The 222,752-nt window shown below is 72.4% G+C and carries 224 protein-coding genes, 2 tRNA genes and 2 riboswitches (1 of these 228 running past the window's edge); of the genes, 131 read left to right on the forward strand and 95 right to left on the reverse strand.

Translation table 11 applies throughout. The features are described 5' to 3' along the window. Positions 1-82 precede the first annotated feature (82 nt). Positions 83-154 (reverse strand) — tRNA-Arg (locus FXF65_RS04155). A gap of 99 nt (positions 155-253) precedes the next feature. Here FXF65_RS04155 and FXF65_RS04160 point away from each other — a divergent pair. The 13 genes from FXF65_RS04160 (at position 254) to FXF65_RS04220 (ending at position 14,499) form a co-directional block, all read left to right on the forward strand. Continuing rightward, entirely contained in the window at positions 254-637 is a 384-nt protein-coding gene (locus tag FXF65_RS04160) for a response regulator transcription factor (protein WP_246198347.1), read from the forward strand. 36 nt (positions 638-673) lie between these two features. Next, the gene (locus FXF65_RS04165; protein WP_187412085.1) at positions 674-1,339 is read left to right on the forward strand and encodes a DALR anticodon-binding domain-containing protein; all 666 of its coding nucleotides are present in this window, start codon (positions 674-676) and stop codon (positions 1,337-1,339) included. Beyond that, a complete protein-coding gene (gene lysA, locus FXF65_RS04170) occupies positions 1,336-2,751 on the forward strand; it encodes a diaminopimelate decarboxylase (RefSeq protein WP_148348375.1) in 1,416 nt (471 codons plus the stop codon). The genes FXF65_RS04165 and lysA overlap by 4 nt, the downstream gene beginning before the upstream one ends. Beyond that, on the forward strand, positions 2,748-4,052 hold the full coding sequence (locus FXF65_RS04175; RefSeq protein ID WP_148348376.1) for a homoserine dehydrogenase: 1,305 nt from the start codon (positions 2,748-2,750) through the stop codon (positions 4,050-4,052). Before lysA ends, FXF65_RS04175 begins: the two co-directional genes overlap by 4 nt. Positions 4,053-4,107: 55 nt before the next feature. After that, positions 4,108-5,175 (forward strand): threonine synthase, encoded by a 1,068-nt coding sequence (gene thrC, locus FXF65_RS04180; RefSeq protein WP_148348377.1) that lies wholly within the window; start codon positions 4,108-4,110, stop codon positions 5,173-5,175. 1 nt (position 5,176) lies between these two features. Next, a complete protein-coding gene (gene thrB / locus FXF65_RS04185; RefSeq protein ID WP_148348378.1) occupies positions 5,177-6,136 on the forward strand; it encodes a homoserine kinase in 960 nt (319 codons plus the stop codon). 454 nt (positions 6,137-6,590) lie between these two features. Continuing rightward, positions 6,591-8,669: a transcription termination factor Rho gene (gene rho / locus FXF65_RS04190; RefSeq protein ID WP_148348379.1), complete on the forward strand. Its 2,079-nt coding sequence runs from the start codon at positions 6,591-6,593 to the stop codon at positions 8,667-8,669. A 204-nt stretch (positions 8,670-8,873) separates the two neighbouring features. After that, positions 8,874-10,262, forward strand: coding sequence for a sensor histidine kinase (locus tag FXF65_RS04195; RefSeq protein ID WP_246198348.1), 1,389 nt, complete (start codon positions 8,874-8,876; stop codon positions 10,260-10,262). A 151-nt stretch (positions 10,263-10,413) separates the two neighbouring features. Then, the gene (locus FXF65_RS04200) at positions 10,414-11,067 is read left to right on the forward strand and encodes a response regulator transcription factor (protein ID WP_148348380.1); all 654 of its coding nucleotides are present in this window, start codon (positions 10,414-10,416) and stop codon (positions 11,065-11,067) included. Positions 11,068-11,264: 197 nt separating this feature from the next. Then, positions 11,265-11,483: a 50S ribosomal protein L31 gene (gene rpmE / locus FXF65_RS04205; protein WP_067905514.1), complete on the forward strand. Its 219-nt coding sequence runs from the start codon at positions 11,265-11,267 to the stop codon at positions 11,481-11,483. A 117-nt stretch (positions 11,484-11,600) separates the two neighbouring features. Then, entirely contained in the window at positions 11,601-12,665 is a 1,065-nt protein-coding gene (gene prfA, locus FXF65_RS04210) for a peptide chain release factor 1 (RefSeq protein WP_148348381.1), read from the forward strand. Positions 12,666-12,717: 52 nt separating this feature from the next. Then, entirely contained in the window at positions 12,718-13,578 is an 861-nt protein-coding gene (gene prmC / locus FXF65_RS04215) for a peptide chain release factor N(5)-glutamine methyltransferase (RefSeq protein WP_148348382.1), read from the forward strand. Positions 13,579-13,683: 105 nt separating this feature from the next. Then, complete coding sequence (locus tag FXF65_RS04220) at positions 13,684-14,499, forward strand: L-threonylcarbamoyladenylate synthase (protein WP_148348383.1); 816 nt, start codon at positions 13,684-13,686, stop codon at positions 14,497-14,499. A gap of 52 nt (positions 14,500-14,551) precedes the next feature. On the opposite strand, the gene FXF65_RS04225 is transcribed toward FXF65_RS04220, so the two are convergent. The 4 genes from FXF65_RS04225 to FXF65_RS04240 form a co-directional block, all read right to left on the reverse strand. Further along, entirely contained in the window at positions 14,552-14,809 is a 258-nt protein-coding gene (locus tag FXF65_RS04225; protein ID WP_148348384.1) for a hypothetical protein, read from the reverse strand. Positions 14,810-14,915: 106 nt separating this feature from the next. Then, positions 14,916-15,596 (reverse strand): response regulator, encoded by a 681-nt coding sequence (locus FXF65_RS04230; protein ID WP_148348385.1) that lies wholly within the window; start codon positions 15,594-15,596, stop codon positions 14,916-14,918. A gap of 30 nt (positions 15,597-15,626) precedes the next feature. Then, entirely contained in the window at positions 15,627-17,606 is a 1,980-nt protein-coding gene (locus FXF65_RS04235; RefSeq protein ID WP_148348386.1) for a sensor histidine kinase, read from the reverse strand. A gap of 381 nt (positions 17,607-17,987) precedes the next feature. Continuing rightward, positions 17,988-18,413 carry a hypothetical protein gene (locus FXF65_RS04240; protein ID WP_148348387.1) on the reverse strand — a complete coding sequence of 142 codons (426 nt, stop codon included), beginning with the start codon at positions 18,411-18,413 and terminating at the stop codon, positions 17,988-17,990. A 245-nt stretch (positions 18,414-18,658) separates the two neighbouring features. Between FXF65_RS04240 and FXF65_RS04245 the strand changes: the two genes are divergently transcribed. The 14 genes from FXF65_RS04245 (at position 18,659) to FXF65_RS04310 (ending at position 31,323) form a co-directional block, all read left to right on the forward strand. Beyond that, positions 18,659-19,630 carry a DUF2207 domain-containing protein gene (locus FXF65_RS04245; protein ID WP_148348388.1) on the forward strand — a complete coding sequence of 324 codons (972 nt, stop codon included), beginning with the start codon at positions 18,659-18,661 and terminating at the stop codon, positions 19,628-19,630. Between the two features lie 179 nt (positions 19,631-19,809). Next, entirely contained in the window at positions 19,810-20,958 is a 1,149-nt protein-coding gene (locus tag FXF65_RS04250) for a glycosyltransferase family 4 protein (RefSeq protein ID WP_148348389.1), read from the forward strand. 295 nt (positions 20,959-21,253) lie between these two features. Beyond that, positions 21,254-21,754 carry a Cg1360 family ATP-synthase-associated protein gene (locus tag FXF65_RS04255; RefSeq protein WP_148348390.1) on the forward strand — a complete coding sequence of 167 codons (501 nt, stop codon included), beginning with the start codon at positions 21,254-21,256 and terminating at the stop codon, positions 21,752-21,754. An 87-nt stretch (positions 21,755-21,841) separates the two neighbouring features. Further along, positions 21,842-22,066: a hypothetical protein gene (locus FXF65_RS04260; RefSeq protein ID WP_148348391.1), complete on the forward strand. Its 225-nt coding sequence runs from the start codon at positions 21,842-21,844 to the stop codon at positions 22,064-22,066. A gap of 61 nt (positions 22,067-22,127) precedes the next feature. Next, on the forward strand, positions 22,128-22,922 hold the full coding sequence (gene atpB, locus FXF65_RS04265) for a F0F1 ATP synthase subunit A (protein WP_148348392.1): 795 nt from the start codon (positions 22,128-22,130) through the stop codon (positions 22,920-22,922). 102 nt (positions 22,923-23,024) lie between these two features. Then, positions 23,025-23,264, forward strand: coding sequence for an ATP synthase F0 subunit C (atpE, locus tag FXF65_RS04270; RefSeq protein ID WP_148348393.1), 240 nt, complete (start codon positions 23,025-23,027; stop codon positions 23,262-23,264). Between the two features lie 31 nt (positions 23,265-23,295). Next, positions 23,296-23,853: a F0F1 ATP synthase subunit B gene (locus FXF65_RS04275; protein ID WP_187412086.1), complete on the forward strand. Its 558-nt coding sequence runs from the start codon at positions 23,296-23,298 to the stop codon at positions 23,851-23,853. Next, positions 23,850-24,671 (forward strand): F0F1 ATP synthase subunit delta, encoded by an 822-nt coding sequence (locus FXF65_RS04280; protein WP_148348394.1) that lies wholly within the window; start codon positions 23,850-23,852, stop codon positions 24,669-24,671. Before FXF65_RS04275 ends, FXF65_RS04280 begins: the two co-directional genes overlap by 4 nt. Positions 24,672-24,709: 38 nt before the next feature. After that, positions 24,710-26,344, forward strand: coding sequence for a F0F1 ATP synthase subunit alpha (gene atpA, locus FXF65_RS04285; RefSeq protein WP_148348395.1), 1,635 nt, complete (start codon positions 24,710-24,712; stop codon positions 26,342-26,344). Positions 26,345-26,349: 5 nt separating this feature from the next. After that, positions 26,350-27,243 (forward strand): F0F1 ATP synthase subunit gamma, encoded by an 894-nt coding sequence (locus tag FXF65_RS04290; RefSeq protein ID WP_148348396.1) that lies wholly within the window; start codon positions 26,350-26,352, stop codon positions 27,241-27,243. Positions 27,244-27,245: 2 nt separating this feature from the next. Continuing rightward, a complete protein-coding gene (atpD, locus tag FXF65_RS04295; RefSeq protein ID WP_148348397.1) occupies positions 27,246-28,676 on the forward strand; it encodes a F0F1 ATP synthase subunit beta in 1,431 nt (476 codons plus the stop codon). 69 nt (positions 28,677-28,745) lie between these two features. Continuing rightward, positions 28,746-29,132 carry a F0F1 ATP synthase subunit epsilon gene (locus FXF65_RS04300; protein WP_148348398.1) on the forward strand — a complete coding sequence of 129 codons (387 nt, stop codon included), beginning with the start codon at positions 28,746-28,748 and terminating at the stop codon, positions 29,130-29,132. 48 nt (positions 29,133-29,180) lie between these two features. Continuing rightward, a complete protein-coding gene (locus FXF65_RS04305) occupies positions 29,181-29,645 on the forward strand; it encodes a DUF2550 domain-containing protein (RefSeq protein WP_148348399.1) in 465 nt (154 codons plus the stop codon). A 151-nt stretch (positions 29,646-29,796) separates the two neighbouring features. Beyond that, complete coding sequence (locus FXF65_RS04310; protein ID WP_148348400.1) at positions 29,797-31,323, forward strand: M20/M25/M40 family metallo-hydrolase; 1,527 nt, start codon at positions 29,797-29,799, stop codon at positions 31,321-31,323. Here FXF65_RS04310 and FXF65_RS04315 read toward each other — a convergent pair. Together FXF65_RS04315 and FXF65_RS04320 are read right to left on the reverse strand one after the other, a co-directional pair. Then, entirely contained in the window at positions 31,320-32,255 is a 936-nt protein-coding gene (locus FXF65_RS04315; RefSeq protein ID WP_148348401.1) for a DUF4097 family beta strand repeat-containing protein, read from the reverse strand. The two genes, FXF65_RS04310 and FXF65_RS04315, sit on opposite strands and share 4 nt — an antisense overlap. A 146-nt stretch (positions 32,256-32,401) precedes the next feature. Beyond that, entirely contained in the window at positions 32,402-33,028 is a 627-nt protein-coding gene (locus FXF65_RS04320) for a cob(I)yrinic acid a,c-diamide adenosyltransferase (protein ID WP_148348402.1), read from the reverse strand. A 70-nt stretch (positions 33,029-33,098) separates the two neighbouring features. Here FXF65_RS04320 and FXF65_RS04325 point away from each other — a divergent pair, with 70 nt between their 5' ends. Then, positions 33,099-34,694: a GMC family oxidoreductase gene (locus FXF65_RS04325; RefSeq protein WP_148348403.1), complete on the forward strand. Its 1,596-nt coding sequence runs from the start codon at positions 33,099-33,101 to the stop codon at positions 34,692-34,694. A gap of 62 nt (positions 34,695-34,756) precedes the next feature. On the opposite strand, the gene FXF65_RS43485 is transcribed toward FXF65_RS04325, so the two are convergent. The 7 genes from FXF65_RS43485 to nucS form a co-directional block, all read right to left on the reverse strand. Then, positions 34,757-34,909: a hypothetical protein gene (locus FXF65_RS43485; protein ID WP_187412158.1), complete on the reverse strand. Its 153-nt coding sequence runs from the start codon at positions 34,907-34,909 to the stop codon at positions 34,757-34,759. 140 nt (positions 34,910-35,049) lie between these two features. Then, positions 35,050-35,535, reverse strand: coding sequence for a GNAT family N-acetyltransferase (locus FXF65_RS04330; protein WP_148348404.1), 486 nt, complete (start codon positions 35,533-35,535; stop codon positions 35,050-35,052). A gap of 40 nt (positions 35,536-35,575) precedes the next feature. Continuing rightward, positions 35,576-37,075 (reverse strand): aldehyde dehydrogenase family protein, encoded by a 1,500-nt coding sequence (locus FXF65_RS04335; RefSeq protein ID WP_148348405.1) that lies wholly within the window; start codon positions 37,073-37,075, stop codon positions 35,576-35,578. A gap of 69 nt (positions 37,076-37,144) precedes the next feature. Then, positions 37,145-37,954, reverse strand: coding sequence for a site-2 protease family protein (locus tag FXF65_RS04340; RefSeq protein ID WP_148348406.1), 810 nt, complete (start codon positions 37,952-37,954; stop codon positions 37,145-37,147). A gap of 90 nt (positions 37,955-38,044) precedes the next feature. Beyond that, positions 38,045-38,629: a TetR/AcrR family transcriptional regulator gene (locus FXF65_RS04345; protein WP_148348407.1), complete on the reverse strand. Its 585-nt coding sequence runs from the start codon at positions 38,627-38,629 to the stop codon at positions 38,045-38,047. A 49-nt stretch (positions 38,630-38,678) separates the two neighbouring features. Further along, the gene (locus FXF65_RS04350; RefSeq protein WP_246198349.1) at positions 38,679-39,086 is read right to left on the reverse strand and encodes a DUF3224 domain-containing protein; all 408 of its coding nucleotides are present in this window, start codon (positions 39,084-39,086) and stop codon (positions 38,679-38,681) included. A 50-nt stretch (positions 39,087-39,136) separates the two neighbouring features. After that, the gene (nucS, locus tag FXF65_RS04355; protein WP_148348409.1) at positions 39,137-39,817 is read right to left on the reverse strand and encodes an endonuclease NucS; all 681 of its coding nucleotides are present in this window, start codon (positions 39,815-39,817) and stop codon (positions 39,137-39,139) included. A gap of 166 nt (positions 39,818-39,983) precedes the next feature. Between nucS and FXF65_RS43490 the strand changes: the two genes are divergently transcribed. Continuing rightward, positions 39,984-40,157, forward strand: coding sequence for a hypothetical protein (locus FXF65_RS43490; protein ID WP_187412088.1), 174 nt, complete (start codon positions 39,984-39,986; stop codon positions 40,155-40,157). Between the two features lie 168 nt (positions 40,158-40,325). Beyond that, positions 40,326-40,712 (forward strand): SCO5389 family protein, encoded by a 387-nt coding sequence (locus FXF65_RS04360; protein ID WP_148348410.1) that lies wholly within the window; start codon positions 40,326-40,328, stop codon positions 40,710-40,712. Between the two features lie 48 nt (positions 40,713-40,760). On the opposite strand, the gene FXF65_RS04365 is transcribed toward FXF65_RS04360, so the two are convergent. Beyond that, positions 40,761-41,747 (reverse strand): LLM class flavin-dependent oxidoreductase, encoded by a 987-nt coding sequence (locus FXF65_RS04365; RefSeq protein WP_148348411.1) that lies wholly within the window; start codon positions 41,745-41,747, stop codon positions 40,761-40,763. A 56-nt stretch (positions 41,748-41,803) separates the two neighbouring features. Here FXF65_RS04365 and FXF65_RS04370 point away from each other — a divergent pair, with 56 nt between their 5' ends. The 4 genes from FXF65_RS04370 (at position 41,804) to FXF65_RS04385 (ending at position 45,304) form a co-directional block, all read left to right on the forward strand. Further along, positions 41,804-43,375 (forward strand): 3-hydroxyacyl-CoA dehydrogenase family protein, encoded by a 1,572-nt coding sequence (locus FXF65_RS04370; RefSeq protein ID WP_148348412.1) that lies wholly within the window; start codon positions 41,804-41,806, stop codon positions 43,373-43,375. 13 nt (positions 43,376-43,388) lie between these two features. Beyond that, positions 43,389-43,703: an ATP/GTP-binding protein gene (locus FXF65_RS04375; RefSeq protein WP_148348413.1), complete on the forward strand. Its 315-nt coding sequence runs from the start codon at positions 43,389-43,391 to the stop codon at positions 43,701-43,703. Positions 43,704-43,725: 22 nt separating this feature from the next. Further along, positions 43,726-44,448 (forward strand): alpha/beta hydrolase, encoded by a 723-nt coding sequence (locus FXF65_RS04380; RefSeq protein ID WP_148348414.1) that lies wholly within the window; start codon positions 43,726-43,728, stop codon positions 44,446-44,448. 64 nt (positions 44,449-44,512) lie between these two features. Further along, positions 44,513-45,304: an alpha/beta fold hydrolase gene (locus tag FXF65_RS04385; protein WP_148348415.1), complete on the forward strand. Its 792-nt coding sequence runs from the start codon at positions 44,513-44,515 to the stop codon at positions 45,302-45,304. A gap of 10 nt (positions 45,305-45,314) precedes the next feature. Here the strand turns inward: FXF65_RS04385 and FXF65_RS04390 are convergent, their stop codons facing one another. The 3 genes from FXF65_RS04390 to mce all read right to left on the reverse strand — a co-directional run bounded on the left by FXF65_RS04390 (position 45,315) and on the right by mce (position 48,986). Continuing rightward, positions 45,315-46,721 carry an AI-2E family transporter gene (locus tag FXF65_RS04390; protein WP_246198350.1) on the reverse strand — a complete coding sequence of 469 codons (1,407 nt, stop codon included), beginning with the start codon at positions 46,719-46,721 and terminating at the stop codon, positions 45,315-45,317. A 162-nt stretch (positions 46,722-46,883) separates the two neighbouring features. Continuing rightward, positions 46,884-48,200 (reverse strand): DivIVA domain-containing protein, encoded by a 1,317-nt coding sequence (locus FXF65_RS04395; protein ID WP_148348416.1) that lies wholly within the window; start codon positions 48,198-48,200, stop codon positions 46,884-46,886. A gap of 351 nt (positions 48,201-48,551) precedes the next feature. Then, a complete protein-coding gene (gene mce, locus FXF65_RS04400) occupies positions 48,552-48,986 on the reverse strand; it encodes a methylmalonyl-CoA epimerase (RefSeq protein ID WP_067903105.1) in 435 nt (144 codons plus the stop codon). A gap of 105 nt (positions 48,987-49,091) precedes the next feature. Between mce and FXF65_RS04405 the strand changes: the two genes are divergently transcribed. Further along, complete coding sequence (locus tag FXF65_RS04405) at positions 49,092-50,285, forward strand: acetyl-CoA C-acetyltransferase (protein WP_148348417.1); 1,194 nt, start codon at positions 49,092-49,094, stop codon at positions 50,283-50,285. Positions 50,286-50,304: 19 nt separating this feature from the next. On the opposite strand, the gene FXF65_RS04410 is transcribed toward FXF65_RS04405, so the two are convergent. Genes FXF65_RS04410 through FXF65_RS04420 form a run of 3 tightly spaced genes read right to left on the reverse strand, consistent with a single transcriptional unit; the run spans position 50,305 to position 53,244 of the window. Beyond that, a complete protein-coding gene (locus tag FXF65_RS04410; RefSeq protein WP_148348418.1) occupies positions 50,305-51,048 on the reverse strand; it encodes a DUF4230 domain-containing protein in 744 nt (247 codons plus the stop codon). Positions 51,049-51,077: 29 nt separating this feature from the next. Then, the gene (locus FXF65_RS04415; protein ID WP_187412089.1) at positions 51,078-52,394 is read right to left on the reverse strand and encodes a hypothetical protein; all 1,317 of its coding nucleotides are present in this window, start codon (positions 52,392-52,394) and stop codon (positions 51,078-51,080) included. Further along, positions 52,387-53,244, reverse strand: coding sequence for an ATP-binding cassette domain-containing protein (locus FXF65_RS04420; RefSeq protein ID WP_246198351.1), 858 nt, complete (start codon positions 53,242-53,244; stop codon positions 52,387-52,389). Before FXF65_RS04420 ends, FXF65_RS04415 begins: the two co-directional genes overlap by 8 nt. Positions 53,245-53,757: 513 nt before the next feature. Between FXF65_RS04420 and FXF65_RS04425 the strand changes: the two genes are divergently transcribed. Together FXF65_RS04425 and FXF65_RS04430 are read left to right on the forward strand one after the other, a co-directional pair. Continuing rightward, positions 53,758-54,723 (forward strand): tetratricopeptide repeat protein, encoded by a 966-nt coding sequence (locus FXF65_RS04425; RefSeq protein WP_187412090.1) that lies wholly within the window; start codon positions 53,758-53,760, stop codon positions 54,721-54,723. 155 nt (positions 54,724-54,878) lie between these two features. Continuing rightward, positions 54,879-56,282, forward strand: coding sequence for an NAD-dependent malic enzyme (locus FXF65_RS04430; protein ID WP_148348420.1), 1,404 nt, complete (start codon positions 54,879-54,881; stop codon positions 56,280-56,282). 57 nt (positions 56,283-56,339) lie between these two features. Here the strand turns inward: FXF65_RS04430 and FXF65_RS04435 are convergent, their stop codons facing one another. After that, entirely contained in the window at positions 56,340-56,960 is a 621-nt protein-coding gene (locus FXF65_RS04435; protein ID WP_148348421.1) for a hypothetical protein, read from the reverse strand. Positions 56,961-57,123: 163 nt separating this feature from the next. Here FXF65_RS04435 and FXF65_RS04440 point away from each other — a divergent pair, with 163 nt between their 5' ends. From FXF65_RS04440 to FXF65_RS04455, 4 genes are all read left to right on the forward strand, one after another. Beyond that, positions 57,124-57,699 carry a YqgE/AlgH family protein gene (locus FXF65_RS04440; protein ID WP_148348422.1) on the forward strand — a complete coding sequence of 192 codons (576 nt, stop codon included), beginning with the start codon at positions 57,124-57,126 and terminating at the stop codon, positions 57,697-57,699. A 10-nt stretch (positions 57,700-57,709) separates the two neighbouring features. Further along, positions 57,710-57,970, forward strand: coding sequence for a DUF3039 domain-containing protein (locus tag FXF65_RS04445; protein ID WP_187412091.1), 261 nt, complete (start codon positions 57,710-57,712; stop codon positions 57,968-57,970). Positions 57,971-58,135: 165 nt separating this feature from the next. Next, positions 58,136-59,119, forward strand: a complete 984-nt coding sequence (locus FXF65_RS04450; protein ID WP_148348424.1) for a zinc metalloprotease — start codon at positions 58,136-58,138, stop codon at positions 59,117-59,119. A gap of 36 nt (positions 59,120-59,155) precedes the next feature. Then, positions 59,156-60,910, forward strand: coding sequence for a DEAD/DEAH box helicase (locus FXF65_RS04455; RefSeq protein WP_148348875.1), 1,755 nt, complete (start codon positions 59,156-59,158; stop codon positions 60,908-60,910). Between the two features lie 4 nt (positions 60,911-60,914). Here the strand turns inward: FXF65_RS04455 and FXF65_RS44375 are convergent, their stop codons facing one another. Together FXF65_RS44375 and FXF65_RS04465 are read right to left on the reverse strand one after the other, a co-directional pair. Continuing rightward, positions 60,915-61,313 (reverse strand): hypothetical protein, encoded by a 399-nt coding sequence (locus tag FXF65_RS44375; protein ID WP_222868372.1) that lies wholly within the window; start codon positions 61,311-61,313, stop codon positions 60,915-60,917. 122 nt (positions 61,314-61,435) lie between these two features. Then, positions 61,436-61,921 carry a hypothetical protein gene (locus FXF65_RS04465; RefSeq protein ID WP_148348425.1) on the reverse strand — a complete coding sequence of 162 codons (486 nt, stop codon included), beginning with the start codon at positions 61,919-61,921 and terminating at the stop codon, positions 61,436-61,438. A gap of 17 nt (positions 61,922-61,938) precedes the next feature. On the opposite strand from FXF65_RS04465, the gene FXF65_RS04470 reads away from it, so the two are divergent. Beyond that, a complete protein-coding gene (locus FXF65_RS04470) occupies positions 61,939-62,751 on the forward strand; it encodes a helix-turn-helix domain-containing protein (protein ID WP_148348426.1) in 813 nt (270 codons plus the stop codon). Then, entirely contained in the window at positions 62,748-62,939 is a 192-nt protein-coding gene (locus tag FXF65_RS04475) for a DUF397 domain-containing protein (RefSeq protein WP_148348427.1), read from the forward strand. Before FXF65_RS04470 ends, FXF65_RS04475 begins: the two co-directional genes overlap by 4 nt. Positions 62,940-63,032: 93 nt before the next feature. Here FXF65_RS04475 and FXF65_RS04480 read toward each other — a convergent pair whose 3' ends face one another. From FXF65_RS04480 to FXF65_RS04495, 4 genes are all read right to left on the reverse strand, one after another. Continuing rightward, entirely contained in the window at positions 63,033-63,449 is a 417-nt protein-coding gene (locus FXF65_RS04480) for a Uma2 family endonuclease (protein ID WP_222868373.1), read from the reverse strand. Positions 63,450-63,551: 102 nt separating this feature from the next. Then, a complete protein-coding gene (locus tag FXF65_RS04485) occupies positions 63,552-64,055 on the reverse strand; it encodes a gluconokinase (protein WP_246198352.1) in 504 nt (167 codons plus the stop codon). A gap of 30 nt (positions 64,056-64,085) precedes the next feature. Beyond that, the gene (locus FXF65_RS04490) at positions 64,086-64,667 is read right to left on the reverse strand and encodes an isochorismatase family protein (protein ID WP_148348429.1); all 582 of its coding nucleotides are present in this window, start codon (positions 64,665-64,667) and stop codon (positions 64,086-64,088) included. Positions 64,668-64,789: 122 nt separating this feature from the next. Next, complete coding sequence (locus FXF65_RS04495) at positions 64,790-66,142, reverse strand: nicotinate phosphoribosyltransferase (RefSeq protein WP_148348430.1); 1,353 nt, start codon at positions 66,140-66,142, stop codon at positions 64,790-64,792. Positions 66,143-66,281: 139 nt separating this feature from the next. Between FXF65_RS04495 and clpS the strand changes: the two genes are divergently transcribed. The 10 genes from clpS (at position 66,282) to rdgB (ending at position 72,393) form a co-directional block, all read left to right on the forward strand. Beyond that, positions 66,282-66,578 carry an ATP-dependent Clp protease adapter ClpS gene (clpS, locus tag FXF65_RS04500; RefSeq protein WP_067903243.1) on the forward strand — a complete coding sequence of 99 codons (297 nt, stop codon included), beginning with the start codon at positions 66,282-66,284 and terminating at the stop codon, positions 66,576-66,578. Between the two features lie 2 nt (positions 66,579-66,580). After that, entirely contained in the window at positions 66,581-67,105 is a 525-nt protein-coding gene (locus FXF65_RS04505) for a DUF2017 domain-containing protein (RefSeq protein ID WP_148348431.1), read from the forward strand. Between the two features lie 70 nt (positions 67,106-67,175). Beyond that, on the forward strand, positions 67,176-67,604 hold the full coding sequence (locus FXF65_RS04510; RefSeq protein WP_148348432.1) for a M67 family metallopeptidase: 429 nt from the start codon (positions 67,176-67,178) through the stop codon (positions 67,602-67,604). Between the two features lie 43 nt (positions 67,605-67,647). Beyond that, on the forward strand, positions 67,648-67,770 hold the full coding sequence (locus FXF65_RS45775) for a hypothetical protein (RefSeq protein WP_281288872.1): 123 nt from the start codon (positions 67,648-67,650) through the stop codon (positions 67,768-67,770). 163 nt (positions 67,771-67,933) lie between these two features. Continuing rightward, a complete protein-coding gene (locus tag FXF65_RS04515; protein WP_067903054.1) occupies positions 67,934-68,206 on the forward strand; it encodes a MoaD/ThiS family protein in 273 nt (90 codons plus the stop codon). Positions 68,207-68,226: 20 nt separating this feature from the next. After that, positions 68,227-69,174 carry a PLP-dependent cysteine synthase family protein gene (locus FXF65_RS04520; protein ID WP_148348433.1) on the forward strand — a complete coding sequence of 316 codons (948 nt, stop codon included), beginning with the start codon at positions 68,227-68,229 and terminating at the stop codon, positions 69,172-69,174. A gap of 77 nt (positions 69,175-69,251) precedes the next feature. Then, positions 69,252-70,040, forward strand: a complete 789-nt coding sequence (locus FXF65_RS04525; protein WP_148348434.1) for a thioesterase family protein — start codon at positions 69,252-69,254, stop codon at positions 70,038-70,040. Positions 70,041-70,301: 261 nt separating this feature from the next. After that, the gene (locus FXF65_RS04530; protein WP_187412093.1) at positions 70,302-71,051 is read left to right on the forward strand and encodes an MBL fold metallo-hydrolase; all 750 of its coding nucleotides are present in this window, start codon (positions 70,302-70,304) and stop codon (positions 71,049-71,051) included. A 20-nt stretch (positions 71,052-71,071) separates the two neighbouring features. Beyond that, the gene (gene rph, locus FXF65_RS04535) at positions 71,072-71,791 is read left to right on the forward strand and encodes a ribonuclease PH (protein ID WP_148348436.1); all 720 of its coding nucleotides are present in this window, start codon (positions 71,072-71,074) and stop codon (positions 71,789-71,791) included. Then, entirely contained in the window at positions 71,788-72,393 is a 606-nt protein-coding gene (gene rdgB / locus FXF65_RS04540) for an RdgB/HAM1 family non-canonical purine NTP pyrophosphatase (protein ID WP_148348437.1), read from the forward strand. The genes rph and rdgB overlap by 4 nt, the downstream gene beginning before the upstream one ends. Positions 72,394-72,406: 13 nt before the next feature. Here rdgB and FXF65_RS04545 read toward each other — a convergent pair whose 3' ends face one another. From FXF65_RS04545 to FXF65_RS04555, 3 genes are all read right to left on the reverse strand, one after another. After that, positions 72,407-73,330 carry a sensor histidine kinase gene (locus tag FXF65_RS04545; protein ID WP_148348438.1) on the reverse strand — a complete coding sequence of 308 codons (924 nt, stop codon included), beginning with the start codon at positions 73,328-73,330 and terminating at the stop codon, positions 72,407-72,409. 74 nt (positions 73,331-73,404) lie between these two features. Beyond that, positions 73,405-74,337 (reverse strand): MEDS domain-containing protein, encoded by a 933-nt coding sequence (locus tag FXF65_RS04550; protein WP_148348439.1) that lies wholly within the window; start codon positions 74,335-74,337, stop codon positions 73,405-73,407. 100 nt (positions 74,338-74,437) lie between these two features. Continuing rightward, the gene (locus FXF65_RS04555) at positions 74,438-75,433 is read right to left on the reverse strand and encodes a sensor histidine kinase (protein ID WP_148348440.1); all 996 of its coding nucleotides are present in this window, start codon (positions 75,431-75,433) and stop codon (positions 74,438-74,440) included. A 246-nt stretch (positions 75,434-75,679) separates the two neighbouring features. Here FXF65_RS04555 and FXF65_RS04560 point away from each other — a divergent pair. Then, positions 75,680-75,764 (forward strand) — tRNA-Leu (locus FXF65_RS04560). A gap of 110 nt (positions 75,765-75,874) precedes the next feature. On the opposite strand, the gene bcp is transcribed toward FXF65_RS04560, so the two are convergent. Beyond that, a complete protein-coding gene (bcp, locus tag FXF65_RS04565; RefSeq protein ID WP_148348441.1) occupies positions 75,875-76,342 on the reverse strand; it encodes a thioredoxin-dependent thiol peroxidase in 468 nt (155 codons plus the stop codon). A gap of 155 nt (positions 76,343-76,497) precedes the next feature. Here bcp and FXF65_RS04570 point away from each other — a divergent pair, with 155 nt between their 5' ends. Continuing rightward, the gene (locus FXF65_RS04570; protein WP_148348442.1) at positions 76,498-76,824 is read left to right on the forward strand and encodes a DUF3618 domain-containing protein; all 327 of its coding nucleotides are present in this window, start codon (positions 76,498-76,500) and stop codon (positions 76,822-76,824) included. Here the strand turns inward: FXF65_RS04570 and FXF65_RS04575 are convergent. From FXF65_RS04575 to FXF65_RS04590, 4 genes are all read right to left on the reverse strand, one after another. After that, positions 76,775-77,110 (reverse strand): zf-HC2 domain-containing protein, encoded by a 336-nt coding sequence (locus FXF65_RS04575; RefSeq protein ID WP_148348443.1) that lies wholly within the window; start codon positions 77,108-77,110, stop codon positions 76,775-76,777. The two genes, FXF65_RS04570 and FXF65_RS04575, sit on opposite strands and share 50 nt — an antisense overlap. 36 nt (positions 77,111-77,146) lie before the next feature. Next, a complete protein-coding gene (locus FXF65_RS04580) occupies positions 77,147-77,821 on the reverse strand; it encodes an SIMPL domain-containing protein (RefSeq protein WP_148348444.1) in 675 nt (224 codons plus the stop codon). Between the two features lie 79 nt (positions 77,822-77,900). Continuing rightward, complete coding sequence (locus FXF65_RS04585) at positions 77,901-79,085, reverse strand: amino acid deaminase/aldolase (RefSeq protein ID WP_148348877.1); 1,185 nt, start codon at positions 79,083-79,085, stop codon at positions 77,901-77,903. A 63-nt stretch (positions 79,086-79,148) separates the two neighbouring features. Continuing rightward, positions 79,149-80,066 carry a CE1 family esterase gene (locus FXF65_RS04590; RefSeq protein WP_148348445.1) on the reverse strand — a complete coding sequence of 306 codons (918 nt, stop codon included), beginning with the start codon at positions 80,064-80,066 and terminating at the stop codon, positions 79,149-79,151. A gap of 130 nt (positions 80,067-80,196) precedes the next feature. Between FXF65_RS04590 and purU the strand changes: the two genes are divergently transcribed. The 7 genes from purU to FXF65_RS04625 all read left to right on the forward strand — a co-directional run bounded on the left by purU (position 80,197) and on the right by FXF65_RS04625 (position 87,033). Further along, positions 80,197-81,045 carry a formyltetrahydrofolate deformylase gene (gene purU / locus FXF65_RS04595; RefSeq protein WP_246198353.1) on the forward strand — a complete coding sequence of 283 codons (849 nt, stop codon included), beginning with the start codon at positions 80,197-80,199 and terminating at the stop codon, positions 81,043-81,045. A 117-nt stretch (positions 81,046-81,162) separates the two neighbouring features. After that, positions 81,163-81,813, forward strand: a complete 651-nt coding sequence (locus tag FXF65_RS04600; protein WP_148348447.1) for a DUF6286 domain-containing protein — start codon at positions 81,163-81,165, stop codon at positions 81,811-81,813. A 1-nt stretch (position 81,814) separates the two neighbouring features. Further along, positions 81,815-82,381, forward strand: coding sequence for a hypothetical protein (locus FXF65_RS04605; RefSeq protein ID WP_148348448.1), 567 nt, complete (start codon positions 81,815-81,817; stop codon positions 82,379-82,381). A gap of 307 nt (positions 82,382-82,688) precedes the next feature. Beyond that, positions 82,689-84,311 (forward strand): sensor histidine kinase, encoded by a 1,623-nt coding sequence (locus FXF65_RS04610; protein WP_246198354.1) that lies wholly within the window; start codon positions 82,689-82,691, stop codon positions 84,309-84,311. Further along, on the forward strand, positions 84,308-84,979 hold the full coding sequence (locus FXF65_RS04615) for a response regulator (protein ID WP_148348450.1): 672 nt from the start codon (positions 84,308-84,310) through the stop codon (positions 84,977-84,979). The genes FXF65_RS04610 and FXF65_RS04615 overlap by 4 nt, the downstream gene beginning before the upstream one ends. Positions 84,980-85,027: 48 nt before the next feature. Then, positions 85,028-85,237, forward strand: coding sequence for a hypothetical protein (locus FXF65_RS04620; RefSeq protein ID WP_148348451.1), 210 nt, complete (start codon positions 85,028-85,030; stop codon positions 85,235-85,237). 311 nt (positions 85,238-85,548) lie between these two features. Next, positions 85,549-87,033: a serine/threonine-protein kinase gene (locus tag FXF65_RS04625; protein WP_148348452.1), complete on the forward strand. Its 1,485-nt coding sequence runs from the start codon at positions 85,549-85,551 to the stop codon at positions 87,031-87,033. Between the two features lie 19 nt (positions 87,034-87,052). Here FXF65_RS04625 and FXF65_RS04630 read toward each other — a convergent pair whose 3' ends face one another. The 4 genes from FXF65_RS04630 to gcvT form a co-directional block, all read right to left on the reverse strand. Continuing rightward, positions 87,053-88,426 (reverse strand): L-serine ammonia-lyase, encoded by a 1,374-nt coding sequence (locus FXF65_RS04630; protein ID WP_148348453.1) that lies wholly within the window; start codon positions 88,424-88,426, stop codon positions 87,053-87,055. 58 nt (positions 88,427-88,484) lie between these two features. Continuing rightward, on the reverse strand, positions 88,485-89,741 hold the full coding sequence (gene glyA, locus FXF65_RS04635; RefSeq protein WP_281288874.1) for a serine hydroxymethyltransferase: 1,257 nt from the start codon (positions 89,739-89,741) through the stop codon (positions 88,485-88,487). 2 nt (positions 89,742-89,743) lie between these two features. Next, positions 89,744-90,148, reverse strand: a complete 405-nt coding sequence (gcvH, locus tag FXF65_RS04640) for a glycine cleavage system protein GcvH (RefSeq protein WP_148348454.1) — start codon at positions 90,146-90,148, stop codon at positions 89,744-89,746. Between the two features lie 74 nt (positions 90,149-90,222). After that, positions 90,223-91,341, reverse strand: coding sequence for a glycine cleavage system aminomethyltransferase GcvT (gene gcvT, locus FXF65_RS04645; RefSeq protein ID WP_148348455.1), 1,119 nt, complete (start codon positions 91,339-91,341; stop codon positions 90,223-90,225). Between the two features lie 67 nt (positions 91,342-91,408). After that, positions 91,409-91,507, reverse strand: a riboswitch (glycine riboswitch). Between the two features lies 1 nt (position 91,508). Continuing rightward, a riboswitch (glycine riboswitch) is annotated at positions 91,509-91,604 on the reverse strand. 164 nt (positions 91,605-91,768) lie between these two features. Between gcvT and FXF65_RS04650 the strand changes: the two genes are divergently transcribed. Continuing rightward, positions 91,769-93,070, forward strand: a complete 1,302-nt coding sequence (locus FXF65_RS04650) for a M50 family metallopeptidase (RefSeq protein WP_148348456.1) — start codon at positions 91,769-91,771, stop codon at positions 93,068-93,070. Between the two features lie 3 nt (positions 93,071-93,073). Here FXF65_RS04650 and cds1 read toward each other — a convergent pair whose 3' ends face one another. Next, complete coding sequence (cds1, locus tag FXF65_RS04655; protein WP_148348457.1) at positions 93,074-94,171, reverse strand: L-cysteine desulfhydrase Cds1; 1,098 nt, start codon at positions 94,169-94,171, stop codon at positions 93,074-93,076. 80 nt (positions 94,172-94,251) lie between these two features. Here cds1 and FXF65_RS45060 point away from each other — a divergent pair, with 80 nt between their 5' ends. Further along, positions 94,252-95,457, forward strand: coding sequence for a hypothetical protein (locus tag FXF65_RS45060; RefSeq protein ID WP_246198355.1), 1,206 nt, complete (start codon positions 94,252-94,254; stop codon positions 95,455-95,457). On the opposite strand, the gene FXF65_RS04665 is transcribed toward FXF65_RS45060, so the two are convergent. Continuing rightward, positions 95,447-97,000 (reverse strand): ATP-dependent DNA ligase, encoded by a 1,554-nt coding sequence (locus FXF65_RS04665; RefSeq protein ID WP_148348458.1) that lies wholly within the window; start codon positions 96,998-97,000, stop codon positions 95,447-95,449. The genes FXF65_RS45060 and FXF65_RS04665 overlap by 11 nt on opposite strands. Positions 97,001-97,122: 122 nt before the next feature. Here FXF65_RS04665 and FXF65_RS04670 point away from each other — a divergent pair, with 122 nt between their 5' ends. Continuing rightward, positions 97,123-97,902, forward strand: a complete 780-nt coding sequence (locus tag FXF65_RS04670) for a hypothetical protein (protein WP_148348459.1) — start codon at positions 97,123-97,125, stop codon at positions 97,900-97,902. A gap of 333 nt (positions 97,903-98,235) precedes the next feature. On the opposite strand, the gene FXF65_RS04675 is transcribed toward FXF65_RS04670, so the two are convergent. Together FXF65_RS04675 and FXF65_RS04680 are read right to left on the reverse strand one after the other, a co-directional pair. Beyond that, positions 98,236-99,096: an SDR family NAD(P)-dependent oxidoreductase gene (locus FXF65_RS04675; protein ID WP_148348460.1), complete on the reverse strand. Its 861-nt coding sequence runs from the start codon at positions 99,094-99,096 to the stop codon at positions 98,236-98,238. A 46-nt stretch (positions 99,097-99,142) separates the two neighbouring features. Then, positions 99,143-99,778 (reverse strand): TetR/AcrR family transcriptional regulator, encoded by a 636-nt coding sequence (locus tag FXF65_RS04680; protein ID WP_246198356.1) that lies wholly within the window; start codon positions 99,776-99,778, stop codon positions 99,143-99,145. 84 nt (positions 99,779-99,862) lie between these two features. Here FXF65_RS04680 and FXF65_RS04685 point away from each other — a divergent pair, with 84 nt between their 5' ends. After that, entirely contained in the window at positions 99,863-101,326 is a 1,464-nt protein-coding gene (locus FXF65_RS04685) for a flavin-containing monooxygenase (RefSeq protein ID WP_148348461.1), read from the forward strand. Between the two features lie 17 nt (positions 101,327-101,343). On the opposite strand, the gene FXF65_RS04690 is transcribed toward FXF65_RS04685, so the two are convergent. Both FXF65_RS04690 and FXF65_RS04695 read right to left on the reverse strand, forming a co-directional pair. Next, positions 101,344-101,991, reverse strand: coding sequence for a TetR/AcrR family transcriptional regulator (locus FXF65_RS04690; RefSeq protein WP_148348462.1), 648 nt, complete (start codon positions 101,989-101,991; stop codon positions 101,344-101,346). A gap of 81 nt (positions 101,992-102,072) precedes the next feature. Further along, positions 102,073-102,915 (reverse strand): NAD-dependent epimerase/dehydratase family protein, encoded by an 843-nt coding sequence (locus FXF65_RS04695; protein WP_187412094.1) that lies wholly within the window; start codon positions 102,913-102,915, stop codon positions 102,073-102,075. Between the two features lie 303 nt (positions 102,916-103,218). On the opposite strand from FXF65_RS04695, the gene FXF65_RS43495 reads away from it, so the two are divergent. Then, the gene (locus FXF65_RS43495) at positions 103,219-104,454 is read left to right on the forward strand and encodes a hypothetical protein (protein WP_187412095.1); all 1,236 of its coding nucleotides are present in this window, start codon (positions 103,219-103,221) and stop codon (positions 104,452-104,454) included. 36 nt (positions 104,455-104,490) lie between these two features. On the opposite strand, the gene FXF65_RS04710 is transcribed toward FXF65_RS43495, so the two are convergent. From FXF65_RS04710 to FXF65_RS04720, 3 genes are all read right to left on the reverse strand, one after another. Next, complete coding sequence (locus FXF65_RS04710; protein ID WP_148348465.1) at positions 104,491-105,150, reverse strand: TetR/AcrR family transcriptional regulator; 660 nt, start codon at positions 105,148-105,150, stop codon at positions 104,491-104,493. A gap of 76 nt (positions 105,151-105,226) precedes the next feature. Further along, positions 105,227-106,069 carry an aggregation-promoting factor C-terminal-like domain-containing protein gene (locus FXF65_RS04715; RefSeq protein ID WP_148348466.1) on the reverse strand — a complete coding sequence of 281 codons (843 nt, stop codon included), beginning with the start codon at positions 106,067-106,069 and terminating at the stop codon, positions 105,227-105,229. Positions 106,070-106,221: 152 nt separating this feature from the next. After that, entirely contained in the window at positions 106,222-106,827 is a 606-nt protein-coding gene (locus FXF65_RS04720) for a MarR family winged helix-turn-helix transcriptional regulator (RefSeq protein ID WP_148348467.1), read from the reverse strand. A gap of 354 nt (positions 106,828-107,181) precedes the next feature. Here FXF65_RS04720 and FXF65_RS04725 point away from each other — a divergent pair, with 354 nt between their 5' ends. The 12 genes from FXF65_RS04725 (at position 107,182) to FXF65_RS04780 (ending at position 119,483) form a co-directional block, all read left to right on the forward strand. Then, positions 107,182-107,985: an MlaE family ABC transporter permease gene (locus FXF65_RS04725; protein WP_148348468.1), complete on the forward strand. Its 804-nt coding sequence runs from the start codon at positions 107,182-107,184 to the stop codon at positions 107,983-107,985. Further along, positions 107,985-108,839, forward strand: coding sequence for an ABC transporter permease (locus FXF65_RS04730; RefSeq protein WP_148348469.1), 855 nt, complete (start codon positions 107,985-107,987; stop codon positions 108,837-108,839). Before FXF65_RS04725 ends, FXF65_RS04730 begins: the two co-directional genes overlap by 1 nt. Continuing rightward, the gene (locus tag FXF65_RS04735; protein ID WP_148348470.1) at positions 108,836-109,909 is read left to right on the forward strand and encodes an MCE family protein; all 1,074 of its coding nucleotides are present in this window, start codon (positions 108,836-108,838) and stop codon (positions 109,907-109,909) included. Before FXF65_RS04730 ends, FXF65_RS04735 begins: the two co-directional genes overlap by 4 nt. After that, on the forward strand, positions 109,906-110,985 hold the full coding sequence (locus FXF65_RS04740) for an MCE family protein (RefSeq protein WP_246198357.1): 1,080 nt from the start codon (positions 109,906-109,908) through the stop codon (positions 110,983-110,985). Before FXF65_RS04735 ends, FXF65_RS04740 begins: the two co-directional genes overlap by 4 nt. After that, positions 110,985-112,007, forward strand: coding sequence for an MlaD family protein (locus FXF65_RS04745; protein ID WP_148348471.1), 1,023 nt, complete (start codon positions 110,985-110,987; stop codon positions 112,005-112,007). Before FXF65_RS04740 ends, FXF65_RS04745 begins: the two co-directional genes overlap by 1 nt. After that, positions 112,007-113,026, forward strand: coding sequence for an MCE family protein (locus FXF65_RS04750; protein ID WP_148348472.1), 1,020 nt, complete (start codon positions 112,007-112,009; stop codon positions 113,024-113,026). The genes FXF65_RS04745 and FXF65_RS04750 overlap by 1 nt, the downstream gene beginning before the upstream one ends. After that, complete coding sequence (locus FXF65_RS04755) at positions 113,026-114,105, forward strand: MCE family protein (protein WP_148348473.1); 1,080 nt, start codon at positions 113,026-113,028, stop codon at positions 114,103-114,105. Before FXF65_RS04750 ends, FXF65_RS04755 begins: the two co-directional genes overlap by 1 nt. Next, entirely contained in the window at positions 114,102-115,400 is a 1,299-nt protein-coding gene (locus tag FXF65_RS04760) for an MCE family protein (protein ID WP_148348474.1), read from the forward strand. The genes FXF65_RS04755 and FXF65_RS04760 overlap by 4 nt, the downstream gene beginning before the upstream one ends. 24 nt (positions 115,401-115,424) lie before the next feature. After that, the gene (locus FXF65_RS43500) at positions 115,425-116,429 is read left to right on the forward strand and encodes a hypothetical protein (protein WP_187412096.1); all 1,005 of its coding nucleotides are present in this window, start codon (positions 115,425-115,427) and stop codon (positions 116,427-116,429) included. Positions 116,430-116,522: 93 nt separating this feature from the next. Then, positions 116,523-117,020: a MarR family winged helix-turn-helix transcriptional regulator gene (locus tag FXF65_RS04770; protein WP_148348475.1), complete on the forward strand. Its 498-nt coding sequence runs from the start codon at positions 116,523-116,525 to the stop codon at positions 117,018-117,020. A gap of 106 nt (positions 117,021-117,126) precedes the next feature. Next, positions 117,127-117,921 (forward strand): DUF2470 domain-containing protein, encoded by a 795-nt coding sequence (locus tag FXF65_RS04775; protein ID WP_246198359.1) that lies wholly within the window; start codon positions 117,127-117,129, stop codon positions 117,919-117,921. 380 nt (positions 117,922-118,301) lie between these two features. Then, a complete protein-coding gene (locus FXF65_RS04780) occupies positions 118,302-119,483 on the forward strand; it encodes a trans-sulfuration enzyme family protein (protein WP_148348477.1) in 1,182 nt (393 codons plus the stop codon). Between the two features lie 54 nt (positions 119,484-119,537). Here the strand turns inward: FXF65_RS04780 and FXF65_RS04785 are convergent, their stop codons facing one another. Together FXF65_RS04785 and FXF65_RS04790 are read right to left on the reverse strand one after the other, a co-directional pair. Beyond that, positions 119,538-120,707 carry a DUF5925 domain-containing protein gene (locus tag FXF65_RS04785; RefSeq protein ID WP_148348478.1) on the reverse strand — a complete coding sequence of 390 codons (1,170 nt, stop codon included), beginning with the start codon at positions 120,705-120,707 and terminating at the stop codon, positions 119,538-119,540. Between the two features lie 52 nt (positions 120,708-120,759). After that, on the reverse strand, positions 120,760-121,521 hold the full coding sequence (locus FXF65_RS04790) for a lysophospholipid acyltransferase family protein (protein ID WP_148348479.1): 762 nt from the start codon (positions 121,519-121,521) through the stop codon (positions 120,760-120,762). Positions 121,522-121,663: 142 nt separating this feature from the next. Here FXF65_RS04790 and FXF65_RS04795 point away from each other — a divergent pair, with 142 nt between their 5' ends. Then, positions 121,664-122,527, forward strand: a complete 864-nt coding sequence (locus tag FXF65_RS04795) for a hypothetical protein (RefSeq protein WP_148348480.1) — start codon at positions 121,664-121,666, stop codon at positions 122,525-122,527. Positions 122,528-122,674: 147 nt separating this feature from the next. On the opposite strand, the gene FXF65_RS04800 is transcribed toward FXF65_RS04795, so the two are convergent. Beyond that, positions 122,675-123,352, reverse strand: coding sequence for a uracil-DNA glycosylase (locus FXF65_RS04800; protein ID WP_148348481.1), 678 nt, complete (start codon positions 123,350-123,352; stop codon positions 122,675-122,677). Between the two features lie 271 nt (positions 123,353-123,623). Here FXF65_RS04800 and FXF65_RS04805 point away from each other — a divergent pair, with 271 nt between their 5' ends. Beyond that, positions 123,624-125,129, forward strand: a complete 1,506-nt coding sequence (locus FXF65_RS04805; RefSeq protein WP_148348482.1) for a WS/DGAT/MGAT family O-acyltransferase — start codon at positions 123,624-123,626, stop codon at positions 125,127-125,129. Here FXF65_RS04805 and FXF65_RS04810 read toward each other — a convergent pair. Beyond that, positions 125,116-126,117, reverse strand: a complete 1,002-nt coding sequence (locus tag FXF65_RS04810; protein WP_148348483.1) for a transcriptional regulator — start codon at positions 126,115-126,117, stop codon at positions 125,116-125,118. The genes FXF65_RS04805 and FXF65_RS04810 overlap by 14 nt on opposite strands. A 61-nt stretch (positions 126,118-126,178) precedes the next feature. On the opposite strand from FXF65_RS04810, the gene FXF65_RS04815 reads away from it, so the two are divergent. Further along, positions 126,179-126,751: a helix-turn-helix domain-containing protein gene (locus FXF65_RS04815; RefSeq protein ID WP_148348484.1), complete on the forward strand. Its 573-nt coding sequence runs from the start codon at positions 126,179-126,181 to the stop codon at positions 126,749-126,751. Between the two features lies 1 nt (position 126,752). Here the strand turns inward: FXF65_RS04815 and FXF65_RS04820 are convergent, their stop codons facing one another. The 4 genes from FXF65_RS04820 to FXF65_RS04835 all read right to left on the reverse strand — a co-directional run bounded on the left by FXF65_RS04820 (position 126,753) and on the right by FXF65_RS04835 (position 131,311). Further along, positions 126,753-127,373 (reverse strand): hypothetical protein, encoded by a 621-nt coding sequence (locus FXF65_RS04820; RefSeq protein WP_148348485.1) that lies wholly within the window; start codon positions 127,371-127,373, stop codon positions 126,753-126,755. A 73-nt stretch (positions 127,374-127,446) separates the two neighbouring features. After that, complete coding sequence (locus tag FXF65_RS04825) at positions 127,447-128,712, reverse strand: hypothetical protein (protein WP_148348486.1); 1,266 nt, start codon at positions 128,710-128,712, stop codon at positions 127,447-127,449. A 55-nt stretch (positions 128,713-128,767) separates the two neighbouring features. Beyond that, complete coding sequence (gene ddaH / locus FXF65_RS04830; protein ID WP_148348487.1) at positions 128,768-129,607, reverse strand: dimethylargininase; 840 nt, start codon at positions 129,605-129,607, stop codon at positions 128,768-128,770. A 126-nt stretch (positions 129,608-129,733) separates the two neighbouring features. Further along, a complete protein-coding gene (locus FXF65_RS04835) occupies positions 129,734-131,311 on the reverse strand; it encodes a PucR family transcriptional regulator (protein ID WP_148348488.1) in 1,578 nt (525 codons plus the stop codon). 111 nt (positions 131,312-131,422) lie between these two features. Between FXF65_RS04835 and FXF65_RS04840 the strand changes: the two genes are divergently transcribed. The 3 genes from FXF65_RS04840 to FXF65_RS04850 all read left to right on the forward strand — a co-directional run bounded on the left by FXF65_RS04840 (position 131,423) and on the right by FXF65_RS04850 (position 134,602). Next, positions 131,423-132,676: an NAD(P)/FAD-dependent oxidoreductase gene (locus FXF65_RS04840; protein ID WP_148348489.1), complete on the forward strand. Its 1,254-nt coding sequence runs from the start codon at positions 131,423-131,425 to the stop codon at positions 132,674-132,676. A 174-nt stretch (positions 132,677-132,850) separates the two neighbouring features. Next, positions 132,851-133,933, forward strand: a complete 1,083-nt coding sequence (locus FXF65_RS04845; RefSeq protein WP_148348490.1) for a DUF2637 domain-containing protein — start codon at positions 132,851-132,853, stop codon at positions 133,931-133,933. Positions 133,934-133,990: 57 nt separating this feature from the next. Further along, positions 133,991-134,602 (forward strand): hemerythrin domain-containing protein, encoded by a 612-nt coding sequence (locus tag FXF65_RS04850; RefSeq protein WP_148348491.1) that lies wholly within the window; start codon positions 133,991-133,993, stop codon positions 134,600-134,602. A gap of 46 nt (positions 134,603-134,648) precedes the next feature. Here FXF65_RS04850 and lpdA read toward each other — a convergent pair whose 3' ends face one another. Then, positions 134,649-136,052, reverse strand: a complete 1,404-nt coding sequence (lpdA, locus tag FXF65_RS04855) for a dihydrolipoyl dehydrogenase (protein ID WP_148348492.1) — start codon at positions 136,050-136,052, stop codon at positions 134,649-134,651. A 311-nt stretch (positions 136,053-136,363) separates the two neighbouring features. Between lpdA and FXF65_RS04860 the strand changes: the two genes are divergently transcribed. Together FXF65_RS04860 and FXF65_RS04865 are read left to right on the forward strand one after the other, a co-directional pair. Next, a complete protein-coding gene (locus tag FXF65_RS04860; RefSeq protein ID WP_148348493.1) occupies positions 136,364-137,047 on the forward strand; it encodes a hypothetical protein in 684 nt (227 codons plus the stop codon). Positions 137,048-137,175: 128 nt separating this feature from the next. Beyond that, positions 137,176-138,531 (forward strand): MFS transporter, encoded by a 1,356-nt coding sequence (locus FXF65_RS04865; protein WP_246198360.1) that lies wholly within the window; start codon positions 137,176-137,178, stop codon positions 138,529-138,531. A gap of 47 nt (positions 138,532-138,578) precedes the next feature. Here the strand turns inward: FXF65_RS04865 and FXF65_RS43505 are convergent, their stop codons facing one another. Then, the gene (locus FXF65_RS43505) at positions 138,579-138,716 is read right to left on the reverse strand and encodes a hypothetical protein (protein ID WP_187412097.1); all 138 of its coding nucleotides are present in this window, start codon (positions 138,714-138,716) and stop codon (positions 138,579-138,581) included. A 174-nt stretch (positions 138,717-138,890) separates the two neighbouring features. After that, a complete protein-coding gene (locus tag FXF65_RS04870) occupies positions 138,891-139,196 on the reverse strand; it encodes an ArsR/SmtB family transcription factor (protein WP_148348495.1) in 306 nt (101 codons plus the stop codon). 214 nt (positions 139,197-139,410) lie between these two features. Here FXF65_RS04870 and FXF65_RS04875 point away from each other — a divergent pair, with 214 nt between their 5' ends. The 4 genes from FXF65_RS04875 (at position 139,411) to FXF65_RS04890 (ending at position 143,827) form a co-directional block, all read left to right on the forward strand. Continuing rightward, positions 139,411-140,844: a family 2B encapsulin nanocompartment shell protein gene (locus tag FXF65_RS04875; RefSeq protein ID WP_246198361.1), complete on the forward strand. Its 1,434-nt coding sequence runs from the start codon at positions 139,411-139,413 to the stop codon at positions 140,842-140,844. After that, complete coding sequence (locus FXF65_RS04880) at positions 140,841-142,241, forward strand: family 2B encapsulin nanocompartment shell protein (RefSeq protein ID WP_246198362.1); 1,401 nt, start codon at positions 140,841-140,843, stop codon at positions 142,239-142,241. The genes FXF65_RS04875 and FXF65_RS04880 overlap by 4 nt, the downstream gene beginning before the upstream one ends. Before the next feature lie 54 nt (positions 142,242-142,295). After that, positions 142,296-143,360 (forward strand): family 2 encapsulin nanocompartment cargo protein polyprenyl transferase, encoded by a 1,065-nt coding sequence (locus FXF65_RS04885; RefSeq protein ID WP_148348883.1) that lies wholly within the window; start codon positions 142,296-142,298, stop codon positions 143,358-143,360. Positions 143,361-143,611: 251 nt separating this feature from the next. Further along, the gene (locus FXF65_RS04890) at positions 143,612-143,827 is read left to right on the forward strand and encodes a hypothetical protein (RefSeq protein WP_148348497.1); all 216 of its coding nucleotides are present in this window, start codon (positions 143,612-143,614) and stop codon (positions 143,825-143,827) included. Positions 143,828-143,861: 34 nt separating this feature from the next. Here the strand turns inward: FXF65_RS04890 and FXF65_RS04895 are convergent, their stop codons facing one another. Together FXF65_RS04895 and FXF65_RS04900 are read right to left on the reverse strand one after the other, a co-directional pair. Continuing rightward, the gene (locus FXF65_RS04895) at positions 143,862-144,752 is read right to left on the reverse strand and encodes an LLM class flavin-dependent oxidoreductase (protein ID WP_148348498.1); all 891 of its coding nucleotides are present in this window, start codon (positions 144,750-144,752) and stop codon (positions 143,862-143,864) included. 66 nt (positions 144,753-144,818) lie between these two features. After that, entirely contained in the window at positions 144,819-146,045 is a 1,227-nt protein-coding gene (locus FXF65_RS04900; protein ID WP_148348884.1) for an ABC transporter substrate-binding protein, read from the reverse strand. A gap of 456 nt (positions 146,046-146,501) precedes the next feature. On the opposite strand from FXF65_RS04900, the gene FXF65_RS45780 reads away from it, so the two are divergent. From FXF65_RS45780 to FXF65_RS04925, 5 genes are all read left to right on the forward strand, one after another. Continuing rightward, a complete protein-coding gene (locus FXF65_RS45780; RefSeq protein ID WP_148348499.1) occupies positions 146,502-149,099 on the forward strand; it encodes a sensor histidine kinase in 2,598 nt (865 codons plus the stop codon). A 6-nt stretch (positions 149,100-149,105) separates the two neighbouring features. Next, entirely contained in the window at positions 149,106-149,483 is a 378-nt protein-coding gene (locus FXF65_RS04910; RefSeq protein WP_148348500.1) for a DUF742 domain-containing protein, read from the forward strand. After that, the gene (locus tag FXF65_RS04915; protein ID WP_148348501.1) at positions 149,464-150,093 is read left to right on the forward strand and encodes a GTP-binding protein; all 630 of its coding nucleotides are present in this window, start codon (positions 149,464-149,466) and stop codon (positions 150,091-150,093) included. Before FXF65_RS04910 ends, FXF65_RS04915 begins: the two co-directional genes overlap by 20 nt. 10 nt (positions 150,094-150,103) lie before the next feature. Then, positions 150,104-151,165 carry a galactose-1-phosphate uridylyltransferase gene (gene galT, locus FXF65_RS04920; RefSeq protein ID WP_148348502.1) on the forward strand — a complete coding sequence of 354 codons (1,062 nt, stop codon included), beginning with the start codon at positions 150,104-150,106 and terminating at the stop codon, positions 151,163-151,165. 91 nt (positions 151,166-151,256) lie between these two features. Next, the gene (locus FXF65_RS04925; RefSeq protein ID WP_148348503.1) at positions 151,257-152,168 is read left to right on the forward strand and encodes a WD40 repeat domain-containing protein; all 912 of its coding nucleotides are present in this window, start codon (positions 151,257-151,259) and stop codon (positions 152,166-152,168) included. On the opposite strand, the gene FXF65_RS04930 is transcribed toward FXF65_RS04925, so the two are convergent. Together FXF65_RS04930 and FXF65_RS45785 are read right to left on the reverse strand one after the other, a co-directional pair. Then, positions 152,165-152,917, reverse strand: a complete 753-nt coding sequence (locus FXF65_RS04930) for an aminoglycoside adenylyltransferase family protein (protein ID WP_222868375.1) — start codon at positions 152,915-152,917, stop codon at positions 152,165-152,167. The genes FXF65_RS04925 and FXF65_RS04930 overlap by 4 nt on opposite strands. A gap of 143 nt (positions 152,918-153,060) precedes the next feature. Continuing rightward, complete coding sequence (locus FXF65_RS45785) at positions 153,061-153,183, reverse strand: hypothetical protein (protein WP_255220377.1); 123 nt, start codon at positions 153,181-153,183, stop codon at positions 153,061-153,063. Between the two features lie 182 nt (positions 153,184-153,365). Between FXF65_RS45785 and FXF65_RS04935 the strand changes: the two genes are divergently transcribed. Then, the gene (locus tag FXF65_RS04935; RefSeq protein WP_148348505.1) at positions 153,366-153,941 is read left to right on the forward strand and encodes a riboflavin biosynthesis intermediates N-glycosidase; all 576 of its coding nucleotides are present in this window, start codon (positions 153,366-153,368) and stop codon (positions 153,939-153,941) included. Between the two features lie 155 nt (positions 153,942-154,096). Then, positions 154,097-157,594 (forward strand): WD40 repeat domain-containing protein, encoded by a 3,498-nt coding sequence (locus FXF65_RS04940; protein ID WP_187412098.1) that lies wholly within the window; start codon positions 154,097-154,099, stop codon positions 157,592-157,594. On the opposite strand, the gene FXF65_RS04945 is transcribed toward FXF65_RS04940, so the two are convergent. Then, entirely contained in the window at positions 157,555-159,756 is a 2,202-nt protein-coding gene (locus FXF65_RS04945) for a terpene synthase family protein (protein ID WP_148348507.1), read from the reverse strand. The two genes, FXF65_RS04940 and FXF65_RS04945, sit on opposite strands and share 40 nt — an antisense overlap. A 130-nt stretch (positions 159,757-159,886) precedes the next feature. Here FXF65_RS04945 and FXF65_RS04950 point away from each other — a divergent pair, with 130 nt between their 5' ends. The 5 genes from FXF65_RS04950 to FXF65_RS04970 all read left to right on the forward strand — a co-directional run bounded on the left by FXF65_RS04950 (position 159,887) and on the right by FXF65_RS04970 (position 164,945). After that, entirely contained in the window at positions 159,887-160,285 is a 399-nt protein-coding gene (locus FXF65_RS04950; protein WP_148348508.1) for a phage holin family protein, read from the forward strand. A gap of 33 nt (positions 160,286-160,318) precedes the next feature. Then, positions 160,319-161,194: a Cgl0159 family (beta/alpha)8-fold protein gene (locus FXF65_RS04955; RefSeq protein ID WP_148348509.1), complete on the forward strand. Its 876-nt coding sequence runs from the start codon at positions 160,319-160,321 to the stop codon at positions 161,192-161,194. Positions 161,195-161,225: 31 nt separating this feature from the next. Then, complete coding sequence (locus tag FXF65_RS04960; RefSeq protein WP_187412099.1) at positions 161,226-161,771, forward strand: (2Fe-2S)-binding protein; 546 nt, start codon at positions 161,226-161,228, stop codon at positions 161,769-161,771. Beyond that, a complete protein-coding gene (locus FXF65_RS04965) occupies positions 161,768-162,742 on the forward strand; it encodes an FAD binding domain-containing protein (RefSeq protein ID WP_148348510.1) in 975 nt (324 codons plus the stop codon). The genes FXF65_RS04960 and FXF65_RS04965 overlap by 4 nt, the downstream gene beginning before the upstream one ends. A gap of 145 nt (positions 162,743-162,887) precedes the next feature. After that, positions 162,888-164,945 (forward strand): xanthine dehydrogenase family protein molybdopterin-binding subunit, encoded by a 2,058-nt coding sequence (locus FXF65_RS04970; RefSeq protein ID WP_148348511.1) that lies wholly within the window; start codon positions 162,888-162,890, stop codon positions 164,943-164,945. Positions 164,946-164,962: 17 nt separating this feature from the next. On the opposite strand, the gene FXF65_RS04975 is transcribed toward FXF65_RS04970, so the two are convergent. Beyond that, the gene (locus tag FXF65_RS04975; RefSeq protein WP_148348512.1) at positions 164,963-165,208 is read right to left on the reverse strand and encodes a DUF2630 family protein; all 246 of its coding nucleotides are present in this window, start codon (positions 165,206-165,208) and stop codon (positions 164,963-164,965) included. 121 nt (positions 165,209-165,329) lie between these two features. On the opposite strand from FXF65_RS04975, the gene FXF65_RS04980 reads away from it, so the two are divergent. The 3 genes from FXF65_RS04980 to FXF65_RS04990 all read left to right on the forward strand — a co-directional run bounded on the left by FXF65_RS04980 (position 165,330) and on the right by FXF65_RS04990 (position 167,073). After that, positions 165,330-165,740: an STAS domain-containing protein gene (locus tag FXF65_RS04980; protein WP_187412100.1), complete on the forward strand. Its 411-nt coding sequence runs from the start codon at positions 165,330-165,332 to the stop codon at positions 165,738-165,740. Positions 165,741-165,976: 236 nt separating this feature from the next. Beyond that, positions 165,977-166,771: an acetate uptake transporter family protein gene (locus FXF65_RS04985; protein WP_187412101.1), complete on the forward strand. Its 795-nt coding sequence runs from the start codon at positions 165,977-165,979 to the stop codon at positions 166,769-166,771. A gap of 116 nt (positions 166,772-166,887) precedes the next feature. Then, entirely contained in the window at positions 166,888-167,073 is a 186-nt protein-coding gene (locus tag FXF65_RS04990) for a hypothetical protein (RefSeq protein WP_148348515.1), read from the forward strand. Positions 167,074-167,117: 44 nt separating this feature from the next. Here FXF65_RS04990 and FXF65_RS04995 read toward each other — a convergent pair whose 3' ends face one another. Beyond that, positions 167,118-168,086: an effector-associated domain 2-containing protein gene (locus FXF65_RS04995; protein ID WP_148348516.1), complete on the reverse strand. Its 969-nt coding sequence runs from the start codon at positions 168,084-168,086 to the stop codon at positions 167,118-167,120. A gap of 152 nt (positions 168,087-168,238) precedes the next feature. Between FXF65_RS04995 and fxsA (FXF65_RS05000) the strand changes: the two genes are divergently transcribed. Genes fxsA (FXF65_RS05000) through FXF65_RS05010 form a run of 3 tightly spaced genes read left to right on the forward strand, consistent with a single transcriptional unit; the run spans position 168,239 to position 171,507 of the window. Further along, entirely contained in the window at positions 168,239-168,433 is a 195-nt protein-coding gene (fxsA, locus tag FXF65_RS05000) for an FxSxx-COOH cyclophane-containing RiPP peptide (RefSeq protein WP_187412102.1), read from the forward strand. A 9-nt stretch (positions 168,434-168,442) separates the two neighbouring features. Further along, a complete protein-coding gene (locus FXF65_RS05005; RefSeq protein WP_246198363.1) occupies positions 168,443-169,678 on the forward strand; it encodes an FxsB family cyclophane-forming radical SAM/SPASM peptide maturase in 1,236 nt (411 codons plus the stop codon). Beyond that, entirely contained in the window at positions 169,675-171,507 is a 1,833-nt protein-coding gene (locus FXF65_RS05010) for an HEXXH motif domain-containing protein (protein WP_148348518.1), read from the forward strand. The genes FXF65_RS05005 and FXF65_RS05010 overlap by 4 nt, the downstream gene beginning before the upstream one ends. Here the strand turns inward: FXF65_RS05010 and fxsT (FXF65_RS05015) are convergent. The 5 genes from fxsT (FXF65_RS05015) to fxsA (FXF65_RS05035) all read right to left on the reverse strand — a co-directional run bounded on the left by fxsT (FXF65_RS05015) (position 171,472) and on the right by fxsA (FXF65_RS05035) (position 180,179). Beyond that, positions 171,472-175,620, reverse strand: a complete 4,149-nt coding sequence (gene fxsT, locus FXF65_RS05015; RefSeq protein ID WP_148348519.1) for an FxSxx-COOH system tetratricopeptide repeat protein — start codon at positions 175,618-175,620, stop codon at positions 171,472-171,474. The genes FXF65_RS05010 and fxsT (FXF65_RS05015) overlap by 36 nt on opposite strands. Positions 175,621-175,628: 8 nt before the next feature. Further along, a complete protein-coding gene (locus FXF65_RS05020; RefSeq protein ID WP_246198364.1) occupies positions 175,629-176,639 on the reverse strand; it encodes an AAA family ATPase in 1,011 nt (336 codons plus the stop codon). Between the two features lie 20 nt (positions 176,640-176,659). After that, on the reverse strand, positions 176,660-178,150 hold the full coding sequence (locus tag FXF65_RS05025; protein ID WP_148348520.1) for a VMAP-C domain-containing protein: 1,491 nt from the start codon (positions 178,148-178,150) through the stop codon (positions 176,660-176,662). Between the two features lie 158 nt (positions 178,151-178,308). Then, a complete protein-coding gene (locus tag FXF65_RS05030) occupies positions 178,309-179,613 on the reverse strand; it encodes an MFS transporter (protein WP_148348521.1) in 1,305 nt (434 codons plus the stop codon). Positions 179,614-179,984: 371 nt separating this feature from the next. Then, positions 179,985-180,179 (reverse strand): FxSxx-COOH cyclophane-containing RiPP peptide, encoded by a 195-nt coding sequence (gene fxsA / locus FXF65_RS05035; protein WP_148348522.1) that lies wholly within the window; start codon positions 180,177-180,179, stop codon positions 179,985-179,987. 338 nt (positions 180,180-180,517) lie between these two features. On the opposite strand from fxsA (FXF65_RS05035), the gene fxsT (FXF65_RS05040) reads away from it, so the two are divergent. Beyond that, complete coding sequence (gene fxsT / locus FXF65_RS05040) at positions 180,518-183,019, forward strand: FxSxx-COOH system tetratricopeptide repeat protein (protein ID WP_148348523.1); 2,502 nt, start codon at positions 180,518-180,520, stop codon at positions 183,017-183,019. A 21-nt stretch (positions 183,020-183,040) separates the two neighbouring features. On the opposite strand, the gene FXF65_RS05045 is transcribed toward fxsT (FXF65_RS05040), so the two are convergent. Beyond that, positions 183,041-184,339, reverse strand: a complete 1,299-nt coding sequence (locus FXF65_RS05045) for an HEXXH motif domain-containing protein (protein ID WP_148348524.1) — start codon at positions 184,337-184,339, stop codon at positions 183,041-183,043. Then, positions 184,340-185,578 carry an FxsB family cyclophane-forming radical SAM/SPASM peptide maturase gene (locus FXF65_RS05050; protein ID WP_246198365.1) on the reverse strand — a complete coding sequence of 413 codons (1,239 nt, stop codon included), beginning with the start codon at positions 185,576-185,578 and terminating at the stop codon, positions 184,340-184,342. 126 nt (positions 185,579-185,704) lie between these two features. On the opposite strand from FXF65_RS05050, the gene FXF65_RS05055 reads away from it, so the two are divergent. Further along, positions 185,705-186,502, forward strand: coding sequence for a maleylpyruvate isomerase family mycothiol-dependent enzyme (locus tag FXF65_RS05055; RefSeq protein ID WP_148348526.1), 798 nt, complete (start codon positions 185,705-185,707; stop codon positions 186,500-186,502). On the opposite strand, the gene FXF65_RS05060 is transcribed toward FXF65_RS05055, so the two are convergent. Continuing rightward, on the reverse strand, positions 186,499-187,014 hold the full coding sequence (locus tag FXF65_RS05060) for a nuclear transport factor 2 family protein (RefSeq protein ID WP_148348527.1): 516 nt from the start codon (positions 187,012-187,014) through the stop codon (positions 186,499-186,501). The genes FXF65_RS05055 and FXF65_RS05060 overlap by 4 nt on opposite strands. After that, positions 187,011-187,886, reverse strand: coding sequence for an LLM class F420-dependent oxidoreductase (locus FXF65_RS05065; RefSeq protein WP_148348528.1), 876 nt, complete (start codon positions 187,884-187,886; stop codon positions 187,011-187,013). Before FXF65_RS05065 ends, FXF65_RS05060 begins: the two co-directional genes overlap by 4 nt. Positions 187,887-188,064: 178 nt before the next feature. Between FXF65_RS05065 and FXF65_RS05070 the strand changes: the two genes are divergently transcribed. Then, complete coding sequence (locus FXF65_RS05070; RefSeq protein WP_246198366.1) at positions 188,065-189,000, forward strand: IclR family transcriptional regulator; 936 nt, start codon at positions 188,065-188,067, stop codon at positions 188,998-189,000. Between the two features lie 39 nt (positions 189,001-189,039). Here the strand turns inward: FXF65_RS05070 and FXF65_RS05075 are convergent, their stop codons facing one another. Further along, on the reverse strand, positions 189,040-189,633 hold the full coding sequence (locus FXF65_RS05075) for a flavin reductase family protein (protein WP_148348529.1): 594 nt from the start codon (positions 189,631-189,633) through the stop codon (positions 189,040-189,042). Positions 189,634-189,884: 251 nt separating this feature from the next. Here FXF65_RS05075 and FXF65_RS05080 point away from each other — a divergent pair, with 251 nt between their 5' ends. The 8 genes from FXF65_RS05080 to FXF65_RS05115 all read left to right on the forward strand — a co-directional run bounded on the left by FXF65_RS05080 (position 189,885) and on the right by FXF65_RS05115 (position 198,124). After that, the gene (locus FXF65_RS05080; RefSeq protein WP_148348530.1) at positions 189,885-190,754 is read left to right on the forward strand and encodes an alpha/beta fold hydrolase; all 870 of its coding nucleotides are present in this window, start codon (positions 189,885-189,887) and stop codon (positions 190,752-190,754) included. Beyond that, a complete protein-coding gene (locus tag FXF65_RS05085) occupies positions 190,751-192,412 on the forward strand; it encodes an FAD-binding protein (RefSeq protein ID WP_148348531.1) in 1,662 nt (553 codons plus the stop codon). Before FXF65_RS05080 ends, FXF65_RS05085 begins: the two co-directional genes overlap by 4 nt. Then, on the forward strand, positions 192,409-193,425 hold the full coding sequence (locus tag FXF65_RS05090) for a ferredoxin--NADP reductase (RefSeq protein ID WP_148348532.1): 1,017 nt from the start codon (positions 192,409-192,411) through the stop codon (positions 193,423-193,425). The genes FXF65_RS05085 and FXF65_RS05090 overlap by 4 nt, the downstream gene beginning before the upstream one ends. A 20-nt stretch (positions 193,426-193,445) precedes the next feature. After that, positions 193,446-194,642 (forward strand): acyl-CoA dehydrogenase family protein, encoded by a 1,197-nt coding sequence (locus tag FXF65_RS05095; RefSeq protein ID WP_148348533.1) that lies wholly within the window; start codon positions 193,446-193,448, stop codon positions 194,640-194,642. Positions 194,643-194,667: 25 nt separating this feature from the next. Further along, positions 194,668-195,576: a VOC family protein gene (locus tag FXF65_RS05100; protein ID WP_148348534.1), complete on the forward strand. Its 909-nt coding sequence runs from the start codon at positions 194,668-194,670 to the stop codon at positions 195,574-195,576. After that, positions 195,577-197,055: an FAD-dependent oxidoreductase gene (locus tag FXF65_RS05105; protein ID WP_148348535.1), complete on the forward strand. Its 1,479-nt coding sequence runs from the start codon at positions 195,577-195,579 to the stop codon at positions 197,053-197,055. 63 nt (positions 197,056-197,118) lie between these two features. Next, positions 197,119-197,598 (forward strand): RrF2 family transcriptional regulator, encoded by a 480-nt coding sequence (locus tag FXF65_RS05110; protein WP_342787277.1) that lies wholly within the window; start codon positions 197,119-197,121, stop codon positions 197,596-197,598. A gap of 88 nt (positions 197,599-197,686) precedes the next feature. Further along, on the forward strand, positions 197,687-198,124 hold the full coding sequence (locus FXF65_RS05115) for a carboxymuconolactone decarboxylase family protein (RefSeq protein WP_246198367.1): 438 nt from the start codon (positions 197,687-197,689) through the stop codon (positions 198,122-198,124). A gap of 67 nt (positions 198,125-198,191) precedes the next feature. On the opposite strand, the gene FXF65_RS05120 is transcribed toward FXF65_RS05115, so the two are convergent. The 4 genes from FXF65_RS05120 to FXF65_RS05135 form a co-directional block, all read right to left on the reverse strand. Beyond that, the gene (locus tag FXF65_RS05120; RefSeq protein ID WP_148348538.1) at positions 198,192-199,112 is read right to left on the reverse strand and encodes an NADP-dependent oxidoreductase; all 921 of its coding nucleotides are present in this window, start codon (positions 199,110-199,112) and stop codon (positions 198,192-198,194) included. Between the two features lie 68 nt (positions 199,113-199,180). After that, positions 199,181-199,969 (reverse strand): SDR family NAD(P)-dependent oxidoreductase, encoded by a 789-nt coding sequence (locus FXF65_RS05125; RefSeq protein ID WP_148348539.1) that lies wholly within the window; start codon positions 199,967-199,969, stop codon positions 199,181-199,183. Between the two features lie 4 nt (positions 199,970-199,973). Further along, positions 199,974-200,213 (reverse strand): ferredoxin, encoded by a 240-nt coding sequence (locus FXF65_RS05130; protein WP_148348540.1) that lies wholly within the window; start codon positions 200,211-200,213, stop codon positions 199,974-199,976. Further along, the gene (locus FXF65_RS05135) at positions 200,210-201,367 is read right to left on the reverse strand and encodes a 3-ketosteroid-9-alpha-monooxygenase, oxygenase component (protein ID WP_148348541.1); all 1,158 of its coding nucleotides are present in this window, start codon (positions 201,365-201,367) and stop codon (positions 200,210-200,212) included. The genes FXF65_RS05130 and FXF65_RS05135 overlap by 4 nt, the downstream gene beginning before the upstream one ends. A 157-nt stretch (positions 201,368-201,524) precedes the next feature. Between FXF65_RS05135 and hsaA the strand changes: the two genes are divergently transcribed. Beyond that, the gene (gene hsaA / locus FXF65_RS05140) at positions 201,525-202,691 is read left to right on the forward strand and encodes a 3-hydroxy-9,10-secoandrosta-1,3,5(10)-triene-9,17-dione monooxygenase oxygenase subunit (protein ID WP_148348542.1); all 1,167 of its coding nucleotides are present in this window, start codon (positions 201,525-201,527) and stop codon (positions 202,689-202,691) included. A 54-nt stretch (positions 202,692-202,745) separates the two neighbouring features. On the opposite strand, the gene FXF65_RS05145 is transcribed toward hsaA, so the two are convergent. Then, positions 202,746-203,432 carry a TetR/AcrR family transcriptional regulator gene (locus FXF65_RS05145; protein WP_148348543.1) on the reverse strand — a complete coding sequence of 229 codons (687 nt, stop codon included), beginning with the start codon at positions 203,430-203,432 and terminating at the stop codon, positions 202,746-202,748. Positions 203,433-203,525: 93 nt separating this feature from the next. Here FXF65_RS05145 and FXF65_RS05150 point away from each other — a divergent pair, with 93 nt between their 5' ends. Beyond that, a complete protein-coding gene (locus tag FXF65_RS05150) occupies positions 203,526-204,431 on the forward strand; it encodes an NmrA family NAD(P)-binding protein (RefSeq protein ID WP_148348544.1) in 906 nt (301 codons plus the stop codon). 20 nt (positions 204,432-204,451) lie between these two features. Next, on the forward strand, positions 204,452-204,937 hold the full coding sequence (locus FXF65_RS05155; protein WP_148348545.1) for a DinB family protein: 486 nt from the start codon (positions 204,452-204,454) through the stop codon (positions 204,935-204,937). Positions 204,938-204,953: 16 nt separating this feature from the next. On the opposite strand, the gene FXF65_RS05160 is transcribed toward FXF65_RS05155, so the two are convergent. The 4 genes from FXF65_RS05160 to FXF65_RS05175 are packed head-to-tail and all read right to left on the reverse strand — an operon-like array spanning position 204,954 to position 207,083. Continuing rightward, positions 204,954-205,715: a phosphotransferase family protein gene (locus FXF65_RS05160; RefSeq protein WP_187412103.1), complete on the reverse strand. Its 762-nt coding sequence runs from the start codon at positions 205,713-205,715 to the stop codon at positions 204,954-204,956. Positions 205,716-205,775: 60 nt separating this feature from the next. Continuing rightward, positions 205,776-205,961: a hypothetical protein gene (locus tag FXF65_RS05165; RefSeq protein WP_148348547.1), complete on the reverse strand. Its 186-nt coding sequence runs from the start codon at positions 205,959-205,961 to the stop codon at positions 205,776-205,778. A 52-nt stretch (positions 205,962-206,013) separates the two neighbouring features. After that, a complete protein-coding gene (locus FXF65_RS05170; RefSeq protein ID WP_148348548.1) occupies positions 206,014-206,220 on the reverse strand; it encodes a DUF397 domain-containing protein in 207 nt (68 codons plus the stop codon). Between the two features lie 8 nt (positions 206,221-206,228). Further along, on the reverse strand, positions 206,229-207,083 hold the full coding sequence (locus FXF65_RS05175) for a helix-turn-helix domain-containing protein (RefSeq protein ID WP_148348549.1): 855 nt from the start codon (positions 207,081-207,083) through the stop codon (positions 206,229-206,231). Positions 207,084-207,386: 303 nt separating this feature from the next. Between FXF65_RS05175 and FXF65_RS05180 the strand changes: the two genes are divergently transcribed. Together FXF65_RS05180 and FXF65_RS05185 are read left to right on the forward strand one after the other, a co-directional pair. Further along, on the forward strand, positions 207,387-207,698 hold the full coding sequence (locus tag FXF65_RS05180) for an ATP-binding protein (RefSeq protein WP_187412104.1): 312 nt from the start codon (positions 207,387-207,389) through the stop codon (positions 207,696-207,698). A gap of 82 nt (positions 207,699-207,780) precedes the next feature. Continuing rightward, on the forward strand, positions 207,781-208,176 hold the full coding sequence (locus FXF65_RS05185) for a hypothetical protein (RefSeq protein WP_148348551.1): 396 nt from the start codon (positions 207,781-207,783) through the stop codon (positions 208,174-208,176). Between the two features lie 9 nt (positions 208,177-208,185). On the opposite strand, the gene FXF65_RS05190 is transcribed toward FXF65_RS05185, so the two are convergent. Further along, entirely contained in the window at positions 208,186-209,340 is a 1,155-nt protein-coding gene (locus FXF65_RS05190) for an alpha/beta hydrolase family protein (RefSeq protein ID WP_148348552.1), read from the reverse strand. Between the two features lie 232 nt (positions 209,341-209,572). On the opposite strand from FXF65_RS05190, the gene FXF65_RS05195 reads away from it, so the two are divergent. Beyond that, on the forward strand, positions 209,573-210,205 hold the full coding sequence (locus tag FXF65_RS05195; protein WP_187412105.1) for a TetR/AcrR family transcriptional regulator: 633 nt from the start codon (positions 209,573-209,575) through the stop codon (positions 210,203-210,205). A gap of 122 nt (positions 210,206-210,327) precedes the next feature. On the opposite strand, the gene FXF65_RS05200 is transcribed toward FXF65_RS05195, so the two are convergent. Beyond that, positions 210,328-211,326, reverse strand: a complete 999-nt coding sequence (locus FXF65_RS05200) for a hypothetical protein (RefSeq protein WP_148348554.1) — start codon at positions 211,324-211,326, stop codon at positions 210,328-210,330. A gap of 382 nt (positions 211,327-211,708) precedes the next feature. Here FXF65_RS05200 and FXF65_RS05205 point away from each other — a divergent pair, with 382 nt between their 5' ends. Further along, positions 211,709-212,488, forward strand: coding sequence for an SDR family oxidoreductase (locus tag FXF65_RS05205; RefSeq protein WP_148348555.1), 780 nt, complete (start codon positions 211,709-211,711; stop codon positions 212,486-212,488). On the opposite strand, the gene FXF65_RS05210 is transcribed toward FXF65_RS05205, so the two are convergent. Then, positions 212,485-213,417: a 3-oxoacyl-ACP reductase gene (locus FXF65_RS05210; protein ID WP_246198368.1), complete on the reverse strand. Its 933-nt coding sequence runs from the start codon at positions 213,415-213,417 to the stop codon at positions 212,485-212,487. The two genes, FXF65_RS05205 and FXF65_RS05210, sit on opposite strands and share 4 nt — an antisense overlap. A 270-nt stretch (positions 213,418-213,687) precedes the next feature. Here FXF65_RS05210 and FXF65_RS05215 point away from each other — a divergent pair, with 270 nt between their 5' ends. Continuing rightward, positions 213,688-215,580: an APC family permease gene (locus FXF65_RS05215; RefSeq protein ID WP_222868376.1), complete on the forward strand. Its 1,893-nt coding sequence runs from the start codon at positions 213,688-213,690 to the stop codon at positions 215,578-215,580. A gap of 178 nt (positions 215,581-215,758) precedes the next feature. After that, positions 215,759-216,613: a hypothetical protein gene (locus FXF65_RS05220; RefSeq protein ID WP_222868377.1), complete on the forward strand. Its 855-nt coding sequence runs from the start codon at positions 215,759-215,761 to the stop codon at positions 216,611-216,613. A gap of 64 nt (positions 216,614-216,677) precedes the next feature. On the opposite strand, the gene FXF65_RS05225 is transcribed toward FXF65_RS05220, so the two are convergent. Next, a complete protein-coding gene (locus FXF65_RS05225) occupies positions 216,678-217,547 on the reverse strand; it encodes an AraC family transcriptional regulator (protein ID WP_148348556.1) in 870 nt (289 codons plus the stop codon). An 80-nt stretch (positions 217,548-217,627) separates the two neighbouring features. Between FXF65_RS05225 and FXF65_RS05230 the strand changes: the two genes are divergently transcribed. After that, complete coding sequence (locus FXF65_RS05230) at positions 217,628-218,557, forward strand: alpha/beta fold hydrolase (RefSeq protein ID WP_148348557.1); 930 nt, start codon at positions 217,628-217,630, stop codon at positions 218,555-218,557. A gap of 233 nt (positions 218,558-218,790) precedes the next feature. Here the strand turns inward: FXF65_RS05230 and FXF65_RS05235 are convergent, their stop codons facing one another. From FXF65_RS05235 to FXF65_RS05255, 5 genes are all read right to left on the reverse strand, one after another. Then, complete coding sequence (locus FXF65_RS05235) at positions 218,791-219,417, reverse strand: dihydrofolate reductase family protein (protein WP_148348558.1); 627 nt, start codon at positions 219,415-219,417, stop codon at positions 218,791-218,793. Continuing rightward, positions 219,414-219,887, reverse strand: a complete 474-nt coding sequence (locus tag FXF65_RS05240; protein ID WP_148348559.1) for an SRPBCC domain-containing protein — start codon at positions 219,885-219,887, stop codon at positions 219,414-219,416. The genes FXF65_RS05235 and FXF65_RS05240 overlap by 4 nt, the downstream gene beginning before the upstream one ends. Then, positions 219,884-220,216, reverse strand: coding sequence for an ArsR/SmtB family transcription factor (locus FXF65_RS05245; protein WP_148348560.1), 333 nt, complete (start codon positions 220,214-220,216; stop codon positions 219,884-219,886). Before FXF65_RS05245 ends, FXF65_RS05240 begins: the two co-directional genes overlap by 4 nt. 52 nt (positions 220,217-220,268) lie before the next feature. Further along, positions 220,269-221,021 carry an SCO6745 family protein gene (locus FXF65_RS05250; protein ID WP_148348561.1) on the reverse strand — a complete coding sequence of 251 codons (753 nt, stop codon included), beginning with the start codon at positions 221,019-221,021 and terminating at the stop codon, positions 220,269-220,271. 61 nt (positions 221,022-221,082) lie between these two features. After that, entirely contained in the window at positions 221,083-221,874 is a 792-nt protein-coding gene (locus tag FXF65_RS05255; protein WP_148348562.1) for an SAM-dependent methyltransferase, read from the reverse strand. Positions 221,875-221,979: 105 nt separating this feature from the next. Between FXF65_RS05255 and FXF65_RS05260 the strand changes: the two genes are divergently transcribed. Beyond that, on the forward strand, positions 221,980-222,752 hold the 5' portion of the coding sequence (locus FXF65_RS05260; protein ID WP_148348563.1) for an alpha/beta fold hydrolase. Its footprint extends 64 nt past the window's final position; the window shows 773 of its 837 coding nt (coding positions 1-773); the start codon lies at positions 221,980-221,982; the stop codon falls past the right edge of the window.

Raw genomic sequence — 222,752 nt, forward strand, 5'->3', positions numbered from 1 at the left:
GGCACTTGGCCGCCTACACCGTCTGATGGCTCCCGCATCTCTTCGGGCAGGTCAGCGGGTGTTTCCGCTGGTGATGGTGGTGCGCCCCCTGCAGGATTCGAACCTGCGCGCACGGCTCCGGAGGCCGTTGCTCTATCCCCTGAGCTAAGGGGGCCCTTGCGAGCGCTGTTGAAGGTTACCAGGGTTGGCGGGGTGGCGTGCACGTGGGCGTTCGTCGTGCGTTCCGGGGGCGGATTGGGCTAGCTTCGAGGCCGTGACGGAGCCACTGGGACGTGTTCTGGTCGTCGACGACGACGAGGTGATCCGCCAGCTCATCGCCGTGAACCTGCAGCTCGAGGGGTTCGAGGTGGCGACCGCGGTGGACGGTCAGGACTGCCTGGACAAAGTGGCCGAGGTCGGGCCGGACGTGATCACGCTGGACGTGATGATGCCGCGGCTCGACGGGTGGGTGACGGCGGTGCGGCTCCGGGAGGATCCGGGGACGGCGCACATAAAGGTCGTGATGATCACAGCTCGGGCGCAGGAGCACGATGTGCGCAGGGGGCATGAGATCGGTGTGGACGCCTACGTGACCAAGCCGTTCGATCCGAATCACTTGATCCAGACGGTGCGGAAGCTCGCCGCGGTGTCCGGATAGTGGTCGGATAGTCTCGCCAGGGTGACTCCAGCCGACGTGAGCGATGCCCTGGTGCGCGCGGTGCGGGACGCCGTGGCGCAGGGCGAGATCGACGTCGTCGTGCCTGATGAGGTCCTTGTGTTCAGCCGGGGCCACGGGGTCTTCGAGAGTCCGGTGGCGTTGCGGCTGGGGATCGATCCGCGGGCGGTCGCCGAGCGGGTCGGGGGGACGGTCAGCGGGCCCGGGTTCGTCCGAGTCGTCGTGTCGGCGGGGGACGTGGTGGACGCCATTCTCGGCGATCCGGAGTACGGCGTCGCCAAGGTCCCGGAACAACAATGGGACGAATGGCCGCGGACGTTCGAGAACCCCGGTTTCTCGGTGCGGTACGCCTATGCGCGTGCCTCTTGGGTGGGCCGCTGGGCCGAGGAGCTCCAACTAGACCGGGGCCCCCTGGACGAGGCGCGGCCGGAGGAGCTTGAGCTTGTCGGGGTGCTCGGGGACGTCCCGGGGAGGGCCAGGCAGGCGGAGCGGGAACGGGACGCCCGGCCGCTGATGTTCTGCTTGGAGAGGTTGGCCGGGGCGTACCACGACGTGCACGAACGATGTCCCGCCATAGGGCCCGGAACCGCGCACGCGGGACGGGTCGCGCTGGCGGAGGCCGTCCGGGTCGTCCTCGGCAATGGGCTGAACATGATCGGTGAGACCCCTAGAGAGCGGATATGAGTCGAGTACACCCTGCCGGGCCGCGGCACGCCGACGTCCTGCCTGAGGACCACCCGGCCGGTCCGGCGGACGATCTGAACGCGCTGGACCCGATGATCTGGCCGCGGAACGCCAAGCGGGAGGACGGCGTCCTGACCGTGGGCGGCGTCGACGTCCGGGACCTCGCGAAGAAGTACGGGACGCCCCTGTACATCTACGACGAGGAGGACGTGCGCAGTAGGGCGAGGGAGTACGCGGCTGCGTTCCATGACGGGGACGTCCACTACGCGGGCAAGGCGTTCCTCTGTACTACGGTCGCGCGCTGGCTGGACGAAGAGGGCCTCGGCCTGGACGTGTGCAGCGGCGGTGAGTTGGCCGTCGCGCTGGCGGCGGGCTTTCCTGCCGAGCGCGTGACGCTGCACGGGAGCAACAAGGCGTCCTGGGAGATCGAAGAGGCCCTGGAGGTCGGGGTCGGACGGATCGTGCTCGACTCCTTCGAGGAGATCGCCCGAGTGGGTTATCTCGCCAAGGAGAAGGGCGTCCGCGCCAAGGTGATGGTGCGCGTCACCACCGGGGTGGAGGCGCACACCCATGAGTTCATCGCGACCGCCCACGACGACCAGAAGTTCGGGTTCTCGCGCAGTTCCGGGGCGGCGCTGGAGGCGGTCAGGCGCGTCCTGGAGCTGAAGCAGCTCGAACTGGTGGGGCTGCACAGCCACATCGGGTCGCAGATCTTCGACGTGGACGGGTTCGAGGTCGCCGCGCACCGGCTGGCCGAGCTGCTCGTGGCCATCCGCGACGAGCACGGCGTCGAGCTTCCCGAGCTGGACCTCGGCGGCGGCTACGGCATCGCGTACGTGCCGGGGGAGGAGCCGCACGACCCGAAGTCGATCGCGGACGGCCTCCGCGACATCGTGGCCCGCGAGTGCCGGGCCTACGAGCTCGCGATGCCGCGGCTGACCGTCGAGCCGGGACGGGCGATCATCGGTCCGGGCGGCGTCACGATCTACGAGGTCGGGACGGTGAAGGACGTCGAGGGCCTGCGCACCTACGTCTCGGTCGACGGCGGCATGAGCGACAACCTGCGCACCGCCCTCTACGGCGCCGAGTACACCGGCGCGCTGGCGAGCCGGTCGTCGGACGCATCGCCCATGCTCAGTAGGCTTGTCGGGAAGCACTGCGAAAGCGGCGACATCGTCGTGCGAGACCTGTGGTTCCCCGAAGATCTTGCGGCGGGGGACCTGGTGGCGGTCGCGGCGACCGGTGCGTACTGTCGGTCGATGGCGAGCAACTACAACCATGTCCCGAAGCCCGCCGTGGTGGCGGTGCGGGACGGCGGGTCGCGGGTGATCGTCCGCCGGGAGAGCGCGGCCGACCTGCTGCGCCTCGACGCGGGGGCGGAGCCGAGCCTGGATGCGGAGGTCGAAGCGTGAAACCCGGACTGCGCGTGGCGCTGCTCGGATGCGGCGTGGTCGGCACGGAGGTCGTCCGGCTGCTGAACGAGCAGGCCGCGGACCTCGCCGCGCGCGTCGGGACGCCGCTCGAACTCGCCGGCATCGCCGTGCGGCGGCCGGAGCGGGTCCGCGAGGGCGTCGACCGGTCGCTGCTGACGACGGACGCGCAGGCCCTCGTGACCAGGGACGACGTCGACATCGTCATCGAGGTCATCGGCGGCATCGAACCGGCCAGGACGCTGATGCTGGAGGCGATGAAGTCCGGCAAGTCGGTCATCACCGCGAACAAGGCCCTGCTCGCGGAGGACGGCGCGACGCTTTTCGCCGCCGCCCGCGAGTATGGTGCCGACCTTTATTACGAGGCGTCGGTGGCGGGGGCGATCCCATTGTTGCGCCCGTTGCGCGAGTCCCTGGTGGGCGACCACGTGAACCGGGTGCTCGGCATCGTGAACGGCACCACGAACTACATCCTCGACCAGATGGACACCAACGGCGCCGGTTTCAACGAGGCGCTGGAGGAGGCGCAGGCGCTCGGCTACGCGGAGGCCGATCCGACGGCGGACGTGGAGGGCTTCGACGCTGCCGCAAAGGCGGCGATCCTGGCGCAGCTCGCCTTCCACACTCCGGTCACGGCGGCGAACGTCCACCGGGAGGGCATCACCGAGGTGAGTGCCGCCGATGTGGCCGGCGCCCAGGGAATGGACTGCGTCGTCAAACTCCTCGCCATTTGCGAGCGCGTCCCGTCGAAGGACGGACGCAATGGACGCGGTGTCTCCGTTCGGGTGTATCCGGCGATGATTCCACGGTCGCATCCATTGGCGAGTGTCCGCGAGGCTTACAACGCGGTATTCGTCGAAGCGGAGTCGGCCGGTTCGCTGATGTTCTATGGCGCGGGCGCGGGCGGCGCGCCCACCGCGTCGGCCGTTCTCGGCGACCTCGTCGCGGTGGCGCGGAACGTCGCGGGCGGTACGCCCGGCCCGGTCGAAGTGACGTACGCGAAGCTTCCCGTCCTGCCGATGGGCGAGACGGTCACGCGCTACTACATCCAGCTCGACGTCGCCGACGAGGCCGGTGTCCTCGCCACGGTCGCCGAGGAGTTCGCCAGGCACGACGTGTCGATCCAGGCCGTCCGGCAGGTGGGGATGGGCGAGGAGGCGCAGCTCGTCGTCGTGACGCACCGCGCGCCCGACGCCGCCCTCTCCGCGACGGTCGAGGGGCTCCGCGGGCTGGAGATCGTCCGCGAGGTGGCGAGCGTCATGCGGGTCGAGGGCGATGTATGAGCCGCCGCAGTCGATAGACTTCGGGCAACATCGCAGGTCATACAGGGAGACCGACGTGAACGCGAACGTCCGCGCGTGGCGGGGCCTTATCGAGGAGTACCGCGACCGGCTTCCGGTGACGGGCGCGACGCCCGTCGTCACGCTGCTCGAGGGCGGCACGCCGCTGGTGCCCGCCGGACGGCTGTCCCAGTTGACCGGCTGCGACGTGTTCCTCAAGGTCGAGGGCGCCAACCCGACCGGGTCCTTCAAGGACCGCGGCATGACGATGGCGATCAGCAAGGCGGCCGAGGACGGCGCGAAGGCCGTCATCTGCGCGTCCACCGGCAACACCTCGGCGTCCGCCGCCGCGTACGCGGTGCGGGCCGGGATGACCTGCGCGGTGCTGGTCCCGAACGGCAAGATCGCGATGGGTAAGCTGGCGCAGGCGCTGGTGCACGGCGCGCGGCTGCTCCAGGTGGACGGCAACTTCGACGACTGCCTCGAACTGGCCCGCAAGCTGTCCGTCGACTACCCGGTGGCGCTCGTCAACTCGGTCAACAAGTACCGGCTCCAGGGCCAGAAGACGGCCGCGTTCGAGATCGTGGACGCGCTCGGCGACGCCCCCGACGTCCACTGCCTGCCGGTTGGAAACGCCGGGAACATCTCCGCGTACTGGATGGGCTACAAGGAGTACGCCGCCGACGGGACCTCGACGAAGGCCCCGCGCATGCTGGGTTTCCAGGCGAGCGGCGCGGCGCCGTTCGTGAAGGGCGAGCCCGTCCTGAACCCGCAGACGATCGCGACCGCGATCAGGATCGGCAACCCGGCGTCCTGGGGCCTCGCCATCGCCGCGCGGGACGAGTCCGGCGGCGCGATCGACTCGGTCACCGACCGGCAGATCCTCGCCGCGTACCGGCTGCTCGCGCGGGAGGAGGGCGTGTTCGTCGAGCCCGCGTCCGCGGCGAGCGTCGCGGGCCTGCTGCAGGCCGGCGAGCAGGGCGTCGTCGCGCCCGGCGCGCGGGTCGTCTGCACGGTGACGGGCAACGGCCTCAAGGACCCCGACTGGGCGATCTCCGGCGCGCCCGCCCCGACCGTGATCAAGGTGGACGCGCACTCCGCCGCGTCCGAGCTCGGCCTCACCTGAGGTGGCCGCGACGCGCACCGGCTGGGCGGCCGGGCCGGTGCTGGTCCGGACGCCCGCGACCAGCGCCAACCTCGGCCCCGGCTTCGACTCGCTCGGCCTCGCGCTGGCCCTGCACGACGAGGTCGAGGTCGAGCTGACCGACGACGGCGAGCTGGCCATCGAGGTGGACGGCGAGGGCGCCGAGGTCGCCGGACGGGGCGACCGGCACCTGATCGTCCGGGTGCTGCGCGACACCTTCGACGTGCTGGACGACCTGGCCGGATCCGGTCCGCCCCGGCCGTCCGGGCTGCGCCTGCGGTGCCGGAACCGGATCCCGCACAGCCGCGGCCTCGGGTCGTCGTCCGCCGCGATCGTCGCCGGGATCACCGCGGCCCGCGCGCTGCACCCGGCGGGCGGACGGCTCGACGACGACGCCGCGCTGCGCCTCGCGACCGAGATCGAGGGGCACCCCGACAACGTCGCGCCGTGCCTCGCCGGCGGTCTCACCGTCGCCTGGACGACCCCGGACGGGCCCCGGCTCGTCCGGCTGGAGTCGCAGGTCAAACGGGTCGTGGCATACGTTCCCGAGCACCGGCTGGCGACGGAGCGGGCGCGCGGGCTGCTGCCGGAGACCGTCCCGCACGGCGACGCCGCGGCCAACGCGGGCCGCGCCGCGCTGCTGATCGCGGCGCTCACCGGCGGCCTCGACGCGGGCGTCCTGCTCGACGCGACCGAGGACCGGCTGCACCAGGACTACCGCGCGCCCGCGATGCCGGAGTCCGCCGCGCTCGTCGGGCGGCTCCGCGCGGCGGGCGTACCGGCGGTGATCTCCGGGGCAGGACCTACTGTCCTGGCCTTCACAAGCGCGGGACAACTTGATTCGATGGTCGGCGAAGTGGGTAATGGGTGGCACGAACACCCGTTGGACGTCGCGACCCGCGGCGCTCACGTCATGTCCGGAGAATCGGAGCCGCGACCGTGACGAAGCGTCTCGGGCCGAGGGCCCGGCGTCGCCGTGACCGGTGCGCGTTCCCGGCACGTTCCCGCTAAGTAAAATGCGAAGACATCGACCTCTGGGGAATAGCAGTGCGCCCTGGTGATGTTAGGCTTAATGCCGCACCAGATGCCCCGTTCGGGGCAGCGTGCTCGTCAGCCGCGCGTCGCCTGTTCGGCCCTCCGGCCGTCTCGGTCCCGCGTACTTGGCTTCCCGACACCGTGACATCCCGTTGTCCGGCATCCCAGCGAAACTTCGGACGTGGCGGTACCGGGAACACGCACGAGCGAACCGTCCCGTCCACCATCTGGCTGTGCCCAGAAATCGCAGATCCCGGCCCCACCGTGATCAGCGGAGCCCGTCCCGGCGCCCCCGCCGGGCCGCACTACCGGGTCGGCTGGCCGAACACCGGCCAACGCCCGCTCCCTGGGAAGGACCCTTAGTGAGCGAATCCAGCGAACTCCTTACGGACGCATCGAGCACGGGAGCCGTCGACGCCGTTCCGGCCGCCGACGCCGAGCCCGCCACCCCCCGGCGCCGCCGGTCCGGCACCGGCCTGTCGGCCATGGTGCTGCCCGAGCTCAAGGCGCTCGCGTCCAGCCTCGGCATCACCGGCGTGACCGGGATGCGCAAGAGCCAGCTCATCGCCGCCATCCAGGACAAGCAGGGCGGCCAGGGGCAGGGCTCGGCGGGGGGCGAGCAGGGAGACGCTGCCGCGGTGAAGACCGAGCGCCCCCGGCGCGGCCGCACGGCCGCCGCCAAGCGCGAGGTGTCCGAGGACCAGGCGACCCTCACCGAGGTCGCGCCCACCGCCGTCGAGGCGCCGGCCGCCGCGCAGAACAGCGCGCAGCCCGCGGTGGAGCAGACGAACCAGCCCGAGACCGAGCGGGCCGAGAAGAGCGACCGCGCGGAGCGGGGCGAGCGGCAGGGCGGCGGACGGCAGCGGGGCGACCGCCAGAACCGCGAGCAGAACCGCGACCAGGGCCGCGACCGGGACCAGGGCCGGGAGCAGAACGCCGAGGACGGCGAGTCCCAGGGCGGGCGTGACGGGCGTGAGGGCCGCGACGGCGGCCGCGAGGGGCGCGACGGCGGCGGGCGCCAGCGCCAGCGCGGCGGCCGGGAGCGCGGCGAGGGCCGCGAGCGGGGAGAGCGCGGCGACCGGGGTGAGCGGGGCGACCGCGGTGACCGTGGAGAGCGCGGTGACCGGGGCGAGCGCGGCGACCGGGGCGAGCAGGGCGGCGGACGGCAGCGCGGCCAGAGCCAGGGCGGCGGCGGCCAGCACGACGACGACGACGGCAGCGGCCGGGGCCGGCGCGGGCGCCGGTTCCGCGAGCGCAACCGCGGCCGTGGCCGCGAGCGCTACGAGGAGCCGGTGCTCACCGAGGACGACGTCCTCATCCCCGTCGCGGGCATCCTCGACATCCTCGACAACTACGCGTTCGTCCGGACGACGGGCTACCTGGCGGGCTCCAACGACGTGTACGTGTCGCTGGCCCAGGTCCGCAAGAACGGCCTGCGCAAGGGCGACGTCATCACCGGCGCGGTGCGCCAGCCGCGCGAGGGCGAGCGGCGCGAGAAGTTCAACGCGCTCGTCCGGCTCGACACCGTCAACGGGATGGAGCCCGACCAGGCCAAGGGCCGCGTCGACTTCTCCAAGCTGACCCCGCTGTACCCGCAGGAGCGGCTGCGGCTGGAGACCGACCCCGGCATCCTCACCACGCGGATCATCGACCTCGTGTCGCCGATCGGCAAGGGGCAGCGCGGCCTGATCGTGTCGCCGCCGAAGGCCGGCAAGACGATGGTGCTCCAGGCGATCGCCAACGCGATCACCAAGAACAACCCGGAGTGCCACCTGATGGTCGTCCTCGTGGACGAGCGTCCCGAAGAGGTCACCGACATGCAGCGGACGGTGAAGGGCGAGGTCATCCACTCGACCTTCGACCGTCCCGCCGAGGACCACACCACCGTCGCGGAACTGGCGATCGAACGTGCCAAGCGGCTGGTCGAGCTGGGCCACGACGTCGTCGTGCTGCTCGACTCGATCACCCGGCTCGGCCGCGCCTACAACCTGGCGGCGCCGGCGTCCGGGCGCATCCTGTCCGGCGGCGTCGACTCGACGGCGCTGTACCCGCCGAAGCGGTTCTTCGGCGCGGCGCGCAACATTGAGAACGGCGGGTCGCTGACGATCCTCGCGACCGCGCTGGTGGAGACCGGGTCCCGGATGGACGAGGTCATCTTCGAGGAGTTCAAGGGCACCGGCAACATGGAGCTGAAGCTCAACCGGGGCCTCGCCGACAAGCGGATCTTCCCGGCGGTGGACGTCGACGCGTCCAGCACCCGCAAGGAGGAGATCCTCATGGCGCCGGAGGAGCTGCGCATCGTCTGGCAGCTCCGCCGCGTCCTGCACGCGCTGGACATGCAGCAGGCGCTGGAGCTCCTCATCGAGAAGATGAAGGAGACCAAGTCCAACGCCGAGTTCCTGCTCCAGGTGCAGAAGACGACGGTGTCCGACGATCGCTGAGCGACGCGCGCAGGCGCCCCCGTCCGGACCCGTCCGGGCGGGGGCGTTCCGCGTCTGCGGGACGGTCCGCGCCGCCGCCCGTCCGGGGCATGGTGGGGTTAGCCCCACCCCCGAATGGGCGGCGGACGTCATGGTCGCCCCACGTCCGTCCGGGCACGCTTGGACCGTAGGTTGGAACGGGCATGGAGGGACGACGTGGGCGACGTGAGCAGAGACCCGGGCGGGGCCGCGTCCGGCGGCGCGGCCGCGCGGTGGGCGGCGGCCCGGTGGGCCACCGTGACGCACGCCGGAGGTGACGTGGCCGCGACCGTCGCGGACCTCCCCTGGACGCCGCTCGCCATGGCGCGGTCGTCGCTGACCTGGCGCTCGGCGATCTACCTCGCCGTCAGCCTGGCGTTCGGGCTCGGCTGGTTCATCGCGCTGGCCGTCGGGCTGGCGCTGTCGGTCGCCCTGCTGATCATCTGGGTGGGGCTGCCGATGCTCGCGCTGATGATGATCGCGTGGCGGTTCGGCGCGATGTTGGAGCGGCGGCTCGTCCGGCTGGCGTTCGGCGTCCGGATCGACGACCCGTACCGGCCGCTGCCGCCGGGACGCAACCCGCTGGCGAAGCTGAAGGGCATGGTGGGCGACCCGGCCACCTGGAAGGACCTCGCCTACCTCGCCGTGCTGCTCCCCATCACGCTGGTCGAGTTCGTGGTCTCGGTCGTGGTGTGGGCCGCGACGTTCATGCTGCTGTTCCTGCCGTTGATCGTGGCGGCGGACGGCGGCGCCGAGGTCAGCGTCGGCCCCGTCTCGTACTGGGCGGGCAACCCGCTGGAGGCGCTGCCGGTGTCGCTGATCGGGCTCGTGCTCCTGGTCTTCGCGATGTACACGACGCGGGTCATGGCGGTCACGCACTCGGCGTTCGCGCGGCTCATGCTCGGGCAGAGCCCGTCCCAGCAGGAGAACCTCGAACTGCGCAAGCGCACCGAGCACCTGCGGGCCAGCCGCGCCCGCGGGGTGGACGCGGCCGAGTTCGAGCGCCGCCGCATCGAGCGCGACCTGCACGACGGCGCGCAGCAGCGGCTGCTGGCCGTCGCGATGGACATCGGCCGCGCCCGCGCCAAGCTGGAGGACGACCCCGAGGGCGCCCGCGCGCTGATCGAGCAGGCCCACCTCGGCACCAGGGAGGCGATCACCGAGCTGCGCGACCTGGCCCGCGGGATCTACCCGGCGATCCTCACCGACCGGGGGCTCGACCCGGCGCTGTCCGGCCTCGCGGGCCGCGCGCCCGTCCCCGTGGAGGTGGACGTCGACCTGCCCGAGCGTCCGCCGGCCGCGGTCGAGAGCATCGCCTACTTCATCGTCGCGGAGTCGCTGGCGAACATCGCGAAGTACGCCCGCGCGACCCGGGCGACGGTCCGGGTCGCCCGCGAGGACCGGTGGGTGGTCGTCGAGGTGATCGACAACGGCGTCGGCGGGGCGACCGCGCGGGCCGGCGGCGGGCTCGCCGGGCTCGCCGACCGGGCCGCCACGATCGACGGGATGCTGATCGTGGACAGCCCGCCCGGCGGCCCGACGATCATCCGCGCCGACCTGCCCTGCACCTGGTAGCCGCCGCCCGCCCGACCGGCGCCCCCGAGCTCTCCGGCCGGGGGCGCCTTCGCGCGCGGGTTCGCGCGCGGGTTCGCGTGCGGGCGCGCACGCGGGCGCGCACGCGGGGGAACGGGGGCGGGGGGACCGTGCCAACCCCGATAATGGGCGGATGCGCGTTGTGATCGCCGAGGATTCGGTGCTGCTGCGGGAAGGGCTCGTCCGGCTGCTCGGCGACGCCGGGATCGAGACGGTCGCGACGGTCGGGGACGGTCCGGGGCTGCTCGGCATCGTGGAGGAGCACAAGCCCGACCTCGCCATCGTGGACGTCCGGATGCCGCCGTCGTTCACCGACGAGGGGCTGCGCGCGGCGCTGAACGTCCGGGAGCGGCGGCCGGGGACGCCGATCCTCGTCCTGTCCCAGTACGTGGAGGAGCGGTACGCGACGGACCTGATCGGCGGCGGCGCGGAGGGCGTCGGCTACCTGCTGAAGGAGCGGGTGTCGGACGTCGCCGAGTTCATCGACGCGGTCCGCCGGATCGCCTCCGGCGGGACGGTCATCGATCCCGAGGTGATCGGCCAGCTGCTCGGCCGCCGCCGCACCGGCGACCCGCTGGACGCCCTGACCCCGCGCGAGCGGGAGGTGCTCGGGCTGATGGCGCAGGGACGCTCGAACGGCGCGATCGCGGGGGACCTCGTCGTCACCGAGGGCGCGGTGGAGAAGCACATCTCCAACATCTTCATGAAGCTCGACCTCCAGCCCGCGCAGGGCGGGCACCGGCGCGTGATGGCCGTCCTCGCCTACCTGGGCCGCGCGGGCTCCTGACCGCGCGCCCGACCGCGCCCGACCAGCGCGCCCGGCGGACGTCCAAGATCGGGAATGCCCCGTGACGTCGGCACGTTCTCGTATCTGGCACACTTGGACTGCAACCGCTGCGGTACCGGTTCGCGCCATCCCACCTTCACCATGGTTCCGGCCATGCGGGCGGGGGCGTCCGGCGACCGCCAGAAGCGAGGAGAACCATGAAGCCCGACATTCACCCGAACTACGTCGTCACGACCGTGACGTGTACGTGCGGCAACACCTTCGAGACCCGCAGCACCGCCGAGAACGGCGTCATCCACGCCGACGTGTGCTCGAACTGCCACCCGTTCTACACGGGCAAGCAGAAGATCCTCGACACCGGCGGCCGGGTCGCGCGCTTCGAGCAGCGCTTCGGCAAGAAGGGCGCGAAGAAGTAAGGCGGCAGCCGCATTCATAGCGACCAGTGACGGCCCGGGGACGATTCGGCTCCCCGGGCCTCGCGAAGTCGGCGTCCGGAGGCCGCGCCCCCGGGCCGGAACGGGCCAGGACACATCGTGAATCTCGACGAACTGATCAGTGAGTACGCGGGCATCGAGGAACGGCTCGCCGATCCGTCCGTCCATGCCGACCAGAACCTCGCGCGCAAGCTCGGCAAGCGCTACGCGGAGCTGCGCCCGATCGTCGAGACGCACCGGGAGCTGGCCGCCACCGAGGACGACCTCGCCGCCGCCCGCGAGCTCGCCGCCGAGGACGAGGCGTTCGCCGCCGAGGCGACCGACCTCGAACGGCACAAGGGCGACCTGGAGGAGCGGCTGCGCCACCTTCTGGTCCCGCGCGACCCGAACGACGCCAAGGACGTCATCCTTGAGGTGAAGGCGGGCGAGGGCGGCGAGGAGTCCGCGCTGTTCGCGGGCGACCTCCTGCGCATGTACCTGCGGTACGCGGAGCGCGTCGGCTGGAAGACGGAGGTGCTCGACTCGCACCCGTCCGACCTCGGCGGCTACAAGGACGTCACCGTCGCCGTGAAGGCGAGGGCATCCCAGGAGGAGGGCGTCTGGACGCGGCTCAAGTTCGAGGGCGGCGTGCACCGGGTGCAGCGCGTCCCGGCCACCGAGTCGCAGGGACGCATCCACACCAGCGCGGTCGGCGTCCTGGTGACGCCCGAGGCTGAGGACGTCGACGTCCAGATCGACCCGCACGACCTGCGCATCGACGTGTACCGGTCGTCCGGGCCGGGCGGGCAGAGCGTCAACACCACCGACTCCGCGGTGCGCATCACGCACCTGCCGACCGGAGTCGTCGTGTCCTGCCAGAACGAGAAGAGCCAGCTCCAGAACAAGGACCAGGCGCTGCGCATCCTGCGGTCCCGGCTGCTGGCGATGGCGCAGGAGGAGGCCGACGCGGCCGCGTCGGCCGAGCGCAAGAGCCAGGTCCGGACGGTCGACCGGTCCGAGCGGGTGCGCACCTACAACTATCCGGAGAACCGGATCTCCGACCACCGGGTCGGCTACAAGGCGTACAACCTCGACCAGGTGCTGGACGGCGACCTCCACAACGTCACGCAGGCGCTCGTCGACGCCGAGTTGGAACGCCGTCTGGCCGAAGCTCAAGGATCATGAGCGCGGCGAACCGGGGGGCGTGGGGGGTCGTCCCCCCTCGAAGGTCAGGATCATGAAACTGCTGCTCGACGAGATCGCCAGGGCCACCGCGCGGCTCGCGGACGCGGGCGCCGCCTCGCCCCGCGCCGACGCCGAGGAGCTGGCGGCGGCCGTGCACGGGGTGAAGCGCTCGGAGCTGCACTGCGTCCCGGACGGCGCGTTCGACGCCCGGTTCTGGGAGTTCGTGGCGCGGCGCGAGGCGGGGGAGCCGCTCCAGCACATCACCGGGCGCGCGTTCTTCCGCTACCTGGAGCTGAAGGTCGGGCCGGGGGTGTTCGTGCCGCGTCCGGAGACCGAGGTCATGGTCGGCTGGGCGCTGGAGACGCTGCGCGACATGGACGTCCGCGACCCCCTCGTCGTCGATCTCGGCACCGGGTCGGCGGCCATCGCGCTGTCGATCGCGCTGGAAGCCCCCCGCGCGCGCGTGCACGCGGTGGAGAAGGACCCGACGGCGTTCGTCCACGCGACCCGCAACGTCGAGGAACTGGATGAGCGAGGCCGCGTCCGGCTGCACTTGGACGACTTCTCCACCGCGCTCCCCGAACTCGATGGAACGGTCGACCTGGTCGTCTCCAACCCGCCGTACATCCCGATGAGCGAGTGGGAGTACGTGCCGCGCGACGTCCGCGACCACGATCCGGCGGACGCGCTGTGGGGCGGCGGCGACGACGGCCTGGACGCGATCCGCGTCGTCGAGCGCACCGCGCGGCGGCTGCTGCGCCCGGGCGGGCACGTCGCGGTCGAGCACAGTGACCTGCAAGGCAACGCGGTCTACTGGGTGTTCGGGGAGGAGCGAGGCTGGCGCGACGTCCGAAACCGACGCGACCTCACCAACCGTGACAGGTTCGTCACCGCGCGGACGGTGGCCGACTGACGTTTCCGGGCTCGACCTGCGCGATGGGGTGGGTCCGCCGGAGCGGGGCTATTCTGGGCGGTGCCAGAAACGGACGAGCGCCGCGAGATGGGAAGACGGGCGACCGTGAGCCGACGTTATGACTGCTCCGATCCGATGGAGCGCACCCGCGGGATCGCCGAGGCGTTCTCCGCCGTCCGGCGCAGTGAGCTGATCGTGCTGCCGACCGACACCGTGTACGGGGTCGGGGTGGACGCGTTCGTCGCGCCCGCGGTGGAGAAACTGCTGGAGGCGAAGGGACGCGGGCGCGAGATGCCCCCGCCGGTCCTGGTCGGCTCGGTGCGCGCCGCGACCGCCCTCGTGGAGGATCTCGGCACCTACGGGCAGGACCTCATCGACGAGTTCTGGCCGGGCGCGCTGACGCTGGTGTGCCGCTCCAACCCGAACCTCGTGTGGGACCTCGGCGACACCAAGGGCACCGTCGCGCTGCGCATGCCGATGCACGAGCTCGCGGTCGAGCTGCTCAAGGAGACCGGGCCGCTCGCGGTCAGCAGCGCGAACCTGAGCGGGCGCCCGGCGGCCCGGGACGCCGCCGAGGCCGAGAAGATGCTCGGCGACGCGGTGTCGGTCTACCTGGACGCCGGCGTCTCCGGCAACACCGAGCCGTCGACGATCGTCGACCTGACCGGCTCCGTGCCGCGCCTGCTGCGCGCGGGCGCCGTCCCGGCCGACAAGATCCGCTCCGTCGTCGGCGTCCTGCTGACCGACGAGGACGACGACCACGACGAGGACGGCGCGGCCCCGGACGCCCCTGCCGAGCCCGCAGACGCCCCGTCCGGAGCCGCGGCAGCCAAGCCTTCCCTCACCAAGGGCGAGCCCTCCAAGGCCCCGGACGGCCCCGCTGAGCCCCCCTCCGGATCGGCGCAGACCGCGGATTCCTGACCCGGCCGGAGCCGGTCGCCGGGCGCCGCCGGGGCACGCTCATGGCGAGCGTTCACAGGAGCATGTTGGCGAGAGTCGCCGCCACGGTCGCCGTGGCCATGACGACCCAGGTCCACGAGTGCGCGCCGAGCCTGATCGAGTAGAACAGGACGGCGACGGCCGCGGGCGCGGCGGCGGCCAGCAGGGCGTAGCTCAGATACCGCGAGGGATCGCCGTCGAGAAACTTCTCGAGGAGCGAGGCCGCCATGGCGGCGATGAGGACCAACGCGCATGCGGCCTCGGAAACGGGCTCGCGTGCCTTCGACTCCATCGTCTTGCCTCCAAATGAGATCTTTGGAAGTAGCCAATCGCGCCCCGCGCCCGGGAACTTCCTCCGGCGGGACCCACCTCGCTCGATCGTCCGATGTGCGGGCGCCTCAACCCTTGGGTGGAGGGGCCTCTCCCGGACGGACGAGCCCCGTGTCGTAGGCGAAGATCGTGGCCTGCACCCGGTCGCGTAGGCCGAGCTTGCCGAGCAGCGAGTTGACGTGGGTCTTGACCGTGGCGGTGCCGATGCCGAGCGCGGCGCCGATCTCGGTGTTGCTGAGGCCCTTCGCGATCCGCAGGAGCACGTCGCGTTCCCGCTGGGTGAGCGGCTCCAGGCGGTCGTCTTCGCCGGACGGCGGGTTGATCGCGCCGGTGGCGAAGGCGTCGATGAGGCGGCGGGTCACGGCGGGGGCGAGCAGCGCCTCGCCGTCCGCCACGGTGCGGACGGCGTCCACCAGCTCCTGGGGCTGGCAGTCCTTGAGTAGGAAGCCGGACGCGCCCGCGCGCAGCGCGCCGAACACGTACTCGTCGCGGTGGAAGGTGGTGAGCACCAGCACCCGCGCCGGGGACCCCGCGGCGGCCAGCTCCCGCGACGCGGCGAGACCGTCCACGCCGGGCATCCGGATGTCCATCAGCACGACGTCGGGACGGCATTCGGGGACGGCGCGCAGGGCCTCCGCGCCGTCCGCGGCCTGGCCCACGACCTCCATGTCCGGTTCACCGCCGATGATCGCGGTGAACCCCGCGCGGACGATGGCCTGATCGTCCACCACGAGCACCCGGATGCTCACGGCGTCCTCCCTCCGGTCACGGTGCCTCCCTCATTGCGCTCCATCGCGTTTCATCGCGCTCCATCGCGTTTCATCGCGCTCCATCGCGTCCAGGAGCCCTCGCATCTCGGTCAGGGCGGCCCGCGCCTGCCCGGTCACCGTGCGGAGGGCCGCGGCCGCGTCGTCGTCCGTGCCGGTCAGACCCGTCTCGGCCGTCGTCACGAGCCGCGCGGTCCGGTCGAGGACGGTCCCGTTCAGCCCGGCCGCGACGCGGATCCGCTCGGCGTGCACGGCGGTGCCCGTCCGCGTGGTGACGGTGTCGATGATCGCGTCCCCCCAGCGCCGGCTCCGCGCCGCGACGGCGAGGCCCCACGCCCAGCCGCCGAACGTCGCGGGCGCCGTGCACACGACTGCGAGCACCAGCCCGAACGTGAACGCGACCGGGATCTCGGCGCCCGTCGCGGCCGTCCGGTCGGCGGCCAGCGAGAGGCCGAGGCCGATGCCCCACGGGAGCGGCGCGACGAGCGCCGCGGGCCACGTCCGCCGCCCGTCCGGGTGGTAGCACGCGACCGAGTAGACGGCGACGAGCAGGGCGGGGGAGGCGAGGCCAAGCGCGTTCAGCGCGTCCGGCGACCACAGCGCGCACGCGGCGGCGAAGGCCGCGTGCGCCGAGACGACCGCCGCCTGCGCGGTCCGCGGGCGGCGCCGCCGCCACCACAGCGGGACCGCGCCGAGCACGAGCACGGCCGCGGCCAGCGCCGTCCCCGCCGCGGTCGGGCCCTCGACCAGCGGCTCCGGCGGGACGAACGCCAGGAGCGGCGACGCCGCGCAGACGACGACCGTCACGGCGTCCAGGACCTCCGGCCAGCCCCAGCCGATCCGGGAGCCGGCCGTCGTCGGAAGGCGTGCCTCGACCGCCCAGCCGCCCGACGCGGTCGGTCCGGCGGTGAGCGCGCCGCCCAGCTCGGCCGCCCGGCCGCGCATGCCGCGCACGCCCCGTCCGCCTCCCCGCGTGGGCACGGCCCCGCGGCCGGGGCGCTCGTTCTCGACGCCCACCCGGACCGCCCCCGGCTCGTAGCGGACGGTCACCCGCACCTCGGCGCCGAACGCGTGCCGCGTCGCGTTGGTGATCGACTCCTGGACGATCCGGTACGCGACCGCCGTCACCTCGGCGGGCAGCCTGCGGGCGCGCCCTTCAAGCGTCAGGGACACCGGCACGCCCATCCTGCCCAGGCCGTGGCAGAGGCCGGGCAGCAGTTCCCGCAGCCCGCCGCCGTCGGCCCGCGGGCCCGCCAGGTCCGCGAGCGCGCTCAGCGACCCCAGCACCTCGCGGCCGGTCCCGGCGGCGACCGCGAGCGCCTCGCGGACCAGCCCGGGGTCGCCGACCCGGACGGCCGCCCCGGTGTGCACGACGACGGCGCTCAGGTGATGGCCCGCGACGTCGTGGACCTCCCGGGCGAGGCGCGCGCGCTCCGCGTCCGCCGCCGCGCGGGCCTCCCGGTCGACGTCGGCGAGCCGGTCGAACAGCTCCCGCCGCCGCGCCGCGTGCTGCCGCCGGAGCTGGCCGAACGCCGTGATCCCCAGGTAGAGGGCCGCGTTCAGCAGCACGCCGGACAGCACGTCGCCGGGCCCCGCGGCGGTCGGCAGGTACGCCGTGGACGCGACGGCCCAGGCGGCGACGCAGCCCAGGACCGCGGGGCGCGGCCCGCGCAGCACCGCCAGCGAGTACAGGGCGACCCCGTCCGCGGGCCCGCCGATCGCGGTGGTCGCGTCGCCGGACGCGACGAGGCCGATCGCGGTCAGCGCGATCGCGGCCGCGAGGGTCGGCACGGGCGCGACGCGCCGCCACGCCAGCGTCCCGGCCCCGAGGACGATGGTGATCGTCACCGCCGTCCAGCGGCCCGTCCCGAGGGGATCGCCGCTGCCGTCGGTGAAGAGCCAGGTGAGCGGAATCTGGGAGCCCGCGACGAGGAACGGGACGCCCCAGTCGGCAATGCGCGGCCATTGCCGGGGGTTTTCGTCCGTCCGCACGGGATGACCCTAAGACCTTTCCTCGGGCTTGGGTGACGCTTGAACGTCGCGCCTCCCCGGTTTTCGCGAGGAAGCGCAGACGGGACGACTTGTGCGTCCGACTACTACGCGCATTGTCGTGCCTGGCCGTGCTCGCGGCGGTGGAGGACGGCGGGGTCGGCACGAGGGCGGCGAGGCTCCGCAGCAGGTCACGGCGGCTCACCTGGAACCGAGCAGCCGGTTCCAGGATTTCTGGGGCGCTCTATACGGGGGCCCAAGGCCGTCCCCCATCCAGATTGGTCGAGGACGCCACCCGCTCAGAGGTGCGGAAATGGTGAAGGCCCCGCCGGGCCGGGCGGGGCCTCGCGTAAGTCGGTTACGCGTGGTCACTCACGCGAGGGCTCAGAAGAGCTTCTTGCCCTTGCCGTAGAGGTACTTGCCGGTCTTCTTGTTGCGACCGCACTCCTGCACCCACAGGTGGCTGCTGTAGCTGGACTTCGCGCTGATGGCCACGGTGCCCTTGCCGTCGAAGTTGTACGTGCTGCCGCTCGACGTGGTGGCGATGATCTTGTGGCGCGACCAGTACTGCTTGCTGCCCTCGGTGAACAGGAACCGCACGCAGGCGGTCCAGCCGTTCTTCGCGGAGTCGCGCAGGTAGCCCTTCACGTAGGTGCTGCCGCCGCTGCGGGAGTAGGTGCCCCACGCGCTGATGTTCGAGTACGAGTTGTACGGGGCCCAGCTGGTGGCCGCCTCCGCGGGCGTCCCGACGGCGGCCATGCCCGCCATCAGGGTGCCGGCGGTCAGCGCCACGGCTGCGATACGCCGCATAGATCCTCCATGATCAGACTTGGTTAGCGACGGATAACCTAGCAGGGCCGACAAGATCATCTTTATCGTATTTTTAGGCTGTGACCAGGGAAGGTCGAAATCTTCGATCATGCGAACCTGGAGGCGGCCGCGGGCGTCCAAGGGTCCGGGAGGTCGTCCGCGGGCGTCCCGGCGGATCCGGTCCGCCGGCCTCGCGGGCAGTATCGGCGGCGTTACGCGGACGCGCGGACCGCAACGATGCCACCATGCCTGACGTGCGTGGCCGTGTCCGGGGGCCCGCGATCACCGCGGGCGTGCTCCTGCTGACGACCCTCGTCCTCGCGCTGCCCGCGTCCGCCGCGGCGGGGCCCGCGCCGAGTGAGATCATCCCCACCTACGACGTCGTCCTCACGCTGGGCGGGGACGGGGTGCTGTACGTCCGGGAGACGATCACCTATGACTTCGACCGGAGCGGGGAGCACGGGATCGTCCGGCGGGTCCGGTTCCGGCACGGCGACCGCGTGTACGACGTGCGGGACGTGCGGGCCGGGTCGTCCACGGGCGCGCCGTCCAGGGTCCGCACGACGCGGTTCCTGAACGACGTGCAGATCAGCGTCGGCGACCGGCGCCGGGAGGTGCGCGGCCGCCAGGCGTACGTGATCGAGTACGCCGTGGCCTGGGCCTTCACCCCGCGCGCCGACCACGACGAACTGGTCTGGGACGCGATCGGCACCGGCTGGAGCGTCCCGATCGCGAACGCCGCCGTCCGGGTGGAGGCGCCGGTGCCGCTGCGCCGGGCGACCTGCCGGGCGGGCGTCCCCGGCGCGACGACCCGCTGCCTGCGCGACCGCGACGGCCCCTACGCGGTGGACTTCCTGCAAGGCGCGCTCGCCCCGCACGAGGGGATGACGATCAAGGTCCGGCTGCCCAAGCACGCGGTCGCCGTCCAGCCGCCGCGGTACGTCCCGCCGCACTGGACGGGCGGCTGGCCGGGCACCGCGCTGCTCGCGCTGTCGGTCGCGGTCGTGCCGCTGCTGGCGCGCCGTCCGGCGCCCCGCCGGGCGGCCGGGGCCGGCCTCGCCGCCGCCGGGTTACTGCTGGTCGCCGCGGACGCGGGCGACGACATCGCGGCGCACGGGGCGTGGGCGTTCTCACTCGGCGACCGGTGCCTCGCCGGGCTCGCGCTCATGATCGTGGGCGCCGGGATCCTGTGCGCGGACCGGCCCAGGATGGTGTGAGTCGGGGCGAACGCCCGCGGATGAGGACTACAGTTGGTCGGTCGCGACGCGAACGGATCGTTCCGGCGGGCCGTCTTCATAGGTGACGGGGCCGCGCAGGTGACGGTCCGCGCGTACGGGGCATCGGAACCGGACAGCGAAGACACGACGGCGATCGGCGGAGGGGAGGCGCAGGGAGAGTGCGGGAATACCTGCTCGCCATCCTCGTCGCCGCGCTCGTCTCCTACCTGCTGACCCCCTCGGTGCGCAGGTTCGCGGTGTGGTTCGGGGCGCAGGCCGTGCCGCGCGAGCGCGACGTCCACGTCATCCCGACGCCCCGGCTCGGCGGCCTCGCGATGTTCGGCGGGATGGTGGCCGCGCTCGTGGTGGCGACCGGGCTGCCGGAGATGCGCAAGGTCCTCGCGGACGGCGACATCAACGTGACCAGGGCGTTCCTGCTGTCCGGCGGGCTGATCGTGCTGATCGGCATCGCCGACGACCGCTGGGAGGTGGACGCCCTCACGAAGTTCGCCGGGCAGGTCGCCGCCGCCGGGATCTTCATCATGCAGGGCATCCAGGTCTACGCGCTGCCGCTGCCCACCGGGGAGTCGCTCACGCTGCCGCCCGCCTACGGGGTGCCGCTGACCGTACTCGTCGTGGTCGCGACGATCAACGCCGTCAACTTCATCGACGGGCTGGACGGCCTCGCCGCGGGCGTCGTCGGGATCGCGGCGCTCGGCCTGTTCTCCTACGCCTACCTGCTGTCGCGCGTGAACGGGCTGACCACGCTGTCGGCCGCCACGCTCATCGCCGCCGTGCTGTTCGGGATGTGCGCGGGCTTCCTGCCGCACAACTTCAGCCCGGCCAAGATCTTCATGGGCGACACCGGCTCGATGCTGATCGGGCTGCTGCTCAGCGCGTCCACGATCATGCTGACCGGGCAGTTCGACCCGACGGTCCTCACCAACGGGCTGTTCCCGTTCTTCGTCCCGATGCTGCTGGTCCCGGCGGTGGCCGCGATCCCGTTCATCGACATGCTGCTCGCCGTGTGGCGCCGCACGAACCAGGGCCGCTCGCCGTTCGCGCCGGACAAGCAGCACCTGCACCACCGCCTGCTGGAACTCGGCCACTCCACCCGCCGCGCCGTGCTGATCATGTACGTCTGGGTGGGCCTACTCGCGTCCGGCCTGATCGGGTTCGCGCTGATCGACGCCGCCTGGAAGGTCCTCGGCATCACGGTGGGCGTCGCGGTCGTCGGGCTGCTGCTGATGTTCGGCAAGCCGCGCCGCAGGTCCGTCCCGCCGCCGGACGGGGAGCAGCCCGCCCAGCGTCCCGCGATGCGCGTCTGATCCGGCGCGTCTGATCGGGCGCCCCACGACGCGGGTCCGACCGGCGTCCTGTTTCGTCCCGAAAATCGTAGGTTTGACCGTGCCTTGTAGCGGTAGGGGTTCGGGTCGTCCTCCTCGGTAACGATGGGCTGGACCCCCGGCCTGGGCTAGGGTCCGGGGGGACGGGTGTGACCCGGAGTAGCGCGTGGGAGCCCGCGCGGCGCATTACCTCTAGGGTAATTGTGGACATTCCGGACGCTTGTGATACCTTTCACGAACAAGAGACGACCACTGAACGTGACCAGCCGGAGCCCTCATGCATACCTCCGACGCCCGGATGCTCCGCGGCGCCGCGATCCCGACCTCGGTCGTCGGGGTGGGCGCCGTACTGATCGGCCTGCTGGCCGCCGGCGCCAAGGGCGCCCTCGCGGCCGCACTGGCCACCGTCGTGGTGATCGCCTTCTTCTCGGTCAGCGCGCTGGCGGTCTCCTGGGCCGGCAAGATCTCCGCGCAGACCATGATGATGGCCGCGCTCGCGAGCTACGTCGTGAAGATCCTCGTCATGATGGTGCTGGTCACCCTGGTGGCCGAGGTGACCATCTGGAACACCAAGGTCTTCGGCTGGACGGTCATCGCGCTCGCGATGCTGTGGATCGCCGCCGAGTTCCGGGTCGCGCTGCAGCGCAGGCCCTACATCGACGAACCCCGAGCAGACGCCCCCCAAGCGACCGAGTCCGACGACCGCGAGCACCGGGCCGGTGAGTCGCGGGACGACGGCGCCGCCGAGCCGCGGAACGTCCTGGACCGGAGTCCGTGATGACTCCGCCACGGACGGTGCGGCGCCCCTTCGGGGACTACTCCAATATGACCACCGCAGGCATGGCCTGCTATCGTCCGGAGCGCGATGAGCGAGCAGAAACGTCGGCCGGAGGACGGCCAACGGGAATTCGCCGACGCCGCATGGTCCGTGCCCAGCTACCTGCTCTCCGGGATCATCATCTGGGGCGGTCTGGGATGGCTGCTGGCCGAATTGACGGACCAGACCTGGCTGATCTTGGTCGGCGTGGTCATCGGCGCCGGGCTCGCCATCTACCTGGTCTACCTGAAGTACGGTCGCCACTCCCTCTGAGCGGCGCCGCCGCCGAGGAAGCCTTTGTGTCACATCACAACATTGATGAAGGGAACGCCGCGTGAACGCGCTGACGGTCCTCGCCTCCGGAGGGGATAAGTTCGAGGCCCCCGGGACGGAGCTGTTCGACTTCCCGCCCCTCTTCCCCGGCGGCCCCGCCTGGCTAACCAAGCCCGTCTTCTTCGCGGTGTTCGGCGCGCTCGTCGTGTGCGTCGTGTTCTGGATGGCCTTCGCCAAGCCGAAGCTCGTGCCGCGGGGCATGCAGAACGTCGGCGAGGTCGGCTACATGTTCGTCCGCGACCAGATCGCGCGCCCGTTCCTGGGCAAGAACACCGAGCAGTGGATGCCGCTGCTGCTGACGCTGTTCTTCATGGTCTGGATCTGGAACATCTTCTCGGTCGTCCCGATCATCCAGTTCCCGATCGCGTCGCACATCGCGTTCCCGGCCGTCCTGGCGATCTTCGTGTACTGCGTCAAGGTGTACCTGGGCTTCAAGCACCAGGGCCCGGTGAAGTACTTCACGAACATGATCCCCAAGGGCCTGCCGCTCCCCGTCTACTTCCTGCTGGTGCCGATCGAGTACCTCTCGACCTTCATCATCGCCCCCTTCACCCACGCCGTCCGGCTCTTCGCCAACATGTTCGCCGGGCACATGATCCTGGCGTTCTTCAGCCTCGTCGGCTTCTGGTTCCTGTTCGAGAAGCCCACGGCCGCCGGGTTCGGGATCGGCCTCGTCGGCGTGGTCGTCACCATCCTGCTGACCGCCTTCGAGCTGCTGATCCAGTTCCTGCAGGCGTTCCTGTTCGCGATGCTCGCCGCCATGTACATCCAGAGCGGGCTGCACGCGGACCACTGAGCCCCTGGGTCGTGCGGCGCCCCCTCGGCGCCGGGCCCGTCCGACAACCTCGTAAGCCAGACCGGCGGAGACTCCGCCGGCCGACAGAAAAGGAAAGAACCCATGACGGGAGCCGTCCTCGCCGCCGGACTCGAAGGCAACGTCACCGCGATCGGCTACGGCCTCGCGGCCATCGGCCCGGGCATCGGCATCGGCATCATCTTCGGCCAGGGCGTGAACGCGATCGCCCGCCAGCCCGAGCTGACCGGCGTGATCCGCACCAACATGATGCTGGGCTTCGTCCTCACCGAGGCGCTCGCCCTGATCGGTCTGGTCGCGCCGTTCATCTTCAAGAGCATCTGATCACGCTTCCCACCCGAGGAGGGCTGTAGGCATGATCGAAGCAGCGTCCGTCCTTGCGGCGGAGAACAACAACCCTCTGCTTCCGCACCCGTTCGAGCTCGTCGTCGGCATCTTCTCGTTCCTCGTCGTCCTCATCGTGGTCGGCAGGATCCTCGTCCCGCGGCTGCAGCAGACGCTGGAGGAGCGCACCCAGGCCATCGAGGGCGGCCTCGAACGCGCCGAGCAGGCGCAGAAGGAAGCCCAGCAGGTCCTTGACCAGTACAAGGCCCAGCAGAAGGCGGCCGCGGTCGAGGCGTCGAACGAGCGCCGCAAGGCCGAGGAGCAGGGCGCGCAGATCATCGCCCAGGCCAAGGAGCAGGCCCAGGTCGAGGCGCGCCGGATCGTCGAGAACGCCAAGGCGCAGATCGAGGCGGAGCGGCAGCAGGCGCTGCAGTCGCTGCGCGCCGAGATCGGCACCCTGTCGGTCGAGCTGGCCGGACGTGTCGTGGGCGAGTCCCTTGAGGACAGCGCGCGGCAGAGCCGGGTCGTCGACCGGTTCCTTGAGGAGCTGGAAGAGCGCGCTCGCACGCAGGAGCAGATCACATCATGACCATCACGGGAGCGGTGAGCAGGGCGTCGCTGGCCGAGGCCAGGGAGCGGCTGGAGGCGGCCATCCCCTCCGCCGACCTGGCCCGGCTCGGCGGTGACCTGTTCGCGGTGCTGCACCTGATCGACCGCGAGCACGGGCTGCGGCGGGCGGTCTCCGACCCGGCGCGGGCCGGGGCCGACAAGGCGCAGCTCGTCCAGATCCTGCTGGAGGGCAAGGTGTCGCCGGCCGCTCTCGGGCTGGTCGCCGACGTCGTCCGGCTGCGCTGGTCGTCCCCCTCGGAGCTGTCGGACGCGGTGGAGGCCCTCGCGGTCACCGCCGAGGCCGCCCGCGCCGAGGCCGACGGGCGCATCGACGACCTGGAGGACGAGCTGTTCCGGTTCTCCCGCGTCGTCGAGGGCGAACCGGAACTGCGCGGCGCGCTCGCCGGGCGGTCCCTGCCCGACGAGCGCAAGCTCGGGCTGGTCAACGCGCTGCTCGAGGGGAAGGTCACCGAGGCGACGCTGACGCTGGTCACCGAGCTGGCGCTGCGTCCGCGAGGACGTAGCCTGGAGGCGGGGCTCGCCGAGTACGGCAAGCTCGTCGCCCAGCGCAGGCAGCGGCTGGTCGCGCTCGTGCGGACGCCCGCCGAGCTGCCGGAGGCGCAGCGCACCCGGCTCGCCGCGGTGCTCGCCGCCGCCTACGGCCACGAAGTACACCTGAACATCGAGATCGACCCCACGGTGATCGGCGGCCTGTCGATCGAGATCGGGGACGAGATCATCGACGGCACCATCGCCGGACGGCTGGACGACGTCCGCCGGCGGCTCGGCCCCGGTTGAGACCGGTAGAGCTGACTCTAGGGAGCAAGAGAGGAATCATGGCGGAGCTGACGATCCGTCCGGACGAGATCCGGAACGCGCTGGAGCGCTTCGTCCAGTCGTACGAGCCCGAGGCCGCCGCGCGCGAAGAGGTCGGCACCGTCGTCGATTCCGGCGACGGTATCGCCCACGTCGAGGGCCTGCCCTCCGCGATGGCGAACGAACTCCTTGAGTTCGAGGACGGTACCCGTGGCCTGGCTCTGAACCTGGACGTGCGTGAGATCGGCGCCGTTGTCCTCGGCGACTTCAGCAAGATCGAGGAGGGCCAGAAGGTCCGCCGGACCGGCGAGGTGCTGTCCGTCCCCGTGGGGGACGGCTTCCTCGGCCGCGTCGTCGACGCGCTGGGCAACCCGCTGGACGGCAAGGGCCCGATCGAGACGACCGAGCGCCGCGCGCTCGAACTGCAGGCCCCCACGGTCGTGCAGCGGCAGTCGGTCAGCGAGCCGCTGCAGACCGGCATCAAGGCCATCGACGCGATGACGCCGATCGGCCGCGGCCAGCGCCAGTTGGTCATCGGTGACCGGCAGACGGGCAAGACGACCGTCTGCGTGGACACCATCATCAACCAGAAGGAGAACTGGGAGTCCGGCGACGCGACGAAGCAGGTCCGCTGCATCTACGTCGCGATCGGCCAGAAGGGCTCCACGATCGCCAACGTCCGCCGCTCCCTGGAAGAGGCGGGCGCGCTGGAGTACACCACGATCGTGGCGGCGCCCGCGTCCGAGCCGGCGGGCTTCAAGTACATCGCCCCCTACACCGGGTCGGCGATCGGCCAGCACTGGATGTACCAGGGCAAGCACGTCCTGATCATCTTCGACGACCTGTCGAAGCAGGCCGAGGCCTACCGCGCGGTGTCGCTGCTGCTGCGCCGCCCGCCGGGCCGCGAGGCGTACCCGGGCGACGTGTTCTACCTGCACTCCCGGCTGCTTGAGCGCTGCGCGAAGCTGTCCGACGAGCTGGGCGCGGGCTCGATGACCGGCCTGCCGATCATCGAGACCAAGGGCAACGACGTGTCGGCGTACATCCCGACGAACGTCATCTCCATCACCGACGGGCAGTGCTTCCTGGAGACGGACCTGTTCAACCAGGGCGTCCGGCCGGCGATCAACGTCGGCATCTCGGTCTCCCGGGTCGGCGGCGACGCGCAGATCAAGGCGATGAAGCAGGTCGCCGGCACGCTGCGGCTCGCGCTGTCGCAGTTCCGCGACCTGGAGGCGTTCGCCGCGTTCGCGTCCGACCTGGACGCCGCGTCCCGCGCGCAGCTCGACCGCGGCGCCCGCCTCGTGGAGCTGCTGAAGCAGCCGCAGGGCAGCCCGTTCCCGGTCGAGCAGGAGGTCGTGTCCGTGTGGTCGGGCACGTCCGGCGAGCTGGACGACGTCCCGGTCGCCGACATCCGCCGCTTCGAGCGCGAGTTCCTCGACTACGTCGAGCGGGAGGAGAGCGGCCTGCTGACCTCCATCCGCGAGACCGGCAAGCTCTCCGACGACGCCCTCCAGGCCCTGAAGAACGCCATCACGGAGTTCAAGAAGGGCTTCCAGACCAGCGAGGGCGAGCTGCTGGCCGAGGAGTCGGTCGAGCCGCTCGCGGACGAGGACGTCGAGCAGGAGACCATCACCAGGGTCAAGAAGGACTGACGGCGATGGCCCAGATTCGCCAGCTTCGGCAGAAGATCAAGTCGGTCAAGTCGACCGCCAAGATCACTCGTGCCCAGGAGATGATCGCGACCTCGCGGATCGTCAAGGCCCAGCAGGCGGTGGCGGCGTCCAAGCCGTACGCCGACCAGATCACGCAGGCCCTGTCCGCGCTGGTGAGCCATCATGTCGGGATCGACCACCCGCTGCTCCAGGAGCAGCCGGCCGACAACCGCAGCGCGGTCCTGATCATCACGAGCGATCGCGGGTTCTGCGGCGCCTACAACGCCAACGTGATCCGCGAGGCGGAGGCGCTGATCGCGCGGCTGCGGGAGGAGGGCCGCGAGCCCGTCCCGTACGTCATCGGCAACAAGGGCATCACGTGGTACCGGTTCCGCGGCCGCGAGGTCGCGGAGACGTGGCACGGGTTCACCGACCGTCCGGACTTCCCGAGCGCCGAGCGGATCGGGCGGCGCCTCACCGAGGACTTCCTCAAGACGGACGCGGACGGCGGTGTCGGCGAGATCCACGTGGTCTACACCCAGTTCGTGTCGATGCTGACGCAGGAGGTCCAGGTCAGAAGGCTGCTCCCGCTGGAGATCGGGGAGTCGGCCTCCGACCGGGTGCCGCCCGCGTACGAGTTCGAGCCGTCCGCCGCGGCGGCGCTCGACCTCCTGCTGCCCAACTACGTCGAGAGCCGCATCTTCCACATGCTGCTCCAGTCGGCGGCGTCGTTCCACGCCTCGGTGCGGCGGGCGATGAAGTCGGCTACGGACAACGCCAACGAACTGGTCGGGGTCTACACGCGCCAGATGAACCAGGTGCGGCAGGCCGCGATCACCCAGGAAATCAGCGAGATCGTCGGTGGCGCTGACGCGCTCGCCGAGTCTGGCGGGGAGTGAGAATGACTGCTCAGGTAGAGACGGCGACCGCGACCGGGCGCGTCGCCCGGGTCATCGGCCCGGTCGTCGACGTGGAGTTCCCCGCGGACGCCATTCCGGAGATCTACAACGCCCTCAAGGTCGAGGCGACCCTCGGCGGCGAGACGCAGACCCTGACCCTGGAGGTCGCCCAGCACCTGGGCGACAACATGATCCGGGCCATCTCGATGAAGCCGACCGACGGCGTGGTCCGCGGCGGCCCGGTGGTCGACACCGGCGAGTCCATCGCGGTGCCGGTCGGCGACGTCACCAAGGGCCACGTGTGGAACGCCCTCGGCGAGGCGCTGGACGTCCCGACCGCGTCCCTTGAGGTCAACGAGCGCTGGGGGATCCACCGCAAGGCGCCCGCGTTCGACCAGCTCGAGTCGAAGACGGAGATGCTGGAGACCGGCATCAAGGTCATCGACCTGCTGTGCCCGTACGTGAAGGGCGGCAAGATCGGCCTGTTCGGCGGCGCGGGCGTGGGCAAGACGGTCCTCATCCAGGAGATGATCCGCCGTGTCGCCCGCAACTTCGGCGGCACCTCGGTGTTCGCCGGCGTCGGCGAGCGCACCCGCGAGGGCAACGACCTCTGGGTGGAGATGGCGGACGCGAACGTCCTGAAGGACACCGCGCTCGTGTTCGGCCAGATGGACGAGCCGCCGGGCACCCGGCTCCGGGTGGCGCTGTCCGCGCTGACGATGGCGGAGTACTTCCGCGACGTCCAGAACCAGGACGTGCTGCTGTTCATCGACAACATCTTCCGGTTCACCCAGGCGGGTTCGGAGGTGTCGACGCTGCTCGGCCGCATGCCGTCCGCGGTGGGCTACCAGCCGACGCTGGCGGACGAGATGGGCGTGCTCCAGGAGCGGATCACCTCGACGCGCGGCCACTCGATCACCTCGATGCAGGCGATCTACGTGCCCGCCGACGACATCACCGACCCGGCGCCGCACACCACGTTCGCCCACCTGGACGCGACGACCACGCTGTCCCGCGCGATCACGGAGAAGGGCATCTACCCCGCGGTGGACCCGCTCGACTCCACGTCCCGGATCATGGACCCGCAGATCCTCGGCAACGAGCACTACGACGTCGCCCAGGAAGTGATCCGGATCCTGCAGAAGTACAAGGAGCTGCAGGACATCATCGCCATCCTCGGCATCGACGAGCTCTCCGAGGAGGACAAGGTCACCGTCCAGCGGGCGCGGCGCATCGAGCGTTTCCTGTCGCACCCGATGTACGTGGCCGAGCAGTTCACCGGCCAGCCCGGCGAGACGGTCCCGAAGGACGAGACCGTCGCGTCGTTCAAGGCCATCGCGGAGGGCAAGTACGACCACCTGCCCGAGCAGGCGTTCTTCATGTGCGGCGGCATCGAGGATGTCGAGAAGAAGGCCCGGGAGCTGCAGAAGTAGTCCGCTCGGCCGGGGCCGCCAGCGCGGCGGCCCCGGCCGGGTCGTGGGAGGCCGTGGGAGGAAGCAGACGTGGCAAACCTTAAGGTCGGCCTGGTGTCGCCGGAGCGCGAGATCTGGACCGGCGAGGCCAGGATGGTGGTCGCCCAGACCGTCGAGGGTTCGATGGGCATCCTGCCGGGGCACGCCCCGGTGCTGGGCATCCTCCTGGACGGCAGCGTGGTGAAGATCGAGCCCGCCGACGGCGGCGAGCCGATCTCGGCGATGGTCGGCAGCGGGTTCTTCTCCGTCGCCGCCGACGAGGTGTCGGTGCTGGCCGAGCAGGCCGAGCTGGGCGACGAGGTCGACGTCCCGGAGGCGCGGCAGGCGCTGGAGAACGCGCTCGCCGCCGAGGACGAGGACGCGACGCGCGAGCGTCGGGCCCGGGCGCGGCTGCGCGCCGCGGGCATCGAGGCCTGATCGAGGCATAGGCGCCCGGCGCGGCGGCACTGACGGACGGCGGGGGATTTGGGCGAACACCTGGCACTCGACGCGGGCGGGGTGCTCGCCGCGGTCGTCCTGCTGGTCGCGCTGCTGTTCGTGTCGATGGCGGTGCGCCGCCGGCTGTTCACCCGCGGCGGCGGCGCCGTGGAGTGCTCCCTCCGGGAGCTGTCCCTGGAGGGCGGAGCCCCCGGAGTGTGGCGGCTCGGCATCGGTCGCTACAAGGGCGACGTGCTGCATTGGCACCGCGTGTTCGGATTCCGGTCCAGGCCCCGGCAGGTGATCCACCGCCGGGGCCTCGTCGTGTCCAACCGGCGGAGCCCGGACCCGGACGAGGCGGCGGGCCTGCCGCCGGACGTCAGCGTGATCGAGGTCAGGAACGGCGACCTCGTGGTGGAGCTGGCGATGGGCGCGGCGGCGCTGACCGGGTTCCTCGCGTGGCTGGAGGCGGCGCCGCCCGGCCTGCCGGTGGAGCTGCACCCGCCGGAGTGACGCGGGTCCCCGCCCGGCCCCGCGCAACGGCCAGGAAGCGGTAAGGCGGCGGTATCGATACGGCGTGGACGCGGCGCCGCCGCTTGAGGAGACGGCCCCTGACCAGCAGGCTCGCTGCTGCCCAGCTCCGTCTCCGATCGCAGGAGTCCACGTGCGCAAGCTGCTCACCGGCGCCTTCGTGGCGTTGCCCGCCGCCGTTCTGCCCGCCGCCCTCGCCCCGGCGGCGTCGCCCGCGTCCGGGGCCGCGCCGGGACGTCCCGACCTCGCGGCGCTGGTCACGGTGCGGGACGCCGAGGCGCACCTGCGGGCGTTCCAGGAGATCGCCGACTACAACGGCGGGAACCGCGCGGCCGGGACGCCCGGCTACGACGTGTCGGTGAACTACGTGGCCGGACGGCTCCGCAAGGCGGGCCTGACGCCGACGATCCAGAAGTTCTCCTACCCGTACTGGGCGGAGCGGTCGGACGCGGTGCTGGCGCGGACGGCGCCGTCCAGGGCGTCCTACCGGCTGGGCGACGACTTCGTGACGCTCGCGTACTCGGGGGCCGGGGACGTGACCGCCCCCGTGACGGCGGTGGACCTCCCGGCGCGCGGGGAGGGGACGAGCGGCTGCGAGAAGGACGACTTCCGGAGCTTCCGCAAGGGTTCGATCGCGCTGGTCCAGCGGGGGACGTGCACGTTCGAGACGAAGGCGGACCGGGCGCGGGCGGCGGGCGCGTCCGCCGTCGTGGTGTTCAACGGGCCGGGCGAGCGGGGGCCGGTGCGGGGGACGGTGAACCGCCCGGCCGCGCTGCCGGTGGTAGGCCCGAGCCACGCGGTCGGCGTCGCGCTGGCGCGGGCGGCGGCGCGCGGCGGCGGGCTGCGGCTGCGCGTGCGGACCGACACCGTCCAGGGCAGGCGGACGACCTCCAACGTGATCGCCGACACCGAGCAGGGGCGCGCGGACAACGTGGTGCTGCTCGGCGCGCACCTCGACAGCGTCCCGGACGGGCCGGGGATCAACGACAACGGCACCGGCGCGGCGGCGCTCCTCGCCATCGCCGCGAAGATCGAGAAGCTGGGCGACGCCGGGCTGCGGAACCGGGTCAGGTTCGCGTTCTGGGGCGCCGAGGAGGAGGGCCTGCGCGGCTCGGCCCACTACGTGACCTCGCTGCCGCAGTCCCGCCGCCGCCAGATCGCGCTGAACCTGAACTTCGACATGCTCGGCTCGTCCAACGGGGTGCGCGGCGTGTACGACGGGGACGGCTCGTCGCGCGCCGGCGTCCGCGGGCCCGCCGGGTCGGGCGCGATCGAGCGGATGTTCCGGCGGTACTTCGCCGGTCGCCGCCTGCCGACCGCCGAGAGCGAGTTCAACGGGCGCTCGGATTACGGCCCGTTCATCGAGCACGGCATCCCGTCCGGCGGCATCGAGACCGGCGCGGACGGGGTGAAGACGGCGGCCGAGGCGAAGGCGTTCGGCGGCCGGGCGGGCAAGGTGTACGACCCGTGCTACCACTCCCGCTGCGACCGGTTGAGGAACGTCGACCTCAAGCTGCTCGACACGAGCCTGGACGGCGTCGCGTACGTCACCCAGCACCTGGCCCGCACGACCGTCGCCGTCAACGGCGGCGCGAGGCTGGGCGCCGTCCGGACCCCGTCGTCCGGGCTCGACCGGCGCGGCCCGTACCTGGTCCGCTAGGCGGGCGAGACGGTCAGGGCGCCGTCGCCGCTGCGGAGCTGGATCGTGCGCGTGGACCGCGAGTCCTGGTGGACGCCCGGGTCGATCCGCTCGGCCCCGTCGCCGCTGGTCAGCGTGATCGCGTAGCCCTCGCCGCGCGGCACGCGGACGTGCACCGGCCCGTTCCCGCTGGTCGCGCGGACGCTTGTGGGCGCGGCGGCGAACCGCAGGTCGATCGGCCCGTCGCTGGTCTTGGCGGAGATCCGGTCGGTGGTCAGGCCGCGCGCGTCGATGCCGCCGTTGGAGGTGCGGATGTCGGCGACGGTCACCCGCCCGGCGACGCTGATGTGCCCGTCGCTGGTCCGCGCGGTCAGCCGGTCGGCGGTGAGGCCGGTCGCGGTGATGGGGCCGTTGTCGCTCCGCAGGTCGGCGGTCGCGGCGTGGCCGGAGACCTCGATCGGGCCGTCGTCGGAGCTGAGCGTCACCGACGTCGCGCGCAGGTCGGTGACCTTGAGGGCGCCGTTGTCGGTGTGCAGTCTCACCGTCCCGCCGAGGCCGGACGCGACGATCTTGCCGTCGTCGTTGTCGACCTCGACCGGGGTGCCGCGCGGCACCTCGATGCGGTACGAGACGCCGCAGCCGGTGCCGCTGAGCCCGACGACGACCTTCGCGCACTTGGACGTCAGCGCCAGCGTGCCGCCCTCCGCCACATGGCGGGGCTCGGGCTTGTTCTTGTCGTTCGACCAGGTCAGCCGCTCCCGCACCTTGATGCCCGGTGCGTCGGACCCGGTGATCTCCACCCGGCTGCCGCCCGAGCGGATCTTCAGGGCGGTGGTGCCCGCGGGCGCGCTGTAGGTGCGGTCCTCCTGGTGCGCGCCGAAGCTGAGGTTGCCGCAGCCGACCAGCGTCGCCGCGGCCGCCGTCAGCACGGCGGTGAACGTCAGGGTCCTCACGTGGTCACTCCCCGGTGTAGCAGTGCGCCCTCAGGGAACCAGCCTGCACCGCATGGGGATGCCGCCACCAGGAGGCGAACCGGTCATCCGGGGGTAGGGCTAACCCCACCCCCGGGCGGGCGGCCCCCCCGACGGGCGGCGCGGCGTCAGCGTTCCCCGCCGGGCTTCCACAGGACGTCGCCGTGCTCGGCGTTCGCGACCCGGCACAGGATGAACAGCAGGTCGGACAGGCGGTTGAGGTAGCGGGCGGTGAGCGGGTTCACGCCGCCGACGGGCGCGTCCGGGTCGTCCGCGGCGGCGGCGCCGTGCGCCTCGATCGCCGCCCAGGCGGTGCGTTCGGCGCGGCGGGAGACCGTCCGGGCGACGTGCAGCAGCGCGGCACCGGGCGTCCCGCCGGGGAGGATGAAACTGCGCAGCGTCGGAAGCGCCTCGTTGTGCTCGTCGCACGCCGCCTCCAGCCGCTCGACGTAGGACGGCTCCACCCGCAGCGGCGGGTACTGCGGGTCGGGCACGACCGGCGCGCACAGGTCGGCGCCCACGTCGAAGAGCTCGTTCTGGACGCGGAACAGCAGCGCCGCGACGTCCGCCGGGAGCGCGCCGAGGGCGATCGCCGCGCCGATCGCGGCGTTGGCCTCCTCGACGTCGGCGTAGGCGGCGAGCCGCGGATCGGTCTTGCGGGTCCGGGACGCGTCGCCGAGCGCGGTGGTGCCGTCGTCGCCGGTCCGGGTGTAGATCTGCGAGAGCACGACGGGCTTGTCCCTGTTCTTCGCCATGGCGATCACACTAGCGCCGGGTGCTGAAGCCCGTTCGGTAGGGTTTCCGGAAATACTCCCGGAGGGCGCCGTGTACGACTACATCATCGTGGGAGCGGGCAGCGCGGGCTGCGTCCTCGCCGCCCGGCTGACCGAGGACCCGTCCGCGAAGGTCCTCCTGCTGGAGGCGGGCCCGCCCGACGACGCCCCGGAGATCCACATCCCGGCGGCGGTCGCCGCGCTGATCAAGGGCCCGTACGACTGGGACTACGCGACCGTCCCGCAGGAGCACGCCGCCGGCCGCAGCGTGTACTGGCCGCGCGGGCGGACGCTCGGCGGCAGCTCGTCCACCAACGCGATGATCTACATCCGGGGCGCCCGGTACGACTACGACACCTGGCGCGACTCGCACGGCTGCGACGGCTGGGGCTACGAGGACCTGCTGCCCTACTTCCGCCGCGCCGAGGACCAGCAGCGCGGCGACATCCCCTACCACGGCGTCGGCGGCCCGCTCCGCGTCGAGGACCTGCGCTACCGGCACCCGCTGACCCGCGCGTGGGTGCAGTCGGCGAAGGCGTACGGCCTCGCCGCGAACTCCGACTTCAACGGCGCCGAGCAGGACGGCGTCGGCTTCTACCAGGTCACCCACCGGCGGGGACGGCGCTGGTCGACCGCCGCCGGATACCTGCACCCGATCGAGCACCGGCCGAACCTCACCGTCGTCACCGACGCGCTCGCCACCCGCGTCGTGATCGAGGACGGCCGCGCGGTCGGCGTCCGGTACGAGGCGCGCGGCGAGACGATGTCGGCCCGCGCGGGCACCGAGGTGATCCTGTCCGGCGGGGCGGTGAACAGCCCGCAGCTGCTGATGCTCTCCGGCGTCGGCCCCGCCGACCACCTGCGCTCGCTCGGCATCGACGTCGTCGTCGACTCCCCGGTCGGGCAGCGGCTCCAGGACCACCCGTTCGTGAACGTCATGTTCGCCACGCCCCGCACCAAGGCGCTCTGGGAGCTGGCCAACGCGCGCACGTTCGCGCTGTACCAGGCGCTGGGACGGGGGCCCTACGCGTCAAACGTCGCCGAGGCGGGCGGGTTCGTCCGGACGGTCGAGGGCCTCCCCGCGCCCGACCTCCAGTACCACGTGCTGCCGACGCCGTTCGTCGACCAGGGGCTCACCGAGTCGTCCGAGCGGCTGCTGTCGGTCCTGGTCACGGCGGTCGCGGTCGCCAGCCGGGGCGCGCTCACGCTGCGCTCGGCCAGCCCGTACGCCAAGCCGCTGATCGACCCCGCCTACCTCTCGGACAAGGCCGACCTGGACGTCCTCGTCGCCGGGGTCCGGCAGGCCAGGGAGATCGCCGCGACCGGCCCGCTGGCCTCGCTGACCGGCGGCGAGTGGGCGCCGGGGGAGCAGGTCGACGACGACGAGGCGCTGGTCGCGTTCGTCCGCCGCGAGTGCGCCACGCTGTTCCACCCGACGAGCACCTGCGCGATGGGCGGGGACGACGCCGTCTGCGACCCGGAGTTGCGCGTCCGCGGCGTCGAGGGGCTGCGGGTGGTGGACGCGTCGGTCATGCCGTCCGTCCCGCGCGGCAACACCAACGCCCCGACGATCGCGATCGCCGAGCGCGCCGCCGACCTGATCCGCGGCCGTACCCCGCTGAAGCCCGCCAACGCCGGCAAGCCCTGAAAATGAGTGACGCCCCCGTCCTTGGGACGGGGGCGCCTGGTAGTCGGTACAGGGCGGCGGGGTCACCGCTTCAGCGCCTTCGCGATGCGGACGCGACGCGCCTGCCTCGCCTCCTTCCGCAGCACCTGTACGCGGTCCTTGATGATGACGTTGCTGAACTCCGGGCGGATCATCTGCTTCTCCTTGTTCTCGCCGGTCCCCTCGTGGCCCGACATGTACAAGGTTCGTCCTAAGGCCCCACCCTCAACATCGGGACGACGCCTTATCTAGGCGCCCTATCCCGCCTTAGGCGACCGCCCCGCGTCCTAGGCGGGCAAGGGCCGGGTGAACGCGGGGTTACGGTCCTTGATCGGCCTCAGGGGACCTCGACGAAGCCGAGGCGGTCGTAGAGGCGGCGGGCGCGGCGGTTCCGGCGGGTCACCGCGAGGGTGAGGGCGTCGTGGCCCTGCTCGGCCAGGGCGTGCATGACCGCTTGGACCAGCGCCTGTCCGAGGCCGTTCCCGGCGTGGGAAGGGGCGACGAACAGGAACGCCAGGAGCGGCACGTCGCGGTAGAGGGTTACGAGGGCGCCGGCGACCGGTCGTTCGTCGTACTCGGCGACGAACGACGCGGCGGGCAGGAACGTGCCGTACTCGCCGTCCATGGTGAGCCGCACCTCGCGCACCGCGCCCGTGATGCTGCCGACGTCGGGCTCGTCGGGGGTGCCGCGGTAGGCGTCCCACATCAGGGCGGCGAGCGCGGGAAGGTCGCCGTCGGCGAGCGGCCGGACGCCGGGCGGTGGCGGGGGCGGCGTGCCGAGCGCCGCCTGGAGGCGGCTGCGCACGGGCGTCCCGGAGGTCATGGCGCGGGGTCCAGGCGGTTCACGGCGGCGTCCCCGCCGGTCAGCGCTTGTAGCGGCGGCCGTGGATCATGCTGATCAGGCCGAGCACGCGGGCCATCTCCTTCTCGCTCCGGTCGAACGAGGTGAGGTTCATGGACGCGAACCGCTGCCGGGTGATCGCCTTCGCCCGGGTGAACTCGCGCAGCCCGTCCGCGCCGTGGATGCGGCCGAAGCCCGACTCGCCGACCCCGCCGAACGGCAGCGCGGCGACCTGCGCGAACGCGGCGAACGCGTTGATCGACGTCATGCCGGAGCGCATCCGGCGGGCGACGTCCATGGCGCGGGACCGGTCGCCGGAGAAGATCGTCCCGGCGAGGCCGTAGTTGACGCGGTTGGCCTTCTCGACGGCCTCGTCGAGGTCCTTGACGCGGTGGACGGTGATCGTCGGGCCGAACGTCTCCTCGGACACGGCGGCCGAGTCGTCCGGCACGTTCGTCAGGACGACCGGCTCCACGTACGGCTTGCGCACCGACTCCGCGCCGCCGACGACGGCCTTGCCGCCCTTGGCGAGGGCGTCCTTGATGTGGCGTTCGATGACGTCGAGCTGGCCGGGCATCGTGATGGGGCCGTAGGCGGCCTCGCGGTCGAAGCCGGGACGCAGCCCGGCCGCCTTCTCGGTGAGCTTGCCGAGGAACTTGTCGTAGGCGTCGTCCACGACGTAGATGCGCTCGACGCCGATGCACGTCTGGCCCGCGTTCGACATGGCGCCCCACAGCGCCGCGTCGGCGGCGGCGTCTAGGTCGGCGTCGGAGTCGACGATGCAGGCGTCCTTGCCGCCGCACTCGGCGACGATCGGGGTGAGGTTCTCCGCGCACGCGGCCATCACGCGCTTCGCGGTGCGGGCCGAGCCGGTGAACGCGAGCTTGCCGAGGCCCGGCGAGGAGGCCAGCGCCGAGCCGGTCTCGCCGAACCCGGTGACCGTCTGCAGGACGGGGTGCTCCGGCACGACCGCCGCGACCAGCTCCGCGAGGTACACGCCGACGCCGGGGGTGAACTCCGACGGCTTGAACACGACGGTGTTCCCGGCGGCGAGCGCGTAGGCGATCGACCCCATCGGGGTGAAGACCGGGTAGTTCCACGGGCCGATCACGCCGACGACGCCGACCGGCTGGTACTCCAGCACGCACTTCTGGTTGATCGCCATGATGCCCGGGTAGACGCTGCGCGGCCCGAGGACCTTCTGCGCGTTGCGGGCGGCCCAGTCCAGATGGGTGATCGCCATGATCGTCTCAAGCTGGGCGTCCTGCACCGGCTTGCCGGTCTCCTGGTGGACGAGTTCCGCCATCCGGCTCAGGTTGCGGGTCAGCGACCCCTTGATGTTCAGCAGCCGGAGCCTGCGCTCCTTCCAGCCGAGGGCGCGCCACCATTCGGCGGCCTCCCGGGCCCGCTCGACCGCCGCCGCGACGGCGGCCGCGTCGTGGACGGGGTGCTCGGCGACGACCTCACCGGTGGCCGGGTTCAGCGACCCGAACGTCTCGGTGTTCTCCGTGGTCACGGACATGCGGGACCTCCCGGGAGGAGCCTGGTGTAAGTGACTGCTTGCAGTGTCGGTACTGGCTAGTAAACCACCCTATGCCGGTCGGTCGCTCCACCACTGGAACAGCCAGTGCCCGGCCTGGATCGGAGTCCGGTTGAGGCCCAGCGCGTCGGTGATGTGGTAGATGAAGCCGAAGAACGCCTCGTTGACCGGACCGAGCCAGAGCAGCGCGATCAGGATGAGGAAGGCGTAGCCGCCGATGGACGCGGCCTGGTCGGCCCAGCGGCGCGGCAGGTACGGCTCGACGATCCCGAAGCCGTCCAGCCCGGGGATCGGGAGCAGGTTCAGCACCGCGGCCGTGATCTGGAGGAACGCCAGGAACGCCACGCCCAGCCAGAAGATCCCGTGCTCCTGGCCGTCCTGGTTGGCGGCGAAGTTCTTGTACAGCGCCGCGAGGGTGATCGCGAACAGCACGTTCGACAGCGGGCCCGCCGCCGAGATCAGGCTGTGCCGGATCCGGCCGGGGATGACGTGCCGGTCGATCCAGACCGCGCCGCCCGGCAGCCCGATCCCGCCGAGCAGGATGAACACGACCGGGATGAGGAAGCTCAGCACGGCGTCGGAGTACTTCAGCGGGTTCAGCGTCAGGTAGCCCTTCGCCACCACGCCGCGGTCGCCCGACCGGTAGGCGATGTACGCGTGCCCGAACTCGTGCAGGCACAGCGACGTCATCCACGCCGCGAGGACGAACCCGAACAGCGCGATCCGCGCCGGCCTCGAAGGATCGTTCCCGTACCGCCACGCCATCAGCCCGAACAGGACCGTCGCCGCCACGATCACGAGGAACACCGGGCTCGGCCGTACCGCCGCGCCGCCGCGCGTCCCGCGCGCAGTACCCGTCATCGTCTCCGGCCCCTCTCGCCACGCCGCCGCGCGGGAGCCCCGTCCCGCCTGATCCTCGCCGCCAATTCGGAAGCTACCGTCTTCCCGGAGTCATGGCGCCGCGATGACCGGAACGACATAGGTGCGCAGGAAGTCGCGCAGCCCGTCGTCGTCGCGGCCCCGGTCCATGACGATCAGCGAGGTGATGACGCGGAAGAGGAACTCGACCGTCCCCTCCACGTCGATGTCCGGGCGCAGCGTCCGCTGCCGCTGCGCCCGCTCGAAGTGCGGCCGCACGTAGTCGCAGCACAGCGCGAGCACGCGCTCGGACGCCCCCGACACCGCCGCCTGCATGTGCCCCGCCGCCTCCGGGACGAGGAAGTGCGCGACCGCCGGCACCTCCCGGACGTACCGGACGGCGTCCAGCGTGCCCTCCACGATCGCCTCCGGCACCGCCCGCTCCCGGCGCAGCCGCTCGGCGAGCCGGTCGAGGAACCGGCGCAGGTCGCGCATCACCACGGCGAGGATCAGCTCCTCGCGGCCGCCGGCGACGCTGCGGTACACGGTCGCGCGGGACAGCTTCGCGGCGGCGGCGATGTCCTCCACCGTGGTCTTGGCCACGCCGCGGCGGCCGAAGCAGTCCTCGGCCGCGTCGATGATCCGCTCGCGTGTCGCGTCGGTGGTGGCGGGGGGCATGCCGCTACGTTACCGGCCGTCGACTCGTCGGACGTCCGACGAGTCGTGCCTAGTCCAGGGTGTACTCCAGAGTCCACGTGTGCGCGCCGTCGTCCGCGACGGTGATCTGGCCGACGCCGCGGATGCCCGCGAGCTCCCCGCCGCCGGACGTCGGGACGATCAGCCAGCGCAGCCACTGGGTGTCCGCCGTGCCGTCCTCGCTGCCCGCGCTGTGCTGCAGGACGAACGTCCCCTCCCGGCCGTGCAGGATGCCCTCGACGTGCTCGATCCCCACGTAGGCGACGGGCCCGGCGGCGGACTCCACGGTGATCAGTTCGCTGCTGCTCGTCCCCACGAGGTCGCCGTGGAACGTCTTGCCGACGTGGACCCGGGTCAGCTTGGCGCCGCCCCGCTCGTCGAAGGGCTTCTCGGCGTCCCACGCGTCGATCTCGAAACTGCCGCTGGCTTGGAAGGTCATGGAGGAAATCCTGGCCTAGGAGGACGCCTCCCGGAACCCCGCCACGGATGTCAGAAGAGGGTGCCCTCGTGCTCGATGCCGCGCAGGGCGTCGTAGTCGAGGGTGACGCAGTCGATGCCCCGGTCGGCGGCGAGGACGCGCGCCTGCGGCCTGATCTCCTGCGCGGCGAAGATCCCGCGGACGGGCGCGAGGTGCGGGTCGCGGTTCAGCAGCTCCAGGTAGCGGGTGAGCTGCTCGACGCCGTCGATCTCGCCGCGCCGCTTGATCTCGATGGCGACGGTGGCGCTGGCGGCGTCCCGGCACAGGATGTCGACCGGGCCGATCGCGGTGGGGAACTCGCGGCGGATCATCGTCCAGCCGTCGCCGAGGGTGGTGATGTGCTCGGCGAGCAGTTCCTGGAGGTGCGCCTCGACGCCGTCCTTGCGCAGGCCCGGGTCGATGCCCAGCTCGTGGCTGGTGTCGTGCAGGACCTCCTGGATCGTGAGGATGAGCCGTTCGCCGGACTTGCCGTGGGTGACCGTCCAGCGGGCGACGGCGCCCTCCTCCTCGAACGGCTCCTCGCGCAGCGAGCAGGGCGGGTTCATCCAGTTCAGCGGCTTGTAGGCGCGGTCGTCGGCATGGACGCTGACGCTCCCGTCCGACTTGATCAGGATCAGTCGGGGGGCCATCGGGAGGTGGGCGGTGAGCTTGCCGGCGTAGTCGACGCTGCAGCGGGCGATAACGAGACGCACGGCGACCAACCCTAGTGCGGCCGACCGGCTAAGACGTCCGGGTGCCCGATATAAGGCGTCATGCCGATGTGGGGGAGGGGGCCTTAGGACGAGTCTCTTGGATGTCGGGCCATGCGGTCTTGGTCCGGCGGGGGATCTGGGAGGAACCGTGTACCACCACGACATCATGCGATCGATCAGCCGTGAGCGGGCCCGCGACCTGCGGGCCGAGGCGCGGGCCGCGCGCGACGCGCGGCTGGCGCGGCGGGCCCGCGAGTACTGGGCGGAGCTCGCCGAGCGGACCGCCCGGCAGCCGCGCCGCCGCCGTGCGGCCGGCCGGGACGCCGCGCCCGCCCGCTGAGCCGCCCCCGGCCCGTCCGGGGGCGGCCGGGGCCGGAGAACGGGCGCTGCTGGCGGCGGGGCCAGAAGCGGCAGACCTAGCGGAATGAAAACCTTTGTCAAGCCTGGAATTCTCCGGGGGCCGTGGTTAGCGTCGAGGGCATCCAGCGTCAGCGAAAGGACTCCCGCAATGTCTCTTGACGTGACCCCGGAACTCCTGGAGGCGGCGAAGCAGGGCGAGGTCGACGACGCGGCGTTCGTCGAGTGCGTGCGGACGTCCCTGCCCTACGCGTGGGACATGATCAGCGGCCTGGTGGCCCGGCTGCACGTGGACGGCGGCGAGTTCGCCGACAACCACACCCCGCCCCCGGACGAGCAGGCCCGCGGCCAGCTGCTGCGGGTGCTCGCGAGCGACGCGATGCGCGGCGCGCTGGAGCGCTGGTTCGGCGTGCGCCTGGCCTTCCAGAACTGCCACCGCGTCGCCGTCTTCCCGGACGGTGACTCCGCCACCTACCGGACGTTCGTGACCGCCCGCGAGCAGATCCTCAACCAGTCACCCGAGCTGCGCGACTGCTGACCCGGCGTCGCCCGGAGGGTGCGGCGCGCCTCGGCGCGCCGCGCCCTTTCAGGTGAGGGCGGCCCGCACCTTCGGCAGGACGTCCGCGCCGAGCCGGGCGATGTTCTCCAGCGTCGCGCCGCGCGACCCGGCGCCCTCGACCAGCATGATCAGCCGCCGGATGCCGGTGCGCTCGGCGGCCGTGACGAGCGACTCGACGCAGTCGTCCGGCGAGCCGACCGGATGCAGGTCGCACATGCGGCGCGTGTAGCCGACGGGGTCGCGCGGCGGGCGCGGACGGTCGTCGACGGCGACGTACCCGTCCAGGCCGGGGCCGAGCCAGCGCGGCATCTCCGCCGTCAGCGTGCGCACCGCCTCCTCGCGCGTGTCCGCGACCTGGGCGACGTGCGCGGAGACGTGCGGGACGTCCGGCAGCCCGTGCCGGGCGACGGCGGCGGCCTTCTCGTCCGGTCCGACGTGCATGCCGAGCAGCATCGGCAGCCCGCGCTCGGCCGCCAGCCGCTCCGTCGCGGGCGACGTGCACGCGACCGTCACCGGCGGCGGGACGGCCGCGCGCGGCACGACCGGCACCTCCCGGAACCGGAACTCCTCGCCGGACCAGGCGAGCCGGTCCGACCGCAGCCACGCCAGCAGCAGGTCGAGCGACTCGGCGAAGCCGTGCTCGTAGCGGGGCAGGCCGGTGCCGAACACCTCCAGCTCCCGCCACGGGCCGCCGCGTCCGACGCCGAGCTGGAACCGTCCGCCGGACAGCAGCGACAGCATCGCCGCCTGCTCGGCCACCGCCACCGGATGCTGGCTGGACAGGACGCTCACCGCCGTCCCGACCCCGACCCGCGCGGTGACGCCGAGCAGGTGCCCGGCGAGGACGGTCGCCGACGGCACCACCCCGTACGACATGAAATGGTGCTCGGCCAGCCAGACGTCGTCGAACCCGGCGCGCTCGGCGGCGACCGCGGCCTCGACGGTGCGGGTCAGGGCGGCGGCGTCGTCCTGGCCGGGGAAACGGGCGGCGATGAGGAAGATTCCGAGGCGCACGCTCCCGTCCTACCCGGGATCGAGGAGGGCGCCGCCGCTCTGCGAGACTGCCCTCCATGACCGAGAGTTCGTTCAGCAGGGTCGGGGTAGTCGGACTGGGGACGATGGGCGCGGGCATCGCGGAGGTGCTGGCCCGCGGCGGGCTCGCCGTCGTCGGCGTCGAGGTGAACCAGGACGCCCTGGACCGCGGCCGCGGCCACCTGGAGGTCTCCACCGGACGGGCGGTCAAGCGCGGGCGGCTGACCGAGGAGGCGCAGCGCGAGATCCTCGGCCGGACCGTCCTGTCCGTCGACTTCGCCGAGCTGGGCGACTGCGACCTCGTGATCGAGGCCGTCCCGGAGCGGCTCGACCTGAAGCGCCGGGTGTTCGCCGAGCTGGACCGCGTGTGCCGTGAGGACGCCGTCCTCGCCACCAACACCTCGTCGCTGTCGGTCACCGACATCGCGGTGAGCACGCGCCGTCCCACCAAGATCGTCGGGGTGCACTTCTTCAACCCGGCGCCGGTGATGAAGCTGGTCGAGGTCATCCGGACCGTCCTCACCGAGCCGGACGCCGTCGCCCGCGTCGCCGGGCTCGTCCGGGCGCTCGGCAAGACGCCCGTGACGGTCGGCGACCGCGCCGGGTTCGTCGCGAACCGGCTGCTGTTCGGCTACCTGAACCAGGCCGTGGCCATGCTGGAGTCCGGGCACGCGACCCGCGACGACATCGACGCCGCGATGACGGCCGGGGCCGGGCTGCCGATGGGCCCGTTCACCCTCATGGACCTGATCGGCCTCGACACCTGCCAGGGCGTGCTGGACGCGGTGCACGCCGAGACGCGGGAGCGGCGGCACGCCGCGTCCCCGCTGCTCCGCGAGCTGGTCACGGCCGGGCTGCTCGGCCGCAAGACCGGCCGCGGCTTCTACCCGCACGACGGCTCCGCGACCGGCGAGCCCGCCGCGCCGTCCGGCCCCGCGCCGGTCGTCGGCATCGTCGGCGTCGGCCCGCTCGCGGACGCGGTCGCCGCGCTGTGCGACCGCGCGGGCGCCGCCGTCCGCGACTCGGCCGCCGACCTCGCCAGCTGCGACCTGATCGTGGAGGCCGCCGAGGACGCCGAGGCGGGCCGCGCGCTGCTGTCCGCCGCCGCGCAGGCCGCGAAGCCGGGCACGCCGCTCGCCGTCACCTCCACCGGCGACTCGGTGATCGGGCAGGCGATGGCGGTCGGCCGCCCCGCCGACGTCGTCGGGCTGAGCCTGCCCGACCCCGCGGGGACGCTCGCCGAGATCGCCGTCACCGTCGCCACCGCTCCCGACGTCGCCGACCGCGCGGCGGACGCCCTCCGCCGCCTCGGCCTCACCGCCGTCCGCTGCCGCGACCGCGCCGGCTTCATCGTCGACGCGCTCCGCTTCCCGTACCTGAACGACGCCGCCGCGATGCTCGGCGCGGGCTACGCGGACGCCGACTCGATCGACGCGGCGATGACGCTCGGATGCGGCTACCCGTCCGGCCCGATCGCCGACCTGGACCGCCTCGGCGTCGACCGCGCCGTCACGGTCCTGAACGCCCTCCACACCGAAACCCGCGACCCGTCCCTCGCCCCTGATCCCCTTCTCACAGAACACGCGACCGCAAGTAGTTCGCTGCGCTGAATATCCTCGAAGCATGAGCCCCCGCAAGAATCGTCGTTCCGGGTCCGGGCATCCCCCCGCGGGTGGCGGCGGGGCGTGGGCTCAGGAGACCGAGGACGCGCCGGACGGGCAGTGGGTCGTCCGGTCCATCTCCGGGTCCGGCGCGGTGAAGGCGTACCGGTGCCCCGGCTGCGACCAGGAGATCCCGCCCGGCGTCGCGCACGTCGTCGCCTGGCGGACCGACGACCGCGGCGGCGAGGACCGGCGGCACTGGCACCGCCCCTGCTGGCAGGCCCGCGGCCGGCGCTCGCCGCGCGTCCTGCGGTCGCGGAACGCGCCCCGCCACTGAGCATCTGGAAGTAAGGAGACCCATGCCGGAGATCAGGGCGGCGACGGTGCTGCCGGCGCGGCGCGAGGAGATCACGCTGCACACCTCCGACGGGCTGGAGCTCGTCGGCGAGCTGGCGCTGCCGCCGGACCGGCCGCCGGTCGCGACGCTCGTCTGCCTGCATCCGCTGCCCACGGCCGAGGGCATGATGGACAGCCACGTCCTGCGCAAGGCGTCCTACCGGCTGCCCGCGCTGGCCGGGCTCGCGGTGCTGCGGTTCAACACGCGCGGGACGACGTCGGCGCGCGGCACCAGCCAGGGCGAGTTCGGCGAGGGCGAGACCGAGCGGTTCGACGTGGCCGCCGCGCTGGAGTACACCGAGTACCACGACCTGCCGCGCCCGTGGCTGCTCGGCTGGTCGTTCGGCACCGAGCTGGCGCTGAAATGGGGACGCGACCCGCTGGTGGAGGGCGCGATCCTGCTGTCCCCGCCGCTGCACCGGGCCACGGACGCCGACCTGGACGCGTGGGGCGCCGACGGGCGTCCCGTCCTCGCGCTCGTCCCGGAGTTCGACGACTACCTGCGTCCGGACGAGGCGCGGGAGCGGTTCAAGCGCGTCCCGCAGGCCGAGGTCGTGGGGGTCCCGAACGCCAAGCACCTGTGGGTCGGCGAACCCTACGTCCGGATCGTGCTGAACGAGATCGTGAAGCGGGTCGTGCCGGAAGCCGCCCCCCTTCCGACGGAATGGGACGAACAGGGCGGATAGTCCCAGGCGGCCGGTGGCGGCCACCCGCGTCACGTGCGCCGCGGGAGCGGGTACCGATGTGCCTATGACCGTGCAGTTGTACGCGAGGGATATCGGCTCCGGCACGGCGCTCGTCCTGCTGCACGCGTTCCCGCTCTCCTCGGCGATGTTCCTCGCCCAGCGCGAGGGCCTCGCGCCGCGGTTCCGGGTCGTCACCCCCGACCTGCGCGGCTTCGGCGGCTCCGAGCTGGGCGACGACGAGCCGTCCGTGGACGCGATGGCCGACGACGTCGCGCGCATGTGCCGGCGGCTCGGCGTCGGGCGGGCGGTGGTCGGCGGGCTGTCCATGGGCGGCTGCGTGGCGATGGCGCTGGGCCGCAGGCACCCGGAGCTCGTCCTCGGGCTGGTGCTCGCCGCCACCCGCGCCGCCGCCGACAGCGAGGAGGACCGCGCGACCCGGCTGCGCCAGGCCGAGCTTCTGGAACGTGACGGAACGACCCGCGTCCTGCTGGACGAGGTGCTCCCCGCCCTCGTCGGGCCCACCACCTACCGGCAGCGCGCCCTCGTCTACGGGCGGGTGCGCGGGCTCGTCCAGGCGACGCCGCCGCGCGCCGCCGCGTGGGCGCAGCGCGCCATGGCCGGACGCCCCGAGGCGTTCGGCACGCTCCGCGCCCTGCGCGTGCCCGCCCTCGTCATGGTCGGGGACGAGGACACCCTCGCCACCGAGGCCGACGCCCGCGCCATGGCCGACGCCATGCCGAACGCCGAACTCCAGGTCGTCCCGCGCGCCGGGCACCTGTGCGCGGTCGAGCAGCCGGACCTGTTCAACCAGGCCGTCGCCGAGTTCGCCGCCGCCCTGGCCCGCACGTCCCGCTGAGCGCCCGCCGCTACAACGTCTCCTGGCGCGGGATCACGACCTCGCGGACCAGCAGCGAGATCGCCGCCGCCGTCGGGATCGCCAGCAGCGCGCCGACGACGCCGAGGAGCGTCCCGCCGATCAGCGCCGCCACGATCGTCACCGCGGGCTGCACGTCGACCGTCCGCTTCATCACCCTCGGGTAGACGACGTAGTTCTCCACCTGCTGGTAGATCAGATAGAAGATCGCGCAGACGATGAGCTTGGTGACGTCCCCGGTGAGGAACGCGACCAGGCACACCACCACCGCGCCGATCGTCGCGCCGATCAGCGGGATCAGGTCGGTCACCGCGACGATCAGCGCGAGCGCGAGGGCGTACTTCACCCCGAGCACCGACAGGAAGACGAACGAGCACACGCCCGCGATGAACGCGATCGTGAACTGCCCGGCGACGTACCCGCCGATCCGGTCGAGTATCTCGTCGCCCAGCAAGGCCACCCGGGCCCTCCGGGACCGCGGCGCGAGCTTGTAGAAGAACGTCTTGATCTGCGGCAGCGAGCTCATGAAGTAGAGCGTCAGGATCAGGATCGTGATCGTCTGGAAGATCCCGTTGACGGCGACGTTGCCGATGCCGGTGGCGATGTCGGTGAGCTGGTTCTGGAAGCCGTCGCTGTTGACCGTCTTCTCGGCGCGCTCCAGCAGGCCGTACCGCTTGTCCCACTCGGCGAGGCGGTCGTTGTGCTGGAGCTGGTTCACGTAGTCGGGGATGTTCTCGCGCAGGTTCGTGACCTGCTCGGACACCGGTTTCACCAGCGACGCCACGAAACCGGCGAAGAACAGGATCACGGCGAAGAACACCGCCGCGACCGCCGCGCCGCGCGGCAGCCCGAACCTGCGCAGCCGCTCCACCGCCGGGTTCAGCCCGACCGCGAGGAACATCGCCACCACGATCATCACGATCACGGACTTGGCGTTGGTCGCCGCCCTGACCAGCATCCACGCGGTGATGACGCCGAGCGCGGCGGTGAACCCGAAGATGAACGGGTGCGCCCGGCCGAACGGCTGGCCGGGGCGCCCGAACGGGAAGTGGTGGTCGACGCCCGCCTCGCGCCTGCGCTGCTCGACGTCGTGCGCCGGGTCGGGCGCGCCGGGGTCGGGCTCCACCGGCTCGACGGTTTCCCCCACCACGGGGAGGCGGACGGGCGTCCCGGTGGACGGGTCGCGCTCCCCGGGGGCGGGCGCCTCGATCTCCTCGGGCCGCAACGCCCCGCTCGGCGCCACCGCCTCGTCGTCCTCCGCGGCCGCGGGCTCGCCCGGCTCGGCGGCGTCCTCGTCGTCGGCGGGACGGGAGGGGGCGGGCACCGTGCCTCCGGTGGCCGGGCGTCCCTTGCCGGGGGCCGCCTCGGGCCCGTCCTCGTGGGGGGTGTCGTCGGGCACGCCGCTCTCCTCTTCCGTCCGTCCGCGGTGGTCGCGCCGGCCGCCGGGCCGGGCCCCGATCAGCGCCACCACGGGGGTGAGACGTGGGAAAGCCTAGAGGCGTTTCGGCCTCTAGGCTTTCCCGTCGTTCGTCGACCGCGTCACACGGTCAGCCAGGCTGGGTCACTCCTGCCACCAGTCCTCGTCGTCCTCGTCGGACTTCTTGGCCTGGCCCGGCTTGGCGGCGGCCTTCGCGGCGGGCTGCTGCTTCGGCTGGGCCTGCGGCGCCGGCTTCGGCTCGGCCGCCGGGATGGCGGCCTTCTCCGGCGGGGCGGCCAGCTCCGGCTCGGCGCCCATCGTCGGGGCGACGCCGCCGATGAGCTGACGGAGCTGGTTGAGGTGGCTCGTGATGCTGTCGCGCTGCCGGGTGAGCTCGTCGACCTGGCGCTGCGCCGCCGTCCGGACGCGGTCGGCCTCGGACTTGGTCTCGGCGAGCAGCTGCTCGGCCTGCGACTTGGCCTCGGCGATCACGTTGTCGGAGTTCTTGCGCGCGTTCGCCATGAGCTGCTTGGCGTGCGAGTCGGCCTCGCGCCGGGTCTGCTCGGCCTGCTGCGTGGCCTTCGCCGCGCGCTGCTCGGCGGACGCCGCGCGCTGCTCGGCCTCGGCGACGAGCTTCTGCGTGGCGGCCTGGGCGGCCGTGTGGCGCTCGGCGTCCTGCCGGTCGGCCTCCTCGCGGCGGGCCGCGAGCTGGATCTCGAACTCGGCCTCGGCCTGGGCGCGCTGGGCCTCGCTCTCCTCCAGGATGCGCTGGGCCTGCGCGCGCATCTCGTCGGCCTGCCGCTTCGCCGTGGTGAGGATCTCGTCGCGCTCGCGCTTGGTGGACGCGCGCAGCTGCGCCACCTCGCGCTCGGTGGTGGTGCGCAGCTTCGCGATCTCGCGCTCGGCGCTGGCGCGCTTCTCGGCGACCTCGTGGTCGGCGGTGGCGCGCAGCTTCGCGACCTCGCGCTCGGTCGTGGAGGTCAGCTCGTCGGCCTCGCGGCGGGCGGAGGTGCGCACCTCCTCGGCCTCGCGCTCGGCCGCGCCCCGCATGTCGTCGCCCTCGCGCTGGGCGTTGGCACGCAGTTCGGCGGCGTCGTTCTCGGCGTTGGCCCGCTGCTCGGCGGCGTCGACCTTGGCCGCGGCCTTGATCTCGTTCGCCTCGGACCGGGCTGCCTGGACGAGCTCGGTGGCCTGCTCCTCGGCCAACCGCAGCAGCTGCTCGATCCGGGCGCCTAGGCCGGAGTAGGTGGGACGTTCCTGTTCCTGCAACTGCCGGTGCGCGTCCGACAGCTCCCGCTGCAGGGCCTGGGTCTGCTCGCGGGTCTGCCGGACCTCGTTGTCGAGCGACTTGATGTGCTCGTCGACCTGGTGCCGGTCGTAGCCGCGAAGCACCACGTCGAACTCGCGCGGGGGCGTGTCTTCAAAGAAGTTGCTGAGCTGGGCGTCGATGTCGGACTGCATGTGGCTCAATCCTGATGTGACGGGGCTACGGGTGTTCCGGGGACCGGTCGATCGCCTGGCATGACGGGCTCCGCGACGGGCTCAGTGCCCCAAGACGTGGCCTGGACCTCTTCCGGCGAATGAAGCCTACTCCGGACACTGCCGTGTTGGGGGTTCATCTTGACGCGCTGCGTGGTTTGTCCGGTTTGGGATTTTGCCTTCCGGGCCCCCGGTACCCCTGGTCTGGCCGGTACAAATCCACCAGATGTGTCTGAACGGTCACAGAGGGGCGGTCGCCGCCTCGCCGTCCGCGATCGGGATATCGAACGCGTCACGATCCGGTCGCACGCGGGCGGCGGGGGCCTCGGAAGATCATGCGGGGTCCGGACGCTTCTGCACGAGCTCCGTCAGGACGCCGTGGCAGTCCTTCGGATGCAAAAAGTTGATCAAGGATCCCATGGATCCGTTGCGCGGCGCGTCGTACAGGACGCGCACCCCCTTGCCGGCGATCCCGGCCGCCTCGTCGGCGACCGTCCCGTCCGTCCCGAACGCGATGTGGTGGACGCCCTCCCCGTTCTTCTCCATCCACTTCGCGACCGCCGAGTCGTCCCGGATCGGCTCGATGAGCTGGAGGTAGCTCGCCGCCCCGTCGCCGGTCTCGTTGATCTTGAGCATGCACTCCCGGACGCCCTGCTCCTCGTTCACCTCGAAGTGCGCGTCGGTGAAGCCGTAGGTCGCCTTGTAGAACTCGACGGTGGCGTCGAGATCGCGACAGGCGATGCCGATGTGGTCGATACGGGTCAGCATGGGCTTTCTCCCTACTCATGCGGCCAGGCGGGGGCGAACCGAACCGGTCGGCGTCCCCGTGGGTATCGTGGCAAACGTCGCCGAGCACCATTCTGGAGGCCCCTCATGACCGCCACGTCCGTCATCGTCGCAGGAGCGCGCACCCCCGTCGGGCGGCTGCTCGGCTCGCTGAAGGACTTCTCCGCGGCCGATCTCGGCGCCCACGCGATCAAGGCCGCGCTGGAGCGCGCCGGGGTGTCCGGCGACCAGGTGCAGTACGTGATCCTCGGCCAGGTGCTGCAGGCGGGCGCGGGGCAGATCCCGTCCCGGCAGGCGGCGGTCAAGGCGGGAATCCCGATGAGCGTCCCGTCGATCACGATCAACAAGGTGTGCCTGTCGGGGCTGGACGCGATCGCGCTCGCCGACCAGCTGATCCGCGCGGGCGAGTTCGACATCGTCGTCGCGGGCGGCATGGAGTCGATGACACAGGCCCCGCACCTGCTGCCGAAGTCGCGCGGCGGCTACAAGTACGGCTCGGTCGAGGTACTCGACCACATGGCCCTCGACGCGCTGACCGACGCCTTCGACGGCGTCTCCATGGGCGAGTCGACCGAGCGGTACAACGCCGAGCTCGGCATCACCCGCGAGGAGCAGGACGAGTTCTCCGCCCGCTCCCACCAGCGCGCCGCCGCGGCGATCAAGAACGGCGTCTTCGACGAGGAGATCGCCCCCGTCGAGGTCCCGCAGCGGCGCGGCGAGCCGATCACGTTCGCGACGGACGAGGGCGTGCGCGGCGACACCACCGCCGAGGTCCTCGCGAAGCTGCGCCCCTCGTTCAGCAAGGACGGGACGATCACCGCCGGCTCGTCCTCGCAGATCTCCGACGGCGCCGCGGCCGTGGTCGTGATGTCCAAGGCCAAGGCCGAGGAGCTCGGCCTGACGTGGCTGGCGGAGATCGGCGCGCACGGCAACGTCGCCGGGCCCGACAACTCGCTCCAGTCGCAGCCGTCCAACGCGATCAAGCACGCGCTCGGCAAGGCGGGCCTCGGCGTGGACGACCTCGACCTCATCGAGATCAACGAGGCGTTCGCGTCCGTGGGCGTCCAGTCGATGCGCGACCTCGGCGTCGGCCCGGACAAGGTCAACGTCAACGGCGGCGCCATCGCGCTCGGCCACCCGGTCGGCATGTCGGGGGCGCGGATCGTCCTGCACCTCGCCTACGAACTGAAGCGGCGCGGCGGCGGCGTGGGCGCGGCGGGCCTGTGCGGCGGCGGCGGCCAGGGCGACGCGCTGATCCTGCGGGTGCCCGCCGACCAGTAGGCGGTCACTGGGCAGGCGGTCACTGGGCACCGAGGCTGACGGCGACGGTCTGGAAACCCAGCGCCTTGAGCATGTTCTCCAGCATCGTCTTCGTGTTGGCGTCGGCGCGTTCCGTCAGGCCGCTCTGCCCGGCCGCCGTCTGGATCTTCTGCGACGCCAGCACGTAGAGCTGCTGCTGGTTGTTCGGGTTGCTGCTGAAGAAGTCGCCGAAACGGTCGAGCAGACCGCGCTCGGTCGCGTAGACGTAGCTGTTCTTCGTGTCCAGGTTGGTGGGTTCGAGCCGGGCGCGGGGGAGGGTGATGGCGGCGGACGTCCGGTCCGAGTTCACCTTCACCGCGCCCGAGCCCAGCTTCGAGAAGTCGACGTAGGCGTCGACGGACCCGTTGCCGACGAACAGGGTGCGCTTGCCGCGCAGCGCGCCCGGCAGGAACTTCGCGTCCTTCTCCAGGTCGACCACCACCTGGAAGTTGCCGCTCGCCGCCTCGTACCGGTGCAGGTCGCGGATCGACTTCAGCAGGACGGGACCGCTCCGGTCCTTCGTCTCCTCGGCGAACGGGTTCAGCCAGCCGGGCAGGCCGCGCAGGATCTGCTGCCCGGCCAGCACGACCGCGATCGTCGCGACGATGATGAGCACGGGCCCGGCCACCCCGCGCCGGGGCCGGGCATACGACCTGCGGGGCGCGGCCCTCTTCGCGTCCGACTTCGTGTCCGACTTCGTGTCCGACTTCTTCGTCTCGGCGTTCTTCGCATCAGAGCGAGCCATGTACCGCATTTTCCCGGCATACCGGTCCCTTACCTAGCGGACCGGTTAGGTCGATGTGAGGCCGCGTGCCGGACGTGCTTGGCGAGGACGGGACGCCGCGGCCGCTCCGTGCGGAAGTCGGCGGGGCCGAGCGCGCACGCCCGGTAGGCGGCGAAGTGCTGCCGCAGCCACGCGCGCCGCGCCGTCTCGCTCCACGACGCGAACCGCCGCGCGGCGTCGGTGTCGGGGACGGCGGGCGGCTCGTCGTCGAGGAGCCACGCGTCGACGAGGGCCCGGTACTCGTTCGGCGGGGCGGCGCAGGTCGTCGCGTCCTTGAGGCTGTCGCTGATCTGCCGGACGGCCCGCGCCGCGAACCCGCCGGACAGCTCCTCGTCGAGATGGACGGTCGCCACGCCGCCGTTCACCGCGACCGGCACCCACATCGGCCGCTGCTCCAGCGCCGTGAACGCGCCCGGCGTCCCGTTCAGCCGCGCGGCGACGGGGGTGGCGGCCGAGACCAGCCGGGGCAGCGCGTCCCGAAGCGCGGGGTGGACGCACACGGTCAGCGGCCATTCGCGGCACACCGGCTCGGCGGCCACGGGCGCGACCGTCCCGCCGCCGGTGCGGTGCAGCCCGAGCGTCGCGGTGACCGTCGCGGCCAGCGCCACCACCAGCGGCAGGACGAGCAGGAACCGCCGCGTCGCCCACATCACGTAGCCGAGGATCAGCGCCGTGGTCAGCCCGGCGGCCCAGGTGACCTGGTCGGCGAGCACCTCCGGACGCAGCGCGGTGAACAGCGCGATCCGGTCGAACGCCGCCGGGGGGAGCAGGCTCCACCACGACACGCCGGGGACGCGCGCCGCCGCCCACACCGCCGTCAGGCCGAGGACGAAGCCCGCCGTCGCCCGGTGCGGGACGAGGCGCCCCGCGAGGTACCCGGCGACGACGTGCAGGACGAGCGACCCCGCCCCGGCGGCGACGCCCATCGGCTGCGGGTGGCCCGCCTCGTCCTGCGCGAGCGTGACGGCGACGACCACCGCCGTCACCGCGCCGTAGGAGACCAGCGCCGCCGCCGCGAGCAGCAGCAGGTCGAACAGCACCCCGGTCGCGGGCGAGCGCGCGGTCAGGTCGCGCAGATAGTCGAGCGGGCGTTCGCGGACCGCCGTCCACGCGGCCAGCGCCGCCGCGACCGGGCCCAGCAGCCGGACGGCGTTGACCAGGGCGACGACCGTGTTGTCCCAGTAGGCGACCGACGGGCACAGCGACAGCGCGGCCGCCGCCGTCCCGACCACGGTGAGGAGCGGCACCGAGACGAGCAGTGCCGTGCGGCGGGCGTCCAGCCGGAGCACCCGTCCGAGGTCAGACACCGGTGGCGCTCCGGGCGGGCGGCCGCCTCACGAGGCGCGGCAGCGTCAGCCGGGGAAAGGACACGTCGGACAGCGTGCGCCGGGCGGCCCGCCGGCGCGGCGGCGCCGGGCGGCGGTCGGACGCGAGGATGGCCTGCGGCACCGCGGCCCGCGGGTCGGGCACGTCCGCGCCGCGCCGGTCGGCGGCCGACCGGCCGCGCCGCGCGGCGGCCGAGTGCGTGGGCTGCTCGGTGAGCCGGCCGCGGGCGAGGGTGAGGAGCCGGTCGCACCAGCCGGTCAGCGTCTCGGTGGCGTCGGCGGTGACGATCACCGTGGGGGCGAGGGAGCGGAGCACCGGGACGAGTTCCGCCATCGCGGCGGTGAGCGTGTGGCCGCCGGGACCGGCGGGGCCGGTGGGGCCGGTGGGCCACGGCTCGGCGGCGGCGCACAGCTCGCCGAACGGGTCGTCCAGGAGCACCACGTCCGGCTCGTGGACGCACGCGGCCGCGAGCCCGGCGCGGAGGCGGACGTCGGGCGGCAGCAGCGCCAGCTCGGTGCGGGCGGCCTCGGCGAGGTCGAGCCGCCGCGCCACCGAGCGCGCGGCGGACACGCTGGTCCGCTTGTAGTAGGCGGCGTACTCGACGAACTCGCCGGCCGTCATGTGGTCCGCCCGGGCGAACCGGGCGGGCAGGTAGCCGATGGCGGCGCGCGCGGCGCGCTGCCCGGCGGCGTTCGTGATGTCGTGTCCGAGAATGTGCAGCGCGCCGGCGTTCGGCCGGCGCAAGGTCGCGAACGTGGCCAGCAGAGTGGATTTACCGGCGCCGGGTGGTCCGGCAAGGCCGACCACGCCTTCGGGCACCCCGAAGGTCACCGGGCGCAGGAGCCACCGGCCCCCGCGGCGGACACCCATTCCTCGGGCCACGATCACGGAGTGCTCCGCGATCACAAGATTCCCCCCATAGCTCGTCATGCGGTCGCGGCGGCCGGCGCGCGTCCGGCTGCGCGGGTGCGCCGGTGGCCTCGGTCCCCCAACCCTGCCACTCGGCTCCCGCCGTACCGGGCCTCCGCCTTCGGCGGGCCCGGCGTGCCGGTCGCTTTTGCCGTGCCGCGATGCATCGACAGCGTGACTATAACCGGGCTTGGTGATGGCTGTCAGCAATCTTTTTGCCTTTAACGTCGGTCCGCCTGGATTCTTTGCCGACCCCGCCGAATCGGAGAATTAGAAAAAGGCGGACAATTGCCGAACCGTACCTTTGGCCGGGACGTGCCGGACGTCCCACCACCGCCGACCTGCCACGGCCGACCCTCCACGCCGACCCGCCGCGCGCTCCGCTCCCAGCGGACGGGCGCGCAGGCACGGGCGCTCATGGGGCAGGATGGACCCATGCCTTCTCGGGACTTTTCGTTGCACGGGGCCATCGACCTGGGGGCGCGCCAGGCGGCCACCAGGAAACAGCAGGAGCGCAGGGCCCAGGGCGGCGCCGCGTCGGCGGGCGCGGGCGGCGCGTCCGGCGCGGCCGGCCAGTACGTCGTGGACGTCACCGACGAGACGTTCAACACCGAGGTCGTGGAGCGGTCGCAGTCCGTCCCCGTCCTGGTGGACTTCTGGGCCGAATGGTGCGGGCCGTGCAAGCAGCTCGGCCCGATCCTGGAGAAGCTCGCCACCGAGGCCGCCGGGAAATGGATCCTGGCCAAGGTCGACATCGACGCCAACCCGCAACTCGGCGCGTACATGCAACAGATGGGCGTGCGGGGCATCCCGTTCGTCGCGGCGGTCGTCGCCGGGCAGCTGCTGCCCTTCCTGAACGGCGCGGCGCCCGAGCCGCAGGTCCGCCAGGCCATCGACCAGCTCTTCGAGGCGCTGCGCAAGGAGGGCATCCTGCCGGACGCCCCCGCGGGCGAGGAGCAGGCCGTCGACGCGGCGGGGGCGCCCGCCCTCGACCCGCTCTCCCAGCAGGCGGAGGACGCCCTGCAGAGCGGCGACCTGGACGCCGCCAGGACCGCGTTCGAGCAGCTGATCGCCCGCGACCCCCGCGACGTCCAGGCCAAGCAGGGCCTCGCGGCGGTCGAGCTGAGCCTGCGCGCCCGCGGGCTGGACGCCGAGCGCGTCCTTCGCGAGGCCGCGGAGAAGCCCGGCGACGTGCAGGCGCAGATCAGCGCGTCCGACGTGGAGATGGTGTACGGACGCCTCGAGGAGGCGTTCGAGCGGCTGCTCAAGGCCGTGCGGACCAGCGCGGGCGACGACCGCGACGCCGCGCGCCGGCACCTGCTGTCGCTGTTCGACGTCCTGCCGCCGGACGACCCGCGCATCGCCAAGGCGCGCCGCTCCCTCCAGTCCGCGCTGTTCTGACGGGCTCGCGGCGCGGGCGCGTTCACCGGACGAACAGGCACGACCGCGACACCCGACCGCGCCGCGGAGCGTATGCTCGGTTGACGCGGCGGGAGCGTGCCGACCGGGGCGTGCTGGCCGCGACGGGGTCACCCCGGAGTAGAGGGAGCAGTTTCGTGGCGAGCGTGCCCAGCGTGTCGTACTCCATCACCGTCCGGCTGGAGGTCCCGGCGGGTGGCCGTGCCGTCAGCCAGATCACCCACGTCGTGGAGAACGCGGGCGGCATCGTCACCGCGCTCGACGTCAACACCGCCGGGCACGAGACGCTGCGCATCGACGTCACGATCGCGACCCGCGACACCCAGCACGCCGAGTCGATCTCGGCGGCGCTGGAGGGCATCGACGCCGTCAAGATCCACAAGGTCAGCGACCGGACGTTCCTGATGCACCTCGGCGGCAAGATCGAGATGCAGTCGAAGGTGCCGCTGCGCAACCGCGACGAGCTGTCCATGGCCTACACGCCGGGCGTCGCGCGGGTGTCGCTCGCCATCGCCCGCAACCCCGAGGACGTCCGGCGGCTGACGATAAAGCGCAACAGCGTCGCCGTCGTCACCGACGGGTCGGCCGTGCTCGGCCTCGGCAACATCGGGCCCGAGGCCGCGCTGCCGGTGATGGAGGGCAAGGCCGCGCTGTTCAAGCGGTTCGCCGGGATCGACGCCTGGCCCATCTGCCTCGACACCCAGGACACCGACGAGATCGTCCGGACGGTGCAGATCCTCGCGCCCGCGTTCGGCGGCATCAACCTTGAGGACATCTCCGCCCCGCGCTGCTTCGAGGTCGAGGCGCGGCTGCGCGAGCTGCTCGACATCCCGGTGTTCCACGACGACCAGCACGGCACGGCGATCTGCGTGCTGGCCGCGCTGACCAACGCGCTGCGCGTCGTCGGCAAGGACATCGGCGCCGTCCGGATCACGATGGCGGGCGCGGGCGCGGCGGGCAGCGCGATACTGAAGCTGCTGATCCACGCGGGCGCCCGCGACCTGGTCGTGTGCGACTACCGGGGCGCCGTCCACAAGGGCCGCGACGACCTCGACGACTCGCTCCGCTGGATCGCCGAGCACACCAACGCGGCCGGCTACGCGGGCGACCTGCGCGGCGCGGTGAAGGACGCCGACGTGTTCATCGGCGTGTCCGCGCCCGGCATCCTGAACGGCGACGACATCGCGACGATGAACGACGACGCGATCGTGTTCGCGCTCGCCAACCCCGAGCCCGAGGTGTCGCCGGACGAGGCGCGCGAGCACGCCGCCGTCGTCGCGACCGGCCGCAGCGACTACCCGAACCAGATCAACAACGTGCTGGCGTTCCCGGGCGTCTTCCGCGGGCTGCTGGACGCGCAGGCCGACGGCGTCACCCTGGAGATGCTCGCCGCGGCGGCCACGGCGCTCGCCGAGGTCGTCACGCCGGACGAGCTCGGGCCGAACTACATCGTCCCGAGCGTCTTCCACCCGGAGGTGGCCACGCGCGTCGCGGGCGCCGTCCGCGAGGCCGCGGGCGGCCGCCCCCGCACCGAGGCGTAACCCCGCTGAGGCGTGACCCGCGCGAGCCTGAGCCGCGCGGGTCCCCGGTCGTCTCGGTCAGTTCTTCTTGGCGAACATCTGGTCGCGGCGGCGCGGCCAGATCCCGCCGTACCAGAAGATGATCGCGCCGGTGAGGATGATGCCGACGCCGGTCGCGGCCCGCGCCCAGAGCATGGTGTCCGGGCCGGTGTGCGGCAGGCTGGCCGGCGGCGGGGTCTTCTTGGACGGCGCGGGCGTCGCCCCCGCCTTCTTGCAGTTCGCCTTGAGCGTCCGGGCCTCGATGCGCTTGTTCGCCCAGTTGACGGTGACGCGGGTGGCGCGGTCCTCGCGGAGCTTCACGGCGATCGTCCGGGTGGCCTTCGGGCGGAGCTCGCCGGGGATCGCGGCGGTGTCGTCGTTCTTCTCGATCCCGAAGTCCTCGTTCTGGGTGCCGGTGTTCCGCACGGTGACGTTCACCGTCCGCGCCGGGCAGGACACTGTCCCGATGGAGGCGGACACCGGACGCGCCGGATCGCCGGTCGGCGTCCCGGACGGCTTCGGCGTCGTCGAGGTCGGCGAGGTGGTGGCGGACGCGGACGGCTCCGAGTCCGGCGACACCGCTCGGACCAGGGCCGGAATCGCGATCAGAGCTCCGATCACGAAGAACGCGGCGGCGATGACGACCCTGGGCAACTGCATCGCTGTCCTCCCCGGCCCGTAGTTAACACGGGTGGCAGATGATCCTAGATCATTCTTAACCTAGGTTCTCGTGGTGCCGATATCCCCATCGATAGGAATGCGTAACAGGCTAACGAGCGGGGGGACGTGCCGCCGGAGGTCCGCGCAACGCATGATGGAACCCATGGAAGACGGCATCAGGGTAGGGCTGCTGCTGGTGGCGACCCCCCAGCTGGAGGATCCGAACTTCAGGCGCAGTGTCGTCCTGCTGGTCGAGCACGACATCGACGGCGGCACGCTCGGGGTCGTCCTCAACCGGCCGACCGAGATCCCGGTCGACCGCGTCCTGCCGCCGTGGGCGGAGCTCGTCACCGGGCCCCCGGTGGTCTTCCAGGGCGGCCCCGTCGCGCTGGAGAACGCGCTCGCCCTGGCCCGTCTCCCGGGAGAGGACGAGCCGCTCGGCTGGCGCGCGCTGGACGGCGGCGCCGAGGTCGCGCGGGTGGGCCTCGTCGACCTGGAGGCGCCGCCGGGGCTGCTCGCGGCGGAGCTGCTGCAGCTGCGCGTGTTCGCCGGGTACGCGGGCTGGTCGGCCGGGCAGCTGCGCGCGGAGATCGAGGACGGCTCCTGGTACCTGGTCCCGGCCGAGGCGGGCGACGTCTTCGCGGGCGACCCGACGCGGCTCTGGCAGAACGTCCTGCGCAGGCAGGGCGGCGACCTGGCGTTCGTCTCCACTTTCCCCGAGGACCCGACGCTGAACTAAGGTGAGCGACGTGAGTACGAAGATCCTGCCCGACGGCGACACCCAGACAGATGTGCGGCCGGACCTCTCGCACGGTGACGGGGACCACGAGCGGTTCGCGCACTACGTGAAGAAGGCGAAGATCACCGAGAGTGCCGTGGCCGGCACGCCGGTGATCGCGCTGTGCGGCAAGGTCTGGGTGCCGAACCGGGACCCGAAGAAGTTCCCCGTCTGCCCGGAGTGCAAGGAGATCTACGAATCCATGCAGCCGGGTCGCGACGGCGACGAGTGACCTGACCTGGGGCTGATCTGATCGGACCGGCCGCCGCTCGGCGGCCGGCGTTCCGCGCCGGGCGGGGGGCCCGGCGCGCACAATTTCACGGGGGATGAATTGCGGCGGCTCGCCGGGATTTCGTTGTGCGCACTGTTGGTTACGGTGTGTGGCGCATCAGGCGCGATGGGTGACAGAGCGCGGGTCAGGGCCGTTCCGGCCTCCGCGCGGGGCGACGGGTGCGATCGGGGGAGCGCGGCCCGCAGGGCCCGGCCGGGCGACCGGGCCGATCTCGGCGGCGAGCAGTCCGCCGCGCTGCTCGCCGAGCTACGGCGGGCGCTCCTCGGCCGGTTCGGGACGTCCGACGAGCAGCGGCTCGACATGTCGCTGCGCAGGGCACGGCTGGTGGTGCCGGTGCGGTTCCATGTCGTCCACAGCGGGAGCAGGGGACGGGTGCCCGCGTCGGTCGTCCGGCGCCAGGTCTCCACGCTGAACGCCGCCTACGGAGGACGCAGGGGCGGCGCCGACACCGGCGTCCGGTTCCGCCTCGCGAGCGCCGACTGGACGAACGCCTCCGACTGGTTCAACGACCCGCAGGAGTACGAGGGGGCGATGAAGAAGCGGCTGCGGAGGGGCGGGCGCGGCACCCTCAACGTCTTCACCGCCGCCGTGGGAACGGACGTGCTCGGGTTCTCCACGTTCCCGCAGTGGTACCGCAAGCACCCGAGGCTCGACGGCGTCGTCATCGACTACCGCGCGCTGCCGAAGAACGCGGACGGGCCGTTCGACCGGGGCTACACGGCCGTCCACGAGATCGGGCACTGGCTCGGCCTGCTGCACACGTTCCAGGGCGGCTGCGTCCCGCCGGGGGACGGCGTGGCCGACACACCGTACGAGGCCGAACCGGCGGAGGGCTGCCCGACATACCGCGACACGTGCGCGCAGCGCGGCCGCGACCCGGTGCACAACTTCATGGACTACGGCCACGACACCTGCATGCGGGAGTTCACCGCAGGTCAGGGCCGCCGGATCCGCGCGGCGTGGGCCGCGTACCGGTCCGGGCGGCGCGGCCACCGGCACGCCGATCCGGCCGCGCGGCGGGCGGATCGCGGTGTGGATCTCGGCACACGTGCGCCCGGAGAGGTCCGATCTGTCGGCGGGTCTCGGTAGCCTTCGATGACCGTGAGCACCTTCGCAGCGTCGAGCATGCCTCCCGCCTTCCCCGAGCGGGCCGCCTGGGGGACGGCGTCGTCCCTGCGCGCCTGGCAGCAGCAGGCTTTGGAGGCCTACTTCGGGAGGGACGGGCGGCAGCCCGGCCCGCGAGACTTCCTCACGGTCGCCACGCCCGGCGCCGGGAAGACGACGTTCGCGCTCCGGCTCGCCCGCGAGCTGATGGAGCGCCGCGTCGTCTCGGCGATCACGATCGTCTGCCCGACCGAGCACCTGAAGCGGCAGTGGGCCGAGTCGGCGGCCCGCGTCGGCATCAAGATCAACCCGGAGTACCAGAACGGCGACGGGCCGGTCGGCAAGGACTTCCACGGCATCGCGGTCACCTACGCCACGGTGGCGGCGCGGCCGGCCCTGCACCGCAACCGCACCGAGTCCCGCAAGTCGCTGGTCATCTTCGACGAGGTGCACCACGCGGGCGACGGGCTGTCCTGGGGCGACGCCGTCCGGGAGGCGTTCGAGCCCGCGACGCGGCGGCTCGGGCTGTCCGGCACGCCGTTCCGCACCGACATCAACCCGATCCCGTTCGTCCAGTACGACGAGGGGCCGGACGGCGTCCGCCGCAGCCGCGCCGACTACACCTACGGGTACGGCCCGGCGCTCGCGGACGGCGTCGTCCGGCCGGTGATCTTCCTGGCGTACGCGGGCGAGATGCGCTGGCGCACCCGCGCCGGCGACGAGATCACCGCGACCCTCGGCGAGCCCCTCACCCAGGACCAGACCGCCCAGGCGTGGCGCGCCGCGCTCGACCCGAAGGGCGACTGGATCGGGCAGGTGCTCGCCGCCGCCGACCGCCGCCTCACCGAGCTGCGCCGCGTCATCCCGGACGCGGGCGGCCTCGTCATCGCCACCGACCACGAGACCGCCCGCGCCTACGCCAAGATGCTGCGCGCCGTCACCGGGCAGGGCGCGACGATCGTGCTGTCGGACGACCCGTCCGCGTCCAAGAAGATCAAGGCGTTCGGCGAGACCGACGACCGGTGGATGGTCGCCGTCCGGATGGTGTCGGAGGGCGTCGACATCCCGCGGCTGTGCGTCGGCGTGTACGCGACGTCCACCAGCACGCCGCTGTTCTTCGCGCAGGCCATCGGGCGTTTCGTCCGCGCCCGCAAGCGCGGCGAGACGGCCTCGGTGTTCCTGCCGTCGGTGCCGACGCTGATGGGGCACGCCGCCGAGATGGAGACCGAGCGCGACCACGTGCTCGACCGTCCCGTCCGCGAGGACGGCCTCGACGACGACCTCCTCGCCGAGGCCAACCGGCAGCAGGACACCCCGGACGCGGTGGGGGAGGAGCTGCCGTTCGAGACGGTCGAGGCGTCCGCGACGTTCGACCGCGTCCTCTACGACGGCGGCGAGTTCGGCATGCACGCCCAGCCCGGCTCGGCCGAGGAGGAGGAGTACCTCGGCATCCCCGGCCTGCTGGAGCCCGAACAGGTGTCGGCGCTGCTGCGCAAGCGGCAGGCCGACCAGATCGCCAACGAGCGGCGCCGCAAGACCGGCGACCCGCGGGAGGACCGCGCCGACCGCACCGCCGCCGAAGACCTCGCGGCCCTGCGCCGCGAGCTGAACGGCCTGGTCAACGCCTGGAACCACCGCACCGGGCAACCACAGGGCGTCATCTACAACGAGTTGCAGCGCACCTGCGGCGGCCCCGCCGTCGCCCAGGCCAGCGCCGCCGACATCCGCAAACGCATCACCAAGATCCGAGACTGGGCCGCCAAACGCCGCCACTAGGGGCTCAGGTGTCGACCCGTCGCAGCGCGGCCTTGACCGTCACGAGGGCGTCGGTCGGGTGGTCGGCCTCACAGATCCAGGAGACCCCTTCCGCCCACGCCAACCACAGGCGGTTGTCATCGTCGGGCCGTTCCCTGCACTCGACCACCACGCCCCAGGGGTCCGGGCCGTCCGTGGCCCGGAGACGCCCGTCCACGACGTCGGCGGTGTACCCGTGCCCGCGCAGCAGGCTCGCCAGTCCGCCGAGGTGCACGGCCCCGCGTGGGTCTGAGGCCAGGGCCGTGCTTCCCCGCCTGATCACGTCCGCGAGCTTGCGCGCGGTGTCGGGGTTGCAGGGTCCGAGGTCCACGAGCGCGTAGCAGCCGAAGACGGGGCCGACGTCCACCCGAAGTGAGGTGAGCACGATGCCCGCCCCCTCAAGCGCTCCCCGCAGCGCGTCCAATGCGGCCCGCGACTCATCGAGGGGACTCGCTTCCTCTCGCTGATCTATGGTTTTCTCCGCCATTCTGATTACCTCCTGCCTTTTCAGGCGCGCATCGCCTGTTTGATCGCCAATGCCGCTCCGGGGCAATTGCGAGCCGGAGCGAACCGGGACATGTCGGGAGTGGCAAACCACCACGAACCCCGCCAATAAACGCACCCGACCGTGAGTGACGATGTTCCGTCCACGCGGGTGATGCTCAACACCGGGTATCCGTTGTCGTCGGCGATGACCGCCGCGATTTCCCGCGCGTCGGAAAGCTCCACTTGGAGCGCGCGGAAGAACGCCAGCCGTTCCCCGTGCACGGACTCAAGGACGGCGAGCAGCGAAGAAGCCACCCGGGGCGCCATCCCCGGACGCGCGGGCGGCACCCGGTACGCAGCTCCGGCAGGTTCTCCTGACACTTGTTTGTGCATCGTGTGGTGGCCCATGCCGAATATCACCTCGCCGGTCAGATGTTTATGTCGAACGCCACACAGGATGCGCCGCCACAAGGTAAGTTCGCTACGTTCATGAACCGATTGCAACATACGGAGCGTGACGAACGATGAGCCAAGGGCCTTTAGACCCGGACCGGTCGATGTGGGATCTCATAGCGGTTGAGCTGCGTAGACAGCGTCGCCTGCGGGGAATGTCCGGGGCGGCCCTTGCGCGGCTCGTGGGACGTGATCGTTCAATCGTTTCACGCATCGAATCTGGGACGATCCCGCTGCAGCTGGACCACGCGGAGATCATTGACCGCGAGTGGAGTCTGGAACGCCTGTTCACCAGGCTCGTAAAGTTCGCCAAAGAGCGCAAAGACGACGAATGGCGGCTAGGGGACCTGGCGGAACAGGAGGCGCGTGCAACGCGCGTCCGGCTGTGGGAGGTCGGGCTCGTCCCGGGGCTGCTCCAAACCCCCGACTACGCGCGGGCGGTGTTCTCCGTGGGACTCGTCCGCGACCTGAGCGAGGCGGTGGAGACGCGGCTTGCTCGACAGACGGCGGTGTTCGACCGGGAACAGCCGCCGGAGGTGTCCGTGATCCTGAATTGGGTTGCGCTAGAGCAACCCGTCGGTTCACCCGCGATCATGTACGCCCAACTCAAACACCTGTTGGAACTCGGCGACCTTCCGCACGTCAACGTGCGAGTGCTCGAAAAGAGCACGGGAGTGCATGTCGGGTATGACGGCATGCTTGAGCTGCTGACAGTGGACTCCCGCGACATCGCCTACGCGGATGCGCCCCACGGCGGTGGGCTCGTCACTGACCCCAAGGAGGTGGAGGCGTTTCAAGTAAGGTACGACCGTATCGGCCATATCGCCGCCCCCGTCGGACCATCGCGAGCGGTGATCCAACGAGCTATGGAGACCTACCAATGATCGAGTGGCGCAAGTCGAGCCGTAGCGCTACGTCGGACAACACCAGTTGCGTAGAAGTTGCAGCGCTCGCACGCAACATCGGGGTGCGGGACAGCAAGGACCCCGCCGGGCCCGCGTTCGCCCTGTCGCCGGAGTCCTTCCGGGCCTTCGTCCGCGATGTCAAGGTGGGCGACCTGGACATCCCGTAAGCCCGACCTCCCCCCCACACACCGAGACCCTCGCCTAGGTAGGCGGGGGTCTCTTCGGTCGTTCGGGCCGTGACGCTTCTTTGAACGCTACGCCTAGAAGAACTCGTCGGTGGGGAGGACGCTTTCGAGTGGCGTGGGAATGGGTAGGTCTTCGCCGAAGGCGACCGAGGCGCTGTGGGTGTACTCGTTGCCCCGCGGCTCGGAGAAGATCGTGGCCTTTCCCTCCAGCCGGTCGATCAACAGGTACAGCGGGATGTCGGCGGCGGCGTACCCCTGGCGCTTGGGCCCCCGGTCGCGTTCCGCCCCCTTGCGATCTCCCCGCCGGCCGGAAGTGACTTCCACGACCATGGTCTCGTGCTGCCCGTCGGGGGGCGGCGACACGATGATCTCTCCATCTATGAGTTCGGCCCGGAAGCCGGGCATCACTTCGAGCGCGGCGAACGCCTCGCGCAGGTCCTCACGGACGAACGACGGCTCTTCAGGCACGGCCCCGTCCGGCATCGCCGTCATCGGAGTTCTCCCCGTGGGTTCGACGGTGGTGGCGTCGTCGTATTCCCCAACCTAGCAGCGGCATCGCGGCGTGAGAGGCCGGAAAATGCCCCTCGACGGAGGCTAGGCGCGCAGGTGCCTGGGGACGAGGTCGAGCGCGGCGAGGATGCGGTCGACGGTCTCCTCTGGGGTGCCGGTCACCGGGAGGACGAGGACGTTCTCGTCCGGGGTCGGGCGTTCGAGGGCGGCGAACTGGCTGTCGAGCAGGGCGACGTCGAAGAAGTGGCCCTCGCGGGCGCGCATCCGGGCGGCGATCGTGTCGCGGTCGCCGTCCAGCATGACGATCCGGACGCCGGGGCGGCCGTCCGCCAGCAGCTCCCGGTACCGGCGCTTGAGCGCCGAGCAGCTCACGACGCCGGGACGGCCGGTGGCGAGCCGGTCGTCGATCCAGGCGGCGATGGCGCGCAGCCAGGGGAGCCGGTCGGCGTCGGTGAGGGGGTGCCCGGAGCGCATCTTCTCGATGGCGGCCTCGGTGTGGAAGACGTCGGCCTCGGCGTAGTCCCAGCCCAGGCGCTCGGCGAGGACGGCGCCGACCGTGGTCTTCCCGCTCCCGGCGACTCCCGCCACGACGATGACTTTGGGGGGTGTCATCGCGGGTCAGGTGGTCACTACGGGGGCGCCGGAGAGGGTGACGCCCTCGTCCGCCAGTTCCTCCAGGGCGCGGTCGACGGTGGGCTTGGCGACCCCGGCGGTGAGGTCGAGCAGGACGGTGGTCCGCAGCCCCGCGCGGGCGGCGTCCACGGCGGTCGCGCGGACGCAGTGGTCGGTGGCGATGCCCGCGATGTCGACGGCGTCCACGCCGCGGGCGGCGAGCCAGTCGGCGAGCGGCTGCTCGTCGTCGGAGACGCCCTCGAACCCGCTGTAGGCGGCCGACTCGCGGCCCTTGCCGAACACGGCCTCGATGGGCGCGAGCGCGAGGTTCGGGTGGAAGTCGGCGCCCGGCGTCCCGATCACGCAGTGCGGCGGCCAGGTGTCGACGAAGTCGGGCGCGGCGGAGAAGTGGCCGCCCGGGTCGAGGTGGAAGTCGCGGGTCGCGACGATGTGCGCGTAGTCGGACCGGTGCGCGGCGACGTGCCCGGAGATCGCGGTGGCGACGTCCGCGCCGCCCGCGACGGCGAGCGAGCCGCCCTCGCAGAAATCGTTCTGGACGTCAACGATGATCAGCGCCTTCTTGCCCATGACCGCTCCCCGGAAGATGAAAAGAGGGCTCACTGGGGACCGTACCCCAGCGACGCGGAATCCCCCGTGAAGGGCGCGGCTCGGCGGCGCGCGTTCAGCGGTGCGCGTTCAGCGGCACCGGTTCAGTGGCGCGGGCCGCCGTCGACGAACTCGGTCGGGACGGCGGGCTCGCCCTTGGACAGCTGCGTCGCCGTCGGCGGCAGCTCCGCGACGGCGCGGGCGTGGCGCTCCCTGGCAGCGCCGAGCGGCTCGCGTCCGACGACCTCGCCGTCCCGGACGAGCGGCACCTGGAGGACGCGGTCGCGCGGTCCGGCCCCTACCTCGCCGGTGGCGACCGTCTCGGCGTAGGCGGTGCCGTGCCCGTCCACCCGCCGGACGGCGGTCTTGCGCCCGCCCCGGCTCGGCTTGCCGGTCGACCGCTTCGCGACCGGGCGCATGGGAGCGTCGTCGTCGGGGCCGTCCGCGCGGGCGACGAGCTTGTACACGAGCGACGCGGTCGGCGCGCCCGAGCCGGTGACCAGGGACGTCCCGACCCCGTACCCGTCGACGGGCGCGGCGGCGAGGGCGGCGATGCCGTACTCGTCCAGGTCGCCGGTCACGACGATGCGGGTGTCGCGGGCGCCGAGCGAGTCGAGCTGGTCGCGGACGCGCCGGGCCACCACGCCGAGGTCGCCGCTGTCGATCCGCACCGCTCCGAGCGACGGCCCCGCCAGCTCCACCGCCGTCCGGACGGCCCGCTCCACGTCGTAGGTGTCGACCAGCAGCGTCGTGCTCTCGCCGAGCGAGGCGAGCTGCGCCTCGAAGGCGTGCCGCTCGCTGTCGTGCAGGAGGGTGAACGCGTGCGCGCTCGTCCCGGCGGTCGGGACGCCGTACCGCCGTCCCGCCGCGAGGTTGGACGTGGTGGCGAACCCCGCGATGTGGGCGGCGCGGGCCGCGGCGACGGCGGCGCGCTCGTGCGTGCGCCGCGATCCCATCTCGATGATCGGACGCCCCTGCGCCGCCCGGACCATCCGCGACGCGGCCGACGCGATCGCGCAGTCGTGGTTGAGGATCGACAGGGCGAGCGTCTCCAGCAGGACGGCCTCGCCGAACGTCCCCTCCACCACCAGGATCGGCGAGTCCGGGAAATAGCAGTCGCCCTCGGCATAGCCCCAGACGTTCCCGGTGAAGCGATACTTCTCCAGCCAACGCGCGGTCTGTTCGTCGACGATGCCGTTCGCGGACAGGTACTCCAGCTCGTCCGGGTCGAACCGGAAGGCGTCGAGGGCGTCGAGGAGGCGTCCCGTCCCGGCGACGACGCCGTACCGGCGCCCGGCGGGCAGGCTGCGCGCGAACACCTCGAAGACGGCGCGGCGGCCGGCCGTCCCGCTGCGCAGCGCCGCCTGGAGCATGGTCAGCTCGTACCTGTCCGTCAGCAGGGCGGTGCCGTCACCAAGGTCCACAAGTGGAACCCTAAGGCCCACTGTGGGCACCATGGTCGGGCAGGCCGTCACACCCGGGGGAGCGCGCATAGCATCGGGTGCGGTGGGCGGACCGACCTGACGGAGAGAGGGGGCACGCGGAATGAGCGCCATGAGCGCGCGCGCAACGGCCGTCGCGGGCACGGCGACCGCGATGGGCACGGCGCCGGCGCCCGTCGAACTGGAGCGGCCGGACGTCGAGGAGGACGTGAGCGCAGACCGTCCCTGGCTGGCCATCGTCTGGAACGACCCGATCAACCTGATGTCGTACGTCACATACGTGTTCCAGGCCGTGTTCGGGTACGCGAAGCCCAAGGCCGAGAAGCTGATGCTCGACGTCCACCACAAGGGCCGGGCGGTCGTCGCGAACGGCACCCGCGAGGAGATGGAGCGCGATGTCGAGATCCTGCACTCCTACGGCCTGTGGGCGACAGTGAGGCGGGACGACTAGCCGTGAGCAACGTGAAGCGGACCAGGCAGGGCATCAGGGTCCGGCTGGAGACCGAGGAGGTCGCGCTCCTGCGCGCCCTCATGGAGCAGATCCTCGCGCTGCTCGGCGACGCCCCCGGCGCGGACGACGAGCTGGCCTCCATGGGCATCTCCCAGAACGCCACCAAGCCGGACGACCCCGTCCTCGCGCGGCTGTTCCCGGACGCCTACCGCGACGACGGCAAGGCCGCCGAGGAGTTCCGCCGCTACACCGAGATGGGGCTGCGGGACGGCAAGCGCGAAGCGGCCGGGACGGTGCTCGCCTCCCTGGAGGGGACGGGCGACGTCGTCCTGGACGAGGAGCGCGCCCAGGCGTGGCTGCGGGCGCTGAACGACGTCCGGCTGGCGCTCGGCACCCGGCTCGACATCACCGACGAGTGGTACGAGGAGGCCGAGCGGATGACCGCGGACGACCCGCGCGCCCCCATGTTCGCCGCCTACGACTGGCTGACGCTGCTCCAGGAGCAGCTGGTCCGCGCCCTCTGGTGAGCCCCCGCGAGTCCCGTGGCGAGCCGCCCGGAGTCGGCCCGCGAGCGGCCCGCCGGGTAGCCTTCGGGGCATGCTGACGATCGAACGTGCCCTCGTCGACAAGATCATCGCGCACGCCCGCGCGGACCACCCGGACGAGGCATGCGGAATCGTGGCCGGCCCCCAGGGCTCGGACCGCCCGACCCGGTTCATCCAGATGACCAACGCCGAGCGCTCGCCCACCTACCACCGGTTCGACGACCAGGAGTGGTACTGGGTCGACCGGGAGATGGACGACAACGACGAGGAGCCGATCGTCCATTACCACTCCCACACCTCGACCGAGGCGTACCCCTCCCGGACGGACATCGACTACCTCCGGTCGTCGCTGGCGGACCCGCGCATCCACCGGGTGCTCGTCTCCACCCGCGCCCCGGACGAGGTCGAGTTCCGCTCCTACCTCCTCGTCGACGGCGAGGTCGTCGAGGAGGAGGTCGAGATCGTCGAGTCGTACGGCTGACGGCGGCGGGGACGGCCGGGCCGCGCCCGGTAAACTGGGCGGCATGGGGACGACCGGGCGGCTGACGTGCGGCGTGCGGCGCCGCGCCGGGTCCGCGCCCGTGCCACCCGTGCAGAGCTTCCTGTTCGGGCACTCGCGCGCCGAGGTCGTCTACGACTGTCGCTGACGCGCCGCCGGCTCCTCCCGAGACCACGCCCGAGACCACGCCTGGACCAGGGCCGGAGGACGCCGGAGCAAGCCCGAGGCAAGCCCTGGAATCATCCCGCCGCCCGCCCGGTTGTGTGCAGGGGGCGGGCCAGCCCCGTACGACGTAGAAGGAGATCACCGCGATGGCGATCGAGGTCCGGATCCCGACGATCCTGCGCAACCTGACCGACGGCGCGAAGGCCGTCGAGGGCAAGGGCGGCACGCTCGACGAGCTGTTCGCCGACCTGGACACCCGGCACGCCGGGCTCCGCGACCGGCTCGTGGACGACAAGGGCCTGCGCAAGTTCGTCAACGTGTACCTGAACGACGAGGACGTCCGCTTCCTCGGCGGCCTGGAGACGGCGGTCGCCGACGGCGACAGCGTCACCATCCTGCCCGCCGTGGCCGGCGGCTGAGCCGGTCTGGACGCCCCCGCATGCGCTTCGACTCGCTGCTCGACTCGCTCGGCCGCACGCCGCTCGTCGGCCTTCCCCGGCTCTCGCCGGGCGGCGACGTGCGGCTCTGGGCCAAGCTGGAGGACCGCAACCCCACCGGCTCGGTGAAGGACCGCCCCGCCTTCTTCATGATCGAGAAGGCGGAGAAGGAGGGCCTGCTCACCCCCGGCTGCACGATCCTGGAGCCGACGTCCGGCAACACGGGCATCTCCCTCGCCATGGTCGCCAAGCTGCGCGGCTACGAGATGGTGTGCGTGATGCCGGAGAACACGTCCGCCGAGCGCCGCCAACTGCTGGAGATGTGGGGCGCGCGGATCATCTTCTCGCCGGCCGCGGGCGGCTCCAACGAGGCCGTCCGGGTCGCGAAGGGGCTGGCGGCGGAGAACCCCGAGTGGGTGATGCTCTACCAGTACGGCAACGAGGCCAACGCCCTCGCGCACTACGAGACGACCGGCCCGGAGATCCTCGAAGACCTGCCGACCGTGACGCACTTCGTCGCCGGGCTCGGCACCACGGGCACGCTGATGGGCGTCGGCCGGTTCCTGCGCGAGCGGGTGCCGGACGTGAAGATCGTCGCGGCCGAGCCCCGGTACGGCGACCTCGTGTACGGGCTGCGCAACATCGACGAGGGCTTCATCCCCGAGCTGTACGACGACTCCGTGCTGACCACGCGCTTCTCGGTGACGTCGGGCGACGCGCTGCGCCGCACCCGCGAGCTGCTGGAGCAGGAGGGCATCTTCGCCGGGATCTCCACCGGCGGCGCCCTGCACGCGGCGATCGGGATGGCGAACAAGGCGGCCAAGGCGGGCGAGCGCGCCGACATCGCGTTCGTCGTCGCGGACGGCGGCTGGAAGTACCTGTCCACCGGCGCCTACGGCGGGACGCTCGAAGAGGCCGAGGCCCGTCTCGAAGGGCAGCTCTGGGCCTGACCGGTCCGGCTGTCGCACCCGCCGGGTAGAGTGCGTTCTCGAACGTAGTTCTAGAACTGTTCCGGGGGTGCGCGGAGATGACCGGGTTCGGCGACGCCACGGCCGTCGAGCGGGTCGAGGACGGCCGGTACAAGGCCGACCTCGACGGCGGCTTCGCCATCGGCGAGGCGCTCAACGGCGGGTACCTGATGGCCGTCCTCGCCCGCGCCGCCATGGACGCGTCCCCGCACGCGCACCCCGTCTCGACCGCCGCGAACTTCCACCGCGTCGCGAAGGCGGGCCCCGCACAGGTGTTCGTCGAGCCGCGCAAGGAGGGCAGGACGGCCGCGTCCGCGCTGGTCACGCTCGTCCAGGACGACCGTCCCACGGTGGACGCGCTGATCGTCACCGGCACGCTCGACAGCGCCGCCGAGCCCGGCTACGCGGGCGACCGGCCGACCGGCCTGCCGCCCCTGGACGACTGCACCGAGTTCCTCCCGCCGAGCGGCTCGCGCGGCTTCGCCGACCAGGTCGACATGCGGTTCGACCGGACGACGATGGGCTGGCTGGACGGGCGGCCGAGCGGCCGTCCCGAAGTCCGCGCCTGGTTCCGGCTCCGCGACGGCCACGAACCGGACGCCTGCTCCCTCGCCCTCGCCGTGGACGCCCTGCCGCCCGTCGCGCTGAACCTCGGCGCCCAGGGCTGGGCCCCGACCGTCGAGCTGACCTGGCACATGCGGGCCGTCCCCGCGCCCGGCTGGCTCGCCCTGCACGGCACCGGGCGGCTCCTCGCCGACGGCTGGTTCGACGAGGAGGTCGAGGTCTGGGACTCGGCCGGACGCCTCGTCGCGCAGAGCAGGCAGCTCGCCCGCGTCCCGCGCGCCTGACTCGTCCCGATCCGGAGCGTTCCTCCGTTGAGACCGGGCGCCGTATGCGCGTGACGGTGTGATGTCGAACGCATGACGCGCCCGTGCACGGCCGTGTCGCCTAGCCTTGGGCACCATGCCGCACGCATCCCGATCGCATTACCCGCCGCTGACCGGCGTCGCCTCGAATGTCGCGGGAGAGCGGGTCACACTGGTGTCAAGCGCCGCCCTGAACAAGGCTCTGAACGCCTGATTCCTCGGGGACACAAAGGAGGAGTGAGCGTGCGGGTCACCGTGATCGGCTGTTCCGGCAGTTTTCCGGGGCCGGACAGCCCCGCGTCGAGTTACCTGATCGAGGCCGAAGGCTACGCGCTCGTCCTCGATCTCGGCAACGGCGCGCTCGGTTCCCTGCAGCGCTTCCGCTCGCTCTACGAGATCGACGCCGTGTGCATCTCCCACCTGCACGCCGATCACTGCCTCGACCTGTGCGGATACTGGGTGGCTCGTACCTACCGGCCGAACGGCCCGGCGCCGCGCATCCCCGTCCACGGCCCCGAGGACACCGCCCGGCGGATGGCGCAGGCGTACGACCTCGACCCGGAGCCCGGCATGTCCGGGGCCTTCGACTTCCGGACGCTGCGCCGCGGCCCCTACGAGATCGGCCCGTTCCGCGTGACGACCGCGCTGATGCCGCACCCCGTCGAGGCGTACGCGTTCCGCATCGAGTACGGCGGCCGGACGCTCGCCTACTCCGGCGACACGGGCGCGTCCGAGACGCTGATCGAGCTTGCCCGCGACGCCGACCTGTTCCTCTGCGAGGCGTCGTTCCTGGAAGGCCCCGGCCTCCCGCCCGGCCTGCACCTGACCGGCCGCGAGGCCGGCGAGCACGCCGCCCGCGCCGGCGCGGGACGCCTCGTCCTCACGCATCTCGTGCCGTGGAACGATGCCGACGTGTCGCTCAAGGAGGCCAGGGACAGCGGCTACGAGGGGCCCATCGACCTCGCCGAGGTGGGGGCCCGGTACACCCTGTGAACCCCGCTAGGGTGGAGCGCATGCCCCGTCCCGATGATCGCGCCAATGACCAGCTCCGTACCGTCCGGATCCAGCGCGGATGGCTCGACCACGCGGAGGGGTCGGTGCTCGTCGAGTTCGGCGCGACGCGGGTCCTGTGCGCCGCCTCCGTCCAGGAGTCGGTGCCGCGCTGGCGGCGCGACAGCGGGCTCGGCTGGGTCACCGCCGAGTACGCGATGCTGCCCCGCGCCACGAACACGCGCAACGACCGCGAGTCGGTCCGGGGCCGGATCGGCGGCCGCACCCACGAGATCTCCCGCCTGATCGGACGCTCCGTCCGCGCCTGCATCGACTTCAAGGCGCTGGGGGAGAACACCGTCCAGCTCGACTGCGACGTCCTCCAGGCCGACGGCGGCACCCGCACCGCCGCGATCACCGGCGCCTACGTCGCGCTCGCCGACGCCGTGTCCTGGATGCGCGGCCGCAAGCTGCTCCGCGGCAACCCGCTGATGACGTCCGTGGCGGCGGTCAGCGTCGGCGTCGTGGAGGGCGAGCCCCGCCTCGACCTCTGCTACGAGGAGGACGGCGCCGCCAACACCGACATGAACGTCGTCTGCACCGGCGACGGCCGGTTCGCCGAGGTGCAGGGCACCGCCGAGCGCGCCCCCTTCGACCGCTCCGAGCTGGACGCCCTGCTCGACCTCGCCGCCGCGGGCTGCGCCGAGCTGACCCGCCTCCAGAACGAGGCCCTCGCCCGATGACGCGGATCGTCCTCGCCACCCACAACAAGGGCAAGGTCGCCGAACTGCACCGCATCCTCGGCGAGCTGGACGTCGTCGGCCTGGACGAGTTCCCCGGCGCCCCCGACGTCGCCGAGACCGAGCTGACGTTCGAGGGCAACGCGCTGCTGAAGGCCCGCGCGGTCGCCGCGTTCACCGGCCTGCCCGCCGTCGCCGACGACTCCGGCCTCTGCGTGGACGCGCTGAACGGCATGCCCGGCGTGCTGTCCGCCCGCTGGTCGGGACGCTACGGCGCGGCCACCGGCGACCGCGACACCGCTAACCTGCGGCTCGTCCTCGACCAGCTCGCGGACGTCCCCGACGAGCTGCGCGGCGGGGCGTTCGTGTGCGCGGCCGTGCTGGTCGTCCCGGGCGGCGTGGAGCACTGCGTCGAGGGCCGCCTGCGCGGCACGGTGATCCGGGAGCCGCGCGGCACCGGCGGGTTCGGCTACGACCCGATCTTCGTCCCGGACGGCGGCGAGCGCAGCACCGCGGAGCTCTCCGCCGAGGAGAAGGACGCCATCAGCCACCGCGGCCGGGCCTTCCGCGCCCTGTCCGAACTGATCCCGCAGGCCCTCGGCTAGTGCGCGCGCCGGGCTAGCACTTCACGTGCAGGCGGACGAAGGTGCCGTCCCAGCCCGCGCGGAGCTCCATCAGGTCGACGAGGAGGCGGACGGTCCACAGCCCGAAGCCGCGCTGGAGGGCGGAGTCGGGCGGGATGAACCCGGTCAGCGGGCTCGGGCCGGGACGCCAGAAGCCGTTGTCGCCGACCTCGGTGATCAGGGCGGAGCCGTCGCGCCACAGCCACAGCCCGATCGGGGGCGTGCCGTGCTGGAGGGCGTTCGCGGCGACCTCGTTGACCGCGGTGACGAGGTTGCGCGCGGGCTGCCCGGCGAGCCCGTTCCGGCGGGCGTGCTCGCCCACGAACGACCGGAGTTTGTGCAGGTCGTCGCCGTCTATCGGGAGGTAGTCGGCGCCGCGCGGACGGTCGAAGCGGACCCGCCGGTCGCAGCCCGACCCGAACGTCTCGGGGTCGATGTACTCCTCGCTGGGGGCGCTGTCGCCGCCCGCGAGCAGCAGCGGGTGGGTGCGGCGCGCCTCCGCGACGACCCGGGGCGGCAGGGCCTCGGTGTCGTAGGGGCACAGCGCGCGGGCCCCCGAGTTCTCGAACACGACGTTGATGAGGGACTCGTAGCGGACCCATTCGAGGGTCTGGCGCTCGTCCCAGCCGTCCCAGACCGGTTCGGCGAGGGCGCGGACGGTGCGCGGCTCGCTCTTCTTCACGATGGCCTGGTAGTCGCGCAGGGTGTGGACGGGATGCCGGTAGAACTCGGCCGAGTCGCGGTACAGGATCGGCGTGCCCGCCGTGCCGAGCACGTCGCGCAGCGCGGACAGGTTCGGTTCGCGGGCGACGGCGACCACGGCCTCGTCGCGCTCGAGACCAGACTTCAGGAACGGGACGGTTACGGCGAGGAACTCGTCGACGTCGCGGTACAGGAAGGCCCTGTGCTCCAGGCTCATCGGGCTCCGCCTCTCCGAAGGACCTTCCCCGAGGTTTCCGGAGCGAGCCCCGGAAAACCCCCGCTTCGCCGCCGTCACCGGGAGGTCTCCTCGCCGCCCGTGATGCTTCGTTCGGCGCCGCGGGTGAGGCCGGGCAGGCGGTGCCAGCCGACCATCTCGATGACGTGCTCCACGTTCGGCGTGAGGTTGTCGAGCACCAGCGGCTCGCCCGCGGGCAGCGCGACGGCGTGCTGCGCCAGCAGGTTGAGGCCGCCGAGGTCGATGAAGCCGAGCCGGGACAGGTCGAGGTGCAGGCCGCCGCGCGGCACGCCGGAGCGGCGGGTGCTCACCTGGACGAGCTGCTCGGCGAACACCGTGTGCCGCGCGGCGTCCAACTCGCCCTCGACCCGCAGGCCGTCGGGTTGGAACGTGCGCACTATCTTCAGGATCCCGTCGTCGAATTCGGGGTTCACTTCCACGAGGACCTCGTGTGCGTCGCGGAGGGCGGTGAGCTCGTCGCGCCGGCAGGCGCGGCGGTCGATCTGGCAGATCGCCATCGCCATCGTGCTCGGCGACACGGCGTCGCCGACCCGGTGCTCACAACCCAGCACCGGGCCGAGGTCGGAGCGCCCCGGCTCGTTCACCAGCCAGCTGTAGTCGGTGGTGATGCGCACGGCCCGGAAGCCCTGCCCGAACGCCGCGTCGACCTCGCGGGCGAGCGTGTCGAGCATCATCGCGGGCTCGAAGGTGCCGTGCCGGTCGAGGCAGGCGTCCCGCCGCGAGATGACCCGCAGCTGGCCCGACCTTCCGTGCGCGTGGACGTCCACGAGCTGCCGCGGGCCGAGGCCGGGGAGGCGGTCGGCGGAGGCGTCGGTGACGTACACGACCTTCTCGTTCGTCGCCAGCCCTTCCAGGACGAAGGGCCCGATGACGCTGTCGCGCTCTTCCGCGCCGCTGTAGGCCAGCCAGGCGTGGTCGCCCGGACGTACTTGGCTGACGGGACGCTTGGCGAACCAGGGTGTCTCCATGGCCTGTCCATCGAGGTCGGTGATTTGTTCAGCGTACGCCGCCGCCCGGGTTTTGGAAGCCCAACGCACGGAGTTCCTCACGCTCTGTTCACCCCCGCGCTCACCCCTTCGCGCCGGGTTCGGGCAGGGCCAGCCGCAGGCGGACGACGCTGCCGCCGTCGCCCGTCCGGATCTGGACGATGGAGCACAGCAGCCGGACGGCCCACAGCCCGAACCGCCCGCCGGACGCCGCGCCGCCCGGACGCGGCGGGATCAGCCCGTAGCCGCTGTCGGACGTCCACCGTCCGCTGTCGCAGACCTCGCAGACCAGGGCGGGGACGCCGTCCGGCGCCTCCGTCCACATCCGCATGACGATCGGCGGCTCGCCGTGCCGCCACGCGTTGGTGACGACCTCGGTGACGGCGACGAGGAGGCGTTGCAGGTCGTCCTCGGGCAGGGGCGTCGACCGCGCGTAGTCGGTGACGTAGGCCCGCAGCCAGAACAGGTCGGGACGTTCGAGCTTCAGCGTGTCCGCGCCGGCGGGCGGACGGGGCAGCGGCTCGGCGTCGCACCCTGCCGAGTACGTCCACGGGTCGACGTAACCGGGGTTCGGGACGGCCCGTGCCCCGCGCACCGTCTCGGGGTGCGTCCGGCGGGCGGCCGCGACGACGCCCGCGGGCAGCGACGCCTCGTACGGGCAGAGCAGCGCTGCGCCGGTGCCGCGGAACGCGACGTTGAGGACGGCTTCCACCCGCTGCCATTCGACGACCTCGAGCCGTGACCGCCGCGCCCACACCGGGTCGCCGAGGACGCGGAGGCGGCGGCCCCGCCAGGCGGTGTCGTCGGCGTCGCTGAGGCAGTCGGCGAGCGTCCGGGACGGGTGTTCGTACCAGGTCGCGGCGTCGGCGAACTCGATGCCCTCGGCGGCCGGGCCGAGCGCGTCCCGCAGCAGGGACTCGCGGTCGGGGCGGGACACGGCGAGCACGCGGTCGCCCGCGTCGACCCCGTCGAGGAGGAACGGGACGGCGCCCGCGAGGAGTTGGCCGGGGCCGTCGTAAGGGAGCACGCGGTGCGTGAAGGAGTCGCTGGCGGCGGTCCCCGCCGGGCTTGTGGTCATGGAGTCACCGACTGGACTGGCGGACGGACCCGTCAAGCCTAGGCCGCCCGGCGGCGCCCTGCCGAGGGCGTGCTGCAAATGCAGTGGCAAGATTCCCGGAGGTCGTGTCCGCAATTGCGGAGAGGGGCGTCCCATACCGGGACGGGCTTCACGCGGGACGGCCGGACGCGGCCGTTTGGGCCGGATAACCGCACCACGCCAGCGGATCATGGCGATAAGCTGAACAAGTTCCCACGCGGGAGTAGGGCGGGCGTGGCGAAATCAGGTATACGCGGCAGGTTTAGGTCCTGTTGGTGGCGACACCGTGGGGGTTCGAATCCCCCCGCCCGCACCGGTCGGGACACCGGAACGGCCCGCGCGCCACGCGCGGGCCGCCTTTATGTGCACGCTCAAAACCGCGGCGCGCCCGAATCCCGGACGCGCCCGCGCGGGCGCGGTCGGTCAGAGGTCGAGTTCGCGGCGGAGGCGCTCGACGTGCCCGGTGGCCTTCACGTTGTAGTACGGCTTCTCGATCTTGCCGTCGGCGTCCACCAGGAAGGTCGAGCGGATCACGCCGACGACCGTCCGGCCGTAGAGCTTCTTCTCGCCGTAGGCGCCGTAGGCGCGCAGGACCTCGGCGTCCGGGTCGGAGAGCAGCGGGAACGTCAGGCCCTCCTTCTCGCGGAACTTCGCGAGCTTGGCGGGCTTGTCGGGGGAGATGCCGATGACGGCGACCCCGGCGGCCTCCAGGTCGCCGAGGCTGCCCTGGAAGTCGACGGCCTCCTTGGTGCAGCCGGGGGTCAGGGCCGCCGGGTAGAAGTAGAGGATCACGCGCTTCCCGCGCAGGGACGCCAGCGACACGGGGGCCGCGTCGGCGTCGGGAAGCTCGAAATCGGGGGCGACGTCGCCCGGCTGGAGCCGCTCGGACACCCTGACCCGCCTTTCGCTCGGATGGTTGGTCCAACGGTACCCGCGGCCGGGGTGCGGCGGACGTCCGGGGCCCGGACCTGCCACACTGTTCGGACCATGCTTCGCAGCTGATGGTTCCGCCCGACACTACGGCCCGACACGATTAAGGACACGGCATGGCTGACAGGTCCCGCGACCCGGAGGAGCTGGAGCGGGAGATCGAGCGCACCCGCCGGGAGCTCGCCCGCACGATCGACGAGTTGGCCGACCGGGTCAACCCGAAGAACGTCGCGCACCGGGGCGCCGAGCGGTTGAAGGAGGAGGCGGGCCAGGTCGCGAAGGCCGCCCGCGCGCTGGTGCGTCCGGCCGAGGGCGCGGTGGACGACTACGACGACGGCGGCGCGGACGGCGGGATCGACAAGCGGCTGCTGCTGGTGGGCGTCGGGGCCGCCGTCACCGTGACCGCCCTGGTCCTCTGGGGCCGTAGGCGCAGACGGCGCTGACACCCGTCCCGGAGGCGCCGGTCCGCGATCCGCGGCCGGCGCTTCGGCGTCCGCGGCCCGAACGATCCACGGCGGAGCGTCCGGAGGCGGAGCGTCCCGAAGCGGAGTGCGGGCGGACGGTGCGGCGCAGGAGTTCGGCGACCGTCCGCAGCTCGGCGAGCTCGGCCCGGCACGGCGGGCAGCCGCGCAGGTGCGCCGCCAGCTCGGCAGCCTCCGCCCCCGGCAGCCGCCCGAGCGCGTAGCCGCCGAGGCCGAGGCGGTACTCCCCGCAGTCCGTTCGTCCCACGTCCTGGAATACGGGCGCGGCGCCGGGTGCGTTCAGTCAGCGGGAGCCGAGGTCGGGCGGGCTCACCGTGAAGCGGGCCTCGACGGCCGCGCGGACGATCTGCGTCGCGGGCTCCAGGTCGATCGGCTCGGGCTCGTCGGCGGCGGCGGCGCCGGGCGCGCCGCCGTACGCGGCGGCCAGCGTGACGGGCCCGCCCTGGTCGCGGCCGAGGCCCTCGTCCGACAGCTCGACCAGGCCGACGAGTTCGCTGCCGAGCGCGTCGGCGTAGCGGCGGGCCCGCTCGACCGCCTCGTGCGCGGCCTGCCGGGCGGCCTCCCGGTACACCCCGCTGTCGCGGCGCAGGTCCCACTGCGGGCCGTCGACGAACGTGCGCTCCAGGTCGCCGAGCCGGGCGACCAGCTCGCCGAGCACGCCGAAGTCGCTGACCGTGATCTTGATCCAGACGGTGCCGCGGTAGGCGCGGACGTCCCCCTCGCGCCGCCGGTACTTCAGCACCGGCGTGATCGACAGCCCGCCCGTCTCCAGCCTCTCCACGGCCTCGCCGTAGGACTTCACCAGGTCGAGGCAGCGCTGGTTGCGCTCGGTGAGCCGGTCGAGGGCCGCCCGCCGGTCGGACTCCTGCGACTGGACGTGCACCGACAGCCGCGCGATCTCCGGCTCGGCCTCCAGCACCGCCTCGCCGCGAACACTGATCAGAGGCGCGTCACTCATACCCCCAACCTAAGCCCAGGCCCACGGGTCGTGCGGCCGGAGGGCGGCCGCGCCCGGAGGCCGAAGGGGGTCGCCCCCTTCACAGAAACGTCTTCCCTTCGCCCCTGTACGTGGGGACGGTCCTGACGACATGGTCGCCGTCGATCAGGTGGAGGGCGTCGAAGCGCTCGCACAGTTCGCCCGCCTTGGTGTGCCGGAACCAGACGCGGTCGCCGACGGACAGCAGGTCGGCGGAGCGGCCGAGCAGCGGCGTCTGCACCTCGCCCGCGCCCTCGTTCGGGTCGTAGGACAGGCCGGTCGGCAGGTACGGCTGGGGGAGGCGGACGGCGTCGGCGGGGCCGGACGCCAGGTACCCGCCGCCGAGGCAGGTCGCTACGCCGGGCCCGGGACGGCGCGCGACGGGCAGCGCGAACAGCGCGGCGGGACGTCCGGCGAAGTTGGAGTACTGGTCGAACAGGTGCGGCTGGTAGAGCCCGGATCCGGCCGCGACCTCGGTGACGGCGCGCTCGGCGGCGGTCTTCTCGACGCTGCCGGTGCCGCCGCCGTTGACGAACTCCAGGTCGGTGAGCTGCCGCACGGCCCGGACGATGGCCGCCCGCCGCCGCGCCAGCTCGGTCCGCGACCGCTGCTGCATGGCGCGGATCACCCGGCCCCTGGCGGGACGGCCCGGCGGGACGTCCCCGACCCCGGCGATCTGGGCCTCGTAGGCCATCAGCCCGACGAGGCGCAGCGACGGCCGCTTGAGGACCTGCTCGGCGAACGCCGCGACCTCGGCTGGGGTGCGCAGCGGGGAGCGCAGCGCGCCGATCCGGACCCGTCCGCCCAGGGGGCGGTACGAGGCGTCGACGTCGACGCAGACCCGGATATGACGGTCGCCCACCGCGGCCTCGATCAGGTCGAGGTGCTCGGGGCAGTCGACCATGAGCGTGACGGCGCGGGCGGCGGCCGGGTCGGCGGCGAGCGCGGCGAGGGCCGTCCGGTCGGTGGTGGGGTAGGCGACGAGGATGTCGTCGCTGACGCCCTCCGCGGCGAGCCAGAGCGCCTCGGGGAGGGTGAAGGCCATGATCCCGGCGAAGCCGTCCATGGCGAGGACGTCGGCGAGGAGGGCGCGGCACCGCACCGACTTGCTCGCGACCCGGATCGGCTTCCCGGCGGCGCGGCGCACGAGACCGGCGGCGTTGGCGCGGAAGGCCGCGAGGTCGACGGCGGCGAACGGGGCCTCGATCCCGGCCGTCGCGGCGTCGTAGCGGTCGCGGAGGTTCATGCTCGTCACGATGCCAGCCTAGCGGCAAATGTGAAATCCTCTCACATCCACCGTTCGGGCCGGTCAGCGGGCACGTGGATGCGCGGCGAAGAAGTCCCAGAGCACGGCGCTCGCGCCCGGGGGCCACCGGTGCGTACCGCCGTCGACCGTGCAGAAGGCGACCGCGACGCCGTCCGCGCCGCTGCTCTCGCAGCGGGCCTGGGAGACGCTCGTCTTGATCTTCTCACCCTTCGCGGGGAGTCCGGCGACGCGGCGCCAGAAGGCGACGGCCCGGGACGCGGGCGGGAACGGGCGGCCGTCGTTGAAGTCGCGGCGCCCGCCGCCGTGGTAGGGGACGTTCTCGTCCGCCGTCCCGTGGAAGATCATCGCCGAGACCGGGCGGTCCGGATGGCACTCGGTCACCAGCGCGCCCTCCACCACCCCGATCGCCGCGATCTTCCCGGGGCGCTCGCAGGCCATCCGGTACGCCATCCCCGCGCCGTTGGAGAAGCCCGTGACGTAGACACGGCGGGGATCGGCGAGCCCGGCGCCGGTCAGCCGGTCGATCAGCTCGGCCAGGAACCCGACGTCGTCTATGTCTCCGACCTTGGCCGGGCCGCAGCAGTCGCCCGCGTTCCAGGTGGTCATGAAGCCGTCCGGGTAGGCGCCGAGGAAGCCCTTCTCGTCAGACAGCCGGTCGAACCCGGTCAGCTTCTCCATCTGGCCCATCGTGGCCAGTCCGCCGTGCAGCGCGACGACCAGCGCGGGCGGGTCGGCCGGCCTGCCGTCCCTCCACCGCCCGCCGGACACCTTGGCCGGGACGTGCAGCAGGTACTCGCGGTGGCCGAACGTCCCGACGTCCAGCTTCTGCTTGTGCGTGCCCGCCGATGTGGGGACGCCGCCGACCGTCGCCGGGCGTCCGCCCTCCGCGTTCCGGGGCGTCCCGGTACATCCCGCGACGGCGAGCGCGATCACCGCCGAGATCAGCAGGATTCGCCGCATGAAGGCCAAGGTAGCCCCAGCGTCCGACGCGACACGGGCGCCCGGCCCGGAACGCGCCGGGGACGGCCGGACGCCGCGTAAGCTCGGCAGCGATCCGCCGTTTCCTTCGCTCCCGCCGAGAGTTGAGACCGTGAACGAACATGTGCTGACCCTGTCCTGCCCGGACCGGCCCGGCATCGTCGCCGCCGTCTCCGGCCTGCTCGCCGAGCGCGGCTGCAACATCGTGGAGAGCCAGCAGTTCGGCGACGGCGGGTCCGGCACGTTCTTCATGCGGGTGCAGTTCGGCGTCCCGGACGACGCCGACGCCGACGAGCTGCGCGGCGCGGTCGCGGCCCTCGTCCCGGAGCTGGGGCTGGAGTGGCGGCTGCACACCCTGGCCGAGCGCCCGCGCGTGCTGATCATGGTGTCGAAGGGCGGGCACTGCCTGAACGACCTCCTCTACCGGACGCGGTCCGGGCTGCTCGACATCGACATCGTCGCGGTCGCGTCCAACCACCCCGACCTCAGGCCGCTCACCCAGTCGTACGGGATCGACTACCACCACCTCCCGGCCGGGCCCGGCGGCAAGGCCGCGCAGGAGGCCGAGATCCTGACGCTGGTCGAGCACTACGGCGCCGACCTCGTCGTCCTCGCCCGGTACATGCAGATCCTCTCGGACGACTTCTGCGCCAAGCTGCCCGGCGCGATCATCAACATCCACCACTCGTTCCTGCCGAGCTTCAAGGGCGCCCGCCCCTACCACCAGGCGCACGCGCGCGGCGTCAAGCTGATCGGCGCGACCGCGCACTACGTCACCGCCGACCTGGACGAGGGCCCGATCATCGAGCAGGAGGTCGCGCGGGTCGACCACACGCACAGCCCCGAGGCGCTGGTCGCGGTCGGCCGCGACGTCGAGTGCCTCGCGCTCGCCCGCGCGGTCCGCTGGCACTGCGAGCACCGCGTCCTGCTCAACGGCGACCGCACGGTCGTCTTCCGCTGACCTGCGCCTTCGCCGTTCCGGCGAAGGCGGGCGAGATCGGCATGGCGGGTTTCGCTCCGCGTGACCATGACGCACGATGAGTGACGTCGGACGTGCCGATGGCTCACGGGGGTGGCTGTGGCCGAGACAACACTCGTACATGACGTGCTCGGGCGGGACGCGGTCGAGCGGGACGTGACCGAGGGCGAGCGGGCCGCGCGGCGGCTCGCCGTCCGGGAGTTCCGGCCGCCGCGCCCGCTCGCCGGGTTCGCGGCGGCGCTGCTGGTGACCGCCGCCGGCGGGACGGCGGCGGCGGAACTGCTCGCGGCGGCGCTCGGGTCCGGCGTCCATCCGCTGCCCGGCGGGGCGGCGGTGACAGAGGCGCTGCGGCACCGCTCTTGGAACGATCCCGCCGTGCTGGCCGGGGCGGCCGCCGCGATGGCGCTCGGCCTCGCGTTCCTGCTGGCCGCGCTGCCCGGACGCCCGCGCGGCGTTCCGCTGGACGGCGCCGACCCGCGCCTGGCGGGCGGCCTCCGCCGCGCCGACCTGCGCCGGACGCTCGCCGACGCGGCGCTCGCCGTCCCCGGCATCGAGCGCGTCCGCGTCCGCGCCCGCCGGTGGGGGCGCGGGACGTTCCGCCGCGGCCTCGTCGTCCGGGCGGCCACCTACTACCGCAACCCGGCGAACCTGGACGACCTGGTCCGCGCCGCGGTCGACGAGCGGCTGGACCGGGTGGAGCCCATGCACCGGCCGCGGGTCGACGTCCGGCTCGGCTGGCGGAAGGACTGACATGAGGATCCCGCTCGCGGTGACCGGCGCCGTCCTCCTCCTCTGCGGGAGCGCGGCGCTCGCGGCCGGGCTCGGCGCGTTCGACGCGCTCGGCGCCCTGTCGGGCAGGCCCCCGCTCGATCCGTCGCTCGTCCGGTACGCGCGGGACGAGGGCTGGTTCCTGCCCGTCGCCGCCGGAACGGCGGAAGCGGCCGCGCTCGCCGGGCAGTTGTGGCTGGTGCTTCAAGGGCGGGCGCTCATCCAGCGGCGCCGGCCGGACGTCGACCCGCGCGTCCGCGCCCTCGCCCATGTCGCGTCCGGCGAGCTGGCCGTGGCGGCGCGGGAGATGCCCGGCGTCCAGGACGCCCGGGTCAGGCTGACCGGCTCGGCGCACCGCCCGCGCCTCAGGATGCGGGTCGACTGCGCGCGCGACGCCCTGGTCGGCGAGGTGTACGGGGAGCTCGGCGCGGGCCCGGTCGAACGGTACCGGCGCGCGGTCGGGATGCCCGACCTGCCGGTCGTGATCAGGTTCAGGACCGCCGCCGCGCGGCGGGGGAGGCGCCGCCGCCCGCGGCCCGGACCCGCCTGACCGCGCGGGGCGCGCGCCCGCGTCCAGGGCCGGGTCCCGGGGCGGCGGCGCCCGTCCGGGTCCTGCGCCTGGCACGGGCGCGGACCTCCGGACGGGCGCCCGCGCTCCGGCAGACGCCCATGCGCCAGCGGAGAGAGGGCGCATGCACACGGCGGGCGCCTGCACTCGGGTGGGCCGTCGCAGGTCGGGTGAGCATGGTCGGCGGGGGCCTCGGGGTCTGTGCAAACTGGACTATCCGCCGTCCTGTGAGGGCGGTCACCCTTGTGTACATTTCGTTCACGGCGGCGGGTGGACGAAAGGGGCGGACGTGCGGCGTCCGGGATGGGCGGTGCCGAGCGGCTGGAGCCTTGCCCGGCAGCTCCTCGTGCTGCAGGCCGCGATCGTCGGGCTGCTGGTGGCGGTCGGCGTGACCGCCGCCTACCTGGACGCGGGCCAGTCCGCCGACGAGGCCGCCGGGCGGACGGTGACCGCCGTCGCGATCAGCATCGCCGACGGCCGGAACGTCCGCGCCGCGCTCGCCGCCCGCGATCCGAGCCGGTCGCTCCAGCCGTACGCCGAGCGCGTCCGCCGCGACACCGGCGTCGACTTCGTCACGATCATGAGCCCGGCCGGGATCCGCTACACGCACCCGAACCCGGCGCGGATCGGCGGGCACTTCGTCGGCAACACGGCGCCCGCCGTCGCCGGACGGACGTTCACCGAGACCTACACGGGGACGCTCGGCCCGTCCGTCCGCACGGTGACGCCCGTGTTCGACGACGCGCACCGGGTCGTGGCGCTCGTCGCGGTCGGCATCACGATCCGGGTGATCACCAAGGAGCTGCGGCACCGGCTGTACTACCTCGGCGCGGTCGCGCTCGCCGTGCTCGCCGCCGGGATGGCGGGCAGCTACCTCGTGTCCGCGCGGCTGCGGCGGCAGACCCGCGGCGTCGCGCCCGGCGAGCTGAGCGACATGTTCGAGTACCACCGGGCGATCCTGCACGCCGTCCGGGAGGGGCTGCTGCTGCTCGACCGGGAGGGGCGCGTCGTCCTCTGCAACGACGCCGCCCGCGAGCTGCTCGACCTGCGCGGCGACCCGCACGGCGACCCGCGCGGACGCCCGGTCGCCGACCTCGGCCTGCCCGACGAGCTGGTCGCGACCCTGGTCTCGGCGGAGCCCCGGTCGGACGAGATCCACGTCGGCGACACCCGCGTCCTGGTCGTGAACACCTCGCCCGTCCGGTCGCGGGACAGGGCGCGCGGCAACGTCGTCACCCTGCGGGACCACACCGAGCTGCAGGGCCTGACCGGCGAGCTGGACACCGTCCGCGGCTTCGCCGAGTCGCTGCGCTCGCAGGCCCACGAGGCGGCGAACCGGCTGCACACGGTGGTGTCGCTGGTGGAGATGGGCCGTCCCGAGCAGGCCGTCGAGTTCGCCACCGCCGAGCTGGAGACGGCGCAGCGGCTCACCGACCGGGTCGTCGGCTCGGTGTCGGAGCCGGTGCTCGCCGCCCTGCTGCTCGGCAAGTCGGCGGAGGCGGGGGAGCGCGGCGTCGAGCTGGTCGTCGCGGAGGACACCGTGATCGACGGCGTGGTGGAGCCCCGCGACCTCGTCACCATCCTCGGGAACCTGATCGACAACGCGGTGGACGCGGCCATCGAGGGCGCCGCGGAGCGTTCGCCGCGGGTCCTGGTCGGCGTCCGCCGGGACGCGGGCGGGCTCGTCCTGGAGGTGTCCGACAGCGGGCCCGGCGTGGACCCGGCCGCCGTCCCGGAGATGTTCCGCCGCGGCTGGACGACCAAGACGTCCGGCGGCCCGGTCGGGCACGGCCTCGGCCTCGCCCTCGTCGGCCAGGCGGTGCGCCGCCACGGCGGCGACGTCCGCGTCGGCTCCGGACCGGGAGGCAGCGGCGCGGTGTTCACGGTCTGGCTTCCCTTGGATACCCGATGATCAGGGTGTTGATCGTCGAGGACGATCCCGTGGCCGCCGAGGCGCATCGCTCCTACGTGGAGCGGGTCGCCGGGTTCAGCGTGGCGGGCGTCGTCCACTCCGGGGCGGACGCGCTCCGGTTCTGCGAGCGCAACCGCGTCGACGTCGTCCTGCTGGACTTCTACCTCCCGGACACGCACGGCTTAACCGTGTGCCGGGCGCTGCGGGCAGGGGGCAGCGAGGTCGACGTCATCGCCGTCACGTCCGCCCGGGACCTCGCGGTGATCAGGTCGGCCGTGTCGGTCGGGGTCGTCCAGTACCTGCTCAAGCCGTTCACGTTCGCGTCGCTGCGGGACAAGCTCGTCCGGTACGCGGCGTTCCGCGAGCAGGCGGGCGGCGCCGGGGAGGTCGCCGGCCAGGCCGACGTGGACGGCATGCTCGCCACCCTGCGCACCCCCGACCACCGCTCGCTGCCGAAGGGCATGAGCGCGGAGACGCTCCAGGCGATCACCGAGGTGCTGGCGAGCGCGGCGGGCGGGCTGTCGGCCGCCGCGGCGGCCGACCTCGCGGGCGTGTCCCGGGTCACCGCCCGCCGCTACCTGGAGTACCTCGCCGAGAACGGGCTCGCCCGGCGCAAACCGCACTACGGGCAGGTCGGCCGACCCGAAGTGCGCTTCTACCCGCGGTAGACGGGGTACGCATGTGACGACCGTGAAACGACATCGGGGGGAGTCGTCGTGAACGAGAAGCCTGGCCGGGCCGAGGACGAGACGACGGGGAGCACCGGCAGCGACCGCGGGAGGCGCCCGCCCGCCGAGGGGAAGCCCCAGCCTGACCAGCCGAAGCGCAAGCCGGGAGACGCCGCGCGCAAGATGCGCCAGATGTTCAAGGGCGCCGACCGCGCGGGGTCGTCGGGACGCGCGTCGGAGCGGTCGTCCCAGTCCTGACGAAGCCTTTGAGGTTCGTTGGGCGTAAATCGCGGTTCACCGGACTAACGTCCGAAGTGAACCTGCCGTCAAGGGCGATGAGGGGGTGCTGCTTGTCCGATCTTCCGGCTTCGGGCGGCTCCACCAGGGGGCCCTTGGACGTTACGTAGGGATACAGACGGACCACGGCATGGGCCCCTCCCGCTGAGCGGCCCGATGGCCCGGGGGTCGCGGCGATCACGTCGCGGCCCCCGGGTTCTTTCATGCGCGGGTGACCCCGCGAACACTCCCGGAATGCGATAGAGAAGGGGGATCTGCCGGAGGGGAGTCGGATGTCCGCGATGCCGCTGGAGGCGGGGGATCCCCCGCTCGTCGGTCCCTGGAGGATCCTGGGACGGATCGGGGAGGGCGGGCAGGGCGTCGTCTACCTCGGCTCGGGTCCGGGCGGGGAGCGCGTCGCGGTCAAGGTGCTGCGCGACCTGGACGCCGACGCGCGCCGCCGGATGGAGCGCGAGGTCGAGGCGGCCCGCAGGGTCGCGCCGTCCTGGACGGTCCGCGTCCTCGACGTCCGGGTCGACTCCACCAGCGCGTACGTGGTCAGCGAGTACGTGGACGGGCCGTCGCTCCAGGCGGCGGTGAAGGCCGAGGGGCCGCGGCGCGGCGACGCGCTGGAGCGGCTGGCCGCCGACACGGCCGCCGCGCTGGCCGCCGTCCACGAGGCGGGCGTCGTCCACCGGGACTTCAAGCCGCACAACGTCCTGCTGGGCCCGGACGGGCCGCGTGTCATCGACTTCGGCATCGCCCGCGCGCTGGACGTCACGTCCTCGCTCACCAAGGGCCCGATCGGGACCCCGGCGTACATGGCGCCGGAGCAGATCGAGGGGCGTCCCGCGACCGCCGCCGCCGACGTGTTCGCGTGGGGCGCGACGATGGTCTACGCGGCGACCGGGCATCCGGCGTTCGCCCGCGACTCCGTCCAGGCCCTCTTCCACCAGATCCTCAGCGAGGAGCCCGACCTGTCCGGGCTGGACGGACGGCTGCGCCCCCTCGTCGCGTCCTGCCTGGCGAAGGACCCGGGCCTGCGTCCGTCCGCCGCCGAACTGGTCGGGCGGCTCCAGACGCCCGCCGCGTGGGCGCCCCCTGTCGCTCTGCCGCCGGTGACGCTGCCGCCGACCGGGCCGCCGCCGATCACGCATCCGCCGATGAGCGTCCCGCCGACGACGGCGCCGGTCGCGCCGCGCCGCAGGCGCCGCCTCTGGGTCTGGCTGGCCCCGGCCATCGCGCTGCCGGTCAGCGCGGCGATGATCGCGGGCGCCTTCTTCGCCGTCCAGCGGCTCCTGCGGCCGGACGACGCCGTCGACGCCCTCCCCGGCGACATGTGCCGGATCTACGACTCCGACGAGGGACGGACGATGCTCCGCGGCCTCGGCGCCGCCGAGGGCAAGCGGATCCCGCAGAGCAGCCGCGACGGCTACGGCGAATGGCGGCTCTGCGCCTTCGGCACCGCCAGGTTCCCGCCGAAGGACACGTTCCAGATCCAGCTCAACCTCTACAACCGCGACGACCCCGCGAAAGGCGTGAAAGAGGCGCGCTACGCGGTCCGCGGAGGGACGGACTTCGGCTGCACCACCCCGTCCGCCGACCGCGGAATCGGCGACGAGAGCTGCGAGGGCCTGACCAAGGACTCCTGGGTCCAGGTCGTGGCGCGCCGGGGCAACGTGATCGCCATGGCCACGTGCTCGTCCCGCGACATCGCCGCCGCCGACCGCGACGCCCTGCGCCGCGCCGCCGCCCTGGCCCTCGACGAAGCCTTCTGACGCGCCCGGTCAGACGCCCTCAGCACTCGATGACGTTCACGGCGAGCCCGCCCCGCGACGTCTCCTTGTACTTGTCGAGCATGTCGCGGCCGGTGTCGCGCATCGTGGCGATGGCCTTGTCGAGCGAGACGAAGTGGCGGCCGTCGCCGCGCAGCGAGATGCGGGCCGCGCTGATCGCCTTGATCGCGCCGACCGCGTTGCGCTCGATGCACGGCACCTGGACGAGCCCGCCGACCGGGTCGCAGGTCAGCCCGAGGTTGTGCTCGATGCCGATCTCGGCGGCGTTCTCCACCTGCTCCGGCGTCCCGCCGAGCACCTCGGTCAGCCCGGCCGCGGCCATCGAGCAGGCCGACCCGACCTCGCCCTGGCAGCCGACCTCCGCGCCGGAGATGCTCGCGTTCTGCTTGAACAGCACCCCGATCGCGGCGGCCGTCAGCAGGAACCGGACGATGCCGTCGTCGTCGCAGCCCGGCACGAAGCGCGCGTAGTAGTGCAGCACGGCCGGGATGATCCCGGCGGCGCCGTTCGTGGGGGCGGTGACGATCCGTCCGCCCGCCGCGTTCTCCTCGTTGACGGCCAGCGCGTACAGGGTCACCCAGTCCATCGCGTGCAGCGGGTCGCCGGGCTTCTCGGCGGTGAGCTGGCGGTGCAGCTGCGGCGCCCGCCGCCGCACCTTGAGCCCGCCCGGCAGCAGCCCCTCGCGGGTGCAGCCGCGCTCGACGCAGGCCGCCATCACGGCCCACAGCTCCAGCAGCCCGGCGCGGATCTCGTCCGGGGTGCGGCCGAACGCCCGCTCGTTCTCCAGCATCAGCGCCGACACCGACAGGCCCGTCTCGCGGCACCGGTCGAGCAGGTCGGCGGCCGTGTCGAACGGGTGGGGCAGGACGGTGTCGTCGGGCTTGATCCGGTCGGCGCCGGTGGCGGTCTCGTCCAGGATGAACCCGCCGCCGACCGAGTAGTACACCTTCGAGCGCAGTTCGTTGCCGTCGGCGTCCAGTGCGGTGAAACGCATTCCGTTGGGATGGCCGGGCAGCGACTTCTTGCGCTCGAAGACCAGGTGCTCGCCGACGACGAAAGGCACTTCGTGGTCGCCGAACAAACGCAGTTCGCCCAGCGTGCGGACGCGCTCCATCCGCTCGTCGACCCCGTCCACGTCGACCAGTTCGGGCTTGTCGCCCTCCAGTCCGAGGATGACGGCCTTGTCGCTGCCGTGCCCTTTCCCGGTCAGCCCCAGCGACCCGTACAGGATCGCCTTCACGGACGCGGTCTTCTCCAGCAGCCCGTCCCGGTCCAGGCCCCGCGCGAAGCGGTGCGCCGCCGCCATCGGGCCGCCGGTGTGCGACGACGACGGGCCGATGCCGATCTTGAAGAGGTCGAAAACGCTGATGGCCATGAGGACTTGCCTCCCCGGTCGCGGCGCCCCCGCCCGCGCGGGAGGGGGCGCCGGGACGTCACAGGTCCGGGTACAGGGGGTGCGCGGCCGCGAGCGCCGAGACCCGCGCCGCGAGCGCGGCCCGGTCGAACGACGGCTGCAGGGCCAGCGCGATGACGTCCGCCACCTCGGCGAAGTCGGCGGCGGTGAAGCCGCGGGTGGCGAGCGCGGGCGTCCCGATCCGCAGCCCGGACGTCACCATCGGCGGACGCGGGTCGTTCGGCACGGCGTTGCGGTTCACGGTGATGCCGATGTCGTGCAGGCGGTCCTCGGCGTCACGGCCGGTGAGCTCGGAGTCGACCAGGTCGACCAGGACGAGGTGGACGTCCGTCCCGCCGGTGAGCACCTTCACCCCGGCCTTGGCGGCGTCCTCGGCGAGGAGCCGCTCGGCGAGCAGCTTCGCGCCCTCGACCGTGCGCTCCTGCCGGTCCTTGAACTCCTCCGACGCGGCGACCTTCAGCGCGACGGCCTTCGCGGCGATCACGTGCTCCAGCGGCCCGCCCTGCATGCCGGGGAACACCGCCGAGTTGATCTTCTTGGCGTACTCCTCGCGGGCGAGGATCAGCCCGCCGCGCGGCCCGCCGAGCGTCTTGTGCGTGGTCGTCGTGACGATGTCCGCGTGCGGGACGGGCGAGGGGTGCAGCCCCGCCGCGACCAGCCCGGCGAAGTGCGCCATGTCGACCATGAGCAGCGCCCCGACCGAGTCGGCGATCTCCCGGAACTTCGCGAAGTCGAGCCGGCGCGGGTACGCCGACCAGCCCGCCACGATCATCTTGGGCCGGTGCTCCTCGGCGAGGGTGGCGACCTCGGCCATGTCGACCAGGCCGTCCTCGGCGCGGACGTGGTAGGGCACCACGTTCAGCACCTTGCCGGAGTAGTTCAGCCGCATCCCGTGCGTGAGGTGCCCGCCGTGCGCGAGGTCGAGGCCGAGGATCGTGTCGCCGTGCTGGAGCAGCGCGAAGTAGACGGCCGTGTTGGCCTGCGCCCCGCTGTGCGGCTGGACGTTGGCGTGCTCCGCCCCGAACAGCGCCTTGGCCCGGTCGATCGCGAGCTGCTCGGTGACGTCGACGTGCTCGCAGCCGCCGTAGTACCGCCTGCCCGGATACCCCTCGGCGTACTTGTTCGTCAGGACGGAGCCCTGCGCCTCCAGCACCGCGACCGGCGCGAAGTTCTCCGACGCGATCATCTCCAGGGTGGACTGCTGGCGCCGCAGCTCGGCGGCGACCGCCGCGGCGACCTCCGGGTCGGCCGTGGCGAGCGGGTCGTTCAGGCCCACGGTCAGCCCTCCTCGATCAGCTTCTCGTAGGCGACCGAGTCGAGCAGGTCGCCCGGCTCCGCCGAGATCCGCACCTTGAAGAGCCAGCCCTCGCCGTACGGGTCGTCGTTGATGACCTTCGGGACGTCCACCACGGCCGAGTTGATCGCGGTGATCTCGCCGCTGACCGGCGAGTAGACGTCGCTGACCGACTTCGTCGACTCGACCTCGCCGCAGACCTCGCCCGCCTCGACGGCGCCGCCCTCGCCCACCTGGAGCTCCAGGTAGACGATCTCGCCGAGGGCGTCGGCGGCGTGCGCGGTGATGCCCACGGTGACGATGTCGTCCTCCGGCGTCGAACCGGCGGGGCCGAGGCCCGCCACCCACTCGTGCTCCTCGCTGTAGCGGAGCTGCTCCGGAACGCTCACGATCACTTCTCTCTTCTCTGTACGGGGTTCGCTGCGGGGGGACGGTCGGTCCCGCGCCCCCGGGACGGCTTTCTTCAGGAACGCTTGTAGAACGGCAGGTCGACCACGTCCACCGGCTCCTGCCGGCCGCGCACGTCCACGGCGAGGCCGGTCTCCGCGGCGCCGCTGTCGAGGTAGGCCATGGCGATCGGCGTGCCCAGTGTGGGCGACGGCGCGCCGCTCGTCACGATCCCGCACGGCGTGCCGCCGGACGCGACGACCCGATACCCCTTCCGCGGCGCCCGACGCCCCCGCGCGACGAGCCCGACGAGCCTGCGCCCCGGCGGGGTCTGCGCCTGCGCCGCGAGGGCGGCCTTCCCGACGAAGTCGACGGCCTTGTCGAGCTTCACCACCCGGCCGAGGCCCGCCTCGAACGGGGTGGTCTCGGCGGTGAGTTCGTTGCCGTACAGCGGCATCCCCGCCTCCAGACGCAGCGTGTCGCGCGCGGACAGCCCGGCCGGGACGACGCCGTCCACGGCCGCTAGCGCGTTCCACAGCGGGACGGCGTCGGCCGCGTCGACGAACAGCTCGAAGCCGTCCTCGCCGGTGTAGCCGGTCCGGGCGACCAGGGCGTCGACCCCGGCGACCCGTCCGGCGAGGATCGCGTAGTACTTGAGGTCGGCCAGCGGCGCGTCGGTGAAGCCTTCGAGAATCTTCTGCGAACGCGGGCCCTGGAGGGCGATCAGCGCGTAGGCGTCGGACCTGTCGTCCACGGTCGCGTCGAAGCCGGAGACCCGTTCGGTCAGGGCGTCCCGCACGACGGCGGCGTTCGCGGCGTTCGCGACGACCATCCACGTCTCGTCGGCGAGGCGGTAGACGATCAGGTCGTCGAGGACGCCGCCGTCCTGCCCGCAGATCATCGTGTACCGGGCCTTGCCGACCTTCATCGGCGACAGGTTCCCGACCAGCGCGAAGTCGAGCGCGGCGCCCGCGCCCGGCCCGGCGAGAAAGATCTCCCCCATGTGGGACAGGTCGAACAGGCCCGCGCCGGTGCGGACGGCCTGGTGCTCGGCCGTCTCGCTCGCGTAGCGCAGCGGCATCAGGTAACCGGCGAAGTCGACGAGGTTCGCGCCGAGGTCCTCGTGGACGTCGTGCAGCGGCGTCTTCTTCGGGGTCTTCACGGCGGTTTCGGCGTCGTTCTTGTCGGCGGACATGGGTTCGGCTCCTTCGTCACGGGCGCGCGTGGCCTAATCGTCCCACCCGCGCACCGGGCGTCTCGGTGCCTCCCCCTCTGTCATCGGCGCCTGAGAGCTTCACCCGTCCCGGAAGGGCGGGCTTTCACCTTCGGCGGAGGACCTGGTCCCCGCTTTCCAGAGGTCGCCTGGCCCGTGCGGTCCGTGGGCCTGAGAGGTTCCGGGGAGGATTTGCTCCTTCGGCGTCCCCCGCCGGCTGCGAGGGACTCTCCCGCACGGGATAGTCGGCTGCGGGCAAGGCTAGCAGTTCCCTTTGTCCATGCCCCTTGTCCAGGCCCTGTCGCTGAGCTCGTGCGTTGAGCCGAATGCGGGCCCGTGACGTACTCTAAGACGGTTGCTGGAGATCACCCTGGGTGCGCGGGGTGCACGACCCGGAGGGGCAATCCGCATGGCCTACCTGGCTGGAGCGTTGATCCTGTTCTTCGGCCTGCTGGTGTCCATCGCCCTGCACGAGCTCGGGCACTTCTCGTTCGCCAAGCTGTTCGGCGTCCGCACGACCCAGTTCATGGTCGGCTTCGGCCCGACGATGAAGTCGTGGCGCCGCGGCGAGACCGAGTACGGCGTGAAATGGATCCCGCTCGGCGGCTACATCCGCATGATCGGGATGCTGCCGCCGCGCCGCGGCGACGCCCCCGGCCAGGTCCGGCGGATCAGCACCGGCCCCTGGCAGGGCCTCATCGAGTCCGCCCGCGGCGCGGCGCTGGAGGAGGTCAGGCCCGGCGACGAGGACCGCGTCTTCTACGCCAAGAAGTGGTGGCAGAAGGCGCTGATCATGGTGGGCGGGCCCGCGATGAACCTCGTCCTCGCCGTGCTGTTCTTCGCGATCCTGCTGATGGGCATCGGGACGAGCCAGCCGCAGCCGGTGATCCGCGAGGTCGCCGAGTGCATGGTCCCGGCGAGCCAGTCGGCCGACGTCAAGGGCTGCCCGGCGAACGCGCCCGCGACGCCCGCCAAGCAGGTCGGGCTCAGGCCCGGCGACCGGATCGTCGCGTTCGGCGGCCAGAAGATCGGCGACTACCGCGAGCTGCAGGAGCTGATCCGCGGCGACGGCGGCAAGACGGTGCCGATGACCGTCCGGCGCGACGGGCACGACATCACGCTCACCGTCCCGATCACCCGCAACCAGATGTACGACCTGAAGGACGAGAGCAAGGTCGTCAACGTCGGCTTCCTCGGCATCACGCCCGACAGCGCCGTCGAGCGGCAGGGGCCGGGCGCGGTCGCGAGCACGATGGGCGACCTGACCTCGCGCACGGCGGGCGCGCTCGTCCGGATGCCGCAGAAGATGGTCGGCGTCTGGAACGCCGCGTTCGGCGGCGACGAGCGCGACCCGAACGGCCCGATCGGCGTCGTCGGCGTCAGCCGGATCGGCGGCGAGGTCGCCGCGTCCCAGGAGTTCACCGGCACGCAGAAGATCTCCTACTTCGTCATGCTGCTCGGCTCGCTGAACCTCGCGGTGGGGCTGTTCAACCTCGTCCCGCTGCTGCCGCTGGACGGCGGGCACATCGCGGGCGCGCTGCTGGAGGCGATCAAGAAGGCGTTCGCCCGGGTGTTCCGCAGGCCCGACCCCGGCTACGTGGACGTCGCCAAGGCCCTGCCGGTGACGTACGTGATGGCGGCCGTGCTGATCGTCATGGGCGGGCTGCTGATCTACGCCGACCTGTTCAACCCCGTCCGCGTCACCGGCTAGCCGTCACGGGACCGTCGGCAGGTCGCCGGTCTTGAGGAAGGCGTCCAGCGCGGCCCGGTAGGGCGCTATGTCGAAGCCCTGCCCGGCGAGCCAGTCGTCCGACCCGTAGGTGCCGGTGTAGCGCTCGCCGCCGTCGCAGATCAGCGTGACGACGCTGCCGCGCTCCCCGCGCGCCCGCATCCCCGCGATCAGCTCCGCCGCGCCCCACATGTTCGTGCCGGTGGAGCCGCCGACGTCCCGGCCGCTGACCTCGCTCGTCCAGCGCATCGCCGCGATGGACGCCGCGTCCGGCACCCGGATCATCAGGTCGATCACCGTCGGCAGGAAGGACGGCTCGACGCGCGGCCGCCCGATGCCCTCGATCCGCGAGCCCGCCGCCGTCCGCTCCGGGTCGCCGTCGGCGTACGAGCCGTGGAACGCCGAGCCCTCCGGGTCGACGACCGCGAGCCGCGTCTGGAACCGCCGGTACCGGACGTACCGGCCGATCGTCGCGGACGTCCCGCCGGTGCCCGCGCCGACCACCACCCAGGACGGCTCCGGGAACCGCTCCAGCCGCAGCTGCTCGAAGATCGACTCGGCGATGTTGTTGTTGCCGCGCCAGTCGGTGGCGCGCTCGGCGTAGGTGAACTGGTCCATGAAGTGGCCGTCGCACCCGGCGGCGAGGCGCCGCGACTCGGCGTAGATCGACGACGGGTCGTCCACCAGGTGGCAGCGCCCGCCGTAGAACTCGATGAGCTGGATCTTCTCCGGGCTGGTGGACGCGGGCATCACCGCGACGAACGGCAGCCCGAGCAGCCGCGCGAAGTACGCCTCCGACACCGCCGTCGACCCGCTGGACGCCTCGATGATCGTCGTCCCCTCGCGGATCCAGCCGTTCGCCAGCCCGTACAGGAACAGCGACCGCGCCAACCGGTGCTTGAGCGACCCCGTCGGATGGACGGACTCGTCCTTCAGGTACAGGTCGATGCCCCACTCGGGCGGCAGCGGGAACACGTGCAGGTGCGTGTCCGCGCTCCGGTTGGCGTCAGCATCGACAAGCCGAACGGCCTCAGCAACCCAAGCCCGCCCGCCCGGATCACAACGGTCAACAATCCGATCCAAATTGGGCCCCCCGACGTCTCATCAGGGGTCCCACGATATCCGTGCATGTCGCCGGGCATCATGGAGGCTGCGGGGGGCAGATGATCGAGATGTTCGACGAGCGGATCGTGGAGACCGGGCGGCTGCCGCTGTTCGGCTTCTTCGTCGCGTTCATCGTCACGTTCGTGTTGACCAGGGTGAACGTCCGGATGATCCGGGCGAACGTGCGCTGGTTCCGGAACGTGACGGCCGGAGACGTGCACATCCACCACGTGGTGTTCGGGGTCGTGCTGATGCTGGCGGGCGGGGTGGCGAGCCTCGCCGTGCCGGACGGGCACGTCCGACTGGAACTGGCCGCGGCCATCGTCTTCGGGATGGGCTCCGCCCTCGTCCTGGACGAGTTCGCCCTGATCCTGCACCTCAGCGACGTCTACTGGACGGAGAAGGGCCGCGCGTCCGTCGACGCCGTGTTCGTCGCCATCGCGGTGACGGGGCTGCTGCTGCTCGGCGTCCGGCCGTTCGGGTACGACGGGCTCGGGCTCGACCCGGGCGGCGTCGCGCTCAGCCGCCTGTACGCGGCGTCGCTCGTCGGCAACCTCGCGCTGGCGGTGATCACGCTGCTCAAGGGCAAGATCTGGACGGGCCTGATCGGGCTGTTCGTGCCCGCGCTGCTGGTCGTCGGGGCCGTCCGGGTGGCGCGGCCCGGGTCGCCGTGGGCGCGGTGGCGGTACGACGCGGGATCGCGCCGGTACCAGCGGGCCGTCCGGCGGGAGAAGCTGTACCGGCGGCCGCTGATCAACGGGAAGATCTGGGTGCAGGAGTTCATCGCCGGACGGCACGACCTGATCCCGCCCGAGCTGCTGCAACGCCGCGCCGACACGGCCGAGCGGGCCCGCCGCAGGCTGCGCGGCGGACGCTCGCCCGCGCGTGCCCGGCGGCGCGCCGCCGCCCGCGCCGAACGCCGCGCCGCCGCCCGCTCGGACCGGCGCGCCGCCGTGCGCCTGGAGCGCCGGGCCGACGCCCGCGTGGGACGCCGGTCGCCGGGCCGCCGCACCGGACGCCGCAAGGCGGCCTGGGCCGAACGCCGCGCCGAGGCCCGCGAGCGGCGCCGCGCCCTCACCCGGAACCGCGGGGTCGCCAGGGAGCGCGGGAAGCCCGCGTCGTCGCGGCTGCGGATGCGCGCCGCGTCCCGGCGGGCGCGCCGCCCCGTCCCCGACGAGGACTCGCCGCCGCCGACCCACACCCACGCCGCCGGCGGCGCCGCGCGGGTGGGCGAAGAGCGCCAGGAACCGTCCGCTAGTCCATGACGGGCGCGACCGCGCGGACGGTGTCGATCGTGTCGGCCTCCGCCGCCGACTTGTCGGGGCGGTAGCGCAGCACGCGGGCGAACCGCAGCGCGATGCCGCCCGGGTAGCGGGGGCTGCGCTGGACGCCGTCGAACGCGATCTCGACGACCAGCTCGGGACGGACGTGGACGGTCCAGTCGTCCTCCCGCACGGCCAGCTCGCGCAGCTTCGCCGTCTGCCAGGCGAGCAGCTCGTCGGTGAGCCCCTTGAACGTCTTGCCGAGCATGACGAACCCGCCGGTCTCGGGGTCGCGGGCGCCGAGGTGCAGGTTGGACAGCAGCCCCTGCCGCCGCCCGTGCCCCCACTCGACGGCGAGGACGACGAGGTCGAGCGTGTGCCGGGGCTTCACCTTGACCCAGCCCGCGCCGCGCCGCCCGGCCGTGTACGGGGTGTCGAGGGACTTGACGACGACGCCCTCGTGGCCGCGCGCGACGGCCTCGTCGAACACCTCCTTGGCCCGCGCCGGGTCGGCGGTGACGACGCGCGGCATGCGCAGCCCCTCCGGGACGACCTCCGCGAGTGCCGCGTTCCGCTCCGCGCCCGGCGCGTCGAGCAGATCGTGCCCGTCGAGGTGCAGCACGTCGAACAGGAACACCGCGAGCGGCACCGTGCCCTTCCCCTTGCCGCGCCCCCCGGGACCCGCGTCGGTGGCCGTGCGAGTGGCCGTGCGGGCGGAGGTGATCTGGAACGGGTGGGGGCTTCCGTCCGGGCGGAGGGCGATCAGTTCGCCGTCGAACACCGCGTCGCGGACGGGCAGCTCCCGCACCGCCGCGACGACCTCGGGCAGCCGGGAGGTGATCTCGTCGAGCGTCCGGGTGAACACCCGCACCTCGCCGCCGGACACGTGGATCTGCGCGCGGATGCCGTCGAGCTTCCACTCCACCGCGGCCTCGGCCTTCAGCTTGCCGAACGCCTCGTCGACGTCGGGCGCGGACGCCGCGAGCATCGGCTTGATCGGGCGTCCGACCTCCAGGGCGAAGCCGCGCAGCCCGGCCACCCCGTCGGCGAGCGCGGCCGTGGCGACCGGGCCGAGCGAGCCGCGCAGCATGACCGCGCGCCGCACCTCCGCCGACGGCACCTCGGCCGCCGCCGCGATCGCCTCGGCCATCACGCCGTCCAGCGCGCCCTGCCGCAGCTCGCCCGCCAGCAGCCTGATCAGGAAGTCCTGCTCGGGACGGGTGGCGCGGCCGAACAGCGCCGCGACCAGTTCGCGCCGCCGGGCCACCGACCCGGCCCCGGACACCGCGCCGATCCCGGTGAACGCCGCGTCGACCGCGAGCACGGTCAGCGACGGCTCCGGCGCGGGCGGCGGGACGTCGCGCAGCGCCGCGTAGCCCACCCCGATCTGGCGCTGCGGCAGCTCGCCGGACAGGTAGGCCACCACGATCGCCGCCTCGCCGGGTTCGGCCGCGCGCAGGCACTCCGCGAGCGACGCCACCTTGGCCTTGCGACCCGAGGTCGCGGCGACGTCCGCCGAGGTCCGGGCGATGTCCGCGATCAGCATCCCTCCATTGTGACCACGGGGTATGACATCGGGCCCCGCCAGGGGGCCTGGTCAGCGGGCGCGGACCTTACTACCTTGACGGGTGGCGGACCGGGAAGCGCACGGGGGAGGGGGAGCGGGGTTTGGGCCTTCAGCGTCCTCCGGACCCGTTCGACCGGGTCTATTCCGCGCCCGAGCCGCCGTCGCCGGGTCGCCGCCGCCGGTCGCGGCGGGTCGCGGTGCTGGTGGCGGTCGTCGCGTTCGGCGCGGCGGCGGTGGCGGTGTTCCTGCTCGCGCCCGTCCGGGGCGGCGGGGACGGCGCGGCCGTGCGCCCCACCCCGTCCCGCGCGCCCACCGACGACGGCACGCCCACCGCCGAGAGCACGCCCACGGACGGCGAGACGCCCGCGGAGGGCGGTGGCCAGGTCGTCAAGGCGCTGCCCGCCCCCTGCGGGACGGTCTCGCAGCGCACCGTCGACAAGACCGTCCCGAAGGCGACGCGACGCGAGAGCGCGAACTCGACGCTCACCACCTGCACCTACTCCTCCACCGGACGGGACTTCCGCTGGCTCCGCATCGAGGCGCACCTCTACGCGCCCGGCGACACCCCGAACCCCGTCCGCGACGCCGAGAGCTACTACGACGCGCAGTGGACGCAGGCGCACCACGCCCCGCTCGTCCGGACGATCTCCCTGGAGCCGCACAAGGGCCTCGGCGACGAGGCGTACCGCTGGTTCAAGGCGGACGAGGGCCAGCCGACCGTCGTCGGGCAGGTGACCGCCCGGATCCGCAACGCGGTCTTCACCGTCAGCTACAGCGAACGCGCCCCCGCCAAGGGGCGGCAGGACGAACGGAAACGCGCGTGTCTCGCCAAGGCGACCGACGTCGCCGTCGAAGTTATGACGGCGCTAAATCATTTCTGACCTGAATCGGCCGATCACGGCATACCTTCTGTCAGTACCTTCTAGGGTGATTCGGTAATGGGGCGGGTGTGCGTCGGTCTTGCTCCCGGACCAGGCCAGGTGATCGGCGTGCTCGCACAGCCCGGGGAGGAGGAGGTCGACGTCGTGACCGTGCAATCGGTAGGAGTGTCCTGGGTCCGGTGAGCCCAGGTCAGTAACCTCTCACGTCGACGGGCCGCGGAGTGGACCACCGCTCCGCGGCCTCCTCGGTTCCGGGTGGTGTACCAATGCCTACCATTTGTGAACCATTTTCTACTCCCCGTTCGGAAACCGGGAAATGGCCGCCGAATGCCATTAGCCGCGGGGCGCGGGGATTCGCGCCAGCAGGCGCAGGGAAGCGGGCGAGACCCTCGACAACGTCCGCAGGAGATGGCCCTCGGCGGTGACGGGCACCACCGGCCTGTTCTTCACGATGGCGTTGACGATCCGCTCCGCGACCCGCTCCGGCGGGTAGTTGCGCGCCTTCAACGCCTTGAGGCTCCGCTGCCGCGTCCGCTCGCCGGCCTCCTCGTCGCCGACGAAGGTGCCGTTCGCGACGATGTCGGTGGTGACGAAGCCGGGGCAGACGGCCGTGACGCCGATGCGGGAGCTCGCGAACTCGGCGCGCAGGCACTCGCTCAGCATGAGGACGGCGGCCTTCGTCGTGCAGTAGGCGGGCAGCGCCCGCGTCGGCGTGTACGCGGCGGCGGACGCGATGTTGACGATGTGCCCGCCGAGGTTCGGCTTGTCCGGCTTGTTGGGGAGGGTGTGCACGCGGTCGTGCATCTGCTTGCCGAACAGCCGCGAGCCGTGGACGACCCCCCACAGGTTCACGCCGACGATCCGGTCCCAGTCGTCCAGGGACGTGTCGAGGAACGAGCCCGCGACTGCGATCCCGGCGTTGTTGACGACGATGTCCGGTGCGCGGTGGGCCTCCTTCACCGCGGCCGCGAAGCTCTCCATATCGGCGGCGTCCGACACGTCCACCTGGTAGGCGGTGCCGCCCGCGCCGACCGACTTCGCGAGCGCGGCGGTGCGCTCGGCGGCGGCGAGGTCGATGTCCGCGGCGACGACGTTCGCGCCGCGCTCGGCCAGCGCGAGGGCGGTCGCCCGGCCGATCCCGCCGCCGGCTCCGGTGACCACGGCGAGTGCTCCGTCGAACTGCGCGAGTGGCATGCAGACCTCCGAGGAATCCGGACGGAATGGAGTGATCCAACCGTACTCAGCGAGCGTCCGGAGTGCGTTCCGCGGCGTCCGGGAGGTAGGGGCCGAGGCCGCTCCAGCAGAAGTCGGTCATATGGCGGGCGGCGTCCTCGGCCGACACCTCGGGGCGCCGCGCCTGCCACTGCGCGAGCCGTTCGCTGCCGCCTAGGATGATCTGTGTGAACGCCTCGATCACGGTGGCGGGCGCGGCCGGCGCGAACGCGGTCAGCACCCCGGCGATCAGCGTGCTCTGCTGCTCGCGCGTCGCCTCGATGGCCTCCGCCGTGGACGGCGGCGCGGACGGCGACCCGCCCAGCAGCATCGCGAACGACCTGCTGTGCGCCTCGACGAACCCGAAGTAGGCGAGCATGCCCTGCCAGAGGATCTCGCGCGGAGTGCTCGCCCCGGCCATCGCCTTCCGCGTGACGTCGAACAGCTCGGCCTTGGAGCGCCCGATGCAGGCGAGGAGCAGGCCGTCCTTGGAGCCGAAGTACTCGTAGAGCATCGGCTTGGAGACGCCGCAGCGCTCGGCGATCTCGTCCATGGACGTGGCCTGGTAGCCGCGGTCGCCGAAGACCTCCTCCGCCACGTCCAGCATCTGCCGCTCGCGCTCGGCGCGGGACATGCGCCGCCGTCGCGGTGTGGTGCTGCTCACAGGAGAATCCTAGTCATTGGACCTACCGTCAATAACCTACTCCCGGTAACTTACCCGGAGTAGGTTACGCGAGAGGGATGGATCATGAGCGAGCGCGCCCCGGCGATCGTCGTCATCGGCTCCGGCTTCGCCGGCCTCGGCATGGCGATCAGGCTCAGGCAGTCCGGCTTCCACGACTTCGTCGTCCTCGAGAAGAGCCAGGCCCTCGGCGGGACGTGGCACGACAACACCTATCCGGGCTGCGCCTGCGACGTCCCCTCGCACATGTACTCCTTCTCCTTCGAGCTGAACCCGGGCTGGTCGCGGATGTTCGCCCCGCAGCCCGAGATCCGCGCCTACCTGGAGCGCACCGCCGACAAGTACGGGGTGCGCGAGCACATCCGCTTCGGCGCGGCCGTCGACTCGATGGAGTACGACGACGGCGCGCGGCGCTGGAAGGTGACGCTCGCGGACGGGACGGTCCTCACCCCGAAGGCCGTCGTGTCGGGGATCGGGGCGCTGCACGTCCCCTCCTATCCGGACCTGCCGGGCACGGAGCGGTTCCGCGGCGCCGCGTTCCACTCCGCCGAGTGGGACCACTCCTACGACATGACCGGCAAGCGCGTCGCCGTGGTCGGGACGGGCGCGTCCGCGATCCAGTTCGTCCCGAAGCTCGCAGAACAGGCAGGGAGCCTGGTCGTCTTCCAGCGGACGCCGCCGTGGGTGCAGCCGAAGCCCGACCAGCCCATCCCGAAGCCCGTCCGGACGGTGTTCAAGCACGTCCCGGGCACGGCGCGGGCGTTCCGGGGCGCGATCTACTGGGCGCTAGAGGCGCGCGCGGTCGGGTTCACGATCGACCCGCGGCTGTCCGGCGTCCAGGACGCGATCGCCCGCCGCCACATCAAGGCCCAGATCGACGACCCGGAACTGCGCGCCAAGGTCACGCCCGACTACACGATCGGCTGCAAGCGGATCCTGCTGTCCAACGACTACTATCCGGCGCTCGCGCGGCCGAACGTGGAGCTCGTGACCGATGCGATCACCGAGGTCCGCGAGCACTCCGTCGTCACCGCCGACGGGCGCGAGCACGAGGTCGACTGCATCGTCTACGGCACCGGCTTCAAGGTCACCGACGCGCTCACCGACCTGCGCGTCACCGGGCGCGGCGGCGTCAAGCTCCAGGAGATCTGGGCGGACGGCATCGAGGCGCACCGCGGCACGACGATCCCCGGCATGCCCAACTTCTTCATGCTGCTCGGCCCGAACACCGGCCTCGGCCACACCTCCGTCGTGTTCATGATCGAGGTGCAGATCCAGCACGTGCTGAGCTGCCTGCGCCTGCTCCAGGAGTCGGGCGCGGACACCATCGAGCCGAAGCCGGCGGCGGCCCGCCGCTTCAACGACCGGGTGCAGCGGCGGCTGCGCCGCGCCGTGTGGAACGAGGGCGGCTGCAGCAGCTGGTACCTGGACGACGAGGGCGTCAACCGGACGCTGTGGCCGGGCCACACGTTCGAGTTCTGGGCCGGGTCCCGCAAGGCGAAGCCGGCGGAGTACGAGCTGGCCCCCTGACCGACCGGCTCCCTGAGCTACTTGGCGGGCGCGAAGATCGGGCGGAAGCCCGAGATGAGCTGGCGGACCACCGGACGCTGCTCGGCCGGGGTCCGCCCGCGCAGGTCGTGGATCGGGTCGAGGCCGTCGTAGTACGGGGCGAGCGCGAGGAACGGCAGGATCGTCATCAGCCACGTCGCGAGGACGGCGAGGTCGGCGTCCTCGCGGATCTCGCCCCGCTCCCGCCACAGCTTCAGCGTCGGGTGGATGACCTGGAGGTAGTGCTGGTTGGCCGTGTCGCGGACGACGGACCGGACGCTGTTGTCGAGCTCGAAGTTCGTCGCCGCGGTGACGCCGCGCTCCAGCGGGTGGTCGGCCATGTACTCGGTCCAATCGCACAGGACGTCGAACAGCCACTCGTCGAAGGACTGCTCGAAGTCGACCCGCGCGATGCGGCGCTCCATCTCCTCGCGGACCCGGCGGGACGCCTCGTCGCAGACGAACGCGTAGAACTCCAGCTTGTCGCTGAAGTACTGGAAGAGGGAGCCTTTGGCGATCCCCGCCTCGCGCGCGATGGTGTTGAGACTGCCCGTCGAGTACCCGTTCTCGCCGAATTCCCGCATCGCCACTTCGAGTACGCGCTCGCGCTTGGCGACATTGAGGCGGAACCAGGTCGACGTTGGCATGGACCCCTTCGACTTTCCGTCAGGAACCGGTAACCCGAAGGTCAGGATAACGGTCCATCGCGTCCAGTGTGACCCTAAACATCACCCGTCCCCCTCCGAAACGTCGGAGAGGTACTTGAGCGTGTACGCGGGCGACGCGAAATCGCCGCCCTGCGGCACGTCGGGGCCGACGAACGTGTCCGGGACGCCGTAGGACGCGGCGTCGTCGACCGGCGCGTAGCCGAGGCGCTCGTCCAGCTCCCAGAAGCGGCGGGCGTTGTCCGAAACCGCGTAGGCGGCGAGGAACCCGGGTGCCGGGACGGTCAGCGCCGCCAGCACGAAGCCCGCGCAGTCCCGGTGGCTGAGCCAGGTGGCGAGGTGCCGGGGCTCGCTCGGACGCGCTTCGAGGCTGCCGATGCGCAGGCACACGACGTCCAGGCCGAACTTGTCGGCGTAGAGGCGGCCGAGGGCCTCGACGGCGACCTTGCTGACCCCGTACAGGCCGTCAGGTCTCGGCGGCATCACGGCCGAGACATTTTCGGTCGACCGGTAAAGACCGGTCAGTCGGTTGCTGCTCGCGAGGACGACGCGCGGCACGCCCGCCGCCCGCGCCGCCTCCAGGACGCGCTGCGTGCCGAGAATGTTGCCCTCGACGAGGTCGGGGAAGGGCGCCTCGTCGGGGACGCCCGCCAGGTGGACCACCGCCTCCGGGGGGTGCGGGGGGCCGCCCCCCACTGGAGAGCCCGCGTTTGCGCCGCCGACGACCCGCGCTGCCTCCGCCGGGTCGGACAGGTCGGCCTGGAACACGGCCTCGTTCGGGGCCTCGGCGTCGAGCGGGACGCGGTCGACGAGCACCAGCCGCTCGGCCGCCGCGCGCAGCGGGGCGCGTACCGCGGCACCGACGCGGCCCGCCGCGCCAGTCAGCACGATCGTCCCGAGGGTCATGTCCAGCAGTGTGGCACCCCGGCCGCCATCATGATCAATTGGGGTCCGATCTCGGGTGATCTGGTGGGGAAATGTGCGCGGCGGAGGTCGTGAGCTTTGCTCACGTTTTGTGATCATGAAAAAGGAGGGCATAGCGAGGTTTAATGATCAATGTCATGGCAATCCAGGAATTCGGGATGACCGTAGACGGGTGGCTGACCTGGGGTGCGATGGACGGGGTTGATTCGCGTCCGGGGCGCATGCTTCCATCCAATTCGGCATAATTCGCGGAGACGGCCGCGACGCGGTGGAGGTGCGTTCAGGGTGCGCTCACGATCGGCGGGATCGATCCTGGCTGGACTGGGCGCGGTGGCGCTCATCGGCACGGCGACGCCGCCGGTGACCGCGGCGGAGCCGACGGCCGACCCGAGCGGCGGCGCGTCCGGGACGCCGAGCGGGTCGCCGAGCGATCCGCCGGGCGGCACCCCGAGCGAGACGCCCAGCGACCCGCCGAAGACCGACCCGCCCAAGACCGACCCTCCGAAGACCGACCCTCCGAAGACGGACCCGCCCAAGACGGACCCGCCCAAGACTGATCCGCCTAAGACCGATCCTCCGAAGACGGATCCGCCGAAGACCGATCCACCCAAAACCGATCCGCCCAAGACCGACCCGCCCACCACTCCGCCCACGAAGCCGCCGACCACCGGGCGGCCGACCAAGCCGCCCGCGAAGCCGCCGACCAAACCGAAGACGCCCGTGCTGTCGCTCGGGCTGACGGTGTCGTCGGCGACGGTGCGTCCCGGCGGATCGGTCACCGCGACCGTGAAGGTGGCGTCCGCGAACGCGACGGCGACGGGCGCGGTGCTGCGGCTGTCGGCGTCCGGCGGCTCGGTCGGGCCGCCGACGCGGAGCCTCGGCGGCGTCGGGGGCGGCGGCGTCTCGGCGCAGGCGACGGTGCGCGCGCCCTCTGACGCGAAGCCCGGCGTGATCACGCTGCGCGCGGACGTGTCGGCGGCGAAGGCCAAGGGCGCGTCCGGCGCCTACAAGCTGATCGTCACGGACCCGGGCGGCGCGCCGCCGCCCGGGGTGAGCCTCGCGAACCTGCCGCCCGGCGTCCCGCCGCTCACCCCGTCCGGGTTCGACCCGCTGGCGGGCGTCGAGATACCGCAGGTGGCGCTGCCTCCGGTGGCGCCGCCGCAGGTCGCGCCGGAGCAGGCGACGGGGCCGTTCGTGCCGGTGGCGAGCCTGCACACGCTGCCCGGGAAGCCGTTCACCCTGAACGAGTTGGGCGCGCTCCAGGCCGGGTTCCTCGCCGCGATGTCGTCGGCCGTGACGCTGCTGCTGCTCAGGCTGCGGCTCGCGCGCCGGGCCGCGCGGCGGCGGGACGCCGTCCGGCCGGGACCGGTGCTCGTGCCGCGTGCCGCGCTGCCGCCGCGCTCGGTCCGGCGGCGGCTCGTGCCCGCCGGACGGCCGCTCACCGCGGCGCGGCTGCGCACCCTGCCGCCGCAGCCCGCGCACGTCCGCTCGGTGCGGATGGTCTGGACGCCCGCCCGGTGACGCCGCCCGCCCGGTGACGCCGCCGGTCCCGGCGGCTCAGCGGGCGAGCCGGATCAGGATGCGGCACACCTCTTCGATGATCTCCGTCGCGTCGGCCTCGCTCTCGGCCGTCGCGATCTCCCGCCCGGCCTCGCCGATCACCGTCGTGAGGACGAGGCTCAGCACCTGCTCGGGACGTCCCGCGGGCGCCCCGCCGGACGGGCCGCCGAGCAGCTTCGTGTTCTGCGCGATCCACTTCTGCGCCCGGCTGCGCCGCATCAGCGACGACCCGGACGGCCCCTCCCCGGCGAGGAACAGCCGCGCCGCGTCCCGCCGCTCCCAGCACACCCGCAGGTAGGCGCGGGCGCCCGCGATGAACAGCGCGATCGGGTCGGCCTCGCCGCCCTTGCGCGCCGCCGACACCGCCTGCGCCGCGCTCGCCTCCTGCTCGGCGGACAGCTCCTCCCACAGCGCGACGTACAGCCCGGCCTTGCCGCCGTAGTGGTGGTAGAGGCTGCCGACGCTGATCCCGGACCGCTCGACGATCTCGGCGATGCCCGCGTCCGCGTAACCGCGGTCGGCGAACACCTCGAGCGCCGCGGACAGCAGCGCCTGCCGGGTCGCGTCGGCCCGCGCCCACTGGCGTCCGCCGCCGGAGTCGCCGCCGCCCGAGCCGTCGTGCGCCCCGTTCGCCTGCCGCGCCCTGCCCGTCCGCATCCCACCATGGTGCCAGGCCGCGTCCGCCCGCACCCGCGTCGCGCGGCTCAGAACAGGCGGGTCGAAAACGGGAGGGTCAGTACCAGTGGTGGGACGACCACCACGCCCATGCGCCGCACGGGTCGGTGTAGCGGGCCTTGATGTAACCGAGCCCCCAGGCGATCTGCGTCGGGGTGCTCGTACGCCAGTCGGGTCCCGCGCTCATCATCTTGGAGCCGGGCAGCGCCTGCGGGATGCCGTACGCCCCGCTGCCGGGGTTCTCCGCGCGCTCGTTCCAGCCGCTCTCGTGGTTCCACAGCGTCAGTAGCGACGACCAGCAACGCCCCCATCCCTTGAGGGCGTTCATCTTCTTGCCGTAGTCCTTGTTCTGCCCGGCGCTCGGGTTCATCTTGGCGAGCCGCTCGCGCTCCTGCTGCTCCTTGAGCTTCGCGCGGGCCGCCGCGTCGCGCTTCGCCTGCTCCTTGAGCCGCTTCAGCTCGCGCTGGTGCAGTTCGTACGCGCGCTTCTTCGCGGCGGCGATCGCGTCGGCGGTGACCGCGTCCATGTCGGACGCCGACGTCAGCTTGGCGAGCATGTCGTTGGTCGACAGGTCGGGGGCCGCGGCCTTCGGCGGCTTCGTGCCGCCGTCGACGAAGCGCCCGATGTCGACGAGCACGACCGCGGCCGCCAGCGCGCCGATCGCCACGATCATGATCGTGACGTTGCTCGTGAGCATCCGCCGCAGCCGCCGTCCCCCGGACGGACGGTCGTCCAGCGGGTCGGACGGCTCGCGCGGAGCGGGCACCCGCGGTTCGCGGTCGTCCCGGACGCCGCCGCGTGCCTGGTCGGACCCCGGTCCCCGTGTCGCGCGCCGCGCGCCGGAACGGGCGCGGCCGGCGGGGGCGGAGGGACGTCTGCGCGTGCCGTGACTCTGTGGCATAGGAGAAGACTGCCTTATCGCCCGGGGTCCTGTCGTCAGAGGACGGCGGCCGTCGACGACCGGCCGCCGTCCGCACGGCGAGTACCGTCTGCTGAGCAAGTACGGGGACAGAGTGGCACAAGGTTCACCCGCCGCGCCTTTCGTTCCGTCCCTTATCCGCGTTGTTCGTCCGGATTCAGCAGTTCGACGTCGCCCGCCGCGAGCCGCGCCGGCTGCAGCGCCTCGAACAGGTCGCGGTGCATGTCGTCGAAGACGGCGAGCGCGCCGTCCGGCGCCTCGAGCGCGAGGGCGACCTCGTTGGCCCGGTCGCGTCCGGCGGGGGTGATCCGGACGAGCGTCGCCCGCCGGTCGCGCGGATGCGGCGTCCTGGCGACGAACCCGGCCGCCTCCAACTGGTCGACCGTCAGCTTCACCGTCGTCGGGTGCACCATCAGGATCCGGCCGAGCGTGCTGAGCCTCGCCTGCCCGCGGGTGGTCAGGGCGAGCGTGGTCAGCAGGAAGTAGCCGGTCCGGGAGAGGTCGAGCTCCTTGAGCTCGGCGTCCAGGGCCTTCTTGAGAAGCTGGTTGAGCCGTCCCACCGCGCAGATCGCCATGAACGGCCAGGGGCCGCCGCTGAGGCCCTGGGCCTCCCAGCGGTCCCGGACGCCCATGACCAGCGGGTCCACGCCGTCCGCCGGATCGCCCGCGAAGTCCTCCGGATCGCCCGCGAGATCCTCCGCGACGTCAGCGGTCGCGTCGGCGGTCACGTCAGCGGTCATGTCGTCGTCGTCCTGTCGCGCCTCTGTTGCACCGGCCGATCGTAGCTTCGGACAAATCCCTTATGTAAGTACTCGCTTCTTAGACCTTCTTCCAATAGAGTGCCTCAGATCACAGGCGGTGCCCGAGTGCTTGCCAGGGCGCGGGTGCCGCGTGTGATCCCGGTCTCGGCCGAGACCACGGTGGCGCGCGAACGAGCAGTACGCGGCGCCGCCGTGCCCGGCGACGACCGGAGCATCGGATGAGCGCCGACGTCCGAGAACGAAGGAGGCTGGTATGTCCCTTCACGACCCTCCCGCGGAGGGAACCGGGTCCCCCCGGAGCGGCCCGCCCCGTCCGGCGGAGGACGGCGGCTGATGGTCGCGAGCCTGGCCAAGGCCCCCGACCTCGCGCGCAGGCGGTTCGGACGCGCGCTCGACGAGACCGGCCTGCTGTGCGTGACCCTCCTCGAAGGACTGCGCCGCACCTGGGACCTCCGCCAGTGGTGGGGCGAGTTCGTCGAGCAGTGCTGGTTCCTCGCGCGCGTGACGAGCGTCCCGGTGATGCTCATCGCGGTGCCGCTCGGCGCGACCATCTCGCTGCAGGTCGGCGACATCGCGCGGCAGCTCGGCGCGCAGTCCGGCACCGGCGCGCTGCTGACCGCCGCGATGATCCAGCAGGTGGCGCCGCTCGCCGCCGCGCTGCTCGTGTCCGGCGTCGGCGGGTCGGCGATCACGTCCGACATGGGCGCGCGCAACATCCGCGACGAGCTCGCCGCGATGGAGGTCATGGGCATCAACCCCGTCCACCGCCTGGTCACCCCCAGGCTGTGGGCGGCGAGCACGGTGTCCGGCCTGCTCTGCTCGGTGGTGATCCTGGCGGGCGTCGTCGGCGGCTACTACTTCAACGTCATCCAGCAGGGCGTCAGCCCCGGCGCGTTCTTCGACGGCGCGACGACGCTGCTCCAGTTCTCCGACCTGGTGATCACGCTGTTCAAGGCGTGGGTGTTCGGGTTCATCGCCGCCGCGGTCGCCTGCTACATGGGCATGAACTGCGACTACGGCCCGGTGGGGGTGGGCCGCGCGGTGAACCGCGCGGTGGTGGTCACCTCGATCGTGGTGTTCGCGACGAACTACATCCTCACCATGCTCTACCAGGTCCTCTTCCCACCGAGGTTCTGATGGTCGCCATCTCCCCCGTCCGCAGGTTCGGGCGGGCCGTGCGGGGCCGGACCGCCGGGCTCATGCCCTCGGCCGACCTGCCGGTCTTCCTCGGCCGCGTCCTGTACCACCTGTTCGTCGACATCATCCTGCGCCGCAAGTACGGCAAGACGCTCGCGAAGCAGGTCAGCGACATCACGGTCGGCGTCGGCGCGCTCGTCATCGGCGGCGGCATGATCTTCGTGATCGCGACGATGTCGCTCGCCACCGGCGCGATGGTCGGCCTCCAGGGCTACCCCGGGCTGGAGCGCATCGGCGCGGAGGCGTTCACCGGGCTCGTGTCGTCCTACTCCAACGTCCGCGAGGTCACCCCGATCATCGCGGGCGTCGCGCTGGTCGCGCAGGTCGGCACCGGGTTCACCGCCGAGATCGGCGCGATGCGGATCTCCGAGGAGATCGACGCGCTGGAGGTCATGGGCATCAACTCGCTGGCCTACCTCGTGTGCACGCGGGTGGCCGCCGGGGTCATCGCGCTCGTGCCGCTCTACCTCGTCTCGCTGTTCATGGCGTTCTGGGCCACCCGGTTCATCACGATCCAGTACTTCGGTCTGTCGCCCGGCATCTACGACTACTACTTCCACCTCTACCTCCCGCCGATCGGCGTCTTCTACAGCGTCATCAAGGTGGCGGTGTTCGCGTTCATCATCATGTTCATCCACTGCTACCGCGGCTACTACGCGGCGGGCGGCCCGGTGGGCGTCGGCGTCGCCGCCGGGCGCGCCATCCGGGAGTCCACCATCCTGATGATCCTGATGAACCTGGTCCTGTCGTACATCTTCTGGGGCCACGGCAGCACGGTGAGGTTGACCGGATGAGCGACGAGACACTGTCCGCCCGCTCCCGGACGATCTTCGGCCTGGTCGGCGCCGGGGTCATCGCGGCGGCCGCGGCGTTCGTCGCGCTCGGGTCGACGCAGTCGCACGAGGGCTCCACCTACTACGACGCGAGCTTCGGACGCGCCGGGCAGGGCCTCGACCCCGGCAAGTCGGACGTCAAGGTCCGCGGTATCGCGGTCGGCGCCGTCGACAGGATCACGCTGTCCGGCGACGGGCGCGTCAACGTCCGGTTCCGGGTCGACAAGGGGGTCAAGGTCGCCGACACGGCGGTCGCGTCCGTCGAGCCGATCTCGGTGTTCGGCCCCAAGGACCTGACGCTCGAACTCGGCGCGCACGAGCTGACCGGCCCCTACCTGAAGGACGGCGGACGGGTCGTGAAGACGCACGACCCGGAGGAACTGTCCGACACGGCCTGGCCGACCTATCAACTGACCAAGGCCATCGACCCGGACGAGGTCGGCACGATCCTGCACGTGTTCGGCTCCGGACTGTCCGGCCAGGGCCCCGCGCTGCGCCGGACGATCGGCAACGGCGCCACCGTCATCGACGCCACCCACAAGGACAGGGCCGCGATCCAGGCGCTGCTGAACGACATCAACGGCCTGTCGGGCACGTTCGCGTCCCGCGGCGACACGATCACCGGGCTCGCGGGCGACTTCAACCGGCTGTCGAAGGTGGTCAGCGACCGTCCGGACAAGGTGTCGCAGCTCCTCGACCAGTCGAGCCGCCTCGGCGACACCCTCGGCACGAGCCTGCAGCAGCACGGCCGCAACCTCGGCTCGATCATCGACACGGGCGGGCAGGTCGCCGCCGTGGTGAACGGACGCCGCCGCGACCTCCCCGTCCTGGAGGACAGCCTCACCGGGTTCTTCGGCCTGCTGTCGCAGATCATCCGCGTCCCCGGGCCGGAGGGCACGCTGATCGCGCAGGCCCGCGACGACCTCCCGCTCGACATCTGCCAGATCCTCATCGACATCTGCCCCGTCAAACCCGCGCGGACGGCCTTCGACACGCCGCTCCCCGGCGCGGGCGCGGGCGGGCGGCCGTGAGCCCGCGCCTGCGCGGCAAGGCCGCGCGCGGCCCCGAGTACGCCACGATCGTGAAGTTCCTCGCGTTCGTGGCGGTGACCGGGCTGCTCACCTTCTACATCGGCCAGCAGATCCTCGGCACGAGCTTCACCCCCCGCTACCGGCTGACGGCGACGTTCGACGACGTCACCGGCCTGCTGGAGGGCGACGCGGTGAAGGTCGCCGGGACGCCCGTCGGCCAGGTCAAGGGCATCAAGGTGGTGCGCGGCAAGGCCGTGGTCGAGCTGGCGGTCGACAAGGACGTGCGCGTCCCGTCCGACTCGACGGCCGCGATCCGGTGGCGCAACGTGATGGGGCAGCGGGTCGTCTACCTGGAGCCGGGGACGAGCCGGTCCAAGCTGGGCGACGGCGACCGGGTCCCGCGCACCCGCTCGGTCGTCGACCTCGGCGACATCGTGAACAGCCTCGGGCCGCTGACCCGCAACCTCGACCCGAACCAGCTCAACAAGATCCTGTTCTCGTTCTCCCAGGCCCTGGACGGCAACGAGCAGAACATCTCGCTGCTGACCGACAACCTGGACGCGCTGCTCCAGACCTTCGCCGCCCGCAAGAACACGATCAAGGGAATGATCGGGGACTACGAGACGGTCAGCGCGGCGGTCGCCACCCGCGACCGGCAGATCGCCGCGAGCATCGACAACCTCGCGTCGCTGACGAAGGTCTTCGCGAACAACCGGCGGCTGCTGGAGAGCGCGGTCGTGGAGATCTCCGGCGTGACCACCAACCTCAACCAGGTGCTCGGCGGCAACGACGCGCAACTCGCCCGCATCATCGGCAACCTCGGAAAGTTCGCCGAGACGTTCCGCCTGAACGTCGACAATCTGGAGACGATGGTGCGGCAGTTGCCGCTGACGCTGCGGCAGCTCTTCGCGTCCGCGAACGGCGGCCACTACCTGCGCACCAACGCGCTCTGCCTGAACATCATGCAGGGCCCGTGCCCGTTCCCGATGCAGCTGCCGAAGTCGCCCGGCGCCGGGTCGCCGTCCGCGGACGACCTCGCCAAGCTCAAGAAGATGCTGCTGGGGGTGGGCGGCTGATGGCCCTCAAGTCGCTGCGGGACGTCGACCAGAAGCTCGTCGCGATCGTCACCCTCGCCGCGCTCGCCGCGGGCTGCGTGTTCGCGTTCGCGGTCGGCCAACTCCACCTGTTCGAGCGCGGCTACACGATGAGCGGCGAGTTCACCGACGCCGCCGGGTTGAAGAAGGGCCAGGACGTCCGCGTCGCGGGCGTGAAGTCGGGACGGGTCACCTCGGTCGAGCCCGACTTCCGGCGCGGCAAGATCATCGTGACCTGGCACGTCGACTCGGGAATCGACCTGGGGCCGAAGACGCGGGCGGAGATCCAGACGACGACGCTGATGGGCGGCCGGTACCTGCGGCTGTCCGGACCGGTCGCGAAGCCGTACATGGCGGACGTCCCCGAGTCGCGGCGGCGGATCCCGCTGACGCGCACGAGCGTCCCGTTCACCGTCCCGGACGCGCTCGAAGGCGCGCAGAACATCGTCGGCACGCTCGACCAGCGCAGCATCGACAAGCTGCTCACCGAGGTCACCGAGATCAAGTCGCCGGGCGCGGTGAAGCTGCGCCGCGTCCTCGTCAACGTCCAGGACCTGTCGCGGATGCTGAACGACTCCTACCCCGAGGTCCAGAAGCTGATCGAGAACAGCAACACGATCACCGGCACGCTCGCCGCGAAGGACGCGAAGCTCCGCGAGATCCTCGACGCCAGCCAGGTATTGCTGCGGACGCTCGTCCAGCGGCGCAACGAGCTGGCCGCGACGATCGGGCAGGGCAACCGCACGGTCCGGACGCTGTCGAACGTGATCTCCCGGAACCAGAAGGAGATCGACTCGCTGCTCGACAACCTGCACCTGCTGACCACCCGCCTCGCGCCCAACATGGACGCGCTGAACGCCGACTTCTCGCTGCTCGGCCCGACGTTCCAGCAGGTCGCCAACCTCAAGGGCAACGGCCAGTGGATCGAGGGCGTGCTCACCGGGCTCGGCCCGCTGCAACCGCCCGGGCCGATCTCGACGCGACGCCAGCAGGGAGGCGGCTGATGAGGAGGACCGCCGCCGCGCTCGGGCTCGCCATGGTGGCGTCGCTCGGTGGGTGCTCGGCCGTCCCGTCCGGCGGGGACGGGCGCACGATGGTCGTCTACGTGCCGAAGGCCCGGTCGTTCTACCCGGAGTCGAAGGTCAAGGTGATGGGCGCGGACGTCGGCCTCGTCGACAAGGTCGAGAACCAGGGCTACAAGGTGAAGGTGACGTTCCACCTGCGGCGGGACGTCCCGCTGCCGCGCGGGGTGCAGGCGTCGATCGTCCCGCTGAACCTGATCGGGGAGCGGAACCTCGTCCTGCATCCGGCGTGGCATCCGGGCGAGCCGAAGGAGACCGCGAACGTCATCCCGATCGAGCGCACCCACGTCCCCGTCGAGGTGGACGACGCGCTCAGCTCGTTCACGAACCTGGCGAACGCCCTCGACCCGACGAAGATGCGGACCGCGCTCGGCAACGCCGCCGACACGGTGAACGGCAACGGCAGGGAGTTCAACGCGACCCTCGAGCAGAGCGCCCGCCTGGTCGAGAACGTCGCCGGGCAGGACGAGGAGCTGATCGAGGTCGCGCGCAACCTCAGCCGCCTCGCCGGGGTGGTGCGCGGGCGCGAGCAGGTCCTCGGCACGGTGATCCGCGACTTCGGCGAGGCGAGCCGGGTGCTCGCCGACGAGCGCGGCGACCTGCAGCAGCTCATCGACGGCGTCCTCGAACTGGCGAAGAACGGCGACAAGCTGCTCAAGAGGTACAAGGGCAACCTGCCGTACGACCTGGCCGTCCTGACCCGGACGGCGCTCGTCCTGAAGGGCGACTCGAAGGAGATAGCGCAGCTGCTGCACGTCCTCCCCGGCATCAGCGAGGCGCTGATCGGCGGCTACAACCCGAAGAACAAGTCGCTGCAGATCCGGTTCGCCACCGACGCCTTCCTGCGGACGTGGCTCAAGGGCCTGATGAACAGCGACAACGTGGGCTGCCCGCTGCCCAAGCCCAACTCCAACTGTCCCTGGCAGAACGGAGCCAACTGATGGGCCGCCGAATCGTCGCCGTCCTCGTCATGGTCCTCGCGGTCGCGGGCTGCTCGTACAAGACGGCGGGCTCGCCGGGCGGCGGCCTGAAGCTGACCGCCACGTTCGACGACGTGCAGGGGCTCGTCGCCGGGCACAGCGTGAAGATGTCCGACATCACGATCGGCAGCGTCACGAAGGTCGAGCTGGCCGGCTACAAGGCGCGGGTGACGCTGTCGATCGAGGACGACGTCCGGGTCCCGAAGGGCACCAGGGCCGAGATCAAGGTGACGTCGCTGCTCGGCGAGAACTACGTCGACCTGCGGATGCCGCCCGGCGCGCGGATGGACCGGGGCCCGTTCCTCGCCTCCGGCGACCGGATCACCGAGACCAGCGTCCAGCCCGCGTTCGAGCAGGTCGTCGGGCAGGCCGGGCCGCTGATCCAGAAGCTCGCGGGCAACGACGTGGCCGCCGTCGTGAACGCCGGGGCCACCGCGCTGGACGGCAACGGCCACAAGCTGAACAAGACGATCGCGCAGACGAGCGACCTGCTCCGGATGTTCGCCGAGCAGCGCCGCGAGCTGGGCGAGTCCGTGGACCGGTTCGCCCGGCTCGGCCGGTCGCTGGCCAAGGGCTCGGACGCGCTCGACGAGGCCCCCGGCCGCCTGGAGCGCACGACCCGGATGCTGGACGACGACAAGTACAAGATCATTAAAACGGTCGACCGGCTGACGAAGATGGCGCGCGAGCTGAACGACAAGGTGCTGGAGGGGCGCATCCGCCGGTTCCGCGCCCTGCTGAACGACGTCGACCCCGTCCTGCGGCAGCTCGGCAACGACCGCAAGCGGCTCACCGCCCTGGTGGACGGCCTGGTCGAGTTCAGCGACAAGCTGCCGAAGGCCAGCTACGACGGCCAGCTCCTGCTGTACCCGATCGTCCGGATCGTCTGGCCGGACGGCACGCCGATCTTCCCCGGCCTCAGCGCCCCGCCGAAGACGAAGAAGGCGCCCGGCGCGCGGCAGGACGGGACGCCGAAACTCCCGAAGGAGCTCGAAGGCGCCCTGCCCGACCTCGACGAGATCCTGGGAGGACGGGGATGAGCCGGCGGCTGACGATCAACCTGGCGGTCTTCGCCGGGCTCGCCGTGCTGATGGCGGTGTGGGCGTTCAGCAACGTCATCCGGTTCGACTTCATCGACCGGCCGTACCACATCACGGTGGAGTTCGAGTCGTCGCCGGGCCTGCACCCGAACTTCGAGGTCGACTACCTCGGCCTGCGGGTCGGCAAGATCGACTCGGTGAAGCTGGCGAAGGACCGGGTCGTCGTCCGGCTGGACATCGACCGCGGCGTCAAGATCCCGCAGGGCGTGCGGGCGGCGGCGGCCCGCAAGTCGGCGGTCGGCGAGCCGGTGGTCGAGCTGACCCCGGGGCCCGGCAGGGCCGGGGCGCCGCCGATGCGGCCGGGCACGGTGATCCCGGTGTCGCAGACCAAGGTCCCGCCCAAGTACGGCGACCTGTTCGGCGCGGTCATCGACACGCTCAAGGCCATCGACCCCGACGACGCGAAGGTGCTCACGCACGAACTGGCCGAGGGCTGGTCCGGACGCGAGGACTCGCTCCGCCAGATCATCAACGGCGGCGACGACCTCACCAAGACGTTCGCGGAGAACACCGAACTGCTTGACGGCCTCACCAAGGACCTCGGCCGCGTCACGAGGGTGCTCAACCAGAACCGCGGGTCGCTCGGCGCGGGCGTCGACAATCTTGCCGCGCTGATCCAGGCGCTCAGCCAGGTGCGCGGCCAGATCGCCGAGCTGCGCGACCGGGGGCCCGGCCTGCTCGACACCGTCAACGACCTGCTGGACAAGACCGAACCCGACTTCGGCTGCGCCGTGGACGCGCTCGGCACGTGGGGCCTGTCCCGCTACAACCCCGACTACCTGAACGACCTCAGCAACACGTTCAAGTACGCGCCGCAGTTGAAGGTCGTGCTGGACAACGTGATCGGGGTCGACCAGGGCAAGCCCGTCCTGAACGTCGTCTTCCAGGTGACGTTGAAGAAGCTCGCGACGGTCGAGTACAAGTACCCGCTGGCGCAGCCGCGGGTGAACAAGGTGCCGACCTGCCCCGGCGGGCGGATGCCCGCCGACACCAGGCAGAAGCCCTACAAGGCGAAGGATCCGGGCGAGACGATCCCCACCCACAATCCTTCGCTCGACCAGAAGAACCTGCAGGCCAGGAAGGCCGCGAACAACGGCGACGGGCCTTCCGGCGGGCCGCCGGCGTGGCTAGTGTACGTGCCCCCGGTCATCGCCCTGCTGGTGCTGATCAGGGTCATGATGGGCTCGGTGCCCGTGGTGTCCCGCCTTGCCCGGCTGCGTCGGCGCAAGGACTGACCCCAACCGCGAGGAGTACCCGAAGTGACAGCCAAGACCACCAAGGGCGAGGCCGTCGAGGACGAGGCGGTCCCGGCCGAGGAGGACGCGGCGGCCGAGGCGTCGGCGGAGGAAGCGGAGGCGTCGACCGAGGAGGCGGCGGCCGTCGTGCGGAAGGCGCGTCCGGCCGCCAGGCGGAAGCGCCGGGTCCGGGTCATCGAGGTCATCGACGACGAGGACCTGGACGACGTCCTGGAGGCGCTCGACGCCGAGGACGCGGCCGAGGAGGCGGAGGAAGAGCCCGCGCCCCGTCCCGTCAAGGCGAAGCCGAAGCCGGTCGCCAAGCCGAAGCCGGCCTCGACCGCGAAGACCGTGAAGGCGCCGCCGAAACCGCGCCCGTCCGTGGAGGACGCGCAGGAGCCGGACGAGGAGCCGCGCGCCGCGGGGCAGACGGTGTTCGGGCTGGGCGTGCCGCAGGCGGTCGTGGTGGTGGTGCTTGTCGCGCTGCTGGCGAGCCTCGCGCTCTGGCAGTGGCGCAGCGCGAGTTCGCAGTCGTCCAAGCAGGACGAGCGCGAGGCGGTGAGCAAGGTCGCGTTCGCCTACGGGGACAACGCCTACAACTACAACGCCGGGAACTACCAGGCGCAGGCCGCGAAGGTGCAGAAGTTCATAGCCGGGGATCTGCTGGAGGAGTACAAGAAGAACGTGCTTCCGGGCGTGGCCAGTGCGCTCCAGGCCAACCCGCAGATGGTGCTGACCTCGAAGACCCACCAGGTGTTCGTGGGGAGCGTCGACGGCCGGTTCGCCACGGCGGTGCTCATGCTGGACCTCACGTTGAAGACCAAGAGCGGCGCGGTCGACGAGCCCGCGACGCTGCTGCGGCTCTCGCTGGGCAAGATCGACGGCGCGTGGAAGATCACGCAGCAGTACCCGTCCGGCATCAACGACCAGAACAGGAACCGTCAGCAGGGCGGGCTGCCCGCGGTCCCGGGCGGCGGCGCGACGTCGCCGACGCCGAAGGCCGAGAAGAGCGACAAGCCCAAGAACTGACCGGAAACCGGACGCGACCACCCCGGGCGGAAGCCGCACGGGGTGGTCGCGCGTTATGCGGACGACCGGAACGCACGACGAAGGCAGGGCATCATGTCGACCGTGACGAAGCCGCAGGATGGGCGGGGCGCGGTCGTCCCCGACGCGCTGGTGTACGAGTTCGGCGCGCTGCTCAGCGTGGCCTCGGCGCTGGAGCGCATCGCGGGACGCGAGCTGGAGCGCCGCTGCGGCATCCGGCACGCCGTGTTCGAGGTGCTGCTGAAGCTGTCCCGGCCGGGCGAGGGGCCGCTGACGATGGGCGACCTCGCCGCCGACCTGATCCTGACCAGCGGCGGCATGACCCGGATCGTCGACCGGATGGAGGAGGCCGGGTTCGTCCGCCGGACGCAGGCGCCGGGCGACCGCCGCCGCCAGCTCGTGGAGCTGACCGCCGCCGGGCGCGCGAAGCTGGACGAGGCGCTGCGCGTGCACGCCGAGACGCTGCGGGAGCACTTCGCCGGTCCGCTTCCGGACGAGCAGCGCCGCGTCCTGGTGGACGCCCTCCGCACCCTCCGGGCGACGGCCCGCGCGGAACTCGGCGCGCTGCACTGAAAGTCCTGGCCCGTCCCGCCCCGTCCGGGGGTTGTTCGACCTGCCTCCTTGGTGGTTAGGTATGCCTAAGTTAGGCAACCCTAACTTCATGACCGGAGGAGGCACGGTGGCGGGAGCGGAGACCACGCGGAGCACGCGGACCGGGCAGGGGCCCACGGCGGCGGAGCGCGCCCGCACCCTCGCCTACGGGATGGCGGACGGCGTCCTCACCGCGCCCGGCGCCCCCCGCGAGCCCGTCCCCGCGCACACCACCGACCGCGGCGGGCGGCCGCTGCTGCTGGTCCGGTCGACGTCGCCGGCCCGCGCCGCGCTCGCCGCCGCGCCCGCGGGCACCCCGGGCCCGCCCGCCACGCTGCGGGTGTTCGACGTCGCGCCGGTCGCGCTCGCCGACCGGGTCCGCGGCCGGGCCCGGCTGCGCGGCCGCCTGACCGAGGTCCCGGCGGACGAGCTGCGCGCCGCCGCGCTCCGCCTCGCGCACGCGCACCCGCGTCCCGAACTGCTCGACCTCGCCGCCCCGCACGAAGGCGACCGGGAGTGGACGATCCTCGCCCTCGACGTCGAACAGGTCGAGATCGAGGACGCCTGGGGCAGCGCCACCCTCGAACCGGAGGAGTACGCGGACGCCGCGCCCGACCCGTTCGTCGCCGTCGAGGCGGGCATCCTCACCCATCTCGACAAGTGCCACCGCGACGACCTGACGCGGATCCTGCCGGACGCGGTGCCGCCCGGACCCGTCCGGCCGCTCGGCCTCGACCGGTACGGACTGTGGCTGCGCTGCTCCGCGCCGCCGCCGCGCGGCCCGTCGTCGTTCGATCTGCGGGCGCCGTTCGCCGAACCGGTAAGTGATCTCCACGGCCTGCGGCGCGGGTACCGACGCCTGTTCGCGCGCGCAACCCCGTAGCGAACCCGTACCACGTACGTACCCGACCCGCACGTACGCGCCCGACATGGCGGTGATCTCCCGGATGGTGCGCGGGGGTCCCGAAGCGAGATGCTCTTTTCACCGGCCGAGGGACATCGACCGTCTCCCGACCGGAACGACCCGATCGCCGGCTCGCCCTCGCGGGGTGGGTGAGCCGGCGACGGGAACCGTACCGGGCGCCGGGGGCGCCGGTGCGCCCCCGGCCGGGCCTTCGGCCCCGGTGGGGGCTCCGATGGGGTCGGGGGACCCAGCGGGACGAGCGGGTGGTCCGGCGCCGCGAGAACGACGGGGGCGCGGTCCGGGCCACTGCTCGCGATTGGCCGTTTCCGGTGGCCGGGGCCGGGACGCAGGCTGGGGACATGACCGGACATCATCCGCAGACCCGAGCCGTCCACCCGCCGGTGCTCCAGCCCGCGGGGAGCCGTCCGCTCGGGGTGCCGATCTACCAGGGCCACCTTTTCGCGTTCGACGCCGCCGACGACCTCGCCACCGCCTTCACCGGTCCGGACGAGGCGTACATGTACGCGCGGATGAGCAATCCGACCGTCCGCTCCCTCGAACAGGCCCTCGCCGAACTGGAGGGCGGGCGGGGCACGCTCGCCACCGGGTCGGGCATGGGGGCCGTCAACGCCGTGCTGATGGGGCTGCTGCGCGGCGGCGACCACGTCATCGCGCAGACCGCCCTCTACGGCGGGACGTTCGCGCTGCTCCAGGACCTCGCCGAGCGGTGGGGCGTCGACGTGACCCATGTATCGGGCGACGATCCGGACGAGGTGCGGGACGCTCTCCGACCCGAGACCCGCCTCCTCTACCTGGAGACGGTCGCGAACCCCACCACGCACGTCACGGACCTGCCCGCGATCACCGCCGCCCTCCAGGGAACGGACGTGCTGACCGTCGTCGACAACACCTTCGCGCCGCTCCTATGCAGGCCGATAGAGCACGGCGTCGACATCGTCATCCACTCCACGACGAAGTACCTGAGCGGGCACGGTGACGTCATCGGCGGCGCCGCCGTGTTCGCCGACTCGGAGGTGCACCATCGCGTGTGGCATCACGCCGTCGAACTGGGGTCCGTCGCCGACCCGTTCGCCGCGTGGCTGACCGTGCGGGGGCTCGCGACGCTGCCGCTGCGTGTGGCGAGGCAGAGCGAAACCGCGCTCGACCTGGCGCGCCGTCTCGCGGCGCATCCGTCCGTCGCGCGCGTCCACTATCCGGGGCTCGCCGAGCACCCGCAGCACGAGGCGGCGCGGCGGCTGCTGCCGGACGGGTCCGGCGGCGTCCTCGCCTTCGAGCTGACCGGCGGACGGGAGGCCGGACGGGTGTTCTCCGACGCCGTCCGGCTCATCTCGCTCGGCCCGTCGCTCGGCAGTGTCGCGTCGCTCGTGATGCACCCGGCGAGCACGTCCCACCGGCGGATGGACGCAGCGTCCCTCACCGCCGCCGGGATCGGCGAGGGAACCGTGCGGCTGTCCGTCGGGTTGGAGCACCCGGACGACCTGTGGGCCGACGTCGAGCAGGCCCTCGCCAAGGTCGGCTAGGCCACGGTCGGCTAGGCCACGGTCGGCCAGCGAGGTCGGCGAGGGCAAGACCGCCTAGAGGTAGAAGCCGGTCGCGGTGGCGGGCGCGTCCCGGTTCTCGGGACGCCGCTCGCCCTTGCGGAGCGCCGCCAGCTCGGCGAGCGTCGCGCCGTCCGCCGAGATCTCCGCGGGGTCGGCGTCGGTGCCGTCCAGCCAGGCCACGGACTCGGCCCGGGTGAGCCGTCCGACCTCGATCTGCGCGAGGCAGCGGCCCGGACGGACGACCGCCGGGTGCAGCATCGCGAGGTCCTCGTTCGTGGTGATCGCGACGAGGACGTCCCGGCCCTGCCCGAGCATCCCGTCGGTGAGGTTCAGCAGCCGCGACAGGCCCTGGCCCGTCGACTGCTTCGCCTCGCCGCGGATCAGCTCGTCGCAGTCCTCCAGGACGAGCAGCCGCCAGCGCCGGTTCTCGTCGTCGTCATCGCCGTCGCCGACCGCGACCTCCATCAGGTAGCTGGGCGTGCCGAACAGCGCCTCCGGGTCGAGGACGCAGTCGGACTGGCACCAGTCCTTCCAGGCGCGGGCGAGGGCGCGCAGCGCCGTCGTCTTGCCGGTGCCGGGCGGGCCGTGCAGGAGCAGCAGCCGTCCGGACACGTCCTCGCGGGTGAGGGCCATGACCTCGTCCAGCGCCTTCGCCACCTGCGCGGTGTAGTTGCCGCGGATGGCGTCCCACGAGTCGGCGGTGATCGCGCGCTCGTTGCGGACGGGCCCGTGCGTCCCCATGTGCCAGAAGCCCATCTCGACGCTGGACTCGTCCACCTTCGGCGGCTCGGTCGCGTCCTTCACGGACGTGTCGAAGACCTCCTGCGCGAGCTCCTCGCTCACCGCGGACACGGCGAGGTACGCGACGCCGCTCTTCCACCGGTTCGTCAGCAGCGTCCAGCCCTCGCCCTCGGCGAGGACCGACTCCTTGCCCTTCTCGTGCGCGACCCGCACGACCCGGGCGTCGGCGGGACGCAGCGGCGCGTCCGGGCGGACGTTCTCCAGCCGCGTCGACCGCGACCAGGGCTGCTCCCCGGACGCGAACGGGCGCAGCGACAGGACGTCCATGACGTCGGCGGGCGAGTTGTTGTCGCTGAGGTTGAAGACCACGGGCAGCGTCGACTCGGCACCCGGGTCCGTGACGTTCTCCCTGGGCTCGACGAGATGAAGGACTTCGCGCGACCTCTCCTGCGACGTGGTCATACCGAGAATGATCGAGGTCGGCGGTGGACAGCGTCCACTCAATTAGCGGCTGTCAGTCGTCTTCGCGGGCGGCGCGGCGGGCCTCGGCCTCCTCCAGGTCGAGCTTCTCCGCCTCCTCCGGCGTCGGGGCCGTGCCGCCGAGGTAGGCGGGCTGCCACCAGGTCTCACCCGGTTTCGGGACGTCCGGGTACTCCCGCTGCGCCTTCTCCAGCAGCTCCGAGATCGCGGCGTGCAGGTCGAGGGTGATCTGGTCGTAGTCGTCGCCGCGCTTCGGGTACATGGGCTCGCCGACGAGGATCGTCACCGGCACGCCGCGCTGCAGCAGGCGGCGCTTGTGGCCCTTCGTCCACAGCCGCTGCGGGCCCCAGACCGCGACCGGGATCAGCGGCACCTTGCCCCCCACCGCCATCCGCACCGCGCCGTTCTTGATCTCCTTCACCGTGAACGAGCGGCTGATCGTCGCCTCCGCGAACACCCCGACGATCTCGCCCGACTTCAGCGCCCGCAGCGACGCCGCGTAGGACGAGGCGCCCGCGTCGCGGTCGACCGGGATGTGCTTCATCCCCCGCATCAGCGGCCCGCCGATCCGGTTGTCGAAGATCTCCTTCTTGGCCATGAACCGCACCAGCCGCTTCGCCGGGTGCGCGGTGAGGCCCGCGAAGATGAAGTCGAGATAGCTGACGTGGTTGCTGACGAGCACCGCGCCGCCGGTGCGGGGGATGCGGTCGGCCCCCTCCAGACGGATCTTGATGTTCAGGACTTTGAACACGGCCTGAGCGGTCTTGATCACCGGCGGGTACACGATTTCGGGCATGTGAGCACCGTACTTGCTCCCCTCATGATCAGCGAGCGTGGGCGGCCTTCGCGATGGATCGCACAACGGGCCGGAAACCTGAGAAGGTAAGGGGGTGACGTGATCCGCTGACGGCCGAGAGGGCCCCGAAGGGTGAAAGGGGATGAGCATGGAACCGTTGGACGCGGCGGCGGACGTGCACGCGCTCATCCGCGACGTGCTTCCCGCCCTGGCGCCCAGCGCCTGGTTCGACTCCGGCACCTCCGAGGTCGTCCTGCCCGTCGGCCGTTCGGAGGCCCGCGCCTCCAGTTGGACGGTGCTGGAACGCTGCGCCCGGGCCCCCCGCTCGGCGTGGCCGCGGGTGGTCGACGAATGGGTCCGCGAGGTCGGCGACCGCGCGTTCCTCGCCGTGGGGGAGATGGAGCTGTTCGGCGACGTCCGGGAACTGCTGCGGCTGCGCATAGTGCCGAAGCTCGCGCCCCGCGACCGGGAGGGCCTCGTCGTCGTCCCCGCGGGCGACCACTTCGACGCCATGGTCATGATCGAGCACCCCCGCTACGGCGGCCCCCTCACGAAGGCCCGCGCCGGGCTGCTCGGCCTGCACAAGCTCGGCTACGTGATGACGAACACGCACGACCGCGAGCTGGCCGACGTCGCCGTCCGCGACCAGCCGCTCCTGCCGGGACGCAACGTCCGCGTCGTCTCCAAGCCGGGCAGCCGCTACGTGTCGGCGCTGCTCAGCGAGGTCGACCAGTTCCTCCCGTGGCCGAACGAGCACGGCGCGCTCGTCGGCGTCCCCTGCCACAGCACGCTGCTCCTTTACCCCATCACCTCGACGGCCGTCCGCGAGGTGCTCCCCGTGTTCTCCGACGTCGTCCGCGAGATGCACGCCGACGCCGACGACCCCTGCGCCCCCGGCGTCTACTGGAGCCACGGCGAACGCCGCCTGACCCCCCTCTCCGCGAGCCCGGAGGCGTCCGGCGAGTTCGCCACCCTCCTCCACCGCCTCCCCGACGACTACACCTGAGCGACCGCACGGGTCGGGCGGCCGGAGGCCGCCAAGGCCGGAGGTCGCCCGACCCGCCGAGCGAGGGGCCGTTTCCCGAGAGCGAACGCGGACTGGGGAAACGGCCCCTCGCGAGCAACGGGGGTTCCAGGGGGTCGCCCCCCTGGGCTAACACAGCTTCCAGTCGACGGGCTGCGCGCCTTGTTGCTCCAGGAGTTGGTTGGCGCGGGAGAACGGGCGGGAGCCGAAGAAGCCGCGGTCCGCCGAGTACGGGCTCGGGTGCGGGGACTCTATGCAGGGGACGTTGCCGAGCATCGGCTTGAGGTTGCGGGCGTCGCGGCCCCAGAGGATCGCGACGAGCGGGCGGCCGCGTGCGGCGAGGGCGCGGATGGCCTGTTCGGTGACCTGCTCCCAGCCCTTGTCGCGGTGCGAGCCGGGCTTGCCGGGCATGACGGTCAGCGCGCGGTTGAGCAGGCAGACGCCCTGCTCCGTCCAGGGGGTGAGGTCGCCGTTGGACGGCTCCGGGTGCCCGAGGTCGCTGCAGTACTCGCGGTAGATGTTGATGAGGCTCGCGGGCAGCGGGCGGACCTCCGGCGCGACCGAGAAGCTCAGCCCGACCGGGTGGCCCGGCGTCGGGTACGGGTCCTGCCCCATGATGAGGACGCGGACGTCGTCGAACGGCTGCGTGAAGGCACGCAGGACGTGGTTCCCGGCGGGGAGGTAGCGGCGCCCGGCGGCGATCTCGGCGCGCAGCCAGTCGCCCGCGGCGGCGATCGTCCCGGCGACCGGCTCCAGCGCGGTCGCCCACCCCGCCTCGACGATCTCCGAGAGTGGTCGTGCCGTCATGGGGCACAACCCTAGTGCGGTGATCATGTGGACGTCCGGGGAACGGATCCGCCCGGTCGGACATGTGAAGTTTTCTGACAGCATCAGGATTGATGGAAGCAAAATCTTCCCCTGGTGCTGAGAAACAGCCAGATGAAGTGCGTGAAACGCCCTGTTAAGTCCTAGTTACTTCCATGCGGGCAGCGTTGACCTGCCGTCCCCCGAGCGCATAACTCCTAGAAGAGCAGGTATGGCGCACGACGAGCGGACGAGCGGACGGACGAGAGAGCCCATGAGCCAGTTGACCACCGTGGACGCCACCTTCCTCAACGCCGAGACCGGCACCACCCACGCCCACATAGCGGGGCTGGGCATCGTCGACGCGGCCTCGTGCCCGGACGGCCGGCTGACGGTCGAGGGGGTGGCCGAACTCGTGCGGAACCGGGCGCACCTCGCGGCCCGTCCGCTGCGGCAGCGGCTCGTCCAGGTGCCGTTCGGCCTGGACCGTCCGTACTGGGAGGACGACCCGGACTTCGACGCCGGGCGGCACATCTTCGAGATCGGGCTCCCGGCGCCCGGCGACGACCGGCAGCTCGCCGACGTCGTCGCGATGCTGCACGAGCAGCCGCTCGACCGGTCGCGCCCGCTGTGGGAGATGTTCCTGATCCAGGGCCTGATCGGCGGCCGGACCGCCGTCTACGTGAAGGTGCACCACGCCGCGATCGACGGCGTGACGGCCGCCGAGACGCTCGCCGCGCTGCTGGACCTGTCGCCCGAGCCCCGCGACGTCCCCGCCGACGAGACCGAGCCCGCGCGCGCGCCGCGGCCCGCCGAGATGGTCCGCGCGGGGCTGCTGAACACGGCGATGCACCCGGTCCGGTCGGCGCTGTCGGTCGCGCGCGCCGCCCCCTACCTGGACGAGATCCCCGGGCTGTCGTCCATTCCGGGGGTCGGGCTGATGTCGTCGGTCGTGCAGAACGCGCTGCGCCGCCGGGAGGTGCCGCGCGCGCCGCGGATGAGCGCGCCGCCGACGCCGTTCAACCAGCCGATCGGGCGCCGCCGCTCCGTCGCCGTCGGCGAGCTTCCGCTCGACGACATCAAGCAGATCCGGCGCGGGCTCGGCGGCAGCGTCAACGACGTGGTGATGGCGCTGTGCGCGACCGCGCTGCGGCAGTGGCTGGACAAGCGCGGCGAGCTGCCGGAGCGTCCGCTGGTAGCGGCCGTCCCGGTGTCGCTGCGGCGGCGCGGCAACCGCGGCGAGGGCGGGAACCAGGTGTCGGTCATGGCGACGCCGCTCGCCACCGACATCCCCGACCCGGCCGACCGGTACGTGGCGGTCCGCCGCGACATGGACCGCGCCAAGCGGCGGTTCACCGGGTCGTCCGGGAGCTGGGTGCAGGACATGAGCGGGCTGATCCCCGCGCCGGTCGCGGGCGCGCTGACCCGGCTCGCGCTGCAGGCCGCGCCCGCGATGTCGCTGCGTCCGATCAACCTGATCGTGTCGAACGTGCCGGGCCCGCAGTTCCCGCTGTACCTGTGCGGGGCGCGGGTGCTCGGCTACTACCCGATCTCCGTCATCACGGACATCACCGGCGGGCTGAACATCACCGTGTTCTCCTACGACGGGAAGGTGGACGTCGGCATCGTCGCCTGCCGGGCCCTGATCCCCGACCCGTCCGAGATCGTCGACCACCTGGTGGACGCGCTGGACGAGCTGCGCGAGCTCAGCCGCGAAGCCCTCGAAGAGCGGGCCCTCGAAGAGCGGGCCCGCGAGGAGCGGGTGCTCAGCGGGGAGTGAGGCCGAGCGCCTCGCGGTGCCGCCGGGCGAGTCCGAGCGCGGCGGCGCCCGCGGGTTGCATCGGCGCCGGGACGGGCCCGTCGAACGGCGCCGTCGACACCTCGCCCTCGTCGTTGACCGCGACGAGCCCGCCGAAGAACTCGGCGAACGCGGCGTCGTCGACCACGACGACCGTGAGCAGGTCGAGCGCGAACGTCAGCGGGTCGACGCCGAGGCCGAGGAAATGGGCGCGCAGCCGTCCCTCGGCGCGGGCCGTGGTCAGCGCGCGGTGGAACGGCCATTCCCGCTGGACGAATCCGTCGCCGTAGTCCTCGTCGCCACCGAGCAGTTCTTCGGCGTATTCGCGGACCATGCACGACCACATGTCCGGCGGCTCGTCGCCGAGCGGCTGGAACAGCCCGACCGGCATCACCTGGTAGAGCCCACCGGCGTGCGCGACCTTGGCCGGGTCGCGCCGGTGCAGCACGTACGACCCTGACGAGGTGACGGTCAGCGTCGTGATCGCGGGCAGGGCGTGGCGGCGGGTCAGATCGCACGGGTCGCCGATCCGGCGGCGGAGAGGGAGGCCGTCCATCCCTGCGGACAGTTCGTGCGCCACCGCTTCGGCGATGTTCACGCCGTCGAAGTAGCGGGCCGGGCCGAGGCGGAGCACAGGAGGATGCGCGGCGAGGAGGCGGTAGCTCGGCCGGTCCTCGAACACCTTCGGCGGCGCGAGCGCGGCCATGGCCTCGGCGTATGTGCGGTAGCCGGGCGGGAGGCCGTCCGGCGGGTCGGCGACGGCAGGGGATTCGGGGCGGGCGTCCCATTCCAGGCGGATCCCGTCTAGCGGAATCGGGGTGTCGGGGATCCATCCTGGACGGCACAGGAGCGGCGTGCCTGCTACGCGCGGGACGTCCGGATACAGGGCGGTCGCTGCCTCGCCTAGGCGTCCGCGTGAGGCGTTCAGTGTCGCTCGCTCGTCCCGCCACCGCCGCTCGCCCGGGTCCATGGCCGACCAGCCTAGCCCGTGCCCGTTTGACAAAACGGGTTGCCGTTCCTGCAATGAAGGCATGGAGACGACCGAAGAGGTCCTGGCCGGGGTCGGGCCGAGGCTCAAACGGCTGCGGCAGGAGCGGGGCATCACGCTCACCGCGCTGGCGGAGACGACCGGCATCTCGGTGAGCACGCTGTCGCGGCTGGAGTCGGGCAAGCGGCGGCCGAGCCTCGAACTGCTGCTCCCGCTCGCGCAGGCCCACCACGTCCCGCTGGACGAGCTGGTCGGCGCCCCCGAGATCGGCGACCCGCGGATCAGGCCGCGGCCGCGCCGGATGAACGACATGGTCGTGCTGCCGCTGACCCGGCGGGCGGGCGGGCTCCAGGCGTTCAAGATGATCGTCCCGGAGCGGATCCCGGAGCCGGAGCCGCGGGTCCACGAGGGCTACGACTGGCTGTACGTCCTGAACGGCCGGATGCGGCTGCACCTCGCGGGCCGCGACCTGATCCTGGAGCCGGGCGAGGCCGCCGAGTTCGACACCCGGCTGCCGCACTGGTTCGGCGGCCACGGCGGGACGGTTGAGGCGCTCAGCCTGTTCGGCCCGCAGGGCGAGCGGCTCCACCTGCGCGCCCGCCCGCGCAAGGAGTGAGTCAGCGGCGGTCGCAGAAGGCGGCGAAGTCGTCGATGACGTCCCGCGCCGGGCCGTCCGCGCCGCGCAGCGCGAGGATCGGCTCCGCCAGCCCGGGGCGCACGGTCATCAGGTCGCCGACCGCGAACACCAGGGCCCGCACCACCTGCCGCTCCGGATGCAGGACGGCGCGCTCGACGGCCGTCCGGTAGCGGGGGTCGGCGGGCGGCTCCGTGCCGTCCGCGCAGTTCCACATGTCGGCGGCGCGCAGGCCGTTCAGCGCGCGGATGCTGTCGCGCGCGTCCGCGTGCGGGACGGCCAGCAGGACATCGAGCAGCGCGTCCGCCGCGACGGTCGGCAGCGCCGCGCGGACGACGCCGAGCGTCTCGTCCACCACGGCCGCGTCGTCGCCGCTCACCCGGACGACCCGGTGCCCGAGCACGTGCACCTCGCTGTAGAGGACGAACGCGACGCCCGCCTGCCACGCGACCTGCTCCATCTCGCCGAACCCGGCGGTGCTGATCGCCGCCCGCCGCCAGCCGCGGCCCGCGGCGAGGGATTCGAGCACGCCGCGCTCGGCCTGCTCGGCGAGCAGCACCGTGCCGTCGTGGAGCACCGCTTCGTCGGCGGCCGTGCCGGTCACCCGTCCCTGCCTTTCTGGGGGGCGACCCCCAGGCCCCCGAGGGGAGGACGTCGTGATCCTCGCTTCGCTCCGGTCACACGTCCTCCTCGTCGTCGTCCCAGGTGTCGACGGGGACACCTGATTCGTCCACCATCACGGGTGCGCCGCCGAAGTCGTCGCGGAAGGCGTTGAAGGCGTCCGGGCCGGGCGCGCGGTCGAGGAGGTCCTCCAGCCGCGCCAGCTCGTCGGGGTCGGTCTCGGCGAGCGCCAGCTCCTGCAAGAGGAACCGGTGGTCGTAGGAGTGCGCGAGGAGGACGAGGTCGGCGCGCACCGCCGGATCGGGATGGGCCGCCCATTCCCGCAGCTCCAGCGTCCGGCGCAGGTCGCCGTGCCGGAGCGCGGCGAGGCAGCGCAGCGCGAACCCGGCGGTGTCGGCGTCCGGGTCGTCGAGGTGGTGGTACAGGTCGTCCTCGACGTCGAACTCCCAGCCCGCGAGGACGCCGACCGCGTCGAGCGGCAGGTCCTCGGGGAAGCGGTCGCCGTGCACCTCGTTGACCCGCCGCACCACGGCCCGGTGGCTCTCCGGCGACGGCCGGTACCGCACCGCCGCGCAGACGACCTCCCGCGTGTGGATCTCGACGGAGAGGTGCGACCTGGAGTGCAGCGTCCGCCACGTCATGGACGGGACGCGCCCGAGCCGCTGCATCCGGTGCCCGTCCCGGACGGGCAGGAAGTCCGTGAGGTGGCCCGCGTCCCAGGGCAGCTCCTCGGGATAGGGGTCCTCCTCGCGGGCGCCGCCCCACGGCTGCGGGTCGGCGAACTTGACGGTCTTCATGTAACGGTCCAGAGCCCCGCCGTCCAGCGGGACGAGCTCACCGGTCGGGACGGCCGCCCACGACGGGTCCTCCACCGGCACGTACGGCACCGTGACCTGGTGCAGCGCGCCGAGGAAACCGCGGACGAACCCGGTCAGCTCCGCGCGCGGCGCGGGCCGCGCCGGGAACGGCGCGCCGAGCGCCGCCCGGACGCCCGCCGCCGTCGGCCGCAGCGGGATCCACAGCCAGGCGGGGTAGAAGCCGCCGAGCGCGCACCACAGCAGGCCGGGCTCGCTCGGGTCGAAGTACCAGGCGGCGGCGAGCCGCTGCCCCGTCCACCGGCGGACCGTCCCGGGGCCGGTGCCGACCAGCAGCTTGCCCTTGCGCAGCAGCTCGTCGTCCAGGTCGCGGTGCTCGCGGGACGCCGTCCCGGACTCCTCGACGTGCTGCCAGGCCGGCTCCCAGTCGGCCGGGTCGAGCCAGTCCACGCCGAGCCTTTCGGCGGTCAGCCCGGGCCACCAGTCCGGAACGCTGCATTCGGTCACCCGGCAAACCTAGTGGTCGTCCGTGCGGCGGCGGCACCCCTGTGTCCGGCCGGGGTCAGAAGCGCAGCTCAAGCGTGCAGCATTTCGGTCCGCCCCCGGCCTTGCGGAGTTCCGACATATTCACGGGAACGGGTTCATATCCGTGGATGCGAAGGCTCGCGATGAGCCCGGCCGCCTCGGCGTCGATGACGATGTGGCGTCCGTCGCATACGGCGTTGAGGCCCAGGACGGCCGCGTCGCGCTCGCCTGCGAGGACCGCGTCCGGGAACAGCCGCTCCAGCACCGTCCGGCTGCCGGGGGAGAACGCGCCGGGGTAGTAGGCCACGTTCCCGTCGCCGAGCGGGAACAGTGCCGTGTCCAGGTGGTAGAAGCGCGGGTCGACGAGCCGGAGCGTCACCACGGGACGGCCGAGGAACTCCTGCGCCTCCTGGTGGGCGGCGAGGTCGGTGCGGAACCCCGTCCCGGCGAGGATCACGTGGTCGAGGGTGAGGAAGTCGCCTTCGCCCTCGTTGGTGTGCTCGGGCTCCAGCACCTCGCCGAAGCCGTTGCCCCGGAACCACGCGCTGTAGGCCGGGCCCTCCGCGCGCCGTTCCGGGTGCGCGAACCGGGCGCCGTAGACGCGCCCGCCGACGACCAGCGCGCCGTTCGCCGCGAACACCATGTCGGGCAGGCCCTCGATCGGGTCGATGAGGCTGACCTCGTGCCCGAGGGAGACATAGGCCGCCCGCAGCGCCTCCCACTGCTCGACCGCCTTCGCCGTGTCCGTGCCGGCCGCCGGGTCCATCCACGGGTTGATGGCGTAGGCGACGGTGAAATGGTCGGGACGGCACATCAGGAAGTGCCGCCGCGTCGCCGTCCGCTGGGGGATTGGATCGGTCGCCGGCAGAACGCTCATTCGCATCTCCAGAGGCGTTCGTGGGGAAGGTCGGACAGCGAAAGCCTAGAAACGAACGACGTGCGATCCAATCCGCGAACCTTGCTCTGATCTGGTCTTTCGTTGCGTCTTTCGACGCTTTCCGCGCTATTCGTTGCGCGGTGCGGAGCCTTCTTCGAGAGCGTTGAGCTGGAGGCGCAGCGCGAGCCGTCGGCGAGGCGAGGAGAGGTCGAGCTCCGTCACCTCGGACATGCGCCGCAGCCGGTGCCGCAACGTGTTCGGATGGACGCCGAGCGCGTCCGCCGTGCCTTTCGTGTCGCCGAAATGGTCGAGCCAGGCGGCGAGCGTGGAAAGGAAGGCCGTCCCGTTCGCGGCGTCGTGCGAGAGGAGCTCCGGGACGGGACCGCCGAGCACCGGGCCGCCGGTGGCCTTGCGCGCGCGTTCGACGACGACGGCGTCCCAGGCGTCCTCCAGCAGGACCGTCCCGGCGGGCAGGCGGCCGGACGCGACGAGGCCCGCGAGCTCCGCCGCCTCGGACCGCGCGCGGGGCAGGTCGGCGGGGGAGCGGGCCGGGCCGCCCACCGCCGCGTACAGGGTCCGGTCGTGCGCCCGCACTTGCAGGAGGACGTTCCGCAGCCACGCCATCGACCCCGCGTCGCGGCGCGGGCCCGGGGGGTCGGTGAGGACGGCGAACAGCGTGTCGTCGACGTCGGTCAGCAGCGGCCGGTGCCAGCCGAAGCGGCGGGCGATCGCGTCCCACAGGTCGAGCCGCGGCCGGATGTCGCCGTCGGTCCCGCCGCCGAGGGCCGCGACGCGCCACGGCGGCGGGGCGGGGACGCCGTCCGCGCCGTCCCGCGGCGCGCCGTCCCGCAGCGCGCCGCGCAACTGGTCGGCGAGCACCCGCCGCGCCACCCCGGCCTCGGCGCGCAGCCGCAGCAGGTGCAGCGCGAGCACGGACGCGAGGTCGGCGAGCCGCCGCACCCGGTCCGGCGGGACGGGCGTCCGCGCCACCACCCAGATCGAGCCGAGCCACTCGCCCCCGGCGCGCACCGGGATCACGAGCCGCGGCAGCATCCCGTCGGGCCCGGCCGGGACGTGCACCGGATCGCTCGACCGGGCCAGGCTGCGGAACACCCCGCACGCCCGCAGGTGCGCGATGACCTGCGCCGGGACCCGCCGTCCGACGATCGTGGAGACGCGCGCCGGGTCGGCCCTGTCCTGCCGTCCGGAGTAGGCGAGGACACGGGAGCGGGCGTCCTCCAGCGTGACGGGGGCGTCCGCGATCTCGGCCGCCGTGTCGGCGAGCGCGAACAGGTCGTTGTGGACGCCGCCGTCCGCCGCGCCGGGCTGCGGCGCGTAGGCTCGGTCGATGGCGCCGCGCGCGAGCCAGACGACGTGCGTCCACGACGTGTCCGGCTGAAGCTCGACGAGCGCGGGACGCAGCCGCCCGGCCGCGTCCACGACGGCGGGGTCGTCGGCGAGGGGCGCCTTGAGCACGACCCCGGCGGCGCCCGCGGCGGCGGCGCGTTCGAGGAGCGCCACCGCGTCCGGCGGCCCGGCGGCGCCCGCGCCGAGGACGAGTTCGCCCGGCTGCCCGGCCGCCTCGCCGGGCTCGGCCAGGACGACGTCGTGCACCTGCGGGTCGCCGTCTCCCCCGCCGCCCGCCGTGACCAGGCGGAGCAGGCCGGGGCCGAGGGCGTCGACGAGGTCGGTCAGGCTGAGCATTGTGCCTTTCACACTATGCGCCCCACCGATATTGGCCGAAATGGACAGAGGCTCCGGCGGCGTCCCGCGTCACCATCGAGGTGTCACCGTTGACTTGGGAGAGGAAGGGCCATGGCTACGAACGCCGGTCCGCGTCGAGTCGCCGTCGTGGGCGCGGGCATGGTCGGGCTGTCCACCGCGTGGTTCCTGCAGGAGCACGGCGCCGACGTCACCGTGTACGACAAGCGGGACGTCGCGGCGGGCGCGTCCTGGGGCAACGCGGGCTGGCTGACGCCCGGCCTCGCGACCCCGCTGCCCGAGCCCGCCGTCCTCTCCTACGGGCTGCGCGCGGTGCTCAGCCCGTCGTCGCCGGTCTACGTCCCGCCGACCGCGAGCCTGCGGCTGCTCCGCTTCCTCGCCGGGTTCGCGCGCAACAGCACGGCCGCCCGGTGGCGACGCGCGATGGAGTCGCTGGTGCCGATCAACGGCCGCGCGCTGCCGAGCTTCGACGCGCTGGTCGAGGGCGGCGTCAAGGCCGAGACCCGCGACGCCGGTTCGTTCGTCGCCGCCTACCGGACGGCGGACGAGCGCCGCTTCCTGCTGGACGAGGTCGAGCACATCCGCGCGGCGGGCCAGGCCCTTGAGTACGAGGTTCTCGACGGGGACGAGGCCCGCCGGGTGGCGCCCGCGCTGTCCGACGAGATCGGCGCGGCGGTGCTGCTGCGCGGCCAGCGGTTCGTCGAGCCGGGACGGTTCGTGCACGCGCTCGCCGACTCCGTCCTCGACCGGGGCGGCAAGATCCGGGCGGGCGCGGCCGTCACCGAGATCCGCGACGTCCCGGGCGGCGTCGCCGTGCGCACCGCCGGGAGCGGGCCCGAGCGCTACGACACCGCGGTGATCGCGAGCGGCGTGTGGCTCGGCGGGCTCGCCCGCCGGTTCGGCGTCCGCGCGCTCGTCCAGGCGGGCCGCGGCTACAGCTTCAGCGTGCCGACGGACCGCGTCCCGGACGGCCCCGTCTACTTCCCCGCCCAGCGCGTCGCCTGCACGCCGATGGACGGCCGGCTCCGCGTCGCCGGGATGATGGAGTTCCGCGACCCGGAGGCCCCGCTCGACCCGCGCCGGATCGACGCGATCGTCGCCGCCGCGCGCCCGCTGCTGCGCGGCGCCGACCTCGACGACCGGCGGGACGAGTGGGTCGGGTCCCGCCCGTGCACCCGCGACGGGCTGCCGCTGATCGGCGCGACCCGCTCCCCGAACGTGTACGCGGCGGGCGGGCACGGGATGTGGGGCATCACCCTCGGCCCCGCCACCGGGAGCCTCCTCGCCGAGATGATCGCGACCGGGCGCCGTCCGGCGGAGCTGGCCCCCTTCAACCCGCTCCGCTAGCCGGTCCGCGCCGCGCCTCCGGACTGTTCCGGGGGTGTGGGGGGCGTCTCCCCACAAGAACCCGGCCCGTCTGCCTGGGGGTTCTGGGCGGTTCTGACACATTCGTCCGTACAGCCCCCCTGGCGCGCTACCGTCACTGGGTTGATCCAGCCACCCCGTGCGGGAGGAACGCCGATGGACGAGGCGCGGACGGCACCGACGCCTGCCCGGACGCTCGCCCCGGCGCCGTTCTCCGAGGCGCCGGTCTCGCAGGCGCCGCTGACCAGGGCGCAGCGGGTCCTGGCCGGGGCGGGCGGGCTGTTCTTCGCCGGGCTCGCGGGCCTCGGCGGATACGGGTCGTTCGCGTCCGTCCAGGACGTGGCCGAGCCGTGGTTCGGCGGCCAGGCGTGGATCGTCCCCGCCGGGGTGGACCTCGGCATCCTCGCCCTGGTGTCGGTCGCGCTGCTGCTGGAGTGGCTGGCGATGCCGATGCCCGCGCTGCGCTGGATGGCGTTCGCGTTCACCGCCGCGACCGTCTGGCTGAACGTGTCCGCCGCGCACGGCGACGCCACCGGCATGGTCATGCACGCCGCCATGCCGGTGCTGTTCGTGACGTTCATCGAGGCCGTCCGGCACGCCATCCGCCGCCGCGCGGGGATCGCGGCGGGGCTCGTCCGGGAGGGCGTCCCGGTGGCGCGCTGGCTGCTCGCGCCGTTCTCGACGTTCCGGCTGTGGCGGCGCATGGTGCTGTGGCAGATCACGTCCTACCCCCGCGCGCTGGACGCCGAGCAGCGCCGCCGCCACGCCCTCGCCCTGCTGGGCGACCACTACGGCCGCAAGTGGAAGTCCAAGGCCCCGGCGGACGTGGTGTGGATGCTGCGCGACGGCGTCATGCTCGACCAGGCGCTCGTCCGCGTCACCGACCTCACGGCGCCCGAACCGCCGAAGCCGCCGGAGCCGGAGCCGGTGCCCGCTCCCGTTCTCGCGCCGGAGAAGCCCGCGCGGCGGAAGGCCCCTGCGAAAAAGGCTCCCGAACGGGCTCCGCGCAGCCAGATCCCGCGCAGCGTCGCCACCGACAACGAGGCCCGCGCGCTCGGGATCATCGCCGCCGAGCCCGGCATCACCGGCGCCGAGCTCGGACGGCGCCTGGACATCAGCGCCCGCCAGGGCCAGCGCCTGCTGAGCCGCCTCGCCCGTCCCGCCCCGGCCGCCGCCGAACCCGCCCCGGCACCGGCGAACGAGCCCGCCGGGGAGACGGCCGCCACACCGGCGTCCTGAGCGGTCACCTTTCCGTCCTCCGCTCCGTCATCGCGGTGTACCGGAAGGAGAGGAACCATGGCCAAGTACGACTGGACCGCCATGTACGTCATGCACAACGCGCTCCGCAGGGAGCTGGAGCACCTCGCCAAGGTCGCCGCCCGTCCCGAGGAGGAGGCGCGCCGCGTCCTCGCGGAGGCGCCCGGCTGGGAGCTGTTCAAGAAGGCGCTGCACGTCCACCACGGCGCCGAGGACGAGGTGCTGTGGCCCGCCATGCGCGAGGCCCTCGCCGGACGCCCGGACGACCTCGCCCTCATGGACGCGATGGAGGCCGAGCACGCCGTCATCGACCCCGTCATCGAGGCGATCGACGCGGGCGCGGAGCCGCTCGCGCCGCTCGTGGAGGCGCTCAACGGCGGCGTCACCGCCCACCTCAAGCACGAGGAGGAGGCGGCGCTGCCGCTGATCGACGAGGTGCTCGCGCCCGAGCACGTGGCGCGCTTCGGGCAGGTCCACGGCACGAAGATCGGGCCCGACGGCCCGCGCGTCTTCCCGTGGCTGCTGGACGGCGTCGACGAGGAGACCGCGGCGGCGATGCTGGGCGTCCTCCCCGAGCCCGCCCGCGCCGCGTTCGAGACCGCGTGGCGTCCCGCCTACGCGGCCCTCGACCGGTGGGGCACGGCCGCCTGACCCCGGGTGGCCCGGCCGGCGCCCGCGGGGCGCCGGCCGCGCGCCGTCAGAGGTTGATCATGTGGCCGGCGAGGCCGTGCACGGCCTCCTTCATCGCCTCGCCCAGCGTCGGGTGCGCGTGCACGTTGCGCGCGACCTCGTGGACGGTGAGGTCCCACTGCTGGGCCAGCGTCAGCTCGGGCAGCAGCTCGGTGACCTCCGGGCCGATCATGTGCGCGCCGAGGATCTCGCCGTACTTGGCGTCGCTGATCACCTTGACGAAGCCGTCGCCCTCGCCCATGCCGAGCGCCTTGCCGTTGGCGCTGTAGGGGAACTTGGCGGTCTTGACGTCGTAGCCCTGGTCGCGGGCCTGCGCCTCCGTCCAGCCGAAGGAGGCGACCTGCGGCTGGCAGTACGTGGCGCGGGGGATCATCACGTAGTCGAGCTCCATCGTCTCGGCGTCCGCGATGGTCTCCGCCGCGACGATGCCCATCGCCTCGGCGGCGTGCGCGAGCATCAGCTTGGCCGTCACGTCGCCGATCGCGAAGATGTGCGGGACGGACGTGCGGCACCGGCCGTCCACGTCGATCGCGCCGCGCTCGGTCAGCGCCACGCCGGTCTTCTCCAGGCCGTAGCCCTCGACGTTCGGCTGGAACCCGATGGCCTGGAGGACCTTGTCGGCCTCCAGCACCTTCTGCTCGCCGTCCTTGCCGGTGACCGTGACCTTGACCTTGTCGCCGGAGTCGTCGATGGCGTCCACGCGGGTGGAGGTCAGGACGTCCACGCCGAGCTTGCGGTAGCGCTTCGCCAGCTCCTTGGAGATCTCGGCGTCCTCGTTCGGGACCATCCGGTCGAGGAACTCGACGATCGTCACCTTCACGCCGTAGTTGTGCAGGACGTAGGCGAACTCGACGCCGATCGCGCCCGCGCCCGCGATCACGATGCTCTCCGGCAGCTCGGCGCTGAGGATCTGCTCCTCGTAGGTCACGACCCGCTCGGACAGGGACGTCCCCGGCAGCAGCTTGGTGTGCGCGCCCGCCGCGATGATGCAGTGCGAGAACGTGACGGTCTCGGTGGACCCGTCCGCCTTCGCGACCTGGAGGGTGTTCGGGTCGGTGAACGTCCCCCGCCCGTCATAGGACGTGATCTTATTCTTCTTCATCAGGAACTGGACGCCCTTGACGAGCTTCTCCGACACCCGCCGGCTCCGCTCGTACGCCACGCCGTAGTCGAAGGACACCCGGCCCTCGACGTTGATCCCGAACGTCTTCTGCTCGGCGGTGAAGATGTGCGCCAGCTCGGCGTTGCGCAGCAGCGCCTTCGAGGGGATGCAGCCGACGTTGAGACAGACGCCGCCCCAGTACTTCTCTTCGATGATCGCCGTCTTCAGCCCGAGCTGAGCCGCCCGGATCGCGGCGACATATCCGCCCGGGCCCGAGCCCAGGACCACGACGTCAAAGTTTTCGCTCATATACAAGGACGATATTCGGCGCGGAGCGGTGCTCGCATCCCGGACGGAGCGCCGCGGCCGAGGCGGTCGTCACGTCCTGTTAGTGTTTCGAGCGGCCTCCCGCCGGTCAGAGATCGCAGGGGGCCCCGGCGGCGCCCGGACGGCGCGCGCCCGCACCGTACCCGGTCGCTGAGCTGCGGAGCCCGGCGGTGCACCGGCTCCGGGAGGTGCGACGGCGCCGCGATCGAAATCGATACCGGACCATCGTCGCTGGAACATCGCGCCGCGGCCCGGTCGTTGTCCCCGTTCCAGCCGAGTGGAGGAGAAGAGGAGTGAGGATCCCCAAGCGCGTCAACGCCGTCCTCGACTGGATGGAGCACCGCTATCCCGCGCTTGGGGGGGTCGTCGCGCTGATCGCGGTCGCGCTGGTGGCGACGCTCGCGCCGCGCGCGGCAGGGCTCCCGGTCGCCGCTTTCATCCTGGGCGTCGCGGCGGGCGGGTTCGCGGTCCACGTCCGGATGAGCCGCCGGGTCGCCCGCGCCCGCGCCGACGTCGACAACCTGCTCCGCGAGAACGGCGCGCTGCGGCACCGCAACACCGTCCTCGCCAGCGGGGTGATCACCCGGGAGGCGCAGGAGACGCAGGCGCTGATGTCCATCCCCGAGGACGACCTCCTGCCCGCCGACCCGCGGCCCCGCGAGGACGACACCCAGGGCACCGCCACCCTGGACGAGCTCCTCGACGGCGGCGGCGACGGCGGCGGCGACGGCGGCGGCGACCCGCAGCGGACCGACGAGCTTCCCGATCCCGCGCCGGAGCCCGAACCCGCTTCCGCCGCCGAGCGGAAGGCGGCCGTGCAGGACGTCGAGGACGATCCGCAGCGCACCACCGTCCTCCCGACGCTCCCGGACGAGTTCCTGAAGGACGACTTGCTGAAGGACGACGCCTCCGGAGCGGCCCGTCCCGGCCGTCCCACGCGTTCCCGAGGCCCCGCGAAGCGCACGCGCAAGTCCTGACGGGAGCCTTCCCGCCGGCCCCGACTGCACCGTGGGACATGGCGTTAGCTTTGCCGATCTTCGGGCAGAGAACGCCCGTGGAGACGCCGTTTGAAGCCGGTTCGGGGTCCGGTCGGGAGCAGCGCGCCGTGGTCGGCGGAGCGCGCCCCCCGAAGGAAGAGGGCAACCTGCCCGCCGTCCATCGGGCGGTGATCGCGTCCGCGATCGGCAACTGTGTCGAGTGGTTCGACTTCGGGGTGTTCAGCGCCGGCGTGATGACGGCGATCATCGGCACGGTGTTCTTCCCGGCGGAGGCGTCCGGCAGCGCGTCCCTGCGCTCGTTCGCGCTGATCGCGGCGGCGTTCCTGGCCCGCCCGTTCGGCGGCATGTTCTTCGGCCCGATGGGCGACAAGCTCGGCCGCAAGCGGGTGCTCGCGACCACGATCATCCTGATGTCGAGCTCCACGTTCGTGATCGGCATCCTGCCCGGCTACGGCACGATCGGGATCGCCGCCCCGCTGCTGCTGCTCCTCGTCCGGCTGATCCAGGGGTTCTCGACCGGCGGCGAGTACGGCGGCGCCGCGACGATGATCGCCGAGTACGCCCCGACGCACCGCCGCGGGTTCTTCGGCAGCTTCCTCGAACTCGGGACGCTCACCGGCTACATCCTCGGGGCCGGGCTCGTCCTGCTGATGGACCTCGCGCTCAGCCACGACGCGATGCACAGCTGGGGATGGCGGATCCCGTTCCTGCTCGCGCTGCCGCTCGGGCTCGTCGGGCTCTACGTCCGGACGCGCATCGAGGACACCCCGACCTTCCAGCACATGGAGGAGGAGGGCAAGAAGTCCCAGTCCCCGTTGAAGGAGACGGTGCAAGGCTACTGGCGCGTCATCGTGATGCTCATCGGGATCGTGTTCCTGCTGAACGTCGCCGACTACACGCTGCTGACGTTCATGCCGTCCTACCTGGTCGACTTCCTGGACATGAACGACACGACCGCGCAGCTCATCACGATCGGCGTGGAGGCCGTGATGATCACGGTGATCGTCCCGCTCGGCGCGCTGTCGGACCGGATCGGGCGCCGCCCGCTGCTGATCACGGCCGCGATCGGCTACGTCGTCCTGGCGTGGCCCGCGTTCGCGCTGATGCAGACCAACAACCCGATCGGGGTCACGGCCGGGTACGCGATCGTCGGCGGGCTGCTGGTGCTGATCCTCGCCGTGATCGCCGCGACGTTCCCGGCGATGTTCCCAACGAAGGTCAGGTACGGGGCGTTCGCCATCGGCTACAACATCTCGACCTCCCTGTTCGGCGGGACGGCCGCCGTCCTCGTCGGCTCGCTGATCGACGTGACGGGCTCCAACTACATCCCCGCCTACTACCTGATGCTCGCGGCGCTGGTGGCGCTGGTGCCGATCTTCAAGCTGACGGAGACCGCCGGGGTGCCGATCGAGCAGGCCGGGGAGAAGCACGCCCCGAAGCCGGCCGGCTCCGGGGCGCGGTAGTCCGTTCCTCGTGGTGGTCGGTTCGTCGTGGTGGTCCGTTCGCGGCGTCAGCCCGCCGACGGCTCGGCGGGCGCGGGCACGGCTTCGCCGGTGGCGAAGCGCCGGCGGGCCCAGCCCGCCAGCGAGGCCGCGATCACAAGTGCGGTGCAGGTCTCTATCGTGAGTGCCGTCCAGACTGCGGTCACCGTGAGCCTCCCCTCCGGATGCGGCCGGGCCCGTCCATGGGCCCGGTGCTCACCCTTGGCAATGTCAGGACCGAGTCAGGATTCCTTACCATAGCCACGCGAAACGGTGATTTCGGTCACCCTCCGGGTCGCTGACCTGCGATGAAAGCCTTGCCGGAGGCGACGGGCGGCAAGTCATTCACCAGCGTCGAGGTGGCGTTCCAGGGCGTCGAGCCGGGAAGTCCACGCGCGGCGGTAGGGGGCGAGCCAGGCGTCCAGTTCGGCCAGCGGTTCGAGGCGCAGTTCGTAGACGCGGCGCTGCGCGTCCCGGCGGGCCCTGACCAGCCCCGCGTCGCGGAGAACGCGCAGGTGCTTGGACGTTCCCGGCTGCGTCAGCCCGAGGGCCTCGACCAGTTCGCCCACCGGCCGGGGGCGCTCCAGCAGCAGGTCGAGGATGCGGCGGCGGGTGGGTTCGGCGAGCACGGCGAACGCGGAGGACATGGCCCGATGATAACCGTCCGCTCATATGCGCCAGATCGCATATAAGGCCGCCGTAGGGCCGCGTTGTCACGTACGGGTGCGACTTGTGTGGCGCTGTGGCAAAGCAGAGATGGGGCCAATGGCTCATTGCGATCTGGCGATTACCGTCTGTAGCGTCTCCGTTGGCCGAACGCGGCCGTTTCCAGCAGCCCGGCGACGAATCGGTGGTGTGGACGTGACCGAACAGCAGGAACAGCAGGGACAGCAGGACCAGCAGCAGTTGAGCCTGGGTACCGCAGCGGCACGAAACCTGGCGACCACGACCAAGTCCGTCCCGCAGATGCAGGGCATCACCTCGCGGTGGCTGCTGAAGCTGCTGCCCTGGGTGCAGGCGGCGGGAGGCGCCTACCGGGTCAACCGTCGCCTCACCTACACGCTCGGCGACGGCCGCGTCAGCTTCGTGAACACCGGCGCCGACATCCGCGTCATCCCGCGCGAGCTGGGCGAGCTACCGCCGCTGCGCGGCTACGACGACGACCTGACGCTGGACGCCATCGCGGGCCGGTTCACCCAGCAGGAGTACGAGCCCGGCGACGTCGTCGTCGAGCGCGGCACCCCGGTCGACCGGGTCGTCCTCGTCGCGCACGGCAAGCTCAGCCAGATAGGCGCGGGCGAGTACGGCACCGACGCCGTCCACGCGACCCTGGCCAACGGCGACTTCTTCGGCGAGCAGGCCCTCGTCGGGACGGCCGAGGGCGCCGAGCAGGAGCGCTGGGAGTACACGGTCAAGGCGCTCACCGCCTGCACCATCCTCAGCATGAGCGCCTCCGACTTCCAGGAGACGCTCGGCCAGTCGTCGTCCCTCCAGGCCCACATCGACGAGTTCCGGTCCGGCCCGGCGCGGGCGCACAACGAGCACGGCGAGGCGACGATCGACCTCGCGTCCGGGCACGAGGGCGAGCCGACGCTCCCCGGCACCTACGTCGACTACGAGCTCCGCCCGCGCGAGTACGAGCTGAGCGTCGCGCAGACCGTGCTGCGCGTCCACACCCGCGTCGCCGACCTCTACAACGAGCCGATGGACCAGGTCGAGCAGCAGCTCCGGCTGACCGTCGAGGCGCTGCGCGAGCGCCAGGAGCACGAGATCGTCAACAACCGCGGCTTCGGCCTGCTGCACAACACCGACCTGTCGCAGCGCATCCACACCCGGTCCGGCCCACCCACCCCCGACGACCTGGACGACCTGCTCGCCCTCGTCTGGAAGGATCCGGCGTTCTTCCTCGCCCATCCGAAGTCCATCGCCGCGTTCGGCCGCGAGTGCAGCGCCCGCGGCGTCTACCCCGACAGCGTCGACGTCGGCGGGCACAAGGTGCCCGGATGGCGGGGCGTCCCGATCTTCCCCTGCAACAAGATCCCGATCAGCCGGACGCGCACCAGCTCCATCCTGCTGATGCGCACCGGCGAGGAGGCGCAGGGCGTGGTCGGCCTGCACCAGGTCGGGCTGCCCGACGAGTACCAGCCGGGGCTCTCCGTCCGGTACATGGGCATCGACGAGAAGGCGCTCATCTCCTATCTGGTCAGCGCCTACTACTCGGCCGCCGTGCTCGTTCCCGACGCGCTCGGGATGCTGGAGTCCGTCGAGGTCTCCCACGGTGGTGCCGCGTCGTGACCGAACTCCCCCCGGCGGCGCTGAACGGCGCCGAGATCCAGCGTGCGCTCGGCACCAGGGCCGCCCGCAACCTTGCGACGACCACCAAGTCCGTCCCGCAGATGCAGGGCATCACCCCCCGGTGGCTGCTCAAGCAGTTGCCGTGGGTGCGGGCGGACGCCGGCACCTACCGGGTGAACCGGCGGCTCACCTACCGACTAGGCGACGGGCTCGTGACGTTCGTCAACGACGGTGCGGCGATCCGGGTCGTCCCGCCCGAGCTCGCGGAGCTGCCCCCGCTCCGCGAGCTCGGCGACGCCGCGACGCTCGACGTGCTCGCCGGACGGTTCGTCCAGCACGAGTACGCGCAGGGCGACGCGATCGCGGAGGCCGGGCGCCCCGCCGACGGCGTCCACCTCATCGCGCACGGCAAGGTCGAGGTGTCCACGCCGGGCGAGTACGGCGCCGACGCGCACGTCGACATCATCGACGGCGGGCGGTTCTTCGGCGACCGCGTCCTGTACGCCGGGGACGAGGAGTGGCCGCACACCTATCGCGCGCTCACGCCGACGACCGTCCTCACCCTGTCCCGCGAGTCGGTCGAGGAGCTGATCGGCCGCCACGACACGCTCCGCGCCCATCTGGAACGAGCCAGGGACGCGCCCGCCCCCGCGCAGACCCGGCACGGCGAGGCGGCGATCGAGCTGGCGTCCGGGCACGAGGGCGAGCTGGAACTGCCCGGCACGTTCGTCGACTACGAGACCTCGCCGCGCGAGTACGAGCTGGCCGTGACGCAGACGCGGCTGCGCGTCCACACCCGCGTCGCCGACCTCTACAACGGCCCGATGAACCAGCTCGAACAGCAGATCCGGCTCACCGTGCAGGAGGTCCGGGAACGGCAGGAGTACGAGCTCGTCAACAACCGCGACTTCGGCCTGCTGCACAACGCCGACCTCCGGCAGCGCATCCAGACCCGGGGCGGGCCCCCGACCCCCGCCGACATGGACGAGCTGCTCGCCCGCCGCCGCAAGACGCGGTTCTTCCTCGCCCACCCGAAGACGATCGCCGCGTTCGGCCGCGAGTGCACCCGCCGGGGCGTGTACCCGGCGAGCGTCGAGGTCGACGGGCGGCGCGCGCAGGCGTGGCGGGGCGTCCCGATCCTGCCCTGCGACAAGATCCCGATCACCCCGTCCGGGGCCAGCTCGATCATCGCGATGCGCACCGGGGAGGACGACCACGGCGTCATCGGCCTGAGCCGCACCGGGATACCGAACGAGGTCCGCCCCGGCCTGTCCGTCCGGTTCACCGGCATCGACGACAAAGCGATCATGACCTATCTGGTCAGCACCTACTATTCGGCGGCCGTGCTGGTCCCCGACGCGCTCGGTGTGCTGGAGAACGTGGAGATCGCCCGCTAGCCGGGACGCGCGACGAGAGGGGACGACATGCCCGTCTGGGGAGACGACCCGGCGATGCTCCGCTGCGACCACCGTCCGGAGCCGGACGATCCCCGGCCGGGCGCCGCCCGCCCGGCGGCCGAGATCCTCGCGTGGAGCCGCCGCCTGCTCGACCCCGCCCTGCGGGACGCGGTCGAGACGATGCCGGACGCGATGCGCGGCATCGCCGCGTTCCACTTCGGCTGGCGCGACGAGCGGGGGCGCCCGGCCGTCGGGGGGGGCGGCAAGGCGGTCCGCCCCGCCCTGACGCTGCTCGCCGCGCGGGCCGTCGGCGGCTCGGCGGACGCGGCGCTGCCCGCCGCCGTCGCCGTCGAGCTGGCGCACAACTTCTCGCTGCTGCACGACGACGTGATGGACGGCGACCTCACCCGCCGGCACCGTCCGACCGCCTGGAGCGTGTTCGGGACGAGCGCCGCGATCCTCGCCGGGGACGCGCTGCTCGCCGCCGCGTTCGAGGCGCTCGCCGTCGAGGGCTCGCCGGTGATCGCCCGCGCGGTGCGCGTCCTCGGCCGGGCGGTGATCGAGCTGGTGGAGGGGCAGAGCGCCGACCTCGCGTTCGAGGAGCGCGGCGACGTGACGGTCGAGGAGTGCCTCACGATGGCGGGCCGCAAGACCGGCGCGCTGCTCGGCGCGTCCTGCGCGCTCGGCGCCCTGCACGGCGGCGCCGACCCGGTCCGCGTCGAGCGGCTCCGCGCGTTCGGGGAGCGGCTCGGCCTGGCCTTCCAGCTGGCCGACGACCTGCTCGGCATCTGGGGCGACCCGGCCGTCACGGGCAAGCCCGTCCACTCCGACCTGCACACCCGCAAGAAGTCGCTGCCGGTGGTCGCGGCGCTGACGTCCGGCGGCCCGGCCGCCGCCGAACTGGCCGCGCTCTACCTGCGCGACGCGCCGCTCACGCCGGACGAGGCGTCCGACGTCGCCATGCTGATCGACGCCGCGGGAGGCCGCGCCTGGGCGGTGGCCCGCGCCGACGCCCTCCTCGCCGAGGCACTGCGCGACCTCGAAGGCGCCGCCGTGCACCCGGCCCCCGCCGCCGAACTACGCGCCGTAGCCCAGTTAATGACCCACCGAGACTTCTGAATCCGGACTACAGACTCGACAGTATGTTCGAGTAGGGTGGCCCGATGCCCCCCGAGCACCACGCCCTACTCCCTGCCCACCCCACGCCCACTACCAGCACCGCCCCCACAGGTGGTGCCGCGCTCAAGGGCGGTGCCGCGCTCACTGCCGGTGCCGCGCCCACGGGCGGTGCCGTGCCTGGGGACCGTGCGGCGTCCGCTGGTGGTGCCGGGGCCGGGGGGCGTGGGCGGGGTGGGGGTGCTCGTGAGCATGTGCCGTTCCTGTGTCCGGCGGGGCATCGGCTCGACCCGGGGCGCGTCATCGTCGGGTGGTCGCCGTGCGTGTGCCCGCCGTGCGACGCGCGCGGCCGCGGGCTGCGCGGCCACCGCACGTACCTGTGCCTCGCCTGCAAGGACGAGCACGTCACGACGAAGTGCTACCTGCCACACCACGTCCCGGTCGCCGACGCCGACTACCGCTGGCCGTAGCCCGCCCGCCTGTGGCACGGGTGGCAGGGTTTTGTTAGGTGGCGCGTTCTTGGGCTACCTGGGCGCGGACGGTCGGTACGACTTCCTCTGCGAACCGTTTGAGTTGGGTTTCTTGGTCGCCTTCGGCCCAGAGGATGAAGGAGTCCATGCCGGAGCCGACGGCGAGGTCGGTCAGTTCGTCCGCCCACTGGGAGGCGGGGCCGCGCAGGAAGCCGTCGGACGCGCCGTCGGTGATCGTCCCGTTGACGTTGTAGAGCCTGCGGACGTCCGCCGGGTCGCGTCCGGCGGCGACGGCGGCCTCGTCGATGCGGGCGTGCAGCGCGGGCAGCTTGTCAGGGGTGGCCCAGGAGGACGAGGGCAGCCAGCCGTCGGCGGCCCGTCCGGTGAGCGCGAGGCCGCGCGGGCCGCCGGTGCCGAGCCACAGCTCGATCCGGTGTGCCGGGACGGGGCCCGCCTTCGCGCCCTTGAGCCGGTAGTGGTCGCCCTCGAAGCGCAGGTTGCGGCCGCCGCTCCACACCTCGCGGATCACGGTGACGGCCTCGGCCAGCGCGTCCGCCGTCTCCTTCGGGGTGCGGCGCGGGCCGCCGAACGCCTCGACCGCCTCCGGGAAGCCGCCGCCGCCGAGGCCGAGCTCGGCGCGTCCGCCGCTCAGCGCGTCCAGGCTCGCGGCGGCCTTGGCCAGCACGGCGGGCGGACGCAGCGGCAGGTTCGCGACGTCCGGGAACACCCGCACCCGGTCGGTGACCGCCGCGATCATGCTGAGCAGCGTCCACGTGTCGACGTAACGTCGCTGGTAGGGGTGGTCCTGCACGCCGATGAGGTCGAGGCCCGCGCGGTCGGCGGCGCGGGCCAGGTCGAGTAGCGGGTCGTCCGCGTCGGGGACGAGGAAGTACCCGAACTCCAGTGGTCTGCCGTAGTCGCCCATGTCCGCCGGAACCCCGGGCCACGCCGCCTTGTTCCCGCCCGTCGCCGCGCCTCCAGGCCCGCGGCGTCAGCCCTTGATCTGGGTCCAGGCTTGGGCCCAGCGGGAGTAGTCGACGCATTTGTCGCCTCGGTCGTCGCCGCAGTCCTTCACGGGGGTCTTCCAGAACGCGAGGCGCTTGTAGAAGCCGGGGTCGCCGACGTGGTACGTCGAGCAGAAGCCCTTCGCGGTGAAGCCGCACGCCTTCGGGTTGGCGGGGGCCTCGCCGAACCACTGCGCGACCTCGGCCTGCACCTTCGGCGTCGTGATCCAGTTCATCCACTTGTACATGCAGGTCGGATGCTGGGCCTTGGACGAGACCATCCACGTGTCGGACCAGCCGGTCGCGCCCTCGTCCGGGATCGTGGTCGCCACCGGCGACCGCTCCGCCATCGCCAGGTTCGCGGTGACCTGCCACGCGGTGCCCGCGTAGTTGTAGCCGCTCTTGAACGACTGGAGTTCGTCCAGGTAGTTGGCCCAGTACTGGTTGACGTTCGGACGCTGCCGCTTGAGCAGCCCGACCGCCGCGTCGAACTGCTCGTCGTCGAGCGCGTACACGTCGGTGATCTTCAGGTCGGGGCGGTGCGCCTTGAGGTACAGCGCGGCGTCGGCGATGTAGATGGGGGAGTCGTAGGCGACGACGTGTCCGGCGGCAGGGGACTTCTCGTCCCAGACCACGCTCCAGGACGTCGGCCGCTGCGAGATCTTGTCCGTCCGGTACATGAGCATGTTGGCGCCGTAGCCGTGCGGCACCCCGTACATCCGGCCGTCGACGGAGTTGTACGGCTGGTTCTTCAGGTAGCCCGCGATATCGCCGTAACTGCTGATCAGACCGGTGTTGACCGGCGCGACCAGCCCGCCGTAGACGAGCCGCAGGCTCGCGTCGCCGGACGCGGACACGCCGTCGTACCGTCCGGTCTTCATCAGCGCGACCATCGAGTCGGACGTGTCGGCGACCTTCGTGTTCACCTTGCAGCCGGTGGCCCGCGTGAACGGGGTGACCCAGTCGACCTTGCGGTCGTTCGAGCCGTTCTCGGCGTAGCCCGTCCAGGCGACGAGGTCGAGCCGCCCTTCGGGCGCGCCGAGTTGCTGGGGCATGTCGATCCGCGGCGGCGCGGCGGGCGAGCCGGAGCCGCCGCTGCACGCGGCGAGCGCCAGCGCGGTGGACAGCGCGCCCACCGCTAGCGCGGCCCCGGTGAGCAGGGCCCGCCGCCGCTTCGGGCGCCGTGATTTCGTCGCTGGAGGAGTACGAGCCATCACGCTGAGGCATCGTAGGGGCATTTCGCCGTGTTCGTGCATACAAAACGTGATGATCTGGAAACTGTCGACACACGGCGGCGCGCGGTTCTAGGCTCTCCTGGGTCGCGCGCCGACCCCCCGCCCCTTTCGTCCCCCGCCCGTTCCGTGTTCCCGTCCGCCCTTGAGCCCCCCGCCCGCTCCGACCCGTCCCCCGCCCGCTCCGACCCGTCCCCCGCCCGCTCCGTCGCCCGCCGACCCGCTCCCCGCCCGCTCCGTCAGCGCCGATTCGTTCCCCACCCGCCCGCTCCGTTCCCCGCCCGCTCTGTCGTCTCGCGCTAGAACCCCGTCGTCGTCCGTCCGAGCGAAAGTTCAGCCGCAGTGTCGAAACGAGGCCCCGCCGTCGAGTCAGCCGCCGGCCACCGGCGGGCTCCCAAGGCCGCGCGATTCCGCTCCATCCGGTTCAAGGTCATCCTGATGGTCACCGTGTCGGTGGTCTCGCTCACCGTGCTGTGGGGGTTCGCCGCGAGCATCGCGCTCGGCGAGGGCCTGAACCTCCGGCACGTGAAGACCGTCCAGGAGCACTACGGGTACCCGTCCGGCGCGCTCGGCAGCGCGCTCCAGGCGGAGCGGCGGCTGTCGGTCGTCTACCTCGGCGGACGGCTGGAGGGCGACCGGGCCTCGATGGAGTCCGGACGGCTCGTCACCGACCGGCAGGCCGACCTGTTCCGCCGCCTGGCCGCCGACCGGTCCGCCCGCGACGCCGCGCCCGCCGACACCCGGCGGCTGGCCGACCGGATCCTCGCCGAGCTGAACGGCCTGGACGCCCGCCGCCGCGCCATCGACGCGGGCCGCACCGACCGGGGCCGCGCGTTCGCCGACTACACGGCGCTGCTCACCGACGTCGGCTCGCTGCAGGGCTCGCTCGCCACGCTGAACAACTCCGAGGTCGCGAAGGACGCCCGCAACGAGGCGTCGCTGACCCGCGCCCGGGAGGTCCTCGCCCAGGAGGACGCGCTGCTCGCGGGCGCGCTCGCCGCCGGGCGGATCACGCCCGAGGAGCACGCCCAGTTCATCAAGCTCGTCGGGACGCAGCGCTCCCTCTACGGGTCGGCGTCCGCCGAGCTGCGCGCCGCCGACCAGGCGTACTACCGGCGGGTCGTGGCGATGCCCGAGCACGGGCGGCTGCGGACGCTGGAGGACCGGTTCGTCGCGTCGGCGCGTCCGGTGGCGGCCGCGGGCGGGCCGGGCGGCGTGCTGTGGAAGACGACCGCCGACTCGAACCTCACCCGGCTGCGCGGCCTGGAGCTCGCGGTGTCGGCGGGCGCGGAGAAGCGCGCCGAGCCGATCTCGTCGGGCATCATCGTGCGGGTCGTCCTCGCGGGGACGCTCGGCCTCGTCGCGGTCATCGCCTCGCTCGTCCTCGCGATCTGGGTCGCGCGGTCGGTCGTCCGCGAGCTGGCCGGGCTGCGCCGGGAGGCGCTCGACCTCGCCGACGTGCGGCTGCCCGGCGTCGTCCGGCGGCTGCGGCGCGGCGAGGAGGTCGACGTCGTCGCCGAGGCGCCGCCGCTGGCGTTCGGCACCCGCGAGATCGACCAGGTCGGGGACGCCTTCAACGCCGCCAGGCGGACGGCGATCCAGAGCGCGGTCGAGGAGGCCACGCTCCGCCGCAACGTCAGCGACGTGTTCGTGAACCTCGCCCGGCGCAGCCAGACGCTGCTGCACCGCCAGCTCAAGCTGCTGGACGCGATGGAGCGCCGCATCGAGACCCCCGACGACCTGGAGGACCTCTTCCGCGTCGACCACCTCGCCACCCGCATGCGGCGGCACGCGGAGGGCCTGATCATCCTGTCCGGGCAGGCGCCGGGCCGCGGCTGGCGCAGCCCGGTCGCGATCGTGGACGTCGCCCGCGCCGCCGCGTCCGAGGTCGAGGACTACACCCGCGTCAACGTCGCGCCGATGACCCGCGCCGCGATCGTCGGGCCCGCCGTCGCCGACGTGATCCACCTGCTCGCCGAGCTGATCGAGAACGCCACCGCGTTCTCGCCGCCGCACACGACCGTCCAGGTGCAGGGGCAGGCGGTGTCGCACGGCTTCACGCTGGAGGTCGAGGACCGCGGGCTCAGCATGGACGAGCCGAGCCTCGCCGCCGCGAACCAGCGGCTCGCGACGGCCGCCGAGTTCGACCTGTCCGACAGCGCGCAGCTCGGCCTGTTCGTGGTCGGACGGCTCGCGCGCCGGCACAACATCCGGGTCACGCTGCGGACGTCCCCGTACGGGGGGATGACGGCGATCGTGCTGCTGCCGGAGGAGCTCGTCGTCCCGGACGACGCGGACGCCGAGCGCGGCACGCCGTCCCTCACCACGCGCCGGGCCGAGGACGCGCTCGTCCCCGTCGGCACGGTCGTCGGCGGGCAGCGCCGCGGCGCCCCGGCCGGGATCGGCGGCCCGTTCGACGACGGCTTCGACCAGGGCCCGGGTCTCGGCGCGGAACCGGGGCTCGACGAGGGCGGGTCCGTCCTCCAGCTGCCGGGACGGCACGCCGCGCCCGTGCCGCCGCCCGCCGCCTCCGCCCCGCCGCCACCGCCGCGGGAGGGCCCGCCGCCCGGCCCGCGCTCCGGCCCGGACGCGCAGACCGGCCCGATCCCCGTGTTCGAGGAGCCGGTGCAGGGCCCGCTGCCCAGGAAGCGCCAGGCGCCGTCGGCGTGGGGCGAGCCGCCGTCCGCGTCCATGCCGCCGTCCGCCGCCGAGCCGCCGCCCCCGGCACCGCCGCCGCCCCCGAAGCCTTCGAAGCCCGGCGTGCCGAGGTCGCCGCGCGACGTCCGGCGGCGTCCCGCGACCGGGGACGCGGCCGCGCGCCCGTCGCTGCCGAAGCGCGTCCGGCAGGAGAACATGGCGTCGCAGCTCCGCGAGCAGCAGCCGCTCGGCGCGCCGCCCCCGCCGGGCGCCGCCGAGCGCCCCGGCCGGAGCCCCGAGGAGCTGCGCTCGATGATGTCGTCCATCCAGCGCGGGACGCGGCGCGGCCGCGCCGAGATCGTCGACGACGCCCGCACCGCCGGCGACGAGGACACGTGACGGACCATGACCGGTCCTGGCAGCGAATGGCTCGATGACGAGGCGGGGCCCATCGTCCGTTCGTACGCGCTCACGCGCGGGCGCGCCCGCCCCGCCACCGGCGACGCGTTCGACATGATCACGATCATCTCGACGGCGGCGCGGCCCCGCGGCGGCGCGCCCGGCATCGGGCCCGAGCACTTCGACATCCTGGAGATGTGCGTGCAGCCCCAGCCGGTGGCGGAGATCGCCGCGCGGCTGCGGCTGCCGCTGGTCGTCGTCCGGGTGCTGCTCGGCGACCTGCTGCACCACCGGCTGATCACCGCGACCCGTCCCCGACCGGAGAGCACGCTCTCCAAGGAACGTCTGCTGAGGGAAGTGCTCCATGGTCTCCAAGCGCTCTGAGGGCGCGCGCTCCGACGAGGCCGCCGGGGATCCGCCCGTCCCCGTGGCGGTGAAGATCCTCGTCGCGGGCGGGTTCGGGGTCGGCAAGACGACGCTGGTCGGGTCGGTCAGCGAGATCCGCCCGCTGCAGACCGAGGAACTGCTCACCGACCGCGGCGTGGGCGTCGACGACACCGAGGGCGTCGAGCAGAAGACGACCACCACGGTCGCGATGGACTTCGGCCGCATCACGATCCGCGACGGGCTCATCCTCTACCTGTTCGGCACGCCCGGCCAGGACCGGTTCTGGTTCATGTGGGACGAGCTGTCCTACGGCGCGCTCGGCGCGGTCGTGCTGGCCGACACGCGCCGCCTCGCCGACTGCTTCCCCGCCGTCGACTACTTCGAGAACCGGGACCTGCCGTTCGTCATCGCCGTGAACTGCTTCGACGACGGCTACGACTACACCCCGGACGAGATCAGGGAGGCGCTCGACCTCGTCCCGGAGACGCCGGTCGTGCTCTGCGACGTGCGCGACCGCACGTCCGGCAAGGACGTGCTGACCGCGCTCGTCAAGCACCTGCTGGCCGTGCACGAGGCCGGGACGGGGCACATCACCCCCGCGCTGTAGGGTCCCGGTCGTGCACCGGACCCGCGCTCGGCTGTCGGACGGCCGCGAGATCGTCTACTACGACGAGGCGCCCGGCCGGACGCCCGTCCCCGACCCGCGCGGGCTGCCGCCGGTCGAGCCGGTCTGCGAGGTCCGGCGCGACCCGCTGACCGGCGACCACGTCACGATCACCGCGCACCGCAACGCCCGCACGTTCCTGCCGCCCGCGGACCGGTGCCCGCTCTGCCCGGGCGGACTCGCGTCCGAGATCCCCGACCCGGCGTACGACGTCACGGTGTTCGAGAACCGGTTCCCGTCGTTCGACGCGCGCACCCCGCCCGCCCCGGCGACGGCCCCGGACGGCGTCGAGCGCGCCCGCGGCGCCGGACGCTGCGAGGTCGTGTGCTACACCGACGACCATTCCGCGTCGCTCGCGACGCTGCCGGTGTCCCGCGTCCGGACGGTCGTGGACGCCTGGGCCGACCGCACCGCCGAACTGTCCGCGCTCCCGGACGTCGAGCAGGTCTACGTCTTCGAGAACCGGGGCGCCGAGATCGGCGCGACCCTGCACCACCCGCACGGGCAGATCTACGCGTACCCGTTCGTCCCGCCGCGCACCGGGCGGACGCTCGCGATGGCGGCGGCGCGTCCGGGCCTGTTCGGCGACGTGCTGGCGGCCGAGCGGGACGGCCCGCGCGTAGTGCTGGCGGGCGAGCACTGGACGGCCTACGTCCCCGCCGCCGCGCGCTGGCCGGTGGAGGTGCACCTGACGCCGCACCGGCACGTCCCGGACCTCGCCGCGCTCGACGGTGCCGAACGCGACGAACTCGCCGTCCTGTACCGCGACCTGCTCCGCCGCTGCGACGCCCTCTACGCGGCGCCGCTCCCGTACGTGGCGGGCTGGCACCAGGCGCCGGTCGGGGAGGGGCGCGACCTCGTCCGGCTGCACCTGGAGCTGTTCTCCGTCCGGCGCGCCGCCGGAAAGATCAAGTATCTGGCCGGGTCGGAGTCGGGCATGGGAGCGTGGATCAACGACGTCCCGCCCGAGGAGGCCGCGGCACGGCTCCGCGCGGCCGGTGAACCGCCCGCCTAGCGCGATCCGATCCACTCGGCCCGCCCACCGGATGGGCACGGTTTCGCCACTTCGCGGAACGATCTCCGTCCGGTGCCCTACCCTCCGTCGCATGCCCGAAAGCGTGCTGGCGTCCCCGCTGGCGGACGGCTCGTTCGACGGCGTCGCCGCGGCGTCCGGGGGGACCTCGCTGGCGTTCGCCTCCCAGGCCGGTCAAGGCGTCAACACCGGTCTCGTGTGGGACCTGGCGTCGCGCGCCGTGCTCGGCCCGCCGATCCCCGACTTCCCCGCCGACCGCGCCGACTGGACGTTCGGCGTGCCCGTCGCCGGCACCCCGCTCGTGGCCTGGACGCACCGCGACCGCGTGCACGTCCAGGGTCCCGGCAGCGGGCACGAGCTGGTCATCGACGGCCAGCCCGACATGCTCGGCCTCGCCGCGCACGGCGGCCGCGGCGCGGTCGTCGCGGTGTTCGGCCCGGCGAACGACGCGCGCGTCGCCGTCTGGGACGCGCTGTCCGGCGACCGGCTCGCGGAGTTCGCGCTCTGGCTCGGCCACGGCACGGCCATCGACCGCTCGATCCTGCACGCGGCGCCCGCGTCCGGCCCGCTCGTCGCCCTCGCCGGTGAGGCGGACGTCCTCGTCCTCGACGTGGAACGCGGCGAGGACATCGCGGCCCTCCCGTTCGGCGACGTGGTGCTGGCCGCGTCCGCGCGGGGGCCGGTGCTCGTCCAGCCGGCGCGGAACGCGCTGCACGTCCGGTGCCTGAACGGCGACTGGGTCGCGGTCCTCACCGTCCCCGGGCCGTGCCGTCCGGTGGCTGCCGCCGGGGACGGCCGCTCGCTCCTCGTCGCCGCCGCGCTGGAGGACGACCCCTGCACGATCCTCGCCTGGGACGTCGACGACTCCACGCCGTCCCACGACGTCAAGGTCCCGGCCCCGGTCGCCGAGCTGGCCCTCAGCCCGGACGGGACGCTCCTCGCCGCCACCGACGACGGCCTCTACACCGCCCGCCTGCGCCCCTAGCCGCCCGCGTCCCCGATCAGACCGGCGAGATGGTCCGCGAACGGCCGGAGCCGGGGACGGAGGTCGTCCCAGCGGTCGCCGTCCCGCCCGAGGTAGATCGACTTCGCGCGGGCGAGGACGGGACGGTGCTCGTCCGGCAGCCGGTCGAGCGCCCAGTCGGCGGCGGCGTCCTTGGCGCGCATCTCGCCCGTCGCCGCCGTCGCCCAAATGCGCGCCAGGGTCAGGACGACGTTGCGCGTGTCCGTCTCCAACTCCGCGAGGAGGTCCGGGATCTCGGCGGTCATCCCGCGGACGAGGTCGCCGTGCGGGACGGGGTCGAGCGCCTCGCCGGGCGGCGGCCCGAACAGCGCCCGGCCGCCGAACAGGACCATGGTGAGCAGCGGGGCCAGGTCGGGGCTCGGATGCGGCGGCGACGTCCACCCGCGCTCGAATTCGTCGCGCAGCCATTCGCCGTACTGGAATTCGCATTCCGGTGGGAAACGCCACGGCCGGACCGCGTCCTGGACGACCACGGTCAGCTCCACCGGACGCTTCTCGCCCCGCGCCGGATAACACGATTCTTCGAGCAGCCGTCCGCTGATAATCCGGCGTTGGGCGTCCGTCATCGGGCGTTTCACGACGGCGAGGACGTCCAGGTCGCTGTGCGGGCCCAGGCTGCCGAGCCCGGCCGAACCGTGCAGGTAGGCGCCCACGGCGTCGTCGCCGAACACGTCGCGGACGAGCCGGACGACGGTCTCCGTCTGCGTCAAAAGCCGCTCCCTTCCCGTCCCGCGGACGCTACCGGCGGACGGCGCCCGGAGAAAGCGCGGAACCATAGGAAAGGCCGCAGGTGGAAACGCGAAGCCCGCCCGAGCGTCCCGGGCGGGCTTCGATCTATTCGGCCGGACGGCCGTCAATGCGCGGCTCCCTCTCTCGCCTCCGCCTCGGCGGGACGCTCCGCGTCCTGCTCCGCCGGGCGCCGCTCGGGCCACGCGACGATCTTGGTGCGACGAGGGTTCGCCAGAGGGGTGCTCATCTTCGGTACTGTCCTCCTGATTCGGCCGGGCCACGAACAAGGAAATGTTCCCGACCCCGGACCCGGTTCCGCAAAATGGTCTAGACCGCGTGCCCCCGCGCGGACCGCGGCGATCCTTTCAACCACCGCCGCGGTCCGTTGATTCCCCCCCCCCCCCCGGGGGCGAAGAAAGGACGCCGCCCATGACGGAGAGCGAACCGCGTGACGCCCTTTCGGCGCGGTCGGTGGCGGAACTGATCCCGGCCGCCGAGGCGGGCGGCGTCAAATTCCTGTTCTTCTGGGGCCATCGGAAGCGCGGGCCGGGCTATCTCAGCCAATGGTGGCCCGCCTCCTTCACCGTGGACGGGACCGTCTACGCGACCGCGGAGCACTACATGATGGCGGAGAAGGCCCGCCTCTTCGGCGACGCGGAAACGGCGGCGGCGATCGTCGCCGCGTCCCATCCGGGCGAGGTGAAAGCTCTCGGACGGCGCGTCCGGGGCTTCGACGAGGACGCCTGGCGGGACGCCCGGGCCGCCATTGTCACGAAGGGCAACGAGGCGAAGTTCGGACAGAACGAAGAACTGCGCGAATACCTCGTCGGCACCCGGAACCGCGTCCTGGTCGAGGCGAGCCCCCTGGACCGCGTATGGGGCATCGGCCTGGCCGCCGACGACCCCCGCGCCGGACGCCCGGCAGCCTGGCAGGGCCTGAACCTTCTGGGCTTCGCCCTGATGACCGTCCGCGATTCACTCAGCTCGGATCTGCCCCGGGAATGACCATCGGGTCTCCCAGGGGTGAGGTGTGGCGGTGCCGACTGATGAACCGCGGGTGACGCGCAAGTAGCATGGCGCAGCGGTTCGTGCGTGATTCCCGGTTCGGAGGATGGTGTATGCGGGGGCGCCGGCAGGGTCCTGTCTTTCCCGGTTATCTGATGATTCTGCTGGTGGCGCTGCTGGGCCTGGCATTGCAGGTCTCGCCGCAGACGACGCACGTCGTGCAGAAATGGGCGCTGCCCGTCATCATCCTGTGCATGTTGCTGATCCCGGTCGTCCTGGCCTGGGAGAAGGGGCAGGAACGGCGCAATCTGGCGCGGCCGACATGGAAGAACGAGCGGTCCCCCTACCCCGGGCTGGACGCGTTCACCGAGGACGACGACGGCGTCTTCTTCGGACGCGACGCCGAGATCCAGGAACTCGTCGAGCGGCTGAGGCCGGGCGGCGAGCCGCGGTCGATCGCGGTGACCGGGCCGTCCGGCGTGGGCAAGTCGTCGCTGCTGCACGCGGGAGTGCTGCCGCGCGTCGAGCAGCAGCGCCGCTGGCTCGTGCTGCCGCCGATGACGCCCGAGGACGACCCGTTCCGGTCGCTCGCCTACAGCATCGCCGACGCCCTCGGCGCCGACGCGCCGGACGCGGACGTCATCGCCGACGAGCTGCGGCGCGACCCGCAGCGGCTGCGCCGGTACCTCGGCGCGCTGCGCCGCGGGCGCCGCAACCGGTCGGTGCTGCTCGTCATCGACCAGGCCGAGGAGATCCTGACGCTCGGCGGCGATGACGACGCCTTCCTCGGCATGGTCCGCGACGCCCTCGACGCCGACCCGAAGCTGTGGGTCGTTTCGGTGTTCCGGGCCGAGTTCCTGACGACGTTCCTCAGCGGCGGGTTCGCCGAGATGTTCCGGCACCCGTTCACGGTCACCGCGCTCGACCGGGCGGCGCTGCGGACGGTGATCCGCGAGCCGGCGGAACGGGCGGGCCTGACGTTCGAGCCGCCGGAGCTCGTCGCGCAGATGGCCGACGACACCGGCGACGGCACCGCCCTGCCGCTGCTCGCCTACCTGCTGCACGAGCTGTACCTGCACGTCGGCCGGAACGGCACCGTCACCGCCGAGGACTACCGCCGGACGGGCGGCGTCGACGGCGCGCTGACCCGGCGGGCCGACCGGCTGCTGGCCGAACTGGAGGCGCTCGACCCGGCGCCGCCCGTCCTGCCGACGCTGCTGAGGTTCGTCAAGTTCACCGAGGGGCGGCCGACCCGGCGGCGGGTCGCGGCGGACGAGCTGGACGAGCCCGCCCGCCTCGTCGTGGACGCGTTCGTCCGCGAACGGCTGTGCACCAGCGGGCGCGACGGCGAGCAGGCCGTGTTCGACGTCTCGCACGAGGCGCTGTTCTCCGCGTGGGCGCCGCTGCGGCAGACGATCGCGCTGCACGCCGAGACGCTGCGCCGCATCGCCGACCTGGAGCAGTGGGCCGCCGAGTGGGACCGCTACGGCCGCCAGGAGGCGTACCTGCTGCGCGGCGACCGGCTGGCCGGGGCGCGCAAGTGGGTCGCGGAGGCCGCGGGCCTCGCCGCGGTCGAGCCGCTGGCCGCCGAGTTCGTCGAGATCTCGCACCGCTCGGACGGCGTCGCGATGCGGCGGCTGGCCGACTCGATCGCCCGGCAGGCGCTCACCGGCTTCCGGACCGACCCGGAGCGCAGCCTGCTGCTGGCCCTCGCCGCGCACGAGGAGTGCGCGCCGACGCCGCTGGCGCGGCGGGCGCTGTCGGCGGCGCTCGCGGTGTCCCGGGTGCGCGGCGTGCTGCGCGGCCACGAGGACCGGATCTGGTCCGTCGCCTGGTCGCCGGACGGCGCCCTCGTGGCGACGGCGTCGTCCGACCGGACGGTGCGCGTCTGGGACGCGGCCACCGGCGCCGAGGTGGCGGCGCTGCGCGGGCACGAGGGCCCGGTCGTGGCGGTGGCGTGGTCGCCGGACGGGCTGCGCCTCGCGTCCGCGTCCGACGACGGGACGGCGCGCGTGTGGGACGCCGCCGCGCACGCCCGCGTCGCCGTCCTGCGCGGGCACCGCGACATGGTCTGGGGCGTGACCTGGTCGCCGGACGGCGCGAGCGTCGCGACGGCGTCCCGCGACGGCGACGTCCGGATCTGGGACGCGGCGGACGGCACGGCGACCGCGACCCTCACCGGCCACGGCGGCTGGGTCCGCGACGTGGCCTGGTCACCGGACGGCACGCGCTTGGCCAGCGCCTCCGACGACCGCACGATCCGGATCTGGGACGCGGAAACCCACCAGGAGACGGCCGTCCTGGAAGGGCACGAGGACACGGTCCGCACCGCCGTCTGGTCGCCGGACGGAACGCGGCTGGCGAGCTGCTCCTACGACCGGACGGGACGCGTCTGGGACGTCGAGTCCGGCGCCTCGGGGCCGGTGCTGCGCGGCCACGCCGACCTGGTGTGGTCGATCGCCTGGTCGCCGGACGGCGCGCGGCTCGCGACCGCCTCGCACGACCGCACGATCCGGCTGTGGTCGGCGGCGGAGGGCACCGAGCTCGCGGTGTTCCGCGGGCACGGCGAGCCGCTGCGGGCGGTGGCGTGGTCGCCGGACGGCGACCGGCTGGCCAGCGGGTCCAACGACCGGACCGTGCGGTTCTGGGACGCCGAGCGCGCCGCGGAGATCGAGGTGCTGCGCGGCCACGACGGCGCGGTGTCGGCGGTCGACTGGTCGGCGGCGGGAGTGCTCGTCACGGCGTCCCACGACCGGACGGCGCGGATCTGGGCGCCCGGCGGCCCGCGCGTGCTGCGCGGGCACTCCGACGGGGTGTGGGCGGCGGCGTGGTCGCCGGACGGCGCGCGCGTCGCGACCGCGTCCCGCGACCGGACGGTGCGGGTCTGGAGCGCGGACGGCGCGGAGCTGGCCGTCCTGGCCGACCACGGCGACTGGGTGCGGGCCGTGGCCTGGTCGGCGGACGGCGACCGGCTCGCCTCGGCGTCCGACGACCGGACGGTCCTGGTCCGGCGCTGGCGGGACGGCGGGGAGCCGCTCGCGCTGCGCGGCCATGGCGACACCGTCCGCGCGGTCTCGTGGTCGCCGGACGGCGAGCGCCTCGCGAGCGGGTCGGCCGACGGCACCGTGCGGGTCTGGGAGACGCGGACGGGCCTGCAGCTCATGGTGCTGAACCTGCCGCGGAGCGCCGTCCGCGCGATGGCGTGGTCGCCGGACGGACGGTTCATCGCGGCGCTGTGCGGCGACTCCGAGGTGCAGATCTGGAACGCCGCGGACGGCGCGGAGGTGTCGGTGCTGACCGGGCACGACGGCTGGCTGTGGTCGGTGCGGTGGTCGCCCGACGGGTCACGGGTCGCGACCGCGTCGATGGACCGGACGGTCCGGATCTGGGAGCCGGAGACCGGGCGGGAGCTGTCGGTCGCGGCCGTCCACGACGACGAGGTGCTGGACGTCGCGTGGTCGCCGGACGGCGGCCGCCTCGCGACCGCGTCCGCGGACCGGACGCTGCGCGTGTGGGAGGCGGTCACCGACGGCGCGGCGCTCGTCGAGCGGGCGCGCGGCCGGGTCTTCCGGCGGCTCACCGACGACGAGCGCCACACCCTGATGATCCCCGCTCAGCGGGCCGCGCCGGAGGGCGAGCCCTCCCCGGCCTGAGCGCCCGCCGAACCGGAACGCGCGGCCGCCAGGCGGAAGGCCGAGGTGCCGGGCCCGGACGGGAACGGGACGCGCGGGCGCGGCGCCGCCCGCTCGTGGTAGCGGTCGCTCTCCCGGTGCCACTTGAGGATGCCCGCCATCCAGTCGCGCAGTTCGTCGAGGTAGGAGGCCAGCGCGGTGCGGGCGGTCGCGTCGAGGCCGAGTTCGTCGCAGAGGGCCGGGAGCTCGTGCTCGGCCAGCTGCTCGAACTGCTGTCGGCGTGACGTGATGAGGTCGTTGACGATGGGGAGCGCCTCGTCGCGTCCGCAGCCGAAGAAGTTCTGCACGGCGAGGACGCCGTTGTTCAGCTCCCCCTCGTACTCGATCTCCTTCTGGTAGGAGAAGCAGTCGTTGATGAGGCAGCCGACGTCCATGACGGACGCCTCGATCTCGCGGAGGGTGCGGGTCTCGAAGACGTGCGCGGGAATCTCGTGGGCGCGCCCGATCCGGGAAAGGGCCATCGTCAGCTCGGAGCCGAAAGTGCGGCGGCGCATTTCGAGGTAGTCGACCGGGTCGGGGACGCGCGACTGGAGGTGGTTGTTCAGTTCCCAGAGCCAGCTTTCGACCATGTGCTCGACGGTCGCGCGGAACTCGCGCCTGCCGTCGTGGTTCATCGTCTCGGCGGTGCGCCGCCATACGTCGCCGAGGGCGGCCTCGAACGGGTTCTCCGGGGCAGGCACGACGCCGCAGTCGAGCGGCATGAACGCCGAGGCACGGGCCGCGAACAGTTTCGCGCCGCCCATGTCGCGGTCGCGGTTGTAGACGGCGGGAAAGTAGTCGTCGCCGTAGGTTCCGCAGGCCAGCCACTGGACGCCGAGGTCGAGGGCGTCCGGAGAGGCGTCCGGGGCGAGGGACGCGCCGCAGATCTCCAGCGCCATTCCGGTGACCGACTCCGCGCTCCAGATCGGGTCGGGCAGGCGCGGCTGCGGGTCGAACATGCCCATCTCGCGGCACCATTCGACGGTCCCGCGCCCGGCGGCGGCGCGATGCGGGTTGACGCGCGCCGGGTAGGGGACGTCGAAGTCGGGCAGCGGCGTCGGCCCCACCCGCTGGTGGGGGACGTGCGGCAGGCTGATCCGCGCGGACCTTAGCAGCGCGGGAATCCGGGTCGCCGACATGCCGATCGGCTTCTTCTTGTTCATGTAGCGGCTGGAGCGCAGGTGCCATTCATGGCATCCGGACTGCCAGTCTTGAAGTGCCTTCACATACGCGGACACGCTCGCCCGCTCGACGGGTTTCAGACGATGGTCCTCGAACAGTTGCGGTAGTTCGGTGACGGCCGTGTTCTCGAACTGGCGGAGCCGGGACGTCAGCAGGTCGTTGACCGTGTCGGCGGCGACCTGCGGGACGACGTCCAGGAACCGCTCCATCACCAGGACGGAGTTGTTGATCTCGCCCTCGGACTCGGTCTCGCGCTGGTAGGAGAAGATGTCGTTCCGCAGGTGGACGCCGTCGGCGAAGGTGTCCTTGAGGACGCGCAGCGGCCGCGTCCCGACGACGCGCTCGGGGACCTCGATGCCCGCCGCGTGCTCGGCCAGGTCGGCGGACCACGGCGCGCCGCCGACCTTGCGGCGCATCTCGACGTACTCGACCGGGTTCGGGATACGCCCCGTGCTGATGTTGGACAGCTCCCACCGCGACTCGCGCAGCAGGTTGAGCGTGCTCTCGGAGAAGCGGGCGAGCCACGCCTGCGACTTGGCGGGGACGGTGCGCGCCCACAGGTCGGCGAGCCCGCGCTCGACGGCGTTGCGGGGCTCGGGCGGGTCGAGCGACATGAACAGCGGGAGCCGGTCGAGGTAGACGCGGGCGCCCTCCTGGTCTTGCGGCTTCTTGAAGACCTCTAGGAAATGGTCGTCGAAGTAGAACACCCAGACGTACCAGTCGGTGACGAGGTCGAGTTCGGTGGCGTCGCAGTCGGGGTGGGTGTAGGCGCAGAGGAGGGCGTAGTCCATCGCTTCGAGCTGGGACGCGGTCCAGACGTCGGGAGTGCCGGGGTCGCGGGCGTCGTCCAGCATCCGCATCTCGCGCGCCCAGGCCATGGTGTGCGTCCGCGCGCTCTCCAGGTGCGGGTTCAGCCGGGCGGGATACGGGACGTAGAAGTCGGGCAGCTCAAACGGTTGCATAGACCGGCCTCTCTGTCGGAGTACGGGTCCCCGGGACCATCGGGAACGCAACCTACCGCATTCGACAAGTTACGAACGGTGACATTGTGCTCTCTCGATTCTTCGGCAAAGCCGTGGGTAAAGCGTGGTCATGAAGCAGGCGCGCGAGGCCGCGCGGGCCGTCGACCCGGTGGAGCAGAATCTTCTGCTCGCCAGGCGGGTCGCCGAAGCCGCGCAACAAGAGATGTTGGAGAAGGCCAGGCGGCGCGTCCCGGCGTTGGGGCTGGGCGTCGTCGCCGGGGCGTTCGGGATGCTGGCGACGGCCGCCACGTACCGGATGAACGTCCTGCTGCTGGAGCGGAGGCTGCCCCCCGAGGTGGCGGCGCTCGTGGCGGCGACCGTGTACGGCGGCGGCGCGGGCGCGGCGGCGCTGGCCGCGTCCCGCAAGTGGCGGGGCCAGCCCGCGCCCGTGCCCTCCGAGACGGCGGGCCAGGTCGCGGAGATACTCACCGGAACCGAGCTGCCGACGCAGCGTGACCGGTCGGATTGACACCGGGCGTCGGACGTCACCAGACTCGGCGGCGTGCGGATCAGCGAGTTGGCCGAGACCCGCGCGCTCCGTCCCGAGGCGGTCGCGACGGCCGCGGCGGCACGGGCGCGCTGGTCCGGGGGGTCCGGGCGGTTGCTGCTCGTCGCGGCGGACCAGCCCGCCCGCGGCACGCTCGGGGTGGACGGCGACCCGGTGGCGATGGCCGACCGCGGCGAGCTGCTCGAACGGCTGTGCGTGGCGCTGGAGCGCCCCGGTGTGGACGGTGTGCTGGGCACGCCGGACGTGATCGAGGATCTGCTGCTGCTGGGCGTCCTGGACGGCAAGGTCGTGATCGGTTCGATGAACCGGGGCGGCCTGGCCGGGACGTCGTTCGAGATCGACGACCGCTTCACCGCCTACGACGCCGACGCGATCGCCGCGTCCCGCCTGGACGGCGGCAAGATGCTCCTCCGCATCGACGACTCCGACCCCGCCACCGCGCGAACGCTGGAGGGCTGCGCGCACGCGGTGACGGCGCTGGCGGCCCACCGGCTGACGGCCCTGGTCGAGCCGTATGTGTCGCACCACGTCGAGGGACATGCGCGGAACCTGCTGTCGCCCCAGGCGATGATCCGGGCGGTGTCGGTCGCGTCGGGGCTCGGCGCGACGTCGGCGTACACGTGGCTGGGCCTGCCGGTCGTGGCGGAGGTCGAGCGGGTCGTCGCGGCGACGACGCTGCCCGTCTTGCTGCTCGGCGGCGACGCGTCCGGCGATCCGGGTCCGGCGTTGGACGGCTGGCGCCGCGCCCTGCGGACGCCCGGCGTGCGCGGCATCGTCGCCGGACGGTCGCTGCTGTACCCGCGCGACGGGGACGTCCGCGCCGCCGTGGACGCGGCCGCCGAACTCCTGCGAGCCGCCGAACCCCTGTGATCGGTGGGCGATCCCGGGTAGGGGCCCGGGCATGGACAGCGAAGCCACCCCGGTGCACGCCGACCTCACCCTGGTCGTGAACGGACGCGAACACCGGCTCAACGTCGACACCCGCGCGTCCTTGCTGGACGTCCTGCGCGAGGACATCGGGCTCACCGGCTCGAAGAAGGGTTGTGACCACGGCCAGTGCGGCGCTTGCACTGTCCTGATCGAGGGACGCCGCGCGAACGCCTGCCTCGCCCTGGCCGTCGCCCATGACGGGGCCGAAGTCGTCACGGTCGAAGGGCTCGCGGATGGCGAGCGGCTCAGCCCCGTCCAGGAGGCGTTCATCGAGAACGACGCCTTCCAGTGCGGGTACTGCACGCCAGGCCAGCTCTGCTCCGCGACGGGCATGTTGGACGAGGTCGACCAAGGCTGGCCCAGCGCGGTGACAGCCGACGTCAGCACCGAACCCGTCCTGGACGACGACGAGATACGCGAACGGATGAGCGGCAACCTGTGCCGGTGCGGCGCCTACGTCGGCATCGTCGCCGCCGTACGCGCCGGGGCCCGGAGCAGGGAGGCGGCGGAGGCATGAGGCCGTTCACCTACGAGCGCGCCACCAGCGCCGAGGACGCCCTTAACCGCCACGACGGCGACGCCTACTACCTTGGCGGCGGCACCAACCTGGTGGACCTCATGCGCCTCGGCGTGGAGACCCCGGCCAGGATCGTGGACGTCGCGCACCTCCCGTACGACCAGGTCCAGCTGAACCCGGACGGCGGCGTCCTCATCGGCGCGGCCGTGACCAACAGCGCGCTCGCCGCCGACCGGACGGTCCGCGAAGGGCATCCGATGCTGGCGCAGGCCGTCCTGGCGGGGGCGTCCGGACAGATACGCAATATGGCGACGGTCGGCGGCAACCTCCTCCAGCGCACCCGCTGCTCCTACTTCCAGGACATCGCCAAGCCGTGCAACAAGCGAGACCCGGGAAGCGGATGTCCGGCCATAGAGGGCGAGCACCACAACCTGGCGATCCTGGGTCATTCGCAAGCATGCGTGGCGACGCACCCATCCGACATGGCCGTGGCTTTGGCCGCGCTCGACGCGCTGGTCCACATCAGGGGTCGTGCCGGAGCGCGCGTCGTCCCGATTGAAGACTTCTACCGGCTCCCAGATGACGCACCGGAGCGCGACACCGTGCTCGACCCCGGCGACCTCATCACGGCGGTGGAGGTTCCGCTGCTCGGCATGCCGTCCCGGTACCGGAAGGTCAGAGAGCGCGCGTCGTTCGCGTTCGCGCTGGTCTCGATAGCGGCTTCCCTGGACGTGGTCGGCGGCCTGGTGCGCGACGTCCGGCTGGCACTGGGCGGCGTCGCCCACCGGCCGTGGCGCGCCCGCCGCGCCGAGGAGGCGCTGCGCGGCGCGCCCGCCACGCCTGACGCCTTCCGCGCCGCCGCCGACGCCGAACTGGCCGAAGCCGAGCCGCTACGCGACAACGCCTACAAGGTGCCCCTCGCCCGCAACCTGATCGTCCAGACGCTTACGGAGCTGGAGGAGACGTCATGACCGGAGCGAAGCGAGGATCATGGCGCCGACCTCCGGAGGTCTGGGGGTCGCCCCCCAGAAAGGCAGGGCATGACCGGAGCGAAGCGAGGATCATGGCGCCGACCTTCGGGGGCCTGGGGGGCGCCCCCCAGAAAGGCAGTGCGTCATGACTGAACGGCTTGAGAGTCGGGAGAAGGTCACGGGTGCCGCGCGTTATGCGTTCGAGTACCCCGTGGAGAACGTCGCGTATGCGGCGGCCGTGCAGGCGAGTGTCGGACGAGGCGAGGTCCTGTCCGTCGACATCGAGGCGGCGCAGAGGCTTCCTGGGGTGCTCGCCGTCCTGTCCCATGAGAACGCGCCGCGAGTGGACAGCGAGCCAGACGGCGAACTGGCGCTTTTCCAATCCCGGACGGTCTCCTACCGCGGACAGTTCGTCGCGGCCGTCATAGGCGAGACGCTCGAAACCGCACGGGAGGCAGCACGTCTCGTCCGGGTCGAGTACGCGGCGGAGGACCCCGACGTCCGGCTCCGCACCGACCACCCCGGTCTCTACAAGCCCGACAAGGTGAATCCCGTGTTCCCCGCCGACACCGAGCTGGGCGAACCGGAGGCGGCGTTCACCGATTCGGCGGTGCGCGTGGACGTCACCTACACGACCCCCGCCGAGCACAACAATCCGATGGAGCCGCACACGACGCTCGCCCTCTGGGACAAGGACGGGTCCCTTCTGCTCTACGACTCGACCCAGGGCGCGTCGTCCGTCCAGTCGACCATCGCGAAAGTGTTCGGTCTCGACCCGACGCAGGTACGTGTCATCGCCCCGCACGTGGGCGGTGGGTTCGGTTCCAAGGGGAGCCCCAGGCCTAATGTCGTCCTGGCGGCGATGGGGGCTCGGGTGACGGGGCGTCCGGTCAAGTTCGCCGTCCCCAGGCAGCAGATGTTCGCGACGACCGGCTACCGGACGCCGACCGTCCAGCGGTTCAGGCTGGGCGCGGACCCGGACGGACGCCTCAACGCGATCCTCCACGACGTGTTCGAGCAGACGTCCACGGTCAGGGAGTTCGCCGAGCAGACGGCGACACCCACCCGGACCATGTACCAGGCACCGAACCGGCGAACGTCCCACCGGCTCGTCGCCCTGGACGTCCCCACCCCGTCATGGATGCGCGCCCCCGGCGAGACGCCCGGCATGTACGCGCTGGAATCGGTGATGGACGAACTCGCCGTCGTCACCGGCGTCGACCCGGTGGAGCTGCGCGTCCGCAACGACACCGACCGGGAGCCGGAGAGCGGCCTGCCGTTCAGCTCCCGCAACCTCGTCGCCTGCCTCCAGGAGGGTGCCGACCGCTTCGGCTGGGCCGGCCGCGACCCCGCGCCCGGCGTGCGCCGGGAAGGCCGCAGGCTCGTCGGGACGGGCGTCGCCGCGTCCACCTATCCCGCCTACATGCAGCCCGGCCGGGCGATCGCCCGCGCGGAGCCGGACGGCACGTTCACCGTCCGCATCGCCGCCGCCGACATCGGCACCGGCGCCCGCACCGCGCTCACCCTGATCGCCGCCGAGACGCTCAAGGAGGACATCGACCGGGTCACGGTCGAGATCGGGGACAGCGCCTTCCCGCGCGCGTCCGTCGCGGGCGGCTCGTCCGGGACGGCGAGCTGGGGGACGGCCGTCGTCCGCGCCTGCGAGTCCCTGCGCGGCAGGCTGAACGGCGAGGTGCCGCCCGAGGGGCTGGAGGCGTCGGCCGACACGTCCGCCGAGGTCAAGAACCGGGACGAATACGCCCGACACGCCTTCGGCGCACAGTTCGCCGAGGTCGAGGTGGACGCCGACACCGCCGAGATCTGCGTCCGCCGCATGCTCGGCGTGTTCGCCGTCGGGCGCGTCCTCAACCCGATGACCGCCCGCTCCCAGTTCATCGGCGGCATGACGATGGGCATCGGCATGGCGCTGATGGAGGAGAGCGTCATGGACGGCGAGTTCGGCGACTACCTCAACCGCGACCTCGCCCAGTACCACGTGCCGTCCTGCGCCGACGTCCGCGACGTCGACGCGTTCTGGGTGGAGGAGTCCGACCCGCACCTGAACCCGATGGGGTCCAAGGGGATCGGCGAGATCGGCATCGTGGGCGCGGCGGCGGCCGTCGGGAACGCCGTCCACCACGCGACGGGCGTCCGCGTCCGGGACCTGCCGATCACCCCGGCGAGGCTCCTGCCGCACCTCTGACCGCCTGGGCGCGGGCCCTACTGCCGGTAGCCCTCGACCTCCCCGGCGGGACGGACGTGCGCGTCGTCCGGGTTCTGGCCCGCCGCGATCCGGGCCCGGCGCTGGCGGAGCAGGTCCCAGCACTGGTCGAGCGCCACTTCGAGTTGGCGGAGCCGCTGCTGCGCGTCCGCATTGCTGGTCTCGGCGCGCTCGTGCGCCTGTCGCAGCGCGTGCTCCTCCTCGATGAACTCGTTGATACGTTCCAGGATCGCCTTCTCGTCCATGAAATGGCTCCCGATCGTGGTTTTCCGGCCCGGTAGGGCTCAGGAGGGGCCGACAGATGAGAGCCTTGCATATACGGAGCCGCACACGGTAGCGGCGCCCCCGGTCCGAGGCGAGGAGCGGATGACGGTCTGGCGGATCACCGAAGGCGAGGGCGGCACCGAGCCCGGCGAGCGCGGCGTGCCGTGCGACATCGTCGAGCACGACACGGCGCTGCTGCGCATCGCCGCCGCGACCGGGTCCCCGTGGCTGCTGATGGCGGGGGAGATCGACGTCTCGAACTCCTCGGACGTGACGCGCGCCGTGCGCGGCGCCCGCGCCCGCGGGGCGGGGGACGTCCACGTCGACCTCGGCGCCGTCGAGTTCGTGGACGTCGCGGGCCTGCGCGCCTTCACGCTGGCCGCGGGCGAACTGCACGAGCGGGGGCGGATGCTCGTCCTGCACGCGGTGTCGACGCACCTCGACAAGCTGTTCGGGCTGATCGGCTGGAGCGAGACACCCGGGCTGCGCATCCACTGCCGTCCCCGCGCCTGAACGCGCCCCGCGCCTGAACGCGACGGGCGAACCAGTTGGCGCCCGAACCGGCCGGGTCATCGGTTCGCCACGCATTTCTCGCCATTCGGCAAAGGCGGGACTCATTTGCCGGATATATCCCTCAACATCCAGTCTGGGGCAGTTTGATCCACTAAAGCCCGGTTAGGAGGGGGCTACAGCTCTCGATTCCAGAGGGGGATCTCATGGTAAGGCGTAGAGAGCGCGCGGAAACGCCGGTGTCCCACGAGCACGCCGGGGCGGCGGAGGCCGCCGAGGGCGCCACGACCGTGGCCCCGGGCCATCGCGGGGGCGACCTGCCGGGCGAGCACGCCCTGTGGGAGGACAGGACCCGCATCTCCTTGACGCCCATCGCGGCGCCGTCCATCCTCGGGCTGTTCGGGCTCGCGGGGGCGTTCATGATGGTGGGCGCCTGGCAGGCCGGCTGGTACGGCAACGCCGCCACGCCGCTGATCCTGTGGCCGTTCGTGCTGACCTTCGGCGGCCTCGCCCAGTTCCTGGCGGGCATGTGGGCCTACCGGGCGCGGGACGGCCTGGCCACGGCGGTCCACGGCATGTGGGGGGCGTTCTTCCTCGGCTGGGGCTTGTTCTTCATGCTCGTCAGCATCGCCGCGGTCCCGGTGGCGCTGGTGCCGACGCTCGGCACCCTCCGCGAGGGCTTCGCCTTCTGGTGGGTGGCCCTGGCGGTGATCAGCGGCCTCGCGGCCCTCGCGGCGCTCGGCGCGAACCTGATGTTCGCGCTGCTGCTGGCGTGCCTCGCGGTCGGCTCGGGCTTCACCGCGGCCGGCTACTGGACCCCGTCCACCTGGTCCCTGGACGTCGGCGGCTGGCTGTTCGTCGCGGCCGCGGTCCTGGCCCTGTACGTGGCCGCCGCGATGATGATGGAGAACACCTTCGGCCGGACGATCCTGCCGACCTTCAAGACGCGCGTCGCGGGCAACGTCCCCGGGCGTCGCGGGACGAGGCCGCTCGAGTACCGCATGGGCGAGCCCGGGGTCCGGATCGGCCAGTGATCTCCGGCGTTTCGCCTTGACATTCCCGTTGCCCTATGCTGGGCCGATCCTGGGGAACAGTTCTGGCGGGGGACGACCCTCCGCACTCCCCGGAACGGCTCGGAAGGGGAGCGGGAATGTCATCGGCGGTCCGGCGGACGTGGCGGCGCCTCGTCCAGAGCTACACGCTGCTGTGCGCGCGTGACGACGCGGCGGAGCGCGGCGTCACGATCCCCAGCGGCATCTGGGCCTGTGTGCGCTGCCACCAGGCCCATCTCGAACTCTCGACCCTCCACCACCACCTCCGCACCGGGCAGTGCTGATCCGGCGCTGACCCGGCCCGGACAGCCGCTCACCGGTCAGCCGCTCAGAGGAACTGGGCGATGGCCTGCTCCAGGCGGTGGACCGACAGCGACTCCCCGGCCAGCCCCTTGGTCACGTCGACCAGCTCCTTCAGCCCGCCCGGATAGTCCAGGCAGGTCGAGAGGATGGCGAAGCAGTCGAGGCGCGCCTCGGACTGCCGGGAGACGGCCCCCGCGATGTCCCGGCGCAGCGCGCCGACGACCCGCTCGCGGCCCTGCGCGGAGCCGAGCAGCGGGACGTCCAGCATCCGGTCCACCAGCGTGAAGATCGTCGGCCGGTCCGGCGCGGGCTCCCCGGCGAGCGTCGGCGGCGAGGCCGTCGCCACGTCCAGCGGAGCCGCCGGAAGGAGGGCGGCGCCCCCCTGGATCCGGATCCACGCGGAGGCGTCGGTCTCCTTGACGGCGACGTCGACGCGCCGGTAGTCGTCCGGGACGATCCGTCCCGCCGCGCGCCGGACGACGTCCTCGAAGACCCGCTCGGACACGATCAGCGAGAACCACGCGCCCGACTCGCGGAGCGCCTCCTTGAAGGCGGGCGCGTCCAGGATCCGGAAGGCGTGGTTCACGGCCGCGCCGACCAGCCCCCGCCCGTCGAAGTCGGCGTCGCCGGTGTGGACCGACACCCGCAGCCTGATCTGGGCGATGTCCGCGGCGACCTTGTTGTAGCGGGCCAGTTCGGCGCGCAGCGTGTCGGCCACGTCGACCAGCAGCGGTTCGACGGGGACGTCGGGCGGCAGGGCGAGGAGCACGCCGTCCCCGCGGTCCTCCCAGTAGGAGTCGGCGAAGGAGATCCCGCCGGCCGCGAGGCTCGTCTCCAACCGCGTGTACAGGGCGTCGCGCATGTGCCGCCGGACGTCGTCGGTCCGGTCCGTGTCCCCGAAGCCCGCGATGTCGCATCCGACGATGACGCAATGCCCCGAGGGACGCCATCCGGCGCGAACCCCCTCGCGACGAATAGATTCGTCCGGCGTCATAGGCCCGCTGGTCCCTCCGGTCGTCGTCAGGCCCCCGGTTTCAACTCTGCTGCCTTTCGGTCGTCCCGGCAAGCGCCCCCGCGCACTACCGTAGGCGGGCAGGGATGATGCAGGGACGAGACCGGGTGCTCGGCCAGAGAGGAGGGCGCTCCGTGGCCTGTGCGGACGACCCGATCAAGACGGAGACCCTCGACGTCAGCGGCCTCAGCCTGGGGCAGTTGCGCGCCTACGAGGGGACGGCGCTCGGCGAGGCCGTCCGGCGGGTGCTGGCGGAGTCCGCCGCGCAGGGCGAGGCGGTGGCCGGGTTCGACTCCAACATGCCGCCGGTCGAGGGCTCGCCGTCATAAACTCGGCGGGTGCCCACAGGCGTTCGCGAAATCGGTTTCGGCGCGGCGGGGGAATGGCCGGAGAATGGGCTGGACGTCGCCGGTCTCGCGGCGTTCGGATGGCGTCCGGTCCCGTTTCGCGAGTTCGTCCTGAAGATCAGCAGTCGCTGTGATCTGGCCTGTGCGCACTGCTATGTCTACGAGGCCGCCGACCAGAGTTGGCGGTCCCAGCCGGTCCGGATGGAGACCGGAACGCTCCGCCGGACGGCCGCCCGGATCGCCCGGCACGTCGAAAGGCATCGGCTCCCGGAAGTCGACGTCGTGCTGCACGGCGGCGAACCGCTGCTCGCCGGCGCCGAATTCATCGACTTCGCCCTCCGGGAAATCCGCTCGGTCGTTCCGTGCGCGGTGCGCGTCGGCGTCCAGACCAACGGGACGCTGCTGACGGAGCAGACCCTCGCCCTGCTGGCCGCGCACGACGTCGGCGTATCGGTCAGCGTGGACGGCGACCGCGCCGGGCACGACCGCCGCCGCCGGTACGCCGACGGGCGCGGCAGCCACGCCGCCGTGACGCGCGGCCTGGACCGCCTCGCGGGCGACTTCCGGCACCTCTACCGCGGGCTGGTCTGCACGGTCGACCTCGCCAACGACCCGGTCGCGGTCTACGAGGCGCTGCTGGAGTCCCGGCCGCCGAGGGTGAACTTCCTGCTCCCGCACGGCACGTGGTCCGTCCCGCCGCCCGGCCTCGACCCGGGCGGGCCCGGCGCCCCGTACGCGGACTGGCTGATCGCCGTCTTCGACCGCTGGTACGGCAGCGCCGTCCGGGAGACCGGCGTCCGGCTCTTCGAGGAGATCATGAACCTCGTGCTCGGCGGGCAGAGCCGCAGCGAGAGCGTCGGGCTGTCGCCGGTGGCGCTCGTCGTCGTCGACACCGACGGCTCGATCCAGCAGGTCGACACACTGAAGAGCGCCTTCGCCGGGGCGCCGCGCACCGGGTTCACCGTGGACCGGCACGACTTCGACGACGTCCTCGGCCATCCCGGCGTCGTCGCGCGGCAGATCGGGCGGTCGGCGCTGTGCGCGGAATGCTCGGGGTGCCGCGTCCGGCACATCTGCGGCGGCGGCAACTACACGCACCGCTACCGGGCCGGGCGCGGCTTCCGCAACCCGTCCGTGTACTGCCGCGACCTCATGAAGACCATCGACCATGTGGCCGGGCGGATGCGCGCCGACCTGCTCCCGGCGGGCGCGGTGGTCCGCGGATGAGGAACCACGAGATCCCGGCCGGGCACTTCGCGGCGCTCGCGGCCGGGGACGGCGACGCCGCGACCGTCCGGCTGCTGCGGACGGCCGAGTACAGCGGCCAGTTGCTGCGGCTCCGGGCGCTGCTCGACGCGCGTCCGCCGCTGGACCGCGACGCCTACGACCTGCTCGCCGCCGCGCAGGCCCACGCGCCCGGCCGGGTGGTCGACGTCCTGCTGTACCCGCACGTCACGGCGTGGTCGGCGGCGTGCCTGCGGCGGTCGCGCTCGGCGGAGGCCGCCGGGCCCGACCTGGCGCATTTCGCGAACGTGGCGGTCGCGGCGGGCATCCGGGCGGGGCTGTCGTTCACCGCGCCCGCTGTGGTCCGGGACGGAATGGTCGGCCTCCCGTCCCTAGGCCGCGCGGAGGTCGGGCCGTCCGGCGGCGCGGGGACGGCGACCGTCCGGTGCGCGGCCGGGAGCGTGGAGATCTCGACGGCGGACGCGCGGGTCGCCGTCCCCGCCGATCCGCGGACGGACGCCCCCGGCTGGCGCGGGTTGCGCCGACTGTCGGTCACCGCCGGCGGAAGCACGCTCGACGTCCACCTCGACGACCTCGACCCCTACCGGGACAACCACCGGCTCGGGCCCGCCGACCGGCTGGACGACGCCGCCGCCGACGCCTGGCGGCGCACCCTGGACGGCGCCTGGCGCTTCATCGCCGACGACGACCCCGGCCGGGCCGCCGCCATGGCCGCCGGGCTGAACGCGCTCGTCCCGCTGGCGACGCGCGGCGGGCGGGGCGGGCGGCGGGGCCTCAGCGCCACCAGCACGGACGCCTTCGGCGCCGTCGCGATCACCCGGCCGCGTGACGCGCTGCTGTTCGCGGAGTCGCTCGTCCACGAGTTCCAGCACGTCAAGCTGTGCTCGCTGCTCGGCAGCGTCCCGCTGTACGCGGACGGGCCGGGCGAGCGGCACTACTCGCCGTGGCGCGACGACCCGCGCCCGCTCGGCGGCCTGCTCCAGGGCGCCTACGCCTACCTGGGCGTGACCGCGTTCTGGGGACGGCGGCGCGGGCGGCTGACGGGCGGCGACGCGGCCTACGGCGAGTACGCGTTCGCGCTGTGGCGCGAGCAGACCGCGTACGCGATCGGACGGCTGCCGGCCTCGGGCCGCCTCACCGAAGCGGGCGAGCGGTTCGTCGCGGGCATGCGCGCGTCCCTGGACCGGTGGGCGGACGTCCCCTTGCCCGCCGCCGCGCGACGGCGGGCGGAGAGCACCGCCGCCGACCACGCCCTCGTCTGGCGGCTGCGCAACCTGCGCCCCGACCCGGACGAGGTCCGCCGCGCCGCCGCGCGCTGGCCGTCGGCCGACCCCGGCCCGGCCTTCGCGGCCGCCTCGCTGCTGCCCGCCGACGTCCGTCCCGGCACGCCCGGCGCGCGCTCGGACCTGCGGGCGCTGTCGCTGCGCGACCCGGCGGCGTTCGCCCGGCTCGCCGCGCCGGGCGAGTCGAGCGAACTGGCCGCCGACCTCGCCCAGGTGCGGGGACGGCACGACGCCGCCGTCGCGTCCTACCGGGCGCTCATCGCGGCGGAGCCGGAGCGTCCCGAGCCGTGGGCCGGGCTCGCGCTCTCCCTGCTGGGCCGTGGCCGCGACGACGCGGCGACGGCGCTCGCCGCCCGTCCCGAGGTCGTCGCCGCCGTCTACCTGCGGATCGTCCAAGACGATGGCATCTCGCCCGATCCGGTGGAGGTCGCGCGGTGGCTGGCCCCGGCGGTGCGCGGCGACGTCCCGTCGGGCGCGCCGCGCTGGGACGCCTCAGAGCGGCGTCGGGGCGATGTCGCAGTCGAGTAGCCGTCCACTTTCCGCCGCCCGCACGTCGGGATGGTCGGCGCCGAGCGCGTCCGCCAACGCACGGACCGGCTCCCCGTCGCCCCGGTCCAGGCCGAGCGCGGCGCGGATCACCTGGTGGTTGTGGGCGGACGCCAGCGCGTAGACGTGATTCGGCCCGTACCGTTCCCGGAACCGCTCCAGCGTCTCGTTGGACCGGATGCGCGCCGCCTCCAGCCGTCCCATGTGGAACAGGTCGTTGACCAGGCCGACCGAGCAGCACAGCGCGAAGTAGTGGTCGGCGCCGAGGCTCTCGCGCAGCGCGTGCGCGGACGTGTCGTCGAGGACCCGCGCCCCCTCGTGGTCGCCCGACTCGCGCAGCGCCGTCGCGAGGTCCGCCGCGCAGGCGTGCGTGAACGGGTGGTCCATGCCGAGGACGTCGCGGTGCCCGGCGAGGGCGGTCTCGCCGAGCCGGTGGGCGCCGCGCGCGTCCCCCGTCGCCAGGTACGCCTGGACGAGCACGCGCCGCGCGGCGAGCGTGTCCGGGTGGTCGTCGCCGTAGCGCTGCCGGTGCAGCCGCAGCGTGTCCTCCGCGAGCGCCCGCGCCGCCGCGTGCGCGCCGAGCTTGCGCAGCGCGACCGCGTAGCTCATCTCGGTGTGCAGGACGAAGGCGTGGTCGGACGCGAGCGTCTCCCGCATGATCGTCAGCGCGTCCCGCTGGAGCGCGGCCGCCGCGCCGTAGTCGCCGAGCCCGTGCAGGTCGCGGGACAGCTGGCTCATCGCGAGCAGGCTGTTCCGGTTGCGCGGCCCGAGGCTCGCCCGCAGCTGGTCGAGGGAGTCGGCGTCGAGCCGCCGCGCCTTCTCGAACTCGCCGAGCAGCCGCAGGTCGATGCCGACGTTGTTGGCGACGCGGAGCGTCTCGACGTGCCCGGTCCCGAACAGCCGGGCCATCCGGCGCAGCGTGTCCTGGTCGAGGTCGAGCGCCTGCCGGAACGCCCCGCGCAGCCGCCGGTCGGCGGCCACGTTGCGGGCGGCGCGCATCGTCGTCGAGTGGCCGGGGCCGAACCGCTCGGTCGTCCGCCGGTGGATGTCGGCGTTCAGCGCGTTCGCGGCGGCGAGGTCGCCGAGGGCGCGCAGCACGGTGCCGAGTTCGCGGCCCGCGATCAGCACCGACTCGTCGTAGGGGCCGAGCTCCGGCCGCCAGCGGGCGAGCGCGGTCTCGGCGAGCGCGCGGCTGCCCTCGAAGTCGCCGAGCAGGTAGAGGTAGCGCATCTGGTCCAGCGCCACTCCGCGGACCTCGGTGGACGCGCCGTCGATCACTCCGGCGGGCAGCACGTGCGGGGCGATCTCGGCGCGGATCTCCCAGGTGGTCTCGTCGTCCGGCGGGGCGCCCGGGGTGGCGGCGGCGAGGATCCGGTGCACCCGCTCCTGGACGACCCTCCGCTCGTCGTCGGCGAGCCTGTCCTGCAGCATCGCCCGGACGAGCCGGTGGACCTGGAGGCTGCACGTCCCCGCGTCGTAGCGGCCGAGGGCGTAGCGGTTGATGTCGGACATGGCGCGGCGGAGCAGGTCGATGTCGGCGAGCGTGGCGCGCAACTCGTCGGGGAGCGTGTCGGCGGCGCCCGCCGACAGCAGCCCGCGCGCGACCGGCTCGGCGCCGAAGAACGCCCACAGCTCCAGGAGGCGTCCGGCGGCGGGGGAGTCCTCCAGGAGGCGTTCGAAGGCGAGGCCGAGCGTGGCGGCGAGCTCCGCCGGATAGTCGAGGGACAGGGTCGTCCCCGGCGCCCGCCGCAGCCTGCGGTTCAGCAGCCGCAGGTACTCCCGGCTCGGACGGCCCGTGACGGCCTGCCACGCCGCCGCCTGCTCGACCGCGAGCGGCAGGTCGCCGACCCGCCGGGCGAGCCGGTCCGCGTCGGCGGGGGTGAGGCCGGGGACGCGGCGGCAGAGCAGCGCGACGCTCTCCGCGCGCTCGAACACGCCGACGTCGGCGGCGGCGGTGCGCTCGGCCCACCGCCGGTCCCTGGACGTGACCAGCACGTGCCCGCCGGGGACGGCCGTCGTCAGCGCCCCCTCGGCCGCGTCGCGCTGGACGGGCATCAGCGGGACGATCTCGTCCGGGTCGGCGGCGTTGTCGTAGATGAGCAGCCAGCGCCCGTGCCGCCGGCCGGCGCGCAGCGCGTCCAGGAGCCGCTCGACGGTGCGGTTCACGTCGTCGCTGAGCGGCGTGCCGAGCCGCCGGGCCAGGTCGGCGAGCGACGACCTGGCCAGCGTGATCTGCTCGGCGGGGACCCACCAGACGAGGTCGTAGTCGGCCGCGTGGCGGTGCGCGTACTCGACGGCGAGCTGCGACTTGCCCTGCCCGCCGAGCCGCCGCGGGTCGGCGGGCAGGAGCGACGTCACGGCGGTGGGCAGCTTCGTCCCGACGTCGCGGAGCAGGACGTCGCGGCCGGTGAAGTCGGGGTTGCGCGACGGCAGGCCGCCGCCGAGCAGCGGCGCGGGAACGTCGCGGGCGTCGCGGGTGTCGTCGTCGGGCTCGTCCCGGGCCGCGCCCTCGCTCGCGGACGGCGGCGGACCGGTCGGCGCCGGGCCCCGCGCCGCCTCGGCCAGCCGTTCGGCGAGCCGCGCGTACCGGCCGCCGAGCCGGGCCAGGACACGTGCCGCGACCTGCGCGAACGGCGGGTCCTGGCGGAGGTCCTCGGAGCCCTCCCGGACGGCCCGCAGCAGCGCGGGAAAGTCCTGCGACGAGCCCCACCGCCCGCGGACGACGTCCCACACGCTCCGCAGGACGCCGAGCGCCTCGGCCCGTCCGAGCCCGCCGAGCAGGACGTCGCGGACCCCGTCGTGGAACTCGTACTCGACCCCGTCCGGGTCGGTCCCCGGGCGGGCGCGGCGCATCAGGCCGCCGAGGAACACCTCGGCCAGGTGCGCCGAGGTCGACTCCGGCAGCGTGGCCTGCTGGACGAGCGACATCACCTCCAGCCGCAGCGGCGCCGCCGCGAGGTAGCGCGCGAGCCGGAACGCCGTCGGCGAGGACGCGGCGCGGAACCGCTTCACCCGCTCGTCGGCGGACCGGCCGCCGTCCTCGTCCGGGTCGTCCGGGAAGTCGCGGACCGGCGGCGCGCCCGTGAACACGGCGACGGCGGCGGTCGGGCCCGTCCCGTCGCCGACCAGCTCCGCCCACGGGCGCAGCCAGCGCGGCTCCAGCTCCATCACCGGGACCGCGACGCCGGGCGGGACGCCGAGCCCGCCGCGCGGCCGGACGGTGAGCCGGTCGTTCGGCTGCCCCGCCCGGTCCGCGCTGATCCAGACGGGCTCGGACGGCGCCGCGCACCGCCACCACAGCCGCTGCGGCAGCGGCTGGAGGATCGCCACCGGGGCCGTCCGCGCCCACCGCTCCAGGACTGCGGCGGCGCGCCCGTCGCCCCAGGCCCGTCCGATGCAGTCGCTGAAGACGAGGACGACGCGGCGGCGGGTCGGGTCGATCAGCTCGTCCGGGCTGCGTCCGGGACCGGACGACGCCTCCCCGGTGCGCAGCACGAGCGTCTCGTCGTCGGCGTTCAGCCGCCACACGCGTACGTCCCGGAACGCGCCGAGCCGCTCCATCAGCGTGCGCAGCTCGGCGGCGAGGCGCGTCCAGACGACCATGGACGAGCTGCCGTCGACGACGAGCGCGAGGTCGAGCCACCGCTCCGGCGCGGGCTCCATGACCGGTTCCCAGATCCCCGTCTCCGCGATGCGCTGCGCCGTCGCGCCCTCGACGAGGTGCTCCACCGTCCGGGACGAGGACCGGCCGCGCAGCGGGCGCAGCGCGCGGGCGAGGCTCAGCGCGCGCGGGATCGCGGGCGCCGCCGGGGCGCGGACCGGGTCGCCCGCCGCCCGCGCCGTCCCTCCGACGTGCAGCCGGGCCTGCGGCGACGCCGCCGCGGGGCGGACCGGCCGCGGCGGCGCGGCGAGGCCGGCGTCCGGCGGCTCCAGGACGGCGGGCGGCGGCGTGTCGCGGACCGGCTCGGGTCCGGGCGGCGCGGGCGGCCGCGCGGCGGCGGGCTCCGCCGCGGGCGCGAGCCGCGCGAGCCAGAGCGCGTCGGCGATCTCCTCGGCGGTGGGCTGCGGATCGAGCGCCTCCAGCGCCTCGATCAACCGGCGGATCATCCCGGTCCGGCGGCGCCCAGCGGGCGCAGGATCGCGGTCACCAGCTCCCGCAGCGTCGCCTCGGACGGCCGCGACCCCGTCGTGCACAGGTAGACGGCGTTGAGCAGCTGGTCGGTGGCGAGGTCGCCGCGTTCGCGCCGGTCCAGGAACTCCCGGACGAGGTCGGCGCTCGCGGTCCGCGCGTCGGCGCCGAGATGGGCCTCGACGATCGCGGCGAGCTGCTCCGGGCTCGGCGGCTCGATCACCAGCCGGACGCAGCGCCGCAGGAACGCCGGCGGGAACTCCCGCTCGCCGTTGCTCGTGATCACGACGAGCGGGAACGCGTCGCACTGGACCCGGCCCCGGTCGACCGGCACCCGCTCGGCGCCCTTCGCGGGCATGACGTGCACGACCGGCTGGTCCTCGGGGAGGCGCTCCAGCTCCGGGATCGTGTAGCCGCCCTCCTCGAACACGTTGAGCAGGTCGTTCGGCAGGTCGATGTCGCTCTTGTCCAGCTCGTCGATGAGCAGCACGCGGGGGCGCGGGCGCGGCAGCAGCGCCGTGCCGAGCGGGCCGAGCCGGATGTAGCGCCCGATGTCGGGCGCCTCGGTGACGGCGCCGGGCGCGGCGGCCTGGCGCAGGCTCGTCTCGTGCAGCCGTCCGATCGCGTCGTAGCGGTACAGGCCGTCCTGGAGCGTCGCGCGGCTGGTGATCGGCCAGTCGAGGACGGTCCCGAGCCCCAGCTCGTGGGCGACGTTGTAGGCGAGCGTGGACTTGCCCGTCCCCGGCTTGCCGGTGACGAGCAGCGGACGCCGCAGGTGGAGCGCGACGTTCACCATCTTCACGACGTTCGGGTCCGGCCGGTACGACAGCGCCCGCTCCAGGCCGCCCCGGTGCGGCCGCCCGCCGTTCTCGGAGTCGAAGCGGCGCCACGGCGGCGGCTCGGGCAGCCGGTCCAGCCCGTCGTGCGTCGTGCCGTCCCCCTGGTAGATCATCCAGTCCGTGTTGGCCGTGTCCGTGCTCGTCACGGAAACCTCCCAGAGGCGGCTCAGGCCGGCGCGTTCAGCCGGACGTAGGGTTCGGGCAGCCGGTCGGCGTCGTCGAAGAGCAGCGTCAGGTCGAGGCCGAGGTGGTCGCCGTCCGGCGCCTCGTCGAGCGCGCGCAGCGCCTCCCGGCGCAGGGACAGGACGCTCTCCGGCAGCGTCAGCGCCCCCGTGTCCAGCAGCTCCTGGAACTCGTGCGCGAAGCGCTCCGGGTCGCGTCCGCGCCTGCACCAGGCCACGATCGGGACGCCCGCCTGGAGCGCGGCGCGCAGCTCGGCGGAGGCGTCGCCGCCGTCCGGGCCCGGCGGGAACGCCATGGCGAGGCACACCGAGGGCGTCTCCGCGAGAAGCATGCTGTAGAGACTCTCACCGCCGTACCGGCCGGGCTGTGTCACCCAGCACACCTTGGCGCTGTGGGGGTTGTCGCGCAGCCAGTGCCATTTCCGGAGCCAGTGGTGGTGGTAGGACCGCCTCCGCATCCGGTCGAGGCTCCGGACGACCACCGGGTGCTCGATGCCGAGCCGCCGCTCCAGCCCGTCGACCGAGATCCGCAACTGGTCGAAGGGCGTCCCGAGCAGGTCGCCGGGCAGCACGAACTCCAGCGTCATGTCCGGCGTGGGCCGGTTGACGACCTGGGGGTTCTCGCTCAGCAGCTCCTTCACGAGGGCGGGCAGCCCGTCGAACGGGACGGGGTCGCCGTCGTCGCAGTGCAGCATCAGCCCGTGCTCGCCCTCGACCTGGAGCCACGCCGACGCCAGGTACCGGTCGGCCGCGGCCCCGTCCGGCCGCAACTCGATGACCAGGTAGCTGCGCGGCCGGTCCCGCTCGGACGCCCGCGCCGCGCGCCGCCGCGCCGCGGCGAGGCCGGGCCGCAGCCCGAGCCGGTGCGCGATGGCGTCCGACCAGCTCCGCAGCGCGGCGGCGAGCGGGCCGTCGGCGTGCGCGGCGAGCTCCTCCACGAACGCCAGCAGCGGCGGGACGCCGTCCGCGCCGACGGTGAGGTCCTCCAGCCGGGCGAGGACGCCCCGCAGGTCGCCCGGGTCGGCGTCCAGCGCGGGGGCGGACGGGCCGGTCGCCGTCCAGTACAGGGTCCTGACCGCGGCGGGCTCGACGGCCTCGGACGCGTGCTCGCCGAGGGCGCGGACGAGCCGGTCGAGGTCGCGCCGCTCGCGCGGCCGCAGCAGCGGCTCGGGCACCAGCTCGTCGACGAGGTCGCGGGCCTCCTCCAGGGGCGTGCTCCCGCCGTGGATGTGCTCGACGACCTTCATCAGCGCGTGGAACGCGCCGGTGTAGGCGAGGCAGGAGTCGACCAGGTGCCAGATCTCGTTGAGGTCGTTGTCGTCCCTGGTCAGCGGGAGCGGGTGGCCGAGCTCCCGCTCCAGCAGGTTCAGGCACAGGTCACGGGCGTTGCGCTTGCGTATAGCGTCCAGCCTCCACAGGGCCTGGACCAGGCGGGACTGCTCCTCCACCGTCAGCGACCAGGTCACGTCCGACATTCCCCCACTTCGCTAACGAACCGCGGCGGCCCCCCATCGGTGGGCATATCGTACGCGCCGGTGGCGGTTCGCCAAGGCGGCCAATTCCGGCCGCGACGAAAGCGAGCTAAAGGTCCGTGTCGGATTGCGGGACCAGCGACCGCGCCGGAAGCGTCATTTCATGGCGCGGCGCGGGACGGTGTCGCCATTGCGCTGGTCGGCACCAGTTCGGGCGGCTGATTCGGCGCGGTGGGCGGCAGCCGATCCAGGTCACGCCGTTTTCGCGACCGCCACAGCCAGAACGAACTGATCGCGGCGACGGTCAGGGTGACGACCGTGACGAATCCGGTGACGATTCTCGTGCTCGACACGAGCGACAGCAGATATCCGGTGAACAGCGAGCCCAGCGGAACCGCGCCCTGCGTGACGAGATTGGTGACGCTCGTCACCCTGGCCAGCATGTCGTCGCCGGGCACCCAGGTCGCCTGGTGGACGGTGAGCGCCACGTTCATGTGCGCGCCGATGAAGCTGATCCCGCCCCACGCGGCCAGCCCGGTCAGTGGACGGTCACCGACCGCCGCGGTCGCGGTCATCGCGAACCATCCCCAGACACAGAAGAACAGGACGTAGACCTGACGTCCGGTCTCGGCCAGTCTGAAGCGCCGGAACAGCCGCGGTGCGACGATGGCGCCGAGCGTCCCGCCGAGCCCGGACGCCGCGAACAGAATGCCGATCATCGAGGTCGAGTCGAATTCGCGGTCGGCTTGGACGACGAGCATCAGAAAGAGCATCTGGAAGGCGAAGTTCGTCACCGCGCAGATCGTGACGACCATCCGTAAGAACGGGTCCTCCAGCAGGAAGTCCAGGCACTTGCGAAAACTGGAGGAGTTCGCCTGTTTTCGGGGCTGGAAGTCCTTTTGCCGCATACAATGCAGTGTGATCGCGGAGAAGAACGAGGAAGCGGCGTCCGCGACGAAGGGCAGAGTGCGGTTCAGGCCGTAGAGAAAACCGCCGAGCGGCCGACCGAGAAGGAGTGCGATATGGCTGCGCGCCTCATTTCTCGCCATCGCCTCGGGAAGGGCGTCGGGCGTGACGAGCCTGCGCACGACGGTGACTTCGGCCAGGTCGTACAGTGCCCCCAGCGCCCCTTCCGCCGCCGCCGCGCCGATCAGCAGGAGGCCGGGATGGAAGTCGAAGGCGAGCCCGACGGCCAGCATCACCGAGATCGCGACCCGGGTGTACTGGCAGGTCAGCATGATCAGGCGGCGGTCGAAACGATCCACCAGCATCCCGGCGGGCAGGGTCAGGAGCAACCGCGGGCAGGTTCCGGCGGCGGCGACCCAGCCTGCGAAGACCGGCGAGTGGGTGAGCGAGAGGGCGAGCAGCGGCAGCGCGATGGCCGCGTTCATGCCGCCGAGCTGGGAGGCCGCCGACCCGCTCCACAAATATGTGAAATCCCGCGACAGCGCCGCCTTGGAATTCACGTGCGCCCGCCTGGGTCATCCGGGGCCGCCACCTAATGTGCCCTCCTTGCAACTCGTGGTGGCCGGTTTCGCCTCCGGAAACTCACCCGCCGATCAGGAGCCGGGGCCGGATGCGCACCAAACCCGTGAGATTCTCGCTCATCGACTTCGGTGGCCATGGCAAAGCATGCGGAATGTCGCTAAAGGCGCGCTGAAGCTCCGAACGAGAACCTACGGCACCGTAGTATGGGACCGCAGGCAGACTCTAGTGGAGCCGGCGGCAGAATAAGGATCTTTGCCGAAAAAGGCCCGCGTCCAGCGGGTTTCGCGCAACCCTTGAGTTGCCGCATACCACGGGCGGGGCGCGGCTTGTTCGCCGCTGCCGCGGGTGCTCAGTGAGCGGACGCCGCGGGGATCTCGCCGGGGTTGCTGTTGAAGCCGGCCGTGGCCGGCTCGCCCGGGGCGGGGGCGAGGATCTCGTGGAGCAACCCCGCGAAGACGGACTCGCCGATCTCGTCGTCGAGTTGGCGGAGCGACAGCCCGGACACATCGATCAGGCCGCCCTGGAATGTGCTCTCCTGCTGCATGGGATCTCCTCAGCACGATGCCGCCCCGGGCCGCCATCCCGAGCGAACGGCCGGTAAACCTACATAACGGCACGATATCAATGAAGCTGGGAGATTCCTAGCTTGGTGCCGGGTTCATCCGCCGCACTGAAGATCCCCAATGCGGAGCGGGTTGTGGTGGCGACGAAATGCCGTGGAGCGTAGGGCCGAAATTCGCGCGACCGGAAAACCCGGCTGATCGGGGATTTGTGCCACGTGACCCATTCCACTGCTGGCCCGGCTGGGATATTACGGTATCTGAGCGTGCACGATGGATTGGCGTTCAGGCAGTGATTCGGCGAAATGCGGAGGTGGGACGCATGACGCACCCGCAGGCGGTTCCGGCGGTGTGGGGAAAGGTTCCGCTGCGGAACAAGAACTTCACCGGACGTGAGGAGTTGCTGACCGAGCTCAAGACCGGCATCTCCCGGCAGGTCACCGCCGTGCTGCCGCACGCGCTGCACGGCCTCGGCGGCGTCGGCAAGACCCAGATGGCGGTCGAGTTCGCCTACCGCTACCAGGACGACTACGACATCGTGTGGTGGGTCCCGGCCGACCAGCCGTCGCTCGTCCTGCCGATGCTCGCGAACCTCGCGCCGCACCTCGGGCTGCCGTCCGCCGCGACCCTCGGGCTGGAGGACACCGCCAACGCGGTGCTCGACGCGCTCCGCCGCGGCGATCCGTATGGCCGCTGGCTGGTGATCTTCGACAACGCGGACCAGCCGGAGGACCTCCAGCACCTCCTGCCGCAGGGCGGCCACGTCCTCGTCACCTCGCGCAACCCGCGCTGGGACAGGGTCGGCCACACCGTTCAGGTGGACGTCTTCGCCCGCGAGGAGAGCGTCGCCTTCCTGGAGAAGCGGGTGCCGCGCGCGATCAACGCGGCGGACGCCGACCGCCTCGCGAACGAACTCGGCGACCTGCCGCTGGCCCTCGAGCAGGCGGGCGCCCTCCAGGCCGAGACCGGCATCTCCGTCGCCGAGTACCTCCGCCTGCTCGCGGAGTACACCCGCCGCCTCCTGGCGGAGGGGAAGCCCACCGAGTACCCGGCCTCGATGACCGCCGCGTGGCGGCTGTCGGTGGACAGCCTCGCCAAGCGGCTGCCCGAGGCCGTCGAACTGCTGCGCTGCTGCGCCTTCTTCGGTCCCGAGCCGATCCCGCGGGACGTGTTCAGCCGCACCCCGCCCGGCATGAGCCAGCCGCTGGCCGGGCTGCTGCGCAACCCGATCAAGCTCGCCCGGGCGTTCGGCGAGGTGGGCCGGTACGCGCTCGCCAAGATCGACTCGGCGAACCGGACCGTCCAGGTGCACCGGCTGATCCAGGCCCTGCTGCGGGACGAGCTGTCCCCCGCCGACCAGGCGCGGTTCCGCAGCGAGGTGCACATGCTCCTGGTGGCCGCGATGCCCCCCGAGGACGCGGAGTCCTCGGTGAGCTGGCGCCGCTACTCGGAGCTGACCCTGCACGTCGAGCCCGCCGCCGTCGCGCGCAGCCAGGACCCGGACGTCCGCAAGTTCGCGATCAACATCGTCCGGTACCTGCGGCAGTCTGGAGACTACGCGTTCGCGCAGACCCTGGTCGAACGGCTCCTCGACCAGTGGGCGGCCGACTCCGGGGAGGACGACCTCGACCTCCTGGAGGGCAAGCGGCAGTTCGGCAACATCCTGCGAGACCGGGGCGAGTACGGCGCCGCCTACGAGTCGAACCTGAAGGCCATGGAGCGGACGGAGGCGGTCGCCGGTCCCAACCACCGGATGACGTTCTACTTCCTGAACACGCTCGGCGCCGACCTCCGGGCGCGAGGCGACTTCGTGGCCGCCCGCGACCACGACCTCCGCTCGGTGCAGAGGCACGAGGAGTCCTTCGGCCCCGCCGCGGTCGACACGCTGCGGGCGATGCACAACCTCGCACTGGACCACGGCCTGAACAGCGAGTACGTCAAGTCGCGCGACATGCACGAGACCGTCTACCTGCGCTTCGGCGAGTCGGCGGACGCCACCACGACCAACCTCAGCAACGCGTTCAGCGGGCTGGCGCGCTCGGTGCGCCTCTGCGGCGATTTCGCGGAGGCGTGCGACCTCGGCGAGGAGGCGCACGCCAAGTGCGTGGACGAGCTCGGCCCCGAGCACCCGCTGACGCTCCACGTCGCCAAGGACCTCGCGATCGCCCTGCGCCGGTCCGGCGAGCTGAGCCGGTCGCTGGAACTCGCCCAGGAGACCCACGCGCGGTACGTCCGGCTGTTCGGGCTCGACCACCCCGACACGCTCGCGGCCACGATGTCGCTGGCCAACAGCCAGCGCAGCGTCGGCGAGCTGGAATCGGCGCTTGAGCTCACCGCCGACACCGTCGTCCGGTACCCGAAGGTCTACGGCCCTGAGCACCCGTACAGCCACGGCTGCGCTGGGAACCTCGCGGTGCTGCGCCGGGTGTTCGGGGACGCGGAGACCGCGCGGAAGCTGAACGAGAAGGCGCTCGCCGGGCTTGAGGTCAAGCTCGGACGCGACCACCACTACTCGCTCACCGTGGCCACCAACCTGGCCAGCGACCTGCTCGTGCTGAACGAGACCGACTCGGCGTGCAGGCTCGGCCGCGGAACGCTCCGCAGGCTGAAGGCGATGATCGGCGACGAGCACCCGATGACGCTCGCCTGCGCCGCCAACCTGTCCGTGGCGCTGCGGGCGAACGGCGACGAGCAGGACGCCGAGCGGCTGCACAAGGAGACGATGGACACCTACGCGCGCAGGCTCGGCCTGGAGCACCGCGACGCCGTCGTCGCGGCCGAGTGGCGCAACCTCGACTGCGACTTCGACCCGCCGCCGATCTAGGTCTCCGCGGCCGGGACCGCGCTAGGGGAAGCGCGGCCGCGGCGCGGTCTCGCCGTTGCGCCGCCGCCAGGCGGACAGGTGCCGGTCGGCGGCGTCACGGGCGAGGCGGAGCGCCTCGTCCTGGACCGGCTCGTCCAGCCAGGCCCCGACGGTACGGCCCATCTCGCGGACGAACCGGGCGCCCGCCGGGGTGAGCCGGCCGCCGCCCGCGAGCGAGCGGACGACGTACTCGGTGGCCGCCCGCCAGCGGGCGAAGTCGCTCTCCGCCCTGAGCAGTGCCGTGCCCGTCTCGTGCCTGCGCCGCGTCCGCCAGAACGCCGCGATGCCGAGGTGGGCGTAGGCGCCCTGCAGCAACCCGGCGGTGGGCCTCGGATCGTCCCGCCAGGGGGCGTAATGGGTGCTGCCGTCGTCGGGCCCGGTCAGCCGGACGAGGTCGAGCAGCGCGGTCAGCTTGGCGTGCTGGACCTCGTGGACGAGCGTGACCGCGAAGAAGGCGGCGTCGGGCGGGCTGGAGAGTCCGACGCTGCCGAAGACGTCCCGTGAACTGGCGCTGGACAGGCCCCGGTCCGGTGGGGCGAGGGGTGTCAGCACGCTGATGAGGGCGGCGACCTCCTCGGCCGCCGGGCGGTGGTGGTCGACCAGGATCCGCCAGGCGTCGGCGAGGGTCGCCCGCCAGCCTTCGAGTTCGTCCGGGAGGAGGCGGTGGGGGAGCCGTTCGCCGCCGGGCATGCGGTCGGGGTCGTGGTCGTCCAGCAGGAGGGCGATGGACATGCCCCGATGCGACGCGGTCAGGCGGCGCAGCGCCTCCCAGCCCGGCGCGTCCTCGTGGACGTCGGCGGGAAGGCGGGTCCGGACGTCCCCGGCCGTGATCTCCGTGCCGCCGGGTCCCGTCCGCACGAGGGCGCTCGCGTGGCCGGGCAGCGGCGCGCGGCCCAGCGCGGGCAGGACGACGGCCCCGGCGCGCGCCTGGACCTCGATCTCTGCGGGGAATCCGGCTTTGATCGCGGCGGCGGCGGCGAGGGCGGCGTACTCGCGCGGGTCGGCCGTGGCGGGTTCGGCCAGCACGCGCCGCGCCCATTCGCCGACCGTCGGATACCGCAGCACCGCCTCGACCGCCCGCGGGTCGACGTCCTGGATTCGCGCGAGGAGGTCGTGCGCGCGGGCGGCCGCCGGGCCCGCCGCGTCCCGCACGCCGCGCAGCAGCAGGAGGCGTTTGCTGTACTGCGACCTGAGCAGCACGTCCGCGGCGGACGCGCCGCCGCCGCCCGCGGCGAGCGCGAGGAAGTCCCGCTCGGGGATCTCATGGACGCCGAGGCTCATTCACCGCTCCCCGGCAGCCGTGCGCGTGAGCGCGTCGACGTCCTTGGCGACCACGTCCCGGATGTGGGTGATGAGGCGGAGCAGGTCCCGGCAGTAGACGGACGCGTTGGCGAACCCGGCGCCCGACCGGTACCGGTGCGTGTAGAGCCCGCCCCCGCACACCCGGTGGACGGGGCAGCCCTCGCACGTCGGGGCCAGCGCCCGGCGGCCGATCTGGCGGGCGGCCATCGCGGGCAGCATGAGCGCGGCGTCGAACGGGTCGCGGCGGACGTGCAACTCCGTCTGCGTCGCCCCCTCGTAAGCCGACTTGAGCGTGTCGACCTGCTCGATGGCGCCGTTCGTCTCGACCACGGCGACCGCGACCGGCGACAGGCCGATGCCCTCGCTGAGCGAGGGCCGTCCGAGCAGCAGCCGGAAGATCTCGGCGAACAGCCGGACCCGGGTCTCCCGGACGGGCGCCCGGTACCAGCGGTCGAACACCGCGACGAGCCAGTCGCCGTAGGGCGTCCCGGAGCCGGTGCCGAGGCCGGGCGGAGGAGTGTCCCAGTTGCCGTGCGGGAGCAGGAAGTCGACGACGCGGGGACCGTGCGCGATCAGCGCCTCGTAGGTGGCGACCGGGTCGTTGTCCAGGTCGATCGTGCTGAGCAGCCCGGTGAAGAGGTGGCGGTACGCGGGCGCCGTCAGCCTTCGCAACCCGGCGGTGACCTCCTGATGGCTTCCGGCTCCGTTGGCGCGGCGGCGGTGCCGGTCGTGGCCCCCCTCGTCGCCGTCCAGGCTGACGCTCACGAGAATGCCGAGTTCATCGAAGAGTTTCAGGTAGACCGAATCCAGCAGTACGCCATTGGTCTGCACATGGAAAGTCACCGAGGTCGAAGAATCGACGGCCGAATTGACCGCGTCGACCGCGTACCTGATGTGTTCGGCGCCGGCCAGCAACGGTTCTCCGCCGTGCAGGATCACGGCGATCCGGGGCAGCGCGTTGGACCGCGCGTGCTCGGCGATCCGGGCGGCCACGTGGTCGATCGTGGCCCGTGACATGCGGCGGGGCTGGCGCCGCCAGCTCTGGTCCGCCATCTCGTACATGTAGCAGTAGTCGCAGGCCAGATTGCACCGGCTGTGTATTTTCAGGACGAACTCGCGGAACGGGCTCGGCCGCCAGCCCTGTTCGAGCAGCTCCTGCACGTTGAGCGTGGCGGGCCATTCGCCCGCGGTGGACGTCGGCGCCGCACTCACGGTCACACCGATCAACTCCCAGGTCGAGTTCCGGCACGGCAGAGTACGCCCCATAACATTTATATACACATCTCCGTGATCAGTGAATAGCGCGGGCGCGGCGGTTTCCGGCGGTCGGCGTACGCTCTTCACGTGCGCACCATCATCGCCGCTTACGAGCAGACGGTCCGGTCCAGCCTGGAGCTTGCCTCGACGCTGGACGGGCGCGACTGGGACCTCCCCACCGAATGCCCCGGCTGGACGGTCAAGGACCAGTTCTCCCACCTCGCAGGGGTCGAGCTGGCCCTGCTGGGCGACCCGTCCCCGGACGTCGAGGTGCCGGAGTTCGAGCACGTCCGCAACGACTTCGGGAAGTTCATGGAGCTCGCCGTCCACGCGCGGCGGCCGGTGCCCGGCCCGGACGTCGCGGCGCATCTCGCGGGCGCGCTGGAGCGCCGCCTCGCCGAGCTGCCCGGCATAGACCCGGAGCGCGTCGTCATGTGCCCGGACGGCCGCGAGGGCCCCTACACCCGCTTCATGAAGTTCCGCGCCATGGACTGCTGGACGCACGAGCAGGACGTCCGGCGCGCGGTCGGCCGTCCAGGCAACCTCGACGCCCCGGCCGCGCGGTGCTTCTGGGAGCTGATGAGCCCCGGCCTGCCGCGTGTGGTGGCGCGGAAGGCGAGCGCGGAGCCCGGCCGGTCGGTCGCGTTCCGGATCTCCGGCCCGCCCTCCTACGACGTGGCCGTCCGGGTGGATGACGACGGCCGCGGCCACCTCGCCGAGCCCGCCGACGCGGGCGCCGACCCGGCGGCCGAGCTGGGCATGGACTGGGAGACCTACGTCCGGCTGACCGCCGGGCGGTGCGCGCCCGGCGCCGTCACGGTGACCGTGAAAGGCGACCGCGAGCTGGCCTCGCGGGTGCTCACCGCCATGGCGATGACGCCCTAGCCGTCCTCCGGTTCGGGACGGTGCCGGACGGCCCCCGGGAAGTGCGAGGCGAGCAGGTCGGGCGACTCCTCGCGGCCGTCCAGGACGCGGCTCGTCCGGTTCGCCACCCGCCAGCCGAGCGGCGTGCGGCGGAGCCGCCAGCGGTTCGCGGTGGCACGGCGCACCAGGAAGCCGTCCGGGCCGTGCACGATCATCAGGGTGTAGCCGGTCGCGGTCGCCTCGTCGCCGGACACGATGACGTGCGGCGGCCCGGCGAAGTGCGCGCAGCCCCCGGCGATCCAGCCCTGGTGGCCCTCGGAGCGGACCATCGCCTCGACCTCCGCGCGGCCGGACATCAGCAGCTCGTCCACGTCGTAGACGCCGTCCTCGCCCCACAGCGCGGCGACGTCGGCGGCGCAGCCGCTGTCCACCAGCGGGGCGTAGGAGAGGATCAGCCGGGTGACGGCGCGTTCGTCCTCCAGGTGGCGGAGCCGCGCCTCCAGCGCGTTCAGCCGGGCCTCGACGTCGGTCATCGCTCCTCCCCGAAGGTCAGCTCGAACGGGTCGGCCAGCTCGCGCAGCGCGGCGAGCTGGTCGCGGTAGTGGGCGGGGGACGTGGACGCGAACCGGGCGCCCGCGATCGTCGCGCCCGCCTCGCGCAGTTCGGCGAGGGCGGCGCCGGTCGCGTCCGGGTCGCCGATCGGGTCCAGCGGGCGGGACGTCCCGAGCACCACGTCGAACCCGGCCGGGACGTCGGCGTCCGCGAGCATCGAGGCGAGCGTGCCGAGCGGCAGCCCGAACGGCACCCAGCCGTCGGCGTCCAGCGCGCGGCGCAGCGAGCGGGCCGTCCGGCCGCCGATCCAGATCGGGACGCGCTCCTGCACGGCGTGCGGCTCGACGACCAGCCCGCCGAAGTCGTAGAACTCGCCGTGGTACTCCGGCAGCCGCTTCGACAGGGACGCGCGGAGCGCGGCGATCGCGTCGTCCGCGCGGGCGCCGCGGTCCGCGAACGGGGCGCCGAGCAGCGCGAACTCCTCCTGGAGGCTGCCGACGCCGAGGCCGAGCGTGAGCCGCCCGCCGCTGACCCGGTCGAGCGTCCCGTACCGCTTGGCGATGGCGAGCGGGTGGTGGTAGCCGACCACGAGGACGTGCGTGGCGAGCCGGATCCGGGACGTCCGCGCCGCGATGTGCCCGAACGTGGCGAGCGGGTCCCAGTAGACCCCGCCGCGCTGCTCGGCCGCCTCGATCGGGACGGCGACGTGCTCGCTGCAGCTCAGATGGTGGTAGCCGAGCCGGTCGGCGGTCTCGGCGATCCGCGCGATGTCCTCGATGCCCGCGTCCCGCTCCCAGGCGGCGGGTCCGGGCGGCGGCTGCGCCACCACCGGTGTGACGATGCCGACACGCATCGGTGCTCCCCTCGTCGCAGGAAAACGTTCTATCACGGCGTTTCGCGCGCGACGCGGGCCGGGTCGGGCCCGGGAAGCTCGTGCTGACCTCGCTTTACGCCCCCTCTTCCCAGGAGACCAAGCGGTTGCTAGATTCCAGATAACCAGAATTCATTTCAGTTGTTCTCTGGGAGGTGCGATGACCGAGGTCATGGCGTCCGGATCACCGCCGCGACCGGCGCAGTCGGTGCGACCGGCGCAGTCGCCGCCGTCGATGATCGAGCGGATGACGCTGATCCTGGACGCGTTCAGCGGCCCGACCGCCCGGCTGACCCTGGAGGACGTCGCCCGCCGCACCGGGCTGCCGCGCTCCACCGCGCACCGGATCCTGGACCAGCTCGTCCGGCAGCGCTGGCTCGCGCACCACTCGTTCGGCTACGGCCTCGGGCAGCGCGCCCTCGGGCTCGGCGGCCGGGACGGCGGGCACGGCAGGGTCCGCGAGGCGGCGGCGCCGCTGTTGCACGAGTTGCAGGTCACCACCGGGCTCGTCGCGCACCTCGCCGTCCTGGACGGCGCCGAGGTCTACTACCTGGACAAGCTCGGCGGGCGGCTCGCCGCGTCCGTGCCGTCCCGGGTCGGCGGGCGGGCGCCCGCGCACTGCACCGCGCTCGGCAAGGCGATGCTCGCCTGGCTGGAGCCCGAGCGGGTGGACGCGCTGCTCGGCCCCGAGATCACCCGGCTCACCAGCCGCACCATCGGCGAGATCCGGACGCTGCACCAGGAGCTGCACCGGATCCGGCAGCGCCGCGGGCTGGCCTTCGAGCGCGGCGAGTCCTTCCCCGGCATCGCGTGCGTGGCCGCGGCGATCCGCGGCCCGGAGGGCCCGGTCGCGGGGATCTCGCTGGTCGGCGACATCCGCGCGCCGCTGGAGAACGTCGCGCCGCTGGTCGTCACGGCGGCGCGGGAGACGTCGCGGATCCTGTTCCCCGGCCTCGGGGCGACGACGCGCGGCGGCGGCCGGGCGGGCGCTCGGGCCCGGCGGAGCGCGGCCGAGCGCGGCGCGGAGGCGGCGACGTGGTCGCCGGAGACGATGAACCGGCTGCTCGCCGTGGACGGCCGCGGCGACTGGATGTGACGACGGGCCCCGGACCCGGCCCACGTCTCGGTCCGCGGGTCAGCCCCAGCCCCAGCGGTCGCCGACGCCCCACGGGTCCGGCGCGATCGGCGCGTCCGGCTCGTTGATCCCGAACCGGCTGCGGAAGAACACCATCGGACGCCGCCAGGCGCCGTCCCGGACGTCGTGCCGCTCGATCCCGAGGACACGCCCGATCACCACCTCGTGGTCGCCCGCCCGGTGCACGCCGTGCACGACCGCGTGCACGCAGAGCAGGACGTTCGGCAGCACGGGAGTGCCCCAGGGCGACACCTCCCAGTCCAGGCCGTCGAACTTGGCGCCCCGGCTCGACCCGAACCGCTCGCAAAGCTCGCGCTGCTCCTCGGCGAGGACGTTGACGCAGAACCGTCCCGCCGACCGGATCCGCGGCCACGACCGGCCGCGGACGTCCGCGCAGAACAGGATCAGCGGCGGCTCCAGCGACACCGACGCGAACGACTGGCACGCGAACCCGACGGCCTCGCCGCCGTCGAGGGCGGTGACGACGGTGACGCCGGTGGCGAACTCCGCCATGGCCTTGCGGAACTCGGCCGGGTCGGGAGCGTCGCCGGGCGCGGTTCCGGGCTTGTCGGTGAGCGCTCGGTCGGCTGGCATCTGTCCACCTCTGGGGTCGTCGCGGGGGCTGCCCACGTCCAGAACTCGGTTCGGGTCGCACGGGTGGTGCTAGTCAAAGTGTCCATGACGGTCAAGCGCCCCGGACGGTCCCGATGAGTGGAAGACGCCGCGAACCCGGCGGGGGACGGTCGCCGTGAGACGCGCGTCCCGCTGATCGGGATCGGCGGGACGGCCCCGGCCCGGCCGCGATTACGTTCCGGGCAAGCCCATCCTCGGAGGACAGAGAGACCATGCCCACGGAGTTGACCCACGAGTCGACGTCGCGCGAACTCGCCACCGACCGGGGCGTCCTGCGCTACCACGAGGCGGGCGAGGGGCCGCCGCTGCTGATGCTGCACGGCTCGGGCCCCGGCGTCACCGGCTGGCGGAACTTCCGCGGGAACCTCGTCCGGTTCGCCGGGCACTTCCGGTGCCTGGTCCTCGAATTCCCGGGGTTCGGGGTGAGCGACCCGACCGACGAGCACCCGATGGCGGCGGCGGGCGGCGCGGTCGTCCGCTTCCTGGACGGCCTGGGCCTCGACCGGGTCGACGTGATCGGCAACTCGATGGGCGGGATCATCGGGACGCAGGTCGCCGTGAAACACCCTGAGCGCGTCCGGCGGCTGGTCACGATCGGCGGGATCGGACGCAACATCTTCAGCCCCGGCCCCGGCGAGGGCATCAGGCTGCTGATGGAGTTCACCGACGACCCGACCCGCGAACGCCTGATCCGGTGGCTGCACTCGATGGTCTACGACCGGCGGATCGTCACCGAGGAGATGATCGAGGAGCGCTGGGAGCAGGCCACCGACCCGGACACTCTCGCCGCCGCGCGCCGCATGTACGGGTCGAAGGCGATGGCGGCCCGCGCGAAGGCGATGGCCGGTTCGGACGAGCCGCCGTACTGGGCGATGCTCCACAAGCTCAGGGCCAAGACCCTCATCACCTGGGGACGGGACGACCGCGTCAGCCCGGTCGACATGGCCCTCGTCCCGATGCGGACGATCCCCGACGTCCAGGTGAACATCTTCCCGAACTGCGGGCACTGGGTGATGATCGAGCAGAAGTCCGCCTGGGAAAGCGCCGTTCTCGCGTTCCTGACCCAGGAGGACGAATCATGACCGGCTGGGACCACGAGTTCGACTTCGTCGTCGTGGGCAGCGGCGGCGGCGGAATGGCCGCCGCGCTCACCGCCCGCGACGCGGGAATGAGCGTGCTCGTCGTCGAGAAGGGCTCGAAGTTCGGCGGCTCCACCGGAATCTCCGGCGGCGGCATCTGGATCCCGAACAACCCGACGCTGAAATCGCGCGGCCACGACGACAGCCGCGAGTCGATCCGCCGCTACCTCGACCTGCTCACCCAGGGCCGCGTCCCGGCCGCGCGGCTCGACGCCTTCGTCGACAACGGCCCCGCCGCCATGGAACTCATCTGCAAGAGCAAATGGATGCGGTTCTTCTGGACGAAGGGCTACGCCGACTACCACCCCGAACTGGACGGCGGACGTCCGCTCGGCCGCTCCATCGAGGCGAAGCCGTTCGACACCCGCAAACTCGGCGACGACGAGAAATACCAGCGTCCGAACAACATGAAAGGCCCGCTCGGCCTCTGGATCACCAGCAAGGACTACCACGACCTCGCGATGGCGAAGCGCACCTGGGCCGGACGCCGGGCATCGCTGGTCGCGGCGTGGCGGGTGTCGTCCAACCTCGTCCGGCGGCGGCACATGGCGACCGGCGGACGCGCGCTCGTCGCGCGGCTGCGGATGGCGCTCAAGGACGCCGGAGTCCCGCTATGGCTGAAGACCGGCATGCGGGAACTGGTCAGCGAGGACGGCCGCGTCACCGGCGTCGTCGCCGCGAAACGGGACGGGACGACGCTGCGGATCCGCGCCCGCAAGGGCGTCCTCCTCGCGACCGGCGGGTTCGACCACAACCAGGAGATGCGCGAGCGCTACCTGCCGAAGGGCGGGCGGGAGGACTTCGCCATGGGCGCCCGGGAGAACACGGGCGACGGCATCCGCGCGGGCGAGGGACTCGGCGCCGCGCTCGACCTGATGGACGACGCCTGGTGGATGCCCGCCGTCCGGCACCCGGCCGGGGCGACGATCCCGCTCGTGTCCGAGCGCGCCATCCCGCGCCAGGTCATCGTGTCGCCGGCCGGGACGCGCTTCACCAACGAGGCCGCCCCGTACGTCAACTTCGTCCACGACCAGCTCGCGGGCGGGCACGTCCCCGCCTGGTTCGTGATGGACGCCAGGGCCCGCGCCCGCTACCCGTTCGCGCAGATCCTGCCGGGGGCGCCGATCCCGAAGGCGTTCTACGACGCGGGGATCGTGTTCAAGGCCGACACGATCGAGGCGCTCGCGACGGCGATCGGCGTCCCGCCGGACGCCCTGGCGAAGACCGTGGAGACGTTCAACGGCCACGCCCGCGCGGGCAGGGACCCCGAGTTCGGACGCGGCGACTCCGCCTACGACCGCTACTACGGCGACCCGAACCTGCCGAACCCGAACCTGGACGTCATCGACACCGCGCCCTACTACGCCTTCCGCCTGGAGGTCGGCGACCTCGGCACGAAGGGCGGGCTGGTGTCGGACGAGCACGCCCGCGTCCTGCGCGCGGACGGCTCGGTCATCGACGGCCTGTACGTGACGGGCAACTCGTCCGCGTCGGTGATGGGCAACGAGTACGCGGGGCCGGGCGCGACGATCGGCCCGTCCATCGTGTTCGGCTACATCGCGGCGCGGCACGCCGCCGGTGCCGGAGACGCCGGGACATGACCACCTTGAAGGCGCGGGTCGTCGACGTCGTCCACGAGACGGCGGACGCGCGCTCGCTCGTCCTCGAACCCGCCGAGGGCGACCGGGACCGGTTCTCCTACCGTCCCGGGCAGTTCCTGACCGTCCGGGTCCCGGCCGGGGACGGCTGGGCGGCCCGCTGCTACTCGCTGTGCAGCTCGCCGCTCACCGACGACCGGCTGAAGGTGACGGTCAAGCGGGTGGACGGCGGCCTCGGGTCCAACTGGATCTGCGACAACGTCACGGCGGGCGACGTGCTGGAGGTGCTGCGCCCGGCGGGCACCTTCACGCCGTCCTCGCTGGACGACGACCTGCTGCTCGTCGCGGGTGGCAGCGGCATCACCCCGGTGATGTCGATCCTGAAGTCGTGCCTGGCGGGCGGGCGCGGCAGGGTCGCGCTCCTCTACGCCAACCGGGACGAACGCTCGGTGATCTTCGCGAGCGAGCTGCGCGCGTTGACCGAGCGGCACCCCGACCGGCTGACGGTCGTCCATCTGCTGGAGTCGGTGCAGGGGCTGCCGACGTCCGCCGCCGTCCGCTCCCTGGCCCTGCCCTACTCCGGACGGCAGGCGTTCCTCTGCGGCCCGGAAGTCTTCATGGACCTGGTCACGGACGCGCTCGGCGACCTGGGGCACCGCGTCCACGTCGAACGGTTCTTCTCCCTGGAGGGCGACCCGTTCGAGGACCCCGACGAACCAGAGGCAGAGGTCAGCACCGACGCCGCCGAGATCGAGGTCGAGATCGACGGCGAGACGCGGACCGTCCCGTGGCCGAGATCCGAGCGCCTCCTCGACACCCTGCTCCGCGCCGGGGTCGACGCGCCGTTCTCGTGCCGGGAGGGCAACTGCTCCGCCTGCGCCTGCGTGGCGCTTGAGGGCGAGGTCACGCTCGACGCCAACGCGGTCCTCGACGAGCGGGACCTCGCCGACGGCCTCATCCTCGCCTGCCAGGCGAGACCGGTCAGCGACCGGCTCAAGATCACCTACGACGGCTGAACACGGACACGGGAGAGGCGATGACAGCAGGGCGGGCGAACCGCGTGCTCGACACGATCATGGAACGGGCGGAGCAGATCCGCGAGCTCGGCCCCGCCAACGAGGCCCTCGGCAGGCTGGACGACAAGGCCGCGCAGGCGCTCCGCGAGGCCGGGGTCATCCGGCAGCTCCAGCCGGAGGCGCACGGCGGACTTGAGGTCCACCCGCGCGAGTTCGCCGAGACGGTGATGGGCGTCGCCGCCCTCGACGGGTCCACCGGCTGGGTCGCGGGGATCGTCGGCGTCCACCCGTGGGAGATGGCCTACGCCGACCCGAGGGTCCGCGACGAGATCTGGGGCGACGACCCGGACGTGTGGATCGCGTCGCCCTACGCCCCGATGGGCGTCGCCCGCCCGGTGGACGGCGGCTACGTCTTCAACGGGCGCTGGCAGTTCTCGTCCGGCACCGACCACTGCGACTGGATCTTCCTCGGCGGGATGGTCGGCGACGCGGACGGCAAGGTCGCGCAGCCGCCCCGCTCCCTGCACCTCATCCTGCCCCGGTCGGACTACGAGATCGTCGAGGACTCCTGGGACGTCGCCGGGCTCAAGGGCACCGGCAGCAAGGACGTCATCGTGAGGGACGCCTTCGTCCCCGCCTACCGGACGCTTGAGTACGGCAAGGTCGTGGACGGTTCCGCGGCGCGCGAGGCGGGGCTGACCAACCCGTCCTACCTGATGCCGTTCTCCTGCGTGTTCCCGCTCGGCATCACCTCCGCCGTCATCGGGATCGCGGAGGGCGCGCTCCACCACCACCTCGCCTACCAGCGCAACCGCGTCCAGATCACCGGCACGAAGATCAAGGACGACCCGTACGTGCTGTACGCGATCAGCGAGGCGGCGGAGGAGATCAAGGCGTCCAGGACGGCGCTGCTCGACAACTGCTCGCGCGTCTACGACCAGGTGGCGGCGGGTCGTCAGCCGACGTTCGCCGAGCGCGCGGCGGGCCGTCGCACGCAGGTTCGGGCGGCGTGGCGGGCGGTGCATGCGATGAACGAGATCGTCGTCCGGTCGGGCGGGAACGCGATGCGCAACGACAACCCGATCCAGCGGTTCTGGCGGGACGCGCACGTCGGGCTCGCGCACGCCATTCACGTGCCCGGCGCCGTCTACCACGTGTCCGCGCTGACCGAGCTGGACATCGAGCCCCCGCACGGCCCGATGCGCTCCATGATCTGAACCCACGAGGAGAGGTGCGTTCCAGATGGCCCAGATCCGAGGGCTCGGATATCTGAAGGTCCAGACCCGCCATATCGACCGGTGGCGCGAGTTCGCGCTCGACGGGCTCGGGTTCGCGGAGGGCGCCGGGCCCGACCCGGACGGCCTCTACCTGCGCATGGACGAGCGCCGCTCGCGCCTCCAGCTATTGCCCGGGGACAGCGACAAAGTGCTGGCCGTGGGCTGGGAAGTGCGCGACCAATACGCGCTGGCCGCCGTCCGGGAGGCGGTCGAGAAGTCCGGCCGTGAGGTCCGGACGCTCACCCCGAAAGAGGCCGCCGAGCGCGACGCCGAAGAGGTCATCGTGTTCGCCGACCCCGGCGGCACGCCTGCCGAAGTGTTCTTCGGCCCGGTGCTCGACCACAGCCCCGTCCGGACGGGATTCGCGCAGAAGTTCGTCACCGGCGCCATGGGAATGGGGCACGTCGTCCTTCCCACGCCCAATTTCGCCGAGACGGCCGCGTTCTACAACGAGGTTCTCGGGTTCCTGCCGCGCGGCGCGATGAAGGTCGGCGGCGGCCGGGTCCGCATCCGGTTCATGGGCGTCAACCAGCGGCACCACAGCATCGCGATCTGCCCCGCCCCCCACGACGGCGACCCCGGGCTCGTCCACCTGATGGTGGAGGTCGACACGCTGGACGCGGTCGGCATCGCGCTCGACAGCGTCAAGGAGAAGGGCTTCTCCATCTCCTCGACACTGGGACGGCACACCAACGACAAAATGGTGTCGTTCTACGTCCGGGCGCCCGGCGGATGGGATATCGAATACGGCTGCGAGGGCATGCTCGTCGACGAGACCTACTACACCGCCGAAGAGATCACCAAGGACAGCTACTGGGGCCACGACTGGTCCGGCTCCGAGCCGCTGGCCGCGTTCGTCCCTCCGGGGAAATAGATGAACTCCCGTTCTTCGGTCGAGGCTTTCGCGCTGCGCGACGTCGCCGCGTTCGACCACGAATGCGACGTGCTGGTCGCCGGTTTCGGCTGCGCGGGCGCGGCGGCGGCGTTCGAGGCGGCGCGGGCGGGCGCGGACGTGCTCGTCCTGGAACGGGCGAGCGGCGCGGGCGGCTCGTCCGCGCAGTCCGGCGGTGAGCTTTACCTAGGCGGCGGCACCGCGATCCAGAAAGCGTGCGGTTTCGACGACGACCCCGACACGATGTTCGCCTATCTGGAGGCGGCCCTCGGCCCGCACGCCGACACCGAGAAACTGCGGCTGTACTGCGACGGAAGCGTCGAGCATTTTGAATGGCTCCGGGAATGCGGCGTGCCGTTCAACGCGACCTTCTACGACAGGCCGACGTGGATGCCGATGTCCGACGAGGGGCTGATGTGGCTGGGGGAGAACTCCTGGCCGTACAACACCGTCGCGAGGCCCGTCCCGCGCGGGCACCGTCCGGCGGCGAGCGGGTTCGGCGGCGGGATCCTCATGGAGCGGCTGACGGCCGCCGCGCTCGCGGCCGGGGCCGCCGCGCACACCGACACGCTCGCGACGAACCTCGTCCTGGACGACGACGGCCGCGTCGCCGGGGTCGTGGCCCGCAAGTACGGCAAGACCGTCCTCTACCGGGCGCGGACGGCGGTGATCCTCACGACCGGCGGGTTCGTCGACAACGAGGAGATGCTCGCCGACCACGCGCCCGTCCTGCTCGGCCACGGCAAGGTCAGCGACGGCCTGGACGACGGCTCCGGCATCCGGATGGCCACCGCCATCGGAGCCGCCACCCGCCGGATGGGCGTCGTGGAGATCGCGCTCACCGCCCTGCCCGCGATGGTGTGCCGCGGCATGCTCGTCGACGGCCTCGGACGCCGCTTCATCAACGAGGACGTCTACCCGGGCCACTGGAGCGTCCACGCGGTCAGGCACCAGCCCGGCCCCTACTGGACGATCATCGACGAGGAGGGGTTCGAGGACGTCCCCGAGCCCGACCGCTGGGGCCTGCGCCCCCGTTACGTCACCGAGACGCTCGCCGAACTGGAGACGTCGCTCGGCATGCCGCGCGGCTCCCTGGAGACGACCGTCGAGACCTACAACCGGCACGCCGAGAAGGGCGAGGACCCGTACTTCCACAAGGACCCGAAATGGGTGCGCCCGCTGAGACCCCCGTTCGCGGCGATCGACCCGCGCGCCGGGTTCTTCGGCGGCGGCGCGGGCCAGGGCGGCAGCGGCGTCGCCGGGTTCACGCTCGGCGGGCTGCGCACCACCGTGGACGGCGAGGTCCTGACCGGCTCGGGCACCCGCGTTCCCGGCCTGTACGCGGCGGGACGCGCGGCGTCCGGCATGCACGGCGAGGGCTACGTCTCCGGGACGTCCCTCGGCGACGGCACGTTCTTCGGCCGCCGCGCGGGCCGCGCCGCCGCCGTCCGCACCCCCTGAGAGCCGGGAGGCCCGTTCCGGTTGCGAAGCTAATCCTGGACATTTAGTATCCAGATTATGCGGATGAGCGAGGGAGTCGAGTGGGCGATCCACAGCTGCCTCAACCTGACCTGGCTGGAGCCGGGTGAGGCGGTCCCGGCGGCCAGGCTGGCGGCGTTCTACGAGCTGCCCGCGGCCTACCTGAACAAGCAGTTGCAGGCGTTGGCCCGCGCGGGCATCCTCGCGTCCACCCCCGGCCCGCGCGGCGGGTTCCGGCTCGCGCGCCGCCCCGAGGACATCACGCTCATGGACGTGGTCGCCGCCATCGAGGGTCCCGAGGAGGCGTTCCGCTGCGAAGAGGTCCTCCGGCGGGGCCCCGGCGAGCACGAGGGGGTCGACTACCGCAGGCGGTGCCTCGTCTCCCAGTCCATGCGGCGGGCGGAGCTCGCCTGGCGCCGGGAGCTGGCCGGGCAGACCCTCGCCGGCCTGCGGGACAGCGTGGAGCGGCGGTCCCCGTCCGCGCCCGCCGAGACCCGCGCCTGGTTCGCCGCCCTGCGCACCTGACCGCGACGCGCCCGCGCGGGCGCTCGCGTCCATGAATTCTGGATATTCCATAGCAAGATCTAGGGAAGGAAGCGGCATGCAGGCACGGATGAGCATTCGGAAGTCGGCCGCCGAGGGCTACAAGGCGATGCTCGCCCTGGAGGGGTACATCAACGCCAGCGGCGTTCCGCGGAGCACGCTCGACCTGGTCAGGCTGCGCGTCAGCCAGATCAACGGCTGCGCGTTCTGCGTGAACATGCACGCCGCCGACGCCAAGAAGGCGGGCGAGACGGACGAGCGGGTCTGGTCGGTGGCGGCCTGGCGCGAGACGCCCTTCTACACCGACGAGGAGCGGGCCGCGCTGGCCCTCGCCGAGAGCGCCACGCGCATCGCCGACGACGCCGATGGAGTGCCGGACGACGTCTGGAACGACGCCGCCGACCACTACGACGAGGCCGACCTCGCCGCGCTCGTCATGACGATCGCCTCGATCAACGCCTGGAACCGGATCAACGTCACGCTGCGCAACCCCGCCGCGTCCCACTGAAAGGAACGACGATGGCGAGCGGCCCGCCCGCGGCAGGTGTCCGGGCGGGCCGCCCCGTCGCGCGCCGCTACTCGGCGGCGCCGACGGTCAGGACGACCTTGCCGCGGCCGTGGCCGGTCGCGACCTCGCGGTGCGCGTCCGCCGCCCGGTCCAGCGGGAACACGCCGCGCACGTGGACGCGCAGCCGCCCCTCGGCGTAGAAGCGGCCCGCCTCGGCGACGCGGGACGCCGCCCGCCTGTCCGGCGTCGTCCTGACGCCGAGCTCCGCCGCGCGCGCGTGGTCGACCAGCGTGATGACGCGGTCCCTGTCCTTGACGAGGTCCAGCGACACGTCCAGGGCGTGGCCTCCGGCGCCGTCGAGCGCGGCGTCGATCCCGCCGGGCGCGGCGGCGCGGACGCGCTCCTCCAGGCCGTCCCCGTAGGCGACCGGGATCGCGCCGATCGACCGCAGGTAGTCGTGGTTGCGCTCGCTCGCGGTGCCGATCACGGTCGCGCCAGCGATCCGGGCGAGCTGGACGGCGACCGCCCCGACCGCGCCCGCCGCCGCGTGCACGAGCAGCGTGTCCCCGTCGCCGACGCCCATCACCTCAAGCGCGATGTGCGGGGTCATCACGGCGGCCGGGAAGCCGCCCGCGACCTCCCACGGCATGCCCTCCGGCCTCGCCGTCACCACCGCCGCCGGGACCGCGACGTACTCCGCGTACGCCTTGAGCCGGCAGTTGCCGACGACCTCGTCCCCGATCCGCACATCGGTGACGCCCTCGCCGACCTGGTCGACGACGCCCGCGAACTCGTTGCCGGGGACGCGCGGGAAGCCCTCCGGCGTCCCCGGCGGCGTCCAGCCCTCCCGGATCGCCAGGTCGTACGGTTGCACACCGGCCGTCACCACCCGGACCCGTACCTCGCCCGGCCCCGCCTCGGGCGCCGGGACGTCGAGCACCCTCAGCACGTCCGGTCCGCCCGGCTCCTCGAATCCCGCGACCCGCATGGTCGTCCCCCTCCGTCGTCGTCTGGAAGGGGACGCTATGACCTCAACCAAACCTGAGGTCAACTCGGTCAGGACGGGCCCGGCAGCATGCGTTGCATCAGGGCGTGCGCGTCCGCGACCAGCTCGGCGCGCGGGAAGCCCGCCCGCTTCCGCGCCGTCGCGTAGTTGCCGCCCGCGACCCAGACCGGGCCGTCCGGCAGATGGTCGAGGCCCTCGCGGGCGACGTCGTCGGGATCGGCGACGAGCAGGCCCGGGATGTCCATGTCGAGCCCGGCGCGCTCCATCGCCGGGGTGCGGGTCACACCGAGCACCAGCTCCAGGACGTCCACCCCGTGCTCGCGCATCTCCAGCCACAATCCCTCGGCGAAGATCCGCCCGAACGCCTTCACCGCCGAATAGACGCTGATCCGCGCCTGCCCCATGTACCCGGCGAGGGATCCGACCAGCAGGATCCCGCCGCGCCCGCGCTCCTTCATCGGCGCGCCGAAATGGTGCGTCAGCGCGAGCTGCGCCGTGATGTTGAGGTCGATGACGCCCTGGAATCCGTCCAGGTCGCCGGTGACGAACTCGTGCCGGTAGCTGTTCGCGCCCGCGTTGAAGACGAGCAGGCCGACGTCCAGGCCGTCGGTGACCTCGCGGACCTTCGCCAGCGCGTCGGGGGAGACGAGGTCGAGTTCCAGCGTCCTGACCTCGACGCCCTTCGCCCGGACGGCGTCCGCCGTCTCCGCCAGCGGCCCCGGCCTGCGGGCGATCAGCACGAGGTTCAGCCCCGCGTCGGCGAGCCGGTGCGCGAACGCCGCGCCGACGCCCTCCGATCCGCCCGCGACGACGGCCCACGGTCCGTAACGGTCGATCACGGGCTCACTCCATCACCGCGATGGCGCCGGTCAGCGCCGCTTCCTGGATCGCCGAGCGCAGCGCCGGGCACGTCGCGTGCGGGTCGCCGGACAGGCCCGTGCACGCCGCCCGCGCCGCCGCGTTCCACTGGATGCTCGTCTGCTCCCAGCTCGCCTTGCGGACCAGCACCTCGGCGTCGCAGCGGCGGCACCGGACGGGCAGCAGCGGCCCGTCCAGCAGCCGGTCGTCCTGCCGGACGGTCACGCCGAGGCCCCCTGCGCCTCGCGGCGCGCGAGGTTCTCCTCGACCTCCCGCTGCCACGACTCGACCGGACGGGTCGTGTCGATCTCGAACTCGAACCGGTCGGTCATCTCCGGGGCGACGTCCGCGACGTCCACGAAGAACTGCCGGTACCAGCGGCGGAGCTGGTAGACCGGGCCGTCCTCCTCGCACAACAGCGGGTTGTCGATGCGTGTCTTGTTCCGCCAGATCTCGATGTCCTGCTCGAACCCGGTCAGGATGAAGTCCGACAGCTTCCGCGCCGTCGCCTCCGCCGCCTCGGGCGGGAGCGCGTCGCTGTGCTGAACGATGATCCCCGAGTGCAGGGAGAAGGAGTCCTGGTCGATCGGATAGTGGCAGTTGATCAGGACGGAGCGCAGGTCGTAGCCCTCGTAGTGGTACGTCAGCTCGTCGATCATGAAGGAGGGGCCGTGGTAGGACGCGACGGAGCTGTTCCCGAGCATCCGCGGCCCGCCGCCGCCTCCGCCGTCCCGCTGCTCGCGGGCGTCGTCCCTGGACCGGCCCCGCATGATCTGCGTCGCGACGTGCCCTTCGAAGACGTTCTTGAAGTACGTCGGGAACGACTTGTGGATGTAGAAGAAGTGCGCCATGTCCACGACGTTGTCGATGACCTCGCGCGCGTTGGTGTGGACGGTCGTCTCCGTCCAGCGCCAGTCCGTCCAGTCGTCGCGGGTGGCACCCTCGATGACCGGGATCGTCACCTCGTCCGGCGGCTTGTTGCCCTCGGGGTCGTTCCAGACGAACAGGAGCCCGTCCTGGACCATCGTGGGCCACGCCGCCGTCCGCGCCCGCAGCGGGACGCGCCGCGAGTACGGGATCTTCTTGCACCGCCCGTCGCCGCCCCACCGCCAGTCGTGGAACGGGCACGCGATCTCGTTGCCCTTGACGGTGCCCTGCGAGAGGTCGCCGCCCATGTGGCGGCAGTATCCGTCCAGGACGTTGGTCTCGCCGTCCGCGCCGGTGAACACGACGAGCTTCTGACCGAAGGCGTTGACCGTGTGGGGCTTCCCGTCCCGGTACTTCTCGGCCAGCCCGAGACAGTGCCAACCCCGGGCGAACCGGGAGGAGACGGCCTCCGCCTCGATGGCGCGGACGGCGTCCGGCTCGGTTGCGGTCACGTTGGATCATCCCTTCGGCGATGGGTCGTCCGATCGAACGTTAGGTCGCGGCCCGCCGTCCGGTCCGGCGAGTCCCGGTGGCCGGGACGCCCGCGCCCGCGCCGTAATGTCGCCATGGTGTCCTGCCGGACAGAGCGAGGAAAGGGACGGAGCAGGGATGAGCAATGAGGTCTTGGACGCGGTGCGCGGCCTGCTGCCCGGCATCGCCGAGCGGGCCCGGTCCGTGGACGAGAAGGGGCGCATCCCAGCCGAGACCGTCCGCGACCTCACCGCGGCCGGGGTGTTCCGCATGCTCCAGCCGACCCGGCACGGCGGCACCGAGGACGACCCCGTCGCGTTCTACGAGGTCATCCGCGCGATCTCGGGCGCCTGCGGCTCGACGGGCTGGGTCGCGGCGGTGCTCGGCGTCCACTCCTGGCACCTCGGCCTGTTCCCGGACGAGGCCCAGAGCGAGGTGTGGGCGGCGGGCCCGGACACGCTCGTCGCCTCGTCCTACGCCCCGATCGGACGCCTCACCCCCGTCGACGGCGGCTTCGAGCTGACCGGCCGGTGGTCGTTCTCGTCGGGCTGCGAGTTCACGTCGTGGGCGTTGCTCGGCGCGCTGGTCGTGGGTGCGGAGGGCCGCCCGGTCGACTTCATGACGGTGCTCGTCCCCGCGACGGACTACGAGATCCGCGAGGTCTGGGACTCGATGGGCCTGCGCGGCACCGCCAGCGACGACATCGTCGTGGAGCGGGCGTTCGTCCCGGCCCACCGCGCGATGCGCAACTTCGAGCAGGCGCAGCTCCGCAACCCCGGCCGCAAGGTCAACCCCGGCCCCCTCTACCGCATGCCGTTCGGGACGATCTTCACCGGCACCGTCACCGCCAGCGTGATCGGCATGGCGGCGGGCTGCCACGACCTGTACGTCGCGCGGATGCGGGACCGGATCCGGCTCAGCCTCGGCGGCGGCCGCTTCGTCGAGGACCAGTTCGCGCAGGTCGCCGTCGCCCGCGCCGCGTCCGAGATCGACGCCGCCATCCTGCAGACCGACCGGAACGTCCGGGAGATCCACGAGTACGCGCGGCGCGACGAGAAGATCCCGATGGAACTGCGGCTGCGCGCCCGCCGCGACCAGGTCCGCGGCACCGAACGCGCCATCGAGGCGATCGACATCCTGTTCAAGACGGCCGGAGGCAATTCCCTGCACCGGGGGAACGTCATCGAACGCGCCTGGCGCGACGCCCACGCGGGCAGCGTCCACGTCGCCAACGACGTCGAACACGCCCTCTCGATGTACGGCCGCGGCGTCTTCGGCCTGAAGGTGGAAGACAACCTCGTTTGATGGTGGACGTCCAGTAGCGCGCGCGAGGGTTACACCGCGCCCCTGCGGCCTGGATCAGCGTCGCAGCCACTCGTCCAGGAGCGAGACCTCGGCCTTGCTGAGGCCCGGCAGTTCCGGCATGAGGATGCGGAAGGCCGCGACGACGGCCGCGGGGTCCCCGGTGGGGACGGCGGGCTCGTCCGTGAGGATGGCGCGGGCGATCGCGTCGAAGGCGGCGTCCGCCAGGGTCGGGTCGCTCTCCTCGGGGGGCAGCGTCAACAGGGTGTGGACGGTTCCGATCCCCGCCGAGCGGATGAGGTTGACGGCGCGTTCCTCGCTCACCCGGAGCCGTCCGGCGGCGGCGATCCTGTGGACCCGCTCGGCGAGGATGCGGACGCCCTTGACCTGCGCCGGGGTGTGGCGGGCGCGGGCCGGGTCCAGCAGCAGGCCGAAGACGTAGGGGTTGGCCAGGCCGAAGCTGATCTGCGTGTCCCAGCCGGCGCGGAGGTCGTCCACGGGGTCGTCCGAGGGGGCCGCGGTCTGCTTGCTCGCCACATGCTCGACGAAGACGTGCTCCGCGGCGGCGTCCAGTAGGTCGTCCTTGCCCTGGAAGAAGCGGTAGAGGGCCGGTGGTTGCAGCCCGGCCTCCTGGGCGACGCGGCGCGTGGTCACCGCGACCGGCCCGTGCTCGCGCAGCAGGACGGCCGCCGCCTTGACGATGCGGTCCCGTGTGACGTCTCGCCGCAGCGCGTTCGGTGTCATGAGAACGATGATACCGCTGCCTTGAATCCATCGGAAATATCAGTGTTACTCTCAATGGAGTTCCACTGGAATCCTCACAGTTGGGAGCCATCGATGCTGCTCGTCACAGGAGCCACCGGCCGCCTCGGTTCGCTGATCGTCCTTCGCCTGCTGGAGCGGGTACCGGCCGAAAGGATCGCCGTCAGCGTCCGCGACGTGGACAAGGCCGCCGACCTCGCCGAGCGCGGCGTCCGGGTCCGGGCGGGAGACTTCACCGCACCCGGCACTCTGGAGCACGCGTTCGCGGACGCCGAACGTGTCCTGATCGTCTCAGCCGCCATCCGAGGTGGCGGCGCGCTCCCCGCCAACGTCGCCGCCATCGACGCCGCGCGCGACGCGGGCGCCCAGCGCATCGTGTACACCAGCCACCAGGCCGCGTCTCCGCTGTCGCTCTTCCCGCCGCAAAAGGTCCACGCGGCCACCGAAGAGCACCTCAAGCAGCAGGGAATTCCCTATACCGCACTACGCAACGGGTTCTACGCCTCCACCATCGGCCACTACATCGGCGCGGCTCTGGAAACCGGCACACTGGCCCTGCCCCAGGACGGCCCCGTCTCCTGGACGGCCCATGAGGACCTGGCAGAAGCCGCCGCCCTCACCCTCACCGAAGAAGGCGCCCTCGAAGGGACAACTCCACCTCTGACGGCCGCCGAAACACTCGACTTCGCCGCCATCGCCGAAATTCTCACCCGAATTACCGGCCGGACCATCACCCGAGTCGTCATGGACGACGCCGACTGGGTCTCCGCAGCGGTGGCCAACGGAATGCCGCGCCCGGCCGCTGACTTCGCCCTGACGATGTTCGCCGCCTCACGCAACGGCGAATTCGACACCACCGCGCCCTCCCTGGAAGCCGCCATCGGCCACCCCGCGAAGACCGTCCACGAGTACTTGGAGAGCACCTTGCCGAAACCGCAAACATCCGCGCTTCTTCGGGGAAGGGCTGGCAAGACTGGCTAGCCCTACCGAAGGAGACCACCATGCCCACCGCCCCGCGCCGCCGCGACACTCCGCCGCCCCGGGCTGGAAACAGCGAGGCCGAGACCCTGCGCGGTTTCCTCGACTACCTCCGCACCTCGATAGCCGCGAAGGTCGACGGCGCCTCCGAACCCGAGGTCCGAACGCCCGGAGTGCCGTCCGGCACGAACCTGCTGGGCTTGCTGAACCACCTCACATACGTCGAACGCTCGATGTTCCTGGGCGACGAAGTGACTGACTGGCAGGCAACCTTCCAAGCCGCCCCCACAGACACCGTCTCCGAAGTCCTAACCCGCTACCAAGAGGCAGTCGGTGAAGCGAACAAGGTCCTCGACGGCTGCACGGACCTGGCCGCACCGATCCCGCGTCCCGGACGCCCCGCCCCCAGCATCCGCTGGGCCCTAACCCACATGATCGAAGAAACCGCCCGCCACGCCGGCCACGCCGACATCCTCCGCGAACAACTCGACAACACCACCGGCCGCTAACCCACCGAGGGAATGCTCAACGCCTCCTCCTTCGGTGAGAGGACCATTCCCGGGCGAGCAGCAGGTTGGTCGAAACATGCGACTTGGGACGAGCGGCGCTGATCTGGTTCCACCGTTCAGCCGACAGATGCGCGTATAGGTCGATGTCCGCAGGGTCGGCCTGCAACCATGACGGAAACTGCGCTGCCCACCGTTCGGCCTCGGCAGGGGAATGCCCCGCATGCACCAACCATGGGATCACCTGACCGATCTCGATCCAAGGTGCGCCGCGGGACGCGAATCCCCAATCCACCACGTGAAAGCGCCGATCAGGGCCGATCAGCAGATTGTGCGGGTTGAGATCGGTGTGCAGAAGGGCGTTCCCGGCCATGGGGGACACATCGTCGGACAGGGACTCCCAGCGCCGTTCGACGCGCATGACGACGGCGTCCGGACAGGGGGTGGCCTGGAGTCGCTGAACCGCCTCCGCCAGCGTCACCAGGTCCGGACTGCCTGGTGAGTAGTCGCTGAGGCGGCCCTCGACGTGCTCGAAACCCAACGCGAGCCACCCCCCGGACTCCACCGTCCAATGGAGCCGGGGGGCCAACTCGGGGACGCAGGGGTTGACCGCCGCTTCCCTGCGCAGCGCGCGAACCCGCGGCCCGTCCTCGCTGGGGGAAACCCTCGGAGCGGCTTTGATGAAGACCCGCCCCGAAGGCCCCGAAACGGTGACGGCGAGATCGACGTTACTCCCGCCCCCAGGGGCTTGGACGATGCGAACCGCACCGGTGCGCTCCATGATCGCATCCCGCACTTTCGCAGGCAGCCTCGCCCATTCGCCCCGCATTCATGCCTCTCGTCAATCGCCGATCGTGCTGCATTCCGGCGGGCAGCACCCGGCCCCGGCGCCGCCCTCCCAGAACTCCATGTCCACGTGATATCCCGTAGCACGCAGGATGGGAACGGTCCGCTCCAATGCCGCTCCGGACAGGATGTCGGCGTCCACCACCGGCACATGGTGAAGGTAGGCGCCCGCGTGCGTCATCCCGAACTCGTGGTAAGGCTTGGTGCGCTTGAGGAAGGCGTGCCATCCCTCGTTACCGGTCGTGGTGTCCGGCTCGGATTTGGGTTGTGAGGATGGTCCATGCCTGGGGGGTGAGGGTTATGTGGCCGTGCTCGGGGGCTTTGCTGTCGCGGACGCCAATGTTCGCGTCGAGGCTCGCGACTTCGACGCAATTGCCGTTGGCGCCGCTTCGACTGCTCCTTCGCCACCGGGCATGCCAGGGGTCATGCGGGGCGATCATGTTGCTCCTCAGGTCCGATGCAGGTCTTTCGCGGCCGTGGCGATCAACGAAGCGGATGCGCTCGGGCTGAGCGCTCCCGCGCGAAGATGTGTGCTTACGAGGTTATACCGGGCGATGTCCGCTTCCTCTTCGAGGAAGAGGTCCCCTGCCTGGCTCTCGATGTACACGATGTCAGGCCCGATGGCCTCGGCGAAGTTCATGATGACGAAGGAGCCGTGCATACCGGCATGCGCTCCCGTGTCGAATGGGATCACCTGGAGATGCACGTTCGGAAGATCAATGGCGGCCAGCAAGTGCTCCAGTTGCTCCAGCATGACCTCACGACCACCGACGACACGGCGTATGGCGGCCTCGTCCACGATCGCCCAGAGCTTCAACGGCTGATCTTTCGTCAAAGCTTCCTGTCTCTTCATCCTCGCGTCGACCCGGCCTTCGATGCGTGCGCGCGTGGACTCTGGGTCACTGCCGGAGACGGCGGCGCGGGCGTAGTGCTCGGTTTGGAGGAGGCCCGGGATGAACAGGCATTCGTAGTTCAGCACCTCGCGTGCCTCTGACTCGAACTCGATGTAGGAGGCGTAGCGCTCTGGCAGGTCGGAGGCGAAGGTGTGCAGCCAGCCGCGGTGCGCCGACTCCTTGAGCAGGGTCGTCAACTCGGAACGCTTGGGGTCGGGCACCCCGTATGCGTCCAGGAGGCCGGTCAAGGTCCGGGCCTGGGGACGGACGCGTGCGGTCTCGATGCGGTAGAGCGTGGTCACGTTGACGCCGGTGCGTTCCACGACCTCCTCGCGGGTGAGGTCGGCGGCCTTGCGGAGCTGGCGCAGTTCTGCCGCGAGACGCCGCAGGCGCACGGTCGGAGCTTGCATGTCGGTGTTTCTCCCTGGGACGACTCTCGGACGCGGGGCCGGGGCCCACGTTGCGGCGATCTTGAGTATGCAAACAATGCTAACGCAACCCTTGCACTACCACTGTGAGTAATGCATCATTTGCAGAGCGTTCCATGGGGCGGCGGTCGCACGCAGGATGTCCCGGGAATCGGAGCGGCCCCGGGGTGGTGATGACAGCACCGCCCCGGGGCCTCAGCCCGACTGGAAAGGAGTCGGACTCATGCTGAACCTATCCAACGGCTCGCCTCCGGCAGCGGAGGTCCGCTGGGCGGGGGTGGGGGTGTGATCGTTTGGACGGAGGTGTTCGGCGGGCGGGTTCGGGCGGACGTGCGGGAGGTGCGGGGGCGGGTGCGGCGGGCTCTGGACGGGTGTGCGGGGTCCTTCGACCTAGGTGACGTCGAGTTGATGGTCTCCGAGGTCGCCACCAACGCCGTTCGGCACACCGCGAGCGGTAGGGCCGGGGGCGTGCTCTGGGTGTCGGTGCTCGTGTCGGCGGAGCGGGTCCGGGTGGAGATCCGCGACGACGGCGGGGCCGAAGGGCGTCCGGTGATCCCGCCGCAGGGGCGGGCTGGAGCGAGTGCGGGCGGGGCCTGATGGTCGTGGACGGGCTCGCCGATCGCTGGGAGACGCTGCTCGACGAGAGCGGGCGGCACACGGTGTGCTTCGAGGTCGTCCGATGAAGGGGGCGCGCCTGTGGGCGCTGATGCGGAGATCGGCCGGGACGGCGGTGGACTGGCGCGACCTGACGCGCCGGGACCAGGCCCGAGCCGTCCGAGACCTGCTGGCCGGACCGTGCCCGGAGACCGTCTTCCTCTTCGCCGGTCTCGGGCCCGAGGCGCGGCGGGCGTTCGAGGTGTTTTCGGACGAGGCGCGGGCCTGGCGGTCGATGGCGGAGATGGAGGCGGCGCGGGGGCGGGTGTGGTCGCGGCAGGGCCGGGTGTGGGACGCGGGACTGTGCGTCGGACGGGCGCAGGCGTACCGAGCGGCGGCGCAGCAGGTCGAGGACGTCCTGATCGAGTCGCTCGACCTCTGGGGCCAGTACGAGCGGCAGGCCGGGGAGAACGGACGTTGACCCGCCCGATCAGCAGGTGGTGGGCGTTGGGGCGTCCTGGCGGAGCGACTCGGTGAACTGTAGGGACGTCTCGAAGGACGCGTTGATGCTGCCTCGGTGGTCGGCGCCGTCGAACGTCCGGTAGGCGATGCGGCCATAGCGTTTGCAGAGGTCGGTGACGATGTTCTGCGTCGCGGCGGGGGAGACCTCGCGGTCGGCGGTGCCCTGGGCCACCAGGGTCGGGACGTTCAGGGTCAGTCCGAGGGCCTCTTGCGAGTTGTAGTAGGTCTCGAAGCGGGTGAGGTCGGCGTCCGGGCGGAAGACCTTGTCCAGGGGGAGGCTCGCGCTCATTTGCCGGAGTTGGGCGAGGCAGGCGTTCGTCCGCCCGGCGGCGGCCAGGGGCGCGGCGTCGGAGGTCAGGAGGGCTTCGGGGACGAACGTCGGGTCGGCCGCGTTCGCGCCGTTGAGCAGGACGAACAGGAACGGCAGCGCCGCCTCCGCGCCCGGGTACTGGGCCTTGACGTACACGGCGGTCTGGCTCATGTTCGAGCCCGGCGCGATCGCCACCGCGCCCTTCAGCCGGACGTCGTTCGCGCTGGTCGCGGCCGTGTAGAGGGCCGCCTGGCCGCCCTGGCTGTGTCCGGCGACGAACCAGTCGCGTCCGATCCGGTGGTCGACGCGGCGGGAGGCGCGGACGATGTCGAGGACCGTGTTCGCCTCGCTCGCGCCGTTCATGTACGGGTGCCCGCCGGCCGTGCCGAGGCCCTCGTAGTCGGTCTGGACGACGGCGTATCCGTGCGACACCCACCGGTCGAGGTACGCCTCGGTGATCGACAGGTAGTCGTGCGCGGGGCCGGTGGCGGTGTCGGTGGACGGCGCGCACGCGTCGGCCGTCCCGGTCGTGCCGTGCGCCCAGCTCAGCACCGGCCAGCCGCCGCGCGGCGCCCGGCCGGGGGGAACCGCGACGGTGCCGGTCACGACGATCTTCCGGCCGCCGACGCCCTCGGACGTGTAGCTGACCGCCCGGTTCACGGCCGCGCTCGGCAGCGCCGCCGCGTTCACCAGCGGACGGACGCTGATCAACTTTCCGCGTTTGCCAGGGGCGGCCTGGGCGGTGGGGACGGCGATGCCCGCCGTCCCCGCGCAGACGGCGGCCGCGACGGCGAGACCTCTGAGGGCTCTCATGCGTCCTGTCTCCTCCTCATGTCCCGGACGGCGCGGTACGCCTTCCGGCCGCCGCGCACGCGGCGACACGGTAGGCGCGCGGGTCGCGGCGGCGGGACGGGCGGTCCCACTGACCGGTATCGGCGATCGCGGGCACCGCCGTGACTGCCGGATATTGTTCCTTGTCAGCACCCGAGCCGCCGCTGAGCGAGCACTCGGGCCACACCCGGCCGGAACCCGTGGGGGAGGGATCGTGGCGAGGATCTCGTCGGCGCGGCCGTCCGCCGAGCCGAGCTCACCCGAGCAGCACGACCGCCGCCGCCGGATCCTGCGCGCCGCGGCCCGGATCGGCGGGGAGAAGTCGCTCGAACGCGTCCAGATGCACGAGGTGGCGAAGGAGGCCGGGGTCGCGATCGGGACGCTGTACCGGTACTTCCCGTCCAAGGTCCACCTGTTCACCGGGGTGATGGCCGCGCAGGTCGACCGGCTCCGCGAGCAGGTCCACGCGCCCGCGCCGGGCACCAGCCCCGAGGACGCGGTCGCCGACCTGCTCGTGCAGGCCAGCCGGTACCTGATGGCGCAGCCGGTGCTGTCGGCGTCGATGCTGCACGCCTCCAACACCGCGCACGTCGCGACCGTCCCGGACACGATGCACATCGACAACACGTTCCGCGACATCCTGCTGCGGGCGGTCGGCATCGACGACCCGACCGTGCAGGACGTCACGCTCGTCCGGCTGGTCATGCAGTGCTGGTACGGGGTGCTCCAGTCGAGCCTGAACGGGCGCGCGTCCATGGCCGACGTGGAGAGCGACATCCGCCTGGCGTGCCGGCTGCTCCTCGCGCCCCGCTCGAACGCGCCCCGCGCCAAGAAGCGCCGGGCTTGACAGCGCCTCCGCCGGACGGCCAGGACGGCCCGCCGACGCCTTTCCGGCGGACCGTCCACCGCGCCTCTCCGCGCCACGATCCCGAAATGGCGCGAGAGGCGTTCACGCCTACCGAATTGCGATCAGTCGGGGTAGGCGCTGCCAAGGGCGGGACGGAAACTGGTCGACGCGCCCGGCACCACCTCCGGGCCTTTCCAGGACCCGCCGTCGAGCCTGCTCCACCAGATCCGCTCGTCCCCGTTGACGCCCTTCCAGGTCAGGTAGGGGACGCCACTGCGCCTCGCCAACGCGGGGCCGACGCTGCTGTTCGCGCCGGGCACGACCTGCGGGGCCGTCCAGGTCGAGGAGAACTGCGGCAGCTTGTTCCACCAGATGCGCTCGTCGCCGCCGACGCCTTTCCACGCCGCGTAGACCTCGCCTCCGACGGAGGCCAGCGCCGTACCGGCACTGGTGTTCGCGCCGGGGACGACCTGGGGCCCGGTCCAGGTGTTGGTGACCGAGTTGTAGTTGTTCCACCAGATCCGCTGGTCTCCGTCGACGCCCTTCCAGGTGACAATGGGCTCGACGGTACGGGCGTCGACCTGCCGGTTGGCCATCGCGGGACCGAAACTGCTGAACGCGCCCGGAATCTTCTGCGGCGCGGACCAGTCGTTGAACTGGTGCGTCCACCAGATGGCCTGATCGCCTTCCACGCCTTTCCAGGCGAGCCAGGGACCCGCCATGTTCGTCCCGCCCGGCCCGACGCTGGACGCGGCTCCCGCCAATGGCTGCGGGGTGGTCCAGGCGTTGTTGGCGAAGTTGTTGACCCAGATCCGCTGGTCGCCGTTGACGCCCTTCCAGGCCATGGTGAACCTGGTCCTGTCCGAGCCGACGAGGGCGACCCCGGCGCTGGAGTTCGCGCCGGGAACGATCTGCGGGCCCGTCCAGGTGACGCCGTCGGCGTTCAGCCGGTTCCACCAGACGTGCTCGTCTCCGTTGACGCCTTTCCAGACCATGAAGACCGCCTCGGTCGTCGCGGTCGCGGCGGGCTCGCGCCGTTCAGCCGAATAGGCGGGCTGCGTACCGCCGGCCAACAGCGCGAAAACGGCCGTGAAGAGGGTCAGCCGTTTCGTTGTTCGCATGAGAATCGCCTCCATGGGATTCCTCGGGAGCGGCGGCCGGGAAAGGCCGCCGAGAAAGCATGCAGGTCAGGGCGGACCGGGAGGGCCGCCGAATGGTCGGGAGCAAGACGGTCACGGCTCGGCGCCAGGCGGAATGGCGGGGGTCGGCGCAATGGCCGGAAGAGGATTGTGTCCGCCGGGTGGAGCGAGGGGATTTGTGATCTTGTGTCCGTCCTTCGCCGCCTAGGATCCACCGCGAACTATCGGCAGATCAACTCTTGACAAATTGTGGTCAATATGACGCGCGTGCTTGTCATGGCCCGGAGCATCGCGTCCGCCGCCGAGGCCGGATCCGGACGCGGCCGGCGGGGCGGCGCGCACCAGGACGAGAGAGAGGGAGACCATGACGGCTCGCACGATCGCGGTCAGCGGCAGCGCGTCCGGCATCGGGAGGGCGCTCGCCGCGCTCCTCCGCGGCCAGGGCGACCGCGTCATCGGCGTCGACCTGCGCGACGCCGACGTGACCGCCGACCTGAGCGTCCCCGAAGGACGGTCGAGGGCGGTCGCGGAAACTCTGGAAATATGCGGCGGCGTCCTGGACGCCGTCGTCGCCGGCGCCGGGGTCTCGCATTTCACCGACCTCACCGTCAAGGTCAACTACTTCGGCGCGGTCGCGCTGCTGGACGGCCTCCGCCCCGCCCTCGCCCGCGCCGGAAACCCGCGCGCCGCCGTCGTCGGCTCGATCTCCGGGACGCAGCCCGTGGACGACGCCGTCGTCCGCGCCTGCCTGGACGGCGACGAGCCCGCCGCGCTGCGGGCGGCGGCGAAGGTCGTCGAGGCCGGGGCGGGGCACACGCTGTACCCGTCGTCGAAGGCGGCGGTCGCGCGATGGCTCCGCCGCGCCTGCGTCACGCCCGAGTGGGCGGGCCGCGGCATCCCGCTGAACGCGGTCGCGCCGGGCGTCGTCCGGACGCCGATGAGCGCCGCCCTGTTCGAGGACGAGCGCATGCTGAAGGCGATGAACGACGCCGTCCCGATGCCGCTGAACGGCTACGCCGACCCGGAGGTGATCGCCGAGGCGCTGCGCTGGCTCGTCGCCCCGGCGAACACCCACATGACGGGCCAGATCGTCTACGTCGACGGCGGCGCGGAGGCGACCCTCCGCGGCCCCGAGGTCTTCTAGACGGTGCCGGTCTCGTCGAGTGCGGCGACGCTGTACGCGGCGTAGGTCCGGTGCGCGTCGCGTCCGTCGAAATAGGGGGTGAGCTGCTCGCCGAGCTCCTCCGCGGAGAACACCCCGGAGGCCGCGGTGAACTTCCGCTCGACGGTCGGCGCGGCCATCAGCGCGACCATGTCGCCGTAGACGACGAACACCTGCCCGCTGATCTTCTCGGCGGCCGGGGACGCGAGGTAGGCCACGAACGTCCCGACCCGCTCGGGCGCCATCGCGTCGAGCCCGCCCGGGGACGTCCCCTCGCCGAACGACGCCTCGGTCATCGCCGTCCGGGCGCGCGGGCAGATCGCGTTCGCGCGCACCCCGTACCGCGCGAGGCCCGCCGACGTGGACAGGGTCAGCGCCACGATCCCGGCCTTCGCCGCCGAGTAGTTCGGCTGCCCGGCCGACCCGAACAGGAACGCCTCCGACGCGGTGTTGACCACCCGCCCGTAGACCGGCCCTCCGGCGGCCTTGCTGGCAGCCCGCCAGTACGCGGCGGCGGCGCGGGACACGGCCGCGTGCCCCTTCAGATGGACGTGGATCACGTCGTCCCAGTCCCGCTCCGACAGGTTGAACAGCATCTTGTCGCGCAGCACGCCCGCGTTGTTGACGACCACGTCCAGGGAGCCGAACGTGTCGACGGCGGCGGACACCAGCGCCTCGCCCGTCGTCCAGTCGCCGACGTCGCCCTTCACCGCGACGGCCCGTCCGCCCGCCTTCACGATCTCGGCGGCGACGTCGTCCGCCGCCGGGCCCGTGTCGTTGACGACGACGGCGGCGCCCCGCGCGGCGAGCGCGAGCGCCTCGGCGCGGCCGAGCCCGGCGCCCGCACCGGTGACGACGGCGGCGCGGCCAGCGAGCGAGAGGTTCATCGGGTCCTCCGGATCGAGATGCATGATGAGGTCCGACGGACGCTAGTACGTGTTCTAGTTCGGGGTCGGGCCCGTCCCGCTGAGCGGTCGGCCCCGCGCCGGACGGACGGACGTCGGCCAAGGTCCGGCCAAGATTGCGGCGGACGATGTCCGCCCCTCGCCGGACGAGGTTTGCGGCGCGCCGCCGCGCGCATAGTCGGCGGGAACGCTCCGTCCCCGCCAACCGGAAAGTCTGGAATGTCCACCGAATGCGCGTGACAGGCGAGAACCAGGCCCGCGAAACGGACGCCCGCCTTGCCGAAGGCTGACCCCCGCCCGGACACGGCACGGACGACCGACCCGTCCCGCGCCCTCCTGCCCGCACGCCACCCGCTCGCCGGACGCCGCCGCCCGAAACTGCAACTCCGGCACGGCGAGGGGGACCGGCACCACCTGACCAGCGTGCAGGGCCTGGTCGCGCTGTCCCTGGACGCGCTCAGCTCCGTCGCCTACGGGCCGGAGGCCATCGCGCTCGTGCTGGTCGCCGCCGGGACGTCCCGCGTCCGGCTCACGCTGCCCGTCACGCTGGCCATCGTCGCGCTGCTGACCGTGCTCGTCGTGTCGTACCGGCAGGTCATCGCCGTCCACCCGGACGGCGGCGGCTCCTACGCGGTCGCCCGCGACGACCTCGGCCCCCGCGCCGGAGTCCTCGCCGCCGCCGCGCTCGTGATCGACTACGTCCTCACCGTCGCGGTCAGCCTCGCGGCGGGCGCCGCCACCCTCGCCTCCGCCTTCCCCGCGCTGCTGCCCTACCTGCTGGAGACGTCGCTCGCGGTGCTCGTCGTCCTGACCGCCGTGAACCTGTACGGGATCGCCGACAGCGCCCGCGTGCTGATGCTGCCGACCCTGCTGTTCATCGTGACGATCCTCGGCATCGTCGCGGTCGGCCTCGCCCGCACCCACCCCGCCGCGACGGTCGGCTCCGGTGTCGTGTCGCACGCGGACGAGGCGCTCGGCCTGATGCTGCTCCTCAGGGCGTTCGCGGCCGGGTGCACCGCGCTGACCGGCGTGGAGGCGATCGCCAACGGCGTCCCGATGTTCCGGCGTCCGCGCGTCGCGCACGCGCAGCGCACCGAGCTGATGCTCGGCGCGCTGCTCGGCGTCATGCTCGTCGGGCTGGCGCTGCTGATCCGCCGCGACACCGTCGTCCCACGGGACGGCGTGACGATCCTCGCCCAGCTCACCGCCGGGGCCTTCGGCTCGGGTCGGACGTACCAGGCGGCGAGCGTCATCGTCGCGATCGCCCTCACCCTCGCCGCCAACACGAGCTTCGGCGGACTGCCCGTCCTGCTCAGCCTCCTGGCCAAGGACCGCAGGCTGCCACACCTTTTCGCGCTGCGCGGCGAACGTCCCGTGCACCGGTACGGGGTGCTGGCGGTGGCCGTCGCCGCCGGGCTCCTGCTCATCGCCGTGAACGCCCGGACGAACCGCCTGCTCCCGCTGTTCGCCGTCGGAGTGTTCACCGGCTTCACGATCAGCCAGATCGGCTTGGTGACGCACTGGGCCCGCGTCCGCCCGCCCCGCTGGGCCGGGACGGCGCTGCTGAACGGCACGGGCGCGGCCCTCACCGCCGTCGCGACCCTCGTCCTCCTGGTCACGAAGTTCACCGAGGGCGCGTGGGTCGTGGTGGTCGTCGTGCCGCTGCTGATCGCGCTGTTCACCCGCATCCGGCACTACTACGACGGGATGGCGCGCGAACTGCACCTCGGCACGCTCCCGGACCGCCGCCCGGAGCCGTCCCCGGCTGGACGCCTGGTGATCGTCGCGCTGCAACGCTTCGGCGCGATGACCGGCCCCGCGCTGAGCGCCGCGCTCAGCCTCGGCGAGGAGACGATCGCGGTCATCGTCTCCACGGACGAGACGGACGCCCGCACCCTCCGCGACCAGTGGGAACGCTGGAATCCCGGCGTCCGCCTGGAGATCGTCCCCAGCCCCCGCGAGACGCGCATCCGCCCGCTCCTGGAGTACATAGCGCGAACCGCCGCGCAGGAGGACCGGCCGCTGCTGGTGCTCGTCCCGACCGTCCGCTCGACCCGTCCCCGCTACCGGTTCCTCTACGACCAGGGCGGGATCCTGTTGGCGGAGTCCGTGCGCGAACACGTCCCCGGCGCCCTCGTCTGCGTGATGCCCTGCCGCATCGACACCTGATCACCAGGTAGCCGGATACATGCGGTGCTTGGCGCTTCGTTCGTCGGGGGGATGACGGAGGGGCGGGACGCGTCACACTCGGTACCGATGGGGGAGTCACGCCGGGGGGCGATGTGGGGCGGGGCTGGCGGCGACATGCTTCTTGAAGGTCCAGGGTGTGTTGGCCGAAGGGGTTGTCATGGCTGCTCGTGCGGCGTTGTCTCGGAGTCGCGGGCTCGTCCCCGCGGTGCTCGTCGTCTTGGTCGCGGCCCTGGGGGTCGCGTTCGTCTTCGTCCCCTGGATGTTGGCGGGTGTGGGACCGGGCGGCGGCTTCGACAGTGAGCGCGACCTTCGCGGTGCTGTTCGTGAGTCGTTCGTCGCGTACTGGGGGTCGGGCGACCGGGATGTCACTCCGGGACTGGATCGGGTCGTCGACTACTGGTTCCGCTTCCACCTGGTCAAGGGTGCGATCTCCGCCCTCATGCTGGGGGTGCTGATCGCGCTCGGCGTCATCGTCTGGAAGGCGTTCGTGAGGGCCGACGCTCTGGGAGCGGGGAAGCGGGCCGCTCTCGCCTCGGCCGGTGTCGTCGTCTCATTGGGGGCGGTGTTCTCGCTGGCGGCGCTTATGGCCAATGTCCAGGGCCTGGTCGCGCCGCTCTCGTCGCTGATGCCGATGCTGATGTCCGGCGGCGAGGCCGACCCGGCGCTCACCAGCACGTTGGGCCAGGTCCGCGGGCAGTTGGCCGCCTCGCCGGGCGCGGGCGGGCACTCGCCCGCACTCGACATGCTGATCGACGACTTCGCCCGCTACCACGCGGCGATGGCCGTGATCGCCGCGACCGTCCTGGCCGCCTTCATCGCCGCCAGCGTCGCACTGTGGAGAGGATTCGCCAGGACCGACCGGTCGGGCCGACGGGCCAGGCGCGTCCTCGCCTCATTCGGCGCGCTGACCGTGCTGCTGTCACTGGCCCTGATCGTCGTCACCGTGGCGAACACCTACACCGCGGGCCACTCCGCCCCCGCCCTCCAAGCCTTCTTCGACGGCTCCTGGTAACCACCCGAACAGCCCTGCTCCGGTGATCACGGGCTGTTCGGGTGACGTCCGGGAACGAGGCGCGCTACAAGCCTTTCGGGCGCTTACGCGTTTCCGGTGGGGTGGGCCAGGCGAATTCGTCTACTGCCAGCCACAGTTCGCCGGCCACGTTCGCCGGGGTCGCGCCGGTGAAGGCGACGACGTCGCGGTGCAGATGGGATTGGTCGGCGTAGCCGGTCTCCGCCGCGACTCGCGCCGCGTCCTCGCCCTTCGCGAGGCGGTGTGCGGCGTGGTCGAAGCGGACCAGTGTCGCGGCGCGCTTCGGTGGCAGTCCGATCTGCGAACGGAACCGCGACCACAGGCGCTTGCGGCTCCATCCGACCTCGGCGGCCAGGCCGTCCACCCTGGTCAGGCCGCGTCCGGCGACGATGCGCCGCCACGCCCACGCGACCTCCGGGTCCACGGACGGCCGCGTGCGGCGGCGGGCGAGGAAGGCGTCTGTCAGCGCGAAACGCTCCGGCCAGGACGATGCGGCGTCCAGCCGTTCGCGGATCCGGGACGCCTCCCGACCCCATAGTTCGTCGAGTCCGACTACCGCGCCGGACAACTCGGCGGGGGAGACGCCGAGGATCGTGCCCGCGACCAGCGGGGACAGCCGCACCTGCACCGCCTCGAACCGCTCGCCCCGCACCCACGGCGTTCCGGATCCGAAGCCGAGCCCGGCGGCGACGCTGCCCCGCAGCCGCCGCCCGGCCGGATCGTCCACGAGGAGCGCGCCCGCGCCGAACTCCAAGGCCAGCGACACGGACGGATGCGGAACCGCCCGGTGGGCCGCCGCCGACACGCCCCGGTCCCGGAATCCGGCCATGCTGACACCGGATATCCGGCTCGGCTGTTTCGGACGCGCGACGTCCCACACCGCCGAGTCGTACCGTTCATGCAGCTTGGGCGGCATGCGCCCCATGCTAGGCGGGGCCGGGAACGCCGGAACATTCGTTCAAGCCACCGGCCGGACAAGACGGCGACAGTGGCGCCATGACTACCTGGAAAAGGCGCGTCGTCATCGCCTCGGCCGTCCTCGTCGTGGTGGCCGGGCTCCTCGCGGGGAACGCGGTCGCGGTATCGCGGCAGGACGTCGGGGCCACGGGCGAGGCACTGTCCCTTCCCGGCGGGAGTGTCTTCGTTCGGCAGGACGGGCCCCGCGACGCACCCGCGCTTGTCCTGATCCACGGGCTCGGCGGGTCGACCCGCTGGTGGGACGCGGTCGTCCCGCTGCTGGCGAAGTCGCATCGCGTCGTCCGGATCGACCTGCTCGGGTTCGGAAGGTCGGCCAAGCCGTCCGGCGACGGCTACGCGGTCGGCGAGCAGGCGCAGCGGGTCGGCGTCGCGCTGGACCGGCTCGGCGTCCGGCGCGCCATCGTGGTCGGCCACTCGACCGGCGGCTCGGTCGCCACCGCCCTCGCCGAACGCCGCCCCGACCTCGTGTCCGCGCTCGCGCTCATCGACTCCGGTCCCCGCCTGGACGCCTTCATCTCGGACGGGTTCGTCGGAAACCTGCTGTTCGTCCCCGGCGTCGGGCAACTGCTGTGGCGGTTCCGCACCGACGGGGTCGTCCGGCGGAGCCTGGGAACGGCGTTCAGCCGTCCCGGCTACGAGATCCCCCGCGCGCTCATGGACGACGTCCGCGCCACGACCTACCACTCGCTCACCGCCACCTCGCGGGAGGCCGAGCATTACCTGGACGAGCGTCCGCTGCCCGATCGCCTGGCACCGCTCGGCAAGCCCCTGCTGGTCATCTTCGGGCAGGACGACCGGCGCTGGCGCGCGTCGTCCGCCGCCGACTACCGGGCCGTTCCGGGCGCGACGATCGAGCTGATGCCCGGAATCGGGCACTCGCCCATGCTGGAGGACCCGCCGCGCACCGCCGCGTCCCTCCTGAAATTCGCCGCGTCCCACCCCGCGTAGCCCGTGTGCCAGCGTCTGCGGCGACTTCTCACCGTAGGGTTTCCGCCCTCGCTTTCCAGCCTCCTCGGTGACACAGGAAGGTGGAAGTCACACCTTCTCCTGATAAGGGGTGTGATGATGGGGCACCCGACTGGAGCATGGTGTCGGCGCGCTTGGGACTGCTCGCGGCGGTGGCCGTCGCCATGGGCCTGCTGTCCACGCGCGCCTTTCACACCTACCGAACGTCCGCGTGATCAGACGAAGGCGCTCAGACCCTCGTATTCGCCCTGTTGCGCCCGGCCGGTCGTCTCGTATTCGAGGAGCAGCAGACCGTTCGGCGTCGCCTCATGCCGGACGAGCCGCAGCCCGGACGGGGCGCCCGCACCGGACAGCAGCCGCCGTCCGCCGCGCAGCACCGTCGGCGCGACGACGAGCCGCAACACGTCGACCAGGCCCGCTTCCAGGAGCGTGTCGGCCAGGCGGGCGCTGCCGTGGACCTGGATCTCCCGCCCCGGCCGCGTCTTGAGCTCGGCGACCGTCTGGACCGGGTCTCCGGCGAGGACGGTCGTCGGGTGCCAGGACCCCTCGGTGAGCGTGCTGGTCACGACGTACTTCGGCAGCGTGTTCATGCGCTCGGCGAACGGGTCGGCCGGGTCGGTGATCTTCGGCCAGTCGCGGGCGAACGCCTCGTAGGTGCGGCGGCCGAGCAGCAGGCCGTCCGCGAGGTCGAGCCAGCCGGACGCGCGCTGGACGAACGTCGCGTCCATGTGCGGGACGAGCCATCCGCCGCGCGCGAAACCGTCGCTGGTGTCCTCGTCCGGCGAGCCGGGGCCCTGGCTGACCCCGTCGAGCGTGACGAACTGGCTGACCGTGATCCTCATCGTTCCCCCTCGGTGAGTGCGGCGAGCTGGGCGGCGGTCGTGCCCCAGCCGTCCGCGAAGCCGAGCTTCGCGTGCCGGTCGCGGGACTCCGGGTCGCCGTGCCGGACGAGCATCCGGTACTCGGTGCCGTCCGGGTGGTCGTGCAGCGTGATCGTCGCGGTCATCGCGACGGGCTCCGGGGCGGCCGGACGCCAGGCGCCGTCGATCGCGTTGGTGAACACGATCCGCTCCAGCTCGTCGACGGCGAGGAAGCAGGCGTCCAGGTGCGGGACGAACTCCGCCGTCCCGTCCGCGCTGAGCCGCGTCACGAACGCCCCGCCGGGCCGCAGGTCGAGGCGCTCCACCCGGCAGCGGGACGGCGCCGGGACCCACCACCGCTCCAGCCGGGACGGGTCCGTCCAGGCGCGCCACACGGTCGCGCGCGGCGCGCGGATGACGCGCTCCATGCCGAGGTCGAGATCGGGGTTCAAGGCGTGTCCTCCTCGGTGACGAACCGTTCGAGGCGGTCGGCGCGCTCCTCCCAGACCCGCCGCTGCTCCGCCAGCCAGTCGTCGACGAGGGCGAGCCGCTCGCGGTTGAGCACGCAGGTGCGCACCCGTCCCGACTTCACCGTGCGGATCAGCCCGTTCGATTCGAGCGTCCGCACGTGTTTCAGGAACGAGGGGAGGGTCATCGGGAACTCGCGCGCGAGGTCGCCGACGCTCGTGGGCCCGTGCCCGAGGCGCCGGACGACGGCCCGCCGGGTCGGGTCGGCGAGCGCGACGAAAACGCCGTCCAGCTCCGCCGAATACTGTGCCATGAGGCAAAGTATTGCGGCCATGCGATGGTTAGCGCAAGGGCTAACCATCGATTCACCCGCCGAAGACGGTCTTCTCCGCTTCGCCCAGGAGGTGGACGAGTTCGTCGGCCTCCGCCTTGCCGAGGGACGCGAAGGCGGGCGCCATCAGTTCGTTGGTGAGGCGCTCGGCCTCGTCGTGGCGGCGGCGGATCTCGTCCGTGACCTCGGGATACGGGCGCGGCCAGCCGAAGTACTCGGCGTTCGGGTCGCCGTCCGGGAGCAGCGGCGAGTGGCCGCTCAGCACCGCCTCCAGCGGGGTCAGCCCGCTCGCCAGCACGGCGACGACGTGCAGGCCGCCGCGCAGTTCCCGGACGACGTGCGCGAGCTGGATCACCCGGGCCGGGCCGTCCTCGGGCAGCGGCATCGCCCGCCAGCCCGCGGAGACCGGCGCGCCGACCACGTCGGCCGAGTGGGCGACGCGGTGGAGCAGGTCGGCCAGCCGGTCCGCGGCGGCGCCGCCGAAACCGGCGAGCTTGCGGCGGCCGAAGCCGTGGGCGACGGCGGCGTACCGGTCGGCGGCGTCCGCCGCGGCGAGGCCCGCGCCCGCCTCCCACGCACGGCGCACCGTCGTGGCCGGGAAGAACCCGGCGGCGGACCTGACGACGTCCGCGTCGACCTCGCCCAGGACGCCGAACCGGCCGCGGAAGTACGGCGTCCAGCCGGACAGGCCCGTCTCCGCGGAGAAGGTCTTCGCCTCCCGGGAGATCATGAACGCCCCGCCCAGCCGTCCGATCGGCTCCGCCACCGCCGCCGCGATCTCCCGCATTCCCGTCGCCCTTTCCTAGAACCGAATTTCATTCAACCACGGTCCAGGGGACGGGCCCGGCTCAGGGTTTGCGGCCCACACCGCCCGCGCAGGACACCAGGGGCGGGTCGCCGAACGGGTTGGGGTCAGGCCGCCAGTCCGGCACGAGGACGACGCCGGGCTCCAGCACCTCCAGCCCGTCGAGATAGCGCGCGATCTGCTCGATCGGGCGCGGCGTGTAGGGGACGGCGCCGGTGCCGGAGTTGTACCGCCGGATCGCCTCGACATATCCGGGATCGACGTCGGTGCCGTCGTAGACGGCGAGATAACTGCCCGAGGGCAATGCCGACATCAGCCGGTCGACGATCGACAGCGCTTCGTCGTGATCGGCGACGAGACCGAGAATTCCCATGAGCATCAGCCCGACCGGACGGCCGAAGTCCAGGGTCTTGGCCGCCTGTTCCAAGATGACGTCGGGATCGCGGACGTCCGCCTGGATGTAGTCGGTCGCCCCTTCGGGGGTGCTCGTCAGCAGAGCCTGGGCGTGGACGAGCACGAGCGGGTCGTTGTCGACGTAGACGATGCGCGATTCCGGCGCGACGCGCTGCGCCACCTCGTGGGTGTTGTCCACGGTCGGGAGGCCGGTCCCGATGTCGAGGAACTGGCGGATTCCCGCGTCCGCGGCGAGGTAGCGCACCACCCGCGCCAGCATGTAGCGGGAATGGCGGGTGAGGTCGACCATGCCCGGGAAGACCTGGCGGACGGCGTCACCGGCCGCCTGGTCGACGGGATAGTTGTCCTTGCCGCCGAGGAGGTAATTCCAGACGCGCGCCGAGTGCGGAACGGTCGTGTCGATCCCGGGGTCTTTGCTCACGGTTGCTCTCCCTGCTTTCCGTGCTCGCGACCGATGCTCCCAGGCGCACAACCCGCCCACAACCAGCACGGCCACGCCGAACCGGCCATTCGGTACGGTCGAGGCATGGCGGTGGACGAATTCGACGTGGACGCGGGTGGCGGGCGGCGGTTGCACGTCTACGACACCGGGACGGCCGCCGCTGGTGAGATCGTCGTTTTCTGGCACCACGGCACACCGAACATCGGCCTGCCTCCGCGTCCGCTTTTCGCGGGCGCCCCGGACATTCGGTGGGTGTCGTTCGACCGTCCGGGATATGGCGGCTCGGATTCGGTCCCGGGACGCGATGTGGCGGACGCCGCCAGCAATGCGGCGGTCGTCGCCGATGCGCTCGGCATCGACCGGTTCGCGGTCATGGGGCATTCGGGCGGCGGCCCGCACGCGCTGGCCTGCGCGGCGCTTCTCCCGGACCGTGTCGTCGGGGCGGTCAGCGTCTCCGCATTGGCCCCCTTCGGCGCGGACGGGCTCGACTGGTTCGCGGGAATGGGCCCCTCCAGCGCCGCCTCACTGCGCGCCGCCACGGCCGGACGAGCCGCGAAGGAGCAATACGAGGCGGCCGCCGAATACAACCCGGAAATGTTCACTGCGGCTGACCACGCCGCCCTCCAAGGCGAATGGTCGTGGTTCGAGGACGTGGTCGGCCCCGCCGTCGAGAACGGAATCGGCGGTCTGGTCGACGACGACCTCGCCTACGTCGCGCCTTGGGGATTCGACCCGGCCGCGATAAAGGCCCCGCTGCTCGTCGTCCATGGGGAGCGGGACCGGATCGTCCCGAGTTCCCACGGCCGGTGGCTGGCGCGGAACTGCCCGACCGCGCTGCTGCGCGTCACACCGGACGA

Origin of the sequence: Actinomadura syzygii (genome assembly GCF_008085905.1) — a bacterium.
Lineage (GTDB): Bacteria > Actinomycetota > Actinomycetes > Streptosporangiales > Streptosporangiaceae > Spirillospora > Spirillospora syzygii.

Bases quoted from the DNA above. Each gene is read 5' to 3' on its own strand.
- rdgB (WP_148348437.1), top strand. From the start codon at position 71,788: ATGACGCGGATCGTCCTCGCCACCCACAACAAGGGCAAGGTCGCCGAA.
- FXF65_RS04730 (WP_148348469.1), top strand. From the start codon at position 107,985: ATGGTCGCCATCTCCCCCGTCCGCAGGTTCGGGCGGGCCGTGCGGGGC.
- FXF65_RS04725 (WP_148348468.1), top strand. From the start codon at position 107,182: ATGGTCGCGAGCCTGGCCAAGGCCCCCGACCTCGCGCGCAGGCGGTTC.
- FXF65_RS04965 (WP_148348510.1), top strand. From the start codon at position 161,768: ATGAGGCCGTTCACCTACGAGCGCGCCACCAGCGCCGAGGACGCCCTT.
- FXF65_RS05210 (WP_246198368.1), bottom strand. From the start codon at position 213,417: ATGCATCTCGATCCGGAGGACCCGATGAACCTCTCGCTCGCTGGCCGC.
- FXF65_RS04910 (WP_148348500.1), top strand. From the start codon at position 149,106: ATGACCGGTCCTGGCAGCGAATGGCTCGATGACGAGGCGGGGCCCATC.
- FXF65_RS04995 (WP_148348516.1), bottom strand. From the start codon at position 168,086: ATGACGCCGGACGAATCTATTCGTCGCGAGGGGGTTCGCGCCGGATGG.
- FXF65_RS05080 (WP_148348530.1), top strand. From the start codon at position 189,885: ATGCCCACGGAGTTGACCCACGAGTCGACGTCGCGCGAACTCGCCACC.
- FXF65_RS04275 (WP_187412086.1), top strand. From the start codon at position 23,296: ATGATCGAAGCAGCGTCCGTCCTTGCGGCGGAGAACAACAACCCTCTG.
- FXF65_RS05190 (WP_148348552.1), bottom strand. From the start codon at position 209,340: ATGAGAGCCCTCAGAGGTCTCGCCGTCGCGGCCGCCGTCTGCGCGGGG.
- FXF65_RS04815 (WP_148348484.1), top strand. From the start codon at position 126,179: ATGGAGACGACCGAAGAGGTCCTGGCCGGGGTCGGGCCGAGGCTCAAA.
- FXF65_RS04780 (WP_148348477.1), top strand. From the start codon at position 118,302: ATGACCGGACATCATCCGCAGACCCGAGCCGTCCACCCGCCGGTGCTC.
- FXF65_RS43485 (WP_187412158.1), bottom strand. From the start codon at position 34,909: ATGTCGGGCCACGAGGGGACCGGCGAGAACAAGGAGAAGCAGATGATC.
- FXF65_RS04625 (WP_148348452.1), top strand. From the start codon at position 85,549: ATGTCCGCGATGCCGCTGGAGGCGGGGGATCCCCCGCTCGTCGGTCCC.
- FXF65_RS04450 (WP_148348424.1), top strand. From the start codon at position 58,136: ATGGGTGACAGAGCGCGGGTCAGGGCCGTTCCGGCCTCCGCGCGGGGC.
- FXF65_RS05245 (WP_148348560.1), bottom strand. From the start codon at position 220,216: ATGGCACAGTATTCGGCGGAGCTGGACGGCGTTTTCGTCGCGCTCGCC.
- FXF65_RS04580 (WP_148348444.1), bottom strand. From the start codon at position 77,821: ATGAGTGACGCGCCTCTGATCAGTGTTCGCGGCGAGGCGGTGCTGGAG.
- FXF65_RS04950 (WP_148348508.1), top strand. From the start codon at position 159,887: ATGAAGCAGGCGCGCGAGGCCGCGCGGGCCGTCGACCCGGTGGAGCAG.
- FXF65_RS04335 (WP_148348405.1), bottom strand. From the start codon at position 37,075: ATGTCCGTGACCACGGAGAACACCGAGACGTTCGGGTCGCTGAACCCG.
- ddaH (WP_148348487.1), bottom strand. From the start codon at position 129,607: ATGAGCGTTCTGCCGGCGACCGATCCAATCCCCCAGCGGACGGCGACG.
- FXF65_RS04510 (WP_148348432.1), top strand. From the start codon at position 67,176: ATGCTGACGATCGAACGTGCCCTCGTCGACAAGATCATCGCGCACGCC.
- FXF65_RS05165 (WP_148348547.1), bottom strand. From the start codon at position 205,961: ATGACGCACGCGGGCGCCTACCTTCACCATGTGCCGGTGGTGGACGCC.
- FXF65_RS04850 (WP_148348491.1), top strand. From the start codon at position 133,991: ATGGCCAAGTACGACTGGACCGCCATGTACGTCATGCACAACGCGCTC.
- FXF65_RS04260 (WP_148348391.1), top strand. From the start codon at position 21,842: ATGAGCGAGCAGAAACGTCGGCCGGAGGACGGCCAACGGGAATTCGCC.
- FXF65_RS04545 (WP_148348438.1), bottom strand. From the start codon at position 73,330: ATGAGCCTGGAGCACAGGGCCTTCCTGTACCGCGACGTCGACGAGTTC.
- FXF65_RS04455 (WP_148348875.1), top strand. From the start codon at position 59,156: ATGCCTCCCGCCTTCCCCGAGCGGGCCGCCTGGGGGACGGCGTCGTCC.
- FXF65_RS04255 (WP_148348390.1), top strand. From the start codon at position 21,254: ATGCATACCTCCGACGCCCGGATGCTCCGCGGCGCCGCGATCCCGACC.
- FXF65_RS43490 (WP_187412088.1), top strand. From the start codon at position 39,984: ATGCGATCGATCAGCCGTGAGCGGGCCCGCGACCTGCGGGCCGAGGCG.
- FXF65_RS05085 (WP_148348531.1), top strand. From the start codon at position 190,751: ATGACCGGCTGGGACCACGAGTTCGACTTCGTCGTCGTGGGCAGCGGC.
- FXF65_RS04970 (WP_148348511.1), top strand. From the start codon at position 162,888: ATGACTGAACGGCTTGAGAGTCGGGAGAAGGTCACGGGTGCCGCGCGT.
- FXF65_RS04380 (WP_148348414.1), top strand. From the start codon at position 43,726: ATGCCGGAGATCAGGGCGGCGACGGTGCTGCCGGCGCGGCGCGAGGAG.
- rpmE (WP_067905514.1), top strand. From the start codon at position 11,265: ATGAAGCCCGACATTCACCCGAACTACGTCGTCACGACCGTGACGTGT.
- hsaA (WP_148348542.1), top strand. From the start codon at position 201,525: ATGAGCAATGAGGTCTTGGACGCGGTGCGCGGCCTGCTGCCCGGCATC.
- FXF65_RS04615 (WP_148348450.1), top strand. From the start codon at position 84,308: ATGATCAGGGTGTTGATCGTCGAGGACGATCCCGTGGCCGCCGAGGCG.
- FXF65_RS04435 (WP_148348421.1), bottom strand. From the start codon at position 56,960: ATGCAGTTGCCCAGGGTCGTCATCGCCGCCGCGTTCTTCGTGATCGGA.
- FXF65_RS04895 (WP_148348498.1), bottom strand. From the start codon at position 144,752: ATGGGCGACTACGGCAGACCACTGGAGTTCGGGTACTTCCTCGTCCCC.
- FXF65_RS04945 (WP_148348507.1), bottom strand. From the start codon at position 159,756: ATGCAACCGTTTGAGCTGCCCGACTTCTACGTCCCGTATCCCGCCCGG.
- FXF65_RS04690 (WP_148348462.1), bottom strand. From the start codon at position 101,991: ATGCCAACGTCGACCTGGTTCCGCCTCAATGTCGCCAAGCGCGAGCGC.
- FXF65_RS04990 (WP_148348515.1), top strand. From the start codon at position 166,888: ATGTCATCGGCGGTCCGGCGGACGTGGCGGCGCCTCGTCCAGAGCTAC.
- FXF65_RS05225 (WP_148348556.1), bottom strand. From the start codon at position 217,547: ATGCCGCCCAAGCTGCATGAACGGTACGACTCGGCGGTGTGGGACGTC.
- FXF65_RS04790 (WP_148348479.1), bottom strand. From the start codon at position 121,521: ATGCCCGAAATCGTGTACCCGCCGGTGATCAAGACCGCTCAGGCCGTG.
- FXF65_RS04870 (WP_148348495.1), bottom strand. From the start codon at position 139,196: ATGTCCTCCGCGTTCGCCGTGCTCGCCGAACCCACCCGCCGCCGCATC.
- FXF65_RS04410 (WP_148348418.1), bottom strand. From the start codon at position 51,048: ATGGCTCGCTCTGATGCGAAGAACGCCGAGACGAAGAAGTCGGACACG.
- FXF65_RS45060 (WP_246198355.1), top strand. From the start codon at position 94,252: ATGATCGAGATGTTCGACGAGCGGATCGTGGAGACCGGGCGGCTGCCG.
- FXF65_RS04735 (WP_148348470.1), top strand. From the start codon at position 108,836: ATGAGCGACGAGACACTGTCCGCCCGCTCCCGGACGATCTTCGGCCTG.
- FXF65_RS04370 (WP_148348412.1), top strand. From the start codon at position 41,804: ATGACCGAGAGTTCGTTCAGCAGGGTCGGGGTAGTCGGACTGGGGACG.
- FXF65_RS04915 (WP_148348501.1), top strand. From the start codon at position 149,464: ATGGTCTCCAAGCGCTCTGAGGGCGCGCGCTCCGACGAGGCCGCCGGG.
- FXF65_RS04425 (WP_187412090.1), top strand. From the start codon at position 53,758: ATGCCTTCTCGGGACTTTTCGTTGCACGGGGCCATCGACCTGGGGGCG.
- FXF65_RS05010 (WP_148348518.1), top strand. From the start codon at position 169,675: ATGAGGAACCACGAGATCCCGGCCGGGCACTTCGCGGCGCTCGCGGCC.
- FXF65_RS04375 (WP_148348413.1), top strand. From the start codon at position 43,389: ATGAGCCCCCGCAAGAATCGTCGTTCCGGGTCCGGGCATCCCCCCGCG.
- FXF65_RS04525 (WP_148348434.1), top strand. From the start codon at position 69,252: ATGACCGGGTTCGGCGACGCCACGGCCGTCGAGCGGGTCGAGGACGGC.
- FXF65_RS05045 (WP_148348524.1), bottom strand. From the start codon at position 184,339: ATGAGCCTCGGCGTCCATGAGATCCCCGAGCGGGACTTCCTCGCGCTC.
- rph (WP_148348436.1), top strand. From the start codon at position 71,072: ATGCCCCGTCCCGATGATCGCGCCAATGACCAGCTCCGTACCGTCCGG.
- FXF65_RS04495 (WP_148348430.1), bottom strand. From the start codon at position 66,142: ATGGTGCCCACAGTGGGCCTTAGGGTTCCACTTGTGGACCTTGGTGAC.
- FXF65_RS04840 (WP_148348489.1), top strand. From the start codon at position 131,423: ATGGCTACGAACGCCGGTCCGCGTCGAGTCGCCGTCGTGGGCGCGGGC.
- FXF65_RS04940 (WP_187412098.1), top strand. From the start codon at position 154,097: ATGATTCTGCTGGTGGCGCTGCTGGGCCTGGCATTGCAGGTCTCGCCG.
- FXF65_RS04750 (WP_148348472.1), top strand. From the start codon at position 112,007: ATGAGGAGGACCGCCGCCGCGCTCGGGCTCGCCATGGTGGCGTCGCTC.
- FXF65_RS05025 (WP_148348520.1), bottom strand. From the start codon at position 178,150: ATGTCGGACGTGACCTGGTCGCTGACGGTGGAGGAGCAGTCCCGCCTG.
- FXF65_RS04480 (WP_222868373.1), bottom strand. From the start codon at position 63,449: ATGACGGCGATGCCGGACGGGGCCGTGCCTGAAGAGCCGTCGTTCGTC.
- FXF65_RS04440 (WP_148348422.1), top strand. From the start codon at position 57,124: ATGGAAGACGGCATCAGGGTAGGGCTGCTGCTGGTGGCGACCCCCCAG.
- FXF65_RS04755 (WP_148348473.1), top strand. From the start codon at position 113,026: ATGGGCCGCCGAATCGTCGCCGTCCTCGTCATGGTCCTCGCGGTCGCG.
- FXF65_RS04770 (WP_148348475.1), top strand. From the start codon at position 116,523: ATGTCGACCGTGACGAAGCCGCAGGATGGGCGGGGCGCGGTCGTCCCC.
- fxsT (WP_148348523.1), top strand. From the start codon at position 180,518: ATGACGCACCCGCAGGCGGTTCCGGCGGTGTGGGGAAAGGTTCCGCTG.
- FXF65_RS04340 (WP_148348406.1), bottom strand. From the start codon at position 37,954: ATGACGGGTACTGCGCGCGGGACGCGCGGCGGCGCGGCGGTACGGCCG.
- FXF65_RS04225 (WP_148348384.1), bottom strand. From the start codon at position 14,809: ATGGAGTCGAAGGCACGCGAGCCCGTTTCCGAGGCCGCATGCGCGTTG.
- FXF65_RS04240 (WP_148348387.1), bottom strand. From the start codon at position 18,413: ATGCGGCGTATCGCAGCCGTGGCGCTGACCGCCGGCACCCTGATGGCG.
- FXF65_RS04900 (WP_148348884.1), bottom strand. From the start codon at position 146,045: ATGGCTCGTACTCCTCCAGCGACGAAATCACGGCGCCCGAAGCGGCGG.
- FXF65_RS05170 (WP_148348548.1), bottom strand. From the start codon at position 206,220: ATGATCGCCCCGCATGACCCCTGGCATGCCCGGTGGCGAAGGAGCAGT.
- FXF65_RS04695 (WP_187412094.1), bottom strand. From the start codon at position 102,915: ATGACCCTCGGGACGATCGTGCTGACTGGCGCGGCGGGCCGCGTCGGT.
- FXF65_RS05185 (WP_148348551.1), top strand. From the start codon at position 207,781: ATGAAGGGGGCGCGCCTGTGGGCGCTGATGCGGAGATCGGCCGGGACG.
- FXF65_RS04470 (WP_148348426.1), top strand. From the start codon at position 61,939: ATGAGCCAAGGGCCTTTAGACCCGGACCGGTCGATGTGGGATCTCATA.
- FXF65_RS05200 (WP_148348554.1), bottom strand. From the start codon at position 211,326: ATGCGAACAACGAAACGGCTGACCCTCTTCACGGCCGTTTTCGCGCTG.
- FXF65_RS05105 (WP_148348535.1), top strand. From the start codon at position 195,577: ATGAACTCCCGTTCTTCGGTCGAGGCTTTCGCGCTGCGCGACGTCGCC.
- FXF65_RS04710 (WP_148348465.1), bottom strand. From the start codon at position 105,150: ATGCGGACGGGCAGGGCGCGGCAGGCGAACGGGGCGCACGACGGCTCG.
- FXF65_RS04845 (WP_148348490.1), top strand. From the start codon at position 132,851: ATGGACGAGGCGCGGACGGCACCGACGCCTGCCCGGACGCTCGCCCCG.
- FXF65_RS04805 (WP_148348482.1), top strand. From the start codon at position 123,624: ATGAGCCAGTTGACCACCGTGGACGCCACCTTCCTCAACGCCGAGACC.
- FXF65_RS04935 (WP_148348505.1), top strand. From the start codon at position 153,366: ATGACGGAGAGCGAACCGCGTGACGCCCTTTCGGCGCGGTCGGTGGCG.
- FXF65_RS04475 (WP_148348427.1), top strand. From the start codon at position 62,748: ATGATCGAGTGGCGCAAGTCGAGCCGTAGCGCTACGTCGGACAACACC.
- atpE (WP_148348393.1), top strand. From the start codon at position 23,025: ATGACGGGAGCCGTCCTCGCCGCCGGACTCGAAGGCAACGTCACCGCG.
- atpD (WP_148348397.1), top strand. From the start codon at position 27,246: ATGACTGCTCAGGTAGAGACGGCGACCGCGACCGGGCGCGTCGCCCGG.
- FXF65_RS45775 (WP_281288872.1), top strand. From the start codon at position 67,648: ATGGGGACGACCGGGCGGCTGACGTGCGGCGTGCGGCGCCGCGCCGGG.
- FXF65_RS04760 (WP_148348474.1), top strand. From the start codon at position 114,102: ATGAGCCGGCGGCTGACGATCAACCTGGCGGTCTTCGCCGGGCTCGCC.
- FXF65_RS04280 (WP_148348394.1), top strand. From the start codon at position 23,850: ATGACCATCACGGGAGCGGTGAGCAGGGCGTCGCTGGCCGAGGCCAGG.
- FXF65_RS05160 (WP_187412103.1), bottom strand. From the start codon at position 205,715: ATGGAGCGCACCGGTGCGGTTCGCATCGTCCAAGCCCCTGGGGGCGGG.
- FXF65_RS04590 (WP_148348445.1), bottom strand. From the start codon at position 80,066: ATGCGGCGAATCCTGCTGATCTCGGCGGTGATCGCGCTCGCCGTCGCG.
- FXF65_RS05250 (WP_148348561.1), bottom strand. From the start codon at position 221,021: ATGCGGGAGATCGCGGCGGCGGTGGCGGAGCCGATCGGACGGCTGGGC.
- FXF65_RS05230 (WP_148348557.1), top strand. From the start codon at position 217,628: ATGACTACCTGGAAAAGGCGCGTCGTCATCGCCTCGGCCGTCCTCGTC.
- FXF65_RS04785 (WP_148348478.1), bottom strand. From the start codon at position 120,707: ATGACCACGTCGCAGGAGAGGTCGCGCGAAGTCCTTCATCTCGTCGAG.
- FXF65_RS04245 (WP_148348388.1), top strand. From the start codon at position 18,659: ATGCCTGACGTGCGTGGCCGTGTCCGGGGGCCCGCGATCACCGCGGGC.
- FXF65_RS04810 (WP_148348483.1), bottom strand. From the start codon at position 126,117: ATGGACCCGGGCGAGCGGCGGTGGCGGGACGAGCGAGCGACACTGAAC.
- gcvT (WP_148348455.1), bottom strand. From the start codon at position 91,341: ATGTCCGCCGACAAGAACGACGCCGAAACCGCCGTGAAGACCCCGAAG.
- FXF65_RS04720 (WP_148348467.1), bottom strand. From the start codon at position 106,827: ATGACCGCTGACGTGACCGCCGACGCGACCGCTGACGTCGCGGAGGAT.
- prmC (WP_148348382.1), top strand. From the start codon at position 12,718: ATGAAACTGCTGCTCGACGAGATCGCCAGGGCCACCGCGCGGCTCGCG.
- atpA (WP_148348395.1), top strand. From the start codon at position 24,710: ATGGCGGAGCTGACGATCCGTCCGGACGAGATCCGGAACGCGCTGGAG.
- FXF65_RS05175 (WP_148348549.1), bottom strand. From the start codon at position 207,083: ATGCAAGCTCCGACCGTGCGCCTGCGGCGTCTCGCGGCAGAACTGCGC.
- FXF65_RS04630 (WP_148348453.1), bottom strand. From the start codon at position 88,426: ATGGCCATCAGCGTTTTCGACCTCTTCAAGATCGGCATCGGCCCGTCG.
- FXF65_RS04650 (WP_148348456.1), top strand. From the start codon at position 91,769: ATGGCCTACCTGGCTGGAGCGTTGATCCTGTTCTTCGGCCTGCTGGTG.
- FXF65_RS04885 (WP_148348883.1), top strand. From the start codon at position 142,296: ATGCTCCGCTGCGACCACCGTCCGGAGCCGGACGATCCCCGGCCGGGC.
- FXF65_RS04465 (WP_148348425.1), bottom strand. From the start codon at position 61,921: ATGTTGCAATCGGTTCATGAACGTAGCGAACTTACCTTGTGGCGGCGC.
- clpS (WP_067903243.1), top strand. From the start codon at position 66,282: ATGGGCACGGCGCCGGCGCCCGTCGAACTGGAGCGGCCGGACGTCGAG.
- FXF65_RS04925 (WP_148348503.1), top strand. From the start codon at position 151,257: ATGCCCGAAAGCGTGCTGGCGTCCCCGCTGGCGGACGGCTCGTTCGAC.
- FXF65_RS05110 (WP_342787277.1), top strand. From the start codon at position 197,119: ATGAGCGAGGGAGTCGAGTGGGCGATCCACAGCTGCCTCAACCTGACC.
- FXF65_RS05060 (WP_148348527.1), bottom strand. From the start codon at position 187,014: ATGACCGACGTCGAGGCCCGGCTGAACGCGCTGGAGGCGCGGCTCCGC.
- FXF65_RS05100 (WP_148348534.1), top strand. From the start codon at position 194,668: ATGGCCCAGATCCGAGGGCTCGGATATCTGAAGGTCCAGACCCGCCAT.
- FXF65_RS04745 (WP_148348471.1), top strand. From the start codon at position 110,985: ATGGCCCTCAAGTCGCTGCGGGACGTCGACCAGAAGCTCGTCGCGATC.
- FXF65_RS05205 (WP_148348555.1), top strand. From the start codon at position 211,709: ATGACGGCTCGCACGATCGCGGTCAGCGGCAGCGCGTCCGGCATCGGG.
- FXF65_RS04715 (WP_148348466.1), bottom strand. From the start codon at position 106,069: ATGCCACAGAGTCACGGCACGCGCAGACGTCCCTCCGCCCCCGCCGGC.
- FXF65_RS04605 (WP_148348448.1), top strand. From the start codon at position 81,815: ATGAGGATCCCGCTCGCGGTGACCGGCGCCGTCCTCCTCCTCTGCGGG.
- FXF65_RS04290 (WP_148348396.1), top strand. From the start codon at position 26,350: ATGGCCCAGATTCGCCAGCTTCGGCAGAAGATCAAGTCGGTCAAGTCG.
- FXF65_RS05070 (WP_246198366.1), top strand. From the start codon at position 188,065: ATGACCGAGGTCATGGCGTCCGGATCACCGCCGCGACCGGCGCAGTCG.
- FXF65_RS05065 (WP_148348528.1), bottom strand. From the start codon at position 187,886: ATGCGTGTCGGCATCGTCACACCGGTGGTGGCGCAGCCGCCGCCCGGA.
- FXF65_RS04980 (WP_187412100.1), top strand. From the start codon at position 165,330: ATGACGGTCTGGCGGATCACCGAAGGCGAGGGCGGCACCGAGCCCGGC.
- mce (WP_067903105.1), bottom strand. From the start codon at position 48,986: ATGCTGACCCGTATCGACCACATCGGCATCGCCTGTCGCGATCTCGAC.
- FXF65_RS05115 (WP_246198367.1), top strand. From the start codon at position 197,687: ATGAGCATTCGGAAGTCGGCCGCCGAGGGCTACAAGGCGATGCTCGCC.
- FXF65_RS04360 (WP_148348410.1), top strand. From the start codon at position 40,326: ATGTCTCTTGACGTGACCCCGGAACTCCTGGAGGCGGCGAAGCAGGGC.
- FXF65_RS04570 (WP_148348442.1), top strand. From the start codon at position 76,498: ATGGCTGACAGGTCCCGCGACCCGGAGGAGCTGGAGCGGGAGATCGAG.
- FXF65_RS04320 (WP_148348402.1), bottom strand. From the start codon at position 33,028: ATGGCGAAGAACAGGGACAAGCCCGTCGTGCTCTCGCAGATCTACACC.
- FXF65_RS04960 (WP_187412099.1), top strand. From the start codon at position 161,226: ATGGACAGCGAAGCCACCCCGGTGCACGCCGACCTCACCCTGGTCGTG.
- FXF65_RS04385 (WP_148348415.1), top strand. From the start codon at position 44,513: ATGACCGTGCAGTTGTACGCGAGGGATATCGGCTCCGGCACGGCGCTC.
- FXF65_RS04800 (WP_148348481.1), bottom strand. From the start codon at position 123,352: ATGACGGCACGACCACTCTCGGAGATCGTCGAGGCGGGGTGGGCGACC.
- FXF65_RS04675 (WP_148348460.1), bottom strand. From the start codon at position 99,096: ATGCCACTCGCGCAGTTCGACGGAGCACTCGCCGTGGTCACCGGAGCC.
- FXF65_RS45780 (WP_148348499.1), top strand. From the start codon at position 146,502: ATGGTCACCGTGTCGGTGGTCTCGCTCACCGTGCTGTGGGGGTTCGCC.
- FXF65_RS04665 (WP_148348458.1), bottom strand. From the start codon at position 97,000: ATGCTGATCGCGGACATCGCCCGGACCTCGGCGGACGTCGCCGCGACC.
- FXF65_RS04395 (WP_148348416.1), bottom strand. From the start codon at position 48,200: ATGCAGTCCGACATCGACGCCCAGCTCAGCAACTTCTTTGAAGACACG.
- FXF65_RS05235 (WP_148348558.1), bottom strand. From the start codon at position 219,417: ATGAGGATCACGGTCAGCCAGTTCGTCACGCTCGACGGGGTCAGCCAG.
- FXF65_RS04515 (WP_067903054.1), top strand. From the start codon at position 67,934: ATGGCGATCGAGGTCCGGATCCCGACGATCCTGCGCAACCTGACCGAC.
- FXF65_RS04835 (WP_148348488.1), bottom strand. From the start codon at position 131,311: ATGCTCAGCCTGACCGACCTCGTCGACGCCCTCGGCCCCGGCCTGCTC.
- FXF65_RS05145 (WP_148348543.1), bottom strand. From the start codon at position 203,432: ATGACACCGAACGCGCTGCGGCGAGACGTCACACGGGACCGCATCGTC.
- FXF65_RS45785 (WP_255220377.1), bottom strand. From the start codon at position 153,183: ATGAGCACCCCTCTGGCGAACCCTCGTCGCACCAAGATCGTCGCGTGG.
- FXF65_RS04345 (WP_148348407.1), bottom strand. From the start codon at position 38,629: ATGCCCCCCGCCACCACCGACGCGACACGCGAGCGGATCATCGACGCG.
- lpdA (WP_148348492.1), bottom strand. From the start codon at position 136,052: ATGAGCGAAAACTTTGACGTCGTGGTCCTGGGCTCGGGCCCGGGCGGA.
- FXF65_RS05075 (WP_148348529.1), bottom strand. From the start codon at position 189,633: ATGCCAGCCGACCGAGCGCTCACCGACAAGCCCGGAACCGCGCCCGGC.
- FXF65_RS04795 (WP_148348480.1), top strand. From the start codon at position 121,664: ATGAGCATGGAACCGTTGGACGCGGCGGCGGACGTGCACGCGCTCATC.
- FXF65_RS04550 (WP_148348439.1), bottom strand. From the start codon at position 74,337: ATGGAGACACCCTGGTTCGCCAAGCGTCCCGTCAGCCAAGTACGTCCG.
- FXF65_RS05150 (WP_148348544.1), top strand. From the start codon at position 203,526: ATGCTGCTCGTCACAGGAGCCACCGGCCGCCTCGGTTCGCTGATCGTC.
- FXF65_RS05155 (WP_148348545.1), top strand. From the start codon at position 204,452: ATGCCCACCGCCCCGCGCCGCCGCGACACTCCGCCGCCCCGGGCTGGA.
- FXF65_RS04975 (WP_148348512.1), bottom strand. From the start codon at position 165,208: ATGGACGAGAAGGCGATCCTGGAACGTATCAACGAGTTCATCGAGGAG.
- lysA (WP_148348375.1), top strand. From the start codon at position 1,336: ATGAGTCGAGTACACCCTGCCGGGCCGCGGCACGCCGACGTCCTGCCT.
- FXF65_RS05095 (WP_148348533.1), top strand. From the start codon at position 193,446: ATGACAGCAGGGCGGGCGAACCGCGTGCTCGACACGATCATGGAACGG.
- FXF65_RS04585 (WP_148348877.1), bottom strand. From the start codon at position 79,085: ATGAACCTCCGCGACCGCTACGACGCCGCGACGGCCGGGATCGAGGCC.
- FXF65_RS04330 (WP_148348404.1), bottom strand. From the start codon at position 35,535: ATGACCTCCGGGACGCCCGTGCGCAGCCGCCTCCAGGCGGCGCTCGGC.
- FXF65_RS05120 (WP_148348538.1), bottom strand. From the start codon at position 199,112: ATGCGGGTCGCGGGATTCGAGGAGCCGGGCGGACCGGACGTGCTGAGG.
- FXF65_RS04405 (WP_148348417.1), top strand. From the start codon at position 49,092: ATGACCGCCACGTCCGTCATCGTCGCAGGAGCGCGCACCCCCGTCGGG.
- FXF65_RS04490 (WP_148348429.1), bottom strand. From the start codon at position 64,667: ATGGGCAAGAAGGCGCTGATCATCGTTGACGTCCAGAACGATTTCTGC.
- FXF65_RS04555 (WP_148348440.1), bottom strand. From the start codon at position 75,433: ATGACCACAAGCCCGGCGGGGACCGCCGCCAGCGACTCCTTCACGCAC.
- FXF65_RS04200 (WP_148348380.1), top strand. From the start codon at position 10,414: ATGCGCGTTGTGATCGCCGAGGATTCGGTGCTGCTGCGGGAAGGGCTC.
- FXF65_RS04350 (WP_246198349.1), bottom strand. From the start codon at position 39,086: ATGACCTTCCAAGCCAGCGGCAGTTTCGAGATCGACGCGTGGGACGCC.
- FXF65_RS05220 (WP_222868377.1), top strand. From the start codon at position 215,759: ATGGCTGCTCGTGCGGCGTTGTCTCGGAGTCGCGGGCTCGTCCCCGCG.
- FXF65_RS05090 (WP_148348532.1), top strand. From the start codon at position 192,409: ATGACCACCTTGAAGGCGCGGGTCGTCGACGTCGTCCACGAGACGGCG.
- FXF65_RS04685 (WP_148348461.1), top strand. From the start codon at position 99,863: ATGAGCGAGCGCGCCCCGGCGATCGTCGTCATCGGCTCCGGCTTCGCC.
- fxsA (WP_148348522.1), bottom strand. From the start codon at position 180,179: ATGCAGCAGGAGAGCACATTCCAGGGCGGCCTGATCGATGTGTCCGGG.
- FXF65_RS04520 (WP_148348433.1), top strand. From the start codon at position 68,227: ATGCGCTTCGACTCGCTGCTCGACTCGCTCGGCCGCACGCCGCTCGTC.